General features: G+C 73.1%; 208 protein-coding genes, 3 tRNA genes, 3 pseudogenes and 1 riboswitch (1 of these 215 cut by a window edge). Of the genes and pseudogenes, 128 read left to right on the top strand and 86 right to left on the bottom strand.

The annotated features are described in order from the left end of the window. Window positions 1-511 carry the 5' portion of a methionine--tRNA ligase gene (gene metG / locus ACFYUZ_RS06215; protein WP_389306689.1) on the bottom strand. 1,097 nt of this gene lie to the left of the window's left edge, so the window shows 511 of its 1,608 coding nt (coding positions 1-511); the start codon lies at window positions 509-511; its stop codon lies beyond the left edge, outside the window. Between the two features lie 110 nt (window positions 512-621). Here metG and ACFYUZ_RS06210 point away from each other — a divergent pair, with 110 nt between their 5' ends. Continuing rightward, entirely contained in the window at window positions 622-1,332 is a 711-nt protein-coding gene (locus tag ACFYUZ_RS06210; protein ID WP_389306688.1) for a response regulator transcription factor, read from the top strand. After that, entirely contained in the window at window positions 1,329-2,429 is a 1,101-nt protein-coding gene (locus ACFYUZ_RS06205; RefSeq protein ID WP_389306686.1) for a sensor histidine kinase, read from the top strand. The genes ACFYUZ_RS06210 and ACFYUZ_RS06205 overlap by 4 nt, the downstream gene beginning before the upstream one ends. On the opposite strand, the gene ACFYUZ_RS06200 is transcribed toward ACFYUZ_RS06205, so the two are convergent. After that, window positions 2,426-4,279: a VWA domain-containing protein gene (locus ACFYUZ_RS06200; protein ID WP_389306684.1), complete on the bottom strand. Its 1,854-nt coding sequence runs from the start codon at window positions 4,277-4,279 to the stop codon at window positions 2,426-2,428. The genes ACFYUZ_RS06205 and ACFYUZ_RS06200 overlap by 4 nt on opposite strands. Window positions 4,280-4,537: 258 nt before the next feature. Here ACFYUZ_RS06200 and ACFYUZ_RS06195 point away from each other — a divergent pair, with 258 nt between their 5' ends. Next, complete coding sequence (locus ACFYUZ_RS06195) at window positions 4,538-6,589, top strand: PhoX family protein (RefSeq protein WP_389306683.1); 2,052 nt, start codon at window positions 4,538-4,540, stop codon at window positions 6,587-6,589. 26 nt (window positions 6,590-6,615) lie between these two features. On the opposite strand, the gene ACFYUZ_RS06190 is transcribed toward ACFYUZ_RS06195, so the two are convergent. The 7 genes from ACFYUZ_RS06190 to ACFYUZ_RS06160 form a co-directional block, all read right to left on the bottom strand. Beyond that, the gene (locus tag ACFYUZ_RS06190) at window positions 6,616-7,605 is read right to left on the bottom strand and encodes a hypothetical protein (protein WP_389306682.1); all 990 of its coding nucleotides are present in this window, start codon (window positions 7,603-7,605) and stop codon (window positions 6,616-6,618) included. Window positions 7,606-7,666: 61 nt separating this feature from the next. After that, window positions 7,667-9,142: an APC family permease gene (locus ACFYUZ_RS06185; protein ID WP_389306681.1), complete on the bottom strand. Its 1,476-nt coding sequence runs from the start codon at window positions 9,140-9,142 to the stop codon at window positions 7,667-7,669. Between the two features lie 196 nt (window positions 9,143-9,338). After that, window positions 9,339-11,285, bottom strand: coding sequence for an FUSC family protein (locus ACFYUZ_RS06180; protein WP_389306680.1), 1,947 nt, complete (start codon window positions 11,283-11,285; stop codon window positions 9,339-9,341). Between the two features lie 172 nt (window positions 11,286-11,457). Further along, window positions 11,458-11,694: a DUF2630 family protein gene (locus ACFYUZ_RS06175; protein WP_123453390.1), complete on the bottom strand. Its 237-nt coding sequence runs from the start codon at window positions 11,692-11,694 to the stop codon at window positions 11,458-11,460. A gap of 62 nt (window positions 11,695-11,756) precedes the next feature. Continuing rightward, window positions 11,757-12,182, bottom strand: a complete 426-nt coding sequence (locus ACFYUZ_RS06170) for a hypothetical protein (protein WP_389306679.1) — start codon at window positions 12,180-12,182, stop codon at window positions 11,757-11,759. An 11-nt stretch (window positions 12,183-12,193) separates the two neighbouring features. Next, window positions 12,194-12,631 carry a hypothetical protein gene (locus tag ACFYUZ_RS06165; protein WP_389306678.1) on the bottom strand — a complete coding sequence of 146 codons (438 nt, stop codon included), beginning with the start codon at window positions 12,629-12,631 and terminating at the stop codon, window positions 12,194-12,196. A gap of 37 nt (window positions 12,632-12,668) precedes the next feature. Next, complete coding sequence (locus ACFYUZ_RS06160) at window positions 12,669-13,442, bottom strand: alpha/beta fold hydrolase (protein ID WP_389306677.1); 774 nt, start codon at window positions 13,440-13,442, stop codon at window positions 12,669-12,671. A 196-nt stretch (window positions 13,443-13,638) separates the two neighbouring features. Between ACFYUZ_RS06160 and ACFYUZ_RS06155 the strand changes: the two genes are divergently transcribed. Further along, window positions 13,639-14,043 (top strand): hypothetical protein, encoded by a 405-nt coding sequence (locus tag ACFYUZ_RS06155; protein ID WP_389306676.1) that lies wholly within the window; start codon window positions 13,639-13,641, stop codon window positions 14,041-14,043. Here ACFYUZ_RS06155 and ACFYUZ_RS06150 read toward each other — a convergent pair. From ACFYUZ_RS06150 to ACFYUZ_RS06135, 4 genes are all read right to left on the bottom strand, one after another. After that, the gene (locus ACFYUZ_RS06150; RefSeq protein WP_389307020.1) at window positions 14,040-14,576 is read right to left on the bottom strand and encodes a hypothetical protein; all 537 of its coding nucleotides are present in this window, start codon (window positions 14,574-14,576) and stop codon (window positions 14,040-14,042) included. The genes ACFYUZ_RS06155 and ACFYUZ_RS06150 overlap by 4 nt on opposite strands. Window positions 14,577-14,742: 166 nt before the next feature. After that, the gene (locus ACFYUZ_RS06145) at window positions 14,743-15,114 is read right to left on the bottom strand and encodes a VOC family protein (RefSeq protein WP_389306675.1); all 372 of its coding nucleotides are present in this window, start codon (window positions 15,112-15,114) and stop codon (window positions 14,743-14,745) included. 83 nt (window positions 15,115-15,197) lie between these two features. After that, entirely contained in the window at window positions 15,198-15,821 is a 624-nt protein-coding gene (locus ACFYUZ_RS06140) for an FMN reductase (protein WP_389306674.1), read from the bottom strand. 4 nt (window positions 15,822-15,825) lie between these two features. Beyond that, window positions 15,826-16,902, bottom strand: coding sequence for an LLM class flavin-dependent oxidoreductase (locus ACFYUZ_RS06135; protein WP_389307019.1), 1,077 nt, complete (start codon window positions 16,900-16,902; stop codon window positions 15,826-15,828). 101 nt (window positions 16,903-17,003) lie between these two features. Here ACFYUZ_RS06135 and ACFYUZ_RS06130 point away from each other — a divergent pair, with 101 nt between their 5' ends. Genes ACFYUZ_RS06130 through cobM form a run of 3 tightly spaced genes read left to right on the top strand, consistent with a single transcriptional unit; the run spans window position 17,004 to window position 19,174 of the window. Beyond that, complete coding sequence (locus tag ACFYUZ_RS06130) at window positions 17,004-17,144, top strand: DUF6126 family protein (RefSeq protein WP_351176821.1); 141 nt, start codon at window positions 17,004-17,006, stop codon at window positions 17,142-17,144. Between the two features lie 48 nt (window positions 17,145-17,192). Further along, window positions 17,193-18,416, top strand: coding sequence for a precorrin-6y C5,15-methyltransferase (decarboxylating) subunit CbiE (gene cbiE, locus ACFYUZ_RS06125; protein WP_389306673.1), 1,224 nt, complete (start codon window positions 17,193-17,195; stop codon window positions 18,414-18,416). Between the two features lie 8 nt (window positions 18,417-18,424). Continuing rightward, window positions 18,425-19,174, top strand: coding sequence for a precorrin-4 C(11)-methyltransferase (gene cobM / locus ACFYUZ_RS06120; RefSeq protein WP_389306671.1), 750 nt, complete (start codon window positions 18,425-18,427; stop codon window positions 19,172-19,174). A 24-nt stretch (window positions 19,175-19,198) separates the two neighbouring features. On the opposite strand, the gene ACFYUZ_RS06115 is transcribed toward cobM, so the two are convergent. Then, window positions 19,199-19,273, bottom strand: coding sequence for a 50S ribosomal protein bL37 (locus tag ACFYUZ_RS06115; protein WP_099895366.1), 75 nt, complete (start codon window positions 19,271-19,273; stop codon window positions 19,199-19,201). Between the two features lie 92 nt (window positions 19,274-19,365). Here ACFYUZ_RS06115 and ACFYUZ_RS06110 point away from each other — a divergent pair, with 92 nt between their 5' ends. Then, entirely contained in the window at window positions 19,366-20,043 is a 678-nt protein-coding gene (locus ACFYUZ_RS06110) for a hypothetical protein (protein ID WP_389306670.1), read from the top strand. Here ACFYUZ_RS06110 and ACFYUZ_RS06105 read toward each other — a convergent pair. Next, window positions 20,028-20,591, bottom strand: coding sequence for a GNAT family N-acetyltransferase (locus ACFYUZ_RS06105; RefSeq protein WP_389306668.1), 564 nt, complete (start codon window positions 20,589-20,591; stop codon window positions 20,028-20,030). The genes ACFYUZ_RS06110 and ACFYUZ_RS06105 overlap by 16 nt on opposite strands. 76 nt (window positions 20,592-20,667) lie before the next feature. Then, window positions 20,668-21,786 (bottom strand): cobalt-precorrin-5B (C(1))-methyltransferase, encoded by a 1,119-nt coding sequence (locus ACFYUZ_RS06100; protein ID WP_389306667.1) that lies wholly within the window; start codon window positions 21,784-21,786, stop codon window positions 20,668-20,670. Between the two features lie 12 nt (window positions 21,787-21,798). Between ACFYUZ_RS06100 and ACFYUZ_RS06095 the strand changes: the two genes are divergently transcribed. The 4 genes from ACFYUZ_RS06095 (at window position 21,799) to ACFYUZ_RS06080 (ending at window position 25,517) form a co-directional block, all read left to right on the top strand. Further along, on the top strand, window positions 21,799-22,524 hold the full coding sequence (locus ACFYUZ_RS06095) for a cobalt-precorrin-6A reductase (RefSeq protein ID WP_389306666.1): 726 nt from the start codon (window positions 21,799-21,801) through the stop codon (window positions 22,522-22,524). Between the two features lie 526 nt (window positions 22,525-23,050). Then, complete coding sequence (locus ACFYUZ_RS06090; protein ID WP_389306665.1) at window positions 23,051-23,350, top strand: hypothetical protein; 300 nt, start codon at window positions 23,051-23,053, stop codon at window positions 23,348-23,350. Between the two features lie 5 nt (window positions 23,351-23,355). Continuing rightward, window positions 23,356-24,978, top strand: a complete 1,623-nt coding sequence (locus ACFYUZ_RS06085; protein ID WP_389306664.1) for an alpha/beta hydrolase — start codon at window positions 23,356-23,358, stop codon at window positions 24,976-24,978. Window positions 24,979-25,064: 86 nt separating this feature from the next. Then, window positions 25,065-25,517, top strand: coding sequence for a hypothetical protein (locus tag ACFYUZ_RS06080; protein WP_389306663.1), 453 nt, complete (start codon window positions 25,065-25,067; stop codon window positions 25,515-25,517). A gap of 21 nt (window positions 25,518-25,538) precedes the next feature. Here ACFYUZ_RS06080 and cobJ read toward each other — a convergent pair whose 3' ends face one another. The 3 genes from cobJ to ACFYUZ_RS06065 are packed head-to-tail and all read right to left on the bottom strand — an operon-like array spanning window position 25,539 to window position 28,971. Then, window positions 25,539-27,035 (bottom strand): precorrin-3B C(17)-methyltransferase, encoded by a 1,497-nt coding sequence (gene cobJ, locus ACFYUZ_RS06075; protein WP_389306662.1) that lies wholly within the window; start codon window positions 27,033-27,035, stop codon window positions 25,539-25,541. Beyond that, window positions 27,032-27,694: a precorrin-8X methylmutase gene (locus ACFYUZ_RS06070; protein ID WP_389306661.1), complete on the bottom strand. Its 663-nt coding sequence runs from the start codon at window positions 27,692-27,694 to the stop codon at window positions 27,032-27,034. Before ACFYUZ_RS06070 ends, cobJ begins: the two co-directional genes overlap by 4 nt. Further along, on the bottom strand, window positions 27,691-28,971 hold the full coding sequence (locus ACFYUZ_RS06065) for a cobalamin biosynthesis protein CobG (RefSeq protein WP_389306659.1): 1,281 nt from the start codon (window positions 28,969-28,971) through the stop codon (window positions 27,691-27,693). Before ACFYUZ_RS06065 ends, ACFYUZ_RS06070 begins: the two co-directional genes overlap by 4 nt. Window positions 28,972-29,050: 79 nt before the next feature. Next, window positions 29,051-29,183, top strand: a riboswitch (cobalamin riboswitch). Window positions 29,184-29,223: 40 nt separating this feature from the next. On the opposite strand from ACFYUZ_RS06065, the gene cobN reads away from it, so the two are divergent. Further along, a complete protein-coding gene (cobN, locus tag ACFYUZ_RS06060) occupies window positions 29,224-32,829 on the top strand; it encodes a cobaltochelatase subunit CobN (protein ID WP_389306657.1) in 3,606 nt (1,201 codons plus the stop codon). Between the two features lie 179 nt (window positions 32,830-33,008). Here the strand turns inward: cobN and ACFYUZ_RS06055 are convergent, their stop codons facing one another. Then, entirely contained in the window at window positions 33,009-34,763 is a 1,755-nt protein-coding gene (locus tag ACFYUZ_RS06055) for an ABC-F family ATP-binding cassette domain-containing protein (protein ID WP_389306656.1), read from the bottom strand. Window positions 34,764-34,878: 115 nt separating this feature from the next. After that, window positions 34,879-35,226, bottom strand: a complete 348-nt coding sequence (locus ACFYUZ_RS06050; protein WP_389306655.1) for a DoxX family protein — start codon at window positions 35,224-35,226, stop codon at window positions 34,879-34,881. Window positions 35,227-35,318: 92 nt separating this feature from the next. Between ACFYUZ_RS06050 and ACFYUZ_RS06045 the strand changes: the two genes are divergently transcribed. The 4 genes from ACFYUZ_RS06045 (at window position 35,319) to ACFYUZ_RS06030 (ending at window position 38,196) form a co-directional block, all read left to right on the top strand. Further along, window positions 35,319-35,759, top strand: a complete 441-nt coding sequence (locus ACFYUZ_RS06045; RefSeq protein WP_389306653.1) for a MarR family winged helix-turn-helix transcriptional regulator — start codon at window positions 35,319-35,321, stop codon at window positions 35,757-35,759. 95 nt (window positions 35,760-35,854) lie between these two features. Further along, window positions 35,855-36,730, top strand: coding sequence for an alpha/beta fold hydrolase (locus tag ACFYUZ_RS06040; RefSeq protein ID WP_389306652.1), 876 nt, complete (start codon window positions 35,855-35,857; stop codon window positions 36,728-36,730). A gap of 147 nt (window positions 36,731-36,877) precedes the next feature. After that, on the top strand, window positions 36,878-37,837 hold the full coding sequence (locus ACFYUZ_RS06035) for a DUF1648 domain-containing protein (protein WP_389306651.1): 960 nt from the start codon (window positions 36,878-36,880) through the stop codon (window positions 37,835-37,837). Window positions 37,838-37,839: 2 nt separating this feature from the next. After that, a complete protein-coding gene (locus tag ACFYUZ_RS06030; RefSeq protein WP_389306649.1) occupies window positions 37,840-38,196 on the top strand; it encodes a GntR family transcriptional regulator in 357 nt (118 codons plus the stop codon). 46 nt (window positions 38,197-38,242) lie between these two features. Here ACFYUZ_RS06030 and ACFYUZ_RS06025 read toward each other — a convergent pair whose 3' ends face one another. Then, the gene (locus tag ACFYUZ_RS06025; protein WP_389306648.1) at window positions 38,243-39,202 is read right to left on the bottom strand and encodes a D-2-hydroxyacid dehydrogenase family protein; all 960 of its coding nucleotides are present in this window, start codon (window positions 39,200-39,202) and stop codon (window positions 38,243-38,245) included. A gap of 118 nt (window positions 39,203-39,320) precedes the next feature. Between ACFYUZ_RS06025 and ACFYUZ_RS06020 the strand changes: the two genes are divergently transcribed. Beyond that, window positions 39,321-40,625, top strand: coding sequence for a hypothetical protein (locus ACFYUZ_RS06020; protein ID WP_389306646.1), 1,305 nt, complete (start codon window positions 39,321-39,323; stop codon window positions 40,623-40,625). 35 nt (window positions 40,626-40,660) lie between these two features. On the opposite strand, the gene ACFYUZ_RS06015 is transcribed toward ACFYUZ_RS06020, so the two are convergent. The 4 genes and pseudogenes from ACFYUZ_RS06015 to ACFYUZ_RS06000 all read right to left on the bottom strand — a co-directional run. Further along, entirely contained in the window at window positions 40,661-41,902 is a 1,242-nt protein-coding gene (locus ACFYUZ_RS06015) for a threonine/serine exporter ThrE family protein (RefSeq protein ID WP_389306645.1), read from the bottom strand. Beyond that, window positions 41,899-42,336, bottom strand: a complete 438-nt coding sequence (locus tag ACFYUZ_RS06010; protein ID WP_389306644.1) for a hypothetical protein — start codon at window positions 42,334-42,336, stop codon at window positions 41,899-41,901. The genes ACFYUZ_RS06015 and ACFYUZ_RS06010 overlap by 4 nt, the downstream gene beginning before the upstream one ends. Further along, window positions 42,333-43,724, bottom strand: a complete 1,392-nt coding sequence (locus ACFYUZ_RS06005) for an APC family permease (protein WP_389307018.1) — start codon at window positions 43,722-43,724, stop codon at window positions 42,333-42,335. The genes ACFYUZ_RS06010 and ACFYUZ_RS06005 overlap by 4 nt, the downstream gene beginning before the upstream one ends. Window positions 43,725-43,942: 218 nt before the next feature. After that, window positions 43,943-44,080 (bottom strand): annotated as a pseudogene (locus ACFYUZ_RS06000) (AraC family transcriptional regulator); the annotation flags it as partial. Between the two features lie 126 nt (window positions 44,081-44,206). On the opposite strand from ACFYUZ_RS06000, the gene ACFYUZ_RS05995 reads away from it, so the two are divergent. Beyond that, complete coding sequence (locus ACFYUZ_RS05995; protein WP_389306643.1) at window positions 44,207-44,578, top strand: hypothetical protein; 372 nt, start codon at window positions 44,207-44,209, stop codon at window positions 44,576-44,578. 9 nt (window positions 44,579-44,587) lie between these two features. On the opposite strand, the gene ACFYUZ_RS05990 is transcribed toward ACFYUZ_RS05995, so the two are convergent. Continuing rightward, a complete protein-coding gene (locus tag ACFYUZ_RS05990; protein ID WP_389306642.1) occupies window positions 44,588-45,430 on the bottom strand; it encodes a class I SAM-dependent methyltransferase in 843 nt (280 codons plus the stop codon). Window positions 45,431-45,613: 183 nt separating this feature from the next. Between ACFYUZ_RS05990 and ACFYUZ_RS05985 the strand changes: the two genes are divergently transcribed. The 7 genes and pseudogenes from ACFYUZ_RS05985 to ACFYUZ_RS05955 all read left to right on the top strand — a co-directional run bounded on the left by ACFYUZ_RS05985 (window position 45,614) and on the right by ACFYUZ_RS05955 (window position 50,287). Further along, window positions 45,614-47,011 (top strand): glutamate decarboxylase, encoded by a 1,398-nt coding sequence (locus ACFYUZ_RS05985; protein WP_389306641.1) that lies wholly within the window; start codon window positions 45,614-45,616, stop codon window positions 47,009-47,011. 69 nt (window positions 47,012-47,080) lie between these two features. After that, window positions 47,081-47,491 (top strand): VOC family protein, encoded by a 411-nt coding sequence (locus ACFYUZ_RS05980; protein WP_389306639.1) that lies wholly within the window; start codon window positions 47,081-47,083, stop codon window positions 47,489-47,491. Window positions 47,492-47,518: 27 nt separating this feature from the next. After that, window positions 47,519-47,770 (top strand): annotated as a pseudogene (locus ACFYUZ_RS05975) (AraC family transcriptional regulator); the annotation flags it as partial. A gap of 85 nt (window positions 47,771-47,855) precedes the next feature. After that, window positions 47,856-48,293, top strand: a complete 438-nt coding sequence (locus ACFYUZ_RS05970) for an iron chaperone (RefSeq protein ID WP_389306638.1) — start codon at window positions 47,856-47,858, stop codon at window positions 48,291-48,293. 189 nt (window positions 48,294-48,482) lie between these two features. Continuing rightward, on the top strand, window positions 48,483-49,151 hold the full coding sequence (locus ACFYUZ_RS05965; RefSeq protein WP_389306636.1) for a DUF998 domain-containing protein: 669 nt from the start codon (window positions 48,483-48,485) through the stop codon (window positions 49,149-49,151). A gap of 72 nt (window positions 49,152-49,223) precedes the next feature. Next, on the top strand, window positions 49,224-49,436 hold the full coding sequence (locus ACFYUZ_RS05960) for a DUF4287 domain-containing protein (RefSeq protein ID WP_389306635.1): 213 nt from the start codon (window positions 49,224-49,226) through the stop codon (window positions 49,434-49,436). 80 nt (window positions 49,437-49,516) lie between these two features. Then, window positions 49,517-50,287 carry a GNAT family N-acetyltransferase gene (locus ACFYUZ_RS05955; protein WP_389306634.1) on the top strand — a complete coding sequence of 257 codons (771 nt, stop codon included), beginning with the start codon at window positions 49,517-49,519 and terminating at the stop codon, window positions 50,285-50,287. 71 nt (window positions 50,288-50,358) lie between these two features. Here ACFYUZ_RS05955 and ACFYUZ_RS05950 read toward each other — a convergent pair whose 3' ends face one another. From ACFYUZ_RS05950 to ACFYUZ_RS05910, 9 genes are all read right to left on the bottom strand, one after another. Beyond that, window positions 50,359-51,555, bottom strand: coding sequence for an NAD(P)/FAD-dependent oxidoreductase (locus tag ACFYUZ_RS05950; protein WP_389306633.1), 1,197 nt, complete (start codon window positions 51,553-51,555; stop codon window positions 50,359-50,361). 331 nt (window positions 51,556-51,886) lie between these two features. Continuing rightward, window positions 51,887-53,050, bottom strand: a complete 1,164-nt coding sequence (locus tag ACFYUZ_RS05945) for a low temperature requirement protein A (protein ID WP_389306632.1) — start codon at window positions 53,048-53,050, stop codon at window positions 51,887-51,889. 600 nt (window positions 53,051-53,650) lie between these two features. Further along, window positions 53,651-53,992: a MerR family transcriptional regulator gene (locus ACFYUZ_RS05940; protein WP_225801506.1), complete on the bottom strand. Its 342-nt coding sequence runs from the start codon at window positions 53,990-53,992 to the stop codon at window positions 53,651-53,653. Between the two features lie 672 nt (window positions 53,993-54,664). Then, window positions 54,665-54,976 carry an SCO5918 family protein gene (locus tag ACFYUZ_RS05935; RefSeq protein WP_389306631.1) on the bottom strand — a complete coding sequence of 104 codons (312 nt, stop codon included), beginning with the start codon at window positions 54,974-54,976 and terminating at the stop codon, window positions 54,665-54,667. Window positions 54,977-55,028: 52 nt separating this feature from the next. Continuing rightward, window positions 55,029-55,370, bottom strand: a complete 342-nt coding sequence (locus ACFYUZ_RS05930) for a CBS domain-containing protein (protein WP_389306629.1) — start codon at window positions 55,368-55,370, stop codon at window positions 55,029-55,031. A 148-nt stretch (window positions 55,371-55,518) separates the two neighbouring features. After that, a complete protein-coding gene (locus tag ACFYUZ_RS05925; protein ID WP_389306628.1) occupies window positions 55,519-57,027 on the bottom strand; it encodes a DEAD/DEAH box helicase in 1,509 nt (502 codons plus the stop codon). 250 nt (window positions 57,028-57,277) lie between these two features. Beyond that, window positions 57,278-57,481 (bottom strand): cold-shock protein, encoded by a 204-nt coding sequence (locus ACFYUZ_RS05920; RefSeq protein WP_335939352.1) that lies wholly within the window; start codon window positions 57,479-57,481, stop codon window positions 57,278-57,280. 359 nt (window positions 57,482-57,840) lie between these two features. Continuing rightward, window positions 57,841-58,503 carry a response regulator gene (locus tag ACFYUZ_RS05915; RefSeq protein ID WP_389306627.1) on the bottom strand — a complete coding sequence of 221 codons (663 nt, stop codon included), beginning with the start codon at window positions 58,501-58,503 and terminating at the stop codon, window positions 57,841-57,843. Continuing rightward, window positions 58,500-59,627 (bottom strand): sensor histidine kinase, encoded by a 1,128-nt coding sequence (locus ACFYUZ_RS05910; protein WP_389306625.1) that lies wholly within the window; start codon window positions 59,625-59,627, stop codon window positions 58,500-58,502. The genes ACFYUZ_RS05915 and ACFYUZ_RS05910 overlap by 4 nt, the downstream gene beginning before the upstream one ends. 715 nt (window positions 59,628-60,342) lie before the next feature. Between ACFYUZ_RS05910 and ACFYUZ_RS05905 the strand changes: the two genes are divergently transcribed. The 3 genes from ACFYUZ_RS05905 to ACFYUZ_RS05895 all read left to right on the top strand — a co-directional run bounded on the left by ACFYUZ_RS05905 (window position 60,343) and on the right by ACFYUZ_RS05895 (window position 64,402). Beyond that, the gene (locus ACFYUZ_RS05905; RefSeq protein WP_389306624.1) at window positions 60,343-61,734 is read left to right on the top strand and encodes a DHA2 family efflux MFS transporter permease subunit; all 1,392 of its coding nucleotides are present in this window, start codon (window positions 60,343-60,345) and stop codon (window positions 61,732-61,734) included. Between the two features lie 138 nt (window positions 61,735-61,872). Further along, a complete protein-coding gene (locus ACFYUZ_RS05900; RefSeq protein ID WP_389306623.1) occupies window positions 61,873-62,766 on the top strand; it encodes an alpha/beta fold hydrolase in 894 nt (297 codons plus the stop codon). Between the two features lie 70 nt (window positions 62,767-62,836). Then, window positions 62,837-64,402, top strand: a complete 1,566-nt coding sequence (locus ACFYUZ_RS05895; RefSeq protein WP_389306622.1) for an AMP-binding protein — start codon at window positions 62,837-62,839, stop codon at window positions 64,400-64,402. 499 nt (window positions 64,403-64,901) lie between these two features. On the opposite strand, the gene ACFYUZ_RS05890 is transcribed toward ACFYUZ_RS05895, so the two are convergent. From ACFYUZ_RS05890 to ACFYUZ_RS05875, 4 genes are all read right to left on the bottom strand, one after another. Then, window positions 64,902-65,555 carry an excalibur calcium-binding domain-containing protein gene (locus ACFYUZ_RS05890; protein WP_389306621.1) on the bottom strand — a complete coding sequence of 218 codons (654 nt, stop codon included), beginning with the start codon at window positions 65,553-65,555 and terminating at the stop codon, window positions 64,902-64,904. A gap of 188 nt (window positions 65,556-65,743) precedes the next feature. Further along, window positions 65,744-66,415 carry a nucleotidyl transferase AbiEii/AbiGii toxin family protein gene (locus tag ACFYUZ_RS05885; protein ID WP_389306620.1) on the bottom strand — a complete coding sequence of 224 codons (672 nt, stop codon included), beginning with the start codon at window positions 66,413-66,415 and terminating at the stop codon, window positions 65,744-65,746. Further along, window positions 66,412-66,759 carry a transcriptional regulator gene (locus tag ACFYUZ_RS05880; protein WP_389306619.1) on the bottom strand — a complete coding sequence of 116 codons (348 nt, stop codon included), beginning with the start codon at window positions 66,757-66,759 and terminating at the stop codon, window positions 66,412-66,414. Before ACFYUZ_RS05880 ends, ACFYUZ_RS05885 begins: the two co-directional genes overlap by 4 nt. A gap of 260 nt (window positions 66,760-67,019) precedes the next feature. After that, window positions 67,020-67,090 (bottom strand) — tRNA-Gly (locus ACFYUZ_RS05875). 407 nt (window positions 67,091-67,497) lie between these two features. Between ACFYUZ_RS05875 and dcd the strand changes: the two genes are divergently transcribed. Together dcd and ACFYUZ_RS05865 are read left to right on the top strand one after the other, a co-directional pair. Beyond that, window positions 67,498-68,073: a dCTP deaminase gene (gene dcd / locus ACFYUZ_RS05870; RefSeq protein ID WP_030690788.1), complete on the top strand. Its 576-nt coding sequence runs from the start codon at window positions 67,498-67,500 to the stop codon at window positions 68,071-68,073. A gap of 13 nt (window positions 68,074-68,086) precedes the next feature. Next, window positions 68,087-68,584, top strand: a complete 498-nt coding sequence (locus tag ACFYUZ_RS05865) for a phosphoribosyltransferase (protein WP_024755952.1) — start codon at window positions 68,087-68,089, stop codon at window positions 68,582-68,584. An 83-nt stretch (window positions 68,585-68,667) separates the two neighbouring features. Here ACFYUZ_RS05865 and ACFYUZ_RS05860 read toward each other — a convergent pair whose 3' ends face one another. The 3 genes from ACFYUZ_RS05860 to ACFYUZ_RS05850 form a co-directional block, all read right to left on the bottom strand. Then, complete coding sequence (locus ACFYUZ_RS05860; protein ID WP_389306618.1) at window positions 68,668-69,516, bottom strand: Yip1 family protein; 849 nt, start codon at window positions 69,514-69,516, stop codon at window positions 68,668-68,670. Between the two features lie 201 nt (window positions 69,517-69,717). Further along, complete coding sequence (locus ACFYUZ_RS05855; protein WP_389306617.1) at window positions 69,718-71,976, bottom strand: (Fe-S)-binding protein; 2,259 nt, start codon at window positions 71,974-71,976, stop codon at window positions 69,718-69,720. A 107-nt stretch (window positions 71,977-72,083) separates the two neighbouring features. After that, on the bottom strand, window positions 72,084-72,581 hold the full coding sequence (locus tag ACFYUZ_RS05850) for a sugar transferase (RefSeq protein ID WP_389306616.1): 498 nt from the start codon (window positions 72,579-72,581) through the stop codon (window positions 72,084-72,086). A gap of 203 nt (window positions 72,582-72,784) precedes the next feature. On the opposite strand from ACFYUZ_RS05850, the gene dnaK reads away from it, so the two are divergent. The 4 genes from dnaK to ACFYUZ_RS05830 are packed head-to-tail and all read left to right on the top strand — an operon-like array spanning window position 72,785 to window position 76,930. After that, window positions 72,785-74,623: a molecular chaperone DnaK gene (gene dnaK, locus ACFYUZ_RS05845; RefSeq protein ID WP_389306615.1), complete on the top strand. Its 1,839-nt coding sequence runs from the start codon at window positions 72,785-72,787 to the stop codon at window positions 74,621-74,623. Continuing rightward, window positions 74,620-75,261 (top strand): nucleotide exchange factor GrpE, encoded by a 642-nt coding sequence (gene grpE / locus ACFYUZ_RS05840; protein WP_389306613.1) that lies wholly within the window; start codon window positions 74,620-74,622, stop codon window positions 75,259-75,261. The genes dnaK and grpE overlap by 4 nt, the downstream gene beginning before the upstream one ends. Window positions 75,262-75,294: 33 nt before the next feature. Further along, on the top strand, window positions 75,295-76,464 hold the full coding sequence (gene dnaJ, locus ACFYUZ_RS05835; protein WP_389306612.1) for a molecular chaperone DnaJ: 1,170 nt from the start codon (window positions 75,295-75,297) through the stop codon (window positions 76,462-76,464). A gap of 4 nt (window positions 76,465-76,468) precedes the next feature. Beyond that, on the top strand, window positions 76,469-76,930 hold the full coding sequence (locus tag ACFYUZ_RS05830; RefSeq protein WP_389306610.1) for a heat shock protein transcriptional repressor HspR: 462 nt from the start codon (window positions 76,469-76,471) through the stop codon (window positions 76,928-76,930). Window positions 76,931-76,999: 69 nt separating this feature from the next. Here the strand turns inward: ACFYUZ_RS05830 and ACFYUZ_RS05825 are convergent, their stop codons facing one another. Further along, entirely contained in the window at window positions 77,000-77,980 is a 981-nt protein-coding gene (locus ACFYUZ_RS05825) for a hypothetical protein (protein ID WP_030690798.1), read from the bottom strand. 132 nt (window positions 77,981-78,112) lie between these two features. On the opposite strand from ACFYUZ_RS05825, the gene ACFYUZ_RS05820 reads away from it, so the two are divergent. Then, complete coding sequence (locus tag ACFYUZ_RS05820) at window positions 78,113-78,328, top strand: hypothetical protein (protein ID WP_389306608.1); 216 nt, start codon at window positions 78,113-78,115, stop codon at window positions 78,326-78,328. 8 nt (window positions 78,329-78,336) lie between these two features. After that, complete coding sequence (locus tag ACFYUZ_RS05815; RefSeq protein ID WP_078953989.1) at window positions 78,337-78,654, top strand: (2Fe-2S)-binding protein; 318 nt, start codon at window positions 78,337-78,339, stop codon at window positions 78,652-78,654. 104 nt (window positions 78,655-78,758) lie between these two features. On the opposite strand, the gene ACFYUZ_RS05810 is transcribed toward ACFYUZ_RS05815, so the two are convergent. Next, on the bottom strand, window positions 78,759-79,163 hold the full coding sequence (locus ACFYUZ_RS05810; protein WP_389306606.1) for a pyridoxamine 5'-phosphate oxidase family protein: 405 nt from the start codon (window positions 79,161-79,163) through the stop codon (window positions 78,759-78,761). A 122-nt stretch (window positions 79,164-79,285) separates the two neighbouring features. Here ACFYUZ_RS05810 and clpB point away from each other — a divergent pair, with 122 nt between their 5' ends. Then, window positions 79,286-81,877, top strand: coding sequence for an ATP-dependent chaperone ClpB (gene clpB / locus ACFYUZ_RS05805; RefSeq protein WP_389306605.1), 2,592 nt, complete (start codon window positions 79,286-79,288; stop codon window positions 81,875-81,877). Between the two features lie 16 nt (window positions 81,878-81,893). Here the strand turns inward: clpB and ACFYUZ_RS05800 are convergent, their stop codons facing one another. Beyond that, a complete protein-coding gene (locus ACFYUZ_RS05800; protein WP_389306604.1) occupies window positions 81,894-82,322 on the bottom strand; it encodes a hypothetical protein in 429 nt (142 codons plus the stop codon). A gap of 117 nt (window positions 82,323-82,439) precedes the next feature. Between ACFYUZ_RS05800 and ACFYUZ_RS05795 the strand changes: the two genes are divergently transcribed. Next, on the top strand, window positions 82,440-82,979 hold the full coding sequence (locus ACFYUZ_RS05795) for a YbjN domain-containing protein (protein ID WP_389306603.1): 540 nt from the start codon (window positions 82,440-82,442) through the stop codon (window positions 82,977-82,979). A gap of 82 nt (window positions 82,980-83,061) precedes the next feature. Here the strand turns inward: ACFYUZ_RS05795 and ACFYUZ_RS05790 are convergent, their stop codons facing one another. Then, window positions 83,062-84,240, bottom strand: coding sequence for a pyridoxal phosphate-dependent aminotransferase (locus tag ACFYUZ_RS05790; protein ID WP_389306602.1), 1,179 nt, complete (start codon window positions 84,238-84,240; stop codon window positions 83,062-83,064). Between the two features lie 190 nt (window positions 84,241-84,430). On the opposite strand from ACFYUZ_RS05790, the gene ACFYUZ_RS05785 reads away from it, so the two are divergent. The 19 genes from ACFYUZ_RS05785 to ACFYUZ_RS05695 all read left to right on the top strand — a co-directional run bounded on the left by ACFYUZ_RS05785 (window position 84,431) and on the right by ACFYUZ_RS05695 (window position 106,141). Continuing rightward, entirely contained in the window at window positions 84,431-84,604 is a 174-nt protein-coding gene (locus ACFYUZ_RS05785) for a hypothetical protein (RefSeq protein ID WP_389306601.1), read from the top strand. A gap of 500 nt (window positions 84,605-85,104) precedes the next feature. Continuing rightward, entirely contained in the window at window positions 85,105-85,623 is a 519-nt protein-coding gene (locus ACFYUZ_RS05780; protein WP_389306600.1) for a DUF2617 family protein, read from the top strand. A gap of 75 nt (window positions 85,624-85,698) precedes the next feature. Continuing rightward, on the top strand, window positions 85,699-87,462 hold the full coding sequence (locus ACFYUZ_RS05775; protein WP_389306599.1) for a spermidine synthase: 1,764 nt from the start codon (window positions 85,699-85,701) through the stop codon (window positions 87,460-87,462). A 63-nt stretch (window positions 87,463-87,525) separates the two neighbouring features. After that, window positions 87,526-88,401 (top strand): SRPBCC family protein, encoded by an 876-nt coding sequence (locus tag ACFYUZ_RS05770; protein ID WP_389306598.1) that lies wholly within the window; start codon window positions 87,526-87,528, stop codon window positions 88,399-88,401. Window positions 88,402-88,442: 41 nt separating this feature from the next. Continuing rightward, window positions 88,443-89,228: an aldose 1-epimerase gene (locus ACFYUZ_RS05765; RefSeq protein WP_389307017.1), complete on the top strand. Its 786-nt coding sequence runs from the start codon at window positions 88,443-88,445 to the stop codon at window positions 89,226-89,228. Between the two features lie 33 nt (window positions 89,229-89,261). Then, window positions 89,262-89,801, top strand: coding sequence for an orotate phosphoribosyltransferase (gene pyrE, locus ACFYUZ_RS05760; RefSeq protein ID WP_030690810.1), 540 nt, complete (start codon window positions 89,262-89,264; stop codon window positions 89,799-89,801). Between the two features lie 222 nt (window positions 89,802-90,023). Next, entirely contained in the window at window positions 90,024-91,046 is a 1,023-nt protein-coding gene (gene fbaA / locus ACFYUZ_RS05755) for a class II fructose-bisphosphate aldolase (protein ID WP_389306596.1), read from the top strand. Between the two features lie 70 nt (window positions 91,047-91,116). Beyond that, entirely contained in the window at window positions 91,117-92,277 is a 1,161-nt protein-coding gene (locus ACFYUZ_RS05750; RefSeq protein ID WP_389306595.1) for a MalY/PatB family protein, read from the top strand. A 104-nt stretch (window positions 92,278-92,381) separates the two neighbouring features. Further along, entirely contained in the window at window positions 92,382-94,343 is a 1,962-nt protein-coding gene (locus ACFYUZ_RS05745) for an Ig-like domain repeat protein (protein ID WP_389306594.1), read from the top strand. An 81-nt stretch (window positions 94,344-94,424) separates the two neighbouring features. Then, window positions 94,425-95,900, top strand: a complete 1,476-nt coding sequence (locus ACFYUZ_RS05740) for an MFS transporter (RefSeq protein WP_389306593.1) — start codon at window positions 94,425-94,427, stop codon at window positions 95,898-95,900. Window positions 95,901-95,914: 14 nt separating this feature from the next. Beyond that, window positions 95,915-96,328 (top strand): DUF3151 domain-containing protein, encoded by a 414-nt coding sequence (locus ACFYUZ_RS05735; protein WP_389306592.1) that lies wholly within the window; start codon window positions 95,915-95,917, stop codon window positions 96,326-96,328. A 109-nt stretch (window positions 96,329-96,437) separates the two neighbouring features. Continuing rightward, window positions 96,438-97,325 carry a DUF3152 domain-containing protein gene (locus ACFYUZ_RS05730; RefSeq protein WP_389306591.1) on the top strand — a complete coding sequence of 296 codons (888 nt, stop codon included), beginning with the start codon at window positions 96,438-96,440 and terminating at the stop codon, window positions 97,323-97,325. A 121-nt stretch (window positions 97,326-97,446) separates the two neighbouring features. Beyond that, window positions 97,447-98,298, top strand: coding sequence for a tryptophan 2,3-dioxygenase family protein (locus tag ACFYUZ_RS05725; protein WP_389306590.1), 852 nt, complete (start codon window positions 97,447-97,449; stop codon window positions 98,296-98,298). Then, a complete protein-coding gene (gene kynU, locus ACFYUZ_RS05720) occupies window positions 98,291-99,532 on the top strand; it encodes a kynureninase (protein WP_389306589.1) in 1,242 nt (413 codons plus the stop codon). The genes ACFYUZ_RS05725 and kynU overlap by 8 nt, the downstream gene beginning before the upstream one ends. A 96-nt stretch (window positions 99,533-99,628) precedes the next feature. Then, window positions 99,629-100,498: an alpha/beta hydrolase gene (locus ACFYUZ_RS05715; protein ID WP_389306587.1), complete on the top strand. Its 870-nt coding sequence runs from the start codon at window positions 99,629-99,631 to the stop codon at window positions 100,496-100,498. A 98-nt stretch (window positions 100,499-100,596) separates the two neighbouring features. Next, window positions 100,597-102,816: an FG-GAP repeat domain-containing protein gene (locus ACFYUZ_RS05710; RefSeq protein WP_389306585.1), complete on the top strand. Its 2,220-nt coding sequence runs from the start codon at window positions 100,597-100,599 to the stop codon at window positions 102,814-102,816. A gap of 86 nt (window positions 102,817-102,902) precedes the next feature. Next, a complete protein-coding gene (locus ACFYUZ_RS05705; RefSeq protein ID WP_389306584.1) occupies window positions 102,903-104,279 on the top strand; it encodes a sensor histidine kinase in 1,377 nt (458 codons plus the stop codon). Then, complete coding sequence (locus ACFYUZ_RS05700) at window positions 104,276-104,935, top strand: response regulator transcription factor (protein WP_356900700.1); 660 nt, start codon at window positions 104,276-104,278, stop codon at window positions 104,933-104,935. Before ACFYUZ_RS05705 ends, ACFYUZ_RS05700 begins: the two co-directional genes overlap by 4 nt. A gap of 9 nt (window positions 104,936-104,944) precedes the next feature. Then, window positions 104,945-106,141 carry a cytochrome P450 gene (locus ACFYUZ_RS05695; RefSeq protein ID WP_389306582.1) on the top strand — a complete coding sequence of 399 codons (1,197 nt, stop codon included), beginning with the start codon at window positions 104,945-104,947 and terminating at the stop codon, window positions 106,139-106,141. Between the two features lie 16 nt (window positions 106,142-106,157). Here ACFYUZ_RS05695 and ACFYUZ_RS05690 read toward each other — a convergent pair whose 3' ends face one another. After that, the gene (locus ACFYUZ_RS05690; RefSeq protein ID WP_389306581.1) at window positions 106,158-107,723 is read right to left on the bottom strand and encodes an ABC transporter permease; all 1,566 of its coding nucleotides are present in this window, start codon (window positions 107,721-107,723) and stop codon (window positions 106,158-106,160) included. Continuing rightward, the gene (locus ACFYUZ_RS05685; protein WP_389306580.1) at window positions 107,720-108,619 is read right to left on the bottom strand and encodes an ATP-binding cassette domain-containing protein; all 900 of its coding nucleotides are present in this window, start codon (window positions 108,617-108,619) and stop codon (window positions 107,720-107,722) included. The genes ACFYUZ_RS05690 and ACFYUZ_RS05685 overlap by 4 nt, the downstream gene beginning before the upstream one ends. Window positions 108,620-108,681: 62 nt before the next feature. Between ACFYUZ_RS05685 and ACFYUZ_RS05680 the strand changes: the two genes are divergently transcribed. After that, a complete protein-coding gene (locus ACFYUZ_RS05680; protein ID WP_389306578.1) occupies window positions 108,682-109,194 on the top strand; it encodes a GbsR/MarR family transcriptional regulator in 513 nt (170 codons plus the stop codon). On the opposite strand, the gene ACFYUZ_RS05675 is transcribed toward ACFYUZ_RS05680, so the two are convergent. Beyond that, window positions 109,195-110,502 (bottom strand): hypothetical protein, encoded by a 1,308-nt coding sequence (locus ACFYUZ_RS05675; RefSeq protein ID WP_389306577.1) that lies wholly within the window; start codon window positions 110,500-110,502, stop codon window positions 109,195-109,197. Between the two features lie 92 nt (window positions 110,503-110,594). Next, window positions 110,595-111,398, bottom strand: coding sequence for a diacylglycerol kinase (locus tag ACFYUZ_RS05670; RefSeq protein WP_389306576.1), 804 nt, complete (start codon window positions 111,396-111,398; stop codon window positions 110,595-110,597). A gap of 143 nt (window positions 111,399-111,541) precedes the next feature. On the opposite strand from ACFYUZ_RS05670, the gene ACFYUZ_RS05665 reads away from it, so the two are divergent. Beyond that, complete coding sequence (locus tag ACFYUZ_RS05665) at window positions 111,542-112,825, top strand: adenylosuccinate synthase (RefSeq protein ID WP_389306575.1); 1,284 nt, start codon at window positions 111,542-111,544, stop codon at window positions 112,823-112,825. A gap of 89 nt (window positions 112,826-112,914) precedes the next feature. Here the strand turns inward: ACFYUZ_RS05665 and ACFYUZ_RS05660 are convergent, their stop codons facing one another. Continuing rightward, on the bottom strand, window positions 112,915-113,745 hold the full coding sequence (locus ACFYUZ_RS05660) for an oxidoreductase (protein WP_389306574.1): 831 nt from the start codon (window positions 113,743-113,745) through the stop codon (window positions 112,915-112,917). Between the two features lie 101 nt (window positions 113,746-113,846). On the opposite strand from ACFYUZ_RS05660, the gene ACFYUZ_RS05655 reads away from it, so the two are divergent. The 3 genes from ACFYUZ_RS05655 to ACFYUZ_RS05645 all read left to right on the top strand — a co-directional run bounded on the left by ACFYUZ_RS05655 (window position 113,847) and on the right by ACFYUZ_RS05645 (window position 115,749). Next, on the top strand, window positions 113,847-114,752 hold the full coding sequence (locus tag ACFYUZ_RS05655; protein ID WP_389306573.1) for a LysR family transcriptional regulator: 906 nt from the start codon (window positions 113,847-113,849) through the stop codon (window positions 114,750-114,752). Window positions 114,753-114,826: 74 nt separating this feature from the next. Next, the gene (locus ACFYUZ_RS05650; RefSeq protein WP_389306571.1) at window positions 114,827-115,435 is read left to right on the top strand and encodes a DUF6232 family protein; all 609 of its coding nucleotides are present in this window, start codon (window positions 114,827-114,829) and stop codon (window positions 115,433-115,435) included. Continuing rightward, window positions 115,435-115,749 (top strand): hypothetical protein, encoded by a 315-nt coding sequence (locus ACFYUZ_RS05645; protein WP_389306569.1) that lies wholly within the window; start codon window positions 115,435-115,437, stop codon window positions 115,747-115,749. The genes ACFYUZ_RS05650 and ACFYUZ_RS05645 overlap by 1 nt, the downstream gene beginning before the upstream one ends. A 3-nt stretch (window positions 115,750-115,752) precedes the next feature. On the opposite strand, the gene ACFYUZ_RS05640 is transcribed toward ACFYUZ_RS05645, so the two are convergent. Both ACFYUZ_RS05640 and ACFYUZ_RS05635 read right to left on the bottom strand, forming a co-directional pair. Beyond that, window positions 115,753-117,684, bottom strand: a complete 1,932-nt coding sequence (locus tag ACFYUZ_RS05640; protein WP_389306568.1) for a protein kinase — start codon at window positions 117,682-117,684, stop codon at window positions 115,753-115,755. Window positions 117,685-117,718: 34 nt separating this feature from the next. Continuing rightward, window positions 117,719-119,245 (bottom strand): substrate-binding domain-containing protein, encoded by a 1,527-nt coding sequence (locus tag ACFYUZ_RS05635; protein WP_389306567.1) that lies wholly within the window; start codon window positions 119,243-119,245, stop codon window positions 117,719-117,721. Window positions 119,246-119,417: 172 nt separating this feature from the next. Here ACFYUZ_RS05635 and ACFYUZ_RS05630 point away from each other — a divergent pair, with 172 nt between their 5' ends. The 3 genes from ACFYUZ_RS05630 (at window position 119,418) to ACFYUZ_RS05620 (ending at window position 122,107) form a co-directional block, all read left to right on the top strand. Beyond that, window positions 119,418-120,368 (top strand): NADP-dependent oxidoreductase, encoded by a 951-nt coding sequence (locus ACFYUZ_RS05630; protein WP_389306566.1) that lies wholly within the window; start codon window positions 119,418-119,420, stop codon window positions 120,366-120,368. A 90-nt stretch (window positions 120,369-120,458) separates the two neighbouring features. Continuing rightward, entirely contained in the window at window positions 120,459-121,082 is a 624-nt protein-coding gene (locus ACFYUZ_RS05625) for an FMN-dependent NADH-azoreductase (RefSeq protein ID WP_389306565.1), read from the top strand. Between the two features lie 134 nt (window positions 121,083-121,216). Next, a complete protein-coding gene (locus ACFYUZ_RS05620) occupies window positions 121,217-122,107 on the top strand; it encodes a glycoside hydrolase family 19 protein (protein WP_389306563.1) in 891 nt (296 codons plus the stop codon). Here the strand turns inward: ACFYUZ_RS05620 and ACFYUZ_RS05615 are convergent. Both ACFYUZ_RS05615 and ACFYUZ_RS05610 read right to left on the bottom strand, forming a co-directional pair. Continuing rightward, window positions 122,104-122,283, bottom strand: a complete 180-nt coding sequence (locus tag ACFYUZ_RS05615) for a DUF397 domain-containing protein (protein WP_389306562.1) — start codon at window positions 122,281-122,283, stop codon at window positions 122,104-122,106. The two genes, ACFYUZ_RS05620 and ACFYUZ_RS05615, sit on opposite strands and share 4 nt — an antisense overlap. A gap of 94 nt (window positions 122,284-122,377) precedes the next feature. Next, window positions 122,378-122,542, bottom strand: a pseudogene (locus tag ACFYUZ_RS05610) (helix-turn-helix domain-containing protein); the annotation flags it as partial. A gap of 165 nt (window positions 122,543-122,707) precedes the next feature. Here ACFYUZ_RS05610 and ACFYUZ_RS05605 point away from each other — a divergent pair. After that, on the top strand, window positions 122,708-123,100 hold the full coding sequence (locus ACFYUZ_RS05605; RefSeq protein ID WP_389307016.1) for a hypothetical protein: 393 nt from the start codon (window positions 122,708-122,710) through the stop codon (window positions 123,098-123,100). On the opposite strand, the gene ACFYUZ_RS05600 is transcribed toward ACFYUZ_RS05605, so the two are convergent. Next, window positions 123,087-123,983 (bottom strand): hypothetical protein, encoded by an 897-nt coding sequence (locus ACFYUZ_RS05600; RefSeq protein WP_389306561.1) that lies wholly within the window; start codon window positions 123,981-123,983, stop codon window positions 123,087-123,089. The genes ACFYUZ_RS05605 and ACFYUZ_RS05600 overlap by 14 nt on opposite strands. A 156-nt stretch (window positions 123,984-124,139) precedes the next feature. Between ACFYUZ_RS05600 and ACFYUZ_RS05595 the strand changes: the two genes are divergently transcribed. The 3 genes from ACFYUZ_RS05595 (at window position 124,140) to ACFYUZ_RS05585 (ending at window position 127,106) form a co-directional block, all read left to right on the top strand. Next, the gene (locus ACFYUZ_RS05595; RefSeq protein WP_389306559.1) at window positions 124,140-125,501 is read left to right on the top strand and encodes an aspartate aminotransferase family protein; all 1,362 of its coding nucleotides are present in this window, start codon (window positions 124,140-124,142) and stop codon (window positions 125,499-125,501) included. Between the two features lie 69 nt (window positions 125,502-125,570). Further along, window positions 125,571-126,281 (top strand): GntR family transcriptional regulator, encoded by a 711-nt coding sequence (locus tag ACFYUZ_RS05590; RefSeq protein WP_389306558.1) that lies wholly within the window; start codon window positions 125,571-125,573, stop codon window positions 126,279-126,281. Between the two features lie 174 nt (window positions 126,282-126,455). After that, a complete protein-coding gene (locus ACFYUZ_RS05585) occupies window positions 126,456-127,106 on the top strand; it encodes a hypothetical protein (protein WP_389306556.1) in 651 nt (216 codons plus the stop codon). A gap of 46 nt (window positions 127,107-127,152) precedes the next feature. On the opposite strand, the gene ACFYUZ_RS05580 is transcribed toward ACFYUZ_RS05585, so the two are convergent. Then, complete coding sequence (locus ACFYUZ_RS05580; protein ID WP_389307015.1) at window positions 127,153-127,857, bottom strand: SLATT domain-containing protein; 705 nt, start codon at window positions 127,855-127,857, stop codon at window positions 127,153-127,155. Window positions 127,858-128,117: 260 nt separating this feature from the next. Between ACFYUZ_RS05580 and ACFYUZ_RS05575 the strand changes: the two genes are divergently transcribed. The 7 genes from ACFYUZ_RS05575 to ACFYUZ_RS05545 all read left to right on the top strand — a co-directional run bounded on the left by ACFYUZ_RS05575 (window position 128,118) and on the right by ACFYUZ_RS05545 (window position 134,595). Continuing rightward, on the top strand, window positions 128,118-128,453 hold the full coding sequence (locus ACFYUZ_RS05575) for a YbaB/EbfC family nucleoid-associated protein (RefSeq protein ID WP_093878766.1): 336 nt from the start codon (window positions 128,118-128,120) through the stop codon (window positions 128,451-128,453). Between the two features lie 65 nt (window positions 128,454-128,518). Continuing rightward, window positions 128,519-129,118, top strand: coding sequence for a recombination mediator RecR (gene recR, locus ACFYUZ_RS05570; protein WP_389306555.1), 600 nt, complete (start codon window positions 128,519-128,521; stop codon window positions 129,116-129,118). A gap of 44 nt (window positions 129,119-129,162) precedes the next feature. After that, window positions 129,163-129,831, top strand: coding sequence for a DUF5063 domain-containing protein (locus ACFYUZ_RS05565; RefSeq protein WP_389306554.1), 669 nt, complete (start codon window positions 129,163-129,165; stop codon window positions 129,829-129,831). A 173-nt stretch (window positions 129,832-130,004) separates the two neighbouring features. Then, complete coding sequence (locus ACFYUZ_RS05560; protein ID WP_030690843.1) at window positions 130,005-131,276, top strand: aspartate kinase; 1,272 nt, start codon at window positions 130,005-130,007, stop codon at window positions 131,274-131,276. Beyond that, entirely contained in the window at window positions 131,273-132,334 is a 1,062-nt protein-coding gene (locus ACFYUZ_RS05555; protein ID WP_389306553.1) for an aspartate-semialdehyde dehydrogenase, read from the top strand. The genes ACFYUZ_RS05560 and ACFYUZ_RS05555 overlap by 4 nt, the downstream gene beginning before the upstream one ends. Before the next feature lie 252 nt (window positions 132,335-132,586). After that, window positions 132,587-133,315 carry a SigE family RNA polymerase sigma factor gene (locus ACFYUZ_RS05550; protein WP_389306552.1) on the top strand — a complete coding sequence of 243 codons (729 nt, stop codon included), beginning with the start codon at window positions 132,587-132,589 and terminating at the stop codon, window positions 133,313-133,315. Further along, window positions 133,312-134,595, top strand: a complete 1,284-nt coding sequence (locus ACFYUZ_RS05545) for a hypothetical protein (RefSeq protein ID WP_389306551.1) — start codon at window positions 133,312-133,314, stop codon at window positions 134,593-134,595. The genes ACFYUZ_RS05550 and ACFYUZ_RS05545 overlap by 4 nt, the downstream gene beginning before the upstream one ends. Window positions 134,596-134,950: 355 nt before the next feature. Here ACFYUZ_RS05545 and ACFYUZ_RS05540 read toward each other — a convergent pair whose 3' ends face one another. Then, complete coding sequence (locus ACFYUZ_RS05540; RefSeq protein ID WP_389306550.1) at window positions 134,951-135,691, bottom strand: SURF1 family protein; 741 nt, start codon at window positions 135,689-135,691, stop codon at window positions 134,951-134,953. A gap of 62 nt (window positions 135,692-135,753) precedes the next feature. Continuing rightward, complete coding sequence (locus ACFYUZ_RS05535) at window positions 135,754-137,607, bottom strand: prolyl oligopeptidase family serine peptidase (RefSeq protein WP_389307014.1); 1,854 nt, start codon at window positions 137,605-137,607, stop codon at window positions 135,754-135,756. Between the two features lie 62 nt (window positions 137,608-137,669). Between ACFYUZ_RS05535 and ACFYUZ_RS05530 the strand changes: the two genes are divergently transcribed. Further along, window positions 137,670-138,500 carry a class I SAM-dependent methyltransferase gene (locus ACFYUZ_RS05530; protein WP_389306549.1) on the top strand — a complete coding sequence of 277 codons (831 nt, stop codon included), beginning with the start codon at window positions 137,670-137,672 and terminating at the stop codon, window positions 138,498-138,500. A gap of 15 nt (window positions 138,501-138,515) precedes the next feature. On the opposite strand, the gene ACFYUZ_RS05525 is transcribed toward ACFYUZ_RS05530, so the two are convergent. Continuing rightward, on the bottom strand, window positions 138,516-138,815 hold the full coding sequence (locus tag ACFYUZ_RS05525; protein ID WP_389306547.1) for a DUF6191 domain-containing protein: 300 nt from the start codon (window positions 138,813-138,815) through the stop codon (window positions 138,516-138,518). Between the two features lie 31 nt (window positions 138,816-138,846). Beyond that, on the bottom strand, window positions 138,847-139,881 hold the full coding sequence (locus tag ACFYUZ_RS05520; protein WP_389306546.1) for an Lrp/AsnC family transcriptional regulator: 1,035 nt from the start codon (window positions 139,879-139,881) through the stop codon (window positions 138,847-138,849). Between the two features lie 142 nt (window positions 139,882-140,023). On the opposite strand from ACFYUZ_RS05520, the gene ACFYUZ_RS05515 reads away from it, so the two are divergent. Then, complete coding sequence (locus ACFYUZ_RS05515; protein ID WP_389306545.1) at window positions 140,024-141,436, top strand: tetratricopeptide repeat protein; 1,413 nt, start codon at window positions 140,024-140,026, stop codon at window positions 141,434-141,436. A 131-nt stretch (window positions 141,437-141,567) separates the two neighbouring features. Then, complete coding sequence (locus ACFYUZ_RS05510; RefSeq protein ID WP_389306543.1) at window positions 141,568-141,849, top strand: hypothetical protein; 282 nt, start codon at window positions 141,568-141,570, stop codon at window positions 141,847-141,849. Between the two features lie 106 nt (window positions 141,850-141,955). Here the strand turns inward: ACFYUZ_RS05510 and ACFYUZ_RS05505 are convergent, their stop codons facing one another. Beyond that, window positions 141,956-143,113, bottom strand: a complete 1,158-nt coding sequence (locus ACFYUZ_RS05505; protein ID WP_389306542.1) for a serine/threonine-protein kinase — start codon at window positions 143,111-143,113, stop codon at window positions 141,956-141,958. Between the two features lie 209 nt (window positions 143,114-143,322). On the opposite strand from ACFYUZ_RS05505, the gene ACFYUZ_RS05500 reads away from it, so the two are divergent. Then, entirely contained in the window at window positions 143,323-144,201 is an 879-nt protein-coding gene (locus ACFYUZ_RS05500; protein ID WP_389306541.1) for a glycosyltransferase family 2 protein, read from the top strand. 98 nt (window positions 144,202-144,299) lie between these two features. Here the strand turns inward: ACFYUZ_RS05500 and ACFYUZ_RS05495 are convergent, their stop codons facing one another. From ACFYUZ_RS05495 to ACFYUZ_RS05485, 3 genes are all read right to left on the bottom strand, one after another. Then, window positions 144,300-145,025, bottom strand: a complete 726-nt coding sequence (locus ACFYUZ_RS05495; RefSeq protein ID WP_389306540.1) for a hypothetical protein — start codon at window positions 145,023-145,025, stop codon at window positions 144,300-144,302. Window positions 145,026-146,069: 1,044 nt separating this feature from the next. Beyond that, window positions 146,070-146,143, bottom strand: a tRNA-Pro gene (locus ACFYUZ_RS05490). Window positions 146,144-146,392: 249 nt separating this feature from the next. Then, the gene (locus tag ACFYUZ_RS05485) at window positions 146,393-147,331 is read right to left on the bottom strand and encodes a metallophosphoesterase (protein ID WP_389306538.1); all 939 of its coding nucleotides are present in this window, start codon (window positions 147,329-147,331) and stop codon (window positions 146,393-146,395) included. Window positions 147,332-147,405: 74 nt separating this feature from the next. Here ACFYUZ_RS05485 and ACFYUZ_RS05480 point away from each other — a divergent pair, with 74 nt between their 5' ends. Continuing rightward, entirely contained in the window at window positions 147,406-147,870 is a 465-nt protein-coding gene (locus ACFYUZ_RS05480) for a GatB/YqeY domain-containing protein (RefSeq protein ID WP_030690864.1), read from the top strand. 67 nt (window positions 147,871-147,937) lie between these two features. Here the strand turns inward: ACFYUZ_RS05480 and ACFYUZ_RS05475 are convergent, their stop codons facing one another. Continuing rightward, a complete protein-coding gene (locus ACFYUZ_RS05475; protein WP_389306537.1) occupies window positions 147,938-150,175 on the bottom strand; it encodes a transglycosylase domain-containing protein in 2,238 nt (745 codons plus the stop codon). Window positions 150,176-150,593: 418 nt separating this feature from the next. Between ACFYUZ_RS05475 and ACFYUZ_RS05470 the strand changes: the two genes are divergently transcribed. Further along, the gene (locus ACFYUZ_RS05470) at window positions 150,594-150,938 is read left to right on the top strand and encodes a WhiB family transcriptional regulator (RefSeq protein WP_015034550.1); all 345 of its coding nucleotides are present in this window, start codon (window positions 150,594-150,596) and stop codon (window positions 150,936-150,938) included. A 29-nt stretch (window positions 150,939-150,967) separates the two neighbouring features. On the opposite strand, the gene ACFYUZ_RS05465 is transcribed toward ACFYUZ_RS05470, so the two are convergent. Further along, entirely contained in the window at window positions 150,968-152,377 is a 1,410-nt protein-coding gene (locus ACFYUZ_RS05465; RefSeq protein ID WP_389306536.1) for an ArsA family ATPase, read from the bottom strand. Continuing rightward, window positions 152,374-153,336 carry an ArsA family ATPase gene (locus ACFYUZ_RS05460; RefSeq protein WP_389306534.1) on the bottom strand — a complete coding sequence of 321 codons (963 nt, stop codon included), beginning with the start codon at window positions 153,334-153,336 and terminating at the stop codon, window positions 152,374-152,376. Before ACFYUZ_RS05460 ends, ACFYUZ_RS05465 begins: the two co-directional genes overlap by 4 nt. A 123-nt stretch (window positions 153,337-153,459) precedes the next feature. Here ACFYUZ_RS05460 and ACFYUZ_RS05455 point away from each other — a divergent pair, with 123 nt between their 5' ends. The 5 genes from ACFYUZ_RS05455 to ACFYUZ_RS05435 all read left to right on the top strand — a co-directional run bounded on the left by ACFYUZ_RS05455 (window position 153,460) and on the right by ACFYUZ_RS05435 (window position 156,963). Next, window positions 153,460-153,618, top strand: coding sequence for a DUF4177 domain-containing protein (locus ACFYUZ_RS05455; protein WP_015034547.1), 159 nt, complete (start codon window positions 153,460-153,462; stop codon window positions 153,616-153,618). Continuing rightward, window positions 153,615-154,085 carry a RidA family protein gene (locus ACFYUZ_RS05450; RefSeq protein WP_030690870.1) on the top strand — a complete coding sequence of 157 codons (471 nt, stop codon included), beginning with the start codon at window positions 153,615-153,617 and terminating at the stop codon, window positions 154,083-154,085. The genes ACFYUZ_RS05455 and ACFYUZ_RS05450 overlap by 4 nt, the downstream gene beginning before the upstream one ends. 119 nt (window positions 154,086-154,204) lie before the next feature. Continuing rightward, a complete protein-coding gene (locus ACFYUZ_RS05445; RefSeq protein WP_389306533.1) occupies window positions 154,205-155,092 on the top strand; it encodes an NUDIX hydrolase in 888 nt (295 codons plus the stop codon). Further along, window positions 155,089-155,919, top strand: a complete 831-nt coding sequence (locus tag ACFYUZ_RS05440; protein WP_389306532.1) for an MBL fold metallo-hydrolase — start codon at window positions 155,089-155,091, stop codon at window positions 155,917-155,919. Before ACFYUZ_RS05445 ends, ACFYUZ_RS05440 begins: the two co-directional genes overlap by 4 nt. Window positions 155,920-156,078: 159 nt before the next feature. Further along, a complete protein-coding gene (locus tag ACFYUZ_RS05435) occupies window positions 156,079-156,963 on the top strand; it encodes an SPFH domain-containing protein (protein WP_389306530.1) in 885 nt (294 codons plus the stop codon). Window positions 156,964-157,070: 107 nt separating this feature from the next. Here ACFYUZ_RS05435 and ACFYUZ_RS05430 read toward each other — a convergent pair whose 3' ends face one another. Next, window positions 157,071-157,745 carry a Crp/Fnr family transcriptional regulator gene (locus tag ACFYUZ_RS05430; protein WP_015034542.1) on the bottom strand — a complete coding sequence of 225 codons (675 nt, stop codon included), beginning with the start codon at window positions 157,743-157,745 and terminating at the stop codon, window positions 157,071-157,073. 351 nt (window positions 157,746-158,096) lie between these two features. Here ACFYUZ_RS05430 and nth point away from each other — a divergent pair, with 351 nt between their 5' ends. From nth to ACFYUZ_RS05415, 3 genes are all read left to right on the top strand, one after another. Beyond that, the gene (gene nth / locus ACFYUZ_RS05425) at window positions 158,097-158,897 is read left to right on the top strand and encodes an endonuclease III (RefSeq protein WP_389307012.1); all 801 of its coding nucleotides are present in this window, start codon (window positions 158,097-158,099) and stop codon (window positions 158,895-158,897) included. Between the two features lie 109 nt (window positions 158,898-159,006). Next, window positions 159,007-159,711 carry an NUDIX hydrolase gene (locus tag ACFYUZ_RS05420; RefSeq protein ID WP_389306528.1) on the top strand — a complete coding sequence of 235 codons (705 nt, stop codon included), beginning with the start codon at window positions 159,007-159,009 and terminating at the stop codon, window positions 159,709-159,711. 78 nt (window positions 159,712-159,789) lie between these two features. Further along, complete coding sequence (locus ACFYUZ_RS05415; protein WP_389306526.1) at window positions 159,790-160,989, top strand: MarP family serine protease; 1,200 nt, start codon at window positions 159,790-159,792, stop codon at window positions 160,987-160,989. A 17-nt stretch (window positions 160,990-161,006) separates the two neighbouring features. On the opposite strand, the gene ACFYUZ_RS05410 is transcribed toward ACFYUZ_RS05415, so the two are convergent. The 6 genes from ACFYUZ_RS05410 to ACFYUZ_RS05385 form a co-directional block, all read right to left on the bottom strand. Next, window positions 161,007-161,198 carry a hypothetical protein gene (locus ACFYUZ_RS05410; RefSeq protein WP_389306524.1) on the bottom strand — a complete coding sequence of 64 codons (192 nt, stop codon included), beginning with the start codon at window positions 161,196-161,198 and terminating at the stop codon, window positions 161,007-161,009. Window positions 161,199-161,317: 119 nt separating this feature from the next. Next, a complete protein-coding gene (locus ACFYUZ_RS05405; RefSeq protein WP_389306522.1) occupies window positions 161,318-162,253 on the bottom strand; it encodes an alpha/beta fold hydrolase in 936 nt (311 codons plus the stop codon). Beyond that, the gene (locus ACFYUZ_RS05400) at window positions 162,250-162,735 is read right to left on the bottom strand and encodes a phage holin family protein (RefSeq protein ID WP_389306520.1); all 486 of its coding nucleotides are present in this window, start codon (window positions 162,733-162,735) and stop codon (window positions 162,250-162,252) included. The genes ACFYUZ_RS05405 and ACFYUZ_RS05400 overlap by 4 nt, the downstream gene beginning before the upstream one ends. 38 nt (window positions 162,736-162,773) lie before the next feature. Continuing rightward, window positions 162,774-164,162 carry a Na+/H+ antiporter NhaA gene (gene nhaA, locus ACFYUZ_RS05395; protein ID WP_389306519.1) on the bottom strand — a complete coding sequence of 463 codons (1,389 nt, stop codon included), beginning with the start codon at window positions 164,160-164,162 and terminating at the stop codon, window positions 162,774-162,776. Between the two features lie 291 nt (window positions 164,163-164,453). Further along, a complete protein-coding gene (gene acs / locus ACFYUZ_RS05390) occupies window positions 164,454-166,433 on the bottom strand; it encodes an acetate--CoA ligase (RefSeq protein ID WP_389306517.1) in 1,980 nt (659 codons plus the stop codon). A gap of 244 nt (window positions 166,434-166,677) precedes the next feature. Beyond that, complete coding sequence (locus ACFYUZ_RS05385) at window positions 166,678-169,050, bottom strand: SulP family inorganic anion transporter (RefSeq protein ID WP_389306514.1); 2,373 nt, start codon at window positions 169,048-169,050, stop codon at window positions 166,678-166,680. A 287-nt stretch (window positions 169,051-169,337) separates the two neighbouring features. Here ACFYUZ_RS05385 and ACFYUZ_RS05380 point away from each other — a divergent pair, with 287 nt between their 5' ends. After that, a complete protein-coding gene (locus ACFYUZ_RS05380) occupies window positions 169,338-170,639 on the top strand; it encodes a hypothetical protein (RefSeq protein WP_389306512.1) in 1,302 nt (433 codons plus the stop codon). A gap of 94 nt (window positions 170,640-170,733) precedes the next feature. On the opposite strand, the gene ACFYUZ_RS05375 is transcribed toward ACFYUZ_RS05380, so the two are convergent. Next, on the bottom strand, window positions 170,734-171,720 hold the full coding sequence (locus tag ACFYUZ_RS05375) for an ATP-binding protein (RefSeq protein ID WP_389306511.1): 987 nt from the start codon (window positions 171,718-171,720) through the stop codon (window positions 170,734-170,736). Window positions 171,721-171,822: 102 nt separating this feature from the next. Here ACFYUZ_RS05375 and ACFYUZ_RS05370 point away from each other — a divergent pair, with 102 nt between their 5' ends. Then, window positions 171,823-172,659 (top strand): oxidoreductase, encoded by an 837-nt coding sequence (locus ACFYUZ_RS05370; protein ID WP_389306509.1) that lies wholly within the window; start codon window positions 171,823-171,825, stop codon window positions 172,657-172,659. Window positions 172,660-172,975: 316 nt separating this feature from the next. Here the strand turns inward: ACFYUZ_RS05370 and ACFYUZ_RS05365 are convergent, their stop codons facing one another. Continuing rightward, complete coding sequence (locus ACFYUZ_RS05365; RefSeq protein ID WP_389306508.1) at window positions 172,976-173,842, bottom strand: HAD family hydrolase; 867 nt, start codon at window positions 173,840-173,842, stop codon at window positions 172,976-172,978. Between the two features lie 477 nt (window positions 173,843-174,319). Here ACFYUZ_RS05365 and ssd point away from each other — a divergent pair, with 477 nt between their 5' ends. From ssd to ACFYUZ_RS05330, 7 genes are all read left to right on the top strand, one after another. Next, window positions 174,320-175,420, top strand: a complete 1,101-nt coding sequence (ssd, locus tag ACFYUZ_RS05360; RefSeq protein ID WP_389306506.1) for a septum site-determining protein Ssd — start codon at window positions 174,320-174,322, stop codon at window positions 175,418-175,420. Continuing rightward, window positions 175,417-176,616, top strand: coding sequence for a TadA family conjugal transfer-associated ATPase (locus ACFYUZ_RS05355; RefSeq protein ID WP_389306504.1), 1,200 nt, complete (start codon window positions 175,417-175,419; stop codon window positions 176,614-176,616). Before ssd ends, ACFYUZ_RS05355 begins: the two co-directional genes overlap by 4 nt. Next, on the top strand, window positions 176,613-177,491 hold the full coding sequence (locus ACFYUZ_RS05350) for a type II secretion system F family protein (protein WP_389306502.1): 879 nt from the start codon (window positions 176,613-176,615) through the stop codon (window positions 177,489-177,491). Before ACFYUZ_RS05355 ends, ACFYUZ_RS05350 begins: the two co-directional genes overlap by 4 nt. Further along, a complete protein-coding gene (locus ACFYUZ_RS05345; RefSeq protein WP_389306500.1) occupies window positions 177,488-178,279 on the top strand; it encodes a type II secretion system F family protein in 792 nt (263 codons plus the stop codon). Before ACFYUZ_RS05350 ends, ACFYUZ_RS05345 begins: the two co-directional genes overlap by 4 nt. Window positions 178,280-178,347: 68 nt before the next feature. Continuing rightward, window positions 178,348-178,611 (top strand): DUF4244 domain-containing protein, encoded by a 264-nt coding sequence (locus tag ACFYUZ_RS05340; protein ID WP_389306498.1) that lies wholly within the window; start codon window positions 178,348-178,350, stop codon window positions 178,609-178,611. Then, window positions 178,598-178,954, top strand: a complete 357-nt coding sequence (locus tag ACFYUZ_RS05335; RefSeq protein ID WP_389306496.1) for a TadE family type IV pilus minor pilin — start codon at window positions 178,598-178,600, stop codon at window positions 178,952-178,954. The genes ACFYUZ_RS05340 and ACFYUZ_RS05335 overlap by 14 nt, the downstream gene beginning before the upstream one ends. Beyond that, window positions 178,951-179,493, top strand: a complete 543-nt coding sequence (locus tag ACFYUZ_RS05330; protein ID WP_389306494.1) for an Rv3654c family TadE-like protein — start codon at window positions 178,951-178,953, stop codon at window positions 179,491-179,493. The genes ACFYUZ_RS05335 and ACFYUZ_RS05330 overlap by 4 nt, the downstream gene beginning before the upstream one ends. On the opposite strand, the gene ACFYUZ_RS05325 is transcribed toward ACFYUZ_RS05330, so the two are convergent. Further along, window positions 179,447-181,912, bottom strand: coding sequence for a DEAD/DEAH box helicase (locus ACFYUZ_RS05325; RefSeq protein ID WP_389306492.1), 2,466 nt, complete (start codon window positions 181,910-181,912; stop codon window positions 179,447-179,449). The two genes, ACFYUZ_RS05330 and ACFYUZ_RS05325, sit on opposite strands and share 47 nt — an antisense overlap. 80 nt (window positions 181,913-181,992) lie before the next feature. Between ACFYUZ_RS05325 and ACFYUZ_RS05320 the strand changes: the two genes are divergently transcribed. The 14 genes from ACFYUZ_RS05320 to ACFYUZ_RS05255 all read left to right on the top strand — a co-directional run bounded on the left by ACFYUZ_RS05320 (window position 181,993) and on the right by ACFYUZ_RS05255 (window position 202,119). Continuing rightward, a complete protein-coding gene (locus ACFYUZ_RS05320; protein ID WP_015034520.1) occupies window positions 181,993-182,346 on the top strand; it encodes an STAS domain-containing protein in 354 nt (117 codons plus the stop codon). Window positions 182,347-182,361: 15 nt separating this feature from the next. Next, complete coding sequence (locus ACFYUZ_RS05315; RefSeq protein WP_389306490.1) at window positions 182,362-182,820, top strand: ATP-binding protein; 459 nt, start codon at window positions 182,362-182,364, stop codon at window positions 182,818-182,820. A 231-nt stretch (window positions 182,821-183,051) separates the two neighbouring features. Next, window positions 183,052-185,370 (top strand): sodium-translocating pyrophosphatase, encoded by a 2,319-nt coding sequence (locus tag ACFYUZ_RS05310; protein ID WP_389306488.1) that lies wholly within the window; start codon window positions 183,052-183,054, stop codon window positions 185,368-185,370. 161 nt (window positions 185,371-185,531) lie between these two features. Further along, window positions 185,532-186,206, top strand: coding sequence for a small secreted protein (locus tag ACFYUZ_RS05305; protein WP_389306487.1), 675 nt, complete (start codon window positions 185,532-185,534; stop codon window positions 186,204-186,206). A gap of 97 nt (window positions 186,207-186,303) precedes the next feature. Continuing rightward, entirely contained in the window at window positions 186,304-187,857 is a 1,554-nt protein-coding gene (locus ACFYUZ_RS05300) for a methyltransferase (RefSeq protein ID WP_389306485.1), read from the top strand. After that, a complete protein-coding gene (locus ACFYUZ_RS05295; protein WP_389306483.1) occupies window positions 187,854-188,858 on the top strand; it encodes an ArsR/SmtB family transcription factor in 1,005 nt (334 codons plus the stop codon). The genes ACFYUZ_RS05300 and ACFYUZ_RS05295 overlap by 4 nt, the downstream gene beginning before the upstream one ends. A gap of 124 nt (window positions 188,859-188,982) precedes the next feature. Next, entirely contained in the window at window positions 188,983-189,984 is a 1,002-nt protein-coding gene (locus ACFYUZ_RS05290; protein WP_389306481.1) for an ATP-binding cassette domain-containing protein, read from the top strand. Beyond that, the gene (locus ACFYUZ_RS05285) at window positions 189,981-190,754 is read left to right on the top strand and encodes an ABC transporter permease (protein ID WP_389306479.1); all 774 of its coding nucleotides are present in this window, start codon (window positions 189,981-189,983) and stop codon (window positions 190,752-190,754) included. The genes ACFYUZ_RS05290 and ACFYUZ_RS05285 overlap by 4 nt, the downstream gene beginning before the upstream one ends. 14 nt (window positions 190,755-190,768) lie before the next feature. Then, window positions 190,769-191,587: an ABC transporter permease gene (locus tag ACFYUZ_RS05280; RefSeq protein ID WP_389306478.1), complete on the top strand. Its 819-nt coding sequence runs from the start codon at window positions 190,769-190,771 to the stop codon at window positions 191,585-191,587. 217 nt (window positions 191,588-191,804) lie between these two features. Next, on the top strand, window positions 191,805-192,002 hold the full coding sequence (locus tag ACFYUZ_RS05275) for a hypothetical protein (protein ID WP_389306476.1): 198 nt from the start codon (window positions 191,805-191,807) through the stop codon (window positions 192,000-192,002). Window positions 192,003-192,320: 318 nt separating this feature from the next. Further along, on the top strand, window positions 192,321-195,152 hold the full coding sequence (topA, locus tag ACFYUZ_RS05270) for a type I DNA topoisomerase (protein WP_389306475.1): 2,832 nt from the start codon (window positions 192,321-192,323) through the stop codon (window positions 195,150-195,152). A 251-nt stretch (window positions 195,153-195,403) separates the two neighbouring features. Further along, window positions 195,404-198,733 (top strand): dTMP kinase, encoded by a 3,330-nt coding sequence (tmk, locus tag ACFYUZ_RS05265; protein ID WP_389306473.1) that lies wholly within the window; start codon window positions 195,404-195,406, stop codon window positions 198,731-198,733. An 87-nt stretch (window positions 198,734-198,820) separates the two neighbouring features. Next, complete coding sequence (locus ACFYUZ_RS05260; protein ID WP_389306472.1) at window positions 198,821-199,597, top strand: ABC transporter ATP-binding protein; 777 nt, start codon at window positions 198,821-198,823, stop codon at window positions 199,595-199,597. After that, a complete protein-coding gene (locus ACFYUZ_RS05255; protein ID WP_389306470.1) occupies window positions 199,594-202,119 on the top strand; it encodes an FtsX-like permease family protein in 2,526 nt (841 codons plus the stop codon). The genes ACFYUZ_RS05260 and ACFYUZ_RS05255 overlap by 4 nt, the downstream gene beginning before the upstream one ends. Before the next feature lie 11 nt (window positions 202,120-202,130). Here the strand turns inward: ACFYUZ_RS05255 and ACFYUZ_RS05250 are convergent, their stop codons facing one another. Together ACFYUZ_RS05250 and ACFYUZ_RS05245 are read right to left on the bottom strand one after the other, a co-directional pair. Then, on the bottom strand, window positions 202,131-202,775 hold the full coding sequence (locus tag ACFYUZ_RS05250; RefSeq protein WP_389306468.1) for a LuxR C-terminal-related transcriptional regulator: 645 nt from the start codon (window positions 202,773-202,775) through the stop codon (window positions 202,131-202,133). Beyond that, window positions 202,763-203,947, bottom strand: coding sequence for a histidine kinase (locus ACFYUZ_RS05245; RefSeq protein WP_389306466.1), 1,185 nt, complete (start codon window positions 203,945-203,947; stop codon window positions 202,763-202,765). Before ACFYUZ_RS05245 ends, ACFYUZ_RS05250 begins: the two co-directional genes overlap by 13 nt. A 162-nt stretch (window positions 203,948-204,109) precedes the next feature. On the opposite strand from ACFYUZ_RS05245, the gene ACFYUZ_RS05240 reads away from it, so the two are divergent. The 4 genes from ACFYUZ_RS05240 to ACFYUZ_RS05225 all read left to right on the top strand — a co-directional run bounded on the left by ACFYUZ_RS05240 (window position 204,110) and on the right by ACFYUZ_RS05225 (window position 207,350). Beyond that, window positions 204,110-204,283 carry a hypothetical protein gene (locus ACFYUZ_RS05240; protein WP_389306464.1) on the top strand — a complete coding sequence of 58 codons (174 nt, stop codon included), beginning with the start codon at window positions 204,110-204,112 and terminating at the stop codon, window positions 204,281-204,283. A 96-nt stretch (window positions 204,284-204,379) separates the two neighbouring features. Next, a complete protein-coding gene (locus tag ACFYUZ_RS05235; protein ID WP_389306462.1) occupies window positions 204,380-205,582 on the top strand; it encodes a DNA polymerase III subunit delta' in 1,203 nt (400 codons plus the stop codon). A 65-nt stretch (window positions 205,583-205,647) separates the two neighbouring features. Next, on the top strand, window positions 205,648-207,192 hold the full coding sequence (locus tag ACFYUZ_RS05230; RefSeq protein ID WP_389306460.1) for an alpha/beta hydrolase: 1,545 nt from the start codon (window positions 205,648-205,650) through the stop codon (window positions 207,190-207,192). 84 nt (window positions 207,193-207,276) lie between these two features. Further along, window positions 207,277-207,350, top strand: a tRNA-Thr gene (locus tag ACFYUZ_RS05225). 75 nt (window positions 207,351-207,425) lie between these two features. On the opposite strand, the gene ACFYUZ_RS05220 is transcribed toward ACFYUZ_RS05225, so the two are convergent. From ACFYUZ_RS05220 to ACFYUZ_RS05210, 3 genes are all read right to left on the bottom strand, one after another. Next, on the bottom strand, window positions 207,426-208,154 hold the full coding sequence (locus ACFYUZ_RS05220) for a DUF6004 family protein (protein WP_389307011.1): 729 nt from the start codon (window positions 208,152-208,154) through the stop codon (window positions 207,426-207,428). 334 nt (window positions 208,155-208,488) lie between these two features. Continuing rightward, window positions 208,489-209,250 carry a signal peptidase I gene (lepB, locus tag ACFYUZ_RS05215; protein WP_389306459.1) on the bottom strand — a complete coding sequence of 254 codons (762 nt, stop codon included), beginning with the start codon at window positions 209,248-209,250 and terminating at the stop codon, window positions 208,489-208,491. A gap of 113 nt (window positions 209,251-209,363) precedes the next feature. Then, the gene (locus tag ACFYUZ_RS05210) at window positions 209,364-210,536 is read right to left on the bottom strand and encodes a LuxR C-terminal-related transcriptional regulator (RefSeq protein WP_389306458.1); all 1,173 of its coding nucleotides are present in this window, start codon (window positions 210,534-210,536) and stop codon (window positions 209,364-209,366) included. A 207-nt stretch (window positions 210,537-210,743) separates the two neighbouring features. On the opposite strand from ACFYUZ_RS05210, the gene ACFYUZ_RS05205 reads away from it, so the two are divergent. From ACFYUZ_RS05205 to ACFYUZ_RS05170, 8 genes are all read left to right on the top strand, one after another. Then, entirely contained in the window at window positions 210,744-210,947 is a 204-nt protein-coding gene (locus ACFYUZ_RS05205) for a hypothetical protein (protein WP_389306456.1), read from the top strand. A gap of 5 nt (window positions 210,948-210,952) precedes the next feature. Next, window positions 210,953-211,837: a hypothetical protein gene (locus ACFYUZ_RS05200; protein WP_389306454.1), complete on the top strand. Its 885-nt coding sequence runs from the start codon at window positions 210,953-210,955 to the stop codon at window positions 211,835-211,837. A gap of 137 nt (window positions 211,838-211,974) precedes the next feature. Next, window positions 211,975-212,448, top strand: coding sequence for a cupin domain-containing protein (locus ACFYUZ_RS05195; protein WP_389306452.1), 474 nt, complete (start codon window positions 211,975-211,977; stop codon window positions 212,446-212,448). After that, window positions 212,445-214,058 (top strand): class I tRNA ligase family protein, encoded by a 1,614-nt coding sequence (locus ACFYUZ_RS05190; RefSeq protein ID WP_389306450.1) that lies wholly within the window; start codon window positions 212,445-212,447, stop codon window positions 214,056-214,058. Before ACFYUZ_RS05195 ends, ACFYUZ_RS05190 begins: the two co-directional genes overlap by 4 nt. Beyond that, complete coding sequence (locus ACFYUZ_RS05185) at window positions 214,051-216,189, top strand: FAD-dependent oxidoreductase (RefSeq protein WP_389306448.1); 2,139 nt, start codon at window positions 214,051-214,053, stop codon at window positions 216,187-216,189. The genes ACFYUZ_RS05190 and ACFYUZ_RS05185 overlap by 8 nt, the downstream gene beginning before the upstream one ends. 124 nt (window positions 216,190-216,313) lie before the next feature. After that, window positions 216,314-217,555, top strand: a complete 1,242-nt coding sequence (locus ACFYUZ_RS05180) for an APC family permease (RefSeq protein WP_389306446.1) — start codon at window positions 216,314-216,316, stop codon at window positions 217,553-217,555. A 28-nt stretch (window positions 217,556-217,583) separates the two neighbouring features. Then, window positions 217,584-218,933, top strand: a complete 1,350-nt coding sequence (locus ACFYUZ_RS05175) for a lysine N(6)-hydroxylase/L-ornithine N(5)-oxygenase family protein (RefSeq protein WP_389306444.1) — start codon at window positions 217,584-217,586, stop codon at window positions 218,931-218,933. Window positions 218,934-218,977: 44 nt separating this feature from the next. After that, window positions 218,978-219,691, top strand: coding sequence for a pyridoxamine 5'-phosphate oxidase family protein (locus tag ACFYUZ_RS05170; RefSeq protein WP_389306443.1), 714 nt, complete (start codon window positions 218,978-218,980; stop codon window positions 219,689-219,691). 210 nt (window positions 219,692-219,901) lie between these two features. On the opposite strand, the gene ACFYUZ_RS05165 is transcribed toward ACFYUZ_RS05170, so the two are convergent. After that, the gene (locus ACFYUZ_RS05165) at window positions 219,902-220,282 is read right to left on the bottom strand and encodes a DUF6479 family protein (RefSeq protein ID WP_389306441.1); all 381 of its coding nucleotides are present in this window, start codon (window positions 220,280-220,282) and stop codon (window positions 219,902-219,904) included. Window positions 220,283-220,444: 162 nt separating this feature from the next. Between ACFYUZ_RS05165 and ACFYUZ_RS05160 the strand changes: the two genes are divergently transcribed. Together ACFYUZ_RS05160 and ACFYUZ_RS05155 are read left to right on the top strand one after the other, a co-directional pair. Next, window positions 220,445-220,954, top strand: a complete 510-nt coding sequence (locus tag ACFYUZ_RS05160) for a SigE family RNA polymerase sigma factor (protein WP_389306439.1) — start codon at window positions 220,445-220,447, stop codon at window positions 220,952-220,954. Between the two features lie 74 nt (window positions 220,955-221,028). Further along, window positions 221,029-222,336 (top strand): hypothetical protein, encoded by a 1,308-nt coding sequence (locus tag ACFYUZ_RS05155; RefSeq protein ID WP_389306437.1) that lies wholly within the window; start codon window positions 221,029-221,031, stop codon window positions 222,334-222,336. A gap of 63 nt (window positions 222,337-222,399) precedes the next feature. Here ACFYUZ_RS05155 and ACFYUZ_RS05150 read toward each other — a convergent pair whose 3' ends face one another. Beyond that, a complete protein-coding gene (locus ACFYUZ_RS05150; protein ID WP_389306436.1) occupies window positions 222,400-224,091 on the bottom strand; it encodes a bifunctional 3'-5' exonuclease/DNA polymerase in 1,692 nt (563 codons plus the stop codon). Between the last annotated feature and the right edge of the window lie 228 nt (window positions 224,092-224,319).

The raw sequence follows: 224,319 nt of genomic DNA, 5'->3' as shown, positions 1-224,319 counted from the left end.
CCTTGAGGATCTCCACCGGCTTCTTGTGGATCGGGCACAGCTTGGTGCCGTCCTCCGCCTCGATGAGATCGCCGGGGAGCTTGTACTCCTCACAGCCCACGCAGTACGGGCCCTCGTAGCCGCCCTTGTAGATCTCGTCCTTGTCGTACAGGTCCTGCACGAACTCCTGGACGCGGTCCGTGTGACGCTTCTGCGTGGTGCGGATGAAGTCGTCGTTCGCGATGTTCAGGTGCTCCCAGAGGGGCTTCCACGCCTCCTCGACGAGCTTGTCGCACCAGGCCTGGGGCGTGACGTTGTGCGCCTCGGCCGTGCGCATGATCTTCTGACCGTGCTCGTCCGTGCCGGTGAGGTACCACACCTTCTCGCCGCGCTGACGGTGCCAGCGCGTGAGCACGTCGCCTGCGACGGTCGTGTAGGCGTGGCCCAGGTGAGGAGCGTCGTTGACGTAGTAGATGGGGGTCGTGACGTAGTACGCCTTCGCCCCCTGCTTCTCGGATCCAGTGGCCGCCATGGTCGAAATCCTAACCGTCGTACGAAGATCCACTCACATCGATAAGCCCGGGGGAGGACCGGGGGAGGACCGGGGGAGGACCCGGGAGGACCCGGGGGAGGATGGGCGGCATGCGTGTACTCGTAGCCGAGGACGAGCCCGACCTCGCCGCGCTCCTCGCCACCGGCCTCCGGCGGGCGGGCTTCGCCGTCGACACCGTCCACGCCGGGGACGCCGCCCTGGAGGCGCTCGGACTGCCCCCGCACGGGGCCGCCGGGGCGTACGGCGGTGCCGGGGCGTACGACGGTCCCGGGCCGTACGACGTGCTCGTCCTCGACCGTGACCTGCCCCGCGTCCACGGCGACGACGTGGCCCGGCGGCTCGTCGCCGCCGGGTCCCCCACCCGGATCCTCATGCTCACCGCCTCCTCCGCCGTCGAGGACCGCGTCGACGGCCTCGACCTCGGCGCCGACGACTACCTCGGCAAGCCCTTCGACTTCCCCGAGCTCGTCTCCCGCGTCCGCGCCCTCCGGCGCCGCTCCGCCCGCCCCGCCCTCCCGCCCCTCCTCGCACGCGACGGCCTCCTCGTGGACACCGTCCGGCGGACCGCCGTCCGCGACGGACGGGACCTCGACCTCTCCCCCAAGGAGTTCTCCGTCCTCCAGCTCCTCCTGGAGGCCGACGGCGCCGTCGTCTCCGCCGAGGAGCTCCTCGAACGCGCCTGGGACGCCCACGCCGACCCCTTCACCGGGGCCGTACGGGTCTGCATGAGCAAGCTGCGGGCCAAGCTGGGCGAGCCGGGCCTCATCAGGACCGTGCAGGGCGTGGGGTACGCCCTGTGAGCCGCCCCGGGCTCCTCGGCGCCGGGTCCACCATCCGTACCCGCATCGCCCTCGTCTACGGAGGCGTCTTCCTCGTCCTCGGAGCCGTTCTGCTGCTCCTCGTGAACGTGCTGGTCAGAGCCGGTACGGACGCCGACGCCGACGCGATCGTCGCCCGGGCGAACGGCGACGCCGCCTTCGCCGAGGCGTACCGGATCGGCGACGACGTCAGCCGGGCCGCCGGCGAGCAGATGCTCATGTGGTCGTCCCTGGCCCTGCTCGTCATGGCCTGCGGCGCCGTCGTCGTCGGCTGGTGGACCGCCGGGCGCGTCCTGCGGCCCGTCCACGAGATGACCGCCCGCGCCCGGCGGCTCTCCGAGCGCAACCTCGGCGACCGGCTGGCCGTGCGCGGGCCCGACGACGAGCTCAAGGAACTCGGCGACACGATCGACGCGCTGCTCGGACGCCTGGAGACCGCCTTCGACAGCCAGCGCCGGTTCATCGCCAACGCCTCCCACGAACTGCGGACCCCGCTCGCCACCCAGCGCGCCGCGATCCAGATCGGACTCGACGACGACTGCGACGTCCGGCAGGTCCTCCTCGACGCCAACCGGCGCAGCGAGCGCCTCATCGACGGGCTGCTGCTGCTCGCGCGGAGCGAGCGGGGGCTCGCGGGGCTCGCCGAGCGGGAGGCCGTGCGGCTCGGGGACGTCGTCGAGGAGGAGCACCCGGACGCGTGCGTGGTCGCCGACGGCGGTGTCGTACGGGGGAGCCGGGTGCTGCTCGCGCAGCTGGTACGGAACCTCGTCGCGAACGCCGTCGCCTACAACGTGCCGGGCGGCCGGGTCGACGTACGGGCCGAGGACGGCGTCCTCACCGTCGTCAACACCGGGCCGGTCGTCCCCACCGGGGACGTCGACGGGCTCTTCGAACCCTTCCGGCGGGGCGAGGGGCGGGACCGGACGGGGCCCGGCGCGGGGCTCGGGCTCTCCATCGTGCGGTCGATCGCCGTCGCGCACGGCGGGTCCGTACGGGCCGTGGCACGGTCCGCCGCGGAGGGCGGCGGGCTGGTGGTGACGGTGACCCTGCCGGTCACCGCCACCGTCGTCCCCGCCTAGAGCTCCAGGCCGGCCAGCAGGCCCCGGTAGAACGCCGCGTGCGCCGTCTCCACCGGGGTCGCGCCCGCGAAGTACGTCGCCGTGCGGGGGGTGCCGTCGAGCTTCCGGAGGTAGTCGAAGGCCTTGTTGTCCTCCTCGCCCCAGACCACGAACCGCCAGGTCAGAGGCTTCTCGGCCGCCTCGGCGAGGGCCTGCGTCGCGGCCGTCCTCGACTCCGGGGCGCCGTCCGTCTGGAACACCACCAGGGCCGGGCGGGCCGGGTCCGCCTTCTCGTGGTGGGCGAGGACCTCCTCCACGGCGCGGTGGTAGTTGGTACGGCCCAGGCGGCCGAGGGTGCCGTTGATCTCCTCGATCCGGGTGGGGGTGAGGCCGGCGGGGGTCAGGTCGACCGTGCCGTCGATGTCCGTCGAGAAGAACACGGTCGTCACCGTGGCGTCCTCGTCGAGGTGCGCCGCGAGCGCGGTGACCTGCTCGGCGAGCCGCTGCACGGAACCGTCCTTGAAGTAACCGCGCATCGAACCGGACCGGTCCACCACGAGGTACACGGCCGTCCGCGCGCCCGTGAGCCCCTGCTTCTTGAGCTGCGCCCCGGCGGCCTTGTACGCGTCCGCGAGGTGCGGGGCGGCGGCCTTGACGGCGGCGAGGGGGAGGGCGGGGGCGGGGACGGGGGCGTCCGTGGCCGTGTCCGTGGCCTGGGCTTCTTCGACGGGCTCGTCCTGGGCCTCGACGTCCTGCACCTCGGCGTCCTGGACCTCGGCGTCCTGGACCTCGACGTCCTGCGCCTCGGCGTCCTGGACCTCGACGTCCTGCGCCTCGGCGTCCTGGACCTCGGCGTCCTGCGCCTCCGTCTCGGCCGCCGCGACGGCGACCGGCTCGTCCGTGGCGTCGGCCGCCTCCGGCTCGGCCGGGGCGTCGGCCCCGGCCTGCGGCTCGTCCGCGACGGTCGCCTCCGGCTCCACCGGCGCGGTGGCTTCGGCCCGAGGCTCGTCGGCCTCCGGCTCCGCCGGGTTCGTGTCCTCCGCGACGACAGCCGCCGCCTCATCGGCCGCGACCTCATCGGCCGCGACCTCGACGTCCTGGGCCTCGACGTCCTGGGCCTCCGGCGCGGCCGGGGTGGTGGGCCCGTCCGTGACGACGACCGCCTCCGGCTCCGCCGTGGCGTCGGCCTCGGCCTGCGCCTCGTCGTCGACGTCGGCTTCCACCTCGACGGCAGGTTCGGACGTCTCCGCGTCGGTGTCCGTGACGACGACCGCCTCCGGCTCCGCCGGTGCGTCCGCCTCGGCCTGCGGCTCGTCGTCGACCTCCGCCTTCGGCTCCGCAGCCTCGTCGGCCACGACCGCCTCCGGCTCCGCCGTCTCGGCAGCCACCTCCGCCTCCGGTTCCGCCGTCTCGGCCGCGGTCGGCTCTTCGGCCTCCGGCGCCGCCGTGTCCACCAGGGCCTCGGCCTCGGCCGGCTCCTCGGCGACAGGCTCCGCAGCCGGAGCCACGGAGACAGAGGCCTCCGCGTCCGGTTCCGCCGCAGCGGCGGCCGCGGTCGTCTTGCCGGTCTCCCCGGCGTCGGCCGTCCGCGCCTTCGGGATCTGCGGGTTGTCGAAGGCCGCCGCCACCAGGTCGTCCGCCGCTCGGCGGGCCGCCGTCTCCGGGGCCTCCCGAGGCTCCGCGGTCTCCACGGCCCCCGACGTCTCCGCGGTCTCCGCGGTCTCCGCCGTCTCCACGGCCCCCGCGGTCCCCTCGGGCTTCACGGCCTCCACGGCCTCCGGGGTCTCACGCGTCTGGGGCGGGACGGAGGTTGCCGGGGACTCCTCGCGGTCCCGGCCGAACACCTTGCGCAGCATGCTCCGAATACCCATGGGCGAACCCTTTCGCATGAGTGGGGGTGCAGTGTGAATGTCCGTACTGGGCGTTTCGGGACGTTCATCCCTGGCCAGGGCGGATACGTAAGGTTAGCGGCCGCCCCTCCCGCCTCCGGCGACCCGGTCGCCGCCGGTCGCCGTGCATTCATGCGTCGTTCACTCCGGCGCCGTCCCCGTGCAGATCTACGCACATAGCGTCGCCGCCGAAGCAATCCCGACACCATGTCGGCGCGGTCTGCGCCGGAGGAGGACGAAGTGCGCAAACTGCTGCCGCTGCTGAGCACGAACCCGCACGGAGGCGGGCGTTCCGCCCTCACCTGCCGGTTCCGCTGCGGTGACGCCTGCTTCCACGAGGTGCCCAACACCAGCGACAACGAGTACGTCGGCGACGTCATAGCCGGCGCGCTCTCCCGCCGTTCCGCGCTGCGCGCCGCCGCCGTCGTGACCGTCGCCTCCGCCGTCGGCGGGGCCGTGACCGTCGGGAACGCCCCCGAGGCCGCCGCCGCCCAGCCGCAGAAGCCGGTCGACGGCGCCCGCGGCCTGCGCTTCGCGCCCGTCGCGCCCAACACCGCCGACCAGGTCACCGTCCCCTCCGGGTACGAGCAGAACGTGGTCATCCGCTGGGGCGAGCCCATCCTCCGCGGCGCGCCCGCCTTCGACTCCGAGAACCAGACCGCGAAGGCGCAGGCCGGCCAGTTCGGCTACAACAACGACTTCCTCTCCCTGCTGCCGCTGCGCCACGAGCCGCACCGCCAGGTCCTCGTCGCCAACCACGAGTACACCGACGAGGTGCTGATGTTCCGGGGGTACGACCCCGAGAACCCGACCCGCGAGCAGGTCGAGATCGCCTGGGCCGCGCACGGCCTCGGCGTCGTCGTGGTTCAGGAGGAGCACCGCACCGGCAAGCTCACCGCCGTCACCCGGCACCGGCTCAACCGGCGTCTGACCGCCACCAGCGAGTTCGAGCTCACCGGCCCGGCGGCCGGCAGCCGCCTCGTCAGGACCTCCGCCGACCCGGACGGCCGCACCGTCCTCGGCACGCTCAACAACTGCTCCGGCGGCACCACCCCGTGGGGCACCACGCTCCACGGCGAGGAGAACATCAACCAGTACTTCGCCAACGGGTCGAGCGCCACCGACAAGCGGTACGGCGTCGGCACCGGCGCCTCCGAGCGGAAGTGGGAGCGCTTCGACAAGCGCTTCGACCTCAAGCAGGAGCCCAACGAGGTGCACCGCTTCGGCTGGGTCGTCGAGCTCGACCCGTACGACCCGGAGTCCACGCCCCGCAAGCGCACCGCGCTCGGCCGCTTCAAGCACGAGGCCGCGCAGCCCCGGCTCACCGAGGACGGCCGTCCGGTCGTCTACATGGGCGACGACGAGCGGTTCGACTACCTCTACAAGTTCGTCTCGTCCAAGCGGATGAAGAAGGGCTCCTCCCGCTCCGCCCACGAGCACAACCTCACCCTCCTCGACGAGGGCACCCTGTACGTCGCCCGGTTCACCGGCGACTCGCCCGCCGGCGAGGTCGACGGCAGCGGCAAGCTGCCCTCCGACGGCGAGTTCGACGGTTCCGGCGTGTGGATCCCGCTCGCCACGGCCGGCCCCGACGGTGCCGTCTCGCACGTCCCCGGCATGACCGCCGAGGAGGTGTACGTCTTCACCCGTCTCGCCGGTGACAAGGTCGGCGCGACGAAGATGGACCGTCCCGAGGACGTCGAGCCGTCCCCGCGCAGCGGCCGCGTCTACGTCGCGCTCACCAACAACTCCAAGCGCGGCACCACCGGCAACGCCCCCGCCGACGAGGCCAACCCGCGCAACGTCAACAAGCACGGCCACATCCTGGAGCTCTCCGAGCACTGGGACGACCCGTCGAGCGACGGCTTCGCCTGGCGGCTGTTCCTCGTCGCCGGCGACCCCACCGACCCGGCCACCTACTTCGCCGGCTTCCCCAAGGAGAAGGTCTCCCCGATCTCCTGCCCGGACAACGTCGCCTTCGACCCGCACGGCAACCTGTGGATCTCCACCGACGGCAACCAGCTCGGCTCGCACGACGGCCTGTTCGGCGTCGCCACGCGCGGCGAGCGGCGCGGTGAGCTCAAGCAGTTCCTGACCGTGCCCACCGGCGCCGAGACCTGCGGCCCGCTCGTCCAGGACCGCCGCGTCCTCGTCTCCGTGCAGCACCCGGGAGAGGTCGACGGAGCCTCCGTCGAGAAGCCCGCCTCCACCTGGCCCGACGGGCCGGGGAAGATCGTCCGCCCGGCGGTCGTCTCCGTCTGGCGCAAGGACGGCAGCGACATCGGCGTCTAGGAAGTCCTCCGGGCCTGGGAGGGGGGTCACCCCACTCCCAGGCCCTCCCTGAACCTGGTGAACTGCTCCTCCGGGTCGCCCGTGTACGACCACGGCACCCATGCCGCCCGCGTGCCGAGGAGCCCCATCAGCTCCCGGGCGATCTCCACCTGACCGGCGTAACAGGCCGCGTGAGCAAGGAAGTTGAGGTCCCCGACCTCTTCCGGTGCCACCGGGCGCTCCGGGTCCCGCCCGCCGATCCAGCGCGCGTGGGTGCGGCGCAGCTCGGTCACCGCCAGTTCGTGCTTCCAGTGCTGGTCGAAGCCGCGCACCGGCCCCCGGCCGAGCGCCCCGTCCGCGATGTACCGGTACTCCTCGACCCGGGCCACCTGCACCAGGACCGGCAGCGGCGAGCCGGGCGGTGCCACGCCGGCCGCGTCGCGGGCGAAGTCGTACATGCTGCCGTGCGTGCCGTGCCACCGCGCCGACCAGTAGCGGAGCACCTGGATGTGACCCTCGGTGTTGTACGGGTCGCGGCGCCGCAACTCGTCGAACCAGTGGCGCAGTTCACGGCGCGGCACCCCGCCCTCGTACAGCCGGGCCACCGAGAGCAGCGACACCCAGGGCATCGGGTCGGCCGGCGCGGCCTCGGCCGCGCTCCGGCAGGCGTCGACGGCGGCGTCGATCCGGCCCCGGTCGACGGTGGCGCCCCGGCCGGCCGCGATGGCGGCGTCGAAGACCCGGACCACCTGGGTCGCGGCCCGCAGCACGGCGGCGTCGGGGTTGCCGGGCTCGGCGGCCCGCCAGGTCTCGACGGTGGAGCTGCCGGCGGCGGCGTGCGAGAGGAGCCGCAGCCGGTGGGTGCGGCGCGCCCAGTCCGTACCGGTGGCGGCGAGCAGGTCCCGTACGCCCTGCCAGCGGCCGATGACGATGTCGTGGCGCGCCTCGGTGAGCGCCCGGTCCCCGAAGTCCGGGTCGAAGTCGGGCGCGAAGCGCTCCGGTCGCGCCGGGCGCGCGGAGCGGCGGCGTACGGCCATCGGGGGCCTCCTTCGGGTTCGGCTGCCGTCAGAAGTCGCTGTTCGCGGAGGTGCGTGCGGGTCAGAAGTCCGTCGCGTAGCCCTTGTCGCGGGCTCCCGTGCGCGGGCGGGTGGCCGGGGTCGAGCCCTCGGCCGCGGCGAGCGCGCGGACCGCGTCGAGGCGGGCCGGTCGGTAGTAGTCGCTGCCCTTCCGCCAGTACACGAGGAGCGGGACCACCCCGAGGAGCAGTCCGCCCAGGCCGATGGTGAGGGCGGTCGTGGAGAGTTCGCCGAGGGACTCGACGAAGGCCCAGAGCATGAACGCGGAGCCGAACAGCGGCCAGAGGCCGCCGAGGACCAGGTTCCGTACGGAGCGGAACAGGACCGCCTTGTACGCGACGACGGCGGCGATGCCCGCCAGGCCGTAGTAGAAGGCGATCTGGAGGCCGATCGCGGCGACGGCGTCGCTGAGGATCCGCTGCACCGATCCCGCGGCCGCGGCCGCGCAGAACATCAGGAGGGCGGCGGCGCCGACGGCGGCGATCGCGACCCACGGGGTGTTCCAGCGGCGGTGCACGAGTCCGAGCGCGGCCGGCAGGGTCCGGTCGCGGCCCATCGCGAAGAGCGAGCGCGTGACCTGGAGGAGCGTGGTCTCCAGGGTGGCGACCGTGGACAGCAGGACGGCCACGACGAGCAGTCTGCCGCCGACGCCGGGCCAGATCTCCTGGCCGAGGACGGCGAGGACGTTGGGTCCGGCGGCCCGGATCTCCTCGGCGCTCAGCAGCACGTTGACGGCGACGGTGAAGGCCTCGAAGAGGAGGAAGACGAAGCCGACGCCGACGAGCGCGGCGAGCCCGGCGGTGCGGCGGCTGTCGCGGGTCTCCTCGCTGAGGTTGCTGGTGACGTCCCAGCCCCAGTAGTAGAACGCGGCGATCAGCGCCCCGGCGGCGAAGGTGTCCGCCCCGTGGAAGTGGTCGAGGGCGAACCAGGACCAGTCGAAGGCGGTGGCCCGGCCCCGGTGCGCGACCGCGGCCAGGACGAAGGCGAGCAGGATCAGCATCTCGACGCCGGACATCACGAGCTGCGCCCGTACGGTGAGCCGGGCGCCGCCCAGGACGACGAGCAGCATCATCAGGAACCAGCCGGCGCCGACGGCCGCGGCGAGCGGGGTGTTCGCGGCGAGGTCCTGGTCGATCAGGGAGAGCGTGAGGGAGCCGGCGGGCAGCGAACCGGCCACCATGAACACGGTGGCGGCGAAGACGAGCGCCCAGCCGGAGAGGAAGCCGAGGAAGGGGTGGAGGGTGCGGCCCACCCAGGAGTACCCGGCGCCGGCGTTGACGTCGATGCGGCCGAGGCGGGCGTACGCGATGACGATGCCGAGCATCGGTATCGCGCAGTAGAGCAGCGCGGCGGGCCCGGCGAGGCCGACCGCGCCGAAGAGGACGGCGGTGGTCGCGGCCAGCGAATAGGCGGGGGCGCTGCCGGCGACGGCCATCACGATCGTGTCGAAGGTACCGAGGACGTTGGGCTGGAGCCCTCTGTTCGTGGTGGTGCGCATGGCGGGTCCTCGGGGGCGCGGGGGCTGAGGCAGGGCTGGGTGGCCCGTCCGCCGGGCCGGTTGCCGGCGGCGGCGGGCGCGGATCACGGTGAATCGAGCGCATCGTAGTCGCCCGGGTGGCTTCCGGTAACGGTGGTGGGGAGGGTTCCGTTCCGTGACCGCCGGTAAGTTCTCCCGTACGCCCCCCGAGGAGGGTTCACCGCAGGTCGGGACCGGCGATGGCGCGGGCCGCGCCGACCTCCTGGCGGAGCGGCGCCAGGACTCCGTTCTCGTCGCCGGGGAGCTCCGCGCGGACCTCCACGAGGGTGTCCGTGCCGCGCAGTCCGTCCGCGAGTTCCCGCAACTCCCGCTCGACGGCGGCGACCTCCGCGGGGTCGGGCGCGGCGGCGCCGTGGTTCACCCGGATCCGGGCGGCGGTCGTGGCGTCCACGATCCGCTCCACGGCGACGACGAGCGGCCACCAGGCGGCGGCCCGGGCACCCGTCGGCGGCGGCTCGGTCAGGGCCCGCTGGAACTCCGAGCGGACGGCCGACAGGTCCCGGTAGAGCTTCCGGCGGGCCCGCAGCCGCCCGCCCTGGTCCGGACCGGATCCGTCGAACGCGCAGGTCACGTACGCGGCGGTGTCCGCGACCGCGTCCGCGAGCCGGTCCCCGATCCGGGAGTGCCAGGACTCCGGCCAGAGCAGATAACCGGCGACCAGCGCGATCCCGCAGCCGATGAGCGAGTCGTACAGCCGGGGCAGGACGAGGTCGAAGCCCTGGTGGTTGAGCGTGTCGGAGAGCAGCAGGATGACCGGGGTGATGGCCGCGGTCTGGAAGGCGTACCCCTTCGCGGAGAAGGCCGGGATGAGCGCCGCGAGCACCGTCATCACCGGCACGTCCCACCAGCCGCGCGGCACCTCGGACAGGACCAGGGCGGCCAGGACCAGCCCGGCGGCCGTGCCGGCGGCGCGGAGCACGGCCCGCGAGAAGACCGAGCCGAAGTCGGGCTTCATGACGAACGTGACGGTGAGCGCCACCCAGTACGAGCGGGGCACGGGGATCAGCGAGACCAGGGCCTGCGCGAGGCCGATGCAGAGCGCCAGCCGCAGGCCGTACCGCCAGGACGCCTCGGAGAGCAGGGCCGCGCGGGCCGTCCGGCGGGCCCGGATCCGGAGCGTGGCGGGGCGGCCGAGGCGGTCGTCGACGTCGTACGGGTCGGGGTCCGACTCGTGGACGACGGCCGCCGCGTGCCGCAGGGCGTGGTCGACGGCCCTCTCCGCCGGCCGCTCGGGCACGGGCAGGTCCAGGGCGGGGGCGCCCGTGCGGCCCTCCTCGACGGCGTCCGCCAGCTGCCGCACCGCCGCCGGGACCGCCGGGGGCAGGGGGCCGATCAGCCGGGCCCTCAGATGCGCGGCGGCCGCGGCCTCGACGAGCGGGACGACCACGTTGAGCTGGGCAAGGATCCGCACGAGCGGGGCGGCGCGGCCGTGCTGGCGGGCCCGGCGGGCGAGGACCAGGTCGTACGACTGGTTGAGGGAGGCGGTGACGGCCTGCCGCTTCTCGTCGTACGCGGCCGTGCCGGTCGCCTCGTACAGCTCGGCGACGGTCCGGTACGTCGCCGCCACGGCCTCCCGCTCGGGGGCGGCGCGGCGCATCGGCCAGCCGAGGAGCGTGAGGGCGAGGACGAACAGCCCGCCGAGGCCGAGGAGGACGGGCGCCTTCCACCACGGGTCGGGCATCGGCAGACCGGCGCCGACGACCGCGTTGAGCAGCAGGAGCAGGCCGGAGACGGAGGCGACCGCGCCGATCGAGGAGATCATCCCCGAGACCAGGGCGACGAGCGTCAGGACGGCGACGGCGAGCCAGCCCTCCCCGAAGACGAGGGTCCCCAGGGTGACCCCCAGGGCGCCGAGCGCCTGCGGCACCGCGATGTTGAAGACCCGCATCCGGTAGGCGTCGGCGGTGTCGCCGATCACGCCGGAGAGCGCGCCCATCGAGACCAGCGCCCCGTACGCCGGCTGCCCCGCCGCCAGGCCGACGGCGAGCGGTACGGACAGCGCGACGGAGGCCCGGGCGACGGCGGCCCAGGGGATCGGCGCGGGGGCCGGCTTCAGGCCGGCGGTGAGCCAGGCGGGTGGGGTGATCCGTACGGGCCGAGCCATGCGACCAACGTACGCCGCGTCCCCACTCCGTCGGGTGCGGGTCCAGGCGCGGAACGCGGAGGCGCCGCTCAAGGGCGCCGTCCCGTGTGCCCACCCGTCCCGCCCAGCGGGACGATTGCCCACACGGGGGGGGGCCACCGCCCGGCCCGGCGCGGCTCGCGGGGGAGGTCCGTCAGTTGCGGTAGGACTCGACCTCCGCCGCCGGGCGGAGGGCCGCCGTGTCCGGGTCCTCCCCGAATTCCGCCTTCGCGCGCCGCTGCCGCAGCAGGTCCCAGCACTGGTCGAGGCGTACCTCGAGCTCCGCGAGACGGGTGCGTTCCTCGGGGAGGAGCCCGCCGGTGCGCTGCCGCAGGGCGCGCTCCTCCTCGACGAGGGCGCCGATGTCGTCCAGGATCTCGTCGTTGTCCATGCCTTCCAGCGTGGCGGATCGGCGCCGGGTGCGCAGGTCGAGGCGAGGGGCGGCCGGGCGTCTCAGTGGCGCAGCGCCTGTGAGACCTCCGCCTTCGTCTCGCCCGAGAGGGTCCGGTTGCTGCGGGCCGTACCGGTCTTGGACTTTCCCGGTTCGACGCCGTCGATGTTCAGGACGACGGCGTCGAGCAGATTGCCTTCGCCGTCGCGGAAGTCGACCAGGATCGTGTAGTCGGCGTTCTTGTCCTCGGGGTTGGTCGCGGTGATCTCGGCGACCGTGCGGTCCCCGTCGGTGCGCGTGGCCCCGGCGCGTACGTCACCGGTGGCGTTCACCCCGTCCTTGACCTGGTTCATCTTCTCCTGGGCGGCCGAGGCGACGGCCGCGGTGGCGGAGGAGACGATCTCGCCGGCCTTGTCCTTGGCGGTGTCGCAGCCGGTGAGGGCGAGGAGCGTGGCGGCGGCGAGGACGGTTCCGGTTCCTCGTTTCATGGGCCGGCGTCTCAGAACGGCTCGTCCGGGCCGTACGCCTTGTCCGTCGCCAGCGCCCAGATCACGAAGATCGAGATGGCCATGGAGAAGAGCGCCCACCACGGCTGGTAGGGCAGGAAGAGGAACTGGAAGAGGATGTTGAGGGAGGCCAGCGAGATGCCGGCGACCCGGCCCCACTCGGCGCCCTTGAGGATGCCGACGCCGGTGATGGCGACGATGACGCCGAGGATCAGGTGGATCCATCCCCAGGTGGTGAGGTCGAACTTGAAGACGTAGTCGCCGATGCGGGTGTAGACGTCGTCCTCGGCGATGCCGGCGATGCCCTGGAAGACGTCCATGAAGCCGGTGACCAGCATGAGGACGCCGGCGAAGAGGGTGCCGCCGGAGGCCCAGGATCCGGCTGCGCCCGGCTGGGTGCCCGCCTTGCGCGGGGTGGTGTTCTGGCTCATGGCCCCATCGTCGGGGCGTTCGTACGGTTCCGAACTTTCAGCTGGGCCGAACGAGTGAGCGAAGGAAGGCGTCGAGGGCCGCGTCGAACTCCTCGGGCCGCTCCAGGTTGGGCAGGTGCGCGGCCCGTTCGATCACGGTGAGCGTCGAGTGGGGGAGCAGGGCGTGCATCTCCTCCGCGTCCGCCACGGGCGTGTACGTGTCGTCGCGGCCGACGACGACGAGTGCGGGGACCGTGACGCCGGCGAGCGTCTCCCGGTGGTCGCGGCGCTCGGCCCGGCCGCGCAGGGCGGCCGCCGCGGCGACCGGGTCGGTGGCGCACATCATGCGGTGGACGTGCGGCGCGGCGTGCGTGTTGTACGGGGCGACCATCCGGTCCAGCACCTCGTCGGCGTACCCGCGCATGCCCTCCCGCAGGAGCCGGTCGGCCATGGCGTTGCGGACCTTCTTGCCGTCCTCGGTCTCGGCGGCCGGGAAGGTGTCGGCGAGGACGAGGCCCCGGACCCGCTCGGGGTGGCGGCGGACCAGCTCCATGGCGATCTGGCCGCCCATGGAGAGGCCGGCGACGACGCAGTCGTCGACGCGGAGTTCGTCGAGGAGGGCGACGAGGTCCTCGGCGAAGTCGTCGAGACCGGTGGCGCCGGTCGTCGCGCCCAGGGGTGTGGCGCCGTAGCCCCGCAGGTCGGGGGCGATGACGCGGTGGGTGCGGGAGAAGCGGTCGATCTGCGGCTGCCACATGGTGTGGTCGAAGGGGTGGCCGTGGACGAGGAGGAGAGCGGGGCCGGTGCCCCGGTCCTCGTGGAAGGTGGACATGGCCGCAGGCTAGGCAGCTCCAACTGCACGGTGCAATCAGGTATTTGCGCAGGGTGCGCGGGAAGCGGCCCCGGCCCGGCCGGCGGCGGTGGCGGCCGGGGGGGCGTGATCCACTTGCGGGGCGCCGGGCGGGGGTGTGCCCTGGAGGGTGCGGGAACCGGGAACCAGGGGGGCCGGAAACGAAGGAGCTCCTGCCATGGCCGCACACGCAGCCGCGCCCGCTCGGCGCCGAGTCAGCACGCACGGTTGGGGACTCCCGGTCACGATCGGCGTCCTGTACGGGTTCTACGCGGAGGTGAACGCCCGCGACGGCGGCGCGCTCAGCTGGGGACAGTTCTGGCTGGGCCTCGTCTCCGCCGTCGTCCTCGCCGTCGCCCTGTACGCCCTCAGGCGGTACGGTCACGCCCTGCCCCGCGAGGCCCGCGGCGTCGCCTGGGGCGCCCTCGCCGGCATCGCCGTCGGCTTCCTGTACAGCGTCACCGGCGCGAGCATCTACTCGTCGGTGCTGCTGGGACTCATCGTGGGAGTGGTCTCGGGCGGCGCGGCGTTCTACCTCTTCTACACGCACGAGGACGCCACGGGACATCCCGCCCCGTACTAGGAGGCGTCCGTCGGGCGTACCGCCGGCGCCGGGTCCACCACCCGGCGCCGGCGGTACGCCACGGCCACCGCCGCGAGCAGCGGCGGCCAGGCCACGAGGGGCGCGTAACAGGCGAGGAGGAGGGCCTCCTGGGCCGGCGAGGTCGGGATGTCCGGGCCGAGACCGGCGTACGCCGCGTAGGCCCCCCAGGCGGCGATCGCGCACAGCCCGGCCGCTCCGGCGAGGGCGGCTCCGGCCGCGGCGGCCGGGTTCACCGGGCGCCCGCCGAGGAAGGGCATCCACCGGGGGAACACCTCGCCCCAGGGGCGGACCAGTCCGAGCGTCAGGAACGCCAGCAGCTCGGACACGACGCTGAGGGAGACGACGTAGACGGTCTCGCCGGGGCCTGTCGTGCCGTCGGCCGCGTCCAGGGTCACCGGGAGGCCCGCGGCGAGCGCGAGCCGCCACAGGCCCGACGGAAGGACGGCCGGCGGGACGGCGTGGGCGGCGACGGCGGCCCAACGGGGCACGCCGGGAAGGGCGCTGATCCTCATCACGCGTCCAGCGTCCGCCCGGGCGCGCCCCGGCACGTCGGCCCCGGGGCCCGACCGCCTCCGCCGCGCGGGGGAGGCGGTCTCGTCCTCCGGCGCCCGCGCCGCGCCCGTCGGGGGCCGGTGTGCCCGCGCGGTCACGGTGCGGCCGTACGACCGCGAGCGGGGGTCATCCGCCGCGCGGGGCGGTCTGCTGGACCGACCAGCGGTTGCCGTCGGGGTCGGCGAAGTGGACGAAGGAGCCCCAGGGCCGGTCGTCGATCTCGCTGACCTCGATGCCCCGGGCGGTGAGGTCGGCGTGTGCCTTCTCGATGTCGGCGACGACCACCTGCATGTTGTCCAGGGAGCCCGGGGTCATCTCGGTGATGCCCTTGCCGAAGGCGATCGAGCAGGCCGAGCCGGGCGGGGTCATCTGGACGAAGCGGATCTCGTCGCTGACGGTCACGTCGTGGTCGGCGTGGAAGCCCACCCGTTCGTAGAAGGCCTTGGCCCGGTCGATGTCGGTGACGGGGACGCCGATCAGTTCCAGCTTGATGTCCATGGGGGCATCATGCGCCGGGCGGTGGTGAGCCGCACGGCGGCCCGGGAGGGGCCTCCCGGGCCGCCGTGCGGCCACCGGACCGGTCAGTCCAGGCGCAGGTCCGCCAGTTGCTTCTCGAAGGGGACGACCTCGTCGTCGTCCGCGCGCCGCGCCGGCCTCGCCGCCACCGTGTCCGCGAACTCGTTGCCCGCGCGGGTGATCCGGGCCGGCAGGCCCTCCGTGTACTCGTCGCCGCCGGTGCCCCAGTCCTCCGAGGCCGCGTAGACCGCGGTGGGGACGACGAGGGCCCGCAGGTAGGCGAAGAGGGGCCGCAGGGCGTGGTCGAGGACGAGGGAGTGGCGGGCCGTGCCGCCCGTAGCGGCGATGAGGACCGGGGTCCCCGTGAGCGCCGCCGGGTCGACGAGGTCGAAGAAGGACTTGAAGAGGCCGCTGTAGGAGGCGGTGAAGACGGGGGTCACGGCGATGACCCCGTCCGCGCCGGTGACCTTGTCGATCGCCTCCTGGAGCGCGGCCGACGGGAAGCCCGTCACGAAGTTCTTCGCGATGTCGACGGCCAGGTCGCGCAGTTCGACGACCTCGACGTCGACGGCGTACTCCTGCTCGGCCAGCCGGTACCGGGCCGCCTGGAGCAGCCGGTCGGCGAGGAGCCGGGTGGAGGAGGGCGCGCTGAGTCCGGCGGACACGGCGACGAGCTTCAGGGTCTGCATGGTGTCAGTTCTCCTTCCGGGTGACGGCGGGGTGGAGCGGGGCGGTCTCCGGCACTCCGGCGGGCCGCAGGTTCGCGAACTCCTTGCGCAGCACCGGGACGACCTCCTCGCCGAGCAGGTCGAGCTGTTCCAGGACCGTCTTGAGGGGCAGTCCGGCGTGGTCGATCAGGAACAGCTGGCGCTGGTAGTCGCCGACGTACTCGCGGAAGGACAGGGTGCGTTCGATGACCTCCTGCGGGGAGCCGACGGTCAGCGGGGTCTCGCGGCTGAACTCCTCCAGGGAGGGGCCGTGGCCGTAGACCGGCGCGTTGTCGAAGTACGGGCGGAACTCCCGTACGGCGTCCTGGGAGTTCTTCCGCAGGAAGACCTGGCCGCCGAGGCCGACGACGGCCTGCTCGGGGGTGCCGTGGCCGTAGTGGGCGTACCGCTGGCGGTAGAGCCGGACCATCTTCTCGGTGTGCTGCTTGGGCCAGAAGATGTGGTTCGCGAAGAAGCCGTCGCCGTAGTAGGCGGCCTGTTCGGCGATCTCGGGGGAGCGGATGGAGCCGTGCCAGACGAACGGCGGGACGCCGTCGAGCGGGCGCGGGGTGGACGTGAAGCCCTGGAGGGCGCTGCGGAACTTGCCCTCCCAGTCGACCACGTCCTCCCTCCACAGCTTGTGGAGGAGCGCGTAGTTCTCGATGGCGAGCGGGATGCCCTGGCGGATGTCCTGGCCGAACCACGGGTAGACCGGGCCGGTGTTGCCGCGGCCCATCATCAGGTCCACGCGGCCGTCGGCGAGGTGCTGGAGGGTCGCGTAGTCCTCGGCGATCTTCACCGGGTCGTTGGTGGTGATCAGGGTGGTCGAGGTCGACAGGATCAGGTTCTCCGTGCGGGCGGCTATGTGCCCGAGGAGGGTCGTCGGGGAGGACGGGACGAACGGCGGGTTGTGGTGCTCGCCGGTCGCGAAGACGTCGAGTCCGACCTCCTCCGCCTTGAGCGCGATCGCGACGGTGTCCTTGATGCGCTCGTGCTCGGTGGGGGTGCGGCCGGTGGTGGGGTCGGTCGTCACGTCGCCGACGGTGAAGATCCCGAACTGCATCGTGCTCACCTCTCGCGGTTCCTGCTAGTGGTTGAAGCTTAAACTATTACCTCGAACGGCGCGACCCCCCGCCGTATTCCGCTCCCCGTACCCTGGAGCGCGTGACCGAGAAGACCCACGACAACGAGCGCTGGAAGGAGCGGGGCGTGATGCTCCGCGTCTTCGTGTACGTCTTCGCCACCCACGCCTTCGCCGGCTTCGTCTGGCTGCTCTTCTACGTGGGGCAGAACGCCCAGAAGTGAGGGCCGCCACGTGCCGCCCACCTGCGGCCCTCACGTAGAGTCCCGGACGTGAACGCTGCGATATCGGTGGTGTCGGTCGTCGGGATCGGCGCGGACGGCTGGGACGGGCTCCCCGAGAGCTCCCGCCGGGTCCTGCGCGCCGCCGAGGTCCTCATCGGCGCCCCCCGCCAGCTCGGCCTCCTCCCGGAGGACGACTGCCCCGGCGAGCGGACCGCCTGGCCCTCCCCCCTCCGCCCCGCCGTCCCCGGCCTGCTCGCCGCCCACCGGGGCCGCGCGGTCGCCGTCCTCGCCAGCGGAGACCCCAGCTTCTACGGCATCGCCCGCACCCTCGCGGAGACCGCCGGCGCCGAGCGCCTCCGGATCCACCCGCACCCCTCCTCCGTCTCGTACGCCTGCGCCCGCCTCGGCTGGCCCCTCGAAGCCGTCGAGACCCTCTCCGTCGTCGCCAGGCCGCTCGCCGCGCTCTCCGCCGCCCTGCACCAGGGCCGCCGCCTCCTCGTGCTCAGCGAAGGCGCCGACACCGCCGCGCGGGTCGCGGAGCTGCTGCGCACGACCGGCTGGGGCGGCACCCGCCTCCGCGTCCTCGAACAGCTCGGCGGCCCCGCCGAGCGGGTCCTCGACGGGACCGCCGCCGACTGGCCGCACGAGCGCACCGACCCCCTCAACGTCCTCGCCCTCGACTGCGCCCGCGACCCCGGCACCCTCCGGCTCGGCGCCGCGCCCGGCCTCCCCGACGAGGCGTACGAGCACGACGGCCAGCTCACCAAGCGGTACGTGCGCGCCGCCACCCTCGCCGCCCTCGCCCCCGCCCCCGGCGAACTCCTCTGGGACGTCGGCGGCGGCTCCGGCTCCATCGGCGTCGAATGGATGCGGACCCACCGCTCCTGCCGGGCCGTCGCCGTCGAGAAGTCCCCCGAGCGGGCCGCGCGCATCACGCGGAACGCCGACGCCCTCGGCGTACCGGGCCTGGAGGTCGTCACCGGCCCCGCGCCCGCCGCGCTCGCCGGCCTGGAGACCCCGCACGCGGTCTTCGTCGGCGGCGGCCTCACCGCACCCGGCCTGCTCGACACCTGCTGGGAGGCCCTGCCGCCCGGCGGCCGGCTCGTCGCCAACACCGTGACGCTGGAATCCGAGGCGCTGCTGGCCCGGTGGTACGGCCGCCACGGCGGCGAACTGGTCCGGCTCGCCGTCTCCACCGCCGTGCCCGTGGGCGGCTTCACCGGCTGGCGCCAGGCCATGCCCGTCACCCAGTGGTCCGTAACGAAGGGTTGAACAGAGCAATGACCGTCTACTTCATCGGCGCGGGCCCCGGCGCGGCCGACCTGATCACCGTGCGCGGCGCGCGGACCCTGGCGAAGTGCGGGGTCTGCCTCTACGCCGGCTCCCTCGTCCCCACCGAGCTGCTCGCCGAGTGTCCGCCGGACGCGAAGCTCGTCGACACGGCGAGGATGGACCTCGACCAGATCGTCGCCGAGATCACCGCCGCCCACGAGGCCGGCCAGGACGTGGCCCGGCTGCACTCCGGCGATCCGTCGGTCTTCAGCGCCATGGCCGAGCAGATGCGCCGCCTGGACGCGGCCGGCATCCCGTACGAGGTCGTGCCCGGCGTCCCGGCCTTCGCGGCGGCGGCCGCCGCCCTGAAGCGGGAGCTCACCGTCCCCACGGTCGGCCAGACCGTCGTCCTCACCCGCATCGCCCAGCAGGCCACCCCCATGCCGGAGGGCGAGGACCTCGCCACCCTCGGCCGCAGCGGCGCCCTGCTCGTCCTCCACCTGGGGGCGCGGTACGTCGACCGGATCGTCTCCGAGCTGGTCCCGCACTACGGCGCGGACTGCCCGGCCGCCGTCGTGGCCATGGCCAGCCGCCCCGACGAGGTGGTCCTGCGGGGCACCCTGGAGGACATCGCGGAGCAGGTGAAGGCGGCGGGCATCACGAAGACCGCCGTCATCCTCGTGGGCCGCACGCTGGGGGCCTCGGAGTTCCGCGACAGCCACCTGTACGACCCGGCGCGGGACCGCCACGCCTGCTGACGGTCCCGTTCGTGGCCCGGCGCCTCAGGCGTTGGGCCGCTTGCCGTGGTTCGCCTTCTTCTTCTTGCGGGCCCGCTTCTTGTTGCCGCGCTTCGCCATGGGACTCCCTCTCGCTCGGGGAACGCTTCCGGGGCCAGCCTAGGATCGGGGCCGGAGTGCCGCACGTCGGTGCCACCGTCTTGAATGGTCCCGTGACCGTCTACGACGTGGCCCGGGCGCTGCCGGGCATCGAGGAACTGCGCGACCACTCCCGGGGGCTCGCGATGCTGGACGCCGTCCTGAGCCCGGAGTGGGAGGACCGGTACTACTCCTTCGACGCGCACTGGTCGGAGACCGAGCAGCTGGCGTCGATGAAGGACGGCCCCGGCGCCGAGTACACGATCGTCCTCTGCCCGGCGGGGGCGTACGCGCGCGTCTTCGACCACGAGTCGCCGCTGAGCCCGTACGGACCGCTCGCGGACGGGAAGACCTGGCCCGGGGTGCTCGACGGGGTCCCCGAGGCCTTCCGGGAGTACCTGACGGAGCCGGCGTTCACGGACGAGGACGGGGTGCACGTGACCACCGCCTGCCTGTGGCGCGAGACCACGGACACGGCCTGGCGGACGGGCCCGGTCGAGTTCCCGGACCCGGACGGCCACGAGGACCCGGACGGCTCCGGCCGCCTCCTCCACCTGCTCACCGACCGCTCGGCGGAGGCGTACGCCGCATGGGCGTCGGACTACTACGAGACCCCGGTCGACCTGGAAGCCGTACGCCACGTCCTGGCCCTGCGCCCGCTGACCCCTGAGCTCGTGGCGACCCTCAACCCCGAGGCGTCGCTCGTGGACCTGGCCGAGGACATCGCGGAGATCGGCTACCCGACGGCCTGACCGGCCGCCGCCCACTCCGGCGCCAGCACCGACATCACCGTCGCGTCCACCCGCTCGCCCTCCCACAGGAGCGCGCCCCGCAGCACGCCCTCCGCGCGGAAACCGGCCTTCTCGTAGGCGCGGCGGGCGCGGGGGTTGAAGGCGTACACCTCCAGCCAGATCCGGTACAGGCCGAGCGTCTCGAAGCCGTGGCCGACGATCAGCCGGGTCGCCTCCGTGCCCAGGCCCCGCCCGATGGCCTCGGGGACGAAGGCGATCCGGAAGGCGCAGCTCTCGTTGCCGGGGTCCCACTCGTTGAGGACGGCCTCGCCGACGACCCGCCCGGTCGCCCGCTCGACGACGGCGAGGTCGAGCCGGTCCTCCTGCGCGCCGCGCGAGCCGTACCACCGCACCAGGGCCGCCTCGTCGAAGCGGGTGTGGCCGCCGGTCAGCCGGGTGACCCCGGGGTCCTCGAACAGCGGCAGCAGCGCGGGCACGTCCGCTTCGGTGACGGGGCGGAGGACCACGCGGTCGCCGGTGAGGGTGGGCTTGTGCGAGAAGTCGGTCATTCCGGGATTCTCGGTGGCCGCCGCACGGGCTGTCGCGTCCATTCGAGGCCCGTACTCGCGTGTGTGAGGCCCCGTCCTACGGTCCTGCCGGCGCCGACCGTCCCACGACGACGCCCGCGCGGTCGATGCAGATCACGTCCACCGTGACCGGGGCGCCCCGCAGCACGGCGAGGGCCTCGTCGCGGGCGCGGGCGGCGACGAGGTCGCCCAGGGGCACGCCCGCGGCCTCGCAGAGGCGGAGGGCGGCGAGGCCCGTGTTGGCGTCGGCGATCTCGGCGGCGAGGGCCCCGGAGGCGCCGCCCGTGCGGGCGAGCTCGGCGAGGAAGGCCTTGTCGACCTGGGAGCGGGCCGAGTGGAGGTCCAGGTGGCCCGCGGCCAGCTTGGAGAGCTTGGCGAAGCCGCCGCAGATCGTGAGCCGGTCGACGGGGTGGCGGCGGACGTACTTGAGGACGGCGCCCGCGAAGTCGCCCATGTCGAGGAGGGCGATCTCCGGAAGGTCGTAGAGCTCCGTGACGGTCCGCTCGGAGGTGGAGCCGGTGCAGCCCGCCACGTGGGTGAGGCCGCCCGCGCGGGCCACGTCGACGCCCCGGCGGATGGAGTCGATCCACGCGGAGCAGGAGTAGGGGACGACGACGCCGGTCGTGCCGAGGATCGACAGGCCGCCGAGGATGCCGATGCGGGGGTTCCAGGTGGAGCGGGCGATCTCGGCGCCGTTGTCGACGGAGATCGTGATCTCGACGTCCCCGGGGGCGTCGTGCGCGGCGGCGACGGCGGCGACGTGCTCGCGCATCAGCCGTCGGGGCACGGGGTTGATGGCCGGTTCGCCGACCTCCAGGGGCAGGCCCGGCAGGGTGACGGTGCCGACGCCGGGACCCGCGCGGAAGACGACGCCGGAGCCGGCCGGCAGGAGCCGAACGGTCGAGCGGATCACGGCCCCGTGGGTGACGTCCGGGTCGTCGCCGGCGTCCTTGACGACGGCGGCCATGGCGGCATCGGCCGTCAGGGCCTCGGCGGTCAGCGCGAAGGACGGCGTCTGGCCCTTCGGCAGCGTGATCGTCACCGGGTCCGGGAAGTCGCCGGTGAGCAGCGCGGTGTACGCGGCGGTGGTGGCCGCCGTCGCGCAGGCACCGGTCGTCCATCCCGGGCGGAGGCCGGTGTGCTTGAGTTGGGCCTCACGCCCGCCGCCTGAAGTCACGAAGGGGCTCCTGTGCACGTACTCGTTCTCGGCGGGACCACCGAGGCCCGCGCCCTCGCCGGACTGCTGCACGGCCGGGTCCGGGTCACCAGCTCCCTCGCGGGCCGGGTGGCGAGCCCCCGGCTGCCGGTCGGGGAGGTCCGGATCGGCGGCTTCGGCGGGCCGGAGGGGCTCGCCGCGTGGGTGCGGGAGCACGCCGTGGACGCGGTCATCGACGCCACCCATCCCTTCGCCGAGCGGATCAGCTTCAACGCGGCCCGGGCGGCCGCCACCGCCCATGTTCCCCTGTTGGCGCTGCGCCGTCCCGGGTGGGTCCCGGGGGAGGGCGACGACTGGCGTTCCGTGGCGTCCCTGGAGGAGGCGGCCCGGGCCCTGGACGGCCTGGGCGACCGGGTGTTCCTGACGACCGGCCGGATGGGCCTGGCGGCCTTCGCCGGCTGCCCGCAGTGGTTCCTGGTCCGCTCGGTGGACGCCCCGGACGCCCCGATGCCGGCCCGCACCGAGATCCTCCTCGACCGGGGCCCCTTCACCCTGGACGGCGAACGCGAGCTCCTGGCCCGGCACCGGATCGACGTGGTGGTGACGAAGGACAGCGGCGGCGCGGCGACCTCCCCGAAACTGACGGCGGCCCGCGAGGCGGGCCTCCCGGTGGTGGTGGTCCGCCGCCCGCCGGTCCCCTCAGGCGTCCCGGTGGCGGCGACCCCGGAGGAGGCCGCCGCCTGGGTGGCTACGGGGTGACGGGCGTGCCGAGTTCGGTGACCTCGGCCCAGTTCAGGCTCGGGTCGTCGAGGTAGATCCGGTGGTACGAGGTGTCGACGGCGAGCACGCCGCACGGGAGCGGCAAGATCCGACCGCACCGAGCTGACCGGCTCGCGCCGTTCCCCGAGCTCGAAGACCGTTCGCGAGGTCATCAGGCCATCACCGGTCGGTCCGCGACAGCTCGGCCGACACCGGCCGGCAACGCTGAGAACGATACGACTCGTCACAGGGAGAGGGCCCTTTCCGGACCTCTGTGTGGCATGTGAAACAGGTGAAGACCGATGTGATTCGTGAGTGGGGCAGGGGCGTGCGCTCGCCCTCCACCTGTTCGACGGGATCGCTCAGCCATGTCGTCGCGTCGGTGCGATCGCGAACACTGTAGACGGAAAGACCGTCGAGCCACGGGAGTAAACCAGCCTCTCATGGTTTGCTCTCGGTTACGTCGAGATGGCATCGGCTACCCTCGCCCGGGTATCGCAAGCAACTCGGGTACGGGGGGACACACATGGGTTGGGATCTCAATGTCTCGGCGGGGGAGTTGCGGGCCTCGGCCGGGGCCGCCGACACTCTGGCAGCGGATCTGCAGGAGCCGCTGCGCAAGGCCGGCGCCGACCTGGCCTCCGCCGCAACGGCCTTCGGCTCGTGGACCGTGGGGCCGCAGATGACGCAGACCGGCGAAGGCTGGAGCTCGGCCCTGGAGACGCTGCGGGGACGCCTTTCCGAACACGCCCAAGGGATGCGACATCTCGCTGACGGGCGGGACGTCATGGAGCAGGACGTCATCTCCTGTTTCCAGGGCTGGTGACGGACATGACAGAGAATTTCGCCCAGCTGATGAAGCAGGACTTCGCGGACCTGGACAGTGCCGTTGCCTCCTGGAAGAAGCTCGCCGAAGCCCTGGCCGGAACCCAGACGAGCAGCGGCAAGCGGGTGACCGGGCCGCTGCACAGGGCAGGATGGACGGGCCTCAGCGCCACCTACGGCTTCGGTGCCATGGAGGCCACCGAGAGCAAGCTCGGCACGGCCCGCACCGATGCCCAGCTGATCGCCACGACCCTGGACACCCTGAACACGAAGATGCAGGCCGCGCAGCGCAAGTTGCGAACCGCGGTGGCCGACGCGGAGGCCGCGGGCCATCGGGTCCGCGACGACGGCTGGGTCGAGCCGAAGCAGGCCGTGGACCCGAAGTACCACAACGATCCGGACTATCAGGCCGTCCAGCAGCAGGCCAACGCCGGCCTCGGTGGCTTCCGCGCCCGGATCGACGAGGCCGTCACGGAAGCGACCACGGCGAGCACCGACGCCGCCGAGGTCCTGCGCCAGATCGACCCCTTCGACCTCGACAAGAGGTACGGCGGGGCCAACGCCCACGAGGACGCGGCCAGGGTCGCCGCGTTTGCCGGCATCGACGCGAAGGACATCCCCGACGGCAAGGACCCCCAGAAGGCCGCCGACTGGTGGGCCGGCCTGGACGAGGAGAAGCAGCGTTTCTACCTCGCGGCCTACCCCGAACAACTCGGCTCCCTCGACGGCCTGCCCGCGACCACCCGGGACCAGGCCAACCGGACGGTGCTCGACACGCGCATCAACGACTACGCGCTGCGGGAGGGCGGCCTCGGCTACCACGACCGCTACAGCTACCGGGGGCTGCTCGCGATGAAGGACCGCCTGGACCGCTCCGACACGGCTCCGGCGCACAAGCAGCTGTACCTGCTGGGGTTCGGCACGGAGAAGGACGGCCGCGCGATCGTCTCGGTCGGCAACCCGGACACGGCCCGGCACACGGCGGTCTCGGTGGCGGGGACGAGCAACCAGCTGGACAACTTCGGGGACCAGATCGACCGGGCGGAGAAGTTGCAGGGGGCGGCGGGCCGGTGGAGCGAGGGCCGGGGCACCGATGTGGCGGTCATCAGCTGGCTGGATTACGACGCTCCCGAAGCCAACTTCGAAGCGAACGACCCCGAACTGAACCTGGGGATCGCCACGACCGGTCGGGCCGAGGACGACGCCGAGACGTTGCGGGACTTCACCCACGGGCTGCGGGCATCACACGAGGGCGAGCGCACCCACCTCACCGTCATCGGACACAGTTACGGCTCCACCATGGTGGGCACGGCGGACGCGGGGGGCCGGGGCCTCGACACCGACGACATGGTCGTGGTCGGCAGCCCGGGCCTGAGCGTGGATCGGGCCGACCAGCTCCATGTCTCGCCCTCACACCTCTGGGCTGGGGCTGCGCCCGACGACGGCGTGGTGAATTGGACGGCGGGCAAAACCCTTGGCGCCGATCCGAAGGAGCCCGAATTCGGTGGTCAGCGGATGTACGTCGATACCAGTGGCCACAGCGGCTATTGGAACGACGGCAGCCAGAGTCTGAACAACCAGGGACGCATTATCGCGGGCAAGCAGCCGAATATCGGACCCCGCCCATGACCAGAAGGAGCTGCGGGCCCATGCCCACGTTGCGGAGGGCGTCTCTCGCCCTCGTTCCCGTTCTCGTACTGCTGCTGGGAGGCTGTGTGTCCGACGAAGCCAAGAACGATCCTCTTCCCCGGATGACCAAGGCGAAGGCCGAGGCATGGGCCAAGCACTGGGTCGAGTCCATGGCGCGCACCGCAGAGGCTGAGATCGTGCCGTCGACCTACCAGGCGAACTTCACCAACTGCCTGGGGAAGAACGGCGAGTCGGCAGACGACGGCCGGTTCACGCTGGCGTACGACGCCCGCGCGAAGCTTCCCAAGGCCCAGCAGGCCGCGGGCATCCTGGCGATCAAGAAAGAGCTCGAGAAGCAGGGCTTCAGGATCGTCGGCTATCGATCTGATCCGGCCTTGGACCCGTCCGACCTGGTAGATGCCGAGCATCCGAAGGACCGCCAGTTCGTGACCGCTGGGGACGTGTCCGACGAGCTGATCACCCTCGGCGTGAACACCCCCTGCCTCCTGCCGCCCGGAGTCGAGCAGCAGGAGTTCTGACCGTCGTCTGGGCCCCGGCCGTCAGCCGTACCGCCGCGGCGTCCACGCGATCGTGCGGCCGTCGCCCCGTTCGACCGCGCGCGTCTGCGAGGAGCCGATCAGGAGGAGGGTGCGCATGTCGACCTCGGAGGGGTCCAGGGTCTTGAGGGTGAGGACCCGGACCGACTGCTCCGGGCCGCCGACGTCGCGGGCGACGACCACCGGGGTCTCCGGGGCGCGGAGTTCCAGGAGGAGGTCGCGGGCGGCGGCCACCTGGTGGGTGCGGGACTTGGAGCCCGGGTTGTAGAGGGCGATGACCAGGTCGGCACCCGCCGCCGCGCGCAGCCGGGCCTCGATGACGTCCCAGGGCTTGAGGCGGTCGGAGAGGGAGATCGTGGCGTAGTCGTGGCCCAGGGGGGCGCCGGCCGCGGCGGCGGCGGCGTTCGCCGCGGTCACCCCCGGGAGGACCCGTACGGGCACGTCCGCGTACTCCGGTTCGCAGGCGACCTCCAGGACGGCCGTCGCCATGGCGAAGACGCCGGGGTCGCCGCCGGAGACGACCGCGACCCTGTGCCCGCGCCGGGCCAGGTCGAGGGCGAACTCGGCGCGCTCGGACTCGACCTTGTTGTCGGAGCCGTGGCGGATCTGGCCGGGGCGCAGGACGGGGACCCGGTCGAGGTACGTCGTGTAGCCGACGAGGACGTCGGCGTTGACGAGCGCGCCGCGCGACTCGGGGGTGAGCCAGGGCGCCCCGGCGGGGCCGGTGCCGACGACGGTGACCTCGCCCGCTTCCCGTACGGGGGGCTCCTGGTCGATGCGGGAGGGGAGGACGGCGACGGAGAAGTACGGGACCGAGGACGGGTCCACGTCCGTCAGCCGCTCCGTCCGCTCGCCCGTCATGAACGCGCGCTCCACGTAACGGGCGTCGTCCAGCCGGCCCGCCCGTTCCAGGGCCCGCCTCACGGTGGGGAAGGTGCGGCCGAGCTTCATGACGACCGCCGAGTCGGTGCCCGCGAGACGGGCCGTCAGCTCGTCCTCCGGCAGGGTGCCGGGGATGATCGTGAGGACCTCCTCCGCCTCGCACAGCGGCTCGCCGAGCCGGGCGGCGGCGGCGCTCACCGAGGTGACGCCGGGGATGACGGTCGTGTCGTAGCGGTCGGCGAGCCGCTTGTGCATGTGCTGGTACGAGCCGTAGAAGAGCGGGTCGCCCTCGGCGAGGACGGCGACGGTGCGGCCGGCGTCGAGGTGGGCGGCGAGGCGGGCCGAGGCCTCCTCGTAGAAGTCGTTCAGGGCGCCCCGGTAGCCGCCCGGGTGGTCCGTGGTCTCCACCGTGAGCGGGTACATCAGCCGCTCCTCGACGTGGTCCTCGCGGATGTGCTCGGCGGCGATGGAGCGCGCTATGGAGCGGCCGTGGCGGGCCGAGTGGTAGGCGATGACGTCGGCCTCGGCGATCGCCTTCACGGCGGCGACGGTCATCAGGTTCGGGTCGCCGGGGCCGAGGCCCACGCCGTACAGCTTGCCGGGCGTCACGGTGGTCATGCCTGGATCTCCTGGATCTCCGCTTCGTGGGCGAGGGCGTTGATCGCGGCGGCCGTCATCGCGCTGCCGCCGCGCCGGCCCCGTACGACCAGGTAGTCGAGGCCGAGGGTGTTCTCGGCGAGCGCGTCCTTGGACTCGGCGGCGCCGATGAAGCCGACCGGGATGCCGAGCACGGCGGCGGGCCTCCCGGCGCCCTTCGCGACCATCTCCAGGAGGTGGAAGAGGGCGGTCGGGGCGTTGCCGATGGCGACGACGGAGCCTTCGAGGCGGTCCCGCCACAGTTCGAGCGCGGCGGCGGAGCGGGTGGTGCCCAGCTCGGCGGCGAGGCCCGGCACGGCCGGGTCGGAGAGGGCGCAGAGCACCTCGTTGTCGGCGGGCAGCCGCTTGCGGGTGACGCCGCTGGCGACCATCTGCGCGTCGCAGAGGACGGGAGCGCCGGCCCGGAGGGCGGCGCGGGCGTTCGCGACGACCCGCGGCGAGTACGCGATGTCCTGCACGAGGTCGGTCATGCCGCAGGCGTGGATCATCCGGACCGCCACCTGGGCGACGTCGGCGGGCAGGCCCGCGAGGTCCGCCTCGGCGCGGATCGTGGCAAAGGACCGGCGGTAGATCTCCGTCCCGTCCTTCTCGTAGTCGAACATCCTGGTGCTCTCGCTCATCTCGTGTGGGCCGGCAGGCTGCGGGCCGTGGTCACCGCTTCGGGCAGGGAGGTGCGGGGGGTGGGGGCGCCGTCCACCAGGTAGGCGTCGTCGCCGGTGGCGAGGACGTCGACCCAGGTGCCGTGCGGGTGCCCGCAGCGGCGCTCGCACCCGGAGAAGTGGACGGGCAGGCCCCCGCGGTGGACGAGGGCGGCGTCCGTCCGGACGTCGGCGAGGGACTTGGCGCAGCCGGGCCGCCCGGTGCAGGCGCTGACCCCGACCGAGGGCAGGTCGGGCCGGGTGACCAGGCCGTACGTCTCCAGCTCGGGCAGCCGGTCGGCACGGGCTCCGACGACGACCGCGCCCCGCCAGGGCGTGAGCCGGAGCTCGTCGGCGCCGTCGGCCAGGGCCCGCAGTTGCGCGGCGGTCAGCCGGCCGAGGGGGGCGAGGACGTGCAGGGCGTGGTCGCCGAGCGGGCCGGGCGCGGGCGGCCGGGCCGCGGGCAGCGGCGGTACGGGTACGGGCTCCGCCGCGATCCCGGCCCGTGCGAGGGCACCGGCCCAGTCGGGGACGTGCTCGTCGGGCAGTTCGTGCGGCCGCCAGGCGCCGTTCCCGGCGGCCTCGGCGGCGTCGAGGAACGCGAGGGCGGTGGCGAGGGCGGCCCGTACGGCGTCGTCGGCGGCGAGGCGGAATACCCCCGGGGCCCCCGGGGCCTTCGGCCGGGGAGGTGCTCCCGGGGAGCCGGGCCGCAGCAGCGCGGACCCGTCCAGGCCTGCGACCAAGCTCACATCGCCGCCGAGTCCGGCGACGTCCCCGCGCCCGTCGTCGAGGACGAAGAGGAACCGTCCCGAAAGGGACGCGGCCCGGGGCTCGGCGCACAGGGCGGCGTCCAGCTCGCGCGCCCACAACTGCACGTCCGCGCAGCCGAGTCCGTCGAGCCCGGCGCCGGGCGAGGCCACGATGTTGCGGACGCGCTCGTGGGTGGGGGAGGGCAGCAGACCGGCCCCGGCCAGGAGCTCCGCCAGCTCCGCCCCGCAGCCCTCGCCGAGGCCGCGCAGCTCCGCGTTGCCGCGCGAGGTGATGCTGATCCGCCCGTCGCCGAGGGACTCGGCGGCGCGGGCCAGGACCTCGACCTGACGGGCCGTCAGGCGACCGGCGGGCAGGCGCAGTCGGGCGAGGCGTCCGTCGTCGGCGGGGTGCAGGCGCAGCGCCCCGGGGCAGGCGTCGCCACGGTCCCGTATGCGAACTTCACCCGGTTCGGGCGTCGGGGGTGGGGTGGGCGGCATGGCGGCGAGCATACCCACGGGGAACCGGCCGGCCACCGAGTGTGATCCGGTCGACCCCGCCGCTCCCTGGGGCCCGCCGACGCCACGATCTAGGATGCAGATCGGCATGGGGTCCCAGGACCCCGGGGAGGAAGCCCGGTGAGAATCCGGCGCGGTCCCGCCACTGTGAGCCCGTACCCGCGAGGGACGGGTGAGTCAGGAACTCCCGCCGTCCACTCGACCACCCGGGGCGCGGACAACCCCGAGGAAGGGCCTGAGCTCGCCATGCTCCTGCTGCTGTCGCACTCCGACACCGACCTGCTCAGCGCCCGCGCGGCCGGAGGGCCGGTGGAGTACCGCTTCGCCAACCCCTCCCGCCTCCCGCTCGCCGACCTCCCGGCCCTCCTCGACGGCGCCGACCTGGTCGTCGTCCGCCTCCTCGGCGGCGTCCGCTCCTGGCAGGAGGGCCTGGACGCGGTCCTCGCCGCCGGGAAGCCGGTCGTCGTCCTCAGCGGCGAGCAGGCCCCCGACGCCCAGCTCATGGAGGCCTCCACCGTCCCGGTCGGCGTCGCCACCGAGGCCCACGCCTATCTGGCACACGGCGGCCCGGCCAACCTGGAGCAGCTGGCCCGCTTCCTCTCCGACACCGTCCTGCTCACCGGCCACGGCTTCGACGCCCCGGCCGCCGCCCCCACCTGGGGCCCGCTGGAGCGGACCCCCAGGGCCGACGTGACCGGCCCGACCGTCGCCGTGCTCTACTACCGCGCCCACCACATGAGCGGGAACACCGCCTTCGTCGACGCCCTGTGCGGGGCGATCGAGGACGCGGGCGCCCGCGCCCTCCCGCTGTACGTGGCGTCCCTGCGCGCCCCGGAGCCGGAGCTGCTCGACCGTCTCCGTACGGCCGACGCGATCGTCACCACCGTCCTCGCCGCCGGCGGCACCAAGCCCGCCGAGGCCCAGGCCGGCGGCGACGAGGAGGCCTGGGACGCGGGCGCGCTCGCCGCGCTCGACGTGCCGATCCTCCAGGCCCTGTGCCTGACCGGCTCGCGGTCCGCGTGGGAGGAGAACGACGAGGGCCTCTCCCCGCTGGACGCCGCCAGCCAGGTCGCCGTGCCCGAGTTCGACGGCCGCCTCATCACCGTCCCCTTCTCCTTCAAGGAGATCGACGAGGACGGACTGCCCGCGTACGTCGCCGACGCCGAGCGCGCCGCACGCGTCGCCGGGATCGCGGTCCGGCACGCCCGGCTCCGCCACATCCCGAACGCCGAGAAGAAGCTGGCGCTCGTCCTCTCCGCGTACCCGACGAAGCACTCCCGCATCGGCAACGCCGTCGGCCTCGACACCCCCGCCTCCGCCGTCGCGCTCCTGCGCCGCCTCATCGCCGAGGGCTACGACTTCGGGCCCGTCGAAGACCTCCCCGGCCTGGTCTCCGGCGACGGCGACGAGCTGATCTACGCCCTCATCGAGGCCGGCGGCCACGACCAGGACTGGCTGACCGAGGAGCAGCTCGCGAAGAACCCGGTCCGCATCCCGGCCGCCGACTACAAGCGCTGGTACGCGACCCTGCCCGCCGAACTCCGCGAGCAGGTGGAGGAGCACTGGGGCCCCGCGCCCGGCGAGATGTTCCTCGACCGCTCCCGCAACCCGGAGGGCGACATCGTCCTCGCCGCCCTGCGGCGCGGGAACCTCCTGATCCTCATCCAGCCGCCGCGCGGCTTCGGCGAGAACCCGATCGCGATCTACCACGACCCCGATCTCCCGCCGTCCCACCACTACCTGGCCGCCTACCGCTGGATCGCCGCCCGCGCCGAGGACGGCGGCTTCGGCGCCGACGCCATGGTCCACCTCGGCAAGCACGGCAACCTGGAGTGGCTGCCCGGCAAGAACGCCGGCCTGTCCGCCGCCTGCGGCCCCGACGCGGCCCTCGGCGACATCCCGCTGATCTACCCGTTCCTCGTCAACGACCCGGGCGAGGGCACCCAGGCCAAGCGGCGCGTCCACGCCACCCTCGTCGACCACCTGGTGCCGCCGATGGCCCGCGCCGACTCGTACGGCGACATCGCCCGCCTGGAGCAGCTGCTCGACGAGTACGCGCAGATCAGCTCGATGGACCCGGCGAAGCTCCCGGCCATCCGCGCCCAGATCTGGACCCTGATCCAGGCCGCCAAGCTCGACCACGACCTGGGGCTCGAAGAGCGGCCCGAGGACGACGGCTTCGACGACTTCCTGCTGCACGTCGACGGCTGGCTGTGCGAGGTCAAGGACGCCCAGATCCGCGACGGCCTGCACGTCCTCGGCGGCGCGCCGGAGGGCGAGGCCCGGGTCAACCTGGTCCTCTCCATCCTCCGCGCCCGCCAGATCTGGGGCGGCACGCAGGCGCTGCCCGGTCTGCGCGAGGCCCTCGGCCTGGACGAGTCGGCCGCGACCCGCACCACCGCCGACGAGGCGGAGGCGAAGGCGCGCGAGCTGGTCGAGGCGATGGAGGCCGCCGACTGGGCGGTGCACGCGATCGACACGGTCGCCGCCGCGTACGGCCCCGAGGTCCGCGAGGTGCTGACCTTCGCCGCCCTCCAGGTCGTGCCGCGTCTCGCCGCCACCACCGACGAGCTGGCCCACGCCGTGCACGCCCTGAACGGCGGCTTCGTCCCGGCCGGCCCGTCCGGCTCCCCGCTCCGGGGCCTGGTCAACGTCCTGCCGACCGGCCGCAACTTCTACTCCGTCGACCCCAAGGCCGTGCCGTCCCGGCTCGCCTGGGAGACCGGCCAGGCGCTCGCCGACTCGCTCCTGGAGCGCTACCGCGCCGACAACGGCGAGTGGCCGACGTCCGTCGGACTCTCCCTCTGGGGCACCAGCGCGATGCGCACCGCCGGCGACGACGTCGCCGAGGCGCTCGCCCTGCTCGGCGTCCGCCCGCTGTGGGACGAGGCCTCCCGCCGGGTCAACGGCTTGGAGCCCATTCCGCTCGCCGAGCTCGGCCGCCCGCGCGTCGACGTGACGCTGCGCATCTCGGGCTTCTTCCGGGACGCGTTCCCGCACGTCATCGGCCTCCTCGACGACGCCGTACGGCTGGTGGCGGGCCTGGAGGACGAGTCCGCCTCGGACAACTACGTGCGGGCCCACGCGCAGGCCGACCTCGCCGAGCACGGCGACGAACGGCGCGCCACCACCCGCATCTTCGGCTCCCGCCCCGGCACGTACGGCGCGGGCATCCTCCAGCTGATCGACTCGCGCGACTGGCGCACGGACGCGGACCTCGCCGAGGTCTACACGGTGTGGGGCGGGTACGCGTACGGGCGCGGGCTCGAAGGGCGCCCGGCGCGCGCCGAGATGGAGACCGCGTACAAGCGGATCGCGGTCGCCGCGAAGAACACGGACACGCGCGAGCACGACATCGCCGACTCCGACGACTACTTCCAGTACCACGGCGGCATGGTCGCGACCGTCCGCGCGCTCACCGGCACCGCGCCCGAGGCGTACATCGGCGACTCGACCCGCCCCGAGACCGTCCGCACCCGGACCCTGGTCGAGGAGACCTCCCGCGTCTTCCGCGCCCGCGTGGTCAACCCGCGCTGGATCGAGGCGATGCGCCGCCACGGCTACAAGGGCGCGTTCGAGCTGGCGGCGACCGTCGACTACCTCTTCGGGTACGACGCGACGACGGGTGTCGTCGCCGACTGGATGTACGACAAGCTCACGCAGGAGTACGTCCTCGACCCGGAGAACCAGGCCTTCCTCAAGGAGGCCAACCCGTGGGCCCTGCACGGCATCGCGGAGCGGCTCCTGGAGGCGGAGTCGCGCGGGATGTGGGAGAAGCCGGACCCGGAGACGCTGGCCGCGCTGCGCCAGGTCTTCCTGGAGACGGAGGGCGACTTGGAGTCCGACGAGTAGCACCCGCCCCGCCACCCGCCCGTGTGGGCAGTCGTCCCGCAGGGCGAGGGGGTCCCCCCTGCTCGAGCGAAGCCGAGAGCTTGGGGGAGGGTGGGCACACGGGACGGCGCCCTTGAGCGGCGCCTCCGCGTTCCGCGCCTGGACCCGCACCACGAGCCGGGCGCGCCAAAGGGCGCGGGTCAGGGCGCGGGAGCCTGGGCCCGGCAAGGGGCGCCGTTCCGTTGTGCCCACCCGTTCCGCCCTGCGGAACGACTGCCCACAACGGGGGGTGCGGGGGCGGGCATCGCCCCGGCGGGGCGGAGGTCCACCACGGGAGGCCGGTCCGCAGCGGGCGGGGGCAGTTCGAGGTGGTGGCCGCGGAAGCGGGAGCGCAGGCGGCGGTCGTGGCTGACGATCACCAGCGTCCCCCGGTACGCCGCCAGCGCCGCCTCCAGTTCTTCCACCAGGCCCGGCGCCAGGTGGTTGGTCGGCTCGTCCAGGAGCAGCAGGTCGGCCGGCGCGGTCACGAGCCGCGCCAGTTCGAGCCTGCGGCGCTGGCCGGCCGACAGGCGGCACACCGGGACCGTCAGGTCCCGGGCGGCGAAGAGCCCGAGGGAGAGCAACTCCTCCGTGCGCTCCTCGCCGAAGGCCTCGCTCACCGTACGGGGGTCGGTGGGCGGGGCCACCTCCTGCCGGAGCAGGCCCACCCGGGCGGGCGTCCTCACCGTGCCGGCGTCGGGGGCGAGTTCGCCCGCGAGCACCTTCAGGAGGGTGGTCTTCCCGGCTCCGTTGGGGCCGGTCACGAGGAGTCGTCCGCCCGGCTCCAGGTGCAGGGCGTCCAGGCGGAGCCGTCCCCCGACCCGTACGCCGGTCAGGTCGACCGCCGCGCCCTCGCCCGCCAGGTCCGCGCGGAAGCGGAGCGGCTCGGGCGGCGGCGGCACGGGGTGCTCGGTGAGCCGGGCGAGCCGCTCGCGGGCGGCCCGGATCCTGCTCATCGCGCCGTGCGCCCGTGACCGGGCCCGGAAGGCGCCCGCCCCGCTGAACGCCGCCGGGGCCTTGCGGGGGATCGCCGAGAACCGGTCGATGTGCGTGTCGGCCAGGGCCCGGTACCGGGCGAGCTCCTCCTTCCACTCCGCGTACTCCCGCTGTCGGCGGGCCCGCTCGGCGGCGCGTCCGGCGAGGTGGCCGCGGTAGCCGTCGCCGTACCGCCGCACGGTGTGGCGGTCCTCGTCGACCTCCAGGACGGCGGTGGTGACGTGGTCGAGGAAGGCGCGGTCGTGCGAGACGGCGACGACCGTGCCCCGGTGGGTGCGCAGCCGCTCCTCCAGCCAGGCCACGGCCTCGTCGTCGAGGTCGTTCGTCGGCTCGTCGAGCAGCAGCAGTTCGGGGTCGGCGGCGAGGACGCCGGCGAGGGCGAGCCGGGACCGCTGGCCGCCGGAGAGCGTGCGGAGGGGCCGGTCCCGGTCGATCGGGCCGGGCTCGCCGAGCCGCCGCAGGACGGTCTCGACGCGCCGGTCGGCTCCGGCGCCGCCCCGCGCCTCGTGGGCGGCGAGCAGTTCCGCGTACGAGGCGAGGGCGGCGTCCGGGCCGGGGCCGGTGCCGCTGCCCGCGGTGGACAGTTCGGCCTCCGCCGTACGGATCGCCCGCTCCAGCTCCCGTATCTCCGCGAGCGCGTGGTCGACGGCGTCGCCGACGGTCGCGTCCGCAGGGAGGTCGAGGGTCTGGGCGAGGTGGCCGAGTCCCCCGGGGGCTTCGACGGTCACCGTGCCGTTGTCGGGGGTCTCCAGGCCGGCGAGGAGCCGGAGGAGGGTGGACTTGCCCGAGCCGTTGTCGCCGACGACGCCGAGGCGTTCGCCGGGGCGGACGGTGAACGAGACGCGGTCGAGGACGGTCCGGCGGTGGACGTGCCGGTCGTCGTACCGCCGGGTGACGTCGATGAATCGGGCACGGAACAAGGGCGACCTCCTGCCGTCGGGGACACGGGCGCGAGACGTGACGTCTCGTTTGGAGGACGGTACGGCATGCGGAGGGATCTGACAATACGAGACGTCTCGTGTTGTCAGGGGAGGGTCAGGCGGAGGCTATGCGCAGGACCAGGGCCGCCGCCGAGACGAGGGTGAGGACCGCCGCCGGCGCCAGCTCGAAGTCCTTCACGCGCAGGTGGGAGATGACCGCGCCGGCGAAGTAGAGCACCAGGCCCACCGCCGCGGCCTGGCCGAGCAGCGGCACGAAGAGCCCCGCGAGCAGGCCGAGCGCGCCCGCCGCCTTCGCGGTCGCGAGCCACGGCAGCGCGCCCTCCGGGACGCCCACCTTGGTCATGCTGCCGACGACCTGCGGGTTCTTGGTGAAGGTCATGAAGGCGGAGCCGGCGGAGGCGAGGGCGAGCAGGCCCGCCACGACGGCGTAGGCGATGAACATGGAAGAACTCCAACGATGCGGGGACGGAAACCGTTGAAGAGTAACAACGATTTCTCTCGCTCCACAATTGCGTTGTTGTTACGGTGGACGGCATGGCAGCTCTTCCGACCGACCGCCTCGGCTTCCTCCTCTCCTTCCGCGGGGAGCTCACCGGCGCGCGCATCCGCGCCGCCCTGGGCGTCGCCGGACTGCACCCGCGCAACGCGATGACGCTGATGCAGCTGGCCCCGGGCGCCACGAGCCAGCGCGAGCTCGCCGTCGCGATGGAGGTGGACCCGAGCCAACTGGTCGCGATCCTGAACGAGTTGGAGACGTCCGGGCTCGCCGAGCGCCGCCGCGACCCGGCCGACCGGCGCCGGCACATCGTGGAGATCACCCCGGCCGGCACCGCCGCCCTGGAGCGCATCGACGCGGCCGTGCGCGAGGCCGAGCGGGAGCTCTTCGGTGACCTCACCGAGGCGGAACAGGCCCTGCTGCGCGGCCTGTTGGACCGCGTCGTCGTGGACCCGACCGTCCACGAATGTGGCGAGTAGTCGCCAGGAGAGCGAAAAAAGGTTCGTCCTCGGCGATGACTTCCGAGGGTGCGGACGGTCTACCCCATGACCGTTCCACCCCGGAGGAGAGAACCATGGCCGAGACCGACACCCGCACCCTGGAGACCGTCGGCGCGACCCTGCGCTACGACGTGCGCCCCGGCACCGGGCCCGAGGGGCGCCCCCTGCTGCTGATCGGCTCCCCCATGGACGCGAGCGGCTTCACCACGCTCGCCTCCCACTTCGCCGACCGGACCGTCGTGACGTACGACCCGCGCGGGGTGGGCCGCAGCGAGCGCACCGACGGCGCGGCGGAGACGCTCCCCGAGGAGCACGCCGACGACCTGGTCCGGCTGGTCGAGGCGCTCGGCGCCGGTCCCGTGGACGTCTTCGCCAGCAGCGGCGGCGCCGTCAACGCCCTCGCCCTGGTGGCCCGCCGGGGCGACCTCGTGCACACCCTCGTCGCGCACGAGCCGCCGACCGCCCAGGTCGTCCCGGACCGGGAGGCGGCCCTCGGTGTCTGCGCCGACGTCCACGCCACGTATCTGCGGGAGGGCTGGGGGCCCGCCATGGCCAAGTTCCTCGCGCTGACGAGCCGGAAGGGCGAGTTCCCGGCGGGCTGGGCCGAGGAGCCCGCCCCCGACCCGGCCGCGTTCGGCCTGCCGGCCGAGGACGACGGCACGCGCGGCGACCCCCTGCTCGGGCAGAACATGCGCGGCTGCACCTCCTACCGCCCCGACTTCACCGCCCTGCGCGCCGCGCCGACCCGGATCGTCGTCGCCGCGGGGAAGGAGTCCGAGGGCACGTTCGCCGCGCGCGCCGCCCTCGCCGTCGCCGAGGGACTCGGCACCCCGCTCGCCGTCTTCCCGAGCCACCACGGCGGCTTCCTGGGCGGCGAGTTCGGACAGCACGGCGCCCCGGCGGAGTTCGCCGAGGCCCTGCGCGCCGCCCTGGACGGCGACCGGGTCTGACGCGGCGCTTCCGCGCGGGGGCGGGGCGGCGAGGAGGGGAGGAGGGGAGGAGGGCGGCGAGAGGGGCGGGTCGGCGGCACATCGATCGCATTGTTCTAGCGGAGTGCGAACAACTTGTTCTATGGTGATGCGAACAAGGGAGGTCCCATGAACCGTGCCGCACCCCGTCTCCGCGCCCTCGCCGCGCTCCCGTTCGCGCTCGCCCTCGCCGTCCACCTGGTGTTCCTCGCCCTCCGGTACGACCGGCTGCCCGACACCCTCGCCACCCACTTCGGCCCCGACGGCGGCCACGCCGACGGCTTCACCGGCCGTGCCGCCTTCACCGCCGTCAGCACCGGCCTGCTCCTCACGCTCGGCGCCGGCTGGACCCTCCTGGTCCGCCGCGGCTCCCTCTGGGGCGCCTGGGCGACCGCCGGCTTCACCGGCGCCCTGTTCGTCCTCCTCGTACGGGACAACCTGGACGCCACCGATCCGGCGCGGGTCGAGTCCCCGCTCGGCAACCTCCTGCTCGCGGCGGCGACCGCGGCCCTCCTCGCCCTCGCCGGGTGGGGGCTGACCCGGCTCGTCCCCCGCGACGAACCGGCCGCGGACCCCGGCCCCTCCGACGGCCCCCGGCTCCCGCTCGGCGCGAGCGAGGTCGCCGGCTGGACCCGCGCCACCGCCTCCCGGCCGCTCACCGTCCTCGCGGTGCTCGCCCTCGCCGCCACCCCGGCCGTCCTGCTCCTCGCGCCCCGGCCTGCCGCCCTGTTCGGCCTCCTCGGCCTCGTCGTCGGCCTCCCGGGGCTCGCCCTCGCCCGGGTCAGGGTCACCGTCGACCGGCGCGGCGTCACCGTGCGCTCCGCGCTGGCCTCCCGGCCCCGCGCCCGGATCCCGCTCGACGACGTCGCGGGCGCGAGCGTCCGGGACCTCGACACGGCGGCCGTCCTCGCCGAGTTCGGCGGCTGGGGCTACCGGGTCCGGGCCCACCGCACGGGCGTGATCGTCCGGAGCGGCGAGGCCCTCGTCGTACGGCGGTCCGGTGGCCGCGAGTTCGCCGTCACCGTGCCCGACGCGCGGACCGCCGCCGCCCTCCTCAACACGCTCGCCGAGCGGCATGGGAAGGTCTGACCGTGCTCTTCCGTGTCGACCCGGCCTCCGCCGTGCCCCTCGGCGACCAGATCGCCGCCTGTGTCCGGGGCGCCCTCGCCGACGGCTCCGCGGCCCCCGGCGAGCGCCTCCCGGCCGCCCGGGAGCTCGCCGACTCCCTCGGCGTCAACGTCCACACCGTCCTCCGCGGCTACCAGCGGCTCCGCGAGGAGGGCCTGATCGAGCTCCGCCGGGGCCGGGGCGCCCTGATCGTCCCCGGCGCCACCGCCCCCGACCGCGCCCGCCTCGTCTCCCGCCTCCGCGAGGCGGCGGCCGAGGCCCGCGAACTGGGCCTCACGGACGAGGAGTTCGTGGCCCTGGCACGGACGAGCCTCGACTAGGCCCCGCCTTGCGGACCAGGCCCGGAGACCGCGCGGCCTGCTCGGTTCAGGACAGCTCGCGGACCGGTGCCCCCGCCAGGAAGGCCTCGACGTCCTCGACCGCCTGGCCGAAGTAGCGCCCGTAGTTCCCCTCCGTCACATAGCCCAGATGGGGGAGGGCCAGGACGTTCGGCAGCGTCCGCAACGGGTCGTCGGCGGGCAGCGGCTCCGTCTCGTACACGTCGAGGCCCGCTCCCGCGATCCAGCCCTCGCGCAGCGCCCGCAGCAGCGCCCCGCCGTCGACGAGACCCGCCCGCGAGGTGTTGACGAGGTACGCGGACGGGCGCATCGCCCGCAGCTCCGGCTCCCCGACCATGCCCCGGGTGCGGTCGGACAGCACCATGTGCAGCGAGACGAAGTCGCCGCCGGCGAACAGGTCCCGCTTGTCCTTCGCGAGCCGGGCACCGTGCTCGGCGGCCCGCTCCTCCGTCAGGTTCGGGCTCCAGGCGGTCACGTCCATGCCGAAGGCGAGACCGATCCGGGCCACCCGGGCGCCGATCTTGCCCAGGCCCACGAGGCCGAGCGTCCGGCCGGCGAGGTCGGCGCCGACGGTCGACTGCCACGGCCCGCCCTCGCGCAGGGCCCGCGCCTCCGCCGGCACGTGCCGGGCGAGGCCCAGGAGGAGGGCCCAGGTCAGCTCGGTGGGCGGCTCGGAGCTGCTGGCGGTGCCGCAGACGGTGACGCCCCGCGCCCGGCAGGCCGCCAGGTCGATCGAGGCGTTGCGCATCCCGGAGGTGATCAGGAGCCGCAGCCGGGGGAGGCGGGCGAGGAGCCCGGCGTCGACCGGGGTCCGCTCGCGCATCACCACGAGGATCTCGCAGTCCTCGACGGCGGCGACGAGGGCGTCCCGGTCGGTGAGGTGCTCGCGCAGCACGCGGACGTCCACGCGGTCCGCGAGCGGGCTCCAGTCGGCGGAGGAGAGGGCGACGCCCTGGTAGTCGTCGAGTACGGCGCAGCGCAGCTTCATGACCGCATGATCGCCGATCGGATCCGCGCCCCCGGCCCGTATGCCACGCTCCGGGCGACAAGGACGCCCGCCTCGCGGAGAATTTTCCCGAATTGTTCCCTTCGGGAAGGCTGGTGTCATGGACGCTGCCGGTGCCAGTGACGACGAACTCGCGGTGCTCCGGGCCCGGGTGGCGGCACTGGAGGCGGACAAGGCGACCGCCCGGCCGCCCCACCACCGCGTCCGGTCCTTCTTCGCCGCCCTGCTCATCGTCATCGGCTGCGTCCTCGTCCCGCTGGGCCTCGTGGCCTCCTGGACCTCGGACATCGTCGGCGACACCGACCGGTACGTGCAGACGGTCAAGCCGCTGGCCTCGGACCCGGACGTCCAGGCGGCCGTGGCCAACCGGGTGACGAACGCGGTCATGGAACACATCGACCTGCCCTCCCTCCTGGAGGGCGTCGCCCCCGACCAGCGGCCGCTGGCGGAGAAGGCCCTCGGCAAGCTGGGGGGCTCCCTGCAGAGCGCGGTCGCCAGCTTCGTCCACGACCGGGCGCAGGACATCGTCGCCTCACCGGAGTTCGAGACGATCTGGACCAACGCCAACCGGGCGATCCACACCTCCCTCGACCGGGCCCTGACCGGCAGCGACGAGGGCGCCGTGAAGATCGAGACGAACACCGTCACCATCGACCTGGCGCCCGTGATCGAGCGGGTGAAGGAGCGGCTCGTGGCGTCCGGGTTCGACGTCGCGGCCAAGATCCCCGAGATCCACACCGACTTCACGGTGGTCAAGTCGGACGACATCGGCAAGGTGAAGACCGCGTTCTCGCTGCTCCAGGCCATGGGCATGTGGCTGCCGGTGATCGCCGTCCTGCTCGTCGCCGGCGGTGTGCTGCTGTCCGTGCACCGGCGCCGCACCCTGGTCGCCGCGGCCCTCGGCGTCGCCGTGGCGGCGATCGTCCTCGGCGCCGGCCTCACCGTCTTCCGCACGGTCTACCTGAACGCCCTGCCCGCCACCGTCTCCCCGGCCGCCGCGGGCTCCGTCTACGACACCCTGGTCCGCTTCCTCCGCACCTCGGTCCGGGTCTTCGCGACCCTCGGCGTCCTGATCGCCCTCGCCGCCTGGCTCTCCGGCCCGAGCCGCCCCGCCGTCCTGGTCCGCGGGCTGTGGCGCTCCGGCATCACCGCGTCCCGCGCGACCGCCGACCACGCGGGCATGCGCCTCGGACCGGTGGGCCCGTTCGTCCACCGGTACCGCACCTGGATCACCTGGATCCTCGTCGTCGGGGCGGCCGCCGCCGTCGTGTTCTGGCCCCACCCCACCGCCTGGGTCGTCGTCGGCGTCGCCCTCGGCCTGCTCTTCGCCCTGGCGGTGACGGCCTTCCTGGCGGAGGAGCCCACCGAGGCGGAGACACCCGCGCGGAGCGCCCCTCGGCCCTGATCGCCCCCCACCGGTACCTCGGCCTTGCTCGCCCTTCAGCCCTGATCGCCCCGCGCCGGTACGAGCGCCGCGCCCGCGAGGAGCCCGACCGCGATCGTCGTGACGATCGTGACGAGGTCCACGAGGTCGTGGAAGCCGTGCAGGACGTGACCGCCCGCCAGGGAGGTGAGCGCCCGCAGGCCCAGGGAGCCGACGGTGAGGGTGAAGAAGCCGCCCAGGAAGAGGACGAGCCGGGGCGGGCGCCCGGCCGGCCGGGACAGCAGATCCGCCGCGACGGCGAGGGCCGTGGCGGCGACGAAGGTGCCGGCGACCTCCCCGACCAGGGCCGTGACCGCCGCCTGCACGCCGAGCGACAGGTAGACGAGGGCGGTCACCCAGCCCGCGGCCCGCCACGGCACCCCGAAGGCGAGGACCAGGCCCGCCGTGAAGACGGCCCAGCTCGCGACGAGCACCCACCGGGACAGGTCGGCGTCCTGCGCGGTGTCGAAGAGCGCCCCGGTCGGTGTGCCGGTGACGGCCACGCCGATGAGCACGCCCACGTACAGCTGGAGGAGCAGGACGAGGGCGTAGACGAGTCGGACGGCGCCGGTCGTGAGGAAGCCGCCGACGAGTTCGGCGGTGGCCGCGCTGAGCAGGTCGCCGGGCACGAAGAAGAACAGCGCCGGAAGCATGATCAGCACCGGCCCGCCGTGGTCGTGGCCCGGCTGGAACAGCCCCAGGGTCACGAGGGAGACCAGGCCGGCGGCGAGCAGCGGCAGGACGCGGGCGAGGCGCTGCCGCCGGTCCGACAGGACGGTCAGCGTCGCGACCGGGGCGGCGAGGAGGGCGGTGGTGCCGATCTCGTACCAGGTCGGCTGGACGGCCGGCGCGAACCCGACGGAGAACAGCACGATGCCCGCCCCGCGGGCCCAGCGCGGCACCGTGGCGGGCAGGTTCTCGATCCGCCGCAGTCCGGTCGCCGCCTCGGGCAGGGCCGGCCGGGTGTCCCGTACGCGCTCGACGAACTCCTTGAGGGCGACCGCCCGGTCGAGCCGGGCGACGTCGGGGAAGGCGGTGACGGTCGAGGTGAGGGTGCGCCCCCCGACGGTCACGGAGAGCACGGCGCCGTCGGCGACGAGCACCGTCTCGGCCCGCCCGCCGTAGGCCCGGGCGACGCTCCGGACGCCCCGGGCGACGCCCTCGGCGCCCTCCCCGCTGAACGACAGCATGAACCGGGCCAGTTCGCGCAGGAAGTCGTGGAGGGCGTCGGGCTCGGACTCGTGGGGTCCGCGTCTCACCGGCGGACGGTGTCGTCGGTCTCCAGGTCCTTCACCTCGTCCTGGAAGTCGTCGACCTTGTCCGGGCAGTAGACCTGGAGGACGATCCGCTCGGCCTCGACGGCCCTGGTGTCGGAGATGACGGGCCGCATGCCGGGTCCTGAGGCGCCGTTGGCCTGCTGGATCTTCCACAGCGCCGTCTTGAGGGCGTTGCCCGGCTCCTCGCAGACCTGGCCGCCGTCGGTGCCGAGCAGCCGCTCGACGGTGTCGGTGTCGGGGGAGGGGTATCCGGCCTTCACCAGCTCCTCCTGGAGCCGGTGGGCCTTGGAGAGCGTCTCGTTGCCCGTCTTCACGCTCTCGTAGCGGACGATTCCGGTGACGACGAGGCCGACGAGGATCACGATCGCGCCCCAGTAGATCCACTTGTGCTCGGAGGCGAAGCGGGTGGGGCTCATGCCCGGTCTCCCTCGCTCGGGGCGTCGGCGGCGGTGCGCCATTCCGGCTTGCGGAACTTCAGGAAGAGCCACGGGATCAGCAGGCCCAGGACGATCAGGCCGCAGCCGATGAAGAGGACGTACGAGAAGACGCTGCTGCCGCCGAACTGGGAGGGCGGTACGAATCCGATGGCGAGCGCCGCGAGCGAGGCGAGCAGGCCGACCGTGCACACCAGTCCCAGGGCGGGCACCCGGTAGCCGCGGGGGTGGTCGGGCCGGGTCTTCCGCAGCCGCATCGCGGCGGCGAACATCAGCAGGTACACGATGAGGTACACCTGCGTGGTGATCGTGGAGAAGATCCAGTAGACGCTCGACACGTTCGGGATGAGCGCGTACATCAGGGCGATGGCCGAGGTCACGACGCCCTGGGTGACCAGGATGTTCTGCTGGATGCCGAACTTGTTGAGCTTCTGCAGGAACGGCGGAAGGTAGCCCTCCTGGCGGGAGATCTCCAGGAGGCCCTTGGACGGACCGGCGAGCCAGGTCAGCATGCCGGCCAGGGAGGCGGAGATCAGCATGACGGCGGCGATCGGGGTCATCCAGCCGACGTCGAAGTAGGAGAAGAAGGCGTCGAAGGCCTGCATCACGCCGGCGGTGAGGCTGAGCTGATCGGCCGGCACGACCCAGCTGATGGCCAGGGCGGGCAGGATGAAGATCAGCAGGACGAGCGCCATCGCCAGGAACATGGACCTCGGGTACTCCTTCGCCGGGTCCTTCAGCGAGGAGACGTGGACCGCGTTCATCTCCATGCCGGAGTACGACAGGAAGTTGTTGACGATCAGGACCAGGCTGGCGAGGCCCGTCCACTGCGGCAGCAGGTGGCCGCCGTCCATCGGGGCGGCGGAGGGATTGCCCTGGCCGAGGAAGACCATGCCGAGCACGACGAGGATCGTGCCCGGCACGAGCGTGCCGATGACCAGGCCCCAACTGGACAGTCCGGCCAGGGCCTTGGTGCCGCGCGAGGAGACCCAGACGCCGGTCCAGTACAGGACCATGATGACGATCGCGGTGTAGACGCCGTTTGAGGCGAGGGACGGGTCGATGACGTACGCGATGGTCGAGGCCACGAAGGCCAGCAGGCTCGGGTAGTAGAAGATCGTCATCGCGAACTGGCACCAGACCGCGAGGAATCCGAGCGGCTTGGACAGCCCCTCGGCGACCCAGCGGTAGACGCCGCCGCTCCATCCGGAGGCGAGCTCCGCGGAGACCAGGGCGGTCGGCAGCAGGAACACGATCGCCGGGACGAGGTAGAGGAAGACGCAGGCCAGGCCGTACACGGCCATCGTGGGGGCGGCCCGGAGGCTCGCGACCGACGCGGTCGTCATCAGGGCGAGCGTCACCCAGGACATGGTCGTGGGGGAGGCGGGCCGTGCGCCCGCCGCCCGGGGTGTTTCGGCCGGGGTTTCGATACTGCTCAAGGAGCCCTCCCGCACGTCGGATGATCACCTCACGCTCGAACGGCCGGGTGACCCCGGCAAGCGGGGGTCGGCCGTACGGGGGAGGGGCTTCCGGCGGGGGCGTACGGGGTGGCCCCGGTGACGGGGTCGTGCGGGGCGGCCCCGGTGACGGGGTCGACGGTCACCTCCGGGTGCCGTTCGGCCAGGAGTCCGGCGAACCGCCGGCGGGTGGTGGCCCGCGGCCCGTCGAGCAGCCCGGCCGCGGCGAGCGCGAAGGCCCCGGCGCGGTGGGCCGCGACCAGCGCTCCGCACTGACACCGCCCCCTGAGACCGCGTCCCCGTCGGCGCCCCGCCCGCCGGTACCGCGCCACACGGGCACCGCATCGCCCCGGAGACCTCCACCCCGCGGGCCCGCGCCCCTAGAATCGGCTTCCATGTCGATCCCTGACGAACTGCTCGTCGACGTCGCCGCCACCGTGGAATCCGGGCGGAGCAACCAGATGTCCCTGACCGTGGTCGCGGGGGGAGTGGTCATCACCGGGCGGCTGGCGCCCGAGGCCCTGTGGAGACAGCGCGTGTCGGAGGTCCTGACGGACTCGACCCGGCTGTCCGAGTTCTCCGGCGTCTTCGCCCCCGACGCGGGGAAGAAGGCGAAGGACGCGGAGCCCCCCACCCACCTCCACTTCCACCTCGCCCGCATCCTCCAGGGGACCGTGGGCATGCCCGAGACCGGCGGGATGTACCGCGTCGCGATCGCGGACGTCAGCGCCTGGACCGTGGGGGACTTCAGCTACTCCGACAGCTGACGGCCCCGGCTACTGCTTGACCCCCGACACCACGAGGAACGGCGGGTGCCCGGCCTCCGCCGGATCGTGGCCGAGGAGCGCCGACCGGTGGGTGAGGACGGGCTCGTGGACGTCCAGGTCGGTGAACCCGGCCTTGCCGAGCACGTCGAGGTACGTCTGGCACGGCCAGTGGTGGTCGACCGGCTCCAGCGGGGCCCCGCCGTCCGGGCGCTCCAGGCGCGACCGGCGCCGCTCGCCCTTGGTGTAGACGCGGCCGGGCTCGCCGCGGCGGAAGGTGGAGAACCGGATGCCCGTGGTGCGGGGGTTGGCGTCCAGCACGGCGAACCGGCCGCCGGGCCGCAGCACCCGGTGCGTCTCGGCGGCGATGTCGTGCAGGTCGGCGATGTCTCCGGTGGTGACGAAGACGAAGCAGGCCATGGCGGCGTCGACGGAGCCGTCGGCGAGGAAGCCGAGCCCGCCGTCCTCGGTGAGCCGGTAGTCGATCCGCGGGTGCGGGCGCCGCTCGCGGGCGATCTCCAGCATGGAGGGCGAGACGTCGACGGCCACCACGCGCGCGTCGGAGGCCTCGACGACGCGGGTGGCGACCTTGCCCGGCCCGCAGCCGTAGTCCAGGACCGTACGGACGGCGCAGGAGCCGATGCCGAGGGCGTGGAAGACGGCCGGGTAGCCGATGAGGCGCTCGGGGAGGTCGTCGTAGGAGTCGAGGGCTTCGGCGTCGAACCGGGCGGCGGGGTCGAGGGCTTCGGCGTCGGTGTCGAGCCGGGCCGTGCCGTCGGTGTCGAGCCGGGCCGTGCCGTCGGCGTCGAGCCGGGCCGTGTCACTGATCGGGTGCGAGGTCGTGCGAGGGGTCATGTGGGGCCTTCCGATGATGATCCATTTCGTCCGGAACGTACTGGTCGGGGGAGCCGCGGGACAGGGCCTGGGCACCGCGCTCACCCGGGTGGGCCAACGGTCCCGGCCGCCACCGGGCGTCCCGCCCGGTCCCGTGGATTGATGAGAGGACTGTCGACGAGTCCGCTGATCGAAGGGGAAACTGTGGCGCTCCACGAGATGAAGGCACCGAAGAGCGTCGCCGATGCGGTGACGGACGTGTTCGCCTCGGCCCTGAGCGAGCGGGTCCTGCCGAAGCACCGGATGCCGGAGGAGCCGAACCTCCCCTCGGTCGTCTACGCGATGCTCCACGACGAGCTGCTGCTCGACGGCAACGCGGCGCAGAACCTGGCGACGTTCTGCACGACGTGGACGGACGACGAGGTCCGCCGGCTGATGAACGAGTGCCTCGACAAGAACATGATCGACAAGGACGAGTACCCGCAGACCGCGGAGATCGAGTCGCGGTGCGTGAACATCCTGGCCGATCTGTGGCACGCCCCCGGCAGCGAGAACGGCGAGGGCGCGGCGATCGGCTGCTCCACCACCGGCTCCAGCGAGGCCGCCATGCTCGGCGGCCTCGCCCTGAAGTGGCGGTGGCGGGAGCGGCGCCGGGCCGAGGGCAAGCCGACCGACCGCCCGAACATCGTCACCGGTCCCGTGCAGATCTGCTGGGACAAGTTCGCCCGCTACTTCGACGTGGAACTGCGCCAGGTCCCGCTGGAGCCGGGCGCCACGGGCCTGCGTCCGCACCAGTTGAAGGAGTACGTCGACGAGAACACCATCGGGGTCGTCGCGATCCTCGGCGTCACCTACACCTGCGACTACGAGCCGGTCGCCGAACTCTCCGCCGAACTCGACCGGATCCAGCAGGAGACGGGCCTCGACGTCCCGATCCACGTCGACGCGGCGAGCGGCGGCTTCGTCGCCCCCTTCCTCCACGAGGACGTCGTCTGGGACTTCCGGCTGCCGAGGGTGTCCTCCATCAACGCCTCCGGCCACAAGTTCGGCCTCGCGCCCCTCGGCGTGGGCTGGGCGGTCTGGCGCACCGCCGAACTCCTGCCGGAGGACCTCGTCTTCCGGGTGAGCTACCTGGGCGGCGACATGCCGACCTTCGCCCTGAACTTCTCCCGCCCCGGCGGCGAGATCGTCGCCCAGTACTACAACTTCCTGCGCCTGGGGCGGGCCGGCTACCGGCGCGTCCAGGAGGCCTGCGCGCTGACCGCCCAGTACCTCGCCGGGAAGATCGAGGCGATGGGCCCCTTCACCCTGCTCTACGACGGCCAGGGCGCGCTGCCCGCCGTCTCGTACACCCTCACCGACCCGGAGGGCGCGGGCTTCAGCCTGTACGACCTCTCCGACCAGCTCCGGATGCGCGGCTGGCAGGTCCCCTCCTACCCGCTGCCCCCCGCCCGGCAGGAGACCGTCATCCAGCGCGTCCTGATCCGCCACGGCATCGGCCGCGACGAGATCGACCTGCTGGCCCAGGACATCCGCCGCTCGCTGGAGCGACTGACGCAGGGCGTGCCGGCGGACGCCGACCGCGCCGGTTTCCACCACTGAGACGATCCGTCCGGGACGGATCAGGATTCGAGAAGCGCCGCGCCGGGGGCCGCCACTAGCGTGAAGGCCATGGACATCAGCATTCACACCAGCGCCCTTCCGCACGACGACCCGGACGCCTCCCTGGCCTTCTACCGGGACGCCCTCGGCTTCGAGGTCCGCAGCGACGTCGGCCAGGGCAGGATGCGGTGGATCACGGTCGGGCCCGCGGGGCAGCCCGACACGTCCATCCTCCTGGCGCCGCCCGCCGTCGACCCCGGCATCACCGAGGACGAGCGCCGCACCATCGCCGAGATGATGGCCAAGGGCACGTACGGCTGGATCCTCCTGGCCACCCGGGACCTCGACGCCACCTTCGAGAAGGTGCGGGCCACCGACGCCGAGGTCGTCCAGGAGCCGACGGAGCAGCCGTACGGCGTCCGCGACTGCGCGTTCCGCGACCCGGCGGGCAACCTGATCCGCATCCAGGAACTCCGCTAGCGCCGGCCGGGACGAGAGGAGCTCCCCATGTGCCACCCCGCGTGGGCACGCGCGCGCGTCGCCGCGCAGCGCCTGGACGACCTCGCCCGTCTGCGGCGCGTCCGTGACCGGATCGACCGCGAGTACGCCCGCCCCCTGGACGTCCTGGAGCTGGCCCGCGGCGCGGACATGGCGGCCGGCCTGCTGAGCCGCCGGTTCCGGACCGCGTACGGGGCCTCGCCCTACGGCTACCTGCTCGAACGCCGGGCGGAGCGCGCCCGGACCCTGCGACTGCACGGCGCACGAACGGAACCGCAGCCGGCGTGACCGGCGCACCGCCGCCCCACCACCGCCCCCCGACCATCCGCGAGAGGAACGAACCATCATGACTGCGAGCGCCAAGTCCTACGACGGCTTCACCGAGGACGAGCGGGAGGCCATGAAGGAGCACGCCAAGGAGCTGAAGGCGTCCAAGCGCCGCGGCGCGAAGGCGGACACCGAGCCCGACGTGCTCGCGAAGATCGCCGAGATGGAGGAGGCGGACCGCGTCCTCGCCGAGCGCGTGCACGCCCTCGTCAAGGAGAACGCCCCGGAGCTCACCGCGAAGCTCTGGTACGGGATGCCCGCGTACGCCCGGGACGGCAAGGTCGTCTGCTTCTTCCAGAGCGCCCAGAAGTTCAAGTCCCGCTACGCCACGCTCGGTTTCAGCGACCAGGCCGCCCTCGACGACGGTGACCTGTGGCCCACCACGTACGCCCTCACGGCCCTGACCCCGGCCACGGAGCAGCGCGTCGCGGCGCTCCTCAAGCAGGCGGCGGGCTGAGGCGACGGGCGTCGACCTCCTGGCCGAGCCGCCAGGTGTCCCCGCCGTCGGCCGAGCGCCCGTCGCGCCGGCGGGAACCGCCCACCGGCTCCCCGGGACTGTGACGCGGCGCACATCCCCCGGAGCGATGACTTCGCCCCCTGCCGTCGGTCGTATCAGCGACAACACCGACGCGAGGAAGGCCCGTTCATGACCCACACGCTCAACGCCCCCCAGCACGTCGCATCCGCCGGGCCCGCGTCCGGAGTCGTGGCACGGCGGGCTCTGGCCGGTGGCGTGGTGGCGGGCCCGCTGTTCCTCCTGGCCGGAATCGCCCAGGGCGTCGCACGGGACGGGTTCGACTTCACCCGCAACGCGATCAGCCAGCTCGCCCTCGGCGAGGCGGGCTGGATCCAGACGGTGAACTTCCTGCTCACCGGGGCGCTGCTGCTGGCCGGCGCGACCGGACTGCGGCGGGCGCTGCGCGGCGGCCCCGGCGGGACGTGGGGCCCGGCCCTGGTCGGTGTCTTCGGCGTCTCCTTCTGGGTCGCGGCGGCCTTCCCCGCCGACGCCGGGGCGGGCTTTCCCGCCGGGGCGCCCGAGGCGACCGTGATGAGCGGGCACGGCGCCGTCCACATGTTCGGCGGGATGGTCGGCTACCTGGCCCTGTGCGCCGTGTTCGTCGTGCTGGCCCGTCCGCTCGCCGCCCGGGGCCTGCGCGGCTGGGCCGTCGCGTCCCGCGTCGTCCCCGCGGCCGTCCTCGCCGGGTTCATGGCCTCGGCCGCCTCCGTCCTGGCGTTCACCGTCGGCGCCGGCCTCGGCCTGCTGTGGCTGAGCGCGGTGACGGCCCGCCTGGCCGGCGCTCCGGCCGACCGCTAGCCGACCGCCGCCACGGCGGGCATCATCGACATCGACACCACCAAGATCATCACTTCAGGAAACGGGGCACCCATGACCGACGCCGTGAAGGGTCCTGCCAGCTACTTCCCCTCCATCGAGAAGAAGTACGGCCGTCCGATCGCCGAATGGAAGGACCTCATCCGCTCCTCCCCGCTGGCCAAGCACATGGAGCTGGTCGACTGGCTCAAGTCCGAGCACGGGCTCGGCCACGGCCACGCCAACGCCCTCGTCGCCCACACCCTCGCCGAGGACAGCGCCAAGTGACCCGCAGACGAAGGCCGTACGCGTCGGCCCACGGGTAATCGGCCTGTGGGAAGGGCCAGTTGCGCACTAGCGTAGGCGCAATGACAACAAGATCTGCTTCGGCCGACCGGCCCGCTTCCGTGGACTCGTCCGAGGCGCCGCTGCGACAGGCCCGCAACTCCGCCGCCCTGTGGACCGCGACCGGCCGGAGCCGGGGGCACGAGGTCGTCGGGCGCCGAGGGTTCGTCGCGGTCGACGGCGGCGAGCGCGCCGGCCTGCGGGTCCTGATCCAGGAGCCCGACCTCGACCCGGACGAACTGGCCGAGTTGAGCGAGCTGGTGCGCCGGGCCACGGGCCCGGTGAACGCCGAGGACCCGTTCAGCTCGACCGACCTGGGCCACCTGGGCATGCGCAGCTGGCAGATGCCGGTCATGCTGCGCCCGCCCGGCCCCGTCGGCGAACCGGCGATGGAGGTGATCAAGGCGCGGCGGCCCGAGGACCTCCAGGCGGCCGAGCGGATCGTGATCGAGGGCTTCGAGCTGACCGGATTCGAGCCCTACCGCCCCGGCGAGCTGTTCCCGTCGGCGCTGATCGAGCAGCCGGGCGTGGACGTGTTCGTCGCCCTGCACGACGGCGTGGCCGCGGGAGCGGGCGTCAGCGTCGTGGCCGACGGCGTCGGCAGCCACTACTGGGTCGGCACGTCGCCGGCCTTCCGGTCGCGCGGCGTGGGACGGGCCGTCATGCTCGGTTCCCTCGCCCACCTGACGGACCTGCCGGTCACGCTCACCGCCTCGAAGCTGGGCAGGCCGCTGTACGAGTCCCTGGGCTACACCGTCGCGGCGCCCTCCACCTGGTGGGCCTCCGCCCAGTGACCCGGTCGCGCTGAAGCCCGCCGGGGCGGCGCGCCCCGCCTGCCGTTGGCCGGGGTCCGGCCGTGGAGCGGTCAGGCCGCTGCCTCCACCCGTGCGCGGCTCGGGGTCTCCCGCCGTACGACACGCCGGCGCCGGGTCGGCATGCCCAGGGTCGGCCTGCCGACGCTCCAGGCCGCGCCCTTGCAGATCAGTTCCTTGTAACGGGCGGCCATGCGGCCCGTCAGGGCCCGGTCGACCGCTCGGTCGTCGGCGGTGACGTACTGGATGAGGCCTTCCCTGCGGCCCAGCGAGATGCACTGGTTGAAGTAGCGCAGCGGCGTCTTCGGGACCTTGGTGCCGGTGAGGCGGGCCGCGATGGCGTCGGCGGCCTGCCAGGCCATGGGGGTGCCCGAGGCGCAGGACATGCGGAGGGGCTTGTCGGACGGGCCCATGGCGAGGGCCGCGTCGCCGACGGCGTACACGTCCGGGTGGGAGACCGAGCGCATCGTGCGGTCGACCACGATCTGGCCGTTGTCGGTGACCTCCAGGGTGGTGGCGCGGGCGATCGGGTGGACGGCGAAGCCGGTGGTCCACACGGTGACCGCGGCCGGGAGGGTCCGGCCGTCGGCGGTCGTGACCCGGTCGGCCGACACGGCGTCGACCGCGGCGTGTTCGTGGACGGTGATGCCGAGCCCGTCCACCACCTTCCGCAGGTGGGCGCTGCCCTTCTCCGAGAGCCAGTCGCCGAGTTCGCCGCGGACGGCCAGGGCGACGGCGAGGTCCGGTCGGGCCTCGGCGATCTCGGTCGCGGCCTCCAGGCCGGTCAGTCCGCCGCCGACGACGACCACGGACCGTCCGGCCTCCAGGGCGGCCAGGCGCTCGCGGAGGCGGAGGGCCCCGGGGCGGCCGGCGATCTCGTGGGCGTGTTCGGCGGTGCCGGGGACGCCCTGGGTGTTCCAGCCGCTGCCGAGGGCGTACACGAGGGTGTCGTACGCCAGCTCCTCGGTGGTGCTCCCGGCGGTGACCGTCACCGTCTTGCGGTCCACGTCCACGGCGGTGACCTTCGCGAGCTTCAGTTCCACGCCCGTTCCGGCGAACATCTCGCTGAAGGGCCGGTGCGGGAGGTCCTGGCCGACCGCCAGCTGGTGCAGCCGGACGCGCTCGACGAAGTCGGGCTCGGGGTTGACGAGGGTGATGGCGACGTCCTCGCGGTGCAGCCGCTTGGCGAGGCGGCCGGCGGCGATGGCTCCGGTGTAGCCGGCTCCGAGGACGACGATGCGGTGCTCCATGTCCGTGCTCCTGTCTGGGCGGGGCTGCCGTGGTCCGGCGCGGTGTCGCCCCTTGAACCGGACAGCCGCCCGTTCCCTGACAGGATCGGGATGTGACCTGCGTCATAGCGCCTCAAGGCTGAGGCGGGCCGTCGAACCCGGGGTGGAGATGGGCGAGGCCGTACTGCCGTACGCGCGGGCCGGGTTTCAGCCCCGCATCGCCTTCGAGGGAGCGGGCCCGTCGTTCCTCGCACAGCTCGCCGCCCGTGGTCTCGGCGTGGCGGTGGTTCCGGCCTTCCCCGAGGGCGCGGAGAGGGCACGGTTCCTCCCCGTGCGGGGCCGGAGGAACCGCCTAGGTGCGCGTTCCGGCGGTCATTCCCGTGAGGACCCGGTGGTGCACCTTCCGCAGGGTGACGACGAGGGCGACGAGGACGAGGTCCAGGATGAGGACCGAGGCCAGCGGGGGGAGCCGGAGGGTGACGGCACCGGCGAGGGCCAGGGCCAGGCAGACGAGGAGGCGGGCGCCCCAGGCTTGTCCGGTGGAGGCGTGGTACCACCAGGCCTGGGTGATGACGTAGAGGAACGGGCCGCCGAAGAGGAGCAGGCTGAGGGTGGTGCTGCCGTGGCCGGTGGGGTGACTGATGGCGAGTTCGGCGCCCACGGCGAGGGCGACCAGGCCGGCCAGCGTCGGGTACTGGCCGCTGACGGCGCGGCGGACCGGCAGCAGCTTGTCGGCCGTGGTCGCGACGTGCCGGGCGAGGATGTCCTCGCCGCCCTGGAAGTAGCTGGCGCACAGGCATACGAGGGCGACGAAGACGCCGAGGCCGGCCGTCACGGTCGCCGCGTCCACCGGGGCCCCGGAGATCGCGGTGCCGATGGTGAGGACCGTCTCGCCGAGCTGGATGATGATGAACAGGCGGATCCGCTCCACCATGTGCTCGGCGTCGAAGACCAGGCCCCGGGAGGAGAGCCGGTCGCGGGGCAGGGGATGGGCCAGCCAGACGCCCAGCATGTCGACGGCCGCTGCCACCGCCCACCAGGCCAGTCGCGGTCCGTGGTCCATGGCCGCGCCGATCAGCCACAGCGGAACCGACACGACGGCCCAGGCCGTCACGCGGCGGTAGTGCCGACGCAGGACGGGGGTCGGGGCGGTCACCGCGGCGGCGAGGTCGACCAGCAGGAGGATGGCGGCCAGCGGGATCGCGAACGCCCACGGCCGGCCGGCGAAGGCGTGCGGGATCTGGGCGTTCATGAACAGTCCCAGGCCCATCACCGCCAGGACCAGCCACCGGGTCCGGGACCTGGTCACGTCGAGGAAGGTGGCGTCGAAGCTGGTCAGTGCCCAAGTGCTGAGGACGGCGACGAGCATCACCGCGGTCTCGGCGGCCCCGCGCCAGGACAGTTCGTGGAGCAGGTGCTCCGCCAGCTGGCCGATCGCGAAGACGAAGACCAGGTCGAAGAACAGCTCCAGTGGGGCGACGCTGCGGCGCACGGAGGCGAACGACGCGCTGCTCATGTCGGCACGTCGCTGCGGGGGCCGGGGCGGCTCTGCATGATTTTCACGATCCGGTCCTCCGGCGCGATGCGCAATTTCTGGGCCGGTTCCCCCGAGTCGGCGGTGCGCGACCGGCCGGGGTCATGCCCCGTAGGCGTGGTGGAGGACGGCGACGAACAGGGCGATGACGCGGAGGGCGACCGCGCCTGCGCCGTCTCGCGCTCCACCCTCGCGGCCCGCTTCACATCCGCCGTCGGCCGGGGCCCGTGGGAGTGCCTCACCCGCCGGCGCGTGGAACCGGCCGCCCGCTGTTGTCCGCTCCGAAGGGCACGACGGCTTCCTCGGGCGCGGGACTTCCCTGCTGGGGCCGGTGCCCGGCGATCAACAGTCGGGCGGGCCTTCCGTTCCCGAGCCCGGCGGCCCGGCCACGCGCGGTCCCGGCCGTGGTCGGACGACATGGCCGGGCGGAGCCGTACGCCTTCGGTCGGGCGCCGTGCCCCTCCGGTCGGAGCGGATTCCGCCGGCGCCGGGGGAGAGGCGAAAGACCCGTCCGTTCGCGGCCCGGTGCCGATCGCATGACGTCTCGTGCGGCGCCGTGCCCGTCGAGCGCCCGGAACCGCTTCAGCCGGCAGCGGGGTGATCGGACTGCTGGGCCGCTGCGCGGCGGTACTCGGCGTTGATGCGCTGGGCTTCTTCGAGCTGGTCTTCCAGGACGATGATGCGGCAGGCGGCCTCGATCGGGGTTCCCTGGTCGACGAGTTCCCGGGCGCGAGCGGCGATGCGCAGCTGGTAACGGGAGTAGCGGCGGTGGCCGCCCTCGGAGCGCAGCGGGGTGATCAGGCGTGCTTCTCCGATGGCGCGGAGGAAGCCCTGGGTGGTGCCGATCATTTCGGCGGCCCGGCCCATCGTGTAGGCGGGGTAGTCGTCGTCGTCGAGACGGTCGTACGAGTCGTCTGCTGTCATTTGCACCTCTCTGCGGAACGCGTCGAGGGGCCCTGGTGCCGTACGGCACCAGGGCCCCGAAGGAACTACTACACCATCTGCCGGCCCTGATATCGCGCCGGCCTCCTGTGTCCGTCGCCCCGACCCGGCTGCTGTCGGGGGCGCGGGGATCGCGGTTGCCTGACCGGAGACCACCTCACTATCGATGTCCTGCGGTACCCGGACTCAAGAGCTCCGCCCGGGCGATCCTGATGGCGCGGGGTTCCTCCGTTCTTCCTCGGCGGTCGACCACTTGTCACGGGGCCCGTCTACCGCGGCCACGTGTACTGCCGGCCGGCAGTCCATCTCTGCCAGGCCCCATTGTCTCTCTGGGTTACGAGAAAAAACATAGCCACGTCAACGCCCAATGTCTACCTTGGCGGCAATAGATTTTCAGGTGTCCGGCAGTGAGGTCCTCGGTCCCGTTCGGCTGTGCGACAGGCATGACGACACACCTCACCGCCGTGGTGCGGTCCTCCCGCAGCTCACCGCCCGCCTCCGCGTACGGAAGGCCCGCCCCACAGCACTTCGCCCCGCCGGATGACCGGCGGGGCGAAGAGGAGGCGCGGAGGGGCGTGCCGACGGCGTCGGCTGTGCACCGGCAGGGCTCCCGTGGCTGTTCGGATGCCGGCGCACGCCCGTCCGTGCGCGGGGTCAGGTCCCCGTCGGGGTGCCGAGCAGCGCGTAGGCGTGCTGGAGAGGGGCGGGGTCCGGGAGCGGCGCGGGCGTCCGGGGAAGGCCGTGACAGGTGAAGCCGAGCTTGGTCATGGCCCGGAGGACCTCGCCGGCGGTGAAGTCGCGGCGGTCCTGGCGGGTGATGACCTGGCCGACCTGCTTGACGGGGTAGGCGCGACGACCGATGACCACGGACTCGCCGGTGATCTCCTCGGGCTTGACGCCCTTCATGGAGTCCAGGACACCGCTCTTGGTGAGCTCGAAGGGGAAGCGGGCGATGACACAGCGCACGATGCCTCACAGGGGAGAGGAAGGGGCCGGTTTCGGCAAGGGGGCGGGGGATTCAGGCGAGGGCGGGCCCGGGGGCGTCCGGGCCGCCGTCCCGTTCGTCCGGGACGCACGGGACGGGAAGCCGGGCATGGCTTCCGGCGTGCCCCGCGAGCCCGGCGTGCCCGGCGTGCGGCGCGGGCCCGGCGTGCCCGGCGTGCCCGGCGTGCCCGGCGTGCGGCGCGCCGTCGGCGGGGAGGTCGCGCAGCCGGAGGCGGTCCGTGTAGGCGGGGCTCTCGCGGGCGGCGGTGAGCTGGGCCGGGGTCACCAGTCCGGTGCACAGGCCGTCGTCGTCGCAGACGAGCAGGCGCCCGGCGCGGGCACCGGCCATGACGGCCAAGGCCACCTCGACGGTCATGTGGCCCCCGACCTGGAGACCTCCCGTGTCCACGGGGTCGGGCACCGTCCTGGCCGCGGGGAGGGCAGGGACCGAACAGGGCTGCGTCTGGACCGGTGTCACCACGTGCCTCCTGAGGGGATGGGTCGGCTTCCGGATCACGTGGGGTTCAGGCCGCCGAGCCGGCGGCACGCCGCGCGTCGGCGCGCCGCGCCGCCGGGGCGGGGCGGCGTCGACCGCGGGAGGTCGCGTCCCGCTCGCGCCGCTCGGCGGGCGGCGCGGTGATCGTCACGGGGACGCCGGACGGGGTCCGGGCGCCGGTGATCCGGGCGAGCGCCTCCTCGCCCGAGCGGACCTGGGTGGTCTCGGGCACGATGCCGGCGGTCGCCATGAGGCGGGCCATGTCGCGGCGCTGGCCGGCGGTGACCAGGGTGACGACGCTGCCGGACTCGCCGGCCCGGGCGGTGCGGCCGCCACGGTGCAGGTAGTCCTTGTGGTCGGTCGGCGGATCCACGTTGACGACGAGGTCGAGGTGGTCGACGTGGATGCCGCGTGCGGCGACGTTCGTCGCGACCAGGACGGTGACGTGCCCGGTCTTGAACTGGGAGAGGGTACGGGTGCGTTGTGGCTGCGTCTTCCCGCCGTGCAGGGCGGCGGCGCGGACGCCGCAGTCGAGGAGGTCCTCGGTGAGGCGGTCCACGGCGCGCTTGGTGTCCAGGAACATGATCACCCGGCCGTCGCGCGCCGCGATCTCGGTCGTCAGCCGGTGCTTGTCGGCACCGTGCACGTGGAGGACGTGGTGTTCCATCGTGGCGACCGCGCCCTGGGAGGGGTCCACGGAGTGGACGACGGGGTCGGTGAGGTAGCGGCGGACCAGGAGGTCGACGTTGCGGTCCAGCGTCGCGGAGAACAGCATCCGCTGGCCCCCGGGGCGGACCTGGTCCAGGAGCGCCGTGACCTGCGGCATGAAGCCCATGTCGGTCATCTGGTCGGCCTCGTCCAGGACGGTGATCGAGACCCGGTCCAGCCGGCAGTCGCCGCGGTCGATGAGGTCCTTGAGGCGGCCGGGGGTGGCCACGACGACGTCGACGCCCCCGCGCAGCGCGTTCGCCTGCCGGCGGATCGGCATGCCGCCGACGACGGTGGCCAGGCGCAGCCTCACGGCACGGGCGTAGGGGGTGAGGGCGTCGGCGACCTGCTGCGCGAGTTCCCGGGTGGGGACCAGGACGAGCGCCAGCGGCCGGCGGGGCTCGGCGAGCTGTCCGGCGGTGCGGGCGAGCAGGGACAGACCGAAGGCGAGGGTCTTGCCGGAGCCGGTCCGGCCGCGGCCGAGGACGTCGCGGCCGGCCAGGGAGTTCGGCAGCGTCGCGCCCTGGATGGGGAACGGGACGGACACGCCCTGCGCGGTGAGCGCGGCCAGGAGGCGCCGGTCCAGGGCCAGGTCGGCGAACGCCTCGACGGCGGGCAGTGCCGGGGTGACCGTCTTCGGCGGGGCGAACTCGCCCTGTGCCGGGGCGGCACGCCGACCGCCTCCGCCGAAGCGCCCCGGAGCTCCCGATCGGCTCGGGGCGGACGAACCGAAGCGGCTGCTCAGGACCGAACCGGCGGTGGAGCCGTACGCACGGCCGCCGTTGCGGCGGGTGCGGGAGGAACGGCCGTTCGTGCGGGTGGGGTTCATTCAGAACCTTCCTTGATGCGGCGCGTATCGAGGAATTCCGGCAGCGGACGGGCGGCGTCGGGAATCACAGGCACGGGCCGATGAAATGCGTCCGGCAGGCGGCGCGGCCCAGGGCAGTGAATTTTCGCTGCAACCGGGCGGGCGAAGAAATTCGAGAGGCGCGGGTGTACGTGAAAGTCCCGCGAAATGCATACGGCTGGGGCCCGCACCCCGAGGGATGCGGGCCCCAGCTGCGTGTTGCGCGTCGGCGTCAGGCGGAGACGATGTTCTCGGCCGTCGGGCCCTTCTGGCCCTGCGCGATGTCGAAGGAGACCTTCTGGCCCTCCTGGAGCTCGCGGAAGCCCTGCGAGGCGATGTTGGAGTAGTGGGCGAACACGTCGGGGCCGCCGCCGTCCTGCTCGATGAAGCCGAAGCCCTTTTCCGCGTTGAACCACTTCACGGTGCCAGTAGCCATGTCATATCTCCTTGGGGCATTACGCCGGAATCCGTACCCTACGGACGCCGTGTCGCCGCGATGATGCCCTGCCCGGAAAATGACCGGAAATACAAAGCGCTTCCGTGCGGCACGGGGCCGGCGGGAGGCGCTTGGAGTCTTTGGGTACCAAAACTGCAACTGATTTCGACAGTAGCACGTCACCGCGGCCCGTGCGCGACCGGAATTTTCTCCTGCGTGTTGCCGGTAAAAACTCTCTGAGCGGGGGCGGTCAAATCCTCGGTTCGCGAATGCAGGTATTCGTTCACTCCGGACGAAGCCTTGTACTCGGCCGCTACGGCTTCGCCGCCTCCGCCCGGGCCGACGGCGGCCCGTGGGCGTCAGGACGCGCGTGGGGTGACCAGGCCGGATTCGTAGGCGAGGACCACGAGTTGGGCCCGGTCGCGGGCGTGGAGCTTGGTCATCGCCCGGTTGACATGGGTCTTCGCGGTCATCGGGCTGATCACCATGCGGTCGGCGATCTCGTCGTTGGACAGGCCCCGCGCGACGAGGGCGACGGCCTCGCGCTCGCGACCGGTCAACTCTTCGAGCCCCGCCTCGGCATCGGCTTCGAGCGGCTGGGACACGTACCTGTCGATCAGCTTGCGGGTGATCGAGGGTGAGAGCAGGGCGTCGCCGCGCGCGGCCACGCGGACGGCGTGCAGGAAGTCGTCCGGGACGATGTCCTTGACGAGGAATCCCGCGGCGCCGGCGCGCAGCGCGTCGAAGACGTACTCGTCCATGCCGTAGTTGGTCAGGATGACGACGTGCACCCCCGACAGGGCCGGATCGGCGGCGATGCGCCGGGTCGCCTCGATGCCGTCGACGACCGGCATCTGGATGTCCATGAGAGCGATGTCGGGCAGGTGTTCCCTGGCGAGCTCCAGGCCCTCCTCGCCGTCGGCCGCCTCGGCCACCACCTCGATGTCGTCCTCGAGGGCGAGGAGCGCGCGGAAACCGCTGCGGATGAGTGGCTGGTCGTCGACCAGCAGGACGCGGATCACGACGCTCGCTCCAGGGGGAGTTCGGCCCGGACGGTGAAGCCACCCTCGCCGCGCGGTCCGGCGAGCAGGAGGCCGCCGAGAGCGGTGACGCGTTCGCGCATCCCGACCAGCCCCGTGCCGGGCGTCGGCACGGCGCCCGGCGCCGCCTTCCCGTCGTCGTCGACCCGTACGGTCAGGGCGTCGGGGCGGCAGTCGATCCGGACCGATGCCGTGGTGGCGGCGGCGTGCCGGACGACGTTGGTCAACGACTCCTGGACGATCCGGTAGGCGGTCCGACCCACCGCCGCCGGCACGTCGTGCCGCTGCCCCTCGATCGTCAGCGTCGCCTCCAGACCGGTCCTGCCGGCCCGCTCCACCAGTTCCGGCACGTCGGCGAGCCCGCGCGGCGGGGCCGTGCCGTCGTCGCGCAGCGCCTCCAGGGTCGCGCGCAGTTCCCGGCTCGCCTCGCGTCCGGCCTCCTGGATCGCCAGCAGTGCTTCCGGCACGTTCTCGCCGCGCCGGCGGGCCACGTGGACGGCGACCTCGGACTGCAGCTTGATGACGGAGATCTGGTGGGTGAGCGAGTCGTGCAGTTCCCGGGCGATGTGCAGTCGTTCCTCGTCGGCACGGCGCCGCGCGGTCTCCTCCCGGGTGCGCTCGGCCTCCTCCGCCCGTTGCTCCGCCTGCCGCACGGCCTCCCCCGCGGCGAAGGCGGCGATGAGCCAGGCGATCTCCAGGGTGCCGCGGGCCCGCACCGACACCTCGCCCACGGGCCCGTCGCGGAAGACCAGAGCGGTGAGCTGCAGGGACACCAGCAGGGTCGCGGACGCCGTCACCGCCAGCACGCGGCGCCCGGCCCGCACCGCTCCGTACACCGCGACCAGGTACGCGACGGTGAGCACGTCGAACCCGGCCGCCTGGTGGCCCACCGCGCACAGTCCGGTGACGGCCAGGACGGCGACCGGAGCCCTGCGGCGCGCGGCCAGAGCCAGGCCGCCTGCCGCGAGGAGGGCGTAGCCGAGCGGGCCGGACCCCGCGCCGAGGCGCTCTCCGGACCACCCGTCGCCCAGCATCAGCGCTGCCACGCCCACGGCGATCACCCGGTCCCCGACACCTGCCGGTACGCCGAACCGTCGTATGCCCATGTGCGCACCCTAGCCAGACGTCGCGGCGGGCGAGTCCGGCTCGCGGACGACCGGCCGCCTACCGCGTCCGCGGTACGCGCGCGGCTTCTGCCGCGTCCGCGGTAGCCGCGTACGCCACCGGCGGCAGCGCGAGGTGGGTGCCTGTGCGGGACGACCGGCGGCAGGCGCGGCGGACAGGATCGGGCGGCATCCGGGAGCAGGGGTCGTACGAGGAGAAGGAGCACCCCCTGTCCGTCCGTCACGTGCTTGCCGCACCCGCGGCCGCGCACGCCGCGGTCCAGCCGCTCGCCGTCGATGCCCGGCCGCCGGGCGCCGAAGGCGACCCCGACCGCGCCGGCCGACGTCAGGGAGGAGGCCGACGCCTGACCGCCGTCCACCGCTCCGAAGGGCACGGCTGGGGCACGGTCGGCCGAGCTGCGCGGATGGTGATCGAGGTTGCCGGCCAGGTGCTCCTCGCTCGTGCCGGGACGAGCGACCGCCCCGGTGCCGGTGGGCCGGCCCCGGCCCGGGAGTCCGGCGTCCGCGCCGGGGCGGGCGGCCGTGACGGCATCGGTCTTCTGATCGTTGTCGGAGCGCATCCTTTCCACGGCATCGGCGGCCGGTCGCTGCGGGGCAGAGCACCCGCCGCATTCCGCGGTGGGTGCTCTGCCCTTCCTCCTCTGCGGCTCTCCGGCCCCGAGGGCCGGGGCGAATCCGTGTCGACCGAGGGGGCCACATGCCCAAGGAACGCCTTGATCCCGCCCTGCTCAGGCTGTGCGGCGTTCTCGCTGTGGGGGCCTTCGCCCCGCTGCTCGACAGCACGATCGTCTCCGTCGCGGTCGACGCCCTCGCCGGCGACCTCGGTGCCCCGACGACGACCGTGCAATGGGTGAGTACCGCCTACCTGCTGGCGTTCGCGATGGTCATGCCGGTGAGCGGCTGGGCCGGTGACCGGTTCGGGACGCGGCGGGTCTGGCTGGGGGCGCTGGTCCTGTTCTCCGTCGGCTCGCTGCTGTGCGCCTGCGCCTGGAGCGCCGGGTCGCTGGTGGTGTTCAGAAGTGTGCAGGGGGCCGGTGGGGGGCTGATGATGCCGGTCCTGCAGACCATCGTCATCCGGGCCAGCGGCGGCCGACAGGTCGGGCGGCTCGTCGCGGTCGTCTCGTTGCCGGCCCTCCTCGGCCCGGTCCTGGGGCCGGTGTTCGGCGGGCTGCTGCTCGGGCATCTCGACTGGCGCTGGATCTTCTACGTCAACCTGCCCGTCTGCGTGCTCGCGCTGTTCCTCGCCTGGCGAGGCGTGCCCCCGGATCCCCGGCCGCGGGCTTCCCGCCTCGATGTCGTGGGGCTGGTGCTGGTCTGTCCGGGCCTGACCGCGCTCGTGTACGGGCTCTCGCAGTGCGGCGGCCAGGACGGCGCGGGAGGAGGGCGGGTACTCCTGCCGACGGCGGCGGGGGCCGTCCTGGTCGCGGCGTTCGTCGGACGGAGCCTGAGGAGCGGCGCGCCCCTCATCGACATGCGTCTGTTCCGGCTGCGCTCCTTCGCCGCGACCTCGGTGCTGATGTTCGTCGGCGGTTCGACCATGTACGGCGGGATGTTCCTGCTGCCCCTGTACTGCCAGCTCGTACTCGACAAGGGCGTCGTCGCCACCGGTCTCCTGCTCGTTCCGCAGGGCGTCGGCGCGCTGGCGGCGCGGGTGGCCGGCGTGCTCACCGACAGGGTCGGGCCGCGTCCGGTCGTGGTGACCGGCCTGCTGCTGAGCGCGGTCGCGACGTGTCCCTTCGCCGCCTCGGTGGGGGAGGGCTCGGTCGTCGGTGTCGCTCTGTTCTTCCGTGGTCTCGGTACGAGCGCCGTCAACCTCGCCGTCACGGTCGGTGCCTATCAGGGACTGGACGACTCCCAGGTCGCGGACGCCAGCACCACGACGCGCATCCTCCAGCAGCTCGGCGGCTCCTTCGGCATCGCCGCCCTCGCCGTCCTGCTCCAGCGCGGTGGCCACACCGCCACGGCCTTCGCTCACGCCTTCGGCCTGACGACCGCCCTCGCCCTCTGCGCCGTCATCGCGGCAGCACTCCTGCCCGGCCGCCGAGCCCCGGCCCCGGCGCCTCTGGCGACAGCCGGAGGACGGTCCTGACGGCCCTCTGCCGCCGGCCTCTTCCGGCCCGTCCGACCGGTCGGCGGCCGGAGGGTTCCGGACGGTCCGCGCGTGACAGGACCAGTCAGATGATCACCCGCCGCGTGACCTATGCCCGCACGTCCCTGTTGACCGGGCATGAACATTGAGAGGATCCGTCACCTCACCTTCGACGGCTTCGGCTACCGGTGCCGGATCGTCGAGAACGCTGCTCCCGCCACCGAGCCCGTCGTCGTGCTCGGTGGCGCCTTCCAGGACATGTACGCCTACCAGCGGCTCGAAGCGCGCTGGGCGGCGTCCGCGACCGTCGTCAGCGTGGACCTCCCGGGATCGGGCGCGGCCGACGTGCTGCCCGCCTCGTACGACTTCGACTTCCTCACCGGCGCGCTGGCGGACCTGCTGGACCGGCTGGGCCTGGGACGGGTGAACCTCTTCGGGGCCTCCTACGCCATGCCGATCGCCTACGGCCTGGCCCAGAGGCATCCCGAGCGCGTCGCCCGCCTGGCCCTGGTGGGCGCCGCCCCCGTCTATCCGCCGGACCAGCGCGCCGCGCTGCGGACGATGGCCGACGCCCTGGAGTCGGGTGACGCCGGCGCCTACGCCCGTATGAGCATCGCGGCCCTGTTGTCCCCCGACGAGCGGGACGTCCACAAGCGCGCGGTCGTCACCCGCGTCCTCGCCCGCACGATGGGCTCGGTCACGCAGGCCGACATCCCCCGGCATCTCGCCTCGACCTACCGGGTCATCGACTGGCAGGGGCTACGGCCCGGGGGCGTCCGGGACGTTCCGGCGCTGGTCTTCACCGGTGAACACGACAGCCTCACCCACCCCGACCTCGGGCGCGAGGTCGCCGCGACCATCGCCGGAAGCGTCTTCACCCTGATCCGGGGCGCCGACCACCTCTGCCATCTCGAACGGCCGTCGGAGATGTCCCAGCTGCTGGATCGCTTCTTCACCGATGGATCCCTCGACGACCTGCCGTACCTCACGCCCCTCGAACACCACGCCAGGCCGGCCTCCCTGGTCCCGTGACGGCTCCCCGGCGCCCCACGACCACCGGTCCGCCACCGCACTCCCCTCGCCTACCTCTCAAGGGACACAGATGTCCGACCTCCGGCCCGAGACGGCCGTGACGCCCGAGTCCGCCGGCCACGGCTTCGTCACCTACACGGACGCCATCCTCCACACCCTGGCGCGCCATCCCGCCCTGCCCGTGATCATCTGCCCCGACCGTCGACAGGTCACCGCGGGCGAGCTGCGCGACAGCGTCCACCGGCTCGCCCGAGAGCTGATCGCGCGCGGCGTCCGGCCCGGGCGGACCGTCTCCCTGCTCACCGGCAACACCCCTCAGGCGCTCGTCGCGCGCTACGCCGCCAACCTGGCCGGGGCGCGCGTGACGCCCCTGTACGACGGGCTGAACGCGGACGCCCTGGCGCACCTGGTGGACGTCGCCGACACCGAGCTGCTGCTGGCCGACCCGACCCGGTACGCGGACCTGGACCGCCTGAAGCCGCTTCTCCACGTGCCGATGCTGGCGACGCTGGGCCCGCATCCGTACGCCGACGACATCTGCGCGGCGGCGGCCGGGCAGCCGTCGGCGCCCGTCACCGTGCCCGTCGGCGCCGACGACGACTGGTGCATCCGCCACACCGGCGGCACCACGACCGGGCTGCCGAAGAGCCTGCAGATGAAGCACGGCCCGTACCGCCGCACCCTGGACCACCTGTGCTCCCCCACGGGCGCCCCGCCCCGCTATCTGGCATGCACGCCGCTCACGCACATCGCGGGTCTCTGGGCGGACGTGGCGCTCCTCCAGGGCGGATCCGTCGTCCTGCAGCCCGCCTTCGATCCCGGCGAGGCGCTCGCGGCGATCGAACGCGAGCGGATCACCCGGCTGTTCCTCCAGCCGCCCCTCCTGCACCGGCTCCTCGACCATCCCGCGCTGCCCGCCACCGACACCTCCAGCGTCCGGCAGGTCACCTACGGCGGCAGCCCGGCGTCGACGTCCAGGCTGCGGCAGACCGAAAGGGTCTTCGGCAAGGTGCTGCACAGCTGGTACGGACAGAACGAGACGCTCGGGCTCACCGAAGTGGGCCCCGAAGAACACGACCGCGTCGGCCGGCACGGACAGATCACCGTCGGCCGCGCCATGCCCGGCGTCGAACTCCGCGTCGTCGACCGGCACGGCAGCGTCCTCCCGAACGGCCGCGAGGGCGAGATCCACGCCCGCGCCCACAGCGCCATGAACGGCTACTGGAAGCAGCCCGAACTGAGCGCCCGCGTGCTGCTCGACGGCTGGGTGCGCACCGGCGACATCGGCTACCTCGACGACGACGGCTACCTCTTCCTCGCCGACCGAGGCCACGACACGATCACCGTCGACGGCACCCAGGTCTATCCCAGCGAGATCGAGGAGGTGCTGACGGCCCACCCCGCCGTCGCCCAGTGCGCCGTCTTCGGCATGCGTTCTGAGGGCACGCCCGAGCGCGTCCACGCCGCCATCGTGCCCGCCCGCGGCCACGGCACCGACATCGAGGAGCTGCGCCGCTTCGTCGCCGCCCGCAAGAGCGGCCTCCATGTCCCCCACACGTTCCACGTCCTGAAGGCCATCCCGCTCAGCGGCATCGGCAAGCCCGACAAGCACGCGCTCCGCCGGGCGCTCTCCTGAGCGGCAGCCCCGCCACGTAGGGGGACCACGCGGCCCGGGCCGTTCAGGCCCGGGCCGGGCCGTGCGGGGAGAGGGGGCCGGCTCCTGCCGCTGAAGAAGAGCGGACCCACGCGGAGGGCATGGCAGCCTCGAAGGGCTCTCGACAACGACGAAGGCCCAGGTCGCCGACCTGGGCCTTCGTTCACGAGCGGATGACGGGAATCGAACCCGCGCCATAAGCTTGGGAATCTTCGGGTACTTGACCTTCTATAGGGCGTCTGACCTGTGAAAACGTGTGGTGATGGCCTCATCTTGGCCGCTTCCTCCGCCCCGTGGTGACCGCTGTTCACCGCCCCCACTGGCACGTTGCGGCACGGCCCTCCACAGCAAGGGAAGGCGACGCTGCTGCTTCTGGACACCACGAGCGGTGAACTGGTGGGCAGGGTGGCGAATTCTGTCCCGCACCCGGTACCCGTAGGCGGTCAGCCGTCCGGGACGTGGGGCGCCGAGAACGTGTGCGTCATGGTGGATATGGTTCGCAGGCCACTCCGTCCCCGTCTCGGTCGAGGTGCGGAGCGTATCTGGGCTCGCCCTTATGGAGGGGTGCGGCGCCTGCGGCTCGTGCCTCGTCGCAGTCCTCGTAGTAGGAAGAGGAAGGCCGCTCCGGCTCGGTCACCTCATGTACGTCAGCGGCGACGATCGTGCCGCCGCGAACCGTGTAGGTGCCTTCGTAGATCCTCAGCGAGCCGTCGGCCTGCGCGGCCTCCAGCCTCACGGAGACGGTGTCGCCGGTTGTGCTGAGGATGTGAACCGTGTCGTGGGCGGTAGCGGCGAACCCATCGGCGAAGGCCGAGTAGGAGCCCGAGAGGTTCTTGCCCCCGAGCTCCCAGGCCCGTCGGTGGTCCTGCGCGTTGATGGCAGCGAAATACGCGCGGACGACGGCTGACGCGTCGGCGGTTGTCCGCGGATTCGTCGGCCGTGGGGACACGGGCTCCGGGCTCGTCCGGTCGGGGGCTGGTGCTGTAGGCGGTGGCGGTGGCGTCGCCGATTCAGTCACGGTCTCGGTCACCGTGGTGGCGTTGCGCGCGGGCGTCGACTCGCCACGCCCACAGCCGCTCACGCCCAGCAGTGCGGTCAGCAGCCAAGCCGCCCCCACGTGAATGCGGCGGTCCATGGCGTCACCTCACGACACGAGGCTTCCTCCTTCAGACTGCGCTGCCGCTGTCGGGACAGCAACGCGTGTGGACACGACGCGAGGCGAAGGGGAATCGCCCGGCGCACGCCAAGTGTCCGGCGCATCCGGCTCAGGAACGCCGACTGCCTCGGGCCCGCCGCTTCCTCGGCGTGTTCGGTGCCAGGCGATCAGTCGTCGGGCGGGCCTTCCGCTTCCTGAAGTCTCTCGGCGATGTCATCGGCCCACTCCTGAGCCCACTGGCGCAGCTCGATGGTCTGGTGGTCGTCGAGTCCGTACGCGGCGAATTCCGTGTCGTCGATCCAGTCCGCGCCGGCGAGCCGGGCCTGAAGGTCGGAGAGGTCGAAGCTGTCACGGGCGTGGCGGCGGCCGAGTTCTTCGAGCTCGGCGTGGCTCCAGCGATCGGCTGCCGCCCGGACGTCGATCAGGTCTCGGGCCAGGCCCCGGTCCGCCAGCGCACGGACCTTCGTGCCGACCACGTCCTCCAGCGAGAGCACCAGGCCATGCTCGGTTTTCACTGGCGGACGCCAGAGTGCTTCCTTGAGGACGTCGACCTCGCACTCCTCGCCGGTGGCGGCGTCGGTGACGATCAGCCGCGCGGACAGCGGGTCGGTTTCCAACCCCCGCACGTGCCAGCCGCGTTGTTCCAGCCCGGCGCGCACGGTGGCGGCGATCTTCTCCATCGGCTCCGGGTTCTCGGTGGCGACATCGAGGTCCTGGCTGAGCCGGTCGACCAGTCCGTGCGCCTGGACGGCGTATCCACCCGTGAGCACGAGCGGGTAGACGTCGCCCACGGCGAGGACGTCCGCGAGGAGCCGCCTGTGCAGTTCCGTGAGATTCACGCAGCAGCCTGGGCGTCGGGGTTCAGTTCGGCGAAGGCGTTCTCCCAGACGTCACGGATGTCCCGGCTGATCAGCGTGCGCAGGACAGGCCACATGACGACGAGCAGCTCCCGGTTCAGGTAGTGGACCAGGTCGTCGTGCTGTCCTTCGGCCAGGACGATCCGATAGCAGCTCATCCGCAATCGAGGCTGGTCGAGGTCGAAGCGGGACAGGCCGGACCAGGCAAGGTGCAGCGGAAGGTCGACGTGGCCGCGGGCGGGGCCGACGAGCTCCGAGAGTTCGGCAGGAAGCCGCCGGGCGAATCTGGTGCGGCGGAGCTCGGGGACGCTGGGCGTGGCTGCCATGCCTTGATTATTCCGCAGGAGGGGGAAGCGGCCGGGTGATTCCGGTACAGGGAACTTCCGGCTCAGAGCTTCTACCGGGCCGCAGGGGTGGTAGCGACGGCGTAGTCGCAGGTCGGAGGGATCATGCGGGACCTCCTGCGAGACGACGCGGGGCGTTGCCCTCCGCGTGCCCCTTGTCGCGGGACCGAAGCGCGTGCGGGCAGCGAGACTCGTCTGCCGACGAACAAGCCCCAGGTCTCTGACCTGGGGCTTCGTAGAAGAGCGGATGACGGGAATCGAACCCGCGCTATAAGCTTGGGAAGCTCATGTTCTACCATTAAACTACATCCGCGCAGCGGCCGGGTGATCCGTGCCGCATCGTTGCACACTGTACCCCATGCGCCACTTGAGGCGAAGCTCCCGGCTCCGGTGGTGCGGAGTGCCGCGTGGGAGGGCACCCCCTTCATCCCCTAATGTGGCTGATCGTCCACCACATGTGTAGGGGAAGGGACTTGATGGCTTCGATGGAGCGCACCGTCGTCCGTTGTGCCGAAGGGCATGTGTTCAGTACCGCCTCGTTCCCGCTTCAGCAGCTCGGTGCGGGACGGATCGGGCCCGGGCGGCTCATCCGGTGTCCGCGGTGTGCGCGGTTGCGGCATGCGGTGCCGGTGGAGGTCGGACGGCGCTGAGGCGTGAGGTGCCGGGGCGCGGGCGGCCGCCGATTGGGGCAGGTCCGCGCCCTCTGCGTATCGTGGGGGCGTGCTTCTCTCAGACAAGGACATCCGGGCCGAGATCGATGCCGGACGGGTGCGCATCGACCCGTACGACGAATCCATGGTGCAGCCCTCGAGCATCGACGTGAGGCTTGACCGCTTCTTCCGGGTGTTCGAGAACCACCGCTACCCGCACATCGACCCCGCCGTCGAGCAGCTCGACCTGACGCGCGAGGTCGAGCCGGAGGGCGACGAGGCGTTCATCCTGCACCCGGGCGAGTTCGTGCTCGCCTCGACCTACGAGGTCATCACCCTGCCGGACGACATCGCCTCGCGTCTGGAGGGGAAGAGCTCTCTCGGGCGGCTCGGGCTCGTCACGCACTCGACCGCCGGGTTCATCGACCCCGGTTTCTCGGGGCACGTGACCCTGGAGCTGTCGAACCTCGCCACCCTGCCGATCAAGCTCTGGCCGGGGATGAAGATCGGCCAGCTGTGCATGTTCCGGCTGAGCTCGCCCGCGGAGTTCCCGTACGGGAGCGAGCGGTACGGCTCGCGGTACCAGGGCCAGCGGGGGCCGACGGCCTCCCGCTCCTACATGAACTTCCATCGGACCCAGGTGTGAGGCGGTCGCAGGCATGAGTGAGGTACGCGAGAACCTGACGTACGAGGGCTTCGGGACCGCCGTCCGCGAGCTGGCGCAGACCATCGCCGACGACGGCTACGAGCCCGACATCGTGCTCTCCATCGCCCGTGGCGGCGTCTTCGTCGCCGGCGGTCTGGCCTACGCCCTGGACTGCAAGAACATCCACCTCGTGAACGTGGAGTTCTACACGGGCGTGGGCACCACGCTGGAGATGCCGGTCATGCTGGCGCCCGTGCCCGACGCGATCGACTTCAGCGACAAGAAGGTGCTCATCACCGACGACGTCGCCGACACCGGCAAGACGCTGAAGCTCGTCCACGACTTCTGCGTCGACCACGTCGCCGAGGTCCGCTCCGCCGTCATCTACGAGAAGTCCCACTCCCTCGTGAAGTGCGAGTACGTGTGGAAGAAGACCGACGAGTGGATCAACTTCCCCTGGTCGGTCGAGCCGCCCGTCGTGAAGCGCGAGGGCCAGGTCCTCGACGCCTGAGGCGCCTTCTGAGGCGCCTGGGACCCACGGATGCGCGGAAGGCCCCCACCGGGTGCGGTGGGGGCCTTCTCGTGGTCCGGGTGCTACAGGGTGCCCAGCTTGATCAGGCTCAGCAGGGCCACCAGCTGGATCGCCGACGCGCCCAGCGCCTTCGGCCACGGCAGGTCGTGGGAGCGGCTCACCATCAGGGTGAGGAGCGCGCCCAGCGCCAGCCAGGTCGCCCAGCCGAGGACCTGCACCAGGCCGTTCTCGCCGCCCAGGAAGAGCGCGAAGAGCAGGCGCGGCGCGTCCGTGATCGACATGATCAGCATCGACAGGCCGACGGTCGGCTGCCAGGCGCCGTCGCCGCCCAGCTGGCGCGCGAGGGTGTGGGTGACCGCGCCCAGGATCAGACCGCCCACCACGAAGCCGAGGGCCGTCATCAGGACGTACGGGATCGTGCTGGAGATCGTCGCGTTGAGCGCCTCTTCGCGGGCCTTGTCGAAGCCGAAGATCGCGAGGAGCCCGTAGAGGAACGTGACGATCAGCGCCGGGCCCCAGACCGCGTGGTCCCGCATCCGCAGGAACGTGTCCGCCGGGCGCAGCACGATGCCGCTCAGGAGCTGCTTCCAGGGGAGCCGGGGGCCCGTGGGCACGGGGGCCGCGCCCGCGTCGTACGTCGCGGCGCCGCCGTACGGGTCGTCGACGCTGAACATCTGGGTGTGGCCCGGGTTGTTCGCCGCCGCGTGCTGCTGGTGGTGCTGCGGGTCGCCGAAGTACTCCGGCTCCCCGTAGGCCTGCCCCTGCTGCCCGTACGGCTGCCCCTGCGGCGGCTGCTGCCACTGCTGCTGCGGGTAGGGCGGCGGGGCCGCGTTGTACCCGTACGGCGCCTGCTGCGGTTGTTGTTGCGGGGGGCGGTTGTCCCGGCCGCGTCCGTTCCTGAATCCAGCCACGCCTTGAACGTACCCGGTTCCGCTGTGCGGCCGCGCCTCAGGCCCGTCCTTGCCACTGAGCTGTGACATCCCCTAGGGGACGTGACGCGGGGGCGGAGCCGGCGGCTCCGGCGGCGAGAGCCGGATCCACGGCTTCCCGCAGCGAGGAGGGCCGCCCCGCGCTTCTCGCGCGGGACGGCCCTCCTCGGTTCACCTGAGGCCTCAGACGGCCGGCTCGGGCTCCTCGGCCGCCGGCTCCTCCTCCGGCTCGACCGGGGTCTTCACCGAGTCGAGGAGCAGCTGGGCGACGTCCACGACCGTGACGGACTCCTTGGCCTTGCCCTCGTTCTTCTTGCCGTTGACCGAGTCGGTCAGCATGACGAGGCAGAACGGGCAGGCGGTGGAGACGATGTCCGGGTTGAGGGACAGGGCCTCGTCGACGCGCTCGTTGTTGATGCGCTTGCCGATCCGCTCCTCCATCCACATCCGCGCGCCGCCGGCGCCGCAGCAGAAGCCGCGCTCCTTGTGGCGGTGCATCTCCTGCTGGCGCAGGCCGGGGACGGCGGACATGATCTCGCGCGGCGGCGTGTAGACCTTGTTGTGCCGGCCCAGGTAGCAGGGGTCGTGGTAGGTGATGAGGCCCTCGACCGGGGTCACCGGGATCAGCTTGCCCTCGTCGATGAGGTGCTGGAGCAGCTGGGTGTGGTGGATGACCTCGTACTCGCCGCCGAGCTGCGGGTACTCGTTGGCGATGGTGTTGAAGCAGTGCGGGCAGGTCGAGACGATCTTCTTGGCCGACTTCGGCTTCTTGGTCGACTCGTCCTCGTCGTCCTCGCCGAACGCCATGTTCAGCATCGCGACGTTCTCGGCGCCGAGCTGCTGGAAGAGCGGCTCGTTGCCCAGGCGGCGCGGGGAGTCACCAGTGCACTTCTCCTCGCCGCCCATGATCGCGAACTTGACGCCCGCGATGTGCAGCAGCTCCGCGAAGGCCTTGGTGGTCTTCTTGGCGCGGTCCTCCAGGGCGCCGGCGCAGCCGACCCAGTAGAGGTAGTCGACCTCGGTGAGGTCCTCGACGTCCTTGCCGACGATCGGGACCTCGAAGTCGACCTCCTTGGTCCACTCGACGCGCTGCTTCTTGGCCAGGCCCCAGGGGTTGCCCTTCTTCTCCAGGTTCTTGAGCATCGTGCCCGCCTCGGACGGGAACGCGGACTCGATCATCACCTGGTAGCGGCGCATGTCGACGATGTGGTCGATGTGCTCGATGTCGACCGGGCACTGCTCGACGCAGGCGCCGCAGGTGGTGCAGGACCACAGGACGTCGGGGTCGATGACGCCGTTCTCCTCGGCGGTGCCGATGAGGGGGCGCTCGGCCTCGGCCAGCGCGGCGGCGGGGACGTCCTTGAGCTGCTCCTCGGTGGCCTTCTCGTTGCCCTCCATGTCCTTGCCGCCGCCCGCGAGCAGGTACGGGGCCTTGGCGTGCGCGTGGTCGCGCAGCGACATGATGAGGAGCTTGGGGGAGAGGGGCTTGCCGGTGTTCCAGGCGGGGCACTGCGACTGGCAGCGGCCGCACTCGGTGCAGGTGGAGAAGTCGAGGATGCCCTTCCAGGAGAACTGCTCGACCTGGGAGACGCCGAAGACGGCGTCCTCGGCCGGGTCCTCCCAGTCGATCTCCTTGCCGGCCGTGGTCATCGGCTGGAGCGCGCCCAGGGCGGTGGAGCCGTCGGCGTTGCGCTTGAACCAGATGTTCGGGAAGCCGAGGAAGCGGTGCCAGGCGACGCCCATGTTGGTGTTGAGCGAGACCGTGATCATCCAGGTGAAGGACGTGACGATCTTGAGGCACGCGAAGAAGTAGGTGAGGTACTGGATCGTGCTCAGGTCCAGGCCGTCCAGGAGCGCGATCAGCGGGTACGAGGCGAAGAAGCCCGGCTCCCAGCTCGTCACGTGGTGCTGGACGCCCTCCAGGGCGCGGAGCGTCATGATGCAGACGCCGACGATCAGGATGACGGCCTCGACGAAGTACGCCTGGCCGGTCTTGGAGCCGGCGAAGCGGGACTTGCGGCCCGCCTTGGTCGGCTTGCTCAGCTGGCGGATGACGATGAGGGTCACGATGCCGAGGACCGTCATCAGGCCGAGGAACTCGGTGAAGATCTCGTACGGCAGCCAGTCGCCGATGAACGGGATCAGCCAGTCGGCCTGGAAGAGCTGGCCGAAGGCGTTCACGATGGTGAGGAGCAGCGAGAAGAAGCCCACCGCCACGAACCAGTGCGCGAAGCCGACGATGCCCCAGCGGTTCATGCGCGTGTGGCCGAGGAATTCCTTGACCAGCGTGATGGTGCGCTGCTTGGGGTCACCGGTGCGCGTGCCGGCGGGGACCGGCTGACCGAGCCGCACGAAGCGGTAGATCTGCACGGTGGCGCGGCCGAACAGCGCGACGGCCACCACCGTGATGGCGATCGACACGATGATCGCGGCGAGTTGCATGACGGGCTCCTCGGGCGGGCCTACTAAGCGGTAACTTATTGAGTTCCTGCTGAGATTACCCGGTCGCGGCGCCGCGCTGTAGCGGCGCTCGCGGTGATATGTGTCGCTCAGGCAAGCCTTGCCGTGCGACGCCTGCGTACTGCTGGAAGCGTACGCGCAAGGACCAGCAGATCCATCCCCAGCCAGTGGTGGTCCACATAGTGGAGGTCGAGCAGTTCGCGCTCCTCCCACGGCAGGTCCGAGCGGCCGCTGATCTGCCACGGCCCGGTGAGCCCCGGACGGACGGAGAGCCGGCGGCGGCCCTCGCCCGCGCACTCCCGGTGGGTCGGCGCCAGCGGGCACGGCCCCACCAGCGACATCCGGCCCGTGACGACGTGCAGCAGCAGCGGCAGCGCGGCCAGCGGGCTCCTCGTGCGGAAGGTCAGCATCGTGAAGGGCCGCCCCTTCAGGCCGGCCACCGTCCGGCGCCGCAGCACCGCGCCGTCGCCGCCGAGGGAGACGGACAGGGCGGTGCCGACGATCAGCGGCGCGAGGGCGAGGAGCAGGAGCGTCCCGCCCACCACGTCGAAGGCGCGCTTCGCCGTCATCACGCGCTGCGCCGTCATGCGGTCACCCCCTCCGGCGGTGATCCTGGGACATGTCCGGACTCTCTCATGGGAATCGGGGCAAAGGGCGGGAGCGACGCGCCGATTGAGCGACCCGGCGGATGAAGAGTTGAGTCGACTCGACTCAGGTCTGTTGACGTGGTTCGGTTCCTCGTGCATCCTTGAGTCAGTTCCACTCAAGTCAGTCAGCTGGAGGAATCGAAATGGCACGTGCGGTCGGCATCGACCTGGGCACGACTAACTCCGTCGTCAGCGTTCTGGAAGGCGGCGAGCCCACCGTCATCACCAACGCCGAGGGCGCCAGGACCACGCCGTCCGTCGTCGCCTTCGCGAAGAACGGCGAGGTGCTCGTCGGCGAGGTGGCCAAGCGCCAGGCCGTCACCAACGTCGACAGGACCATCCGGTCGGTCAAGCGCCACATGGGCACCGACTGGAAGATCGACATCGACGGCAAGTCCTTCAACCCGCAGCAGATGAGCGCCTTCATCCTGCAGAAGCTCAAGCGCGACGCCGAGGCGTACCTGGGCGAGAAGGTCGTCGACGCGGTCATCACCGTCCCGGCGTACTTCAACGACTCCGAGCGTCAGGCCACCAAGGAGGCCGGTGAGATCGCGGGCCTCAACGTCCTGCGCATCGTCAACGAGCCGACCGCGGCCGCCCTGGCCTACGGCCTCGACAAGGACGACCAGACGATCCTCGTCTTCGACCTCGGTGGCGGCACCTTCGACGTGTCCCTCCTGGAGATCGGCGACGGCGTCGTCGAGGTGAAGGCCACCAACGGTGACAACCACCTCGGTGGTGACGACTGGGACCAGCGCGTCGTCGACTACCTGGTGACGCAGTTCCAGAACGGTCACGGCGTGGACCTGGCCAAGGACAAGATGGCCCTCCAGCGTCTGCGCGAGGCCGCCGAGAAGGCGAAGATCGAGCTCTCGTCCTCGACCGAGACCACGATCAACCTGCCCTACATCACGGCCTCCGCCGAGGGCCCGCTGCACCTGGACGAGAAGCTCACGCGCGCCCAGTTCCAGCAGCTCACCTCCGACCTGCTCGAGCGCTGCAAGGTGCCGTTCCACAACGTCATCAAGGACGCGGGCATCCAGCTCTCCGAGATCGACCACGTCGTCCTCGTCGGCGGCTCGACCCGCATGCCGGCCGTCGCCGAGCTCGTCAAGGAGCTGACCGGCGGCCAGGAGGCCAACAAGGGCGTCAACCCGGACGAGGTCGTCGCCATCGGCGCCGCGCTCCAGGCCGGTGTCCTCAAGGGCGAGGTCAAGGACGTCCTGCTCCTCGACGTGACCCCGCTGTCCCTCGGCATCGAGACCAAGGGCGGCATCATGACCAAGCTCATCGAGCGCAACACCACGATCCCGACCAAGCGGTCCGAGATCTTCACGACGGCCGAGGACAACCAGCCGTCCGTGCAGATCCAGGTCTACCAGGGCGAGCGCGAGATCGCGGCGTACAACAAGAAGCTCGGCATGTTCGAGCTGACCGGTCTGCCGCCGGCCCCGCGTGGCGTCCCGCAGATCGAGGTCGCCTTCGACATCGACGCCAACGGCATCATGCACGTGACCGCGAAGGACCTGGGCACGGGCAAGGAGCAGAAGATGACCGTCACCGGCGGCTCCTCGCTGCCGAAGGACGAGGTCGACCGGATGCGCCAGGAGGCCGAGCAGTACGCGGAGGAGGACCACCGCCGCCGCGAGGCCGCCGAGTCCCGCAACCAGGGCGAGCAGCTCGTCTACCAGACGGAGAAGTTCCTCAAGGACAACGAGGACAAGGTCCCCGGTGACGTCAAGGCCGAGGTCGAGGCCGCGCTCGGCGAGCTGAAGGAGAAGCTCAAGGGCGAGGACACCGCCGAGATCCGCACCGCCACCGAGAAGGTCGCGGCCGTCTCGCAGAAGCTCGGGCAGGCGCTGTACGCCGACGCCCAGGCCGCCCAGGCCGCCGGTGACGCCGGCCAGGCCCAGGCGCAGGACGACGACGTCGTCGACGCCGAGATCGTCGACGAGGACAAGCCGAAGGGTGGCCAGGCGTGACCGAGGAGACCCCGGGCTTCGAGGAGAAGCCCGACGTCCCCTCCGGCGCCACCCCTGACGACGCCGCCGAGGCCGTCGAGTCCGAGGAGGACGCGACGGCCCCGGCCGGGGACGCAAGCAGCCAGAAGTCGGCACAGGCCGCGGGCCTCACCGCCCAGCTGGACCAGGTGCGCTCCGCGCTCGACGAGCGCACCGCGGACCTCCAGCGGCTCCAGGCCGAGTACCAGAACTACCGCCGCCGCGTGGAGCGGGACCGGGTCACGGTCAAGGAGATCGCCGTCGCGAGCCTCCTGTCCGAGCTCCTGCCCGTGCTCGACGACGTCGGCCGGGCCCGGGACCACGGCGAGCTCGTGGGCGGGTTCAAGTCGGTGGCCGAATCGCTGGAGACCGTCGTCGCCAAGATGGGTCTGCAGCAGTTCGGCAAGGAGGGCGAGCCCTTCGACCCGACGATCCACGAGGCCCTGATGCACTCGTACGCGCCGGACGTCACCGAGACGACCTGCGTGGCGATCCTGCAGCCCGGGTATCGGATCGGCGAGCGGACCATCCGGCCCGCCCGCGTGGCCGTCGCCGAGCCCCAGCCGGGCGCGCAGGCGAAGGCGGAGGAGTCGGATGACTCCGAGAAGGACAGCGAGTAACAGCCGTACCCGCACGCGGGAGGAGGGACGTCGATGAGCACGAAGGACTTCGTCGAGAAGGACTACTACAAGGTTCTCGGCGTCCCCAAGGACGCCACCGAGGCCGAGATCAAGAAGGCGTACCGGAAGCTCGCCCGCGAGAACCATCCGGACGCCAACAAGGGTGACGTGAGCGCCGAGGCGCGCTTCAAGGAGATCTCCGAGGCGAACGACGTCCTCGGCGACCCCAAGAAGCGCAAGGAGTACGACGACGCCCGCGCCCTCTTCGGGAACGGCGGTTTCAGAGCCGGCGGCCCGGGCGCCGGAGGTTCGTTCAACTTCGACCTGGGCGACCTCTTCGGAGGCGCCCAGGGCGGGGCGGGCGGCTTCGGCGGCGGCGGGATCGGCGACGTCTTCGGCGGGCTGTTCAACCGCGGCGGAGGCGCCGGACGCACCCAGCCGCGGCGCGGCCAGGACATCGAGTCCGAGGTGACCCTCAGCTTCACCGAGGCCATCGAGGGCGCGACCGTGCCGCTGCGGATGTCCAGCCAGCAGCCGTGCACGGCGTGCTCGGGCACCGGCGACAAGAACGGCACGCCCCGGGTGTGCCCGACCTGCGTCGGCACCGGGCAGGTCTCGCGCGGCAGCGGCGGCGGCTTCTCGCTCACCGACCCGTGCGTGGACTGCAAGGGCCGCGGCCTCATCGCCGAGAACCCCTGCGAGGTCTGCAAGGGCAGCGGACGGGCCAAGTCCTCCCGGACCATGCAGGTCCGCATCCCGGCGGGTGTCAGCGACAACCAGAAGATCCGTCTGCGCGGCAAGGGCGCTCCGGGCGAGCGCGGCGGGCAGAACGGCGACCTGTACGTCGTCGTGCACGTCGACGACCACCCGGTCTTCGGCCGCAAGGACGACAACCTCACCGTCACGGTGCCGGTCTCCTTCTCGGAGGCGGCGCTCGGCGGCGAGATCAAGGTGCCGACCCTCGGCGGCCCCGCGGTCACCCTCAAGCTGCCCGCGGGCACCCCGAACGGCCGGACCATGCGCGCCCGGGGCAAGGGCGCGGTTCGCAAGGACGGCACGCGCGGCGACCTCCTGGTGACGGTCGAGGTGGCGGTGCCGAAGGAGCTGGACGACAAGGCACGAGAGGCCCTGGAGACCTTCCGCGAGGCGACCGCCTCCGAGGACCCGCGGGCCGAGCTGTTCCAGGCCGCGAAGGGAGCGTGACCCGGTGGAAGGACGCCGACGGCAGCCAGGTTTCGGCAACAGGGCGTTTGAACTGACCGACGAGTCGCCGGTGTACGTCATCTCGGTGGCGGCCCAGCTCTCCGGGCTGCACCCGCAGACCCTCCGGCAGTACGACCGGCTCGGCCTGGTCTCCCCGGACCGCACGGCCGGGCGGGGCCGCCGCTATTCGGCCCGTGACATCGAGCTGCTCCGCCAGGTGCAGCAGCTGTCGCAGGACGAGGGCATCAACCTGGCCGGAATCAAGCGGATCATCGAACTGGAGAACCAGGTCGCGGCGCTCCAGGCCCGGGTGTCCGAGCTGTCGGCGGCGGTCGAGGGCGCGGCGGCGACGCTGCGTCAGCGCGAGGCCCAGGTGCACGCCTCGTACCGCCGGGACCTGGTGCCGTACACCGACGTGCAGCAGGCGAGCGCCCTCGTGGTGTGGCGCCCGAAGCGCGGCGAGTAGCCCGTCCCCCGTCACGGCGGAGGCCCCCTTCACCCGGGTGAAGGGGGCCTCCGCCGTGTCCGGGGACGGTCAGTTGTCCCGTTCGAGGATGCCGGACTGGGCGATGAGGTAGCCGAGCTGCGCCCGGCTGCCGCTGCCGAGGGCGGCGGCGAGCTTGGCGATGTGCGCCCGGCAGGTCCGCACGTTCATCCCGAGCCGGCGGGCGATGGCCTCGTCGACGTGCCCCTCGACGAGGAGCCGGGCGATGGAGCGCTGGACGCCGCCGATGCCGTCGGTCTTGATGTCGTACGGGATCTCCTCCCGTATCGGCACCGCCAGCTGCCAGAACTGGTCGAAGACGCCGCCGAGGTAGGCGACCAGGCCGGGGTGGCGCAGCTCCAGGGCGACCTGGCGGTCGCTGCGGGCCGGGATGAAGGCGACCTCGCGGTCGACGATGATCAGCCGGTCGATGATCTCTTCGAGGGTGCGGACCTGGACCTCGGGGCCGACGTGCTCCAGATAGGTGAGCGTGAGCTCGGTGTGGCGCGCGGTGTGCTGGTAGAGCGTGCGCATGCTGATGCCGCGTCCCAGGAGCGGGGAGACGCGGTCGAGGGCCTCGCTGAGGGCCTGGGCGGGCCGTCCGCCGCCCGGCTGGACGGTGAGGAGTTCCTGGCGGCAGTTGGCCACGACGCGGTCGAGGGTCGAGTTGATGCGGTCGATGCCCTCGAGGACGGTGATGGCGTGTGTGGTGGGGGAGTCGTGGGCGCTGATGGCCATGAACGGCTCGAAGGCGTCCGACAGGGCGACGGTGCGCCGTCGGCGGTCGAGTATCTCCCGTTCGATCGGCTGGAGCAGCTGCGCGAGCGCCGCGGAGGGGGGAACCGGGCGCAGCCACTGCGCGTCGTCGGGATCGGGGTGGAGCAGGGAAAGATCGAGGAGGCAGGGTGCCTCGACCGCCTCTGACCGGGGTATTCGCCCGGTGCGCAGAGCGGCCGCGTACAGCTCGGAGCCCGCTTCGCACAGTTCGGCGTGCGAATGAGGGTGCCCCGTTTCGTCCGCTTGTTTCCGCATATGTACACCCCCAGGCTCCTGCATCTCAGGAACATGATGCCTGGGTTTGGTGGTGCAGGCGCAGAGAGTAAGCCATCGTCTTACTCGCGGGGGTTGGAAGTAGACGTTGCCTTCAAGTGAGGTTGCTCGGTGATGATGAAGAAGCTCATACGCGCGGCGGCCGGAGTCGCCTTCATCGCGGCCGCCACAGTGGGCGCGGTGGGAGTGACCCCGGATCCGGGCTGGCACTCGGAGCCGGCGCAGGTGCAGGCCGCTCAGCTCGACCCGGGCTGGCACCTGGCTGAGGCCACGCTCGTCGATGACCCGGGCTGGAGCGTGGCCCCCCAGCAGGACCCCGGCTGGAACTAGTCGGGCACATGAATGTTCCCGATGACCCCAGGTTCCGCCGGGAGATGGCTTCCGCCTATCGCTCCGGCTGGCACTTCGTCGATCTCGCCACGGCAATCCCCCACCGTGGCGACTCGCTGAAGGTCACCCTCTTCGGAGAGCCGATCGTCGTCGCCCGAGAGCAGGACGAAGACGTCCGCGCGTACCGCTGTCTGCGCCGTCCCCGCGGCGCGCCGCAGCCCATCCGCTGTGCCATCCGGTACGGCATGATCTTCGTCAACCTCGATCAGCGGGACCACCAGCTGATCGAAGCAGAGGCCATCACCGCCACCCCCCGCAGTGCCTGAGCGATTCCCCCGTCGTTGTAGATCGCTCCGGCACTTCCCCCACACAGCGGCGCCATCGCGGACCTGAAACGCGATGGCGCCGCTGTGCGTCCGCGTGCGGGGACTCAGGCGCGGCCCATCGCCCGGGTGAGGGCGATCTCGATGACGACCCGGTCCGGGTTCGGGGCCGGCGTGCGGCCGTAGCGCTCGGCGTAGCGGGCGACGGCGTCCGCGACCGTCTCGGCCTCCGTGCGGATATGCGCGACGCCCTCCAGGGTGGCCCAGCGCCCCTTGTCGACCTGGCAGACCGCGACCCGCGCGCCGTCCGCGCCCGCCGCCAGGACGTTGGCGACCTTCCGGCTGTTCTTGTTGGTGATCACGCGCGCGTACCCGCCCTCGGGGTCGTACGTGACGCCGACCGCGACGACGTGCGGCGTGCCGTCCGGGCGCGGGGTGGTCAGGGTGCACATGTGGTACTCGCGCCAGAAGCTCAGGTACGAGTCGGAGGGGTTCCTGGGGTCTGTGGCCATGCCCGGAAACTACCCGCGGGAGAGCTCCCTCCGACACCTTGAGCGGAGTCGACTCAACTTTGTGTACCCTGGAGAGGTCATAGAAGGAGAGGACCCACGAGAACCCAGAAGGAGCACCGCACGTGGACGCCGAACTGACCAACAGGAGCCGGGACGCGATCAACGCGGCGAGCAGCCGCGCCGTGTCGGACGGACACGCCGACCTGACCCCGGCGCATCTGCTCCTCGCGCTGCTGACCGGTCAGGACAACGAGAACATCACCGACCTGCTCGCCGCCGCCGGGGCCGACCAGGCGCTCGTGCGCGCCGGTACGGAGCGGCTCCTCGCCGGCCTGCCGAGCATCACGGGGTCCACGGTCGCGCCCCCGCAGCCCGACCGCGACTTCCTCGCCGTCCTCGCGGACGCCGACCGGTACGCCAAGGAGCTCGGCGACGACTTCCTCTCGACCGAGCACCTGCTCATCGGGATCGCCGCCAAGGGCGGCCGGGCCGGTGAGATCCTCGACCGGCAGGGCGCGAGCGCGAAGAAGCTGCTCGAAGCCTTCGAGACGAGCAGGGGAGGACGCCGGGTGACCACACCCGACCCGGAGGGGCAGTACAAGGCTCTGGAGAAGTTCGGCACGGACTTCACCGCCGCCGCGCGCGAGGGCAAGCTGGACCCGGTCATCGGCCGCGACCACGAGATCCGGCGCGTCGTCCAGGTGCTGTCCCGCCGCACCAAGAACAATCCCGTCCTCATCGGCGAGCCCGGCGTCGGCAAGACCGCCGTCGTCGAGGGCCTCGCCCAGCGGATCGTGAAGGGCGACGTCCCCGAGTCCCTGAAGAACAAGCGGCTGGTCTCGCTCGACCTCGGCGCGATGGTCGCCGGCGCGAAGTACCGCGGCGAGTTCGAGGAGCGGCTGAAGACCGTCCTGTCCGAGATCAAGGACAGCGACGGCCAGATCATCACCTTCATCGACGAGCTGCACACGGTCGTCGGCGCGGGCGCCGGCGGCGACTCCGCCATGGACGCCGGCAACATGCTGAAGCCGATGCTGGCCCGCGGCGAGCTGCGGATGGTCGGCGCCACCACCCTCGACGAGTACCGCGAGCGGATCGAGAAGGACCCCGCCCTGGAGCGCCGCTTCCAGCAGGTCCTGGTCGCCGAGCCGACCGTCGAGGACACCATCGCGATCCTCCGCGGCCTCAAGGGCCGGTACGAGGCCCACCACAAGGTGCAGATCAACGACTCCGCGCTGGTGGCCGCCGCGACCCTCTCCGACCGGTACATCACCTCCCGCTTCCTCCCCGACAAGGCCATCGACCTCGTCGACGAGGCGGCCTCCCGGCTCCGCATGGAGATCGACTCCTCGCCCGTCGAGATCGACGAGCTCCAGCGCTCCGTGGACCGGCTCCGCATGGAGGAGCTGGCCCTGAAGAACGAGACGGACGCGGCCAGCAAGCAGCGCCTGGAGAAGCTGCGGCGCGACCTCGCCGACCGCGAGGAGGAGCTGCGCGGCCTGACCGCCCGCTGGGAGAAGGAGAAGCAGTCCCTCAACCGGGTCGGCGAGCTGAAGGAGCGCCTCGACGAGACCCGCGGCCGCGCCGAGCGCGCCCAGCGCGACGGCGACTTCGACACCGCCTCCAAGCTGCTGTACGGGGAGATCCCGGGCCTGGAGCGGGAGCTGGAGGCCGCCACCGAGGCCGAGGCCCAGCAGGAGGCGGCCAAGGACAGCATGGTCAAGGACGAGGTCGGCCCCGACGACATCGCGGACGTGGTCGGCTCCTGGACCGGCATCCCCGCCGGCCGCCTCCTGGAGGGCGAGACGCAGAAGCTGCTCCGCATGGAGGACGAGCTCGGCAGGCGGCTGATCGGCCAGACCGAGGCCGTGCGGGCCGTCTCCGACGCGGTGCGCCGCACCCGCGCCGGGATCGCCGACCCCGACCGGCCCACCGGCTCCTTCCTCTTCCTCGGCCCGACCGGCGTCGGCAAGACCGAGCTGGCGAAGGCGCTCGCCGACTTCCTCTTCGACGACGAGCGGGCCATGGTCCGCATCGACATGTCGGAGTACGGCGAGAAGCACTCCGTCGCCCGTCTGGTCGGCGCGCCTCCCGGCTACGTCGGCTACGAGGAGGGCGGCCAACTCACGGAGGCGGTCCGCCGCCGCCCGTACAGCGTGGTCCTGCTCGACGAGGTGGAGAAGGCGCACCCGGAGGTCTTCGACGTCCTGCTCCAGGTCCTGGACGACGGACGCCTGACCGACGGGCAGGGCCGGACGGTGGACTTCCGCAACACCATCCTGATCCTGACCTCGAACCTGGGCAGCCAGTACCTGGTCGAGCCGCTGACCTCGGAGGACGTGAAGAAGCAGCAGGTCCTGGAGGTCGTGCGGGCGAGCTTCAAGCCCGAGTTCCTCAACCGGCTGGACGACCTGGTCGTCTTCTCCGCGCTCGACCGGGCGGAGCTGGGGCGGATCGCGCAGCTCCAGATCGACCGGCTCGCCAAGCGCCTCGCCGACCGGCGCCTCACCCTGGAGGTCACCCCGGAGGCCCTGGAGTGGCTGGCCGAGGAGGGCAACGACCCCGCGTACGGCGCGCGGCCGCTGCGCCGTCTGATCCAGACGGCGATCGGCGACCGGCTCGCCAAGGAGATCCTGGCGGGCGAGGTCGTGGACGGCGACACGGTCCGGGTGGACCGCTTCGAGGACGGCCTGATCGTCGGGGCGGCGCGGTAGCCGTCCCCGACGGGGGCTACAGGTCGAAGGAGGCGAGGTGGACGAGGGCGGTGCCGCCGTCCTCGTACACCACCTTCACGTCGACGTAGAGCACCTGGTCGTAGTCCACGGACCGGCACAGGTCCCCGTCGCAGGAGACGGGCGGCTCGCCGCTCGGATAGGTGGTTCTCAGCCAGTCGGCGACTCCGGCGCGCGGCATGCGGAAGTCCACCGTGATGTACGAGTCCTGCCAGTGCGTCCCGGTGCAGCGGGCGTCCTCGGCGTCCGCCGGAAGCCTGCCGCGGGCGAACTCCATCGCCTTCGCGCAGTCCACCGGCTGCGTCCTGCTGCCCTCGGTGAGGGAGTAGGCGCCCCAGGCCAGGAACGCGACGGGCAGCCCGCAGAGCACCACGAGGCCCACGGCGAGCCAGACCCACCACCGGGATTTCTTCTTGGTGTCCCCCATGAGCACGAGATCATGTCAGCCGGAAGCGGATCCTGCCGCTTCCGGCCCGGCGGGGCTTGCCACGTACCGCCCGCCATGGGGGAGGATGGCGAGCATCCGTACGAAGGGAAATACACGGTGAGCATCGACCCGTCCTCGATTCCGAATTTCGGGGGCCAGCCCCAGCCTCAGGCAGCAGGACCGGCGGGCCCCGTCGTCCCCGACCAGGACCTCGTCAAGCAGCTTCTCGACCAGATGGAACTCAAGTACGTCGTCGACGACGAGGGTGACCTCGCGGCGCCGTGGGAGGAGTTCCGCACGTACTTCATGTTCCGCGGAGAGGGGGAGCAGCAGGTCTTCTCGGTGCGGACGTTCTACGACCGTCCGCACTCGGCCGACGACCGCGCGAAGGTCCTCGACGCGATCGACGACTGGAACCGCCGCACCCTGTGGCCGAAGGTCTACACCCACCTGCACGAGGAGGAGGACGGCTCCGCCACCCTCCGCCTCATCGGCGAGGCCCAGATGCTGATCGGCACCGGCGTCTCCCTGGAGCACTTCGTGTCCTCCACGGTGAGCTGGGTCCGCGCGTCGATCGAGTTCGACAAGTGGATCGTCGAGCAGTTCGGTCTGGAGTCCCCGGAGGCCAAGGCCGAGGGCGGCGACGAGGAGGCCTGAGCCTCCCCGCCCCGCACGGCCGCGAGAGCCCGGCCCCCTTCCGAGGGGGCCGGGCTCTCGCGCGTGCCGGGGGCGTGCCGGCTCAGGCGAGGCGCTTGAGGCGGGAGACGGCCTCCTCCAGGACCTCGGTCTTCTTGCAGAAGGCGAAGCGGACGAAGGGGGCGCCCTCCTCGCGGTGGTCGTAGAAGACCGCGTTGGGGATGGCGACGACGCCCGCGCGCTCCGGCAGGGAGCGGCAGAAGGCGAAGCCGTCGGTGGCGCCGAGGGGGCGGATGTCGGTGGTGACGAAGTAGGTGCCGGCCGGGCGGTAGACCTCGAAGCCCGCCTGCGCGAGCCCCTCGCACAGCAGGTCCCGCTTGGCGCGCAGGTCGGCGCGCAGGCCGTCGAAGTAGGCGGCGGGGAGCCGGAGGGCCTCGGCGATCGCGTACTGGAAGGGGCCCGAGGAGACGTACGTGAGGAACTGCTTGGCCGAGCGGACGGCGGAGGTCAGTTCGGGGCTCGCGGTGGTCCAGCCGACCTTCCAGCCCGTGAACGAGAACGTCTTGCCGCTCGAACCGATGGTGACCGTGCGCTCCCGCATGCCGGGCAGGCTCGCGATCGGCAGGTGCTCGGCCCCGTCGAAGACCAGGTGCTCGTACACCTCGTCCGTGACGACCAGCAGGTCCCGCTCGACCGCCAGCTCGGCGACGGCGGTCAGCTCGGCGCGGGTGAGGACCGTGCCGGTGGGGTTGTGCGGGGTGTTGAGCAGGATCAGCCGGGTGCGGTCGGTGACGGCGGCCCGCAGCTCGTCGAGGTCGAGGACGTAGGTGCCCTCGTGGGGGCGGAGGGTGACGGGGACCCTGGTGCCGCCGGCCATCGCGATGCAGGCGGCGTACGAGTCGTAGTACGGCTCCAGGGCGATCACCTCGTCGCCCGGCTCGACCAGGGCGAGCAGGGCCGCCGCGATCGCCTCGGTGGCGCCCGCCGTGACGAGGACCTCGGTGTCGGGGTCGTACGCGAGGCCGTACCGCTCCCGCTGGTGGTCGGCGATCGCCTCCCGCAGCTCGGGGACGCCGGGGCCGGGCGGGTACTGGTTGCCGCGGCCGTCCCGCAGCGCGCGGACCGCCGCCTCCCGGACCTCCTCCGGGCCGTCGGTGTCGGGGAAGCCCTGGCCGAGGTTGATCGACCCGGTCCTGGCGGCGAGCGCGGACATCTCGGCGAAGATCGTCGTCCCGAACTCGGCGAGGCGGCGATTGAGCAGCGGTCGTGTCATGACCGCCATCCTGGGGCCAAGCTCTGGACTTGCTCAAGTGCGCTTTGGGGGGCGCCCGGGGCGGGGATCGCCCTGGCATGGACATCGCATTCTTCATCGCCGGACTCGTGATCGTGATCGCGATCGTGGTGGGGGTGGTCGCGAGGGCGCTGAGCGCGACGACGCACGTGAGCCGCGGTGGCGGCGGCAGTGACAGCTGGTGGGCCGGGTCCTCGACCTCGTCCTCCTCGTCCTCCTCCTGCTCCTCGTCCTCGTCGTTCTCCTGTTCCAGCTCGTCGTGTTCGAGCTCCTCCTGCTCGTCGTCCTCGTGTTCCAGCTGCTCCAGCTCGTCCTCGTGCAGCTGAAGCTCTGGACTCGCTCAAGTCGGCTTTGACGGGGTGTCGGACCGGGCATCCCCCTCGCACAGAAGAACGGGGGTAGTACAGATGGGATTCATCTTCTTCGTCGTCATCGCGATGGTCGTCTTCGGGGCGGTCGTCGCCGTCCGGGAAGCGGCCGGCGGAAAGAAGCGCCGTGGGGGGCGCAAGGGGGGTCGGCGCAAGGGCGGCAGCTGGGCCGACGGCGGTGGCGGTGGCGGCTGCGGTGGGAGCAGCTCCTGTGGTTCCGGCAGCTCGTGCGGGTCCGGTTGCGGTGGTGGGGGCTGCGGCGGCAGCTGATTGAACAAGTGAACTGCTAGGGCCCCGAAGGGGTTGGAAAACACAGCAAGTTGGGTAAAAACGCTGCGAGTCGCCCGGCGTCCGTGGTTCTGTCGCTCCTGACAGAGACAGCCCTCGGACCGTGTGTGGACCCGAGCCGGCGATTCCCCACTCCCGCAGAAGCCTTCTCCGGGGCGCCCCCGGCCCACCCGTCAAACCGTGTTTGCGGAGCCGACCCATGCTCACCACCCTGAAGACCTCCTACACCGATACGCGCGCGGCAGATCTGGCCTGGGCCCTCGGGCGCGAGCCGCTGCCCGCGCTCGCCGTGCTCGATCTCGAACTCTCCGGCGCCAAACTGCAGTTGAGGCTGCTCGGCGCCTCCCATCAGGTCCTCCTGGAGGAGGAGGGGGGGCACTGCTCGGAGACCGTGGCCTGCATGCCGGGCAGCAGCACCCCGCTCCCGCTCGGCGTGTCCAAGCGCGTCGGCGAATGGGAGTACGAATTCGCGGCGCGCGTCGAGACGCTCACGCACGGTTCCTTCGCGGGGCGTGCGCAGGAGCTGCTCGCGCTCGTCGCCGACCATCCCAACGGCCTCGCGGGGACCTTCCCCGGCTCCCCGCACGCCTTCACGGCGATGCTGGCGCAGCGCCACGAGGGCCAGGTGCGGTGGCGCACCTGGCACGCCTACCCGCAGGAGGGGCAGTTGGTGGTGACCAGGACCCGCATCGGCGCACGTATGCCCGCGACACTCTGATGCGCCCTCCCGGTGCTCCATGTGCACTCGTGTGGGTGACAAGAGGTGTGACAGTCGTGACGTAGCGTTACGGGCATGATCGAGCCGACCGTGACCATGCCACCCAAGAGGGTGCGCCGGCCGCCTGCGCGGCGGTCCGTGCGGCCGCCGCGCGAGGCGGTGCGGTTCCCGGTCCTCGCGGTCGTCTTCGTCTGCGCCGCGTGCGGCCTGGTCTACGAGCTCGAACTCGTCGCCCTCGCCTCCTACTTGATCGGCGACTCGGTCACCCAGGCCTCCGTCGTGCTCTCCGTGATGGTCTTCGCGATGGGGGTGGGCTCGCTCCTCGCCAAGCGGCTGCGCTGTCGCGCCGCCGTCGGCTTCGGCCTGGTCGAGGCCGGACTCGCGCTGATCGGCGGCTGCTCGGCGATGGTGCTGTACGCGGCCTTCGCCTGGCTGGGCGAATCGCGGTACGTGGTGGTGGCGTTCTCACTCGCCATCGGGGTGCTCATCGGCGCCGAGATCCCGCTCCTGATGTCGCTCATACAGCGGGCGGGACGAGCGGGCGGTCCCGGTGCCGGTTTCGGCTCCGGTGCCGGTTTCGGCTCCGTCGAGGACGCGCCCTCCGGACCGGGGCGCGCCGCTCGGGGCGGTCGTGCCGGACGGCAGTCCTCGCGAGGGGAGCAGGACGACGCCGCCGGGACGGTCGCCGACCTCTTCGCCGCCGACTACGTCGGCGCGCTCGTCGGCGGCCTCGCCTTTCCCTTCCTGCTGCTGCCCTGGCTCGGCCAGCTCACCGGCGCGCTCGTCACCGGCGCGGTCAACGCGGTCGCGGGCGGCGGCCTCGTCCTCTGGGTGTTCCGCCGCGACCTGACCCGCCGGTCCCGGGCCCTGCTCGTGGCCGTGAACCTGTGCGTCCTGACCGTCCTCGCCACCGCGACCGTCCTCGTCGACGACTTCGAGCAGGCCGCGCGCCGCGCCGTGTACGGGGAGCGGGTGCGGGTCGCCGTCCACACCGACCTCCAGGAGGTCGTGGTGACCGGGGGCCGCGGGGAGCCGCCCGACCTGTTCCTCGACGGGCGGCTGCGGGTGGCCGGCCGGGACGAGTACCGCTACCACGAGGCGCTCGTGCACCCCGCGATGAACGGCGCGCACGCGCGCGTGCTGATCGTCGGCGGCGGCGACGGAATGGCCGCCCGCGAGGCCCTGCGCTACGCCGGGGTCCGCTCCCTCACCGTCGTCGAGCTCGACCCGGGGGTCGTCCGCCTCGCCCGTACGGACCCGGCGCTCGCCCGGCTCAACAAGCAGGCCTTCCGCGACCCCCGCGTCCATGTGGTCTACGCGGACGCGTTCAACTGGCTGAGGGGCGCCGCCGACCGTCTGCAGGAACGGTACGACGTGGTGATCTCCGATCTGCCCGACCCCGGGATCACCCCCAGCACCAAGCTCTACTCGGAGGAGTTCTACGGCCTGGTGTCCCGGGTGCTCACCACCACCGGACGGTTCGCCGTGCACGCCGGATCGGCCGCCGACCGGCCCCGGACCTACTGGACCGTCGACGCCACCCTGCGCGCCGCCGGCTTCGCGACCCGCCCGTTCAGCGCGGACGGCCGCACCCCGGGCTTCGCCGCCGGACCCGACCGCGCCGACCGCGCCGGCCGCACGGGGCAGGGGCCCCGCGACTGGGGCTTCCTCCTGGCCGTACGGGGCGACCGGCCGCCCGCCCTCGGCCTCGCCCCCGGCGCGCCCCGGCTGCGCTCGCTCGGCGCCGGGACCCTGGAGGCCGCCGCGCGCCGCGCCGAACGGACCCGCGGCGCCGCACCGCCGCCCTCGACCCTGGTGCACCCCCGTTACGGGGCCTGACGGAGGACACCCCTCGGGGCGAACAGGCGACGCCGCGCCCCCGCCTGAGTAGGCTCGGCTTCCATGGAGCATGAGGTGTTCGTTCCCGTCCCGGCCGAAGCCCTGCGCGCGACGCTCACGGACCCGGCCCGCGTGGTGCGCTGCGTGCCCGGTCTCCAGCGGGACGCCGACGAGGAGGCCGGACCCCTCACGGGCCGGCTGAAGGCGCGGGTCGGCGGCAACACCATCACCTACCGGGGCGCCCTCAAGGTCGTCGAGCGGGACGGGGCCATCACCTACGAGGGGGAGGGCACCGAGGTGCGGGGCAAGGGCTCGGCCGAGCTCTCCCTCACCGTCGTCCTCACCCCGGTGGCCGAGGGGACCAGCCTGAGCTTCACCGGCGCCCTCACGGCGGTCGGCCGGCTCGCCGACGCGACGGACGAGGCGCGCTCCACGGCGGGCGCCAGGCTCCTCGACAAGTTCGTGGAGGCGGTGGCCGCGCTGGCGGCGGAGCCCACCGAGGCGCCGGAGGCTCCGGACGCGGCTCCGGAAGGGGACCCGGAGGCGCCGGACGCCGCTCCGGAAGGGGCCTCGGAGGAGGCCAGTGACGACGACGGGGTCGACGACGGGGTGGAGGAGCCTCCCGGGAGGACCCCCCTCTTCGAGGCGCCGCCCTCCCTCGACCCGCTCCTCGACGAGGACTTCGGCGACACCCCGATCGAGTTCCCCTCCCCGCAGCCCGCCGCCGAGGCCGCCCACGCCCGCCGGACCATGATCGGACGGTCCGCCGAGGAGGTCGACCACGCGCCGCCGCGCGGCCGGTACGCCCCCGTCCCCGCCCCCGAGGCGACGAGCGCCGGTGCCACCCTGCGCTGGATCGCGCCGGCCGCGGCCCTCGCGCTCGCCTCGGCCGTCGTCGTCGGCCGGGCGCTGCGCCGCCGCCGCTGGAACGCGCCCTGAGGCCTGATCCGTCGGACAGGCCCTAGGCTCGGGGGGTGAGCATGCAGACGCGACTGACGGCGGGCGACGCCGAGTTGACCATCGACCCCGAGCACGGCTGCCGGATCGGCAGCCTGCGCATCGGCGGTACCGAACTGCTGCGCCAGGGCGAGCGGTACGGAAGCTTCCCGATGGCGCCCTGGTGCGGACGGACCGAGAACGGCCGCTTCCGCAACGGCGCCACCACGCACCAGCTGCCGATCAACGCCGCCCCGCACGCCATCCACGGCACCGTCCGCGACCTCGCCTGGAAGACCGCCCGCACCTCCGCCACCGAGGCCGTCTTCACCTGCGAGCTCGACGACCCCTGGCCGTACCGGGGCCGGGTCACCCAGGTCTTCGAGCTCGCCGAGGAGTCCCTCACCCTCCGCTTCGGCGTCGAGGCCTACGACGACTCCTTCCCGGCGCAGGCCGGCTGGCACCCCTGGTTCCTGCGCAACCTGGGCCGGGGCGGTCAGGACGTACGGATCGGCTTCACGCCCGCCTGGCAGGAGGAGCGCGGGGAGAACCACCTCCCGACCGGCCGCCGCATCGACCCCCTCCCCGGCCCCTGGGACGACTGCTTCGGCATGCCCGGCGGCGTCGACGTCACCCTCACCTGGCCGGAGGAGCTGGAGCTGAAGGTCGCGAGCCGCGCCGAGTGGGTGGTGATCTACGACGAGCCCGAGGAGGCGGTCTGCGTCGAGCCGCAGTCCGGCCCGCCGAACGGCCTCAACACCCATCCGCGCCTGGTCACCCCGATCGACCCCCTGGAGGTCGAGAGCACCTGGAGCTGGCGTCGGCTGTGAGAGCCGCGAAAGACGCCCCTTAAGCTGCTGAGCATGACTGACGTACGCGCTGAGCTGCTCCAGCAGATCAAGGACAAGGCCGTGGTGCACGGCAAGGTGACCCTCTCCTCGGGTCTGGAAGCCGACTACTACATCGACCTGCGTCGCATCACGCTGGACGGCGAGGCCGCGCCGATGGTGGGTCAGGTCATGCTCGACCTCACGGCCGACCTGGACTTCGACTGCGTCGGCGGGCTGACCCTGGGCGCCGACCCGGTCGCGACCTCGATGCTGCACGCCTCCGCCGCGCGCGGGCAGCGCCTGGACGCCTTCGTCGTGCGCAAGGCGCAGAAGGCGCACGGCATGCAGCGCCGTATCGAGGGCACGGACGTCAAGGGCCGCCGCTGCCTCGTCGTCGAGGACACCTCGACCACCGGCGGCTCGCCGCTGACCGCGGTCGAGGCCGTCCGCGAGGCGGGCGGCGAGGTCGTCGCCGTGGCGACGATCGTGGACCGGGGCGCCGCCGGTGCCATCGCCGAGGCGGGCCTGCCGTACCTCACCGGCTACCAGCTGGCGGATCTCGGCCTGGCGTAACCGCCGCGAAGTCGTGACGTAGGTCCTGGACTCCCGGAAAAACTGTCCTGACCTGGTCTTTTGTCGAGGGGCGGGGTGTTTCACGTGAAACACCCCGCCCCTCGACATGTCACGCCCGTGGGAGCCCGCACAAGAGTCTGGAAAGATGGGCCGCGACGATGACGTCGCCCCTAGGTCAGGGACAGCAACGCACACACCCCGCACATCACAAGGAGCGGACGAATGCCCATCGCAACCCCCGAGGTCTACAACGAGATGCTCGACCGGGCGAAGGCAGGCAAGTTCGCCTACCCGGCCATCAACGTGACCTCGTCCCAGACCCTGCACGCTGCGCTCCGCGGCTTCGCGGAGGCCGAGAGCGACGGCATCATCCAGATCTCGACCGGCGGTGCCGAGTTCCTGGGCGGTCAGTACAACAAGGACATGGTCACCGGCGCCGTCGCCCTGGCCGAGTTCGCGCACATCGTCGCCGCGAAGTACGACATCACGGTCGCCCTCCACACCGACCACTGCCCGAAGGACAAGCTGGACGGCTACGTCCGTCCGCTGCTCGACATCTCCGCCGAGCGCGTCGCCCGTGGCGAGAACCCGCTGTTCCAGTCCCACATGTGGGACGGCTCCGCCGAGACCCTCGCCGACAACCTGGCCATCGGCCAGGAGCTGCTCGCGAAGGCCGCCGCCGCCAAGATCATCCTCGAGGTCGAGATCACCCCGACCGGCGGCGAGGAGGACGGCGTCAGCCACGAGATCAACGACGAGCTGTACACCACCGTCGAGGACGCCATCCGCACCGCCGAGGCCCTCGGCCTGGGCGAGAAGGGCCGCTACCTGCTGGCCGCGTCCTTCGGCAACGTCCACGGCGTCTACAAGCCGGGCAACGTCGTGCTCCGCCCCGAGCTCCTCAAGGACCTCCAGGCGGGCGTCGCCGCCAAGTACGGCAAGGCCGACCCGTTCGACTTCGTCTTCCACGGCGGCTCGGGCTCGACGGCCGAGGAGATCGCCACCGCGCTGGAGAACGGCGTCGTGAAGATGAACCTCGACACCGACACCCAGTACGCCTTCACCCGCCCGGTCGTGGACCACATGTTCCGCAACTACGACGGTGTCCTGAAGGTCGACGGCGAGGTCGGCAAGAAGTCCACCTACGACCCGCGCACCTGGGGCAAGCTGGCCGAGGCCGGCATGGCCGCCCGCGTCGGCGAGGCCTGTGTCGCGCTGCGCTCGGCCGGCACGAAGCTGAAGTAAGCCTGTGACCGACGGGCCCGGTACCTCCCGAGGTGCCGGGCCCGTCGTGTGTCCGTCGACGGGAGGCCTGATGTACGACTTCGACCGGGAGATAGACCGGCACGGGACCTGGTCGGTCCAGTGGGACGGGATCGCGGACCGCTTCGGCGTCCCCGACCTGCTGCCCTTCACCATCTCCGACATGGACTTCGCCTCCCCGCCGGAGGTCCTCGCGGCCCTGCGCGAGCGCGTCGACCACGGGGTCTTCGGCTACACCGACTGGCGCCTCGGGGAGTTCCGGGAGGCGATCCGCCACTGGTACGCGAGCCGGTACGACACCGAGATCGACCCCGGGACGCTGGTGTACGCGCCCTCCGTGCTCTCCCAGCTCTCGCAGCTCCTCCAGATGTGGACGGAGCCCGGCGACGGGGTGGTCGTCCACACCCCCACGTACGACGGCTTCCGCAAGGCCGTCACCGGGCTCGGGCGCGAGCTGCGGGGCGTCCCGCTCGACGACCCGGCGGCCCTGGAGCGGGAGCTCGCCCGCCCGGACAGCCGGATGCTGCTGCTCTGCTCCCCGCACAACCCGACCGGCCGGGTGTGGACGGCGGAGGAGCTCACCGTCTTCGCCGAGCTGGCCGAGCGGTACGGCGCGGCCGTCGTCAGCGACGAGATCCACGCCGACCTGACGACGGACGGCCACCGGCACGTCCCCTGGACCCGGATCGCCGAGCCGGGACGGGGCCGCCGCTGGGCCCTGGTCACCTCCGGCACGAAGGCCTTCAACTTTCCGGCGCTCTCCGGCTCGTACGGCATGGTCGGCGACCCCGACGAGCGCGAGGCGTTCGTCCGGCGCATGGAGACCGGCGAGGGGCTCGCCTCGCCCGCGGTGCTCTCCCTGACCGCGCACATCGCCGCGTACCGGCGGGGCGCGGCCTGGCTGGACGAGCTGCGCGGATACGTGGCGGGGACGATGGACATGGTCCGGGAGCGCCTCGCGGAAGGGCTCCCGGAGGTCGACTGGACGCCCCCGCAGGCCGGCTATCTGGCCTGGATCGACCTGCGGCCGCTCGGCATCGAGGAGAGCCGGCTCCAGGAGGAGCTGGTGGCGGTGGAGAAGGTCGCGATCATGCCGGGCGGGGTGTACGGCACGCCCGGCTTCGTCCGGCTGAACGTCGGCTGCCCCCGGGGCAAGGCCGAGCGGGGCGTGGACGCACTGGTCAGGGCGGCGGCGCGGCTGCGCCGCGGCTGACCGGGGATACCCGGAGGCGCGCTGTCGGTCGTGTGCTCTAGTCTGCGCTGACCGAGCCCCGATTCCGTGGGCCGGAGACCATGCTTCTGGGGGGTCTCTTCATCGTGCGCAAGCGCACTCTCTCCGCCGCGACCTCGTTCGCGGTCCTCGTCGGCTCCGCGGCGCTCGTCGCGGGGACGGCGGGTCGGGCGGCCGCCGACTCGGTCGTCCCGCTGAACGTCGGATCGGTCGGCGACATGGTCGTCGACGGCGCCCACCAGCGCCTGTTCTTCAGCGACACGTACAACAACCGCGTCGTCGTCACCGACTTCGCGGGCCGCTTCGTCCGGGCCGTCGACAACCTGCCCTACGTCCGCGACCTCGACCTCTCCGCCGACTCGGCCACGCTGTACGCGGCGGTGCAGAACGCGGACAAGATCGTCGCCATCGACACGGCGCAGCCGGGCGTCACCGCCGAGTACCCCACGGGCGAGGGCACCAAGCCCTCGACCGTCGCCGCCGCCGGCGGCCGGCTCTGGTTCGGCTACGGCGAGAACTGGGACTCGGAGCTGGGCTCGGTCGACCTGACCACGGCCACGCCGACCGTGGCCCTGGCCCTCACCACGGGTGCCGACTGGTCGAATCCGCCCACGCTCCGCACCGATCCGGCCGCGCCGGACACGCTCGTCGCCGCCGACGGCACCATCAGCTCGGGCCCGATCGTCGTGTACGACACCGGTTCGGGCACGCCGGTCGTCCGCGCGTCCGCCCAGCGCGACGGGTTCGTGAAGGACATCGAGATCGCCCCCGACGGCAAGAGCGTCGTCGCGGCGGACCGGACCACTTCGCTCACCCGGCTCAGCCTGACCGACCTCTCCGAGCAGGAGCACTTCCCGGTGTCCTGGAACGCGGAGGCCGTGGCCGTCGCCCCGGACGGCACCGTGGCCGGCGGGACGTGGGACCGCGACGACGTCGGCGACATCTTCGTCTTCGGGGGCGGCTCCGCGGCCCCGCCGAGCGTCCGGGACACGAAGTCCTGGCTGCCGTACGGCGAGCTGGCCTGGGCGCCCGACAGCACCCGCCTCTTCGCCGCCGTGCAGGAGTCGGGCCGGTCGGAGTACTCGCTGCGGATCTACACGGCGCCGAAGTACCACACCACCTCCGTGACGGTGAAGGCCCCGGCCACCGCGCCGATCAACAAGCCGCTGACCGTCTCCGGCTCGCTCGGCTCCACGCTGCGGCTGCCCGCGGGCACCCCGCTCACCGTGACGCGGTACGACGCGGAGAACCCGGCCGGCAAGGCGCTCGGGACGCGGACGACCGCGGCGAACGGCACGTTCTCGTTCCCGGACACCCCGGCCGCGGCCGGGAAGGTCTCGTACCGGGTGGCGTACCAGGGCGACGCCCGGCACGCGGACTCCAGCGGGACGGCCGTCGTGAGCGTGGCGCCCTTCACGACGTACCTGAAGCTCGACCAGAACCGTCGCACCGTCGACTACGGCACCAACGTGACGTACACGGCCTCCCTCGGCTGGACGCACCGGAACCGCGTCGTGGAGATCTGGGCGGACCCGTACGGCCCGGAGCCCAAGCGGCTGCTCAAGCGCGGCACGGTCGACTCGGCGGGCAAGCTGTCGGTGACGCTCAGGATGACCCGTGACACCTGGGTGACCGCCGACTTCGCCGGCGACACCCGCTCCGGCAGGGCCCACGTCGGGTCCACCGTGTACACGCGGGCCGGTCTGACGACCACGCTGACCCGGCACTACAAGTGGTCGAAGATCGGCACCATCTGGTACCAGACGTACCACCAGACCGCCGACCCGCTGGTCACCGCCTGGAACAACCCGTACCCGGGCCGCAGCACCAAGGTCGAGCTCCAGGTCTGGTACGCGGGCGCCTGGCGCTCCGGCGGCGAGGACTACGTCCGGCTGAACAGCGGCGGCATGGCGTACATCGCGTTCGACGGCGACGGGGCGGCCGGCATCCGCGCCCGGATCCGCACGGCGTACGTGGACGGCGTGTCCGGCGACGACGTGAACACCACGGTCCACGGCTCCTGGAAGTACCTCAACTTCACCCGCTGACCCGTCGGCCACTGCCGCCCCGTCCGCCGTTTCCTCGGATTCCGGTGGGCGGGGCTTCGGCGTTCGCGGGATCATGCAGGCATGGACATCCGGATGAGCTCCGGGACGGGGCGCTGGATCGTCTTCACGACCGTGCTCGGGTCCGGGATGGCGCTGCTCGACTCGACCGTCGTCAATGTCGCCCTGCCGCACATCGGCGAGGACCTGGGCGCCGATCTCGCCGTCCTCCAGTGGACGGTCAACGCCTACATGCTGACCCTGGCCGGGCTGATCCTCCTCGGCGGCTCGCTCGGCGACCGGTTCGGGCGGCGCCGGGTCTTCGTGATCGGGGTGGTGTGGTTCGCGGCGGCCTCGCTGCTCTGCGGCCTCGCCCCGAACGCGGGGGTGCTGATCGCGGCCCGCGCCCTCCAGGGGGTGGGCGGGGCGCTGCTCACGCCCGGCTCCCTCGCGCTGATCCAGGCGAGCTTCCACGAGGACGACCGGGCGCGGGCCGTCGGGCTCTGGTCGGGCTTCGGCGGGGTGGGCGCGGCGATCGGCCCGTTCGTGGGCGGCTGGCTGGTGGACGGCCCCGGCTGGCGGTGGGTGTTCCTGCTGAACGTGCCGCTCGCCGCCGTCTGCGTGCCGGTCGCCCTGCGGCACGTGCCGGAGTCGCGGGACGAGACCGCGCACGGCCGCTTCGACGTGCTCGGCGCGGTCCTGGGCGCGGCGGCGCTCGCCCTCGTCACGTACGCGCTGATCGGCGCGGCCTGGTGGGCCGGGGTGGCCGGGGTGGTGGTCGGGACCGGGTTCACGGTGGTGGAGCGGCGGCGCGGGGAGCGGGCGATGGTGCCGCCGTCGATCTTCCGCTCGCGGCTGTTCACCGCGGTCAATCTGGTCACCCTGTGCGTGTACGCGGCGTTCGGCGGCTTCTTCTTCCTGGCGGCCCTCCAGCTCCAGGTGGTCTCCGGCTACTCGGCGCTCGGCGCCGGTACGGCCCTGCTGCCGACGACCGTGCTCATGCTGCTGCTGTCGGCGAAGTCCGGGGAGCTGGGGGAGAGGATCGGGCCCCGGATCCCGCTCACGGTGGGGCCGCTGCTGTGCGCCGGCGGGATGCTGCTGATGCTGCGGGTCGGGGAGGACGCCTCGTACGTACGGGACGTGCTGCCGGCGCTGCTGGTCCTCGGGCTCGGCATGACGACCCTGGTCGCCCCGCTGACCGCGACCGTCCTCGCCTCGGTGGACGTGTCCCGGGCGGGCCTCGCGAGCGGCATCAACAACGCGGCCGCCCGCGCGGCCGGGCTGATCGCGGTGGCCGCGCTGCCGCTGCTCGCCGGGATGGGCCCGGAGGCGTACCGCTCGGCGGAGGAGTTCGGGGAGACGTTCCGGCGGGCGATGCCGATGTGCGCGGGGATCCTGGTGGTGGGCGCGGTGATCGCCTGGACGACCATGCGGACCCCGGCCGCGTCGGCGGACTGCCATCCGGGGTGCAGGGTCCACTGCGGGGTGCAGTCCCCGCCCCTGGAGCCGGGCGGGCGGGACGTCCCCGCCCGGGAGGCGGACGGCGGGGCGGGGTCCTGAGGCAGACTGGGCCCATGGCCATCCACGAGAACCTCCTGGGGGGACCGGCCCCCACCCACCTGCCCGACGACCCGGGCCCGCGCGAGCTGCTCGCGAACGGTACGGCGCCGGCGGACGTCGCCGCGAAGTACCCGAGCTCCTCGCTCGCCTGGGCCCGGCTCGCCGACGACGCCTACGAGCGCGGCGCGGTCGTCGAGTCGTACGCCTACGCCCGCACCGGCTACCACCGCGGCCTGGACGCGCTGCGCCGCAGCGGCTGGAAGGGCCACGGTCCGGTGCCGTGGGAGCACGAGCCGAACCGCGGCTTCCTGCGCGCGCTGCACGCCCTGGCCCGGGCGGCCGGCGACATCGGCGAGAAGGACGAGTACGAGCGCTGCACGACCTTCCTGCGCGACTCCTCGGAGACCGCCGCGGAGACCCTCGGCTGACCCTCCTCGGAGACCCCCAAGAACGCCCTTTCTCCCACACGGGGGGAAAGGGCGTTCGAGTCGGCGGGTACGATCCCCGGAACCGCAGGACTCAGGGGGGAAGTCTGTCGTGGGAAAACGTGCCTTACCCGCAGGACGGCGGGGAACGAGGAGGAAACGCGGGTCGGGACCCCGTCTCGTCCTTCCGGTCCTGGCCCTGGTGACGGTCTCGCTCGGCGCCGGGGCGGCGCTCGCGCACTTCCAGGGCGAGGAGACGGACGGGCGGGCGGCCCCCGGGGCGGCGGCACCGTCGGCGACCGTCCCGAGCACCCGGCCCCCGGCGGCGAGGCCGAAGCCGCCGCCGAAGCCGGCTCCCGAGAAGACCGGGCAGGCCCGGAAGACACCGAAGCCCGGGCCGAAGCCCGGGTCCGCGCCGAAGCGGACCACCGTCCCGCAGTCCGGCTCCGGCACCTTCACCACCGCGCGGGCCTCGGGCGAGCCCGTCGGCCACGGCGGCACCCTGCGCCGCTACCGGGTCCAGGTCGAGGACGGCATCGCGCTCTCGGCGCGGGGGGCGGCCGCGGAGATCCAGCGGATCCTGGCCCATCCGCGCGGCTGGGCAGCGCACGGCCGGGGCCGGTTCCAGCTGGTCTCGGAGAACGCCGACTTCGTCATCAGGATCGCCACCCCGGACACCGCCGACGCGCTCTGCGCGCGCCAGGGCTACAACACCCACGGCGAGCTGAACTGCGAGACCGCCGACGGCGTCGTGGTGAACCTCAAGCGGTGGATGCTCGGCTCGCCGACCTTCGCGGGGGAGCCCGCGGAGTACCGGCACCTGATCATCAACCACGAGGTGGGGCACGAGATCGGCATCCGCTCGCACATGGGCTGCCCGGGTCCGGGCAGGCTCGCACCGGCGATGATGCAGCAGATCAAGGGCCTGAACGGCTGCCGATCGAACGCTTTTCCGTATGACGAAGAGGGGATCTACATCACGGGCCCGATCGTGTCATGATGCGCTTGGGACGCGCGCGAAGAAGCACGCCTCCCGAGGGGACCGGAGCTCCCGTGGCGCGCAGCAGAGCGCGCACGGTGGAGCGGACCGCTACCCGGTAGCCCGTATCGAGGAGACAGAAATGTCCACCTTCCCCGATGCCTCCGGAGCCGGCTCGGTCGTCGACGACCCGAACCTCGACTTCGCGGGCACGACGCCGTACGAGGACTACGTCCAGGCGGACGTCCTCACCCACCTCCAGCACCTCCGCTCGGACGACCCCGGCGAGATGGTCTTCCTGGTCACGACCCAGGTCATGGAGCTGTGGTTCACGGTGATCGTCCACGAGTGGGAGACCGCGAGCCGCGCCCTGCGCGAGGACCGGGTCCCCGTCGCGATGGACGCGCTCAAGCGCTCGGTGCGCGAGCTGGAGGCCCTCAACCACTCCTGGCGGCCGCTCGCCCAGCTCACCCCCGGCCAGTTCAACGCCTACCGGGCGGCGCTCGGCGAGGGCTCCGGCTTCCAGTCGGCGATGTACCGGCGGATGGAGTTCCTGCTCGGCGAGAAGTCCGCGTCCATGCTCGTCCCGCACCGGGGCGCGCCCCGCGTGCACGCCGAGCTGGAGAAGGCGCTGCACGAGCCCAGCCTGTACGACGAGGTCCTCGGCTTCCTCGCCCGCCGCGGCCTGCCCGTGCCGGCAGCGGTCCTCGGCCGTGACCTGGCGCAGCGGTACGAGCCCTCGCCCGAGGTCGAGGCGGTCTGGGCCGGGATCTACGCGGACGCCGACCAGAACGGCGAGCTCGTCCGGCTCGGCGAGGCCCTGAGCGACGTCGCCGAACTGGTCTGGCGCTGGCGCAACGACCACCTGGTGGCGACCCGGCGCGCGATGGGCGCGAAGACCGGCACCGGCGGCTCCGCGGGCGTGGCCTGGCTGGAGAAGCGGGCCCAGAAGAACGTCTTCCCCGAGCTCTGGACGGCCCGCAGCCATGTCTGAGCCGTACGAGAAGGGGGCCGCGCGCCCGGACGCCGCCGGCGACCTCCATGAGCGGGCCCTGGAGCTCGACGCCGCCGACGGCCTCGCCGGGCACCGCGCGAAGTTCGCCCTCGACGAGGAGACCGTCTACCTGGACGGCAACTCGCTGGGAGCCCTGCCCGCGCACGTCCCGGCCCGCATGGCCGACGTCATCGCCCGCGAGTGGGGCGAGCTGCGCATCCGCTCCTGGGACGAGTCCGGCTGGTGGACCGCGCCCGAGCGGATCGGCGACCGGATCGCGCCGATCGTCGGCGCCGCCCCGGGGCAGATCGTGGTCGGCGACTCGACGAGCGTGAACGTCTTCAAGGCGGTCGTCGCGGCCGCCCGGCTGAACGGCGACGACCGCGACGAGATCCTCGTCGACGCGACGACCTTTCCCACGGACGGGTACATCGCGCGGTCCGCGGCGCGGCTGACGGGTCACGAGATCGTGGCGTGCGACCCGGCCGACATGGCGGCGGCGGTGAGCGGCCGCACGGCCCTCGCGCTCGTCAACCACGTCGACTACCGCACGGGCCGGCTCCAGGACCTGCCCGGGCTCACCGCCGCGCTCCACGCGGCGGGCGCGCTCGCGGTCTGGGACCTGTGCCACAGCGCGGGCGCCCTGCCCGTCGGCCTGGACGCCCACGGGGTCGACCTGGCCGTCGGCTGCACCTACAAGTACCTGAACGGCGGCCCCGGTTCCCCCGCGTACCTGTACGTCGCCGAGCGCCACCAGGCCGCCTTCGACTCGCCGCTGCCCGGCTGGAACTCGCACGCCGACCCGTTCGGCATGACCCCCGGCTACGAGGCGGCGTCCGGCGCGCTCCGGGGCCGGGTGGGCACGCCCGACATCCTGTCCATGCTGGCCCTCGAAGCGGCGCTCGACGTCTGGGACGGCGTCGCGGTCGAGGACGTCCGGGCCAAGTCGCTGGCGCTGACGGACTTCTTCCTGGAGTGCGTCGGGGCGTACGTCCCCGAGGGCCTCGTCACCTCCGTGACCCCCGGGGCGCACGGTGAGCGCGGCAGCCAGGTGGCACTGCGCTGTGCGGACGCGCCCGCCGTCATGGCGGAGCTGATCAAGCGCGGGGTCGTGGGCGACCTGCGCCGTCCGGACGTCCTGCGGTTCGGCTTCACCCCGCTGTACGTGGGCTTCGCGGACGCGGAGCGGGCGGCCCGGATCCTCGCGGACGTCCTCGGGGGCCTCGGCGGCTGATCGTCGGATGATCGCCTGATCTGCGGGGGTTCCGGTGCTGGTACCGTCCCCGCAGGTCAGGCCAATTCGGCCCCGCACCCGAGAGGTTGGAACAGCATGCCGGACCCCGCCGCGCGCGATGCCGCCGAAGAGGCGTCGGCCTTCTCGCACCCGGCCGTCGCCCCGGACGCCACCGCGGCGTACGGCGACCACCCGGACCAGGTGGTCGACTTCTACGCCCCGCGCGACGGGCGCACCAGGGCCCCGCTCGTCGTCGCCCTGCACGGCGGCGCCTGGCGGGCACCGTACGACCGGCAGCACCTGACCCCCTTCGTGGACCTCCTGGCCCGCCGGGGCTTCGCCGTGGCCAACGTCGAGTACCGGCGCGGGCCCGGCCTGCCCCACCAGGGCGGTACGGCCCCGGTCGCCGGGCGCTGGCCGGAGACCTTCGACGACGTGGCGGCGGCGCTCGACGCGGTGGCGGACCTGGCCTCCGCGCACCTCCCGCAGGCCGACCCGCGACGGACCGTCCTCACCGGCCACTCGGCGGGCGGCCACCTCGCGCTGTGGGCCGCCGCCCGGCACGTCCTGCCCGCCGGCTCCCCGTGGCGGCTCCCCGCCCCGCCGGAGCTGCGCGGGGTCGTCGCCCTCGCCCCGATCGCCCACTTCGGGCGGGCGGTGGAGCTCGGGGTGTGCGGCGGCGCGGTCACGGAACTCCTGGGCGACGAGGCGGAGTACGCGGCGCGCGCGGCCGCCACGGACCCGTCCGTCCTCCTCCCGACCGGCATCGCGACCACCGTCGTCCAGGGCCGCGAGGACGCCGACGTGCCGTACGCGGTGGCCGAGGCGTACGCGGAGGCGGCGGCGAAGGCGGGCGAGGAGGTCGGCCTGACGCTCCTGGAGGGCATCGGCCACTTCCCGCTCATCGACCCGGCGGCGGACGCGTGCGCGGTGGTGGCGGAGGAGATCGCCCAGCTGGCTTGGTGACCCCGGAACTTCGGATTCCCGTACAACCCTTCGAACGGATCACGAGTCTCATCGGGCACGGCCTTCCCGTGTCCGATCGTTCTCATGGGGGTTTCACCTTGCAGCTCCGTTCCACCCGCGCCCGTCTCGCCACCGCCGTCACGGTCGCCCTCGCCGTCACCGCCCTCGGCGCCGGCACGCTGGCGACCGCTCCGGCCGCGTTCGCGGCGGCCTCGGCCCCTTCGGCCGCGGCCGACCAGGCCGCCGGGGCCCTTCCCGTCTACCCGGAAGGCAGCGACTTCGGGGGCGCGGGAACCTCCGGCTTCCTCAGCTACGCCTTCGCCCCCGACACCACCCGGCAACTGACGTGGACGCCGTACGACGGCGGCGCCGCGATCCCGCTCCAGGACCCCAAGGGCTGGGCCCTGGGGGCCGGTGACGTGGTCGTCCTCGGGGACGCCTCCTGGTCCGCCGACTTCCGTTCGATCACCCTGCGGAACATGGCCGACCCCGCCGCCCCCGCCGTGTCCCTCGACCTCGGCGCGATGCAGGGCAACTACGTGGCCGTGCTGAGCCCCACGAGCGTGCTCGCGCAGGTGATCAACGAGGTCGGCCGGGCCGAGCTGCGCGTCGTCACCAAGGACGGCGCCACGACGACCAGCCGCAAGATCGCGGGCCTGCCGGCGGACGCCACCGACTTCTTCGGCTCGTCGGCCCACGACGGCCGGGTCCTCGTCGGGTACGCGACCGGGCCGGAGGACGCGCGGACCGGCGGCCGGGCCCTCGTCGACGTGGCGGCCGGGACGGTCACCGCGACGTACGCCGCTCCCGAGTCCGGGTTCGGCTACGGCGGCCTGGACTTCTCCGGTACGCACGTGACCTGGTTCGGCTACGAGGCCGGCACCGGCGACTCCATCACGTCCGTCGACCGCAGGACGGGCGAGCAGAAGAAGACCGTCCTGGGCGCCCACACCGCCAAGTGGTACAGCGCGCTCGTGGGCGAGTGGCTGGTGCACGGCAATCCCGAGACGCCCGCCAAGGCCGTCTCCCTGACCAGCGGCGAGACCGTCGACCTCGGCGTCTCGGCCGTGCGAGCGTCGACCGCGTCCGACGGCAGCGCCGTGCTGCGCGGCAGCCGGGCCGCCGACGGCGACGGGCTCTTCCGCGTCACGGCCGCGCAGGACGGCACCCCGACCGTCACCAAGGTCGCGGAGACGGGTCGGGTGAAGCCCCCGCTGGAGATCCAGCAGGTCCACGTCCCCGACTCGGTCGACCTCGACAAGACCGGCGGCAAGGCGACCCTGGGCTGGACGCTGTCGCGCGCCGACGCCTACCTGGACGTCACGCTCACGCACACCGTCACCGGCAAGGAGTTCACCAAGCGCCTGACCGCGCCCGCGTCCGGCACCCTGTTCTCCTTCGACTGGGACGGCGTCGTCGACGGGGTCGACGCCCCGAACGGCACGTACGGCGTGGAGGCCGAGGCGACGCTGGTCGACGGCACCGGCGAGCCCGCCTACCAGGGCTGGCTCATGAACGTCCTGCGCGCGGCCGACCCGCACGACTACACGAACAACGGCTCCACCGACGTCCTCGCCCGGGACGCCTCCGGCGTGCTGTGGCGCGACGACCTGCGGGACCGCCCGGTGAACGGCCAGGTGGCGCCGGCGAAGCGGACGAAGCTGGGCGCGGGCTTCCAGGCGTACAACGCGATCGAGGCCGCCGGGAACCTCGCGGGCGGTCCGGCCGGCGACTTCGTCGCCCGCGACACCGCCGGCGTGCTGTGGAGCTTCCTCGGCAAGGGCGACGGCACCTTCGCCGCCCGTACCAAGGTCGGCCCCGGCTGGGGCGCCTACAACAAGATCGCGGCCGGGTCCGACCTGACCGGCGACGGCCGCCCCGACCTCGTCGCGGTGGACGGCGCGGGCGCGCTCTGGCTCCACAAGGCCACCGGCAAGTGGGACGCCCCCTACGCGGCCCGCGTGCGGCTCGCCTCCGCCGGCTTCAACACGTACAACCAGATCGCGGCCGTGGGCGACGTGGCGGGCACCGCGGCGGGCGACGTCGTGGCGCGCGACACGGCGGGCGTGCTGTGGCTGTTCCCCGGCAAGGGCGACGGCACGTTCGCCCCGCGCGTCCGGATCGGCGGCGGCTGGGGCGTCTTCTCCCAGCTCGTCGGCGCAGGCGACCTCGACAACGACGGGCGCCCGGACCTGATCGGGTACGGATCGGGCGGCACGTACGTCTACCACTCGACGGGCTCCGTCGACGCCCCCTTCAGCCGTCGGACGACGTCGCTGTACGCGGGCGAGGGCACCACGTTCAACAGCATCGCCTGAGGGCCGCCCTAGTCCTCAAGGGGGACCCGGAAGGATCCGCATCCAGCGGGACGACCCGGTCCCCCGCCGCCCGTACCGTTTTCGGTGTGACCCAGACACAGTCCTCCGAGACGAGCCGCAGCCCCGAGTTCCGCCTGGTGCAGGTGGCGCTCGGCGGGCTGCGCCAGGAACTCTTCCACGACGCCTTCGCCTACCGGCCGCTCCCGCGCATGGACGTGGACAGCGGGCCGACGCGCTTCCTGCCGGCGCGGATACGGGTGTACGCCGGTCTGCTGCCGCACGCGGTCGTCGCCTTCATGGCGATGATCGTCTTCTTCATCGGGATGGAGCGCTACCACGGCGCCATCGGCCCGATCGGGCTCGTCGCCTCCCTCGTGCCGGCCGCGACCGTGCTGCTCACCCTGGTCCGGCCGGTCCTCGCCTTCTGGGCCTCGCTCGGCGCGGCGCCGTTCGTCGGGGTGATCGCCGGCTTCGTGACCGGCTGGCCCTGGTCGGCCGACTCGTTCGCCGCCCACCTCGTGGTCCTCGTCGTGGTCGCCGCCCGCACCCGGCCCCGTACCGCCGTGTGGATGTGGATCGGGACGGCGGGCTACGCGCTCTTCGCCGAGGTGTTCCTCAGGGTGGGCGGCGGCACCGACGCCGTCCCGATGCTGTTCGTCGCCGCCCTCGCCCTGCTCACCGTCACCGTCTTCCAGGTCCGCCGCCAGGCGACCCGCGAGGTCACCGCCCAGCAGACCGTCACCGCGCGGGAGCGTTCGAAGCGGACCGTCCTGGAGGAGCGGACGACCATCGCGCGCGAGCTGCACGACGTCGTCGCCCATCACATGTCGGTGGTCGCCATCCAGGCGGAGGCCGCGCCGTACCGGGTGGAGAACCCGCCGCCGGAGCTGGAGCAGGCGTTCCTCACCATCCGGGAGAACGCCGTCGCCGCGCTGACCGAGCTGCGCCGCATCCTCGGGGTCGTCCGGGCCGAGGACTACGAGGCGCCCGACGCCCCGCAGCCGACCCTCGGCGACCTGGACGCGCTCGTCGACAACGTCCGCGAGGCCGGGCTCGACGTGGAGAAGACGGTGACCGGCGCGGTGCGCGAGCTGCCGCAGGGCGTGGAGCTCTCCGCGTACCGGATCGTCCAGGAGGCCCTGTCGAACGTGCTGCGGCACGCGCCGGGGGCCGCAGCGAAGGTCGAGGTCAGCTACGTCCTGGGCGGGCTGGGCCTGCGGATCGCCAACGGCCCGGCGCGCGGTCTCGTCAAGCCCGCCCGTCACCCGGCCACCACCCCTGACGGAGGGCTGCGCCCGCCCCCTTCGATGGGCGCGGGTCACGGCATCACCGGCATGCGGGAGCGCGTGACGATGCTGGGCGGCGAGATGACGGCCGAGGCGACCGACGACGGTGGCTACGAGGTGACGGCCTTCGTCCCCGTCGGCCGCGAGTCCCTGAGCCGTGAGGAGACCGCGCAGTGATCCGCGTACTGATCGTCGACGACCAGATGATGGTCCGCGAGGGCTTCTCGGTGCTGCTGGGCGCGATGCCGGACATCGAGGTCGTCGGCGAGGCGGTCAACGGCCGGGAGGCGATCGCGCAGGTCGCCGCCCTCCGGCCCGACGTGGTCCTCATGGACATCCGGATGCCCGAGCTGAACGGCATCGAGGCCACGCGGGAGATCGTCGCCGCCGACGCGGACGCGAAGGTGCTGGTCCTGACCACCTTCGACCTCGACGAGTACGTGTACCAGGCGCTGCGCGCCGGCGCCTCCGGCTTCCTCCTCAAGGACGCCTCGGCCCGGCAGCTCGCGGACGGCGTCCGGGTGGTCGCGGCCGGCGAGGCGCTGCTCGCGCCGACCGTCACCAAGCGGCTGATCACCGAGTTCGCGAAGGCGCCGGGCTCCCCGCGTCCGCCGGCGACGGCGCAGATCGGGGAGCTGACCGAGCGGGAGACGGAGGTCCTCGTCCTCATCGCGCAGGGCCTGTCGAACGCCGAGATCGCCGACCACCTCGTCGTCGCCGAGTCGACGATCAAGACGCACGTCAGCCGGATCCTGGTGAAGCTGGGCCTGCGCGACCGCACGCAGGCGGCGGTCTTCGCGTACGAGGCGGGATTGGTGCGGGCCGGCGGGTAGCGTCCGGGCATGGACGCTGTTGACGCTGTGTACGACCCCTGGTCGGCGGAGTTCGTCGCCGACCCGTATCCCGCCTACGCCGAGCTGCGCGCCGCCGGCCGCGCCCACTGGCACGCCCCCACCCGCCAGTGGCTGGTCCCGCACCACGAGGACGTGTCGGCGCTGCTGCGGGACCGGCGCCTGGGCCGGACGTACACCCATCGCTTCACGCACGAGGAGTTCGGGCGGGAGGCGCCGGACGCCGCGTACGAGCCGTTCCACACGCTCAACGACCACGGGCTGCTCGATCTGGAGGCGGCCGACCACAGCCGGATCCGGCGGCTGGTGTCGAAGGCGTTCACGCCGAGGACGGTGGAGGACCTGGCGCCGACGGTGCGGGGCCTCGCCGCCGGTCTCGTCGGTGACCTGGTCGCGGCGGGCGGCGGCGACCTGCTGTCCGCCGTCGCCGAGCCGCTGCCGGTCGCGGTGATCGCCGAGATGCTCGGCATCCCCGCGGAGGACGAGGAGCGGGGGCGGCTGCGGCCCTGGTCGGCGGCGATCTGCGGGATGTTCGAGCTGAACCCCTCGCAGGAGACGGCCCGGCGGGCGGTGGAGGCCTCGGTGGAGTTCTCCGACTATCTGCGGGAGCTGATCGCGCGGCGGCGGAAGAGCCCGGGGAACGACCTGATCTCGTCCCTGATCGCGGTGGAGGAGCTGACGGAACAGGAGATGGTCTCCACCTGCGTCCTGCTCCTCAACGCGGGGCACGAGGCCACGGTGAACACCACGGTCAACGGCTGGTGGACGCTGCTCAGGGAGGGCGTCCGTCCGGTTCCCGAAAAGTTGTCCACAGCTGTGGAAGAACTTCTGCGCTACGACACCCCGCTCCAGATGTTCGAGCGCTGGGTCCTCGACGACATCGAGCTCGGCGGCGTCACCGTCCCGCGCGGCTCCGAGGTCGCCCTCCTCTTCGGCTCCGCCAACCGCGACCCCGCCCGCTTCGGTCCCACCGCCGACGTCCTCGACCTCGAACGGGCCGACAATCCGCACGTCACCTTCGGCGCCGGCATCCACTACTGCCTCGGAGCCCCGCTCGCCCGCCTCGAACTGACCGCCGTCTTCGGCGAGTTGCTGAGGCAGGCGCCGGGGCTGAGGCTCGCGGCGGAACCGGTGCGGAAGCCGGGGTACGTCATCCGGGGCTTCGAGGAGCTGCTCGTGGAGGTGTGAGCCGCCGGCCGGGCGGTCAGGTCAGCACGTCCCGGCGGCGCAGCGCCGCCAGGCCCGTCGCCGTCAGCGCCGTCGCCAGGGCCGTCAGGACCAGGACCGGGGTCCAGGCCATGTCCGGGCCCGGCAGCCTCGGCAGGTGCCCGAAGGGGGAGAGGTCCAGGACGGCCTGCGGCAGGTCCAGGGCGGGGCCGATCCAGCCGAGGGCCAGGCAGAGCCCGGCCACGCCCCACGCGGCGGTCGCGGCCTTCGGGGCGGCGCCCCAGAGCAGGACCGCGAGCCCGGCGAGCGTCCAGACGCCCGGGAGCTGGACGAGCGCGGCGCCCAGGATCGGGCCCGGCTCGTGCCCGTACGCGAGGGTCAGGCCGAGGCCGCCGAGGACCAGGATCAGGGCCGAGCCGCCGAAGGCGATCACCAGGTGCCCGGCGGCCCAGCGGAGCCGGCCGAGGGAGCCCGCGAGGAGCGGTTCGGCCCGGCCCGAGGTCTCCTCGCCGTGCGGCCGCAGCACGGAGCCGACGGCGTACAGCGCCGCGAGCATCCCGAGGAGGGAGACCATGGTGGCGAGGAAGGCGTCGGTCAGCGCGCTCTGGCCGCCCATCCGCTCGAAGATCTCCCGGGCCCGTTCGTTGTCGCCGACGATGTCGGCCGCGCCCTCGACCATCCCGCCGAAGACGAGACCGCCGGCGAGGAAGCCGAGGGACCAGCCGAGGAGCGTGCCGCGCTGGAGCCGCCAGGCGAGCGCCCCGGCCGTCGCGAGCCGCCCCTCCGCCGGGCCCGGCCGGGTCGGGAGGAAGCTCGCGCCGACGTCCCGGCGGGCGGTCAGCGCGTACGCCGCCGCCGTCTGCGCCAGGACGGCGGCGAGGATCAGGAGCAGCACCCACCAGCGTTCGTCGGCGAAGGCGCGGACGTGCTCGGCCCAGCCGACCGGCGAGAGCCAGGTCAGGACCGAGCCGCTGTCCGCCGTGCCGGAGTCGCCGGCCGCCCGCAGGACGAACGCCAGGCCCAGGACGGCGGCCGACAGGCCCTTGGCGAGCCGGGCGCTCTCCGTGAACTGGGCGGCGAGGGCTGCCGTGGTCGCGAAGACCATGCCGGTGCCGCCGATCGCCAGGCCGAGCGCGAGCGCCCCGGCCGCGCCCTGTCCGGCGAGGCCGGCGGTGACGAGGAGGGCGATGGCCGTGTTGAGGGCGAGGGCGGCGAGGAGCGCCGCCGTCAGCGGGGCCCGGCGGCCCACCGCCCCGGCGGACAGCATCTCCTGACGGCCCGTCTCCTCCTCCTCGCGGGTGTGCCGGACCACCACGATCAGGCTCGCGACGGCGGCGAGGACCGCGCCGAAGGTGCCGAAGCGCCAGGCGACGAGCCCCCCGAGGGAGTCGTCGAAGACCGGCCCGTACAGGGCGCGCATCGAGCTGTTGGCGGTCATGGAGGCGGCGAGCTCTGCCCGCTCGGCGGCCGTGGAGTACAGCCCCTCCAGGGAGCCCGCGCCGCTCGCGACCATGCCGCCGGTGACGAGCGCCCAGACGGGGAGCGTCAGCCGGTCGCGGCGGAGTGCGAGCCGCGTGAGGGCGCCGGTGCCGGCGAGGTTCATGACGCCACCTCGTCCGTGTAGTGCCGGAGGAAGAGCTCTTCCAGGGTGGGCGGGGTGGAGGTCAGGCTCCGTACGCCCGAGGCGGTCAGGGAGCGGAGGACGGCGTCGAGCTTGTCGGTGTCGACCTGGAACTTCACGCGGCTGCCCTGGGTGTCCAGGCCGTGGACGCCGGGCAGGTGGGCGAGGCCGTTGGGCGGCCCGGCGAGTTCGGCGGTGACGCTGGTGCGGGTCAGGTGCCGCAGCTCCGCGAGCGAGCCCGACTCGACGGTCCGGCCCTTGCGGACGATGCTGACCCGGTCGCAGAGCGCCTCGACCTCGCTGAGGATGTGGCTGGACAGCAGGACGGTCCGGCCCTGGTCGCGGGCCTCCTCGACGCAGCTCTGGAAGACCTCCTCCATCAGCGGGTCGAGGCCGCTGGTGGGCTCGTCGAGGACGAGCAGGTCGACGTCGGCGGCGAAGGCGGCGACCAGGGCGACCTTCTGTCGGTTCCCCTTGGAGTAGGTGCGGCCCTTCTTGGTGGGGTCGAGCTCGAAGCGCTCGATCAGCTCGTCCCGCCGGGTCCTGTCGAGGCGTCCGCCCCCGCGCAGCCTGCCGTAGAGGTCGATGACCTCGCCGCCGGAGAGGTTGCGCCAGAGCGTCACGTCGCCGGGGACGTAGGCGATCCGGCGGTGGAGCTCGACGGCGTCGCGCCAGGGGTCGCGGCCGAGGAGCCGGGCGGCGCCGGAGTCGGGCCGCAGCAGGCCCAGGAGGACCCGGATGGTGGTGGACTTCCCGGCGCCGTTGGGGCCGAGGAAGCCGTGGACCTCGCCGGTCTCGACGCTGAGGTCGAGGCCGGCGAGGGCGTGGGTGCGCCCGAAGGACTTGTGGAGTCCGATGACGCTGATTGCCTTCGTCATGCTTCTGAACGTACGGTAGTTTCACAAATTTGTGAAGTTAAGGAACCGTATAAAATCGAGAGATGGGTGAGAGCGAGATGACGACGAAGACGGACGGGACCGACGGGGTCGACGACGAGGCGGTCTCCCGCTTCGTGGAGCGCTTCGCCGCCGAGATGACCGCCGCCGGCATGCAGCGCATGGCGAGCCGCGTCTTCGCGGCGCTCCTCGCGTCCGAGACGGCCTCCATGACCTCGGCGGAACTGGCCGAACAGCTGCGGATCAGCCCGGCCGCCGTCTCCGGCGCGATCGGCTACCTCACCCAGGTCGGCATGGTCAGCCGCGAGCGCGACCCCGGCACGCGCCGCGACCGGTACGTCCTCCACAACGAGCTCTGGTACGAGACCTTCACCCGCCGCGACCAGGTCCTGGTCCGCTGGGAGAAGGTCCTGGACGAGGGCGCCGCGACCCTCGGGACGGACAGCGCGGCGGGCCGCCGCATCGGGGAGACGGCCGAGTTCTTCGCCTTCCTGCACAGCGAGATGGCCGGGATCATGGGCCGCTGGCGCGCCCACAAGGAGGCGCGGAGCGGCTGATCAGGGGGCCCGGGTCTCCAGCGGAGGGGCGAGCCGGTCCAGCAGCGCGGTGAACTCCGGCCGCCCGTCGTTCTCGTGGTACGGCCCCGCCGGCCACAGGGGGCGCCCCTCGATCCAGGGCGTGACGAACGGCATGCCGGCGCCGGAGGCGAAGTCCCGCCGGCCGTGCAGCCAGGCGGTGCCGACGGGCCGGGACGGCAGCCCGCGGCGCGGCTCCTTGGAGGGGCCGGGCGGAATCAGCGGGAGCACCCCCTCGGGCTGGACGTACAGACCGCCGTGCACCGGGAACAGCACCAGGACGGGGCCGCCGCCCTGCGGGTCGTACAGCAGGACGTACCGGCGCGGGGTGGGCGGGGAGGAGGCCGCGGACCGGGCCATCAGCCGCGCCGCGGGCCTGCCCGCGACCAGCAGCCGGTAGCAGGAGTGCACGAGGGCGCCCAGGACCAGCACGCCGATGGCGTACAGCTTCGGGGCGTCCTCCTCCGGCGGTCCGGTCAGCGCGAGCGCCCCGACGGCCGCGCAGAACGCGAGCGCGACCAGCACCCGGGTCGTTCCGGCGATTCGCCGCAGGCTCCGCACCCGCCACCAGGCCACCCGGCGCACGTCCGCCTCCGGGCGGAGCGCCCTGCCCTGCGGCGCGGCCTGGCGCCGGGCGTGCGCGGCGAGCACCGCGTACGGCGGCTCGGCCGCGCGGGGCAGCGCGTCGAGGCGTACGGAAAGTCCGTCCACGGTGATGTGCTCGGTGACGTCCACGGGCTGCGGCTGCTTCGGGGCGGACCGGCGCATCAGGCCCTCCGCCTCCGCGCGCGCCACGATCCGGCGGCGCACGCGCGCGCCGCGCATCGGCTTCGCCCAGATCAGCGGCCCGCCGCCGGGCGCGGCGAGGACCCCGCCCGCGCGCGGGTCGCCGCACCACCACAGCACGCCGTCCGGGCCCGGCCGCAGCAGCTCGTAGCGCTGCCGGGTCGCGATCACGGTCAGCGGCCACACCTCGCCGCCGTCCGGGGAGCGCAGCACGACGCTCGTCGCGTACCGGCTCTGGCCGACCCCCACGGCGGGGTGCGCCGACCAGACGCCCGCGCCGAGCGCCCGCCGCATCCGCCGTGCGAGGACCAGCGAGCCGGCCCCGGCACCCAGCGCGACGATCCCGAGCGAGAGGATCGTGAGGACCGGGGCGGAGGCCCCGAGGGCCCCGAGACCGACGGCCAGGGCCAGCGTCACGCCGCCCCCGATGATCAGCCTCTCCGCTCTTCGCCGGTACCGCCCCAGCGCCCCCGCCGTCTCCTCGACGTCCAGCGCACACGTCATCACACGTCCCCCCCACCCCACCGGTCACCCCGCGTCGACGCTAGGGCCTGAGGGGCGCGACGCGCCACCGGCAATCGGGCGAGGGCGCCCGGCTAGGCGGCCTCCCGGGGCAGGGTCAGCCCCCACGCCCCCGCCCGGACCGTCCACGTCCGCCGTCGCACCGGTCCCGTGACCCGGCCGTCCGCGCGGTAGCGGAAGTCGGGGCCCGAGACGGTGAGGGTGCGGGCGGTCGCGTGGCGCGGCGGGGCCGCCGACGGGTGGACGGTCACCTCCGCCGCACCGCCCGCCCAGCGGACCGACAGGCCCTCCACCGGTGCGTCGACGTCGGCGAGCAGCACCCCGTCCGCCTCCACCCGCAGCCGGTGCGTGCGGACGGCGAGGGCCGAGGGGGCCGGCCGGACGAGGGTGCGGACGAGGGAGCGGCAGGTGCCCCAGACGGACGCCGCCGCCGGGGCGAGGTCGGGCAGGCCCGGCACCAGGAGGTCGCCGAGGACGACGCCGTCGCTGTCGTCGACGAGCAGGTCGAGACGGCGCACGGCCCCCTGGAGGACCGTCCGCGCCGCCGCCGGCGTGGAGCGCGGCACGCCGAGCGCGTGGGCCACCTCCAGGTCGTCCGGGGCGCCGATCGGGACGAGCGAGAGGGCCCCCTCGGAGAGCTCCCGCTCGCGGTGCAGCAGGGCCACCGTGCGGAGCAGCGCGCGGTCGTCGCCGAGGACGACGGGGCGCCGGGAGCCGCGCCGGGCCAGGGCCCGGCAGAATTCCTCGGGGCCGTCCGGCAGGCAGATCTTCGCCTCCGCGCCCGCGGACAGCACGTCTTTCGCGATCCGTACGGACTCGCCGTCATTTCGGCGGGCGACCGGGTCGACGATGACCAGCAGCTGGTCGTGATCCGACACCTCGGTCCTTCCTCGGGTAGCATCTTTGTGCAAGAGCCCCTTGCGCTATTGCGCCAGGGGCTTCGTCTATTCCGGGGCACACCGGTGAGGCGGCGTACGCCCCCTGACCTTGGACATGCCCCACCCGGAAGGGGTGTACGCCTGTGCCCGCACTTGTGCTGCTCGGTGCTCAGTGGGGTGACGAGGGCAAGGGAAAGGCCACCGACCTCCTCGGTGGATCCGTGGACTACGTGGTGCGTTACCAGGGCGGCAACAATGCCGGCCACACGGTCGTCGTCGGCGACCAGAAGTACGCGCTGCATCTCCTCCCTTCCGGAATCCTCTCCCCGGGGTGCACCCCGGTGATCGGAAACGGTGTCGTCGTCGACCCGGCGGTCCTGCTCTCCGAGCTGAGCGGACTGAACGAGCGCGGCGTCGACACGTCGAAGCTCCTGATCAGCGGCAACGCCCACCTGATCACCCCGTACAACGTCACCCTCGACAAGGTGACGGAACGGTTCCTCGGCAAGCGCAAGATCGGCACCACGGGTCGCGGCATCGGCCCGACCTACGCCGACAAGATCAACCGCGTCGGCATCCGGGTCCAGGACCTGTACGACGAGTCGATCCTCACCCAGAAGGTCGAGGCGGCGCTGGAGGGCAAGAACCAGCTCCTCGCCAAGCTGTACAACCGCCGCGCGATCGAGGCGGAGCAGATCGTCGAGGAGATGCTCCAGTACGCGGAGCAGATCAAGCCGTTCGTCGCGGACACCACGCTGATCCTCAACAAGGCGCTCGACGAGGACAAGGTCGTGCTCTTCGAGGGCGGCCAGGGCACCCTGCTCGACGTCGACCACGGCACGTACCCCTTCGTCACCTCCTCGAACCCGACCGCGGGCGGCGCCTGCACGGGCGCGGGCGTGGGCCCGACGAAGATCTCCCGCGTCATCGGCATCCTCAAGGCGTACACGACCCGCGTCGGCGCCGGCCCGTTCCCGACGGAGCTGTTCGACGAGGACGGCGAGGCGCTGCGCCGCATCGGCGGCGAGCGCGGTGTCACCACCGGCCGTGACCGCCGCTGCGGCTGGTTCGACGCGGTCATCGCCCGCTACGCGACCCGGGTCAACGGCCTGACGGACTTCTTCCTCACCAAGCTCGACGTGCTGACGGGCTGGGAGCAGATCCCGGTCTGCGTCGCGTACGAGATCGACGGCAAGCGCGTCGAGGAGCTGCCGTACTCGCAGACCGACTTCCACCACGCGAAGCCGATCTACGAGATGCTGCCGGGCTGGTCCGAGGACATCACCAAGGCGAAGACCTTCGCGGACCTGCCGAAGAACGCGCAGGCGTACGTGAAGGCGCTGGAGGAGATGTCGGGCGCCCCGATCTCCGCGATCGGCGTGGGCCCCGGCCGCACCGAGACGATCGAGATCAACTCCTTCCTGTAGGAAGCACCCGCAGGCCGCCGCGCGCCGTCCGCGCCCCTACCTCACGGGGCGCGGGCGGCGCGCGTCGCCGTACTCGGACTCGCGGATCGTCAGCCGTCCACCTTCGTGTCCCGGCCGACCTTCTCCCAGGCCGTCAGGTCGGAGCGGACCTGGTCCAGGTGGGCGTGGATCGCGTCGATCGAGTCCGAGCCGAGGGCGAGGCGCAGCGGGGTCTCGTCGGCGTTCAGGGCGGCGAGGACGGCCGCGGCGGCCTTGGCCGGGTCGCCCTCCTCGGTGCCGCCGCCGGTCTCGACGTAGGCGCGGGTGGCGCCGACCGTCTCGGCGTAGTCCTCGATGCCGCCCCCGCTGACGCCGCCCTTCCCGAGGAGGCTGGTGCGGAAGGCGCCGGGCTCGACGACGAGGACGTCGATGCCGAGCGGACGGACCTCGGCGGCGAGGGCCTCGGAGAAGCCCTCCAGGGCGAACTTGGTCGCGCTGTAGGCGCCGAAGCCGGGCAGCGACATCTGCCCGCCCATGCTGCTGATCTGCACGATCGCGCCCGAGCGGCGGGCCCGCATGTGGGGCAGGACGGCGCGGGTGAGGGCGGCGGGGCCGAAGACGTGCACGTCGAAGAGGGAGCGGAGCTCCTCGTCGGTGGTCTCCTCGACGGAGCCGACGTGGGTGCGGCCCGCGTTGTTGACGAGGACGTCGACGCGGCCGTGGCGCTCGACGAGCGCGGCGACGACCCGGTCGACGGCCGCCGTGTCGGTGACGTCCAGGGCGACCGGGTCGACCTGGTCGGGGTGGGCGGCGGCCAGGTCGTCCAGGGTCTCGGTGCGGCGGGCCGCGGCGACGACGACGTCGCCGGCGGCGATCGCGGCCTCGGCGAAGGCGCGCCCGAAGCCGCTGTTCGCGCCGGTGATCAGCCAGACCTTGCTCATGTTCGTGCTCCCCCTCGTGGGTGCCGCCGGGCGGCGGCTCGGTGTCCCGACAAGCTTGGGACGGCGGGACGTTGTCCGTCCAAGATCCGGCGTGATAGCCCATGGTTATGGATGTGCACGGGCGGGATCTCCGCTACTTCCTCGCGGTCGCCGAGGAGCTCCACTTCACGCGGGCCGCCGAGCGGCTGTACGTCTCGCAGCCCGCGCTCAGCAAGCAGATCCGCGCCCTGGAGCGGCAGCTCGGCGCGCCCCTCTTCGACCGCGGCCGGCAGGGCGTGGTCCTCACCCCCGTCGGTACGGCCCTGCTGCCGCACGCGCGGGCCGTGCTGGCCGCGTGGGAGGAGGGCCGGGAGGCGTTACGGCGGGCGAGGGCGGCCGCCGACGGCACCCTGGTCGTCGGCATGAGCACCAGCCCGGGCCGCGGCGGGCTGCTGCCCGCGATCCGGTCCCGGTTCACCGAGGCGCACCCGGAGGCCCGGCTCAGGCTGCGCCAGGTGGGCTGGGAGGACCCGACGGCGGGCCTCGCGGACGGCACCAGCGACGTGGCCTTCGTATGGCTGCCGCTGGCCGGGGCGGACCGTTTCCGCTGGGTCGTCGTCGCGACCGAGCCCCGGCTCGTCGCCCTGCCCGAGGCGCATCCGCTGGCCGCCCGGGACGGCGTGGACTTCGCCGAGCTCCTCGACGAACCCTTCCTCGCCCTCCCCGCCACCGGCCCCGAACTCCGCGACCACTGGCTGGCCGTGGACGCCCGGGGCGGCCGCCCGCCGGTCGTCGGCGCCGAGATCGCCAGCGCGGACGAGGCGTACGAGGCGCTGGTCGACGGCCTCGGCGTCTGTCTGGTCGCCGCGGGGAACGCCTCGCTCCTCACCCGCGGCGGCGTCGTCACCCGCCCCGTCCACGGCGTCACCCCGAGCCGTTTCGCCCTCGCCTGGCGCACCGCCGACCCCCGCCCCCTGGTCCACGACTACGCCCGCGCGGTGTCCGAGGTCGTCTCGCGCGAGGCCTGAACTCGCCTTGTGGGACGGGTGGTTCGGATGCGTAATGAGGGGCACGCCGTAGCCGGTCCGTCTCGGGGGGACGCATGGAGACTCACGGAACACCGCCGCCGAAGCCGACCCGGCCACCGGTCCCGGCCGACCCGCCGCCCCGGTACGGGCTGGTCATCAGCAAGCGGTTGCTCTGGGTGTACGGAGGCGCCTACCCGCTGGAGAACATCGTCCGCGTCTACACCTTCGTGCTCCGACCCCGGCGCATCGAGGCGTTCAACCGGTTCCTGAAACGGGGCGGGATCACGCTCGCGGTTCTCGTGGTCCTCATGAACTTCACGGCCTCGTCGTCGAGTTCGTACGAGTACGGGTCGAGGGACGACCTCGACGACCTCCTCGGCTTCGTCCAGGTCTGCGCCGTGCTCCTGCTGGTCTACTACTTCGGCGACATGGCCACCGTGGTCTTCGCGAGGTCCCACGACGTCCTCGCCATCGAGACGAACGGACGCTCCACGGCCCTGGTGACCGGGAAGCGCGACCGCCTGAACCAGCTCGTCCGCGAGATCGCCGAGGCCATCGACAAGCCGGACGCCGAGTTCCACGCCTCGGTGGGGACGCTGGCGGTCGCCAACTACGGCAACTACTACTTCGGGGACGCCGTGAACATGTACGGCGGCAGCGACAACACGGGGATGGTGAAGTGATGGCCGGGGACAACTACTACGGAGACGTCGTGAACATGCACGGCGGGCACGGCAACCAGGGCATCGTGCACCACCACTCCTCGCCGGAGGCGGAGCGGCTGCTCGCGGAGGTGCTCGCACGCGTCGAGGAGCTGCGCGGCCAGGTGACGCCCGAGGTCGCCGAGGAGCTGGACGGGGCCTCGGCCGCCCTCGCGGTGCCGCAGACGCGACAGGGCGGGCTCGCCGTCCTGCGGGCCGTCGCCGCCACCGCCGGCGCCGTCGGCCAGCCCCTCCTGGACGCCGTCCGGGCCGCGCTCGAACTCGTCGCCCGCTAGGTACTAGTCCCGGACGAACTCGGCCGGTTCCCCGTCCGCCGTCATCCCGTAGACCTGGAGCCGCTCCTTGCCCTGCCAGTGGACGAGGCGGAGGTTGCTGGAGCCGTTCTCGGCGCAGCCCGGGTCCCAGCTGTCCGGGTCGCGGGTCTCCGGGCCGATGACGAGGAGGGAGCCCGCGCCGCCGACGACGGCGGTGGTCGCGCAGTCGACGTCGTCGGCGAGCAGGTTCCCCTGGTCGTCCATGCGCGGGTACGACTGCTCGAAGCGCACGAGCGGGGCGCCGACCGGGCCCTGGGTGATGGTGATCCGGTAGGACCAGCGGTCGGGTTCGGGCTGGGTCACCGTGTCCGGCGCCTGCTTCCAGGTGCCGAGGTACGCGGCGGGGACGACGTCCGGGCCGGCCTTGACCCGCTGGAAGGTGCTCCTGGCGACGCCGGAGCCCCATTCGACGACGTCGGTCGAGCGCAGTCTGAGGGTCTGTCGGGCGGCCGGGGTGCAGCGCCGGGCGGGGACGCTCTCGGTGATCTCGGCCTCGCCGAGGACGAGTTCGCCGTCGGTGGCGGAGATCAGGGTGGCCCGGCCGATGCAGAGCAGTTCGCCGGTGACGTGGGTGTACACGGCGGCCTTGGCGCCCGCGGGGCCCTGGGTGATCTCGATCCGGCTGGTCTCGTAGGGCGCGTTCGCCGTGCCCTTCAGGACGCCTTCCCAGGCGCCGAGGAAGGCGGCGGGGACGATCCCGGCGGGGCGGCCGGTGGCGGTGCCGTTCTTCCGGCCGCCGTCGGCGGTGCCGCCGGTCCCGCCGTCGGTCCGGCCCGGCCAGTAGGCGTACGCGACGGTGGCCGCCGCCGCGACGACGAGGGCCGTGGCGGCGGCGAGGAGGGCGGTACGGCCCCGGCGCCGGGGTGCGGTGGAGGAAGGCGCGGTGGAGGAAGGCGGGGTGGAGGAAGGCGCGGTGGAGGCGGGAGGCGCGGTGGAGGCGGTGCCGGCCGCGTCGGCCGGCGGGGGAGTGCCGGAGGCGGCCGGGGCGCCCTCCACGGGGGCGGCCCCCTCCGCTTCGAGCAGCTGCGCCGCGTGCCGGCCGAGCCGCGCCAGGACGTCCGCCGGGAGCCAGGGGTCGGCGACCGGGAGGGTCTCGACGATCTCGGTCGCCGTGGGCCGGTCCGCCGGGTCCTTGGCGAGGCAGGCCCGGATGAGTCCGGAGAGCTCGGGCGGCAGGTCCGTCAGGTCGGGGTCGTCGTGGGCGATGCGGAACATGGTGGCGTGGACGCCGCTGTCCGCAGTGCCGAAGGGGGCGCGGCCGGTCGCCGCGTACGCGAGCACGGACCCGAGGCAGAAGACGTCCGACGCGGGGCCGACGTGGTCGCCGCGGACCTGCTCGGGCGACATGAAGCCGGGGGAGCCGACGACCGCGCCGGTGGTGGTCAGGTTGCCGCCGTCGGCGACGTGGTCGACGGCGCGGGCGATGCCGAAGTCGATGATCCGCGGCCCGTCGACGGTCAGCAGCACGTTGGACGGCTTGAGGTCGCGGTGGACGAGTCCGGCGGCGTGGATGTGGTCGAGGGCGCGGGCGAGCCCGGACGCCAGGGCCCGTACGGTCGCGGGCGGCAGCGGCCCGAACTCGTCGCCGACGACGGTCCGCAGCGAGGGTCCCGGGACGTAGCCGATGGCGACCCACGGCGAGTCGGCGGTGGTGTCCGAGCCGAGGACGGGCGCGGTGCCGGTGCCGCCGACCCGTTCCAGGGCGGCGACCTCGCGGGCGAAGCGGCGCCGGAACTCGTCCTGGGCGGCCAGCTCCGCGTGCACCACCTTGACCGCGACGGTCCGCCCTCCGGCCGAGCGCGCCAGGAACACCCGGCCCATCCCGCCGACCCCGAGGCGGCCGATCAGACGGAACGGGCCGACGCTGACCGGATCTTCCGCGTTCAATGACTCCACGTCGCCAGAGCATGCCAGACGGGCAGGTCGGCGATCAGCCCTCCCCGCAGACCTTCAGCCCCTTCGGGGTGGCACAGGGCAGGTGGCCGTGGGCACTGATGACGTCCTGGCCGCGCCCCGACCGGAGGTAGGCGAGGAAGCCGGCGGTCAGGGAGTCGGCCGGGGGCGGGCCCCAGGTGTAGGCGTACTCGATCTCCCGGTAGGGGTAGGGGGATTCGCCCAGTTCGTCCACGGCGGCCCGGCGGCCGTCGACGGAGATCCGGTGCAGGCCCTTCCGCCCGTCGGTCGCGCGGAGTTCGGCGTAGCCGACGGCGCCGGGGAGCTTGGCGACGGTGGCGAGGACCTGTTCGGTGGAGTCGAGTTCGCAGCGGATGACCTTCGACTCGGGGTCGTCGGAGGTCCGGCAGTCCTGCGAGGAGTTGGCGGGCTCGTTGCGGTCGAGGACCCGGCGCTGGAAGACCTGCCGGGTGCCGGAGTTGGCGTCCCGGCTGACGAGGAGGACGGGCTGGTCGACGCCGGGGACGAGCTCGCCCCAGTTGCGGATCCCGCCCCGGTAGACGCGGCGGATCTGGTCCAGGGTGAGGTCGTCGACGGGTATCCCGTCGTTCACGACGAGGGTGAACAGGGAGACGGCGACCATGTTCTCCCGCAGTTCGGGGAAGCCGCCGGGCTTGCGCCCGTCGGAGAGGGCGATGACGGCGTCCCCCTCCGCCCCGGCCTGGGCGAGCTCCCGGATCCCGGCGGTCGAGCCGTGGACGTCCACGGTCACGGTGGAGCCCTCGCAGTCCTTCTCGTACTGGCGGGCCGCCTCCCGCAGGGCGGGGGCGAAGGCCGTCGAGCCGGTGACGGTGAGGGTGCCCCGGGCGCAGCCGATGGGCGGCGGGGTCTGCTCGCGGACGATGATCGCGGCCAGGGCCACGACGCAGGCGGTCAGGACGACAGTGACGTTCCGGGCGGTGGGGCTGAACCTGGGCGGCTTCTCGTCGGGCGTGGTGCTCCGGTTGCGCCGGATCGTGCCGCCCTGGAGGCTTCCGTCGATCTTGACGTCCCTGTCGGCGACGCCGCCGGAGAGCTGGACGAGCAGCTTGAAGTACTGCCCGCGTTCGAGGGCCACCTTGGGGACGAGGACGGCGTTGCCTTCCCGGCCGAGCTTGGGGGTGCGCTCCAGGTCGTCCCGGACGGAGTCCCAGCCGGCCGGGATGGTGGCGACCACGCCCTGGACGGTCCGCTCCCCGAAGGTGATCTTCAGGCCGTGGGGTTCGGTGGAGGCGCCGTAGTCCTCGGAGCTGATGTCGAGCTCGCGGTCGTTCTCGATGCGGAGGAGGACGAGCGTGGATCCGTTCGCGGGCGCGGCCATCCCCACGACCTGGCCCTCCCGCACCGTCATGACCTCGCTGTCCCGGTTCTCCTCCCGGTGGAGCGGGGTGTTGAGCTGCACGCGGTAGCCGAGCCGCTTGCGCTGCGGCGAGAACCGGTCGATCCAGACGACGGCGAGCGTGACCAGGACACCGACGAGGGCCGTCCCCACGGCGATGACGTTCTCTGCGGTTATCCACTCCATGGCCGGGACGGTACGTACGCCAGTGCGAGCGCGGGGGTGGTGTAGCGTCCCGCCGCCTGGACTTCGCCCTTCGTTCAGGGAGGCCTACTCGGGTGGACGGGCAGGGGTTGCCGGGGGTCTGGAGCATGGGTGTAATGGGCCACGAGGGGGCCTTCCGTGTGAGGAGTACCCCATGCGCTCGATGCGTGTCGTCGAAGTGACCGCCTACGGAGGACCCGAGGTCCTCAGAATGGCCCGCCGGCCCGAGCCGGAGGCCGGCGCCGTCCCGGGCAAGGTGCGGGTGCGGCTGAAGGCGGCCGGAGTGAACCAGGCGGACCTGCGGATCCGCGCGGGCCGGTACTCCGACGCGGTCGGCGACCTCAGGCCCCCCTTCGTCCTGGGAACGGACTTCGCGGGCAAGCTCCTCGACCCCGTGCCCGGGATGCCGGACGGGGCCCGGGTGGCCGGCTTCGTGCCCTGGTTCGAGATGCTGACGGGCGACGGCACGTACGCGGAGATCATCTGGGCCGACCCGGAGTGGCTGGCCCCGATCCCGGACGACGTGGACTTCACCGTGGCCGCCTCCCTCCCGCTGGCCTCGGCCACCGCCCAGCAGGGCCTCGAACGGCTCGGCCTCCCGGCGGGGGCGACACTGCTCGTGACCGGCGCGAGCGCGGTGGTGGGCCGCCTGGCGGTCCAGTACGCCCATGCCGCCGGACTGCGCGTGGTGGCCGTCGCCCACGAGGGCGACGAGCCCGAGCTGAGGGTCCTCGGCGCGGACCACGTCGTCACGCGCGGCGTCCCGGAGGACGTGGTCGCGAAGGTGCGCGCGGGCGACCCGGACGGCGTGGACGCGGTCTTCGACGGGGCGCTCATCGGCCCCGAGCTGCTCCCGGTGGTCAAGGACGGCGGAGCGTTCGCCGCGCTCGCCCCCGACCGGGTTCCGATCGCCGAGCGGGACATCCGCGTCGAGACCGTACGGGCCGTGCCGGACGCCGCCCGGCTCGCGGAGAGCCTGCAGAAGGTGGCCGACCGGGAGCTGACCACCCGGGTGGCCGACGTCATGCCCCTGGAGGAGGTCGCGGAGGCGCACCGCAGGGCGGAGGCGGGACACAGGCCGGGTCGGATGATCCTGATGATCTGAGTGTGATCCGGGTCACAGTGGCTGGACCTCAACTTTGGTTGAGGAAGAAGGATCTCCCTCACCGGCCACTGCGACCCAGGAGACCACCCCATGGCCACGCTGCTCCACATCGACACGTCCATCAACGGCGACGACTCCCACTCCCGCGCCGTCACCGCCGCCTTCCGCGAGGTCTGGGAGGCGGAGCACCCCGAGGGGACGGTGATCTACCGCGACCTCGCGGCGGAACCGATCCCCCACCTGGAGGCCGCCGCCTACTACGCCGACAGCACGGCACCGGCCTTCGCGCTGCGCGAGAGGCTGATCGAGGAGGCGGAGCAGGCGGACGTGATCCTGCTCGCCGCGCCGATGTACAACTACACGATCCCCTCCACCCTGAAGGCGTGGCTCGACCACGTCTTCCTCGTGGGCCGCACCTCGATCACCGAGAACCCCTCGCTCGCCGGCAAGCGGGCCGTCGTCGTCACCAGTCGCGGCGGCTCCTACCGCGAGGGCACGCCGCAGCACGGCAACGACTACGTCGAGAACTACCTGCGGCTGACCCTCGGTGACATGTTCGGCCTGGAGGTCAGCTTCATCACCCCCGAGCTGACCCTGGCCCCGCACGTCCCGGCGATGGCCGGGCTCGTCCCGCTCTTCGAGTCCTCCCGTACGGAGTCCCTCGCGGCGGCCGAGTCCCTGGCGAAGGAGTCGGCGGTGCGGCCGGCCGCGTGAGGGCACGCCCTCGGAGAACGACCCCACGGTGGCGCCGTGGGGTCTTTTTCTGGTCTAGACCTTGACAGGTTCAGACCAATCACGCTTCGCTGTGGCTTCCCACCCGGCCCCCCACCCGGAAGGAAGTGCGCACCATGCTGCGTAAGTTGGCCACCCTGATGGCCGCGCTCTGCACGGCCGTCGGCCTCGCCGTCCTCCTCCCCGCCGCCTCGGCGGGCGCCGCCCCCGCCTGCGTGGCCGCCTGGAACCCGGGCAGCGTCTACACGGGCGGCATGACCGCCTCGTACAACGGCCACAACTGGTACGCCAAGTGGTGGACCCAGAACGAACGCCCCGGCTCCTCGGACGTCTGGCGCGACGAGGGCGTCTGCGGCACGGGCGGTGGCGGCACGGACCCGAACCCCTCCGGATTCGTGGTCTCCGAGGCCCAGTTCAACCAGATGTTCCCGAACCGGAACCCCTTCTACACGTACGCCGGTCTCACCGCCGCGCTCAAGTCGTACCCCGGCTTCGCCACCACCGGCAGCGACACGGTGAAGAAGCAGGAGGCGGCGGCGTTCCTCGCGAACGTCTCCCACGAGACGGGCGGGCTCTACTACATCGTCGAGCAGAACACGGCCAACTACCCCCACTACTGCGACACGACCCGGCCCTACGGCTGCCCGGCCGGCCAGGCGGCGTACTACGGGCGCGGCCCGATCCAGCTGTCGTGGAACTTCAACTACAAGGCGGCCGGTGACGCCCTCGGCATCGACCTGCTGAACAACCCGTGGCGGGTCGAGCAGGATCCGGCCGTCGCGATGCAGACGGGCCTCTGGTACTGGAACACCCAGAACGGCCCCGGCACCATGACCGCGCACAACGCGATGGTGAACGGCGCGGGCTTCGGCCAGACCATCTGGGCCATCAACGGCAGCCTGGAGTGCAACGGCGGCAACCCGGCCCAGGTCCAGAGCCGGGTCACCAAGTACCAGCAGTTCACCCAGATCCTGGGGGTGCCCGCGGGGGCGAACCTGTACTGCTAGAGGGTCGGACCGGCGACGAACGCGGTCCAGGCGGCGGGCCCCACGACGAACGTGGGCCCGTCGCCGACCTTGGAGTCCCGGAGGTGGACGGCGTGGGGGGTGGTGGCGACTTCGACGCACTCCCCGCCGCCGCTGTCGCTGTAGCTGGACTTGAACCAGTGCAGGGTCTCGTTCATCTCCGTGCTCCCGCATCTCCTCGAAGATGCCCGTGTCGCCGCCGAGGGCGCGTTCGAGCTGGACGAGCATCTCGTCGCTCACCGGGTGGATCAGCCGCTCCATGGCGCTGACGGCCGCCCCCGTGAAGCCCGTCCGGGCGCCCAGCTGTTCCTGGGTCCAGCCCTTCTTCGTCCGCAATCTCTTCGCCACGGGGCCGCCATCCTGGCGGTGGGGCCGACCGTTTCCCTGTTTTCCGCTCGTGCCATTCACGTTCCCCATTCGGACTCAACCGATCTCAACCGGTCTCAACTGCTCCCCGCCGAATTCGACTGCGCGCGAGGCGCGTTGGCGCAGGTCAAAGGGGATCCGACGCGCCCTCCGCAGTCGTGGAAAACGCTGGCGCCGACGCGCGAACATGGTCCCGTGAATGAAGAGAATCAGGAAGTGAAGGCGGATTGGATTCCAGTTTCCGGATTCCAACTCCGTAAGGCGGGCGTACAATTCGACGCCGTTCGTGTCGACGGCGACGAGGGGCGTCGGCTGGCCGACTGGATGGAGGCGCTCACCGGGGGAGACCCGGGGCCCGTCGTCGTCGAGGCGAACGGCCGGCGCGGGGTCTACTTCCTCGTGCCGCCGGGCTCGACGGCCCACCGGACGTGGCCGCGCGGGGTGACGCGCTTCAACGCGGGCCCGGCCCACGTGAGCTACGTACCGGTTCCGGCCCTGAAGGGCAGGACCTGGCCCCTGGCATGGCGCTTCCCGCCGACGTGCGCGGACCGCTTCGTGCACCCGCTGCTGCTGCGGAGCGCGGTCGCCGAGCTGTTCACACCCTCTTGATCACCCAGGTCAGGGCGAGGGCGGGGGTCGGACAGGAGAGGAGGGCGTACAGCCGGTCGTGGCCCGCCACCTGGAAGTCCAGGGCCTTCGGGAGGAGCAGGAGCAGGCCGGTCAGCAGGATGGCGAGCGCGGGCAGGTGGACGCCGGGGCTGAAACGGCGCAGGTCGTGCACGTCGTCATCGTCGTAGGCCCCCTTCAGGGCGAATCCCGTGGCCAGGACCAGCGGCCAGATCAAGAGCCCGAGGAAGGCGACGAGGAACAGGCGGACCGTGGAACGCTTGCCGTTCTCGGTGACGGGGGTCCCGGGGTCGCGGGGCGCGAAGTAGACGTCGACCTTCGTCCCGGGTCTGGGCGCCTTGGAACGGGTGTACACGCCCCGGAGGGTGATCTCCCGGGGGCCGGCCTCGTACGGGATGCGCAGGGTGAGGTCGGTGAGGTAGTAGGGGTCGTGGTCCTCACCGCCCTCGTGGAACTCGGGCTCGCCCGCGAGGCGGACGACGGCGACGGAGTGCGCGTCGTACCCGGCGCGCTCCAGACGCTCGGTCTCGCGGCCGTAGGAGCCGCTGACGTTGAAGGCCGTCACGAAGGCGGCGAAGGTGGCGAGGGGGACGCCGAAGCAGAGCACGTACCGCAGGACGGGGTTCGGGTTCCGCGTGTCCGGGCGGGACTTGCGCAGCGGGTCGCGGTCACGGGCCTCGGCGCGGTGGGAGGCCACCACCCAGCCCACCGCGAAGAGCGCCGAGAGCCCGGCGAGGAGCAGCTCGGGGACGAGCGGTGGGTACGGCGAGACGCCCCGGAAGGTGACCACGACGGCGGCCGCCCCACTGAGGACCATGCCCCAGCCGGTGAGGGTCGTGGCCACGCTACGGGCTGACGTGCTCATGGCGTGCAGCTTAGGCCTCCCGGTGGACGTGATCGCCGGCCGAGCGCCCCCACGGGCGGCTCACCGGCCCGACCGGCAACGTGTCGGGTCCGCCACGGTCTCGGTGGACAAGATGGTGATGGCCCGTCCCACCTGCGGTTCCTTACCCTCGACCCCATGACCCCTCATGTCGAACCCGATCCCCAGGCCGGCGCGGCCGTCAAGGCCGCCGACCGCGCGCACGTCTTCCACTCCTGGTCCGCCCAGGGCCTGATCGACCCGCTCGCCGTGGCCGGCGCGGAGGGTTCGTACTTCTGGGACTACGACGGCAACCGCTACCTCGACTTCACCAGCGGCCTCGTCTACACGAACATCGGCTACCAGCACCCCAAGGTCGTCGCCGCCGTCCAGGAGCAGGCCGGGAAGCTCGCGACCTTCGCGCCCGCCTTCGCCGTGGACGTCCGCTCCGAGGCCGCACGCCTCATCGCCGAGCGCACCCCGGGCGACCTGGACAAGATCTTCTTCACCAACGGCGGCGCCGAGGCCGTCGAGAACGCCGTCCGCATGGCCCGGCTGCACACCGGCCGCACGAAGCTGCTCTCCGCCTACCGCTCGTACCACGGCGCCACCTCCACCGCGATCAACCTGACCGGCGACCCGCGCCGCTGGGCCTCCGACACCGCCTCCGCGGGCGTCGTGCACTTCTGGGCGCCGTTCCTCTACCGCTCGCCCTTCTACGCCGCCACCGAGGCGGAGGAGTGCGCGCGGGCCCTCCAGCACCTGGAGGACACGATCGCCTTCGAGGGTCCGGCGACGATCGCCGCGATCATCCTGGAGACCGTGCCCGGCACCGCCGGCATCATGACCCCGCCGCCCGGCTACCTCGCCGGCGTCCGCGAGATCTGCGACAAGTACGGCATCGTCTTCATCCTCGACGAGGTCATGGCCGGCTTCGGCCGCACCGGCAAGTGGTTCGCCGCCGAGCACTTCGACGTCGTCCCCGACCTGATGACCTTCGCCAAGGGCGTGAACTCGGGTTACGTGCCGCTCGGCGGCGTCGCCATCAGCGCCGAGATCGCCGCCACCTTCGACAAGCGCCCCTACCCCGGCGGCCTGACCTACTCCGGTCACCCGCTGGCCTGCGCCGCCGCCGTCGCCACCCTCCAGGTGATGGAGGAGGAGAAGGTCGTCGAGCACGCCGCCCACATCGGCGAGACCGTCCTCGGCCCGGGCCTGCGCGAGCTCGCCGAGCGCCACCCGTCCGTCGGCGAGGTCCGCGGCATGGGCGTCTTCTGGGCGCTCGACCTGGTCAAGAACAAGGAGACCCGCGAGCCGCTCGTCCCGTACAACGCCGCCGGCGAGGCCAACGCGCCGATGGCCGCCTTCGCCGCCGCGGCGAAGAAGCAGGGCCTGTGGCCCTTCGTGAACATGAACCGCACCCACGCCGTTCCCGCCTGCAACGTCTCCGAGGCCGAGGCCAAGGAGGGCCTGGCGGCCCTGGACGCGGCCCTCGCGGTCGCCGACGAGCACACCGCATAACCGCAGTACCCGGGAGGTCCCCTCCCTCTGGACTAGGGTGTCCGGAACCGTACGGAGGGGACCGACCACATGCCCGCGAGCGGAGCTGTCACGCGCAACACCTTGCGACAGCAGATCGCGGACGCGCTCCGTGACGAGGTGCTCGCGGGCCGTCTCCAGCCCGGCGAGGAATTCACCGTCAAGCAGATCGCCGAGCAGTACGGGGTCTCCGCCACGCCCGTCCGCGAAGCCCTCGTCGACCTCTGCGCCCAGGGCCTCCTCGACTCCGACCAGCACCGCGGCTTCCGCGTCCACCAGTACTCGATCGACGACTACCGGGGCATGGTCGAGGCCCGGATGCTCGTCGTCGACGGCATCTTCCGCCGGCACGCCCCCGCGACGACCCCGCCGCCGCCCGCCCCGGAGCCCGAGCTCGGCATCGGCGTCGCGCTCGTCTCCGTGCGCCGCCGGGGCGAGGCCGCCGCCCGCGCCGCCCGCGCCGGGGACCTCGACATCCTCATCGGCTACGACATCCGCTACTGGCGCGAGCTGGGCCGCCTCGTCTCCGCCAACGACTACATCGCCGACTTCCTGCACCGGCTCCGCGTCCAGGCCTGGGTCTTCTCCGTGCCCTACCTGCGCTCCGAGCGGGACGTCCTCGGCTGGCTGTGGAGCGGGCACGTGGACCTGGTCGACGCGATCACCCGCGGCGACGCGGAGGCGGCCGTCGAGGTCGTCCGGGCCTACAACGCCCACTCGCTGGAATGGGCCGACCGCCTGGAGGCGCGGGCCCTGCGCTGACGTGCCGGGCGGGCGGGGCCCGGGCACGCGGAGGACCGGCGACGGCCGGCCGGGTCCTGAGAGGACCCTTCGGGTTGAGGCCGGGCATCCGGGGGCAGGTCATCGGCGGGTGGGCGTCGTCGGCCCGGCCGACTACCCTGGCCGTCCCTGCAACTGACGGAGAGCGAGCCTCCCTTGGCCTGTGACCTGTGGCTGGTCCCCCTCGTCGACGTGCTGTGCCACAGCCCCGACAATCCCTTCGCCGAAGAGATAGCCGCCTACGACGCCGTGCTGAGCGCCTCGGGCCTGCCGACCGTGCCCGTCTACGCGTACATGCCGGGCCTCTCCGGCGATGTCGCCCCGGTCGCGGGCTTCGACTACACGGCCCTGCACTTCCTGCGCCGCGCCTACCTGCTCCGGGTCTGCGGGCTGCCGGTCGAGCCCGTCGACGAGCTCGGCGGGGACTACGAACAGCTCCTGGAGATGTTCGAGACGACCGCCCAGCAGTCCCACCTGGTCTGGCACTACGACCACGCGGGCGCGTACGTGCCGGTGGACTTCCCCGTGCCGCTCGCCAACGACGAGCTCCTCGAAGGCGGCGGCCCGCTCGGCTCCTCGTACGGGCTGCTGCGGGAGCTGGAGTTCGTGGCGCCCTCGATCGGCATCGACCCGGCGAACCCGCCCGCGGCCCCGCAGGCGCCGGAGCGGCCCACCACGCTGGAGGAACCGGCCGCGGCCGTGCCGTACGACGGCCACCCCTTCGCCCGGGAGCGGCACGTCTGGCTGGGGCTGCACGCGGCGGCCACCCGGAGCCTCGCCCAGGGCTCGATGATCATCCTGAGCTGAGGTCTCCCGGAGCAGGTCTGCGCCGGGGTCCCCGGAGCGGCCCGCGTCAGCGGGTCTCCGGGGGCCGCTGGCGCGGCATGTTCGGCCGGGTGCCCGGCGGCAGCGGGAAACGGGCCGAGGGGTGGGAGCTCTCGGTCCTGGGCGGGACCACGCCGACGGACTGGAGCGCCAGCGGCGCCGGACCCGAGCGGAATTCGACCATCCAGTCCGCGGTCTCCGCCCGCACCAGCTCCGTCACGTCCTCCGAGAAGCGGCGCAGCACGCCGAGGCAGCGCTCGGCCGCCTCGCTCGCCGTGCCCTCCGTGGGGCCCAGCACCTCCCGGACGCTCTCCGAGGCCCAGTCGAACTGCAGCGCCTGCAGCCGGCGCTGCACGGCCTGGGCGGTGGCCACGTCCCTTATCCAGCCCGAGGTCAGCCCGAAGTAGCGGTCGCAGGCCAGGCAGGCGGCGCCGAGCAGCAGCGACAGATAGCCCCAGCCCGAGGTGCCGTCGGCGACCCCGGTCAGGTCCAGCAGCGGGAGCGCGGCGCCCGCGATCACCCCCGCGGCCGTGCCGAGCCGCAGGATCCGGGCGGCCCGGCGCTTCCAGACGCGGTCGGAGAGGTACCACTCGGCGGTGCGCAGGGCGTTGTTCTCGACCCAGCGGTACAGCTCGTCGAGCCGCTCGGCCGGCTCGCCCCAGTCACCCAGGGGGAAGGGCGTACCGGTCAGATCGCGGTGGACGTCTCCCCCGGGGGGCCCCGGTGGCTGCATCTCCGGCTGCTGGCTCACCGGGGGACTCCTCTGTTCAGCTCAGCGCTCGTGTCCTGCTGTGACGTGCGGTGCACGTGGTGCCTGCCCTTCCTACCGCCGAATGGTGGGCGATGGGCCCGGAATCCCGGGATTTCCGCCCGCAAGAGGGTGTTGATCAGGTAGAGGAGCCCGCAGTTTCTCACTCGAAAGAGTTGCGTCGGCGCCCCGGTCCGCGACCACGTAGGCTCGGCATACCGACATATCGAACCTGAGGAGTGACCGTGATCCCCGGTGGTGGCCAGCCCAACATGCAGCAGCTTCTCCAGCAGGCCCAGAAGATGCAGCAGGACCTCGCCCGGGCCCAGCAGGAGCTCGCGGCGACCCTGGTCGACGGGCAGGCCGGCGGCGGCCTGGTCAAGGCGACCGTGACCGGTGCCGGCGAGCTGCGCGCCCTGGAGATCGACCCCAAGGCGGTCGACCCCGAGGACACCGAGACGCTGGCCGACCTGATCGTCGCCGCCGTGCAGGCCGCCAACGACAACGCCCAGCAGCTCCAGCAGACCAAGCTCGGCCCGCTCGCCCAGGGCATGGGCGGCATGCCGGGCCTCGGCTTCTGAGCCCCTTCTAAGGCTCGCTTCCAGCCACTACCGTAAGAATCAAGCACTCCGAGAGAGGCGTTCCGTTGTACGAAGGCGTGGTTCAGGACCTCATCGACGAACTGGGCAGGCTGCCCGGCGTCGGTCCCAAGAGCGCGCAGCGGATCGCCTTCCACGTCCTCCAGGCGGAGCCCACGGACGTCCGACGTCTCGCGCACGCCCTTCTGGAGGTCAAGGAGAAGGTCAGGTTCTGCGCGGTCTGCGGGAACGTGGCGCAGCAGGAGCAGTGCAACATCTGCCGCGACCCGCGCCGCGACCTGACCGTCATCTGCGTGGTCGAGGAGCCCAAGGACGTCGTGGCGATCGAGCGGACGCGCGAGTTCCGCGGCCGGTACCACGTCCTCGGCGGCGCCATCAGCCCCATCGAGGGGGTCGGCCCCGACGACCTGCGCATCCGCGAGCTGCTCGGGCGCCTCGCGGACGGCACCGTCACCGAGCTGATCCTCGCGACCGACCCGAACCTGGAGGGCGAGGCCACCGCGACGTACCTGGCGCGGATGATCAAGCCCATGGGACTCAAGGTGACCCGGCTCGCCAGCGGCCTTCCGGTCGGCGGCGACCTGGAGTACGCCGACGAGGTGACCCTCGGCCGTGCCTTCGAGGGGCGGCGGCTGCTAGATGTATGACGACAGGGCCGGCGCGCGCCGCGCGCTCTCAGGGAGGCTGCTCGATGTCTGATCCCACACTGCACTCCGTCACGCAGGACCCGGACGACTTCGCGGTCCAGATCGCCGACTCGATCGAGAGCTTCATCGTCGCGACGACCGAGGTCGCCAAGGGTGACGAGCCGGACAGCGCGGTGCCCTTCCTGCTCCTGGAGATCTCCCAGCTGCTCCTGGCGGGCGGCCGGCTCGGCGCGCACGAGGACATCGTCCCGGACGAGCGGTACGAACCGGACACGGGCCCCGAGCCGGACGTCGACGACCTGCGCGAGCGGTTCGCGGTGATGCTGGAGCCGGTCGACGTCTTCTCCGAGGTCTTCGACCCGTACGAGCCGCGCAAGGCCCCGGTGCCGGCCCGGATCTCCGACAACCTCGCCGACATCGTCACCGACCTGCGCCACGGCCTCGCCCACTACCGCGCGGGCCGCACCAGCGAGGCGCTGTGGTGGTGGCAGTTCTCCTACTTCTCCAACTGGGGCCCCACCGCCTCGGCCACCCTCCGCGCCCTCCAGTCCCTCGTCGCCCACGTCCGCCTCGACCAGCCCCTCGCGGCCCTCGACGGCCTCGACACGGACGAGGACCTCACCGAGGACGACCTCGCGGAGGAGGCGGGCCGCGTGATGCTGGAGGAGATCGCGACCCCGCTGGGCCTGCGGATCCGGTCGCTCAGGAAGTAGCGCGCCGGCCGGCCGGCGGCCGATCGCCGGCCGATCGGCCGCCGACGGGCCCGGGTGATCACTCCGCGAGCAGCGCGTCTCATCATTCGATATCACCCTGGCGTTTCCAGGTCCCTCGATAGACTGAGTCGATCGCAGCGCCGGCTGCGGCACAGACTGAGCGAGGAGCGCACGTGGGCCTTGTCGTGCAGAAGTACGGAGGCTCCTCCGTTGCCGATGCCGAAGGCATCAAGCGCGTCGCCAAGCGGATCGTGGACGCCAAGAAGAACGGCCACCAAGTGGTCGTCGTGGTTTCCGCGATGGGCGACACGACGGACGAGCTGATCGATCTCGCCGAGCAGGTATCCCCGATCCCTGCCGGACGTGAGTTCGACATGCTGCTGACCGCCGGAGAGCGGATCTCCATGGCCCTGCTGGCCATGGCGATCAAAAACCTGGGCCACGAGGCCCAGTCGTTCACGGGCAGCCAGGCAGGCGTCATCACCGACTCGGTCCACAACAAAGCGCGCATCATCGATGTCACGCCGGGCCGGATCCGTACCGCCCTCGACGAGGGCAACATCGCCATCGTCGCCGGCTTCCAGGGCGTGTCCCAGGACAAGAAGGACATCACCACGCTGGGCCGCGGCGGTTCCGACACCACCGCCGTGGCGCTCGCCGCGGCGCTCGACGCCGAGGTCTGCGAGATCTACACCGACGTCGACGGTGTGTTCACGGCCGACCCGCGCGTCGTGAAGAAGGCGAAGAAGATCGACTGGATCTCCTTCGAGGACATGCTGGAGCTCGCCGCCTCCGGCTCGAAGGTGCTGCTGCACCGCTGCGTCGAGTACGCACGCCGTTACAACATCCCGATCCACGTCCGCTCGTCCTTCTCTGGGCTGCAGGGCACCTGGGTCAGCAACGAGCCGCAAGGGGACCGCAAGGTGGAGCAGGCCATCATCTCGGGCGTCGCCCACGACACCTCCGAGGCGAAGATCACCGTCGTCGGCGTCCCGGACAAGCCGGGCGAGGCCGCGGCCATCTTCCGCGCCGTCGCGGACGCCGAGATCAACATCGACATGATCGTGCAGAACGTGTCCGCGGCCTCCACCGGCCTCACGGACATCTCCTTCACCCTCCCCAAGGCCGAGGGCCGCAAGGCCATCGACGAGCTGGAGAAGGCGAAGGCCGCGATCGGCTTCGACTCGCTGCGCTACGACGACCAGATCGGCAAGATCTCCCTGGTCGGCGCGGGCATGAAGACGAACCCGGGCGTCACCGCCGACTTCTTCAAGGCGCTGTCCGACGCGGGCGTGAACATCGAGCTCATCTCGACCTCCGAGATCCGCATCTCGGTCGTCACCCGCGCCGACGACGTCAACGAGGCCGTGCGCGCCGTCCACACCGCCTTCGGCCTGGACAGCGACTCGGACGAGGCCGTCGTCTACGGAGGCACCGGACGATGAACCCGAAGCCGACGCTCGCGGTCGTGGGAGCGACCGGGGCGGTCGGCTCGGTGATGCTCCAGATGCTCACGCACCACGCGGACGTCTGGGGCGAGATCCGCCTTCTCGCCTCCCCCCGCTCGGCCGGCCGCAAGGCCCCCGTCCGGGGGGAGGAGTGCGAGATCCTCGCACTGAGCGAGGAGGCCTTCGAGGGCGTCGACCTGGCCCTCTTCCTGGTGCCCGGGGACGTCGCCGCCCACTGGGCGCCGATCGCCGTCTCCCAGGGCGCCGTCGTCGTGGACACCTCCGCGGCCTTCCGCGCCGACCCCGACGTGCCGCTCGTCGTCCCCGAGCTCAACGCGCCCGCCGCGCGGCTGCGCCCCCGGGGCATCGTCGCCGGTCCCGGCTCCACCACCCTCGCGCTGATCGTCGCCGTGGGCTCCCTGCACGCCGAGTTCGGGCTCGCCGAACTCGTCGTCACCGCCCAGCAGGCCGCCGGCGACGCCGGACAGGCGGGCATCGACGCGCTCCGCGCCCAGCTCGGCCTGGTGGCCGCCGACGGCGACCTGGGCACCCGCCCCGGAGACGTACGGCGCGCCGTCGGCGAGAACACCGGTCCCTTCCCCGGCCCCCTCGCGCTCAACGTCCTGCCCTGGTCGGGCACCCCCGGCGCCGACGGGGCCTCCTCCGAGGAGGAGGCCGTCCGCGACGAGACCCGCCGCGTCCTCGGTCTCCCCGGCCTCCGGATCGCCACCACCTGCGTCCGCGTCCCCGTCGTGACCGGGCACTCCGTCTCCGTGCACGCGCGCTTCGAGCGCCCCGTCCCGGTCGGCCGCGCCCACGAGGTCCTGGCCACCTCGCCGGGGGTCGTGCTCTGCGACGACCCCGCCGCCGGCGACTTCCCCACCCCCGCCGACGTCGTCGGCACCGACCCCGCCTGGGTCGGCCGGGTCAGGCGCTCCCTCGACGACGAGTGCGCGCTCGACTTCTTCGTCTGCGCCGACAACCTCCGCAAGGGCGCGGCCCTGAACGCGCTTCAGATCGCGGAATCGCTTGTCACGGATTTGCGTGATCTGTGAACGACCTGTGAGCAAAAAGGCGTCAGATACCCCTTGAACTGCGGCGATGCCGTGTTCGACGATGCACTTCCCCCGTACTGCAACCAGAGTTGGGCGGGGCGCGTCTCTGCGTGCACCCACCACCGTGTGGCGCGGGACACGCGGAAAGCGGGGCATCGGGGGAGAACGGTTACGCATGAGGACGAACAAGTCGCCGTCGAAAAGGGCGGCCCGCGCGTACAACCCTGCCGGGGGGAAGCGTGTCCAACAAGCGTGGCAGAGGTACTCGACATCGCGACCATCGCTCCGTTGCGCGGCGCGGGAACGGCGGTGCTCCCCGTGCGGAGCAGCGCCGTCGTCCCCGTACGCGGCTCCGCGGTCCGTCCGCTCAGGCGCCCGCGCGCGCTCGGCGGCATGCCGGTGATCGCCCCCGTGCCCACCGGATCCCGCACCGACGGCGTGGACGGCATCCCGTCGCCCCGCCGGAGCACCGAGACCGCCCCGGCCGCCGGAACCACCGTCGACCACCTCACCGAGACCTACCGCGCCCACTACCGGTCGCTGCTCGGTCTCGCCGCGCTGCTCCTCGACGACACGGCCTCCTGCGAGGACGTCGTCCAGGAGGCCTTCATCCGCGTCCACTCGGCCCGCAAGCGGGTGCGCGAGCCGGAGAAGACGCTCGCCTACCTGCGCCAGACCGTGGTGAACCTCTCCCGGTCCGCGCTCCGCCGCCGCATCCTCGGCCTGAAGCTGCTGTCCAAGCCGATGCCGGACATGGCCAGCGCGGAGGAGGGGGCGTACGAGCAGCTGGAGCGCGAGGACCTGATCAAGGCGATGCGCGGACTCCAGCGGCGCCAGCGCGAGGTGCTCGCCCTGCGGTACTTCTCCGACATGACCGAGGTCCAGGTCGCCGAGACGCTCGGCATATCCCTGGGCTCGGTGAAGGCGTACGGTTCGCGGGGCATCGCGGCGCTGCGCGTCGCGATGGGAGCGACGACATGAGCGAGGCACCCCGCGGGGACGGCGTGGCCCACGAGAAGCGTGACGGCGACGACGTCCCCGAGAGGCATGCCGCCGGGACGGCGCGCGAGGACGACACCGCGTCCGCCGCGGCCCCGGCCCCCGCCTCGGAGAATCCCGACGCCCTGGATGAACGTGACGAGCTGAGTGGACAGCGCATGGTGAAGATCGAGCCCGGATCCGGCGAGGGCGACGACGAGCTCGCGCTGCGACGGCTCTTCCAGGACGCCGTGGGCGGCATGGAGCCCGCCCTCGGCTCGCTGGAGCACCTGCGCCGTGCCGTGCCCGCGCGGCGCGCCCGCAAGCGGCAGGCCATCGTCGGCGCGGCGGCCGCCGCCGTCCTCATCGGCACGGCCGTCCCCGCCTTCGTGCACGTCGCCTCCTCGGGCGGCCTCTCCGCCGCCAATCCGGTGAACGCCGGCCACGGCGAGCAGGCCCAGGGCGGCACCGGCACCGAGACCGGCGTCGAGGGAGGCCAGAGCTCCAAGGCTCCCGCCGCCGGCGTCTCGTCGAGCCCCGACGGGGCCGACGGCGCCTCCGGCAAGCCGCAGCAGCCGGGCGCCGGCGCCTCCGGCGGCGGCCCGCACCAGACGCTGGGCGCCGACCCCGACACCACCCCGCGGTGCACCGCCGACCAGCTCGGCGTCGCCGGCGAGGGAGCCGGCGGGCCCGACGCCGAGGGCAAGGTCCACGGCACCTTCCGCATCTCCAACGTCTCCGGCCGCACCTGTCTGGTGGACGGCGCGGGCATCGTCGGCTTCGAGGCCAGGGGGGCGGCGGACCCGGGCCGGATCTCGGTGGTCCGGCACACCTCGGGCGACGGCAGCGGACTGCCCGACCCCTCGCAGGAGTCGCTCGCGATCGCGCTGAAGCCGAGCGGCAGCTACGAGGTGAAGTTCGTCTGGGTGCCGAGCGAGACCTGCCCGACGACCGGCACCACTCCGACCCCCACGCCGACCACCCCGACCGAGCCGACCGCCCCCCCGACCCCGACGGCCACGCCGACGCCGACCCCGACGGACGACCCGACGAGCGGGGCGGGCGGGGCGGGCGGCACCGACACCGGCGGCGCCGGGGTGGGCGCCGGTACCGAAGAGGGCGCCGGGGCGGCGCCCCAGCTGCTCGGCGAGGACGGCGCTCCGGCGGACGGCAGCGTCGTGGTCACCCACACCGCGGAGCCGGGCGGCCCCACGGCCTCGGCCGTCATCCCGAACGCCTGCGCCGGCACCATCTACCGCACCGGCACCCTGGCCGGCTCCTGAGCCCCACGGCCCTCGGCTCGTGAACCGACGGCCCGGCGGCCGGGTGCCCACCGGCTCGTGAGCCTGCGGGCCGGCGGTCGGGTGGCTGTCGGCTCGTGAGCCCGCGGCCTGGCGGTCGGGTGGCAGCGGGGCCTTGAGCGTGCGGCCCGACGGCTGCCGGGTTCTGGACCCGCGGCCGTGCGGCCCGGCGGCTGCCGGCTCCTCAGCTCGTGGCCGAGGGCCCGGTGGGCCGGAGGGCCGGGACCTTCGGGTCCTGGGCCCGAGTCTTGGGCCCAGGACCTGGCCCCGCCCGGCCCTGGCCCCGGCCCCGGGCCTCTCCGGCCCCGGCCCCGGCCCGTCGTGGTGGGGCCGCGGCCTACAGGCCCAGTGCCTCGTCGCGGGAGGCCTCCGCCTCGCGGCGTACGAGGCGGAACCACATGAAGACGACGAAGCCCGCGAAGACGAACCACTCCGCCGTGTAGCCCAGGTTCTGGAAGGCCTTCGCGTCCAGGCCCGTGCCCGCCGCGGCCACCGCCGGGACCGGCGTGAGCCCGGCGGGGGAGTCCGCGAGGGTGATCCAGGCGTCGTAGACGTCGTCCGTGACCACGTTCACCAGGGACGCCGCGCTGATCATGCCGAGCTGCCCCTCGGGCAGCCCGCCCGCCGCGTGGACGCCCTTCGTGCCCGGGTTCTCCGAGGCCTGGAGCGCGCCCACCACCGTCACCTCGCCCGACGGCGGGGCGGGAGCCTTCGCGCCCGTGGGGAGCCAGCCCCGGACCACCGGCAGCGACCGTCCGCCGTCGGTCTTGAGCAGCGTCAGGACGTACGAGCCGGTGCGCCCGTCCAGCTCGCGGTCCGGCACGAGGAACTGCTCCCCGAACCGGCCGCGCGCCTGCGCCGAGCGGCCCGAGGTCTCCTTGTCCACCGGCAGCAGGGAGTCCAGCGGCTCGGCCTTCTCCGTGCTCGCCGCGGGCCGCCGCTCGGCCTCCCGATGGGAGTCGACGCGGTCCTCGAACTTGCCGAGCTGCCAGGTCCCCATGAAGACGCAGAACGGGATCGCGAGGAGGACGAAGACGTTGATCCCCCACCAGCGGGGCGTTCTCAGGAACCGGTACACGCCCCCCACGGTACGCAAGCGGACCCCGCACCCCGACGACCGGGTCCCCGGGCGCCGGACGGTCAGGCCGAGCCCGCGGCGCCTCCCCGGACCGGCGGGGTGGTCCCCAGGTGTCTCGCCGCGAAGTCCAGGTCCAGGGCGACCTGCTTGATCCGCTCCTCCACCACCAGGGAGCCGTGGCCCGCGTCGTACCGGTACACCTCGTGGACCGCGCCCCGGGCCGCCAGCCGGTCGACGTAGTTGTCGATCTGCCGGATCGGGCAGCGCGGGTCGTTGACGCCCGCCGACACGTGCACCGGGGCCTTCACCGCGTCCACGTAGGTCAGCGGCGACGAGGCCGCGTACCGCTCGGGAACCTCCTCCGGGGAACCGCCCAGGAGCGTCCGGTCCAGCGCCTTCAGGGCCTCCATCTCGTCCTCGTACGCCGTGACGTAGTCCGCGACGGGCACGGCCGCGAGACCGACCGCCCAGTCGTCCGGCTGGGTTCCCAGACCGAGCAGCGTGAGGTAGCCGCCCCAGGAGCCGCCGGCCAGCACGAGCCGCGCCGGGTCCGCGAGGCCGCTCTCCACGGCCCAGGAGCGGACCGCCGCGATGTCCTCCAGCTCGATCAGTCCGACCCGGTGCTTGAGCGCGTCGGTCCACTCCCGGCCGTACCCCGTGGAGCCCCGGTAGTTGACCCGCACCACCGCGTACCCGTGGTCCACCCAGGCCGCCGGGCCCGACGCGAAGGCGTCGCTGTCGTGCCAGGCGGGGCCGCCGTGCACCTCGAAGACCGTCGGGAAGGGGCCCTCGCCCCCCGCCGGACGCTGCACGAGCGCGTGGATCCTGCCGCCGGGGCCGTCCACCCACACGTCCTCCACGGGCACCGACGGCGGCGCCTTGGGGCCGGGCGGGTCGAGGACGACGCCGCCGGCCGTGGAACGCACCACCGGCGGCTCGGCGGCCGAGGACCACAGGTACTCCACGGAGCCGTCGGGCCGGGCCGTCGCGCTCGACACCGAACCGGCCGGGGTCTCCACCCGGACCAGGGCGCCGGTCGCGATCTCGTACCGCCACAGCTCGCTGCGGGCCTCGAAGCCGTGCACGATCAGCAGGCCCGAGCCGTCCGGATACCACTCCGCCGACACGTCGCCCGGCAGATCGAGCCGCAGGTCGGTCTCGGTGCCCGTCGCCACGTCCCAGAGCATCGGCTCCCAGCGGCCGCGCCGCTGATGGCCGACGAGCAGCCGGGTGTCCCCGGCCAGCGGGGCGAAGCCGAGGACCGTGAGCCCCAGCTCCTCCGTGCCGTCCTTCGTGTCGTCGAGCTCGGCCACCACGCCCGCGTCCGAGGCGCGCAGCACGCGCAGCGCCGAGTGCATCGCGTCGCCGTGCTCGGTGTGCTCGATCGCGATCAGCGAGCCGTCGTGGGACAGGTCGCCGACGCCGGCCGACTCCCGGTGCCGGTAGATCTCGACCGGGGCGCCGGCCCCGGGCCGTACGAGATGGACCGTCGAGCCCTCCTCGTCCGTGGAACGGCCCACCACGACCGTGCCCTCCCGGCCGATGGCGAGCCCGGCGGGGTAGGACGGGGCGAGGCCGGGCACGGCCGGCTCGTCCTCGCCGCCCGCGAACGGCTGGCGCATCCACACCCCGAACTCGTCCCCGTCGGTGTCCGCGAACCACCAGATCGAGGCGCCGTCCGGCGACAGCACCCCGTCCGTCGTCCCGTTCGGCCGGTCCGTGACCTGCCGCTGCCCGCCGCTCGCCCGGTCCCAGGCGTACAGCTCGTACGTCCCGGTCGCGTTGGACACGAAGAGTGAGCGGTCCGGGGCCTCCTCGGCCCACTCGGGCAGGGAGACGCGGGGTGCCCGGAAGCGCTGCTCCCAGAGCGGAACGTCTGCGTTCGTCTCGTACTTACTCTCAGTCATGGCCCCCATCATGCTCCGCGCCGCGGACAATCGGGTCGCGTCGCCCGCAACCTGTGGATAACCTCGCCGACATGTACTCTCCGACGCCCGACGACTGGCACGAGGCCAACCGCGCGAAGTGGGACGAGCGCGTCCCGATCCACGCCGCCAGCGAGTTCTACGACCTCGACGCCTTCCGCGCGGGCAAGGACGCCCTGCGGGACTTCGAGCTCGCGGAGGTCGGCGACGTCACCGGCCGCTCCCTCCTCCACCTCCAGTGCCACATCGGCCTGGACACCCTCTCCTGGGCCCGCCACGGCGCCTCGCACGTCGTCGGCCTGGACTTCTCCGAGCCGGCCGTCGAGACCGCCCGCTCGCTCGCCGCCGACCTGGGCCTCTCGCAGGAGCGGGCCGCCTTCGTCGCCGCCGACGTGTACGACGCCGCCGAGGCCGTCCCGGACCGGTCGTACGACGTCGTCTACACCGGCACCGGGGCGCTGAACTGGCTGCCCGACCTCGACCGCTGGGCGGAGACCGCCGCCTCCCTCGTCGCCCCGGGCGGCTTCCTCTACGTGGCCGAGTTCCATCCGCTGACCGACTCGCTCGACGACGAGACCGGCAGCCGGGTCGTGCACGACTACTTCGTCCGCGACCCGTGGGTGGACACCACCCCGGGGACGTACGCCGACCTCGACGCCGTCACCCTCCACAACCGCAGCGTGGAGTGGGTGCACCCGGTCGGCGAGGTCGTCACGGCCCTCGCGAGGGCCGGTCTGCGCATCGAGTTCCTGCACGAGCACGACGCCTCGCTCTTCCCCCGCTACGGCGCCCTCCAGCGGCACGAGGACGGCTACTACCGCTTCCCCGCGGACCGCCCCCGCATCCCCCTGATGTACTCGGTCAAGGCGTCCCGCCCGGCCTGATCCGGAAGTTCTCGGTCAGGACGCCCCGCCCGGCCCGATCCTGATGACGGCACGCCCGCCGCCGAGGTCCACCGTCGAGTGGCGCGGCGGGGCGCCGTCCTCCTCGTCGTCGCGCAGCACCAGGGCGCTCTGCCGCTCCTTGAGCTCGTTCTGCTTGCCCTGCGAGAAGGTGGCGTGCAGCTGCTCGAAGCCCGTCGAGGAGACCTGCCCGGTGCGCTTGCCGCGTCCGGTCATGCGCAGGAACTGATCGGCGAAGGCGATCACGGTCAGCAGGATGACCAGGCCGGGCAGCGTGACGAACACGGCGAACTCCATGCGCCCATCAGAACACGCGCCGAGTGCCCTGTCAGGGGCCGGTCTCCGGCCGCACGTGGTGGGTGCGCCGTCCGTCCGGCCCGAGGACCTGCGCGCCGATCTTGTGGGTGCGCAGGGACACCGCGGTGCCCGTGATCCGCAGCGCCGGCGCGGCCCGCACCAGCGCCGCCGTCACGTCGTGGAGCTCCTCGACCGTACGGAGCCACATGGCGAGGGCCAGGTTGTGCGGGCCGGTGACCGAGGTGATCACGCGGGTCTGGCGGAGCCGGGTCAGCGAGGCCACCGACTCGGCCACCTCCAGGGGCGGTACGTCCGCCGTGACCAGCGCCCACACCGGCCGCCCGGAGAAGCGCGGGGCCGGCAGGCAGTGGTGGTGGACGGCACCGGCCGCGCCGAGGACGTCCAGTCTGCGGCGCACGGTCGACTCGCTGGTGCCGCACTGCCGGGCCAGTTCGGCGGCGCTGCGCCGGGCGTCCCCCGCCAGCTCCGCGACGATCCGCTGGTCGAGCTCCGTGACCAGCGGGTACGCGCGCGTGGAGGGCCGGGGCCGCCGGTCGCCGCCGGTGAGCTCGGCGAGGTGCTGCGTCTGCGCCGGGGTGAGCTGCTCGATCCGCGAGCGGTACGGGCGGTTGTGCAGCTGGGTGACGACCTGCGTGCGGGCCCTGAGGACCCCGGGGAGCCGTCGCACCCGGCCGGCGAGGTAGCCGTCGAGGGCGTGGAGGTCCGGGCAGTTGACGAGCAGCACCAGATCGGCCTCGCCGGTCACCTGGTGGACGCCGAGGGTGCACGGATCACCCGCGACCTCGATCGCGGTGGCCTCGGCGGCCCCGGCGACGCACTCCAGCTCCACCCACGCGTACAGGGTGGCCTCCGTACCGCGCCGGGCGGCGAGCAGCGAACTCCAGGCGTACCCTCCGGCGGTGAGGGTCTCCCAGCGCCGGGCGAGCGTGTCCGGGCTCACCGCGAGCACGCCGGAGAGCTGCGTCCAGCTGGCCCGCGGCGCCAGCTGCAGTGCGTGGATCAGTGCCAGATCCACCTCTCCCAGGACGGATTCCCTGGTATGCATGTGCCTCCTTGGTCGATCCCGGGGAAACCCTGGGTGCGGGCACGGGAAGGCCCCAGGATGTGGACCAGGGCAAATGCATTCAAGCCGCGGCGTCGGCCGTTTTCCATCGAATCCGTCCTGAATCACAGGAGAGGGCGGAGAAGTGACACGGGGGCTGGAGTACATGTGGGCTGGAGAACCACCGGAGACGGAACGCCTGTGGGGCGAACACATCGGCCTTGACCAGATCGCAGCGGCCGAGCGCGGCTACGAGAGCTGCGGCCCGGCAGAACAGCTCCTCTGGGAGCGGCTGTCCGTCTTCGAGGGGGCCTTCGGCCGGGAGGCCGTCCGCGAGGTCTGCGCCTCCGGGACGCTGCCTGCGGGGAAGATCCAGACGGTCCTGGACCGGCTCGCGCCCCTCGCCCTCCTCCCCGTCGACGACCTCTTCGACGGCGAGGACGGCCTGCCCCGCTACTGGATGCCGCACCCGATGCGGGCCGTCGGCGCCCGCAGGCTCACCGCGCGCGGAGACCGCTGGGCCGTCCTCCTGCACCACCGCAGGTGGTGCGTGAAGGTGGCCCGGCGGGCCTCCGACTGGTGGCAGCGGGGCCGGCAGCTCGACGCCCGGGACCTCGCGCTGCGCGAACTCCCGGACCTGGCGGCCGCCATGGACCCGACGACCGCGCCGCTGTCGCCGAGCGCCGAGGCCGAGACGTCCGTCGAGATCGCGGTCTCCCTGTGGTTCCTGTGGGTGGCCTGCGGGCGGATCGCCGAGGGCCGTGCCCGGCTGCGGCACGCCCTCAGCCTGCAGGCCGGGCCGCCGTCCGCCCGCGCCCTGTGGCTGGCGGCGTTCCTGGAGCTGGAGTCGGGCCGCCCGGAGGACGCCGACCCGCTCCTCGCGCAGGCCTGGGCGGCGGCCGTACGGGACGGCGACGAGCGCTGCCTGTCGCTCCTGGCCCATCTGCGCGGCGCGACCGCCCTCTACCAGGGGCGTACGCGCGCGGCGGCGGCCGAGTTCCGGGAGGCCCTCGCGCTGATGGAGGGGCACCCGGAGTTCGGGCCGAGCCGGCGGGCGTGCTGGGTCGGGCTCGCGCTCTCCCTGTGCCGCTCCGACCCGGAGGGCGCGCAGGAGGCGCTGGACCAGGGGGACCTGGACCGGGAGAGCCGGCGGGCATGGGTGGGCCGTGACGTGTTCGTCGAGGCCTGGGCGTACCACGTGCGGGCCGAGCTCGGCGCCTGGGACGGGGACCGGGAGCGTGCCGCGGAGTACGCCCGGCGGGCCCTGCGCGAGCACCTGCGGCTCGGTTCCGCGGTGGGCGCGGCCTGCGCGGCGGAACTCCTCGCCCAGATGAGGGCGATGGACGGGCAGCGCGACGCGGCGGCCCATCTCTTCGGCGCGGTCGACCTGTTGCGGACCTCGGTCTTCGGCTCCTCGTACCGGCCGGCGGAGTACTGCGCGGTCACGCGCGCGCGTGGGGAGGAGGCGCTGGGGGCGTCGCTCGGCGACCCGGACCTGCGGGAGGCCTACGAAGAGGGCGCGAGACGCGGCCTGTTCGCGCTGTCGGGCGAGGTCTAGGGGGCCCTGGAGCCGCCTTCGCACTCCGGGTGACCACGCGCCCACGCTCGGGAGCCGCCCGACCGCCTACCCTGGATGTACACGCTCCGCTCCCGCGGCACGCGCCCACCCCGGCGGTACGGAGGCGGCCCATGAGAGCACGCCACCACTTCCACATCGACCACCTCGGGCACTCGGTCTCCGTGACCGTCCAGACCGGGCACACCCCGGTCGTCGAGGTCCTCGTCGACGGCAAGGAGACCGGCCGCGCCACGGGTCAGAACGACCGCCCGGTCACCGTCGCCATCGAGCTGCCGACCGACCCGCCGACCCCGGTGACCGTCCGCGCGACCCCCGGGCCCGGCGTACCGCGCTGCCTGCTGCTCGGGCCGGCGGACGAGGAGCCGCAGGTGATGGCCCCGAGGCCGTACTGAGCCGGTCCGGGGCCTCGCCCGGGCGCGCCGGTCCGTCCCGTGCCGAGCGCGCCGGTCCGGGCCGCCCCGTGCCGAGCCGGTCCGGGCCGTGCCGGTCCGGGCCCCGTCAGGACAGCCAGGCCATCCCGATGATCAGGAAGACCACGAAGGCGATGGCACCGGCCACCGCGGCCGTCTTGCGCGGGCGGCGCCGGGAGAGCTCCGCGAGCCCGCCGCCGCTGCTCGCCGGGGCCTGGCGGCGCCGGGCGGCGGCCGCGGGCCGGGGTACCGGCGGCCGGTTCATCGGCGGCGGGGTCGGCGCGGGCGTGTGCACCGGCGCGGGCATGGGCATGGGAGCGGCCCCGGTCGGCTGGTGGGAGCCGTGGGGCGCGTGCGTCAGGACGGGCCCGGGCCCGGTGGGCTGACGGGGCACGTGCGGCAGGCCCGCGCCGGGGGCGGCGCCGGGGTATCCGGAACCGCGCCAGGCGCCGGACGAGAACCAGTCCGCGATCGCCTGCGCCGAGGGCCGCTGCTCCGGCTGCTTGGCGAGCAGGCTCAGCAGGTACGTCTCGAAGTCGGGCGGCAGCACGGCCCCGAGGCGGCTCGGCGGAACCGGGGGGGTGTCGATGTGCTGGTACAGCAGCGCGGTCGCGGTGTCCGCGCGGAACGGGGGTCTCCCGATGATCAGTTGGTACAGCACGCAGCCCAGCGAGTACACGTCGGAGGCGGGCGAGGCGGGCTGCCCGAGGGCCCGCTCGGGCGCGAGGTACAGCCCCGTGCCCACGATCTGACCGGTCGTCGTGAGCGCGGCCGAGGGGTCGTCGACGAACCGCGCGATGCCGAAGTCGGCCAGCTTGACCGTGCCCTCGGCGTCGACGAGCAGGTTCCCCGGCTTGATGTCCCGGTGCACCACGCCCTGTCGGTGCGCGGCCGCGAGCCCGGCGGCGGCGTGCGCGGCGACGACCGCGACGCGCTCGGCGGGCAGGACCATCGGATCGGACGGGCTCCCGGCCAGGCTGTCGCCCTCCACCAACTCCATGACCAGGAAAAGCTTTCCGTCCCAGGTGCCGAAGTCGAAGACGCCCACCACGTGCGGGTGGCTCAGCCGCGCGGCGGTCTGCGCCTCCAGCCGGAAGCGGTCGCCGGCGGAGGGGTCGGTCGCCTGCGCCAGCATCAGCTTCACGGCCACGGGCCGGCCCAGGACCTCGTCGGTGGCCTGCCACACCTCGCCCATGCCGCCCCGGCCGATACACACATGAAGCCGATATCGGTCCGCGACCAGCACCTGGAGACCACCCTTTCGACGATCGATCAACCTGACGGAAGGGAACCAGCGTAGAGCCGCCCGGCCCCGCCCCTCGCCGCGCTCCCCCCTCCGCGCCTCCACGTGGTGCACGACACCCGTGGTCCGGGTGAACGGGAGGTGTCCCCGGACGGTTAGCATCGCGGCCCGGAGCAGGTTCTGGTGCAGAGGTTCATGGGACGGAGTGGGTCGTGGCGCGACCTCGTGTGGGTGTGGCGGTACTGACGATGGGCACGCGTCCCGCCGAGCTGCGGGCGCTGCTGGACGCCGTGGCGGGCCAGGACGAGCCCGCGTCCCGGATCGTCGTCGTCGGCAACGGCACCGGTTCGCTCCCGGCCCTGCCCGAGGGTGTCACGGGGGTCGAACTCCCCGAGAACCGGGGCGTCTCCGGCGGACGGAACGTCGCGATCGAGACGCTGCGCTCCTTCGGTGACGTCGACGTCGTGGTGGACCTCGACGACGACGGCCTGCTCGTCGACAAGGACGTCTTCCGCCGCCTCGCCGACCTGTACGAGGCGGACCCGCGCCTCGGCATCGTCTCGTTCCGCATCGCCGACGAGACCGGCGAGACCCAGCGCCGGCACGTCCCGCGCCTCGGGGCGAAGGATCCGATGCGCGGCGGCGAGGTGACCACCTTCCTCGGCGGCGGCCACGGCCTGTCGATGCCGATGCTCGACCGGATCGGCGGCTGGCCGGAGGACTTCTTCTTCACCCACGAGGAGACCGACCTCGCCTGGCGGGCCCTCGACGCGGGCTGGAAGGTCCTGTACGCGCCGGAGCTCCTGCTCCAGCACCCCAGGACCAGCCCGGCCCGGCACGCCGTCTACTACCGGATGACGGCCCGCAACCGCGTCTGGCTGGCCAAGCGCAACCTGCCGGCCCTGCTCGTCCCCGTCTATCTCGGCGTCTGGACCCTCCTGACGTTGGCCCGCACCCGCTCGCTGCCGGGCCTGAGGGCCTGGTTCGGCGGCTTCGCGGAGGGCGTCCGCCGATCCGGCGGGCCCCGCACCCCGATGCGCTGGAACACGGTCCTCCGCATGACCCGCCTGGGCCGCCCGCCGGTGATCTAGGCACGGCCCGGAAGGCCGCGCCCAGATCCACGGTGCGGACGGCTCGGCGACCGGCGGGGGATCGCCGACCGGCTTCCGAGGTCACGGCCGCCGCGGTGTCACAGGATGGCGTGGAGGTTGAGATCGGTGATGTTCGTCCAGTCGTCGGCGAAGCTCCCGTCGGGGAACACCTTGACGTCCCGGAGGACGTTTTCGTCATCGACGGATCCGATGAGCCCGCGTGCGGAAGCCGCGGCGTAATACAGAATGCGATCGCCGCTGAGGGCGGTGATCTGCGTCCAGTCGTCGGCGAAGCTGCCTGCGGGATACTCGGTGACGTCCTCCAGGGCGTTGTCGTCGTCGACGGTTCCGATGAGCCCGCGTCCGGAAGCCGCGGCGTAATACAGAATGCGATCGCCGCTGAGGGCGGTGATCTGCGTCCAGTCCTCGGCGAAGCTGCCTGCGGGGTATGGGGTGACGTCCTTGAGGACGTTGTTGTCGTCGACGATGCCGATGAGCCCGCGTGCGGAAGCCGCGCCGTAGAACAGAATGCGATCGCCGCTGAGGGCGGTGATCTGTGTCCAGTCGTCGGCGAAGCTGCCTGCGGGGTACTCGGTGACGTCCTTGAGGACGTTGTCGCCGTTGATGGTGCCGATGAGCCCGCGTGCGGAAGCCGCGCCGTAGTACAGGATCCGATTGCCGCTGAGGGCGGTGATTTCCGTCCAGTCGTCGGCGAAGCTGCCTGCGGGGTAGACGGTGACGTCCTTGAGGACGTTGTTCCCGTCGACGGTGCCGATGAGTCCGCGTGCGGAAGCCGCGCCGTAGTACAGAATGCGATCTGACATCACGGAGTCTTTCGTGATCGTGCACGCCGGCTGGTCGACGGACGAACGAGGAAGTCGCAGACGGCCGGTTCAGGAACGGATGCCATGACGGCCATGGGGGAGAAAACCAGGAGACGAACATGCCTGATGAGTACTACTCATGGGCTGAGAAGAGGTTGCTTCTTCCATGGGCATCGCGCCCTGCGGTATTTCTTCCATCAACTACCGCGCCGTTTGTAGCCGACGTACCGTCTTTTGTTCTGCCGCCGCTTCCTCCGGGCCCGGTGACCGGTGCTCGGCGCCGGCGGCCAGTATTCGCCTCCCTTCAAGTATGGACCTGGCCCTTGAGGATTTACTAGTCGGGTCACCGTGGTTTCTGGTGCGAAAAGATCAGGTCTGCTCCGTGATCGACGGTGTGCGCGCCTTCGGTGGGGTGCCGGCCACGCTTCGGCCAACAGGATTGGCCCGTGGGCTTGTTGGAGTGCCCGACGGCCGCCGTTCCGGCCGCGTGGGCGCCCAGGACGGTCTGGCGAGGGCCGTGGAGCTCCAGGAAGACCCGTACGCGCTCTGCGGAGTTGACGACCCCGAGGGCTTCCACCCTCGTGATCGCCCGGTCGAGCGGGGGAGTAGCGAGCCCCGGACGCAAGCCCCGGGCGGAGGTCGAGAACAAGCCCGGAGAGGCGCTCCGGGGCCACGAGGGCGGACTCGCGGGGCAAGCCGCTCGACGCGACCGGCGTCCGCCACGTCTCCGCCGGGCACGCGAGGGCGACGACGGGGCCGAGGCCGACGAGTGGGGGAGTCCCGCTGGAGATGATCTTCCGGCCCGTGGGGCACCCCGGACGGCCGCGGCGGAGGAGGCCCGCCGGAAGCGGGGCCGGCCCGTGAGCCGGACCGGCGCCGTGATCATGGACGGGATCTTCGGCGGCGACCCGCGGCGGCCGTGGACCCGCGAGGGGCGGTGGACCCGCGGGGAGCGGTGGGCGAGCGAGGGGCGGTGGTCACGCAGACGGAAACAGGTGAGGCACCTAGCGATGTCGCTAGGTGCCTCACCTGCTGTTACGGCTGTCGGGGTGGCGGGATTTGAACCCACGACCTCTTCGTCCCGAACGAAGCGCGCTGCCAAGCTGCGCTACACCCCGATGTCGCTGCTTTGTCCTTCTCGTCGCGGCGACATCGATTACTTTAGCCCACGCGCGCGCTCAGACGAAATCCGGTTTTCGGAGGGCCTCGGCGCAGGTCGGATGCGGTCCGGGCCGACGGTCTCCAGCCCGAGGGCGTGGAAGGCCGTGCCGATCGGGGTCACGGTGCGGAGGCGCTGGTGGGCGGCGGCCGGCGGGGGCCGGCACGGCCGCGGCGTGGGGCGTGATCACGCCCCACGCCGTGAGCGTTCAGGCACGCGCCGTCAGGGTGAGCAGGGTCACCTCGGGCGGGCAGGCGAAGCGGACGGGGGTGTACCGGTTGGTACCGCAGCCCGCCGAGACGTGGAGGTACGAGGTGCGGCCGTCCACCGTGTGCGTGGAGAGGCCCTTCACCCGGTCCGTGTCCAGGTCGCAGTTGGTGACGAGCGCCCCGTAGAAGGGGATGCACAGCTGGCCGCCGTGGGTGTGGCCGGCGAGGATCAGCTCGTACCCGTCGGCCGTGAAGGCGTCGAGCGAGCGCAGGTACGGGGCGTGCACGACGCCCAGGGTGAAGTCGGCCGCCGCGTCGGGGCCGCCGGCCACCTTGTCGTACCGGTCACGCTTGATGTGCGGGTCGTCCAGCCCGGTGAAGGCGAGCTCGGCCTGCGGCAGCTTCAGCCGGCCTCGGGTGTTGGTGAGGTTGACCCAGCCGGCCGCGTCGAAGGCGTCCCGGAGGTCCTCCCACGGGTTGTGGACGGCGCCGACCACCGGCGGGTTGCCGTTGAGGCCGTGGCGGCCCTGCACCTTCTCCAGCAGATAGCGGGCGGGATTGCGCGGCCGGGGTCCGTAGTAGTCGTTGGAGCCGAAGACGTACACGCCGGGGAACTCCATCAGCGGCCCGAGCGCGTCGAGGACCTCCGGCACCGCGTCCGTGTCGGAGAGGTTGTCGCCGGTGTTGACGACGAGGTCCGGGCGGAGCCCGGCGAGGGACTGCAGCCAGGCGCGCTTCTTGCGCTGGCCGCTCACCATGTGGATGTCGGAGACCTGGAGGACCCGCAGGTCGCGCATGCCGCGCGGGAGGACCGGGACCGTCACCCGGCGGAGTCGGAAGGAGCGGGCCTCGATGCCGGCCGCGTAGGCGATTCCGGCCGCCGCCGTCGCCGTGAGGCCTGCCGTGATCTTCAGGGGAATGCCGTACCGTGCGCGCATCCTCCCATCGTCGCAGACCCGCCGACCCTAAATGCGCGGGCGGTACGGGGGGCGCACCTGCGACACTTGGCCCCATGACCACGCTCAAGGCGAAGCTCCAGGACGACCTCAACGCCGCGATCCGGGAGCGCGACGAACTGCGCTCCTCGACCCTGCGGCTGACCATCACCGCGATCACGAAGGAGGAGGTCGCGGGCACGACGAAGCGCGAACTCTCCGACGACGAGGTGCAGAAGGTGATCGCGAAGGAGGCGAAGAAGCGCCGCGAGGCCGCGGACGCCTTCGCCAAGGGCGGTCGCCCCGAGTCCGCCGAGCGCGAGAAGGCCGAGGGCCTCATCCTCGACGCGTACCTGCCGAAGCAGCTCAGCGACGAGGAGCTCGACTCCATCGTCGCGGCGGCCGTCGAGGAGGCGAAGGCGGCGGGCGCCGAGGGGCCGCGCGCCATGGGCGCCGTCATGAAGATCGTGAATCCGAAGGTGGCCGGTCAGGCCGAGGGCGGCCGGGTCGCCGCCGCGGTGAAGAAGCTGCTCGCGGGCTGATCCGCGGAGCGGATACGAGGAGGGGCGCCCCACCTGGTGGTGGGGCGCCCCTCCTCGTATCACCGCGTCAGTGGTTTCCGCCGCGCGGCTTGTTGCGTCCGTCCCCGCCGCCGAGCAGGTCCGTGGGGAACGTGAAGCCGGGGACCGGGTCCGTGCCGCGCGGCTTGTCGCCGGCCGGCTTGCGGGGCTTGTTCGGGCCCTCGTCGCCCCCCTTCTCCTCCTCCTTGGGCTTCTGGGCCCGCGGTACGGAGACGGGGACGAAGCCCGGCGTCTGACCGGCGTCCAGGGCGCCCGTCATCGCGATCTTCCAGATCGGGCCGGGGAGGCAGCCACCGCAGACCTTGTCGTAGTACTCGCCGCCGATGGTGATGTCGTACATCGACTTCTTCTCGCCGACGTCGTCACCGACCCAGACGGCGGTGGACAGGTTCGGGGTGTAGCCGACGAACCAGGCGTCCTTGCGGTCGTTGGTCGTACCGGTCTTGCCCGCGTTGTCGCGGTCGCTGAGACCGGCCTTCGTACCGGTGCCGTCCTCGACGACGCCCTTCAGCATCTGGTTGATGGTGTCGGCGGTCCGGTCGCTCATGGCCCGCGTGCACTTGGTCTGCGGCACGTTCAGCTTGTCGCCGTTGGCGGCCTTGATCGACTCGATGGCGACCGGGGTGCAGTAGATGCCGCGGTTGGCGAAGGTCGCGTAGACGGACGCCATGTCGAGCGGGGTGCTCTCGATGCTGCCGAGGGTGACGGAGGGGCTCTGCTTGATGGGCTTGCCCAGCTCGCGCTCGTAGCCGACGTTCTTCGCCATCGTCAGCGTCTCGCACAGGCCGGCCATCTGCTCCAGCTTGGCGAAGTACGTGTTGATGGACTTGCCGAGGGCGCTCGTCATGTCGAAGACGCCCTTCTCCGTCTTCATCTCGTTGTTGACCTCCCAGTTGGCGTAGCCCGCGGGCTTGCCGTCGCACCGGGTGTAGTCGCTCTCCGGGATGTTGATCTGCGCCGGGGTGTCGAAGCTCTGCGCCGGGCTCAGGCCCTTCTCCAGCGCGGCCGCGGCCGTGATCGGCTTGAAGGTCGAGCCGACCTGGAAGCCGTACGTGGTGCCGCCCATCTTGCTGCCGACGGCGAGGTTGAGCGTCGTCTGGTGCTGCTTCTGGTCCAGGCCGTACGGGCGGGACTGGCCCATCGACAGGATGCGGCCGGTCTTGGGCTGGACCTGCACCACCGAGGCGGCGACCGGGTCGTCCTTGTCGACCTTCGCGACGGCGGCCTCGTTGGCGGCGGCCTGCGCGCGCGGGTCGAGCGTGGTCCGGATGGTGAGGCCACCCAGGTTCCACAGCTTCGTCCGCTCCTCGGCCGTCTTGCCGAAGACCGGGTCGTTGAGGATCGTCTTGCGGACGTAGTCGCAGAAGAAGCCGGCCCCGTCGACGGCGGTGATGCAGCCGTTCCTCGGGGTCTTCACCTTCAGCTTGATCGGCTTGGCCTTGGCGGCGTCCGCCTCGGCCTGGCTGATGTCCTTCACGTCGGCCATCCGCTGGAGGACCGTGTTGCGGCGCTTGGTGGCTTCCTGGATGTCGTTGATGGGGTCGTAGCGGCTCGGCGACTGGACGAGCCCGGCCATCATCGCCGCCTCGCCCAGGTCCAGGTCGGCGGCGGGCTTGGAGAAGTACCGCTGCGAGGCGGCCTCGATGCCGTAGGCCTGCTGCCCGAAGAACGTGATGTTGAGGTAGTTCTCCAGGATCTTCTTCTTGCCCAGCTCCTCCTCGACCTGGATCGCGAACTTCAGCTCGCGGACCTTGCGGCCGATGGTCTGCTGGGTGGCCTGCGCGACCTTCTCGGGGTCGTCACCGGCCTCCTCGACGAAGACGTTCTTCACGTACTGCTGGGTCAGCGTGGACGCGCCCTGCGCGACCCCGCCCGACTGCGCGTTCCGGTTGATGGCGCGCAGCACGCCCTTGAGGTCGATCGCCCCGTGCTCGTAGAAGCGACCGTCCTCGATCGCGACGATCGCCTTCTGCATGTACGGGGAGATCTTGTCCAGCGGCACGACCTTCCGGTCCCGCGAGTACACCGTGGCGATCAGACCGCCCTCGGCGTCCAGGATCGTGGTGCGCTGACTCAGCGGAGGGGTCTTCAGGTTGGAGGGGATCTCGTCGAACCCCTCGACCGTGCCCTTCGCGGCCAGCCCGAGTGCGCCGGCGGCGGGCAGGGCGATGCCCGCCAGCACGGCTCCGGCGAGCACACTGACACCGAGGAACTTGGCGGCCTGCTGGGTCCCGGTCAGACCACCGCCCGAGCGCTTCTTTGCCATGGGGGCAGCCTACGTTCTCATTCGCCGGACACACGTATATGCCTTGGCCTAAGCTGCTCCCAACTGTCACAGCAGTGTGGTCTCGCATCAAGACCCGGGTGTGACATCGGCATGAATTCCCGTGACCCCGAAGCGCGGGAAGCCTCGTGTCCGATTCCGGCTCGTGTGTCATGCGGTGTCCCGAAACGGGCCCGCCGGGGAAGGGCATATCCACGCGGTATGTCCGTTAACACACGCATGTCCTTCGATCACTCCCCTGGGTGATCTGACGCGCACGCATAGTCCGTTCGGACCATTCAAGATTGGGCCCGAAGGGGGTGTTGCGCTGTGTCCACCTTCCGTAACGTCCCAACTGGCAGCGGTGAATATGCCGCTGCCGCCGTGGGGGAGCCTCGATTCGGGAGAGGACGGCGCCGGTATGGGCTGGGTAGCTGACTGGAGTGCGCAGGCGGCCTGCCGCACTACCGATCCGGATGAACTTTTCGTGCAGGGAGCGGCACAGAACAGGGCAAAGGCGGTGTGCACCGGATGCCCGGTGCGGACCGAGTGCCTCGCCGACGCCCTCGACAACCGCGTGGAGTTCGGCGTGTGGGGCGGCATGACGGAGCGCGAGCGCCGCGCCCTGCTGCGCCGGAGGCCGACCGTCACCTCGTGGCGCCGGCTCCTGGAGACCGCGCGCACGGAGTACGAGCGGGGAGCGGGCCTGCTGCCCGTGGCGATCGAGGACGACGCGACGTACGAGGCGTACGCCGCGGTCGGCTAGCGACCGCTCGGCGTTCAGGCAGTCGAGGCTCAGGCCGAGGGCGTCCGCCCCGCCGTGAGCCGGTCACCGATGGCCCGCAGCCCGGCGAGGTCGTGCACATCGCCGGGCAGGGCGGCCACTTCGGTCACCGCCACCTCCGGGTGGAGCGCGGTGAAGCGGTCGCGCGTGCGCTGCTCGCGGGCGAGCACCCGCATGCGCTCTGCGTGCAGGTGCAGAAGTCCTGCGGTGAGATGGCGTACGTCCACCTCTGTTTCCTGTGCCGGTTCGGCTGTGGGGGCAGCCTCGGGTACGGGATGTGCGGCGGCGGTGGCGAGATCGTTCGGCTCGGGCTGGGTCTCGGGCCCGGGTGTGGTGGCCGGGGAGCCACGCAGTCCAGCCTTCCCGCCCCCCTGATCCACAATGCGCCCCTCGTCAAGATTTTCCGCGGCGGCCCGCGCCCGCTCGGCCGACAGCCGGGCGGCGCCGCTGCCGTGGACGCGGTTGAGGACGAGGCCGGCCAGCGGCATCTGCTCGGCGGCCAGCCGCTCCACGAAGTACGCCGCCTCGCGCAGCGCGTCCCGCTCCGGCGTGGCGACCACGAGGAAGGCCGTGCCCGGCGCCTGGAGCAGCTTGTACGTGGCGTCCGCGCGGGTCCGGAAACCGCCGAACATCGTGTCCATCGCCGCCACGAACGTCTGGACGTCCTTGAGGAACTGACCCCCCAGCAGCTTCCCCAGGGTCCCCGTCATCATCGACATGCCGACGTTGAGGAACTTCATCCCGGCCCGGCCGCCGACCTTCGCCGGGGCCATGAGCAGCTTGATGAACTTCCCGTCGAGGAAGGACCCGAGCCGCTTCGGCGCGTCGAGGAAGTCCAGCGCGGACCGGGACGGCGGGGTGTCGACGACGATCAGGTCCCACTCGTCGCGGGCCCGGAGCTGGCCGAGCTTCTCCATCGCCATGTACTCCTGTGTGCCGGCGAATCCGGCCGACAGGGACTGGTAGAAGGGGTTCTCCAGGATCGCCCGCGCGCGCTCGGGGTCGGCGTGCGCCTCGACGATCTCGTCGAAGGTCCGCTTCATGTCGAGCATCATGGCGTGCAGTTCGCCGCCGTCGGACCCCTTGATCCCGTCGACCTTGCGGGGCGTGTTGTCGAGGGAGTCGATGCCCATGGACTGGGCGAGCCGGCGCGCCGGGTCGATGGTGAGGACCACGACCCTCCGGCCGCGCTCCGCCGCCCGCACGCCGAGGGCCGCCGCCGTGGTCGTCTTGCCGACCCCGCCCGCCCCGCAGCAGACGATGATCCGGGTCCCCCGGTCGTCGAGGAGCGGATCGAGCTCCAGGAGGGGCGCCTGATCGAGCCCGGCGGCACCGTCGGGCCCGGCGGGGTCGCCGGTGCCGCTCGCGGCCCCGGCCCCGGCCGTTCCGGGGGCCGTCGTGGCGTCCGCTTCCTCCGTCACGCGCCCACCCCTTGCTTCCGCAGTTCCTTCGCCAGCCGGTAGAGCCCGGCGATGTCCGCCCCGTCCCCGAGGAAGGGCAGTTCGTACGAGGGGACGCCGACGCCGTCCAGGACGGCGCGCTGCGTCCGTTCCAGCTCCACCCGCCGCGCGTGCTCGGCCGCCTGGTCGAGGAGCGGCTCGACCAGCCGCGTGCCGCCCGTGACGCCGACGGACGCCAGGGTGCGCGCGATCGCGTCCCGGTGGTCCCCCGAAGCGGCCCGCACGGCCTCCTCGTCGAGGACGTGCGGGCGGACCATGTTCACCACGACCCGGCCAACCGGCAGGTCGGCGGCCCTCAGCTCCGCGATGCCGTCCGCGGTCTCCTGGACCGGCATCTCCTCCAGGAGCGTCACCAGGTGCACCGCCGTCTCGGGCGACTTCAGGACCCGCATGACGGCCTGCGCCTGGTTGTGTATCGGGCCGATCCTGGCCAGGCCCGCGACCTCGTCGTTCACGTTGAGGAAGCGGGTGATGCGGCCGGTGGGCGGCGCGTCCATGACCACGTGGTCGTAGGCGGGACGGCCGTCCTTCTCGCGCCGCCGGACCGCCTCGCACGCCTTGCCGGTCAGGAGCACGTCCCGGACGCCCGGCGCTATCGTCGTCGCGAAGTCGATCGCGCCGAGCTTCTTCAGGGCCCGTCCCGCCCCGCCCAGCTTGTAGAACATCTGGAGGTAGTCGAGGAGCGCGCGCTCGGCGTCGATCGCCAGCGCGTACACCTCGCCGCCGCCGGGGGCGACGGCGATCTTGCGCTCCTCGTACGGAAGGGCTTCCGTCTCGAAGAGCTGTGCGATGCCCTGCCTGCCTTCGACCTCGACGAGGAGGGTCCGCTTCCCCTCCGTCGCGAGGGCGAGGGCGAGGGCGGCGGCGACCGTCGTCTTACCGGTACCGCCCTTGCCGCTGACGACCTGGAGCCTGCTCACGCTGTCGAGCCTAACCACTGGCGGCCGCCCGCAATCAGCAGGCCGCCCCGGAGAAGCTCCCTAGGGGGAGCTTCGGGGGCCACCTCGGCGGACGGCCCCGCCACAGCGGATACAGTCGGCCCCATGACCAAGTGGGAGTACGTCACGGTGCCGCTTCTGGTGCACGCGACCAAGCAGATTCTGGACACCTGGGGCGAGGACGGCTGGGAGCTCGTCCAGGTCGTGCCCGGGCCGAACAACCCCGAGCAGCTCGTGGCCTACCTGAAGCGGGCCAAGTCGTGAGCGGGGCCGTCGAGGCGCGGATCGCCGAGCTCGGCCTGACCCTGCCCGAGGTCGTGCCGCCGATCGCCTCCTACCAGCCGGCCGTGCAGTCCGGCGTGTACGTCTACACCTCGGGCCAGCTCCCGATGGTGGCGGGCAAGCTTCCGGTGACCGGCAAGGTCGGCGCCGAGGTCACGCCGGAGGAGGCCAAGGAGCTCGCCGCCACCTGCGCGCTCAACGCGCTCGCGGCCGTGAAGTCGGTCGCCGGTGACCTCGACCGCATCAAGCGCGTCGTGAAGGTCGTCGGCTTCGTCGCCTCGGCCGCCGACTTCACCGGTCAGCCCGCCGTCATCAACGGCGCCAGCGAGCTGCTCGGCGAGATCCTCGGCGAGAAGGGCGTGCACGCGCGCAGCGCCGTCGGCGTGGCCGTGCTGCCGCTCGACGCGCCGGTCGAGGTCGAGGTCCAGGTCGAGCTCGTCGAGGCCTGACCGCCGATCCGTACGGCTCGACGAGAGCCCGTATCGACTCCGTACGACAGGGAGCCGGTTTTCCACAGCCCGGGAAACCGGCTCTCGTGCATTCCGATGCTTGCGCATAGCATCCGGCCATGTCGAATGGTCAGTCGAAGCAGTCGAACGGTCAGTGGTACCCGGCGGAATGGCCCGACCGCATCCGCGCCCTCGCCGCCGGTGAGCTCACCCCCGTGACGCCCCGGCGCGCCGCCACGGTCCTGCTCCTGCGGGACGGGGCCGCCGGGCCCGACGTCCACATGCTGCGCCGCCGTACCTCGATGGCCTTCGCCGGCGGTGCGTACGCCTATCCGGGCGGCGGCGTCGACCCGCGCGACGAGCACCCGGTGCGCTGGGCGGGCCCGTCCCTGGAGACGTGGGCGGCCCGGCTCGGCCTCGACGATCCGGCGCAGGCCCAAGCCGTGGTCTGTGCCGCCGTGCGCGAGACGTTCGAGGAGGCGGGCGTGCTGCTCGCCGGGGAGACCGAGGACGGCGTCGTCGGCGACACGACCGGCGAGGGGTGGGAGCGGGACCGGCAGGCGCTCGTCGCCCGGGAGCTGTCCTTCGCCGACTTCCTGGACCGGCGCGGGCTCGTCCTGCGCTCGGACCTGCTGGGCGCGTGGGCCCGCTGGATCACCCCGGAGTTCGAGCAGCGCCGGTACGACACCTGGTTCTTCGTGGCGGCGCTCCCGCCCGGGCAGCGCACCCGGGACGTGTCGGGGGAGGCGGACCGCACGGTCTGGATCCGCCCGGCGGAGGCCGCGGCCGGCTACGACCGGGGCGAGCTGACGATGATGCCGCCGACGATCTCGACCCTGCGCACCCTGGAGCCGTACGGGACGGCCGCCGAGGTGCTGGTGGCGGCGGAGGCGCAGGACATGGCACCCGTCCTCGCGCAGGCGCGCCTGGAGGGCGACGAGCTGGTCCTCAGCTGGCCGGGGCACGAGGAGTTCACCAAGGTCATCCCCACCGGGGGCGAGCGATGAGCGACGCCGCCGCCCTGCCCGGCCAGCCGCGCGGACTGGTGGCCTCCGGGCCCGCGACCGCCCGCGCCGTGAACGTCCTGGCGCCGAACCCGTCCGCGATGACCCTCGACGGCACCAACACCTGGCTGCTCTCCGAGCCGGGCTCGGACCTCGCCGTCGTGGTCGACCCGGGGCCGCTCGACGAGGGCCATCTGCGGCATGTGATCGACACGGCCGAGAAGCTCGGCAAGCGGGTCGCGCTGACCCTGCTGACCCACGGCCACCCGGACCACGCGGAGGGCGCCGGCCGGTTCGCGGAGCTGACCGGGACGGCCGTGCGGGCCCTCGACCCGGCGCTGCGGCTGGGCGACGAGGGGCTCGGCGCGGGGGACGTGGTGACGGTCGGCGGTCTGGAGCTGCGGGTCGTCCCGACGCCCGGGCACACCTCGGACTCGCTCTCCTTCCACCTGCCGGCCGACCGGGCGGTGCTGACGGGCGACACGATCCTGGGGCGCGGGACGACGATGGTCGCGCACCCGGACGGGCGGCTCGGGGACTACCTGGACTCGCTGCGGCGGCTGCGTTCGCTGACCGTCGACGACGGGGTGCACACGGTCCTGCCGGGGCACGGGCCGGTCCTGGAGGACGCGCAGGGGGCCGTGGAGTTCTATCTCGCGCACCGGGCGAGCCGGCTCGCCCAGGTGGAGACGGCGGTCGAGGCGGGGCACCGGACGGCGGCGGAGGTCGTCGCCCACGTGTACGCGGACGTGGACCGCTCGCTGTGGCCGGCGGCCGAGCTGTCCGTACGGGCACAGCTGGAGTACCTGAGGGAGCGGGGCCTGATCTAGGGGGCTTGGCACCGCTCACGCGGCTCCGGGGGGTGCGGGACCCCCCCTCCGGAGCTGTCGTCACGATCCTGTCCCGAGGCGGCCCCCGGCCTTTTGGCGCTCCTGACCCGTGTTTTACGCTCCGCTTACTTCTGGTCGTAGCTTTCGGGGGGAACGCCCGTGTTCGTCATCGCCATCCTGCTGGTCATAGCCGCAGTGGTGCTCTATTTCGTCGGCCGCGCCAATGACTCCACGGGGCTGAAGTTCGGCGCCCTCGGTGCCGTCCTGGCCGGCCTCTTCTCGCTGATCGTGAGCATGACGTACGTGATCAGCGCGTACGAGGTCGGTGTGCCGGTCGCCTTCGGCAAGGTGGGGTCGCCCATGACCTCGGGCATGCACATCAAGTCGCCGTTCACCGACGTCACGACCTTCTCCACCCGCCCGGTCGACCTCAACCTCTCCGACAAGGACGTGGTCGAGGTCCGCTCCTCGCAGGGCGGCGTCATGTACGCCGAGGTCACGGTGAAGTGGTCGGTCGACCAGGCCAAGGCCGTCGAGCTGTACAAGCTCGCGGGCAGCGAGGACGCCATCCAGCAGCGGCTCGTCTACCCGGACAGCCGTGAGATCGTCCGCAACGTCTTCGCGCACTACACGAGCGAGCAGGGTTACGCCTCCGAGCGCGAGAAGATCAACGCCGAGATCGGCCGCCTGATCAAGGAGCGCCTCGCACCGCGCGGCATCGACGTGACCACGGTCAACCTGCGCAACGTGAAGCCGTCGGACTCCCTCCAGGCCCAGATCGACCGCAAGATCCAGCAGCAGCAGGCCACCGAGCGGGCCACGGAGGCCTCCCGTACCGCCAAGGCCGAGGCCGACCGGCGCCGCATCGAGGCGGAGGGCATCGCCCGAGCCAACAAGATCCTCAACGACTCGCTGACGGACAAGGTCCTGATGAACCAGTGCATCGACGCGTACAAGGAGGCCGCGGCGAAGAACCCGGTCTACGCGGTGCCCTGCGGCAACGGCGGCTCCGCCCCGGTGATCGTGGACGGCTCGAAGCGCTGACCTCCGGGCCCGGGGGAGAGGGCCGACCCCGGGACCCATGGGAAAGGCCGCCCCGGTCGTCCGACCGGGGCGGCCTTTCCGCACGTACGGGACGCGTACGGAGGTGCTTACCGCGAGCGCTTCGCGAGGCGCTCCACGTCCAGCAGGATCACGGCGCGGGCCTCCAGGCGCAGCCAGCCGCGCTGGGCGAAGTCGGCGAGCGCCTTGTTGACCGTCTCGCGGGAGGCGCCGACCAGCTGGGCCAGCTCCTCCTGGGTGAGGTCGTGGACGACGTGGATGCCCTCCTCCGACTGCACGCCGAAGCGGCGCGACAGGTCGAGGAGCGCGCGGGCGACACGGCCCGGGACGTCGGAGAAGACCAGGTCGGACATCTGGTCGTTGGTCTTGCGCAGTCGGCGGGCGACGGCGCGCAGCAGCGCGGTGGCCACCTCGGGGCGGGCGTTCAGCCAGGGCTGGAGGTCGCCGTGGCCCAGGCCGAGCAGCTTGACCTCGGTCAGCGCGGTCGCCGTGGCGGTGCGCGGGCCCGGGTCGAAGAGGGACAGCTCGCCGATGAGCTCGCCGGGGCCGAGGACGGCCAGCATGTTCTCGCGGCCGTCGGGGGAGGTGCGGTGCAGCTTCACCTTGCCCTCGGTCACCACGTACAGGCGGTCGCCGGGGTCGCCCTCGTGGAAGAGCGCGTCGCCACGGGCGAGCGTCGCCTCACTCATCGAGGCGCGCAGCTCGGCAGCCTGCTCGTCATCGAGCGCCGCGAAGAGCGGGGCGCGCCGCAGAACGTCGTCCACGAGTTCTCTCCATACTGTCGACCTGCTCAAAGGACCTTGGTCCCATGATGCCGGACGCACAAAACAGTGCGATCAATCACAACAAGTTTGACGTACCGTGCCGCCCATCCGTACGTCAGGGGCCCGATTGGCCTCCGATCGGCCGTGCCCGGGGCGGATGTCGGCGGCGGCGCCTAGGCTGGCCGGGTGTCCAACTCGCCGGTGAGAGCGCAGGCCAAGGGGGCTGAAAGAGTGTCGGCCGAAGGTAATTCCGCTGTGGGCGAACACGGCGTGTCGAAACGGGCGAAAGGTGCGAAAGGGAAGCCTGTGGCGGCTGCCGGGACCCCCGCCCGCGCCAAGGCCGCCGACCCCGTGAAGCCCGCCGGTCCCGCGAGGTCCGCCAAGCCCGAGTCGCGGCTCGCGATGGTCCGCCGGGCGCGCCGGATCAACCGCGAACTGGCCGAGGTCTACCCGTACGCCCACCCGGAGCTCGACTTCCGCAACCCCTTCGAGCTGCTCGTCGCCACGGTCCTCTCGGCCCAGACCAACGACCTGCGGGTCAACCAGACCACCCCCGCCCTCTTCGCGAAGTACCCCACGCCCGAGGACCTCGCGGCGGCCGTGCCCGAGGAGGTCGAGGAGCTGATCCGGCCCACCGGCTTCTTCCGCGCCAAGACCAAGTCGATCATGGGCCTCGCCGCCGCCCTCAGGGACGACTTCGGCGGAGAGGTCCCCGGCCGCCTGGAGGACCTCGTCAAGCTCCCCGGCGTCGGCCGCAAGACCGCCTTCGTCGTCCTCGGCAACGCCTTCGGGGTCCCCGGCATCACCGTCGACACCCACTTCATCCGCCTCACCCGGCGCTGGCGGTGGACCGAGTCCGACGACCCGGTGAAGATCGAGGCCGAGGTCGCCACGATCTTCCCCAGGAGCGAGTGGACGATGCTCTCCCACCGGGTGATCTTCCACGGCCGCCGGATCTGCCACGCCCGCAAGCCCGCCTGCGGCGCCTGCCCGATCGCCCACCTCTGCCCCTCGTACGGAGAGGGCGAGACCGACCCCGAGAAGGCGAGGAAGCTGCTCAAGTACGAGATGGGCGGCTTCCCCGGCCAGCGGCTGAACCCGCCCCCCGACTACCCCGGCATCCCGGCGCCCCCGCTCGGCGGCGGCGCCTGAACCCGCCCCCGGGAGCCCCGGGCGCGTTCCCCCGCCCCGGGAGGCCGGGGCGGGGGAACGCCGGGAACGAACCCGTCCACCGATCGCGTTGTGAACCACGGGGGTGCCTATGACGCGCACTGACGAAGAGATCCACGGACCCGGCACGGCCGGGCTGCTCAGCCGGGACGGGCTGCCCGACTGGCTCGATCCGGTCGACCGGGCCGCCCGCACGATCCGGCCCGAGCAGCTGAGCCGGTTCCTGCCGCCCGAAAGCGGCGCCGGCCGCCAGTCCGCCGTCCTCGTCCTCTTCGGCGAGGGCGAGCGCGGACCCGAGCTGCTGCTCATGGAGCGCTCCGGCAGCCTCCGCTCGCACGCCGGACAGCCCTCCTTCCCCGGCGGCGCCCTCGACCCCGAGGACGGCGACCCGGCGGACGGCGGCCTGCTGCGCGCCGCCCTGCGCGAGGCCCAGGAGGAGACGGGCCTCGACCCGGCGGGCGTCCAGCTCTTCGGCGTCCTGCCCCGGCTCTACATCCCGGTCAGCGGCTTCGTCGTCACCCCCGTCCTCGGCTGGTGGCGCGACCCCAGCCCGGTCGGCGTCGTGGACCCCGGAGAGACCGCCCGCGTCTTCACCGTCCCCGTGGCGGATCTCACGGACCCCGCGAACCGTGCGACCACCGTGCACCCGAGCGGCCACAAGGGCCCCGGATTCCTCGTCGCATCCGCTCTGGTCTGGGGTTTCACGGCCGGCGTCATCGACCGGCTGCTGCACTACGCCGGCTGGGAGCGCCCCTGGGACCGGTCCAGACAGGTCCCGCTCGACTGGCGCTCATGACAGGCTGACCTCCGGGCGGACCGGTCCAGTGCCGACCGACCCCGGGCGACCGGAAACGAATCTGCGAGGCTATTGACGGTGAACGTGCTGGACATCTTGTTGCTGCTCGCCGCCGTGTGGTTCGCGATCATCGGTTACCGCCAGGGATTCGTCGTCGGCATCCTCTCGGTCATCGGCTTCCTCGGCGGCGGTCTCGTCGCCGTCCTGCTGCTCCCGATCCTCTGGGACCAGCTGACCGACCACAGCGAGGTCTCCACGACGGCCACGGTCGTCTTCGTGATGGTGGTCATCGTCTGCGCCTCCGTCGGCCAGGCCTTCACCACCCACCTCGGCAACAAGCTGCGCCGCCACATCACCTGGTCGCCGGCCCGCGCCCTGGACGCCACCGGCGGCGCCCTGGTCAACGTCGTCGCGATGCTGCTCGTGGCCTGGCTGATCGGCTCCGCCCTCGCCCGCACCTCGCTGCCCACCCTGGGCAAGGAGGTGCGGAACTCCAAGGTGCTGCTCGGCGTGGAGCAGGTGATGCCGGATCAGGCCTCGGGCTGGTTCGACGACTTCAGCTCCACCCTGGCCCGCAGCGGCTTCCCCCAGGTCTTCAGCCCCTTCGCGAACGAGCCGATCACCCCGGTCACCCCGCCCGACCCGGCGCTCGCCCACAGCCCCGTCGCCGCCCGCGCGCAGCGCTCCATCGTGAAGGTCGTCGGCACCGCGCAGAGCTGCGGCAAGGTCCTGGAGGGCACCGGATTCGTCTTCGCCGACCGCCGCGTCATGACCAACGCCCACGTCGTCGGCGGCGTCGACGAGCCGACCGTCCAGATAGGCGGCGAGGGCAAGCTCTACGACGCCAAGGTCGTGCTCTACGACTGGCGGCGCGACATCGCCGTCCTGGACGTGCCGGGCCTCAGGTCCACGCCCCTGGCCTTCACCGACGAGGACGCCCGCAGCGGCGACGACGCGATCGTCGCCGGCTTCCCGGAGAACGGCTCGTACGACGTGCGGTCGGCCCGTGTGCGGGGCCGCATCAGCGCCAAGGGTCCCGACATCTACCACCGCGACGAGGTGCGCAGGGACGTGTACTCGCTGTACGCGACGGTCCGCCAGGGCAACTCCGGCGGCCCGCTCCTCACCGAGGACGGCGAGGTGTACGGCGTGATCTTCGCCCGCTCGCTCGACGACGCGAACACGGGATACGCCCTGACGGTCGACGAGATCCGCGAGGACATCGAGCGGGGCCGGACCGCCGACCAGCAGGTCGACACCCAGGCCTGCGCCCTCTGAGGCGGGACCGAAGGGGCTTACGGGGTGTTTCTGGGGTGCCGCAGCCGGGCCGAGACCCAACGGGCCCGGCGGCGCAGGATGCGCGAGATCCCCACCCCTGGTACCTCGTGGCCCACGTCCGCCGGGCCACCCCTCTCCCGGGAGCCCGGCCCCGTGGCCGAGCGACGGTCGCGTGCTGTCGTGTCACCGTAGTCGTGCGTCCAGCCCATACTTCGACGTCTGCCCGGGGGCCAAGGTCGGTAACCGCCCAGGGGCCCGCCAATTGGAGTATGCGCGGGGCACATGGCCGTTCGACGGACGCCTGTGCGCAGGCCGGGGTGACGGGTGTTCAGCGATCGGGCTCGGGGTCCTTCAGCCAGTTGACGAGCTCCGTGGTGAAGGCCACCGGGTCCTCCTCGTGCGGGAAGTGCCCGAGGCCGTCGAAGAGCCGCCAGCGGTACGGCGCCTCCACGTACTCCCCGGACCCCGCCGCGCTGCGGGTCCGCATCACCGGGTCCAGGGAGCCGTGCAGATGGAGCGTCGGCACCCGGACCGGCCGCTTCATGCGCCGGTTGAACTGGATGCCGTCCGGGCGGGCCAGCGACCGCACCATCCACCGGTACGGCTCGATCGAGCAGTGCGCCGTCGACGGGACGCACATCGCCCGCCGGTACACCTCGACGGCCTCCTCGTCGACCGGCTTCGGACCCGACCAGTCCCGGATCAGCTCGCCCACCAGCGCGCCGTCGTCCGCGACGAGCTGACGCTCCGGCAGCCACGGCCGCTGGAAGCCCCAGATGTGCGAACCGGCCCGCGACTGGGCGAAGTCGGAGAGCATCGCCGAGCGCCAGCGGCGCGGGTGAGGCATCGAGGAGACGGCGAGCCGGCGCACCAGCTTCGGCCGCATGACGGCCGCCGTCCAGGCGAGGTAGCCGCCCAGGTCGTGCCCGACGAGCGCCGCGTCCGGCTCGCCCAGGGAGCGGACGACGCCGGTGATGTCGAGGGCCAGGTTGGCGGGGTCGTAACCCCGTGGCGTGCGGTCGCTGCCGCCCACGCCGCGCAGGTCCATCGCGACCGCCCGGAACCCGGCCTCGGCGAGGGCGGTCAGCTGGTGGCGCCAGGTCCACCAGAACTGCGGGAAGCCGTGCAGGAGCAGCACCAGCGGGCCGTCGCCCATCTCGGCGATGTGGAAGCGGGCGCCGTTGGCGGCGACGTCGCGGTGCGTCCACGGCCCGTCGAGCCGTACGGGCCCGCCGTTGCCGCCGGTGCTCTCGGGAAGGGTCATACGGACGAGCGTGCCACAACGGAGGCCTTGTCCAGTGCCGGGCGCGGCTCCGGACGGGGGTGCGGCTTCGCGTTCTGCATGATCGCCGCCGTCTTCTTGGCGGAGGCGATGGACTTCTCCGGCGGCTTGACCTTCTTGAACTTGGCGTACGCGATCAGCCCGAGCAGCGCCGCGACCAGCACGTTGAAGGCGAAGGACAGCAGGAAGCACCAGACGAGGTTCCAGCCCCCGTTGCCGTTGTGGCCGCCGGTCCAGGTGTTGATGGCGTACGCGAGCGCGAAGCTCAGCATCGGCAGCGAGAAGAGCAGCACCACGGCGGCCGCGATGCCCGCCGCGCTGCCGATCGCGCCGCGCTTGACGTCCTGTCGGATCTCGGCCTTGGCCAGGGCGATCTCGTCGTGCACCAGCGCGGACATCTCGGCGGTCGCCGAGGCGACCAGCTGACCGAGGCTGCGCTCGGTGCCGTCGAACGGGTCGCTCATCGCTGCTCCCTCTCCTTGTGTCTACGGTCCGACTCAGATCATGCCGGACGGTCGGCGCCGTCGCGCGGTGCCCCCGCCAGTTGGGCGCGCTCCCGGTGTTCCGCCGCCTTCCGCTCGTGGATCTCGGCCATCCTCAGGTGGTACTCGGGGTCGTCCTGCTCGTAGATGTCGGGGATGCCGTCCTCGTCGTCGTCGCGCTCCTCGTCGGCGCAGAGCGCCCGGTACTTCCGGACCCTCAGCTTCAGCAGGACGGAGGCGAGGACGGCCGCGACGAGCGAGCCGGTCAGGACGGCGGCCTTCACCTCCTCGGTGAGGGCGGCGTCCCCGGCGAAGGCGAGTTCGCCGATGAGGAGCGAGACGGTGAAGCCGATCCCGGCGAGGGTGGCGACGGCGAACACGTCGGGCCAGGCCAGGTCAGGGTTGAGCTCCGCCCGGGTGAAGCGGGCGGCGAGCCAGGTGCCGCCGAAGATGCCGATCGCCTTGCCCACGACGAGACCGAGGACCACGCCGAGGGTGACCGGCTGGGTGAAGACCTCGCGGATCGCGCCGCCGGAGACGCTCACCCCGGCGGAGAAGAGCGCGAAGAGGGGCACGGCGAGCCCGGCCGAGAGCGGCCGGACCAGGTGCTCGATGTGCTCGCCGGGGGAGTGCTCCTCGCCTTCCCGGGTGGTGCAGCGGAGCATCAGGCCCATGGCGACGCCCGCGATCGTGGCGTGGACGCCGCTGTTGTACATCAGGCCCCAGACGACCAGGGCCAGCGGCACGTACACGTACCAGCCGCGGACGCCCTTGCGGAGCAGCAGCCAGAAGACGACGAGCCCGGCGACGGCGCCGCCGAGCGCGGCGAAGTTCAGGTCGCTGGTGAAGAAGATCGCGATGATCAGGATCGCGAACAGGTCGTCGACGACGGCGAGGGTGAGCAGGAAGGCGCGCAGCGCGGACGGCAGCGAGGTGCCGATCACGGCGAGGACGGCGAGCGCGAAGGCGATGTCGGTGGCGGTGGGCACGGCCCAGCCGTCCAGGGAGCCGTCGCCGAGGGTGTTGACCAGGATGTAGACGAGGGCGGGGGCCGCCATGCCGCAGAGCGCGGCGACGACGGGGAGCATCGCGGCCTTGGGGTCGCGCAGCTCGCCCGCGACGAGCTCGCGCTTGAGCTCGATGCCCGCGACGAAGAAGAAGACCGCGAGGAGGCCGTCGGCGGCCCAGTGCTGGATCGACAGGTCGAGGCCGAGGGCGGCGGGGCCCATGTGGAAGTCCCGGACGGCCTCGTAACTGCCGCCGGACGTGTTCGCCCAGACGAGGGCGGCGACGGCGGCGAGGAGCAGCAGGACGCCGCCGACGGTCTCGGTGCGCAGGGCGTCGGCGATGTACCGCCGCTCGGGCAGCGAGAGGCGGCCGAGGAACTTGCGGTCGTTGGACACGGACACGTGGGGGACCTCCGTCGGGCAGGCAGGGCGAAGCACATGCCGACCAGACTTCCCGGCTCACCTGGGTCTTTCTGTCGCGTTCCTGACGCGGTCCTTACTTTACCTAACGAGCCCGGGGTGTGTCCGGCGAGGTTCACTTTAGGGAGATATGAGGATTTCGTCCCGTCGGGTGCGGGGTGCGGGGTGCGTCGGGTGCGGGGTGCGGTCGGGGGCCCGCGGGGGTGCGGGCACGCGAACGCCCGTCCCGAGCGGTTCGGGACGGGCGTTCGCGCCGTACGGGCGAGCCGGCGCTCAGTCCTCGCTGGACGTGGTCGGCAGCTGGTTCTGGATGAGCGACATGACGGAGGAGTCGGTCAGGGTGGTGACGTCGCCCAGCTCGCGGTTCTCCGCGACGTCGCGCAGCAGACGGCGCATGATCTTGCCCGAACGGGTCTTCGGCAGCTCCGCCACCGGCAGGATCCGCTTCGGCTTGGCGATCGGGCCGAGGGTCGCGCCCACGTGGTTGCGCAGCTCGGCGACCAGGTTCTCGCCCGCGTCAGCGGACGATGCCACCGTCTCGCTCGCGGTGCCGCGCAGGATGACGAAGGCGACGATCGCCTGACCGGTCGTCTCGTCCGCGGCGCCGACGACGGCCGCCTCGGCGACGGACGGGTGCGAGACGAGGGCCGACTCGACCTCGGTCGTCGAGATGTTGTGACCCGAGACGAGCATGACGTCGTCGACCCGGCCGAGCAGCCAGATGTCGCCGTCCTCGTCCTTCTTGGCGCCGTCACCGGCGAAGTACTTGCCCTCGAAGCGGGACCAGTACGTGTCGATGTAGCGCTGGTCGTCGCCCCAGATGGTGCGGAGCATCGACGGCCACGGCTCGGTGAGGACCAGGTAACCGCCGCCGCCGTTCGGGACCTCGTTCGCCTCGTCGTCCACAACGGTGGCGTAGATGCCCGGCAGCGGGCGCTGGGCGGAGCCCGGCTTGGTCTCCGTGACGCCCGGCAGCGGCGAGATCATCATCGCCCCGGTCTCGGTCTGCCACCAGGTGTCCACGATCGGGGTCCTGTTCGCGCCGATGTGCTCGCGGTACCAGACCCAGGCCTCGGGGTTGATCGGCTCGCCGACGGAGCCGAGCACGCGGAGGCTGGACAGGTCGAACTTCGCGGGGATGTCGTCTCCCCACTTCATGAACGTGCGGATCGCGGTGGGCGCCGTGTAGAGGATCGTGACGCCGTACTTCTGCACGATCTCCCAGAACCGCCCCTGGTGCGGGGTGTCCGGGGTGCCCTCGTACATGACCTGCGTCGCGCCGTTGGCGAGCGGGCCGTAGACGATGTACGAGTGCCCGGTGACCCAGCCGATGTCGGCGGTGCACCAGTAGACGTCGCTCTCCGGCTTGAGGTCGAAGACGGCGTGGTGGGTGTAGGCGGCCTGGGTGAGGTAGCCGCCGGAGGTGTGCAGGATGCCCTTCGGCTTCCCCGTGGTGCCCGAGGTGTACAGGATGAAGAGCGGGTGCTCCGCCGGGAAGGCCTCCGGGGTGTGCTCGGCGGACTGGCGGGCGACGATGTCGTCCCACCAGACGTCCCGGCCCTCGGTGAAGGCGGTGTCCTGGCCCGTACGGCGGACCACGAGGACGTGCTCGACCTGCGGGCACTTGGCGACGGCCTCGTCGATGGCCGGCTTGAGGGCGCTCGGCTTGCCGCGGCGGTAGCCGCCGTCGGCGGTGACGACCAGCTTGGCGTCGGCGTCCTGGATGCGGGAGGCGACGGCGTCGGCCGAGAAGCCGCCGAAGACCACCGAGTGGGCGGCGCCGACCCGGGCGCAGGCCAGCATCGTGATGGCCGCCTCGGGGATCATCGGCAGGTAGACGGCGACCCGGTCGCCCTTGCGGACGCCCAGCTCGATCAGGGCGTTGGCGGCCTTGGAGACCTCGTCCTTGAGCTCGGCGTAGGTGATCGCGCGGCTGTCGCCGGGCTCGCCCTCGAAGTGGATGGCGACCCGGTCGCCGTGGCCGGCCTCGACGTGCCGGTCGACGCAGTTGTACGCCACGTTCAGCTCGCCGTCCGCGAACCACTTGGCGAAGGGCGGGTTCGACCAGTCGAGGGTCTCGGTCGGCTCGGTGGCCCAGCTGAGCCGCCTGGCCTGCTCGGCCCAGAAGCCCAGCCTGTCCGCCTTGGCCTGCTCGTACGCCTCCGCCGTCACATTGGCGTCCGCGGCCAGCTCGGTGGGCGGCGCGAACCGCCGCTCTTCCTTGAGCAGGTTGGCCAAGGATTCGTTGCTCACGACATCTCCCTTTCCCAGGGCGTCCTCTGTGCGTATGTGTCCCGCGTCATAGCTCACCAGTCAGATGCCCGGGTGACAAGAGCATCCAGGAAATTGGTTTAGACCTGTGAGCGGCATGACGCGCGGTGGCCCCTTCTTCCCGAGCGGTGGGAGAAGGGGCCACACAGTCTCACGGCCGAGAGGACCGGAAGGTTCAGGACGCGCGCCACCGGTGTCGTGGTCGCCGGTGGCGCGGGCGCCGGGTTCAGGACGCGCGCGCCGCCTCCAGGTGGTCCGTGGGCATGTCCCGGGTCACCGCTCCGAGGGAATCCATCGGCATCACCCGCGTGAAGACGTCGTCGTAGCCGTGCACCCCGTCCGCCCCGGAGAGCAGGTACGCCTGGGCCTCGCCCACGTGGAAGTACACCCCGTGCAGCGTGAGCGTCCCCTCGGCCAGCCGGCGCGCGACCGGCTCGTACGCCCGCAGGTGCTCCAGCTGCTGGACCACGTTGGTCAGACAGAGCTGCTCGACCGCGTCGGCCGGGAGGCGCCCGGAGATCCGGGCCCAGGCGTGCCGCCGGCTCGCCATCCGCTCCAGACTGGGCCGGCCGTGGCGCAGCCAGCGGCGGAGCGGGGTCGGCGGGTCGTCCGGGCTGCCGCCCAGCAGGGCCTGCATCGCGCCGCAGCCGGAGTGGCCGCAGACGGTGATCGACTCCACCCGCAGCACCTCCACCGCGTACTCGATCGCCGCCGCCACGGAGTCGTCCCCGCTCTCCTCGCCGGGGAGCGGGACGAGATTGCCCACGTTGCGCACGGTGAAGAGGTCGCCCGGGCCGCTGGAGGTGATCATGCTGGTGACGAGGCGGGAGTCGGAGCAGGTCAGGAAGAGCTGCGAGGGCCGCTGCCCCTCCCGGGCGAGCCGCGCGAGCTCGTCCCGCACCAGCGGGGCGGTGTTCCGCTGGAACTTGCCGATGCCGCTCGCGAGGTGCAGCCCCGTCGTCGGTCTGGTCTCGGTCGGCTCCTCCCCGCACTGGTGGTTGTGCCAGGGCGTCCAGGGGCGGCAGCAGGGGTGCGAGGCGGAGTCGGTGACGGGCGCGGGCTCGGCGATCCGGGCACCGGACGGCCCGGTGGTCTCGACCGTCCCGCCGTGGGCGAGGTGCCCGGCGGTCCAGTCGCTCAGCGCCTCGTAGGCGGCGTGGTCCATGAAGGAGCCGTCGAGCTCGACCACCACGTCGGAGCCCCGCGGCAGTTGGTGCAGCGCCCGGCTGAGCCGGGGCACGGCGAGGAAGGTCAGCTGGCCCCGGACGCGCAGCAGGTGGCGGCCGTCCCGCTCCTCGCGGGTGATCCGGGTGCGGGCGAGCCGGTGCAGGGCGACCGCGATGGCCACGGCGATGCCGAGGGCGACGCCCTCCAGGATGCCGATGAGGACGACGCCGCTCAGCGTCACCGCGTAGACGACGACCTCGCGGTGCCGGGTGACCGTACGGATGTGGGTGATGCTGACCATCTGGATGCCGACCACCATGACGAGGGCGGCGAGCGCGGGCAGCGGGATCAGGTCGAGCACCGGCACCAGCAGCAGGGCGGCGAGCACGATCCACAGGCCGTGCAGCATGGTCGAGGCCCGACTCACCGCGCCCGCCGAGACGTTGGCGACGCTGCGGACCGCGACCCCGGCGACCGGGAGGCCGCCGAGCGCCCCGGAGACCATGTTGGCCGCGCCCTGTCCGGCGAGCTCGCGGTCGAGACGGGAGCGGGGGACGGTCTGGCCGAGGTCCCCTCGCGCGGCGACCAGCTTGTCGACCGCGACGGCCGACAGCAGCGACTGCACGCTGGTGACGAGCGTGATCGTGAGCACGCCCGCCGCGATGCCGAGGACCGGGCCCTCGGGCAGGCCGGGCAGGGCGTGGCTGCTCCAGGACGGCAGGTCCACGCGCGGCACGGCGAAGCCGGCGAAGGCGGCCGCGGCCGTCGCCCCGGCCACCGCGACGAGCGCGGCGGGGGCCTTCCGCACGAGCCGCCCCGCACGGCCCGGCAGGCGCGGCCAGCACAGCAGCACCGCCACGGTGAGGGCGCTGATGGCGAGCGCCTCAGGGTGGGCGCGCGCCAACTGGGCGGGCAGCCCGAGGGCGTTGTCCACGGCGGAGCTCTGCGGGGTGCCGCCGAGCACGATGTGGAGCTGGGCGAGGGCGATGGTGACGCCGATGCCGGCCAGCATGCCGTGCACGATCGCGGGCGAGACGGCGAGCGCCGAGCGGGCCACGCGCAGGGCCGACAGGGCGAGTTGGGCGAGGCCGGCGAGGACGGTGATGGCGCAGGTGGTGCGCCAGCCGTACTTCTGGATGAGCTCGGCGGTCACGACGGTGAGTCCGGCGGCGGGGCCGCTCACCTGGAGCGGGGAGCCGCCGAACCGGCCGGCCACGAGGCCGCCGACGGCGGCGGCCACCAGGCCGGCCTGGAGCGGGGCTCCGGTGGCGAGGGCGATGCCGAGCGAGAGCGGCAGCGCGATCAGGAAGACGGCGACGGACGCGGAGACGTCGGCGCCGGCGAGGCGGAAGCGGCGGGGCCCGTCCGGCGGGCTGTGGGGTCGCTGGATCCGGGGCCGGTTGGTCGTGCGGGCAGGGGTGCAGAGGGTCATGTTCCCGTCTCCTCCGGGGCGGCGCGGTCGCGGCTCGTGCGGGGTGCAGCGGCGGGATTCCGGGCGAGGGCCTCCGGAGTGTCGGAGTGGGGGATCAACGCTCGGTAAATGGATCGTAATGGAGAGTAAAGACTGCGGCATTATTTTCGGGGCAAACAGGGCAATCATTCACCTGTTTCGGTGACAGAGCGTGCGCATGCCGCTTGTCGTTGACGGACCCCGCTCCTCGTGGTGCGACGTTTACGCCGCTTGTACGGAAATCCGAGGATCTGATGAGAGGTGCGCGGATGTCAGCCGCCCGCAGAACGACCACCGTCCGGAAGAAGGCGCTCGCCGTCGGCGCCCTCACCCTCGCCCTCGCCACCGGCCTCGCCGGCTGCTCGGGCTCCGACGACACCGCCACGAAGGGCGCCGCGGGTGACGCGGGCGCCAAGAAGGGCCCGGCTGCGGCCCCGAAGACCCTGCCCCGGCTGATCGGCGACGGCTCGACCGCCTTCACCGGCACCCAGCCCCACCAGCCGGTCTGGCAGAAGCTCAAGCCCGGCGAGGCGCCGCCGCAGTTCGTGGTCTTCTCCTGGGACGGCGCCGGCGAGGACAGCCAGAAGCTGTTCTCCCACTTCCGCGCGGTCGGCAAGAAGTACGACGCCACCATGACGTACTTCCTCAGCGGCGTGTACCTGCTGCCGGAGGAGAAGCGGGAGCTCTACGACCCGCCGCAGCACAGCCCCGGCCGCTCCGACATCGGCTTCAACGACGTCGAGGGCATCCGCGCCACCGTCCGCGAACTGCGCGGCGCGTGGCAGGAGGGCAACGAGATCGGCACCCACTTCAACGGCCACTTCTGCGGCAAGGAGAGCGGCGTCGACAACTGGTCGGTCGAGGACTGGAAGAGCGAGATCAACCAGGCCAAGTCCTTCGTCAAGCACTGGAAGACCAACGCCGGCCTGCGCGCCGAGCAGCCGCTGCCCTTCGACTACGACAAGGAGCTCGTCGGCGCCCGCACCCCCTGCCTGGAGGGCCGGAAGAACTTCGTCCGGGCGGCGGCCCAGATGGGCTTCCGCTACGACACCAGCGGCGTCAACGACCAGATCTGGCCCAAGAAGGACCTGGGCCTCTGGGACCTGTCGATGCAGCTCGTGCCCGTCCCGGGCCGCGCCTTCCAGACGCTCTCCATGGACTACAACTTCCTGGTGAACCAGTCGGGTACGACCCAGGGCGACCCCTCCCAGCACCGCTACTGGGGCGACCAGATGCGCGACGGCCTGGTGCAGGCCTTCGAGCGCTCCTACCGGGGCAACCGCGCGCCGCTGATCATCGGCAACCACTTCGAGTCCTGGAACGGCGGCACGTACATGCGGGCCGTCGAGGAGACCATCGCCACCGTCTGCGTGCAGAAGGACGTCAAGTGCGTGTCCTTCCGCCAGCTCGCCGACTGGCTCGACGCCCAGGACCCCGACGTCATCGCCAAGATGCGCACCCTGAAGGTCGGCGAGGCGCCGGCGGGCGGCTGGAAGGCCTTCCTCGCCCCCCGGCCGGCCGCCCCGGCAGGCGCCCCGGCCAAGGGCGCCGAGCGGACCGAACGACGCTGAGCCCGGGCCTCGGGGGTCAGACGGGCTGAACGGTGCTGGGCCCGGGCCTCGGGGATTAGACGGGCTGAACGGTGCTGGGCCCGGGCCTCGGGGATTAGACGGGCTGAACGGCGCTGAGCCCTTCGTCCAGCACGAAGCCGGGGTCGACCTGCGAGGCCAGGTCGGCCCCGGTCTTGGCATTGCCCCAGCTCTCCGCGTTGCGCAGATGGAAGTGCACCATCTGGCGCGTGTAGCGCTCCCAGTCGCGGTGGGCGTACGAGTCGTCCGCCGCGTCCTGGAGGGCCTGGAGCGACATGCGGTTCTCCGCCTCCAGGAGCTCGAAACGGGGCGGACGGCCCTTCTCCATCGCACGGACCCAGTCCGAGTGCCCCACCGTCACCAGCAGGTCCTCGCCGACCTCCTCGCGCAGGAAGTCGAGGTCGTCCCGGCCCTGCACCTTGTTGCCGACGACCTTGAGCGCCACGCCGAAGTCCCGTGCGTACTCCTTGTACTGGCGGTAGACCGAGACGCCCTTGCGGGTCGGCTCGGCGACCAGGAAGGTCATGTCGAAGCGGGTGAAGAGACCCGACGCGAAGGAGTCCGAACCCGCCGTCATGTCGACGACCACGTACTCGTCGGCCCCGTCGACCAGATGGTTGAGGCAGAGCTCCACCGCGCCGACCTTGGAGTGGTAGCAGGAGACCCCGAGGTCCGACTCGGTGAAGGGCCCGGTCGCCATCAGCCGGATCTCGCCGTCGTCGAGCGGGACCGGACGCGCGCACGCCTCGTACACCGGGTTGTCCTCGCGGACCCGCAGCAGCCGCGAACCCTCCCCGGGCGGCGTCGTCTTGATCATCGTGTCGGCGGACGTGATCCGCGGGTTGCTGCCCCGCAGGTACTCCTTGATGAGCGGCAGGTGCGCGCCCATCGCGGGCAGCGCGGCGGCCTCCGCCTCGGACAGGCCGAGCGCGGCGCCCAGGTGCTGGTTGATGTCGGCGTCGACGGCGACGACCGGGGCTTCGTTGGCGGCGAGGTGGCGGATGAAGAGCGAGGACAGCGTGGTCTTGCCGCTGCCGCCCTTCCCCACGAAAGCGATCTTCATGTTCACCTAGCGTAGTGGCATGAAAGCGGTGCGTGGTCAAGCTGCGTGAAGAAGACCACTCCATCGTGGGGCGGGGCCTTGAGGCGCGTAGCCTCCCTACTTATGAGTACGCACGCCTCTGACCCCTTGGCCGCCCTCGGCTCCCTGCCGGGCGTCGCCGAAGCGGTGGACTCCGTACGCAAGGCCGTCGACCGGGTCTACGGCCACCGTGTGATGCGCCGCCGCAGCAACGAGATCTCCTCCGAGGCGGCCCTGCGCGGCGCGCGGGGCTCGGCCGCCCTGTCCGGGGCCGACTGGGCCCTGGAAGAGGTCCGTCGGCGCACCGACTTCAGCGCCGACGCCGAGGCCCGCACCGTCGGTGCCGCCCTGCGCCTCGGCGCCGAGGCCGGGCAGCTGCTCTCCATCTGGCGCCAGTCGCCCCTGCGCGTGCTCGCCCGGCTGCACCTGGTCGCCGCCGGCGACGCGGGCCTCCCGGCCGGTGCCGGCGACTCCGTGGGCCGTCCCCGGCTGGACGGCGAGACGGTCGACGAACCCCTGATCGACCTCCCGCTGCCCACGCCCGCCGAGGTCGCGGGACGGCTCGACGGCCTCGCCGAACTGATCGTCGGGGGCAGCGAGGCCCCGGCCCTCGTCACGGCCTCCGTGGTGCACGGCGAACTGCTCGCGCTGCGCCCCTTCACCTCGTACAACGGTCTCGTGGCGCGGGCGGCCGAGCGGATCGCGCTGGTCGGCAGCGGCCTCGACCCCAAGGCCATCTGTCCGGCCGAGGTCGGCCACGCGGAACAGGGCCGGGCCGCCTACCTCGCCGCCTTCGAGGGGTACCTGTCGGGCACCCCGGAGGGCGTGGGCGCCTGGATCGCGCACTGCGGACGCTCGGTCGAGCTGGGAGTCCGGGAATCGACGGCCGTCTGCGAGGCCCTCCAGCGCGGCGCCGCCTGAGCCCGGCGGGGCCGACCGGGTCCGGAAATGGGTTGCGGCGGCACCAGTGCTGGTACCGCCGCTGGCACGTCCACCCAGTTACCAAGCGTCCTCGATATGTGCCCATCAGGCCGGGAACTTTGCCCGTGGCCTGGTGCGGCTGGCCCGTAATCGACGGGTCGACGTCGCGTGGGTGCCCGGTTTCGGTGCTAGGTCCGTGGGGCCTTCATGCTCAACAGGTGATCCTCTCGGATGTCCTCGGTCTCGCGGGCCTGATTCCTTTCTACTCCTGTCCGGGGGGAAGCGAAAGTGGTGGCTCCACTTCTCTGCCGATTCCTCAAATCCGGGCAAAGTCGTCGGCGAGGCGGTGGGTGAGGGCCGCCTGCCGACGCCGCGCCGCGTACCAGACGAGTCCGGCCCCGACGGCCGCCGCTCCGACCGCCGCCGCGGCGACGAGCGTGGGGCGGGGCGGCATCCGGAGCTCGGGCAGCCGCTGCTTGAGCCGCACCGGCTTGTCGAAGGCCAGGACCGGCCACTCCCGGGCCACGGCCTCACGGCGCAGCGTCCGGTCGGGATTGACCGCGTACGGATGGCCGACGGCCTCCAGCATGGGGATGTCGGTGGCCGAATCGCTGTACGCGTAGCAGCGCGAGAGGTCGTAGCCCTCCGACTCCGCGAGCTCCCGCACGGCCTCCGCCTTCGTCGGCCCGTAGGCGTAGTACTCCACCTCACCGGTGAAGCACCCGTCCTCGCCGACCACCATCCGGGTGGCGACGACCCGGTCGGCGCCGAGCATCTCGCCGATCGGCTCGACCACCTCGGCCCCCGAGGTCGAGACGATCACGACGTCGCGGCCGGCGGCGTGGTGGTCCTCGATGAGGGAGGCCGCCTCGTCGTAGATGATCGGGTCGATCAGGTCGTGAAGGGTCTCGGCGACGAGTTCCTTCACCTGGGCGACGTTCCAGCCTTTGCAGAGCGTGGAAAGATATTCACGCATCCGCTCCATCTGGTCGTGATCGGCTCCACCCGCCAGGAAGACGAACTGGATGTAGGCCGTCCGCAGGGCGGCGCGGCGGCTGATCAGTCCGCCCCTGTAGAAGGACTTGCTGAAGGTCAACGTCGAGGACTTCGCAATGACCGTCTTGTCCAGGTCAAAGAAGGCGGCTGTGCGCGGCAAGGAGTGGTTTTCCACGAGCCCGAGCATAGGTGCCCGCCATTCGGCGTACGCTCGGGCGTGTGGGTTTGCCTGAGAAGGCTCTCGGGTACACCATGGAAGTCACGGATCGTTCGCGACCGTGCTAACCCGGTCCGGCTCCTCCCCCCCCGAGTCGGCCGGAGAGACGACCCCCGCTCTCCCCCCCGGCGGGGGTCGTCGCATGTCCGGAGCCATTTCGGCCCTGCGTGCCATCGCCTGCTCCCTTCCTTCCGCTCATCGGTCACGAGTCGACCGAGGCCCCGCCCGGCTCTCGGTGCATCACTCACAGTAATCGGTGGACTGCGTTCCGGACAGCCCCCGAAGGGGTGGCGAAGTTATTCACAGCCCCTCGCTTATCCACAGTTTTTCGGCGAGATCGGCAAGATTTCCAGGACGGCCCCACGGTGATTCCTGTCGCGAAGTTCGCGGCCGGCAGGAATCACGAGAGGGGTGTGCGCCGTGGAGACATCGAGGACTTCCGGGGCCATGGGTACGGCACGCGGAGCGGGGCAGGACGGGGCGGGGCCGGACGGACCGCGCCGGGCCGGCCCGCTGATCGTCACCGAGGACCTCGAGCTGCTCGACGACCTCCTGCGGCTGTGCGCCGCCGCCGGAGTCGATCCCCAGGTGGACCACCGGGTGCCGGACCGGCGCGCGAGCTGGACCGATCCGCCGCTCGTCCTGATCGGCGACGACGCCGCCGCCCGCTGCCGGGGAGCGGTGCGCCGCCCCGGGACCCTCCTCGTCGGCCGTGACCGGAACGATCCGGGACTGTGGCGGCTGGCGGTCGAGATCGGTGCGGAGAGCGTCCTGAGCCTCCCGGGCGCCGAGAGCCTCCTCGTCGACCGCCTCGCCGACGCGGCCGAGGGAGCGGACAGGGCGGCGCTGACGGTCGGCGTCGTCGGCGGCCGAGGAGGCGCGGGTGCCTCCACCCTGGCCTGCGGTCTCGCGCTCGCCGCCGCGCGGGCCGGGCACCGCACGCTGCTCGTCGACGGGGACCCGCTGGGCGGCGGCCTCGACGTGCTGCTCGGCGGCGAGCGCGAGGAGGGCAGGCGATGGCCCGACTTCGCCGCCTCGAAGGGCCGCCTGGCCGGCGGCGCCCTGGAGGAGTCCCTGCCGTCGGTGCGCGGCGTCCGGGTGCTCAGCTGGGGCCGGGACGCGGTGGCGCCGGTGCCGCCCGAGGCGGTGCGGTCCGTGCTCGCCGCCGCGCGCCGCCGGGGCGGGGCCGTCGTGGTCGACCTGCCGCGCGGATCCGACCCGTCGGTCACCGAGGCCCTGGCCCAGCTCGACCTCGGACTGCTCGTCGTACCGGGGGAGTTGAGGGCCGTCGCGGCCGCCCACCGGATGGTCTCGACGATCGGCCCGGTCGTGCGCGACCTGCGCGCCGTGGTCCGCGGTCCGTACGCGGCGGGGCTCGACGAGCGGTGGGTCGCCGACGCGCTGCGGCTGCCGCTCGTGGGTGAACTCCCGTACGACCCGGGGATCGTGGCCGACCAGGACGCGGGAGTGCCGCCGGGCGCCGAACCCCGGGGACCCCTCGGCCGGTTCTGCACCGCCTTCTGGGACCGCGTCGGCGGTGAGGCGTGACCGGGGCGGGGCTCGTGACCTGGGGCGCGGACGGTGCCGCGGGCGGCGGGGCGGGGCTCCTCGACGCCGTGCGGCAGCGGCTCGCGGCGAGCGGGGCCGAGCCCACCCCGGCGCGCGTGGCAGCGGCTCTGCGGGCCCAGGGGAGGCTGCTCGGCGACGCGGAGGTGCTCGGCGCGGCGGAGGAGTTGAGGTGCGAGCTGATCGGCACCGGGCCGCTGGAGCCGCTGCTCGCCGACCCGGCGGTCACCGACGTCCTCGTCTCCGCACCCGACCAGGTGTGGGTGGACCGGGGCACCGGTCTCGAGCGGGCCCCGGTGTCCTTCCCCGACGCCGCCGCGGTCCGCCGCCTCGCGCAGCGGCTCGCGGCGGTGGCCGGGCGCCGTCTCGACGACGCCCGGCCCTGGGTCGACGCCCGGCTCCCCGACGGCACCCGGATGCACGCGGTGCTGCCGCCGGTCGCGGTCGGCTCGACCTGCCTGTCGCTGAGGGTGGTCCGCCCGCGCGCCTTCTCCCTGGAGGAGCTGGTCGCGGCGGGCACCGTGCCGCCGGACGGCGCCCCGGTCCTGCGGGCCCTCATCGACGCCCGCGTGTCGTACCTCGTCAGCGGCGGAACGGGGACGGGCAAGACCACGCTCCTCGCGTCGCTCCTGGGGCTCGTGGGGGAGCGGGAGCGGATCGTGCTCGCCGAGGACTCGGCGGAGCTGCGGCCGGACCATCCGCACGTGGTGCGCCTGGAGGCGCGACCGGCGAACCAGGAGGGCGCCGGGCTCGTGACCCTGCGGGACCTGGTCCGCCAGGCGCTGCGGATGCGCCCCGACCGGCTGGTGGTCGGAGAGGTCAGGGGCGGTGAGGCGGTGGACCTGCTCGCCGCTCTCAACACGGGCCATGAGGGCGGCTGCGGAACGGTCCACGCCAACACGGCCGCGGACGTCCCGGCGCGGCTCGAGGCCCTGGGGACGGCTGCCGGACTCGACCGGGCCGCCCTGCACAGCCAGCTGGGCGCGGGCCTGTCGGTCGTGCTGCACGTCGTACGGGACCGGGACGGGCGGCGGCGGATCGCCGAGGCGCACGTCCTGGAGCGGGACAGGGACGGCCTGGTCCGGACGGTGCCGGCGCTCCGGTGGGGTGCGGCCGGGTTCGGGCGGGAGCGGGGCTGGGAGCGGCTGAGGGCGCTGATCGAAGGGGGATCGCGGTGACGGGCGAAACGGTGCCGGTGCAAGGCGCGGCACAGGGAGCGGCGGCGCTCTGCGCGGTGCTCGCCCTGTGGTGGACGGTCGAGCGGCGGCGCGGCGCGGCCAGGGCGCGGGCGGTGCTGGCGGGCGGGGGCACCGGCGGGCACGGCGGCTGGGAGTGGCCGGCGGTGGCCGGGCGGTGGTGGGCCGCGTCGCGGGGGCGGCGCGCGTGGCTGTGCCTGCCGGCGGCGGGAGTCCTCGCCCTCCTCGGCGAGTCACCGCTGCCGCTGCTGGCGGGGGCGCTCGCGGTGCCCCTGGTGGGGCGGCGGCTGCGGGCCGTGGGACGCAGGAAGGAGCGCGAGGCGCGGGCCGAGCGGGTGGTGGCCCTGTGCGGCGCGGTCGTGGGTGAGTTGAGGGCCGGATGGCAGCCCGCGCAGGCGCTGTCCTTCGCGGCCCGGGAGACGGGCGCGCTCGGCGCCGCGGAGGCGTCGGTGCTGGCGGCGGCCCGGTTCGGCGGGGACGTGCCGGAGGCCCTGCGGAGGGCGGCCCGGGAGGACGGCGCCGACGGGCTCGCGGGCATGGCGGCCTGCTGGCAGGTGGCCGTGGACGGAGGCGCCGGCCTGGCCGCCGGGCTCGACCGGCTGGAGGCCGCCCTGCGGGACCACCGCGAGCAGCGCGACCGCCTGCGGGCCGAACTGGCCGGTGCCTGGGCCACGGTGACGGTCCTCGCCCTGCTGCCGGCGGCCGGACTCGCCCTCGGCGCCGCCCTGGGCGCCGATCCGCTGCGGGTGCTGCTGCACACACCGGCCGGCCTGGGCTGTCTGGCCGTGGGCGGGGCGCTGGAGGCGGCCGGACTGTGGTGGGCCGCGCGGATCGTACGGGGAGGGGAGCGGGTGTGACCGGGGAAGCGGTTCACCACGTGCCGGAGGGCGTTCGAGCGGCGGGCCTCGCGCTCCTGGCCGCGGTCCTGTGCGCGCAGGGGGTCATCGAGGTGCTGCGCGGGCTGCGGGCGCGCCGTACGCGGCGGCGGGTCGGGGCGCTCCTCGCGAGCCGGGGACCGCGTCCCCGGAAGGCCCGGGGCGGGCTGCCGGCGTGGATGCGGTTCTGGGCGGCGCCCCTCGTGGGCGTCGGCGTCGGCTGGGTGCTGTTCGGCGGGGTCGGTGGCCTGGGCGCGGGGGCCCTGGTGGCAGCCGGAGCGAGGTGGCGGGCGGCGCGGCGGTCCTTGCGGCCCTCGGCCGACGAGGGGGAGGCGGTGCGTCATCTTCCGCTCGCCGCAGATCTGTTGGCGGCCTGTGCCGCCTCCGGAGCCGGGCCCGGTGAGGCGGCGGAGGCGGTGGGCCGGTCGTTGGGCGGCCCGCTCGGCGAGCGTCTGACCCGCACGGCCGCCGAGCTGCGGCTCGGCGGCGAACCGGCCGAGGTGTGGGGGAGGTTCGGCGCGATACCGGGCGCCGAAGGGCTGGCCCGCTGCATGGAGCGGGCCGGTTCCTCGGGAGCACCGGCGGCGGAGGCCGTCGCCCGGCACGCGGCCGCCCTGCGCGCCACCCGCGCCCGCGCCGCGGCGGCCGGGGCACGGAGGGCGCAGGTGCTGATCAGCGCGCCCGTGGGGCTCTGCTTCCTGCCCGCCTTCCTGGCGGTGGGCGTGGCTCCGGTGGTGATCGGCCTCGCGACGGGGCTGCTGCACGGATGAGGGCGACGGCACGGCGAGACACGACACGGCAAGACACGGCACGACGAGAGACGACGAGGAGTGGCGGCATGACAGATCACGGCGGGGCACGGCAGGACGGGACGGGGCGGGGCGAGGAGGCAGGTGTGACGCTCAAGGTGCGGCTGCGTGGCTGGTGGCGGGCGCGTCGGACGGCGGCGCGCCGCGACGGGGGGATGACCACGTCCGAGTACGCGGTGGGGACGATCGCCGCGGCGGCGTTCGCCGCCGTGCTCTACAAGATCGTGACCAGTGGGGCGGTCTCGGGAGCGCTGGAGTCGGTGATCGGGAAGGCCCTCGATGCGCCGTTCTGACCGGGGGTTCGTGACCGTGGAGGCGGCGATGGTCCTGCCCGTCCTCGCGCTGTTCACGGTGACGCTGCTGTGGGCGCTGGCCGCGGCCGCCGCACAGATCCGGTGCGTGGACGCGGCGAGGGCGGGGGCGAGGGCGGCGGCCCGTTCGGAGCCGGTGGCCTCCGCCGAGGCGGCGGCCCGTGCCGCCGCGCCCGAAGGCGCCCGGGTGTCGGTGGCGAGGGAGGGCGAGCTGTGGCGGGTGAGGGTGGAGGCGGCGGCCCCGGGTCCCCGGGGGATGGGAGTCGCCCTGAGAGCCGACGCGGCGGCCCTCGCGGAGGACACGATGGGCGGAGGAGCCCCATGACGGCCACCGGGCACCCAGGTGCCCCCGTCCGCGCCCGACCGGGGGACGGGGACGCGAGCCGGGGAGCGACCGGGCGGCCGGCCGGGCGGTCGGCCCGGCTGCCGACCAGGCGCCCGGCCCGGCTGCCGGGCAGGGGCTCGGGCCGGCTGCCGGGCCGGGGCTCGGACCGGCGCCCTGCTCGGCGTGCGGGGCTGGCCGGGGATCGTGGGGCGGCGACCGTGTGGGCCGCGTTCGCTGCGTGCGCCTTGTGCGTGGTGTTCGGGGTGGTGCTCGCGCTCGGGCAGGCGGTGGTGGCCAGGCACCGGGCCGGCGGGGCCGCCGACCTGGCCGCCCTCGCCGCCGCCGACCGGGCCCTGTGGGGCGAGGCCGAGGCGTGCGCCGCCGCCGCGCGGGTGGCCGTCGCGCAGGGCGCCGAGCTGGCGCGGTGCGTGGTGCGGGACGGGATCGCGGACGTGACCACCCGGGTGGTGCGCGGCCCGTACCGGCCGGAGGTCAGGTCGCGGGCGGGTCCTCCGGGGCCTCCCGCAGGAGTTCCGTGAGGAGGCGGACCGCGCCGCGCTTGTGGAGCGGGTCGTTGCCGTTGCCGCACTTCGGGGACTGGATGCAGGAGGGGCAGCCCGCCTCGCACTCGCAGGAGGCGATGGCCTCCCGGGTGGCCGTCAGCCAGGCGCGGGCGGTGTGGAAGGCGCGCTCGGCGAAGCCCGCGCCGCCCGGGTGCCCGTCGTACACGAAGACGGTGGGCAGCAGGGTGTCGGGATGGAGCGGTACGGAGACGCCGCCGATGTCCCAGCGGTCGCAGGTGGCGAAGAGCGGCAGCAGGCCGATGGAGGCGTGCTCGGCGGCGTGCAGGGCGCCGCCGAGGATCTCCGGGTTGATCCGGGCGGCGTCGAGCTGGTCCTCGGTGACCGTCCACCACACGGCCCGGGTGCGCAGGGTGCGGGGCGGCAGGTCGAGCTTGGTCTCGCCGAGCACCTCGCCGGTGATCAGACGGCGGCGGAGGAAGGAGACGACCTGGTTGGTGACCTCGACGGAGCCGTAGCAGAGGCGGCCGGCTCCCCAGGGGATCTCGGTGTCGGTTTCGAGGACGGCGATGGAGGTGGTGTCGCGGGCGGTGGTGGAGTACGGGGGGACGGCCTCCTCGACGAGGGCCACGGAGTCCTTGAGGTCGAGCTCCCGCACCAGATAGGTGCGGCCCTGGTGGAGGTGGACGGCGCCCTCGTGGACGGCGGTGTGGGAGGCGGCCTCGTCGACGGTGCCGAGGAGGCGGCCGGTGCCGGCCTCGACGATCCGGACGGGGCTGCCGCCGCCGCCCCGGATGTCGGTGAGGTCGGCGGCCCGCTCGCGACGGGTCCAGTACCAGCCGGTGGAGCGGCGGCGCAGCAGACCGGCCCCTTCGAGCTGGGGCAGCAGGCCGGGCACGGCCGGGCCGAAGAGGGCCAGGTCCGGCTCGGTCAGCGGGAGCTCCGCGGCGGCGGCGCACAGATGGGGGGCGAGGACGTACGGGTTGTCGGGGTCCAGGACGGTCGTCTCGACCGGCTGCTCGAAGATCGCCTCCGGGTGGTGGACGAGGAAGGTGTCCAGCGGATCGTCCCGGGCGACCATGATCGCGAGGGCGCCCTCGCCGGAGCGGCCGGCACGGCCCGCCTGCTGCCACAGGGAGGCCCGGGTGCCCGGGTAGCCGGCGATCAGGACGGCGTCCAGGCCGGAGACGTCCACGCCCAGCTCCAGGGCGGTCGTGGCGGCCAGGCCGAGGAGCTCGCCGGAGTGCAGGGCCCGCTCCAGGGCGCGGCGCTCCTCGGGCAGATAGCCGCCCCGGTAGGCGGCGACGCGGCGGGCGAGCGCGTGATCGGTCTCGGCCAGCCGCTCCTGGGCGATCACCGAGATCAGCTCGGCGCCGCGCCGGGAGCGGACGAAGGCGACCGAGCGGACGCCCTGCCTGGTCAGGTCGGTCAGCAGGTCCGCGGTCTCGGCGGTGGCGGTGCGGCGCACGGGCGCGCCGCGCTCGCCGTGCAGCTCGGTCAGCGGCGGTTCCCAGAGGGCGAAGACCAGCTCGCCGCGCGGGGAGGCGTCGTCGGAGACCTCGGTGACCGGCAGGCCGGTGAGGCGGCCGGCGGCCCGGGCGGGTTCGGCGGAGGTGGCCGAGGCGAGGAGGAAGACCGGTTCGGAGCCGTACCGGGCGCAGACGCGGCGCAGGCGGCGCAGCACCTGGGCGACGTGGGATCCGAAGACGCCCCGGTAGGTGTGGCACTCGTCGATCACGACATAGCGCAGGGAGCGCAGGAAGGAGGACCACCTGGGGTGGGAGGGGAGTATGCCCCGGTGCAGCATGTCGGGGTTGGTCAGCACGTAGTTCGCGTACTGCCGGACCCACTCGCGTTCCTCGAACGGAGTATCGCCGTCGTAGACGGCGGGGCGGATCCGGTTGCCGAGCGGGGCGGCCAGTTCCCGTACGGCGCGTCGCTGGTCGGCCGCGAGGGCCTTGGTGGGGGCGAGGTAGAGGGCGGTGGTGCCTCGGCCGTTCGGGGCCTCCGCGCCGTCCAGGAGGGTGCTGAGGACGGGGGCGAGGTAGGCCAGCGACTTGCCCGAGGCGGTGCCCGTGGCGATCACCACGGACTCGCCGTCCAGGGCGTGCTCCGCGGCCTCCGCCTGGTGGGCCCAGGGGTGCTCGATCCCGGCCTCCCGGATCGCCGCGATCACCTCCGGGCGGATGCGGTGCGGCCAGACGGCATGGCGGCCCTCCCGGGCGGGCATGTGCTCCGTATGAGTGATGCGCGCGGCCCGGCTCTCGCCCGAGGAGAGCCGGTCGAGGACCATGCCGGGAGAGGGGCTGCTGCCCCTTTCCCCGGCCGGACGACGGGGGCGGTGATTCTTGGCCATCGGCACCGAGTGTGTCACTGCCATGACGGACAATGCTTCCAAGGCGTCGTGCATGGCTGCAGGTAAGTGATTGAATGCCATCGCGGCTGGCGTTCCGTTCCTCGGCTCCGCCCCGGAGTCCCGAGAGGACGATCGCCCGATAGCAAGGTGCTGGAGGATCCGTGGACCTGTCCCTGTCGACTCGCAATGTGTCCGGCGCTGGCGGTGACCGTACGGTCGTCGAGGTCGGTGGCGAGATTGATGTGTATACCGCGCCCAAGCTGCGCGAGCAGTTGGTCGAGTTGGTGAACGACGGCAGCTACCACCTGGTCGTCGACATGGAGGGCGTGGACTTCCTCGACTCCACCGGCCTCGGTGTGCTCGTCGGCGGCCTGAAGCGCGTTCGCGCGCACGAGGGCTCGCTGCGTCTGGTCTGCAACCAGGAGCGCATTCTGAAGATTTTCCGGATCACGGGTCTCACCAAGGTGTTCCCGATCCACACCTCGGTCGACGAGGCCGTCAACGCCGTCGACTGAGCCCAGGGGGTTCGCATGGCCACCGTTGAACTCCGCTTCAGCGCTCAGCCGGAGCACGTCCGCACGGCCCGCCTGGTGGCGGCCGCGGTCGCGCGCCGGGCGGGCGTGGACGAGGCGGTCCTCGACGAGGTGCGTCTCGCTGTGGGTGAGGCCTGTTCCCGTGCGGTCGGGCTGCATCGCAGCAACGACGTCACGACACCCATCCGGGTCGTCCTGACCGAGGGGGAGAAGACGTTCTCCATCGAGGTCGGCGACGAGGTGCCGGGTGCGGGGGTGGCGGCGGCCGACGCGGCCGGGGTCCCCGGCGCGCGGGCCGCGGCCCCGACCGAGGGCTTCGACGACGCCGACGGCGAGGACGAGATGGGGCTCGCGGTGATCCGCGGGCTCGTCGACGACGTCGAGGTGAGCGCCGGCGAGGACGGCGGCACCCTCCGGATGACGTGGCCGGTGAGCTCGGCGGACGTCCTGTCCTGACCCGTACGCGGGGCGGGCCCCGACCCGCTGCATGTGCTGAGAGAAGAGGCCCTGCGACGCAGGGCCTCTTCTCTTGTGCCCGTCTTCTGTGCCGACGCCCTCCCGCTCCTCCGCGCCGGTGCCCTTCCGGCCTTCCGCGCCAGTGCCTCCCGCTCCTCTGCTCCGGGTGTCCTCGCCCACGAATTGGTGCATCCCCGTATGTACCGTCTTGTCTCCCTATGATCCGTCTCCATGTACCCCACAACTCTCGCCGCGGCGGTGCTCACGAGCGGGAACCGGACGATCGTGGTCGTCGTCGCGGTCGTCGCCCTCGCCGCACTGGTCGTCGCGCGGCTCCTCGTCCGCCAGGTGCTCGCGGCGGGTGAGGGCACCGAGAGGATGAAGGAGATCGCGGCCGCCGTGCAGGAGGGCGCCAACGCCTACCTCGCGCGGCAGCTGCGGACCCTCGCCGTCTTCGCGGCCGTCGTGTTCTTCCTGCTGATGCTGCTGCCGGCGGACGACTGGTCGCAGAGGGCCGGACGTTCCCTGTTCTTCCTGGTCGGGGCGCTCTTCTCGGCGGTCACCGGCTACCTCGGCATGCGGCTCGCCGTGCGGGCCAACGTGCGGGTGGCCGCCGCGGCCAGGGAGGCCACGCCGGCGCCGGGCGAACCCGCGAGGGACCTGAACGAGGTCGCGCACCGGGCCATGCGGATCGCGTTCCGCACGGGCGGGGTCGTCGGCATGTGCACGGTCGGCCTCGGACTGCTCGGCGCCGCCTGCGTCGTCCTGGTCTACGCCGCCGACGCGCCCAAGGTCCTGGAGGGATTCGGACTCGGCGCGGCGCTCATCGCCATGTTCATGCGGGTGGGCGGCGGGATCTTCACCAAGGCCGCCGACGTCGGCGCCGACCTCGTCGGCAAGGTCGAGCAGGGCATCCCCGAGGACGACCCGCGCAACGCCGCCACCATCGCCGACAACGTGGGCGACAACGTCGGCGACTGCGCCGGCATGGCGGCCGACCTCTTCGAGTCGTACGCGGTGACCCTGGTCGCCGCGCTCATCCTCGGCAAGGCGGCCTTCGGCGACCACGGCCTCGCGTTCCCGCTGATGGTGCCGGCGATCGGCGTGGTCACCGCCGTGATCGGCATCCTCACGGTCGCCCCGCGGCGCGCCGACCGCGGCGGGATGAGCGCGATCAACCGCGGATTCCTGGTCTCGGCGGTCATCTCGCTGGTGGGCGTCGCCGTCGCCGCCTTCGTCTACCTGCCGTCCTCCTACGCCGAGCTCGAAGGCGTGACCGAGCCGGGCATCCGGGGCCACGGCGGCGACCCGCGGGTCCTCGCCCTGGTCGCGGTCGCCCTCGGCATCGTCCTCGCCGCGCTCATCCAGCAGCTCACCGGCTACTTCACCGAGACGAGCCGGCGGCCGGTCAGGGACATCGGCAAGTCCTCCCTCACCGGCCCGGCGACCGTCGTCCTCGCGGGCGTGGCCCTCGGCATGGAGTCCGCCGTCTACACGGCCCTGCTGATCGGACTCACCGTCTACGGGGCGTTCCTGCTCGGCGGCGCCTCGATCATGCTGGCGCTGTTCGCGGTGGCCCTCGCCGGGACGGGGCTGCTCACCACCGTCGGGGTGATCGTCGCCATGGACACCTTCGGGCCGGTCGCCGACAACGCCCAGGGCATCGCGGAGATGTCGGGGGACGTCACGGGGGCGGGCGCGCAGGTCCTCACCGACCTCGACGCCGTCGGCAACACCACGAAGGCCATCACCAAGGGCATCGCCATCGCCACCGCCGTCCTGGCCGCCTCGGCGCTCTTCGGCTCGTACCGGGACGCCATCGCCACCTCGGTCGCCGACGTCGGGGAGTTCGGCGTGAAGGCGGGCGAGGTGACGCTCTCGATGGACATCTCGCAGCCCAACAACCTCTTCGGCCTGATCCTCGGCGCGGCGGTCGTCTTCCTCTTCTCGGGGCTCGCGATCAACGCGGTGTCCCGATCGGCCGGTTCGGTCGTCTACGAGGTGCGGAGGCAGTTCCGCGAGCACCCCGGGATCATGGACTTCACCGAGAAGCCGGAGTACGGGCGGGTCGTCGACATCTGCACCAAGGACGCGCTGCGCGAACTCGCCACGCCCGGGCTGCTCGCCGTGATGGCCCCGATCGCGGTCGGCTTCGCGCTCGGGGTCGGGGCGCTCGGCGCGTACCTGGCCGGGGCGATCGGGGCGGGCACGCTGATGGCGGTCTTCCTCGCCAACTCCGGTGGCGCCTGGGACAACGCGAAGAAGCTGGTCGAGGACGGGAACCACGGCGGCAAGGGCAGCGAGGCGCACGAGGCGACCGTCATCGGGGACACGGTCGGCGATCCGTTCAAGGACACGGCGGGGCCGGCGATCAACCCGCTCCTGAAGGTGATGAACCTGGTCGCGCTGCTGATCGCCCCGGCGGTCGTGCGGTTCAGCTACGGCGGCGACGCGAGCGCCGGGCTGAGGGCGGCGGTCGCGGCGGTCGCGCTCCTCGTCGTGGTCGGCGCGGTCCGGGCGTCCAAGAGGCGGACGGTGGCGATGTCCTGACGTGGCGTCCGTCTCATTACCCGGGGTTTCAGGTAAAGGAGGGGACCTTATCCCTTGGTTCAAAAGACTGCAATATGGGACGAATCAGTCGTACGAAAAGTGGAAGTAGCCCGTTCGGCGTGTATGTTCCGGGGCCGAGAGCCTTGGAAGGGACCGATCCGTTGAACAAGAAGCTTGCGGCCGCACTGTCCGGCGGCACGGTACTGATGCTCGCGCTGGCCGGTTGCAGCAGCGACGAGGGCGACAAGGTGGGTGACTGGGCGAAGACGTTCTGCGACCAGGCCAAGCCCCAGATCCAGAAGCGGGCCGACGCCCACCAGATCATCATCTCGACCGCGGCCGACAGCAAGCCGGCCGAGATCCAGGCCGCCGACTCGAAGGCGTTCCAGGACATCGCGAACGCCGACCGGGCCCTCGCCAAGGCCGTCCAGACCGCCGGAGCCCCGCCCGTCGAGAACGGCGAGAAGATCCAGAAGGACGCGATCAAGGAGCTCAACGACACCGCCGTGGCCTACGAGGGGCTCAAGAAGCAGGTCGACGCGCTGGACCCGACGAACCAGCAGAAGTTCGCGGACGGTCTCCAGGGCGTCGCCGACGGCCTGACCAAGATCGAGAAGATGGACCAGAACGCCCTCTCCAAGCTGGAGGACGGCGAGCTGGGCCAGGCGATGGCCAAGCAGCCCGGCTGCCAGAAGCCCACGGCCTCGGTCCCGCCGAAGACCTCCGCCTCCCCGAACGCCGGCGCCACCCCCGACTCGGACTCCGGCGCCACGAACCCGACCGAGAAGGCGTCCGTCAAGCCGACCACGAAGGCCACGGCCGCCAAGAGCGAGTAGGGGAACCGAGGGCCGGCCGGCCCGGCGCCCGCGGCGATCGGCCGCACGCCGCCGGGTCGGCCGCCCGGATGTCGGTGGCGGCCGTCACAATGGAGCGGTGAGTACGACCAGCCTGCCTCCCCGCCTCCCGGTGCCCGCGCACGCCGCCCGTCTGCGCGAGGCGCTGCTCGCCGCCGACTTCACCGCCGACGGACTGCTCGACCTGCTCGGCGCCCCGGCCTACGCCGCGCTCGCCCGCAGCGAGACCGTGCCCGCCCTGCGCGCCACCCGCGGCGACTCCCCGCTGGAGACCCTCGTCCGGCTCTTCCTGCTCCAGGAGCCCGTCACGGCCGACCGGGCCGCCGCCGCGCTCCCGCTGGAGGAGGCACTCGCCGACGGCTGGGTCGTCCGCGAGGACGGCACCGTCCTCGCCACGGTCGACGTCCGGCCGTACGGCGGACCGGACGGCGAGGACTGGTTCATCGTCTCCGACCTGGGCTGCGCCGTCGGCGGAGCCGGCGGCATCGGGAAGAAGGACGAAGGGGTCGTCCTCGGCGTCGGCGGCGCCTCCACCACCCTCGCCGGCATCACGGTCCGTACGCCGGTCTCCTCCGCGCTCGACCTCGGCACCGGCTCCGGCATCCAGGCGCTGCACGCCGCCCAGCACGCCACCCTGGTCACCGCCACCGACCTCAACCCCCGCGCCCTGGACTTCACCCGGCTCACCCTCGCCCTCTCCGGGGCCCGGGAGGCCGAGCTGCGGACCGGCTCGCTCTTCGAGCCCGTCGACGGCGACACGTACGACCTGATCGTCTCCAACCCGCCGTTCGTGATCTCCCCCGGCGCCGGGCTCACCTACCGGGACGGCGGAATGAGCGGCGACGACCTGTGCCGCACCCTCGTGCAGCAGGCCGGGGCGCGGCTCAACGACGGGGGGTACGCCCAGTTCCTCGCCAACTGGCAGCACGTCGAGGGCGAGGAGTGGCAGGAGCGGCTGCGGTCCTGGGTGCCGCGCGGCTGCGACGCCTGGATCGTGCAGCGCGAGGTCCAGGACGTCACCCAGTACACGGAGCTGTGGCTGCGCGACAGCGGCGACCACCGCGGCGACCCGGGCGCCTACCGGGCGGCGTACGACCGCTGGCTCGACGCGTTCGAGGAGAGCAAGACCCGCGCGGTCGGCTTCGGCTGGATCACGATCCGGCGCAACGAGGCCGTGGCCTCCGGCGCGGTCGAGCCCTCGATCGTCATCGAGGAGTGGCCGCACCCCGTCGAGCAGCCCCTCGGCCCCACCGTCCGCGCCCACTTCGAGCGCCAGGACTACCTGCGCGGACATGACGACGCCGCGCTCCTCGCCGACCGGTTCACGCTGGCGCCCGAGGTGGTGCAGGAGCAGGTGGGGCTGCCGGGCGCCGAGGACCCGGAGCACGTGGTGCTCCGGCAGAACCGCGGCATGCGCCGGGCCACCAAGGTCGACCACGTCGGCGCCGGGTTCGCCGGCGTGTGCGACGGCACGCTCAGCGCCGGCCGCATCCTCGACGCGATCGGGCAGCTGATGGGCGAGGACCCGGTCATGCTGCGGGACCGCACCCCGCAGGCGATCCGGCTGCTCGTCGAGGAGGGCTTCCTGATCCCCGACTCCCTGCTGCCCGTGGCCGAAGGGAGCGGTGCTTGATACGGATCGAGCTGGACGAGACCTCGCTCGGGGCGACCCGGATCGCGATCAGCCCGCTGCGCGACGCGTTCTGCTCGATGCACCTCGCGCAGCCCCACCGGCACCCCTCCTGGCCGTACCAGGAGTGGGTCGGGCAGGCGCGCGAGGTGTGGCGCGAGGACGACCGGCTCCGCCCGCTGTGGGACCTGTTCGTCAGAGAGCGGCACGAGGTCTCCGACTTCCTGCTGCCCCGGCCCTTCGGCACGGTCCACGTCCACGAGGAGCTCGCCGCGCTGCGGGCCACCGACCCGGAGTTCGTCCGCGCCCAGGCGGCCGTCTGCTACCCCGGCATGGCCGACGCGCCCTTCCTGCAGCCGTACCTGAAGGACCCGGAGGCCGCCTGCGCGGCGCTCGCCGACGCGTACGCCGCCTACTGGGAGGGCGCGATCGAGCCGTACTGGCCGACGATGCGCCGGCTCGTCGAGGACGAAGTGCTCGTCCGGGCCAGGACGTTCGCCACGGAGGGCGTCGACGCGCTCTTCGCGGGACTGGAGACACGGGCGCGCTGGCAGCCGCCCGTACTCGAACTGACCAAGCACATCGACGCGCAGTACGCCCCCGGCGAGCGCCGCCTCGTCCTCGTGCCGCTGGTCTTCGCGGAGGGCTGCCGGCTCTACTCCACCGACGACCCCGAGGTCTTCGCGCTCAGCTTCCAGGCCCGGGGCGCCGCCACCCTGCGCGAACCGGCCGAACCCGTCGCCGAGGACCGGCTCGGGCTGATGCTCGGCCGCGGCCGGGCGGCGGTCCTGCGCGAACTGGGCGGCCCCCTGACCACCGCCGGGCTCGCCGACCGGCTCGGTCTCGCACCCAGCACGGTCTCCGAACACCTGTCGGTGCTCGCGGAGGCCGGCGTCGTGACCCGCCACCGCGTCGGACGCTCCGTGTACTACCAGCTGACGGACACGGGCCGTTCACTGCTCGCGCTGCTCACCGGCGAGGACGTCCTCACCGCCGTGGCCTGACGATTCGGGGCCGTGACCCGCAGGTCCAGGCCCGCGAACCGAGGAATCGGGGGCCGCGGCCCGACGATTCGGGGCCTTCCGAATCGATGGCCCGGTCCCTCCGCCGGCCCCTACCGTCCGCCGCATGCTCGCAATCGAGGCGGACGCGCTGCGCCGCACCTACACCAGCAGGACCGGGTGGCCGAGGTCCCGGCGGACCGAGACCGAGGCCGTGCGCGGCGTCACCTTCGAGGTGGCGCCGGGAGAGCTGTTCGGCCTGCTCGGGCCCAACGGGGCCGGCAAGACCACCACCATCAAGATGCTCAACACCCTGCTGCTGCCGACCTCCGGCACGGCCCGGGTGTTCGGCCACGACGTGGCCCGCGACCCCGTCGCCGTACGCCGCAGGATCGGATACGTCTTCGGCGGCGACCGGGGCCTGTACGACCGGCTCTCCGCCCTCGACAACCTCCGCTACTTCGCCGAGCTGTACGGCGTCCCGGCGCGAGCGCAGAAGCGGCGCATCGCCGAACTCCTCGACCTCGTCGGCCTGGTGGGCCGGGAGAAGGAACGCGTCGAGGGGTACTCGCGCGGCATGCGCCAGCGCCTCCACATCGCCCGCGGACTGCTCCACCACCCCGACGTCCTCTTCCTCGACGAGCCGTCCATCGGCGTCGACCCCGTCGCCGCCCGCGACCTGCGCCGCACGGTCGCCGACCTGGCCGCCGCCGGCACCACCGTCCTCCTCACCACCCACTACATGGCCGAGGCCGACGAGCTCTGCGACCGGATCGCCGTCATCGCGGGCGGCCGCATCCGCGCCCTCGGCACCCCCGACAGCCTCAAGTCCCTCGTACGGGAACGGGACGTGCTGGAGATCGAGGCGTACGGCGTGGACGAGGAGCGGCTCGACCGGGTACGGCGCGTGCCCGGCGTGCGGGGCGTGTCGACGGAGGACCGGGGAGCCCTGCAGACGGTCACCGTGCAGACCGGACGCGGCGCCTCCGACCTGCACGGCCCCGTCCTCGCCGCACTCGACGGCATACGGATCGGCAGGGTCACGAGCCGCGAACCGTCCCTGGAGGACGCCTACATCGCGATCGTCGAGGAGACGGCCGAGGCCGAGGTCGAGGAGGCGGCCGTATGACGCGCCTCCCGCGACTGGTCCTCGTCGGGGTGCGCACCCACGTCTCGTACATGTCGCGCTCCCCGATCGAGATCACCTTCGCCGTCCTCGTCCCGCTCGTCCACGCCACCCTCGCCGTCCACCTGTTCCGGGCCGCCGGAGACCCGGACCGGCTGCTCACCGCCTCCGTCGGCGCCGGACTCATGGGCATCTGGGGCTCGGTCCTCCTCGGCTCGGGCGGCGCGGTGCAGAACCAGCGCTGGCTCGGCACCCTGGAGACCCTGGTCGTCGCCCCCACGCCGCTCGCGCTCGTGCTCCTCCCCATCACCCTCGCGACCGCCGTCATCGGCACGTACGCGATGGGCGCGACCGTCCTGTGGGGCGTGCTGCTCTTCGACGTGCCGCTCGACTTCGCGCACCCGCTGCTCTTCCTCGTCGCCGTCCCGGTGTGCGTCCTCACCCTCGGGATGACGGGGCTGCTGCTCGCCGCCACCTTCGTCCTGCTCCGCAACGCCAACGCCCTCGCCAACCCGCTCGACACGCCCGTCTGGCTGCTGTCCGGGCTGCTCGTGCCCGTCACCGTGCTGCCCGTCTGGACCCGTCCGATCTCCTGGGCGCTGCCCACGACCTGGGGGGCGCGGGCCGTGCACGCCGCGACCTCCGGCGGGGACGTGATCACGCCGATGCTCACCGCCGTCGCGCTCGGCACCGGATACGCCCTCGCCGCGGTCCTCGTCCTCGGGCGCGTGGAGCGCCGGGCCCGCGCCTCCGCCACTCTCGCCCTCGCCTGAAAGGCCACCGTCGGATGTTCCGCTTCCGGTGCCGACTCCTCGGCTTCCGCTTCCACGCCTCCTCCCGGCTGCTCGTGGTCGGCGGGGCGATCTCGTACCGCGCCCTGTTCAACTGGGCGACCCCGCCGATGTTCATCGGAACGCTGCTGGTCGGGCCGCTCCTCCAGGTTTTCTTCTTCGTCTTCCTGGGCAGGGAACTGGGTGTCGCCGACGATCGTTTCCACCTCGTCGGCAACGCCGTCCTCGCAGCTTCCGCCTCCTGCGTGTACGGCGGCACGATGGCCGTCGCCAACGAGCGCCGGTACGGCACCCTCGGGGCCGTCCTGCTCTCCCCCCGCCGCAGGGTCCCGCTGTGGCTCGGGCGAGCCCTCCCGTACGTCCTCAACGGGCTGCTCGTCAGCGCCTTCGTGCTCACCGCCGCCGCCCTCCTCCTCGGGCTGCCCGTCCCCGCCGGGGCGCTGCCCGGGCTCGGTCTGGTGCTGCTCGTCGCGGCGGGCGCCTGCTCGGCCTTCGGGCTCGCGCTCGGGGCGCTCGGGCTGCGCTTCCGCGACGTGTTCCTGGTGTCGAACGTGGCCAGTTCCGGGCTGCTGCTCCTGACCGGCGCCGCCGTGCCCCGGGAGACGCTGCCGGAGTGGATGCGGGCCGCCGGTGAGCTGCTGCCGCTCACGCACGCGGCGGACGCGGCGCGCGGCCTGACCGCGGGCGCCGGCCTGGACGGCCACCTGCTGGGGGCCGAGCTCGCGGTCGGCGCCGGGTGGGCGCTGCTCGCCGTCGTCCTCCTCACCGTCTTCGAGCGGGGGAGCCGACGTCGGGCCACGCTCGACGTGATGTGACGAGGGATGTCACACGACGGGAGGGAAACGGGAGGGAAGGGGGAGAGGGGAGGGGTGGGGGAGGGGCCCCCGGAGCGGGCCACTACCGGCCATCTTCGTGAACCCGTACGGGCCCGGCCCGCTCCGTTCACCCGGAGTTCGTGCCCCCGATGCCGAGGGGTGTCAGCCTCGGCTCACGAGCGGCGGACACCGCGCGTGGACGGAACGGGGGACGGGCATGGAGAGCGGGCCGGCGATCTTCGCGGGGGCGGCGTTCACGCTGTTCGGAGGCGCGCTGCTGCTGTGGACCACCGTGCGGACGCTGCACCGCGAGCCCGTGGCGTACGGGGTTCCCCCGCGCGCCGCCGTCGCGCTGACGGGCCTCGCCGGTGCCGCCTTCCTCCTCCTCGGCGTCTGGTGCTTCGGCCGCCTCTGAAGCCGCCTCCGACCCCGGCTCCGGACCCCCCTCCGCACCACGTGCCGACCGCGGCTCCGGATCGGGTCCGGGTTCCGCTCCCGGTTTGTTTGTGATCTTTCCGAGATGTCCCCCGCCCCGCCGGACCGGGAGTCCGGGCGGCAGGAATGCCAGGACTCGGGTTACCGTTCGAGTGGCCGTTGCGGGCTTTCGCCGTTTGACACGGGGGCGGGTTGTACCGTCACACTCCGCAGCGACGGGAGCGTCACCGTCCGTGCGCTGCCGTGCGTGCCAGTGCCGTACGTGCCAGAGAGCGTCGATCCGGAGAGAAGAGCGAAGTTGTCCCCGACCAGCGAGACCGCACACGGCGGCCGCCGACTCGTCATCGTCGAGTCGCCTGCCAAGGCGAAGACGATCAAGGGCTACCTCGGCCCCGGCTACGTCGTCGAGGCGAGCGTCGGGCACATCCGCGACCTCCCCTCCGGCGCCGCCGAGGTGCCGGAGAAGTACACCGGCGAGGTGCGCCGCCTCGGAGTCGACGTCGAGCACGACTTCCAGCCCATCTATGTCGTCAACGCCGACAAGAAGGCGCAGGTCAGGAAGCTCAAGGAGCTCCTCGCCGAGTCCGACGAACTCTTCCTGGCCACCGATGAGGACCGCGAGGGCGAGGCCATCGCGTGGCACCTCCAGGAAGTCCTGAAGCCCAAGGTCCCGGTCCACCGGATGGTCTTCCACGAGATCACCAAGGACGCGATCCGCGAGGCCGTCGCCAATCCGCGCGAGCTCAACCAGCGCATGGTCGACGCCCAGGAGACCCGCCGCATCCTCGACCGGCTGTACGGCTACGAGGTCTCGCCGGTCCTGTGGAAGAAGGTCATGCCGCGGCTGTCCGCCGGCCGCGTGCAGTCCGTCGCCACCCGTCTCGTCGTCGAGCGGGAGCGCGAGCGCATCGCCTTCCGCTCCGCCGAGTACTGGGACCTCACCGGCACCTTCGGCACCGGCCGCACCGGTGACGCCTCCGACCCGTCCTCGCTGGTCGCCCGCCTGAACACGGTCGACGGCAAGCGCGTCGCGCAGGGCCGTGACTTCGGCGCCGACGGCCGGCTGAAGGCCGCGAACGTGCTCCACCTGGACGAGGCGAACGCGCGGGCGCTGGCCGCCGCGCTCGCCGACACGGCGTTCTCCGTGCGCTCGGTCGAGTCGAAGCCGTACCGCCGCTCCCCGTACGCCCCCTTCCGGACCACCACCCTCCAGCAGGAGGCGAGCCGCAAGCTGGGCTTCGGTGCGAAGGCGACCATGCAGGTGGCGCAGAAGCTGTACGAGAACGGCTTCATCACCTACATGCGTACGGACTCCACGATCCTCTCCGACACCGCGGTGGCGGCGGCCCGGGCGCAGGTCACGCAGCTGTACGGCGCCGACTACCTGCCGGAGAAGCCGCGCGTCTACGCGGGCAAGGTGAAGAACGCGCAGGAGGCGCACGAGGCGATCCGGCCTTCGGGTGATCGTTTCCGCACTCCCGCGGAGACCGGTCTCACCGGCGACCAGTTCAAGCTGTACGAGCTGATCTGGAAGCGGACCGTCGCCTCCCAGATGAAGGACGCGACCGGGAACTCGGTCACCGTGAGGATCGGCGGCACCGCCGCCGACGGCCGTGACGCCGAGTTCAGCGCCTCCGGCAAGACGATCACCTTCCACGGCTTCATGAAGGCGTACGTGGAGGGGGCCGACGACCCGAACGCGGAGCTCGACGACCGCGAGCGGCGCCTGCCGCAGGTCGCCGAGGGCGACGCGCTGACCGCCGAGGAGATCACGGCGGACGGCCACGCGACCAAGCCGCCGGCCCGCTACACCGAGGCCTCGCTGGTCAAGGAGCTGGAAGAGCGCGAGATCGGCCGCCCGTCGACGTACGCCTCGATCATCGGCACCATCCTCGACCGCGGCTACGTCTTCAAGAAGGGCACGGCGCTCGTCCCGTCCTTCCTGAGCTTCGCCGTCGTCAACCTCCTGGAGAAGCACTTCGGGCGGCTCGTCGACTACGACTTCACCGCCAAGATGGAGGACGACCTCGACCGCATCGCGCGCGGCGAGGCCCAGGCCGTGCCGTGGCTGAAGCGCTTCTACTTCGGCGAGGGCGAGACCGGCGGGACGGGCGGCGCGGCGGAGGCCGGGAACGGCGACGGCGACCACCTCGGCGGCCTCAAGGAGCTCGTCACCGACCTCGGCGCGATCGACGCGCGCGAGATCTCCTCCTTCCCCGTCGGCAACGGCATCGTGCTGCGCGTCGGCCGCTACGGCCCGTACGTCGAGCGCGGCGAGAAGGAGCAGGAGGGCCACCAGCGGGCCGACGTCCCCGACGACCTCGCGCCCGACGAGCTGACCGTCGAACTCGCCGAGGAGCTGCTCGCCAAGCCGAGCGGCGACTTCGAGCTGGGCACCGACCCGGTCAGCGGCCACCAGATCGTCGCCAAGGACGGCCGCTACGGGCCGTACGTGACGGAGATCCTGCCCGAGGGCACCCCGAAGACCGGCAAGAACGCGGTGAAGCCGCGCACGGCCTCGCTCTTCAAGTCGATGTCGCTGGACACCGTCACCCTGGAGGACGCGCTCCGGCTGATGTCCCTGCCGCGGGTCGTCGGCACGGACGCCGAGGGCGTGGAGATCACCGCGCAGAACGGCCGCTACGGCCCGTACCTGAAGAAGGGCACGGACTCGCGGTCGCTCACCGACGAGGAGCAGCTCTTCACGATCACCCTCGAAGAGGCGCTCGCGATCTACGCCCAGCCGAAGCAGCGGGGCCGGGCCGCGGCCAAGCCGCCGCTGAAGGAGCTGGGCACCGACCCGGTCAGCGAGAAGCCCGTGGTCGTCAAGGACGGGCGGTTCGGCCCGTACGTGACGGACGGCGAGACCAACGCCACCCTGCGCACCGGTGACAGCGTGGAGACGATCACGCCGGAGCGCGGCTACGAGCTGCTCGCCGAGAAGCGGGCCAAGGGGCCGGCGAAGAAGGCCGCCAAGAAGGCCCCGGCGAAGAAGACCGCGGCGAAGAAGACGGCCACGAAGACGGCGGCGAAGAAGACCACCGCCGCCGCGAAGACGGCCGCGAAGAAGACCACGACGGCGAAGAAGACGACCGCTGCCAAGAAGACGGCGGCGGCCAAGCCGGAGTAGTCCCGGGCACCCGGGCGGCGCCCGGAGGGGCGCGCAGGAGGGCGGGAGCGGTGCTCCCGCCCTCTTCGGCTGTCGGGCGGGACCGGTTTCCGCCTCTTCGGCTGTCGGGCGGGGCGGTTTCCGCGGCTTCGTCCGCCGGGCGGCACCGGTTTCCGCCCTCCTCGTCCGCCGGGCGGAGCGGTGTCTCCGCCCTCCCACGTTTGTTCGGGCGCGGGCCGCGGGGAGCAAGGCCGTCCGGATAGGGTGGACGGATGACGCGAGCAGAGCAGCCAGACCGCCTGGGCGATTCCGACGCCGCACTCGTCGCGGATTCCCGGGAGCGCGCCGTCCGCGCCCTCTTGCGCCATCAGCCGCTGCGCAGGCTGTGGGGCGCCCACCTGGCCGGCGGCACCGGTGACGCCCTCGCCCTCCTCGTCCTCGTCCTCCTCGGCTATCAGGCGGCCGTGGCGGAGGGCGCGCTCGGGGGCGGCTACCGGGGGGCCGCGTTCGCCGTGGCCGCCGTCGTCGGCGCCCGCCTGCTGGCCTCGGTCCTCTTCGGGGCCGTCCTCCTCGGGCCGCTGACCGCGCTCACCGGGCCCGGCGGCCCGCTCGACCGGCGCTGGACCATGATCGGCGCCGACGGGGTGCGGATCGCGCTGCTCGTCATCGCCCCGCTGTGGATCGACTGGGTCCCCGACAGCGCCCTCTGGTACCTGCTCGGCACCGTCTTCGTCACCGGCGCGGCCGAGCGGCTCTGGGCGGTGTGCCGCGAGGGCGCCGCGCCCGCGCTGCTGCCCGCCCCGCCCCTGGAGGGCGCGGCCGTGCGGCCGCTGCCCGACCACCTCGGCGCGCTGCGCCGGCTGTCCCAGCGGACCGGCTTCCTCGCCGTCCCCGCCGCGGCCGCCGTGCTGCTCGTCGCCACCCTCGTGGGGAACCTGCTCGGTGCCGGGATCGACTGGTTCACGCTGCACCAGGCGGCCCTCGGCTCGTACGTCTCCGCCGGACTGTTCGCCGCTTCCGTCACCGTCCTGTACGCGATGGCGCTGCCCGGCGGCGAGACGCCCCGGCCCCGCTCGCCGCTGGAGGGCCTGCGCCGGCCGGACCGGAAGGCCGAGGGCGAGGGGAAGGGCCGCACCGGCGCCCTGCCGCTGCTCGTCCTCGCCTCCGCCACCGTCGCCGGGGCGATCGCCGCGGCCGCGTCCCTGGCCGTGCTCCACGCGTACGACCTGGGCGGCGGGCCCGTCACGTACGCCCTCCTGATCCTGGCGCTCAGCGGCGCCACCGCCGTCGGCATCCGCACCGCGGGCTCCGTCCTGCCGGTCCTGTCCCGGCGCAGGCTGCTGGCCCTCGCCATCACCGTCACCGGTGTCGCCCTGATCGCGATGGGCCTGGTCCCGGACACGGCGACCGTGCTGTTCCTCGCCGCCCTCGCCGGCTACGCGGCCGGGGTCGCCGCCAACACCGGCCACACCCTGATCGACCAGGAGACCGAGGAGCCCCGCCGGGCCCGGACCACCGAGCACCTCCAGGCCGCCGCCCGCGTCGCCATGGGCCTCGGCGCGCTCGCCGCCCCGCTGCTCGCCGCCGCGATCGGGCCGCACCGGCTCGCCTCCGGGGAGTTCGTCTTCGCGCACGGCGGCGCCGCCTTCACGCTCGCCCTCGCCGGCGCCCTGCTGCTTCCGGTCGCCGCGCTCGTCCTCGCGAAGACCGACGACCGGGCGGGCGTCCCGCTCCGCCGTGACCTGCGCGACGCGCTGCGCGGCTCCGACCCGGTCCAGGCGCCCTCCCCGACCGGTTTCTTCATCGCCCTGGAGGGCGGCGACGGCGCCGGGAAGTCCACGCAGGTCCAGGCGCTCGCCGAGTGGATCCGCGCCAAGGGCCACGAGGTCGTCGTCACCCGCGAGCCGGGTGCCACGCCGATCGGCAAGCGGCTCCGCTCGATCCTCCTCGACGTCTCGTCGGCGGGGCTCTCGAACCGCGCCGAGGCCCTGCTGTACGCGGCCGACCGGGCCGAGCACGTCGACTCCCTGGTCCGCCCGGCCCTGGAGCGGGGCGCGGTCGTCCTCTCCGACCGGTACATCGACTCGTCCGTGGCCTACCAGGGCGCGGGCCGCGACCTGTCCCCGACCGAGATCGCCCGCATCTCGCGCTGGGCGACCGACGGTCTCGTGCCGCACCTCACGGTGGTCCTCGACGTCTCCCCGGAGACCGCGCGGGAACGGTTCACCGAGGCGCCCGACCGGCTGGAGTCCGAGCCGCCGGAGTTCCACGCGCGCGTACGGGCCGGTTTCCTGGCCCTCGCGGCCGCCGACCCCAGCCGCTACCTCGTCGTCGACGCCGGGCAGGAGCCCGAGGCCGTCACCACCGTCGTGCGCCACCGGCTCGACCGGATGCTGCCGCTCTCCGAGGCCGAGGTGAAGGCCGCGGAGGAGGCCCGCCGCAAGGCCGAGGAGGAGGCCCGGCGCCTGGCGGAGGAAGAGGCCGCCCGCAAGGCCGAGGAGGAGCGCCTGGAGCGCGAGCGGCAGGAGCAGCTCGCCAAGCTCCGCGCCGAGGAGGAGGAGCGCAAGCGGCGCGAGGAGGAAGAGGCGCGCCGTCTGGAGGCCGAGCGGCAGGCGGAGGAGGCCCGCCGCAGGGCCGAGGAGGCCAGGCTCGCCGCCGAGGAGGAGCGCCGGCGCCTCGCGGCCGAGGAGAAGGCCCGCCAGGAGGAGCAGGAACGGCTCCGCAAGGAGGCCGAGGAGGAGGCCCGGCTCCGCAAGGAGGCCGAGGAGCGCCGCCTGGAGAAGCAGCGCAAGGCCGAGGAGGCCCTGCTCCGCGCCGAGGAGGCCCGCCGGGCGGCCGAGGCCGCCGCGGCCGCGAAGGCCGCGGAGGAGGCTGCGGCGAAGGCGGCGGCGCAGAGGCTCGCCGCCGAGGCGGCGGCCAAGGCGGCCGCGGAGCGTGCGGCCGCCGAGCGCGCCGCTGCGGAGCTGGCCGCGGCCGAGCGGGCCGAGGCCGCGAAGGCCGCCCGGGAGAAGGCCGCCCGTGAGCGGGAGGCCGCGGAGTCGGCCGCCGCCGAGCGGACGGCCGCGGCGGAGCGGGCCGCTCGTGAGGCCCGTTCGGCGCGCACCGCCGGGGTGTCGGCGAACGAGGTCACCGTGCCGACCCCGATCGTGAAGCCGGACGCGCCGGCCGTCTCGCCGGACGAGATCACCGTGGAGACGCCGATCGTGAAGCCGGGGACGGCCGAGCGGCCGGAGGCGGAGACCGCCGTCCTGCCGCAGATCCGGGACCCGCGGGCGGCCGACGAGACCGCCGTGCTGCCTCTCGTACGGGACCCGCGGGCGGCCGACGAGACCGCCGTGCTCCCTCCCGTACGGGGTGCCGGGGCGTCCGACCCCGCCGACCGGGTGCCGCCGGGCATCTTCCGTGACGAGCGTGACGAGCGGAACGAGCCGCACGGGGCCAACGACCGGACCCGGGAGCTGCCCCAGCTCGACGAGGACGGCCGGCCGCGCCGCCGCTCCGACTGGGCGGAGGAGACCCCGCTCGACGATCTGCCGACCCTCGCGGACGAGCTGTTCGGCCCGCACGAGGACGAGGACGAGGGCCCGCGCCGCCGTCGCTGAACCCGGGTGGGGGTGGAGCTAGCTCCACCCCCACTGCGGCAGCCAGCTCCATACCGCTGTGACCTGCGCTTTTCTAGCGTGGTCGGCATGACGACGACAGCAGTGACGGAGAACGGCGCCGCCCTCGCCCTGGAGGGGGTGAGCCGCGCGTACGGAGGTGGGGCCCCCGCGCTCGACGGGGTCGACCTGGTCGTGCCGCGCGGGCGCTTCCTGGCCGTGATGGGCCGGTCGGGCTCCGGGAAGTCCACCCTGCTGCGCTGCGCGGCCGGGCTCGAACGGCCGACGGCCGGGCGGGTACGGATCGGCGGCACCGACCTCGCCACCCTGAGGGCGGCCGGTCTCACCCGGCTCCGGCGGGAGCGGATCGGCTTCGTGTTCCAGTCGCTCAACCTCGTCTCCGCCCTGAACGTGCGGGAGAACGTCACCCTGCCGCTGCTCCTCGCCGGGGCCCGCGAAGGCCGGGCGCTCGACGCCCGCGCCCTGGCCGCCCTCGACGCCGTGGGGCTCGCCGACCGGGCCGAGGACCGGCCCGAGAGCCTCTCCGGCGGCCAGCGGCAGCGGGTCGCGATCGCCCGGGCCCTGATCGACGAGCCCGAGGTCGTCTTCGCCGACGAGCCGACCGCCGCCCTCGACCCGGCCACGGCGGCCGGGGTCCTCGCCCTGCTGCGGCGCGCGGTCGACGAGCGGGGGCACACGGTCGTCCTCGTCACCCACGACCCGGTGGCCGCCACCTGGGCGGACGAGGCCGTCTTCCTGGACCGGGGCCGGATCGTCGGCCGCCTCGACCGCCCGGACGAGGCGGGCGTACGGGAAGCGCTCGGCGCCCGCGCCGCGGCCGGCCGTCATCCGGCGGTGGCGCGATGAGCCGCCTCGGGAACCCCGCCGTGCGGCTGCTCGCCGCCCGGTCGCTGCGGGCCCACCGCAAGGCGTGGGCCGCCGTGTTCGCGGCCGTCGCCTTCACCACCGCCCTGCTCGGCGCCCTGGCCCTCGCGCTGGGGTCCGCCGGGCTGGGCCACGCGCGCGTGGAGCGGTACGCCGCGGCGCCCGTCGTCGTCGCCGGCGACCAGGAGGTCCGCTGGACGGCCACGCCGTGGGGCGGCGAGCCGAGGACGGAGACGGCGGGCCTGACCGAGCGGGTACGGGTCCCCGAGGCGGCCGTCGCCGTCCTGCGGGCCGTGCCCGGGGTGCGGGAAGCGGTCCCGGACGACACGTTCGTCGTACGGGATCGGGGAGCGGACGCCGCTCAGGGGGCCGGCACCGAGGCCGGGACCGGCCCCGGGCCTGGGACCGGCACCGAGGCCGGGACCGGCGGCCGTCCAGCCGCCGACGACCGCACCGCCACCGCCACCGCCGCGCGCGCGTACCCCGGGCGTTCCTGGGAGGCGGCCCGGCTCGCCCCGTACCGGCTGATCGACGGGCGGGAGCCCCGGCAGGGCGGGGAGACGGTCGTGGGGGCCGGTCTCGGCGCCTCCGTCGGGGACACCGTGGCCGGTCACCGGGTCGTCGGCGTCGCCGAGGGACCGGCCGCGCTCTACGTCACGGCGGGGGAGGCGCGGCGCCTCGCCGGCCACCCCGGGGCCGTCGACGCCGTCGGAGTCCTCGCCGAGCCGGGCGTGCCCGTGGACACCCTCCACGCGCGCGTACGGGCCGCCCTGGACGCCGCCGGGCTCCGGGACACCGCCGCGGGGCAGCCGCTCCGGGCGCTGACCGGGGACGGCCGGGGCGGCGCCGAGCACCTCGGCGCGCCGCCCGCGCGCACGGAGCTGCTCCAGCTCCTCGCGGCCGTCTCAGGGACCGTCGTCCTGGTCGCCGTCCTCGTCCTCGCCTCGCTCGTCGCCCAGGCCCTCCAGCAGCGCGCCGCCGAGCGGGAGCTGCTGCTCTCGGTCGGCGCGACGCCCCGTCAGGTGCGGGGCGCGGCCGGGCGGGAGGCGGCCCGGGTGGCGGGTGCGGCGGCGCTGCTCGGCGCGCTCGCGTCCGTACCGGTGTTCCTGCCGCTGTGGTCGGCGCTGCGGGCCCGCACCGGAGCCGTACCGGAAGGCCTCGAACTGCCCACCCCTCCGTGGCTGTTCGCCGCCGTCCTCGTCGTCGCAGCCCTCGTGGTCGGCATCACCCGGCTCGTGGTCCTCTTCGCGGCCCGTCGGCCGGGCCGCGCGGGGAAGGGCGGTGCCCGCCGCGTCGCCGGGCTCGCGCTGCTCGTGCTCGGCGCGGGCTCGGCCGGTACGGCCACGATCCAGGGCGGTGACGCGGCCGCCGCGGCCGCCGGAGCGGCCACGGTGACGCTGGTCGCCGGGTGCGCGCTGCTCGGGCCGTGGATCGCGCGGGCCGCGATGACGGTCCTGGACCGCCCGTTCCGGTGGTTCGGCGGCGCGCCCGGGCGGCTCACCGCGGCCGGTGCCACCGCGCACTCGCGCCGCCTCGGGGCCGCGCTCGTCCCCGTCGTCCTCGTCACCTCCTTCGCCCTCGTGCAGCTCTCGGCCGGCGCCACCATGGAGCGGGCCGCCGCCGCGCAGGCGCGGGCCGCGACCACCGCCGACCTCGCCTTCTCCGGCACCACCGCGGAGCGGGTGCGCGAGCTCCCGGGGGTGGAGGCGGCCACGGACGTGCTGCGCTCGACGGTGGTCCTGGCCCGCACCGAGGCCGGCACGCCGCGCCTGGACCGGCTCCCGGTCCTCGGCGTGGACGCCGGGGGACTGGCGGGCACGCTCGACCCCGGTGTCGTCGCCGGTGACCTGGCCGGGCTCGCCGCCGCGGGCACGGTCGCGGTCGGCGCGGACACGGCCGACTCCCTTGAGGTGAAGCCCGGTTCGACGGTGGAGCTGCGGCTCGGCGACGGGACGCCGAAGCGGCTGCGGGTGGTCGCGGTGTACGAACGCTCGCTCGCCCTGGGCGAGTTCCTCCTGCCGAAGGGCGAACTGGCGCCGCACATGAGCGATCCGTACCCCGCGCGCGTGCTGGCGGCGGGACCCGCGGGCGCCTCCCCCGTCGCGCCCGAGGCGGTGACGCTCCCCGGGGCCGAGCTGAACGGGCTCGTCTCCGGCGGGATCGTCGCGGCGATCGGCGGGCTCACGGTCCTCTCCGTCCTGAGCACCCTCGCCCTGATCGGCGCCGGGCGGCGCGGTGAGCTGGGGCTGCTCCGCCAGGTCGGCGCCTCGGCGGGACAGCTGCGCCGGATGCTCGGCCTGGAGGCGGGGTTCCTGACCGCGACGGGCCTCCTCGTCGGGCTCGTGGTGGGCGCGCTGCCGCTGACCGCCTTCGCCTGGGCGCTCACCGGCGGCCTGCCGTACCTGCCGCCCGCGCAGGCGGGCGCGATCGTGGGCGTCGTCCTCGTCACGGTCGTCGCGGGCGTGTTCCTGCCGGTCTCCCGGACGGCGACGTCCGAGCGGTGAGGAGGCGCGGTCTAGGCGTTGAGGTACGTCAGGACGGCGAGGACCCGGCGGTGGCCGCCGCTGTCGCTCGGCGGCAGGCCGAGCTTCAGGAAGACGTTCCCGATGTGCTTGTGCACGGCCCGCTCGGTGACCACCATCGAGCGGGCGATCGTGCCGTTGTCGTGGCCCTGGGCCATCAGCTCCAGGACCTCGCGCTCGCGGGGCGTGAGGGAGTCCAGCGGGTCGTCGCGGCGGCGGGCCATCAGTTCGGTGACGACCTCCGGGTCCAGGGCCGTGCCGCCGGCGGCGACCCGTTCCAGGGCGTCCAGGAACTCGTCGACGCGGCCCACCCGGTCCTTCAGGAGGTAGCCGACGCCCCGCGCGCCGCCGCCCAGGAGCTCGGCCGCGTACGTCTCCTCCACGTACTGCGAGAGCACGAGCACCGGCAGCTCCGGGAGGCGCTCGCGGGCCGCGAGCGCCGCCCGCAGCCCCTCGTCGCGGAAGCCGGGCGGCAGCCGCACGTCGAGGACGGCCACGTCGGGCCGGTGCTCCAGGAGCAGCGGCAGGATCTCGGGGCCGGTGGCCGCGACCCCCGCGACCTCGTGGCCGGACGAGGTCAGCAGCAGCACCAGCCCCTCCCTGAGGAGGGCGTTGTCCTCGGCGATCACCACACGCACGGAAGCTCCACTTCGATCACGGTCGGGCCCCCCACGGGGCTGGTCAACCGTACGGTGCCGTCGAGCGCGGCGACCCGGCGCCTCATGCCCGTCAGGCCGGAGCCGCCGCTCTCGCCCGCCTCGGCCCCGCCGCGCCCCTCGTCCCGCACGCGCACGCGGAGGGCGGCCGGTTCACGGGCCAGGGAGACGGAGGCGCGGTCGGCGCCGCTGTGCTTGGCGGCGTTCGTGAGCGCCTCGGCGACCACGAAGTACGCGGCGGCCTCGACGGCGGCCGGGGCGCGGGGGCCGTCCTGGTCGTGGTCGCCGAGGCCGGTCACCGAGACCGCCGCCTCCAGGCCGCTGCTCGCGGCGAGGGCCCGTACCGCTCCGGTCAGGCCGCGGTCGGTGAGGATCGGCGGGTGGATGCCGCGCACCACGTGCCGCAGCTCGGCCAGCGCCTCCTCGGCCTGCGTCTGGGCGTCGTCGAGGAGCCGGCGGGCGGTCGCGGGATCGGAGTCGTACGCGCGCCGGGCGAGCCCGATCCGCATGGACAGCGCCACCAGGCGGGCCTGCGCGCCGTCGTGGAGGTCGCGCTCGATCCGGCGCAGCTCGGCGCCGTGCGCGGCGATCGCGCCCGCACGGGTGGCCGTGAGCTGCTCGATCCGGGCGGCGAGGGCGGCGTCCCGGGCGGCCGACGGGCCGGGTGTGAGCAGTGTGCGCGACCAGTCCGCCGCCAGGCCGGCGAGCCGTCCGATCAGCGGCAGGGCCACCGGCCGCCGTCCCGTGAGCCCGGTCATCACTCCGTCGACCAGCAGCGCGGGCGCCCAGAGGAGCAGCGAGAGGTACCAGAGCACCAGGCCGTAGAGCAGCTGCGCGGCGGCCCAGACCAGGTCCTGCCGGGTGCCCGGGTCGCCGACCGCGGTCCGCACGCGCGCGGGGAGTGGTCCTTCGAGCGGCAGGTACGCCTCGGGGACGGGCGTCCCGGTCCACGCGGCCGTACGGCGCCGCTCCCAGCCGGCGAGGCGACGCAGCAGCAGCACGCTCTCGGGGAGCACGCCGGCGCCGATGACCGTCAGGGTGACGACGGAGGTGAAGAGGGCGACGCCCACCATCAGGTAGCAGAGGAGGGAGAGCGCGGCCCCGACCGTGAGGTGGAGCCACGCCCGGGCCGCTTCCTTGATCGCCTCACGCATGGAGCCAGGGTAGGCGGCGGCCCGGGGGGAGACGGTGGAGCGGGCTACACCATCGCTCCGGGAGCGGGCACGGCTGTGCGGGGACGGGGCGGGGGGCGAGGATCGAGGAGCCGTCGGAACCGCGACGGCGAACCCCCGGAAAACGCCCCACGGAGGCATCCCATGCGCGCCCTTCTCTGGCTGCTGCTCACCGCGAGCGTCCTGGCCAACGTCTTCGTCGGCACCTTCGCCGGCTGGTCCGGTCCCCTCCGGATCGTCGGAAGCGTCGGCACCGGAGTGGTCCTGCTCGGCTCCGCGGTCGGCCTGTGGCTGACCAGGCCCCGCGGCGAGGGCTGAGGCGGAGAGGGCTGAGGAGAGGGGTTTTTCCACAGGTCGGCTGGGGTTGTCGTAGTGCTGCCCCACAATGGAGGACGTACCTGAGGAGGGGCAGACATGGCCGTATGGGACGACCTGGTCGGACAGACCCGGCTCGAGGAGCAGCTCGCCGCCGCCGCGCGCGACGCCGACGCGCTCGTCACCGCCCACGCCGCCGGCGAGTCGGCCCCCGACACCTCCAAGATGACCCACGCCTGGCTCTTCACCGGCCCCCCGGGCTCGGGCCGGGCGACCGCGGCGCGCGCCTTCGCCGCCGCGCTGCAGTGCGTGAGCCCCGACCGGGCGCTCGGCGGGGCCCCGGGCTGCGGCTTCTGCGACGGCTGCCACACGACCCTCGTCGGGACGCACGCGGACGTCGAGATCGTCCGTACGGACCTGCTGTCCATCGGCGTGAAGGAGACCCGCGACCTCGTCCGGCGCGCACAGCTCTCCCCGGCCGGCGGCCGCTGGCAGGTCATCGTCCTGGAGGACGCCGACCGCCTCACCGAGGGCGCGGGGAACGTGCTCCTGAAGGCCGTCGAGGAGCCCGCGCCGCGCACGGTCTGGCTGCTCTGCGCGCCCTCCCTGGAGGACGTGCTGCCCACGATCCGCTCCCGCTGCCGCCACCTGACCCTGCGCACCCCGCCCGTGGAGGCCGTCGCCGACGTGCTCGTGCGGCGCGACGGCATCGAGCCGGAGGCGGCGCACGCCGCCGCCCGCGCCACCCAGGGGCACATCGACCGGGCGCGGCGGCTCGCCACCGACGAGCGGGCCCGCGCGCGCCGGTCCGTCGTCCTGAAGCTGCCGCTGCGGGTCGACGACGTCGGCGGCTGCCTCAAGGCCGCGCAGGAGCTGGTCGACGCGGCCGCGGAGGACGCGAAGCAGCTCGCGGAGGAGGTCGACGTCAAGGAGACCGAGGAGCTGAAGACGGCCCTCGGCGCGGCGCAGGGCGGGCGGATGCCGCGCGGCACGGCCGGGGCGATGAAGGAGCTGGAGGAGCGGCAGAAGCGGCGCAGGACGCGGACGCAGCGCGACAGCCTGGACCTCGCGCTCACCGACCTCACCGGCTTCTACCGCGACGTCCTGGCGCTCCAGCTCCGCTCGCGCACGGCGCTGGCGAACACGGACGTGCGCGACGCGCTGGAGCGGATCGCCCACGACACCACCCCGGAGCGGACGCTGCGCCGCATCGAGGCGGTCCTCGCCTGCCGCAAGGCCCTCGACCGGAACGTGGCGCCGCTGCTCGCGGTGGAGGCGATGACGATGGCGCTGCGGGGCTGACCCCGGTGTTCCGGCCCCGGAGAGCGATTGGACACGGTCCGTACCGGTGCGGATACGCTCCGGGGATGGACTCCAGGCGCATGCTCCGCACGTCCGCCACGGCCCTCGCGGCCGCCGGGCTGATCCTCTCCGGCTGCTCGGGCGGGAGTGACGCCGCCGCGCCCCGGACGACCGCGTCGACGTCCTCCTCCGCGCCCGAGGCGTCGAAGCTGAAGAAGTACTACGAGCAGAAGCTGAAGTGGCGCGACTGCGGCGTCGAGGGTTTCCAGTGCGCCACCCTGCGCGCCCCGCTCGACTACGCGAAGCCGGACGGGGAGGAGGTCGAGCTCGCGGTCTCCCGGGTCCGGGCCACCGGCCCCGGCAAGCGGCTCGGCTCGCTCCTGGTCAACCCGGGCGGGCCCGGCGGCTCCGCCGTCGGCTACCTCCAGGGGTACGCGGGCATCGGCTACCCCGCGCCTGTCCGCGCCCGCTACGACATGGTGGCCGTCGACCCGCGCGGCGTGGCCCGCAGCGAGCCCGTCGAGTGTCTGACGGGCCCGCAGATGGACGCGTACACGCAGGTCGACCAGACCCCCGACGACACGGCGGAGATCAACGCGCTCAGCGCGGCCTTCAAGGGCTTCGCGGCCGGCTGCGAGAAGAAGTCGGGGAAGGTCCTGCCGCACGTCTCCACCGTCGAGGCGGCCCGCGACATGGACGTCCTGCGGGCGGTGCTGGGCGACGCGAAGCTCACCTACGTGGGGGCGTCGTACGGCACGTTCCTCGGCGCCACCTACGCCGAGCTGTTCCCCGACCGGGTCGGGCGTCTCGTCCTCGACGGGGCGATGGACCCCTCGCTCTCCGCGCTCGACCTCAACCGGGACCAGACCGGCGGCTTCGAGACCGCCTTCCGCGCCTTCGCCGCCGACTGCGTCCGCAAGCCGGACTGCCCCCTGGGCACCGGGTCCGTCGCCGCGGCCGGGGAGGCGATGAAGAAGTTCTTCCGCGACGTGGACGCGGCGCCCGTGCCCACGGGGGAGGACCGGAAGCTCGGCGAGTCCCTCGCCACCACGGGCGTGATCGCCGCCATGTACGACGAGGGCGCCTGGCCCCAGCTGCGCGAGGCCCTCGCCCAGGCGATGGGCGGCGAGGGCGCCGGGCTGCTCGCGCTGGCCGACAGCTACTACGAGCGCGAGACGGACGGCACGTACGCCAACCTGATGTTCGCCAACGCGGCCGTGAACTGCCTGGACCTGCCGCCGGCCTACCGTGACGCCGCGGCCGCCGAGAAGGCCGTCCCGTCCTTCGAGAAGGCCTCCCCGGTCTTCGGCGCGGGCCTCGCCTGGGCCGCCCTCAACTGCACCTACTGGCCCGCCCCGCCCACCGGCCGGCCGCACCGCATCACCGCCGAGGGCGCCGCCCCGATCCTCGTCGTCGGCACCACCCGGGACCCGGCCACCCCGTACCACTGGGCCCGGTCCCTGGCCGGCCAGCTCTCCTCCGGCACCCTGCTGACCTACGAGGGCGACGGCCACACCGCCTACGGCCGGGGCAGCGACTGCATCGACACCGCGATCAACACCTACCTCCTGGAAGGCACCCCTCCGGCAGACGGAAAGCGCTGCTCGTAGGCCCGATCCGGGGGTGGTCGGAGCACCTCCGGAAACTGTGTAGACTTGGCGACGCTGCTGCACCACGATGTGTCTGCACAGCATGCCGCCTTAGCTCAGTTGGCCAGAGCAACGCACTCGTAATGCGTAGGTCTCGGGTTCGAATCCCGAAGGCGGCTCACTTGGAACCCCAGGTCAGATCAATTCTGACCTGGGGTTTCGTGGTTCAGGAGGGTCTCAGCCGGTCGAGCCGGTCAGACGTTGACGGGGGCCGTCTCGCCGACCTGCGTGTCGCGCATGACCAGCTTCACGTCGGTGAGTCGTGCCTTCGTCGTGCCGTCCCGCGCCAGCAGCGGGACGTCGCTCTCGGCGCGCAGCTCCGTGCCACTGCCGTCCAGTTCGGCCGCGCGGCCCGCGAGCGGTACCCCAGCGGTGGCGTGGAGGGTGCCGTGCGGCGTGCACACTTCGAGGTGAGTGTCGAGGTGCAGGTCGGCGGGGTAGGCGAGGCGGCTCAGGGAGTCCTCCTCGCCCTTGCCGAAGGTGCCGCCCGAGGGCCGCGCCCAGGCCGTCCGCAGCATGATGCGCCCGCCCAGCTCGGCGCACTCGCCGACGACGGCGAGGCGGGACAGCCGGGCCTGCACCCCGCTGCCCTCACCGTGCTTGTCGGGGCCGAAGAGGAGGATCTCCGCACCGGCGGCCAGGCGGTTGTCACCCGCCACGTCCACCTTCACGGTCCTGCCGTTCACCGCGAGGGTCAGCGAGCCCTCCAGGCGGGCCTGGACGATCAGCGAAGGGTCGAACATCGCGGTCATGAAGGGGCTCGGGGACGGCGCGAAGAACAGCGTCGGCGTGATGCCGACCGGCTCGTTCTCGTCGTCGGCCGGGTACCAGGCTTCGGGAAGGCCGGTGCTGTTCAGCACGCCGGGCGCCGGCGCGACGTCTCGCACGTCTCCCCGCGGGAAGCCCAGGACGGGGCCGGTCAGCGGCTTTGGGCTCCATGTTCAGGGATTCGTAGGTTTCGCGACTCACCGGACTGCCTCCGTCATCTGTACGTGCAGGGCACTGACGGGGGAAGCCTGGCGTGCCGGACCGCGGCCTTCGTGAGCAAGGGCTGCGCGCCACCGGAACGAGTGAGCCGCGTTCAGGCCATCAGCCGGGCTCCGCCTGCTGAACGCGCGGTGGGGCGTCCAACGCCCGCGCATCGACATCACGTGGTGGTCGGCGACCCCACCCGCACGCCGTCGTGGACCCCAGCCCTCTTGAGGCCGGCGTCCACGGTGTCCGCCCGCCCGGGGCCGGGCGCCCCGGGCGGGCGGGTCAGCGGGGGAGGCCCGGCTGGTCGAAGGTGTCCGGGACGGGGAGGGTCGACCAGTGGGAGACCGGCCAGGCGACCAGGACGGCGCGGCCCACCACGTCCGTCACGGGAACCATGCCGCCCCGGGGGTCGCCCTGGTGGTAGCGGGAGTCCTGTGAGCTCTGCCGGTGGTCGCCCATCACCCACAGGTGGCCGGCGGGGACCGTGACCTTGAACTGGCCCTCCGGGTCCGTGCTGCAGGCCGTGTTCCCCTGGAAGACGTAGGGCTCGGTCAGGGCCTTGCCGTTGACCTTCAGGGGGCCCTCGCCCTTGCACTCGACGGTGTCTCCGGCGACGCCGACGACCCGCTTGATCAGGTGCTGTTCCCCGGCCGCCGGCATCAGTCCGACGAAGCCCAGGGCCTTCTGCAGTGCGGTGGGCTGCTTCGCCGGCCGTCCCGCCAGCCAGTCGCCGGGGTCGCGGAAGACCACGACCTCGCCCCTGTCGGGTTCCGAGCCGAACCACGGGGTGAGCTTGTCGACCAGGACCCGGTCGTCGACCTGCAGGGTGTTCTGCATCGATCCCGAGGGGATCAGGAACGCCTGGAGCAGGAACGTCTTGATCAGGAACGCCAGGACGAGCGCGATCCCCGCGAGGAACGGCAGCTCGATCCAGAAGGGGCGGCGCCGTTTCGCGGCGCCGCCGGACGCCGGGGCACCCTCGCCCGGAGGGCTTCCCTCCGGGCCCTCCCCTTCGGATCGCTCCTCGGTCGCCAAGTCGCTCATGTCCACCCTGACTTCGTCGTCTCCGTGTCGTCTGCACGGACCCTATGCCCGGTGGCACCCGTACGGCGGCCACGGACCGCTCTTCACCACGTACGGGTGACCCCGTGGCCCCCTCAGGGACTCGGCTGCTCGCGCTCCTGCTGGGCCAGGAGGTAACCGGCCTGGAAGCGGCTCTCGGCGCCGAGGGCGGCCATCACGTCGGCGACGTGGCGGCGGCAGCTGCGGACCGACAGACCCAGGCGGCGGGCGATCGCCGCGTCCGTCAGGCCCTCCGTGAGCAGGCGGACGATGGTCTGCTTCAGCTCGTCGGAGATGTCCATGATGGTCTGCCGGTCCCACTCCGTCTCGAACGGCAGGGCCTCCAGCCACAGTCGCTCGTACGCGCCCACCATGAACGCGACCACGTGCGGCTCGCGGACCAGGACCGCCGCGTGCGGGTCGTCCGGGACCGGGATGACCGCCGTCGAGCGGTCGAAGACGAGCATCCGCATGAACTCGTCGTCCAGCGTGCGCACCTGGGCGCCGAGCCGGCCGATCCGCTCCACGTAGGCGCAGGTGCCCGAGGAGAAGCGGGCGGTGTGCTGGTAGAGGACGCGCATCCGGACGCCGCGGCGCAGGAGTTCCTCGTCGCGGGCCACCGCCTCCTCGAGGACCTCGGCGCGCCGCCCGCCGCCCGGCTGCGCCGTCATGACCTCGCGCTCGCAGGTCCGGCCCAGTTCGGTGATGGCCTCCCGCACCGCGCGCAGGTCGGTGAGCAGCTCCACGTACTCCGCCTGCCGCAGGTGCGTCAGGCGGAGCAGGTGGGACTCGTACAGCGGCATGAAGGCCATCAACTGCTCACGGGCGCGCTCCATGTGCTGGCGGCGGGCGCGCATCTCGCGCTCCAGCGGCCCCAGGGTGCGCTGGACGGCCTCGTCCGGCGCCACCGGGAGCACCGCCCGCTCCGGGGTGCGGCGCAGCAGGCCCATGTCGAGGAGGGCGGAGACGGCCGACTCCACCCGGGCGAGCGGCAGTTCGAGCTCCGCCGCGAGGTCGGCGGAGTACGCCGGCGGCTGGGCCGGGTCCCGGGCCAGGAGGCAGGTGTAGACCCGGGTCAGGGGGTCCTCGGGGTCCTCGGAGGGCGGTGCGGGGAGGCCCGTTCCCGCCGTTCCCCCCGCCGCCGCCGCGCCGATCGCGGCCGGGGCGGTGGTCTCCGGGGCCGTTCCCGCGGACGCCGTCTCCGCCGGAGCGGCGGAGTCCGGGGTTCCGTCGTCGCCCTGGGCCCGCAGTATGTCTGGTATCGCCACCTTTTCCCCCGTTTGTGACGGCGTCCTCTTGCTGCCATGCAGCCTAATGAGCCATGCGGTCCGCCCCATAGTCATGCCGCTCTGTATACGTTCGTATCACCGCCCACAAGGTCAAAGCGCACCAAGCTCGCGCAGCCAGCGAACCTCGCAAACCCCCACCGAAACCCACGACTCGCCCCTCTCCGAAGCGGAAAGAGAGCACACGACATGAAGCGGCGGATCCGCACCACCCTCCTCACCACCCTGGTCGTCGGCCTCGCGGGCCTCGCCACCGTCACCGCCGACGCCGTCACCGGCGGCACCCGCACGAACGACACCGGCTGGGGCGCGGCCGTCCTCACCGGCACGTACGACACCGGCTGGGGCGCGCCCGCCGCCGGCACGGGCACGAACGACACCGGCTGGGGGTGACCCGGATGACCCTGCTCGACTGCACCCTGCGCACCGGCGGACGGCTCACCGGCGGATCCGTACCCCCCGCGCTGGCCGCCGACTACCTCGCGGTCTGCGCGCGGATCGGCGTCGACGTCATCGAGCTGGGCACCGTCCACGACCCCGCCGACCGCTCCGCCCCGCGCGGCGCGCTGCTGCCGGTCCCGCTCCCCGAGCGCTACGGCCCCCGCTTCTCCGTCCTCCTCGACACCGCGCACCTGCCCGCCACGGACGCCGCCGCCACGGCCTCCGCCGGGCGGATCGCCGACACCCTGACCGCGGAACCCGTGCCCGTCGGACTCGTCCGCCTCGCCGTCCGGTACGACCGGGTGGCCCGCGCCGCCGCCCCGCTGCACCGCCTGCGGGAAGCCGGCTTCGGCGTCTGCCTCTTCCTCACCCACATCGACCTCGCCTCCTACCCGGAGCTCGACCGCTGCCTCGGCGAGAGCGCCGCGCTCGGCCCGCTCGACGCCGTCTTCCTCGTCGACTCCCTCGGCTCGCTCCGCCCCGAGCGCGTCATCGAACTCGTCCAGTCCACCCGCGCCGCCGTGGCCGCGCCCGTCGGCATCCACGCCCGCGACAACCAGGGCTTCGCCCTGCACAACACCGTCGTCGCCGGAAGCGCCGGAGCCACCTGGCAGGATGCCGCCGTGCACGGGATCGGCCCGGGCGCCGGTCTGACCCGCACGGAGCAGCTGCTCGCCCTCCTCGGCGCCACGCCCACCGACCTCGCGCCCCTCCTCGCGCTCATCGCCACGCACGTCGCGCCGCTCAAGCGGCGGTACGGGTGGGGGGCCGGGCCCCGCCAGGTCATGGCCGGCCTCGCCCGCATCCCGGTCGCGTCGGTGACGGGCCTCGATCCCCGGTAGCCACCACCGCAGTTTCCGTTTCCGCAGGTCCCGTCGCATCCGGGGCCGAGCCGACCGCGCCCGCACCCGCGTCCACACCGACCGCGTCCGCACCGACCGCGTCCGCACCGACCGCGCCCGCCGTCCCAGGAGACCCCATGCCCTTCACCTCGCCCATCCTGCCGCCTGGAGAACCGGCCCCCGCCCCCACTCCGTACCGCGAGCTCCCCCCGACGACCGGAGACGCCCCCATGGCCGACCGCCGCTTCCGCATCGACCGCAGTGCCGCCACCGAGGAGTTCGGGCTCGCCTGCCAGCGGATCATCCCCTGGCCGGGCGGGGACGCCGAGCCGCCCGTCGGCGCCATGGCCTGCTTCCTGAAGCCCGGCGGGGACTCCGACCCCGACTGCCACAACCAGGACGAGGTCATGATCATCCTCGGCGGCACCGGGAGCGTGACCCTCGACGGGCGCCCGGAGCCGCCGTTCCGCACCGGCGACGTCGTCGTGCTGCCCCGGAACCAGGAGCACGTCGTCCACAACACCGGCGACACCGAGCTGAGCTGGCTCTCCCTCTACTGGCCGCTGCGCGAGCCCGCCATCCGTACCGACAACGAGGAGGTCGCCGCATGAGCGCCGACGCGTCCACCCACTGGATCACCGCCACCCCGCCCACCCCCAACGGCGACCTCCACATCGGCCACCTCGCCGGGCCCTACCTCGCCGGCGACGTCCTGCGCCGCTTCCTCGCCGCCGAGGGCACCGGCGCCGTCCGCTACACCACCGGCCTCGACGACCACCAGAGCTACGTGCCCGTCCGCGGCCTGAACGACGGCGGACGCAAGGGCGAGGAGGTCGCCGACGGCTACGGCGCCTCCATCGAGTCCGTGTGGCGGCAGGCCGGAGCCGACTTCGACGCGATCGTCCGCCCGCGCCGCGACGTCGGCTACCGGTCGGCCGTCCAGGAGTTCTTCAGCCGCCTGTACGACGCCGGGCACATCGTCGCCCGCACGCGCCCCCTGCCGTACTGCACCGGCTGCGAGCGCTGGCTGTACGAGGCCTACCTCAAGGGCGACTGCCCGCACTGCGGCTCCGGCTCCAACGGCAACGCCTGCGAGCCCTGCGGCCGCCCCAACGACTGCGCCGACCTCGCGAACCCCGTCTGCACCGGCTGCGGCGCCACCCCCGAACTCCGCGACTGCGAGCGGCTCTACTTTCCCCTCGCCCCCTGGGAGGAGCGGCTCACCGCCTTCTGGGAGCAGGTCGACATGCCGCCGCACCTGCGCTCCCTCTGCGAGCGGATGCGGGCCGAAGGACTCCCCGAGATCGCCGTCAGCCACCCCTCCGAGTGGGGCGTCCCCGTGCCCGTCGAGGGCTTCACCGACCAGCGGATCTACGTCTGGTTCGAGATGGCCCCCGGCTACCTCCTGGAGTGGACCGGCGCCGGCGAGACCGGCCCCGCGCCCGCGCCCGTCCAGTTCTTCGGCTTCGACAACGGCTACTTCCACGCCCTGCTGTTCCCCGCCGCCTTCCGGGCGTACGACCCCGGGATCGCGCTGCCGAAGGCCTTCGTCGTCAACGAGTTCTACCGGCTCGAAGGACTGAAGTTCTCCACCAGCAGGCGCCACGCCATCTGGGCGCACGAGGAGCTCGCCCGGACGAGCGCGGACGTCCTGCGCTACCACGTCCTGTCCGACCGCCCCAACGGCCGCCAGACCAGCTTCAGTTCCGCCGCCCTCGAACTCAGCCGCACCCGGCTCGCCGAACGCTGGGACGGCTGGCTCGGCCGGCTGCTCACCGCCGTCGCCGAGTCCACCGACGGCCTCGCCCCCGCCGAGGCGCCCCGGGGCCCGGCGTGGGAGCGGCTGCGGGCCCGCCTCACCGAGACCGTCGGGCAGCTGCGCGAGGCGTACGGGGCGGAGATCGGCGGCTACGACGCGCGGCGCGCGATCGCGCTGCTCGACGAAGTCGTGTGCCTCGCCGAGGACTTCGGCCACGTGAACGGCTTCGAGGCCGAGCGCCCGGACGGCGCCGCCGACCACCGCTCCGCGCTCTCCGCCCAGCTCGCCGTCGCCGCCGCCCTGTCCGCCTGGGCCGCGCCCGCCCTTCCGTACGGCTCCGCCCGGCTCACGGCCCTCCTCGGCCTCGCGCCGGAACCCCGCCGGGTGGACGCCGAGGCCCTCGCGCCGCTCGCCCCGGGGACACCGGTGGCGGCCTGGCCCGGGGCGGTCTTCAGTGCCTGAGACGTCGGGGGACCCGCTGCCCCGCGGCGCCGTCGTCGGCCCCTTCTCCGGGCCCCGGGCCGCCTGGGGCGAGCACCTGGAGCGGGCTGCCGAACGGTACGGCACGGCCGTGAACTGGGAGCTGTACGACGACCGCGGGGAGGCCGAGACGGCCCGGCAGATCGCCGAGGCGGTCGTCGCCGAAGGCCGGCACGCCCTGGTCGTCGGGCACTTCAACAGCGCCGGCGCGGCGGCCGCCCTCCCCGTCTACCGGGCGGCCGGGCTCCCCGTCCTCCTCCCGCTGGCCACCACGCCCGGCCTCCTCGCCGACAGCGCCGGCACCCTCCTGCGCTGGTGCCCGGACGACCGCGCCCAGGCGGCCGACCTGCTCGCCGCCGTACGGGACGCGGGACACACCCGGGTCGCCGTCACGCACGACGGCAGCCCGTACGGGGAGCGGCTCGCCCTCCTCGTACGGGACGCCCCGGCGGCTCCGCGGCCCGCCGTCCCGTCGGGGGCCGTGGTCTCCGACGGCAGCGGGCCCGCGACGGGCGCCGTGCCGGTGCCGGCGGCCCTGACCGGGCCTTCCCCTGACGTCCTCGACGGACCGGACGTCCTCGACGGGCCGGAGGGACGGGACGCCCCGGCGCTCACCGCGCTCGTCGTCTGCGGGACCCACGTCGGGGCCGCGCGGGCGGCCCGGGAGTGGCGGGCGGCCGGGTTCGAGGGCGCGTTCTGGTTCACCGACGACTGCGCGGTCGACGAGTTCGCCGTCCTGCTCGGTGCCCCGGCCGCGACCGGCGGGGCGTCCGTGGCCCGGATGCGCGGCGGGCCCGAAGCCCACGTGGACGCGGCCTTCGCCGCCGCCACCGCCGCGCTCGCCGAGGACCCGGCACGCACCGGACGCACCCTCCTCGCCGCCGTACGGGCCCACGCCGACCGGGGGTTCACCGCGCTCGGGGAGCCCGAGCCCGGGAGCGTGGGATGGGACTTCGTGCCCGTGCCCGTGTCCGCCGTGGCCGGGGCGCCGGCGCGCACCGGCGGCCGGCACGGGCGGGCCTACGACGTCATCGTCGTCGGCGCCGGGGTCGTCGGCTCCGCCACCGCCTCCGCCCTCGCCCGGCACGGCGCCCGGGTCGCGCTCGTCGCCCCCATGGACGGGCGCCAGGACCACGCCACCGCCTGGTCCGGCGGGCTCGTCCGGTCCTTCGAGGCCGACCCGTACCTGCGCGGGCTCGCCCTGCGCAGCCACCACCTCGCCTGGGGGCCCGCCGCGCTCGCTCCGGGACCGTACGGCTTCATGGCCACCGGGTCGCTCGTCCTCTGCGGCGACGCCGACCTGGAACAGGCCGAGAAGGGCGTCGCCGAGCTCAACGGGGCCGGTGTGCCGGCGGAGTTGCTGGGCCCGGACGTGCTGGGGGCCCGCTTCCCCGGGCTCTCCGTCGACGGCGTCACCGCCGCCGTCTGGGAACCCCAGGCCGGTTACGCCGACCCGCCCCGCACCGCACGCGTCTACCGCGACCGCGCCCTCGCCCACGGGGCCCGGCTGCTGCCCGCCCGGGTACGGGAACTGGACGCGCCGCCCGGGGCCGACCGGGTCCGCGTCCTCCTCGAACCAGGCGGCCCCGTCGAGGCCTTCGCCGTGGTCCTCGCGGCCGGCGGCGGCACCGGGGAGATCGCCGGGCACCGGCTCAGCGGCGCGGACGCCGGACGCACCAAGAGCATCCGGTACGGCTTCTTCCACCACCCCGCCACCGCGGGCCTGCCGACCGTCGTCGACATGGTCAGCGGCGTCTGGGGCCGGCCCCAGCTCACCGGAGAGGCGGCCGGCGGCTACATGGCCGGGCGCCCCGTCGACGAATGGGACGTGCCCCCGGGCGGCGAGGCCACGCTGACCGACGAGCACGTGGCGTACATACGCCAGGGGGCGGCCGCGCGGTGGCCCTGGCTCGCCGACCCCGCGACCCGCTTCCTCGGCGGGCGCCGGGGCGTCGACCTCTACACCCCGCACTCCCGCCCCCACCTCGGCCGCGAACGGCCCGACAGCCGGATCGTCCTCGCGACGGGGTGGTCGGGCGCGGGCTTCAAGACGGCACCGGCGGCGGCGGAGCTGGCGGCGGCGGAGGCGCTGGACGTCCTGGGGGGCACCTGAGCCCCCGCCCCCGTCCCGTGTGGGCGATCGTCCCGCCCCTTGCGGAACGTCTGCCCACAACGGGGGGCGCGGGGCGTGCCGGTTGTGTCGAACGAATGCTCATCACTCACTCGAAGGTGACACCATGACCGATCTGCTGCAGCGGCCTGACGCCGCCCCCCGCAGCACCCTCGGCGTGCGCGCTCTCGTCGTGTTCTACGTCAGCAGCCTCGTCGGCACCGGCATCCTCCTGGTGCCGGGGCTGACGGAGCGGCAGGCCGGGCCCGCGGCGCTGCTCGCGTGGCTGGCGCTGGCCCTCAGCTCGTACCCCTTCGCGCGCTTCTTCGCGGAGATGTCGGCCTGGCGCCCCGACGCCTCCGGTCTCGCCGCGATGGTGGAGGCCGGGTTCGGGCGCCGTCCGGGACGGGCGGCGGCGTTGCTGCTCGTCGCCACGTACGTCATCGGGAACCCGGTGATGGGCATCGTGTCCGCCCGCTGCCTGCTCGGGCTGCTCGGCCAGCCCGACGGGCCCGTGTACCCGATCGCGATCGGCTTCATGGCGCTGTCCGCCGCGTTCACGCTGCTCGGGCTCACGGCCGGCGCCCGCGTGCAGACCGCGGCGCTGCTGGTGCTGCTGCTCGGCCTGGGCGGCGCCGTGGTGCTCGCGGTGCCGCGTTTCGAGGCGGGGGCGTACACCCCGTTCCTCACGCACGGCTGGGGCGGCGTCGGCATCGCCGTCGTCACCGCGTTCTTCTCCTTCCTCGGCTGGGAGAACGTCTCGACCCTCGCCGAGCAGGTCGAGGACCCCGCCCGCAGCTACCGGCGGGCGATCCGCTGGGCGGTGCCCGTCGTCGGGCTGCTCTACGCGGCGGTGACGGCCGCCTACCTGGCGGTCCCGGGCGACGAGCCCGTCGTCATCACCGCCCTGCTCGGCGCCTCGCTCGGCGACGGCGGCGCGATCGCCGGCGACCTCCTCGCCCTCGGCCTCGCGGTGGTCGCCACCAACGCCTGGGTGCTCGGCGCCACCCGGGTCGTCCGGGCCGCCGCCCGCGAGCGGATCCTGCCGCGCGCCCTGGCCGACCGCCCGGTGCGGGCGACCGTCGCGCTGGCCCTCGCCTACGCGGCCGTCCTCGGTGCCCTGACCGTCACGGGGACCGGCGAGGAGGTGGTGCTCGTCGTCACCAGCAGCGCGTTCCTGCTGCTGTACGTGGCCGCCGCAGCGGCCGCCCTGCGGGCGCGCGGCACCGGCCGTGCCCTGCGCGCGACGGCCGTCGTGACCCTGCTGATCGCGGCCGTCTTCCTCTCCTTCGCCGGTACGGGACTGCTGCTCGCCCTGCTCCTCGCCGCCGGCTGCGTCGCCCTCTCCGGCCGCGCGCGCACGTCCTGAACCCCCTCCCACCGAAAGGCACTTCGCCATGAACGAGACCGTGAACGAGAACGTGAACGAGACCACCCCCGTCTACGACGTCGTCGGTGTCGGCTTCGGGCCCGCCAACCTCGCCCTCGCGATCGCGATCGAGGAGTACAACGAGCAGGCCGCGCCCGACGACCGGCTCACGGCCGTCTTCCTGGAGAAGCAGCCGAACTTCGGCTGGCACCGGGGCATGCTGATCCCGGACGCCACCATGCAGGTCTCGTTCCTCAAGGACCTGGCCACGATGCGCAATCCGCGCAGCCGCTTCGGCTTCGTGCCGTACCTCCACGACCGGGGCCGCCTGGTCGACTTCATCAACCACAAGGTGCTGTTCCCGACCCGTGAGGAGTTCCACGACTACCTCCAGTGGGCCGCCGACGGCGTGGACCACATGGTCCGTTACGGACTGGAGGTCACCGCCATCCGCCGGGCGGGAGCGGCGGATGCGTCGGGCCCCGTCGTCGAGGTCGACGTCGCCGCCTTCGGAGCGGCGGAGGCCGTCACGTACCGGGCGCGGAACCTCGTCGTCGGCACCGGCCTCGTGCCCCGGCTCCCCGAGGGCGTGGAGTCCTCCGAACGCCTCTGGCACAGCAGCGAGTTCCTGCACCGGCTCGCCGCGCTGCCCACCGACGAGCCGCGCCGTTTCGTCGTCGCCGGAGCCGGCCAGAGCGCCGCCGAGATCGCCGACCACCTGCACCGGACGTACGAGGGGGCCGAGGTCGTCGCCGTCCACACCCGGTACGGCTACAGCCCGGCCGACGACAGCCCGTACGCGAACCGGATCTTCGACCCGGCCGCCGTCGACCTCTACCACGGCGCCGAGCCGTCGGTCCGCCGCACGCTCATGGACTACCACCGCAACACCAACTACGGCGTCGTCGACATGGACCTCATCGAGGAGCTCTACCGCCGCTCGTACCAGGAGAAGGTGCGCGGCGAGCAGCGGCTGCGGATCCTCGGCGTCACCCGCCTCACCGAGGTCGAGGAGGGCCCCGACGGCGTCCGCGTCCAGGTGCGGAACCTCGCGACGGGTGAGACGGAGACGATGGACGCGGACGCGGTCGTCTACGCCACCGGCTACTCCGAGCCGGACCCGGGCCGGCTGCTCGGCGAACTGGACGCCGCCTGCGCGCGCGACGAGGACGGCCGGCTGCGGGTGCGCCGCGACTACCGGGTGGAGACGGCGCCCGAGGTGGAGGCCGGGATCTACCTGATGGGCGGCACCGAGCACTCGCACGGCATCACGGCCAACCTGCTGTCGATGGCGGCCGTCCGGGCCGGCGAGATCTGTGACTCCCTGGCCGCCCGCCGCCGTTCCGACAGGTGGGCGCCGGTGGCGGTGACCGGCTGATCCCCCGTACAACACCTACACCCACACTTCGACGAGAGGGCGCCATGAGCACCACCACCTCCACGGAGGCCGACGACGAGCTGTCCGTCACCGAGCGGACCCGGCTGCGCCGGATGCGTCACAAGGGGAGCCACCGTCGGGCCGACCTGGACGCCGTGCTCGCCGCGGGCTTCCTCTGCCACCTCGGCGTCACCGTCGACGGCACGACGATGGTGGTGCCCACCGCCTACGGCGTGGACGGCGACCGGCTCTACCTGCACGGTTCGGTCGCCAGCCGCAGCCTGGTCCAGGCCCCCGACGCCACCGTCTGCGTCACGGTCACGCACGTCGACGGCCTCGTCCTCGCCCGCTCCGTCTTCGAGCACGGGGTCAACTACCGCTGCGCGATGATCTACGGCGTGCCGGAGATCGTCACCGACCCGGAGGAGAAGCTCCGTGGTCTGCGGGCCCTGACCGAGCAGAGCTCGCCGGGCCAGTGGGAGTACGCGCGGCAGCCGAGCCGCAAGGAGCTGGCCGCGACCGCGGTGCTCGCGCTCGACCTGACCGAGGCCTCGGTGAAGACCGCGGGCGGCCCGCCGGACGACGGCGAGTCCGAGGACGCGGCGCTCGGCCTGTGGGCGGGGGTGCTCCCGGTGGTGACCACCTTCGGCGAGCCGATCACCGACCCGGTCCTCCCTGCGGACTTCGCCCCGCCGGCCCACATCGCCTCGCGCGCGGGCCGGGTCCTGGGCGGGGAGCCCGCCGCCGCCCAGGTGTAAGCGGCCGCCGCCCGGCCGCCGCCCGGCCGCCGCCCGGCCGCCGCCCGGGCGCAGCCGGCGCCGCCCGGGTGCGGCGGGGGAGGCCCCGCGGGGCCGGACCAAGCCCAGCCGCGTGTGCGGCTGGGCTTTCCCGCGTCAGGGCCCGCGTCCAGGCCCGCGCCCGCCTGCGGGCCTCCGGTCCGGGTCCGTCTCCAGGGTCGGTGCCCGGGGTCAGTCGCCGTGTCCGGTGCCTCCGCTGCCGAAGCCGCCGCTGGAGATGCCGCGCCACTTGCGCTTCTCCTCGCTCTGCGGTTCGGAGTCCGTCTCGCCCGAGTTCTTCAGGTTGTAGGGCATGAGCCGGTGTTCGCCGTCGGTCTGCGGCATCTCGGCCGGCCTGCGGTATTCGGACGTCTCGCCGGGGATCGCCCCGGTGTCGGGCCGGTGCGGCTGCTCGTCCGGCTTGGGGGGCTCGGGCTCGCGGTTGCGGACCCGGTATCCGTACCAGAAGGCCCCGATGAGGACGGCCACGAGAACGAGGCCGCCGAGGACCTGCCCCATACCTGACTGCCAGACTCCAGCGGCCAGGTTCTCTGCTGCGCTGAGAGTGTTCATACCAACAGGATTACCCGATTCCGCTTCTTCGGATACGTCGAGCGGCCATCCTCCGGGAATCCCCTCCGAACCCTCCGATCCGGCTGAAACATTTCCGCGCCCCCATCGCGTCAATGAGGTGTACGGCGACCACGCCACGTGACCGCGAGGGAAAGGAGGGGCATGAGAAAGTCCCGCGCGGACGAGTTCCAGGAGTTCGCCTCCGCACGCACGGGGCACCTGTTCCGCTCGGCGTGCCTGCTGACCAGCGGCGACACCCATCTCGCCGAAGACCTCACCCAGGAGACGCTCGGCCGGATGTACGCCCTCTGGGGCCGCGTGACCCGAATCGGGAACCCCGCCGCGTACGCCCAGACCGTGCTCGTCCGCACGTTCCTCAGCCACCAGCGGCGCCGCTCGGCCACCGAGCGCCCCCTCGGCGAGCTGCCCGACCGCGCCCCCGAGCACGGCGAGGACCCGGCGCTGCGGATCGCGCTGCTCGACGCGCTGGCCGCGCTCGCGCCGAAGGACCGGGCGGTCGTGGTGCTCCGCTACTGGGAGGACCGCAGCATCGAGGAGACCGCCGAGGCCCTGCACGTCAGCTCCGCCGCGGTCCGCACCCGCTCGGTGCGCGCGCTCGCGAAGCTGCGGGAACGGCTCGGCGGCAGCCTCGTCGCCTTCGCCACCCACTGAGGGCGACCCGGCCCCCGGTACGTCCCACCCACCTCAGCACGTCCCACCCACTGACCGGAGACGGTGATCTCGGCATGCCCCAGAACGAAGGAACCCAGCACGACGGAGCCTCCCACGAGCGCTTCGAGGAGGAGCTCGGCGCGATCCTGCGCAGCACCGGTGAGGGCTTCGCCGCCGACGACCGGCGCGAGCTGGTCGCGGGCGGGCTCCAGCGCGGCCGGCGCCGCCTGGTGCGCCGCCGCCTCGCGGTGACCGGCGGCGTCGTCGCGCTCGCCGCCGTCGGCATCGGCGGCGTGTACGGCGGTTCGCTGCTCGGCCCCGCCGGACAGTCGACGACGACCTCCGTGGCGGCGCCCCCGCAGCCCGCCCGGGCCGACGGAACCGGCACCGGCGCCGGTAAGAAGCCCTTCGCCGAGGCGCAGATCCCGGTGAAGGACCTCGCCGCCGTCCTCAAGGCAAACACCCCGGCCGGCCAGTGGCGGTTCGACAACCTGGACGGCCAGGGCCAGTCCGTCACCGGCGTCTACGACGACGGCCACGGCGAGGCGGGCGTCAGCGTCGGCCTCTACCGGGCCGGCCGGACCGCCGAGGCCGGCACGGACCAGGTCACGTGCCCCGACAAGGCCCTCGTCCCGTATGACCGCTGCACCGACGGGCGGCTGCAGAGTGGTGAACGGATCATGGTCATCCAGGGGTACGAGTACCCCGACAAGCGCGAGGAGACCAAGAACTGGCGGGCGGTCCTGCTCACCAAGGACGGGATCCTGATCGACGCGAGCGAGTACAACGCCGCCGCCGAGAAGGGCGCCGCGATCAGCCGGGAGAACCCGCCCTTCAGCCTCACCCAGCTGAAGGCCCTCGTCACGGCCGAGGCCTGGCGGCCGCTGGCCGCCCAGCTGCCCCAGCTCCCGGGGAAGCCCGGAAAGGGCGAGGGCCGGGACCCCTCCGTGCCGAGCGCGGCCGCCGTCCAGGCCACCCTGCGCTCCTTCCTGCCCGCCGGAGTCACCGTGACGTCCCACGGCGGCGGAGACGGCCACGGCTACGTCGTCGTCGACGACGGCAGGGGCGCGAGCCTCGTCGGCGTCGACGTCCAGCCCGTCACCGGGGACGGGATCGACGAGCTCTTCACCGGCGCCGACGTCGTCACCCTGCCCGACGGCACCAAGGTCAGGTCCACGCAGCAGGCCGGCGAGAAGGGCGGCGCCGGGGTCGTCTGGTGGAGCGTCGACACCCTGAGCCCGAAGGGCTTCCGGGTCGCCGTCTCCGCCTTCAACTCGGGCGCGCAGCACGAGGCCGCCACGCGCGCCGAGCCCGCGCTGACGATGGAGCAGCTGAAGACGATCGCGCTGAGCCCGAAGTGGCGGAAGTCGCCGCTGAAGTAGGAAGGCCGGGGCGAGCGGTGGCGGTACGGGACGGGGGACCGTACCGCCACCGGCCCGCCCGGTCTACTTCGCGTCCGCGTACCGCTCGACCGTCGCCGTCGTGAACGGGAACCGGACCGGCGTCTCCCCGAACGCGATCCGCCCGGCCTCGTCCCCGGCCGCCCGGATCGCCTCCGTCACCGCCCCCGCCTCCTCCGCCGGACAGTGCACGATCACCTCGTCGTGCTGGAAGAACACCAGCTCGGCCCGCATCCCCGACAGGGAGCGCCGCAGCGCCGCCAGCATCAGCAGCGCCCAGTCGGCGGCGCTGCCCTGCACGACGAAGTTACGGGTGAAGCGGCCGCGCGCCCGGGCGTTCCCCGAGGCGTACCCGGGGACGAACTCGCCGCCCTCCCGCTCCGGTTCACCGGCGTCCTGCGGGAGCCCGGCCTCCTCGTCCCCGTCGGAGCCGACCGCCCGCGGACTGGTCCGGCCCAGCCAGGTCCGCACGAGCCGGCCCTCCTCACCCGCCTTCGCCGCCTCGTCGACGTAGGCCACCGCCCGCGGGAAACGGCGCCGCAGCGCCGCCAGGTTCTTCAGGCCGTCACCGCTCGTCTGCCCGTAGATCGCGCCGAGCAGCGCGAGCTTGGCGTGGTCGCGGTCGCCGGAGAAGGCCCGGGCGGAGAGCCGGGTGTACAGGTCGTCGGGGTGCCCCGCGACCTCCATCAGCCCCGGGTCGCGGGAGATCGCGGCGAGGACGCGCGGCTCCATCTGGTCGGCGTCGGCCACCACCAGCCGCCAGCCCTCGTCGGCGACCACCGCCCGCCGGATCACCTTCGGGATCTGCAGGGCGCCGCCGCCGTTCGTCGTCCAGCGCCCGCTGACCGTGCCGCCCGGCAGGTACTCCGGCCGGAAGCGGCCGTCCCGCACCCAGTCGGCCAGCCACGACCAGCCGTGCGCCGTCCAGATCCGGTACAGCTTCTTGTACGCGAGGAGGGGCTCCACCGCCGGGTGGTCCAGCTCGGCGAGCTCCCAGCGGCGCGTGGACCTGACCCGGATCCCCGCCCGCGCGAAGGCCTTCACCACATCGGCCGGCAGATCCGGCCGGACCCGGCGGCCGAACGCCGCCGACACCTCGTCCGCGAGCTCCGCGAGCCGGCGCGGCTCGCCCCCGCCCGCGTACCGCTCGCCGAGCAGCTCGCCCAGCAGCTCCCGGTGCACGTCCGCCCGCCACGGCAGCCCGGCCCGGTGCATCTCGGCGGCCACCAGCATCCCCGCCGACTCGGCGGCCGTGAGCAGCCGCATCCGGCCGGGGTGCTCGGCCAGGTCGTGGCGGCGCAGCTGCTCCGCGTACACCGCGAGCAGCCCCTCGAAGGGCACGGAGACGGTGGGGCGCGGCTCGAAGAGCGAGTCCTGCGAACCGGGCTCGGCGGCGCGCTGGGGCGGATCGGGCGGCACGGGCGCGTTCCGCAGGCGCGCCCAGGCGGCGGCGGCACTGCGCGGCTCGCCGAGCCGGCCCTCGTGGCCGAGGAGGAGCTGCTCGGCGTCCTCGACGTCGTAGCACCGCTCGACGCGCACGCCGGCGGCGAGCAGCCGCGGATAGACCTCGGCCGTCGACCGCCACACCCAGCGGGCCACCTCGGGCCGCGCCCGCACGGCCGCCACCAGGTCCGGCTCGCGCCGCACCGGGCCCGCGGGCAGTCCGTCCGGACCGAGGGGCACGAGCAGCGCTCCGTCCCCTTCGGCCTCGACGCCCAGCGCCCACCTTTCGCTCACGGCGCGAGTCTGACACCCCGCACTGACACCACCACTCAGCCACCCGCCCGTGTGGGCGGCACCCGGCTGGGCGGTGCCGCTCCCGCGCCCGCCCGTGTGGGCGCACGCCCGCGGGGCGGTACCCACCCGCCGTGTGGGCGATCGTTCCGCCCTGCGGAACGATCGGCGCAGCGTCGTGTAGGGAAAGATGGTCCTACTGAGTGGAGATCTAGGGGGGCGGCGTCTCAA

The sequence above is a fragment of the Streptomyces sp. NPDC004266 genome (genome assembly GCF_042874095.1).
Taxonomy (GTDB): Bacteria; Actinomycetota; Actinomycetes; order Streptomycetales; family Streptomycetaceae; genus Streptomyces.
Note: the sequence above shows the minus strand (reverse complement) of the source record. Positions and strands in the feature narration are given on the sequence as shown.

Bases quoted from the DNA above. Each gene is read 5' to 3' on its own strand.
- ACFYUZ_RS06210 (WP_389306688.1), top strand. From the start codon at position 622: ATGCGTGTACTCGTAGCCGAGGACGAGCCCGACCTCGCCGCGCTCCTC.
- ACFYUZ_RS06200 (WP_389306684.1), bottom strand. From the start codon at position 4,279: ATGGGTATTCGGAGCATGCTGCGCAAGGTGTTCGGCCGGGACCGCGAG.
- ACFYUZ_RS06190 (WP_389306682.1), bottom strand. From the start codon at position 7,605: ATGGCCGTACGCCGCCGCTCCGCGCGCCCGGCGCGACCGGAGCGCTTC.
- ACFYUZ_RS06185 (WP_389306681.1), bottom strand. From the start codon at position 9,142: ATGCGCACCACCACGAACAGAGGGCTCCAGCCCAACGTCCTCGGTACC.
- ACFYUZ_RS06180 (WP_389306680.1), bottom strand. From the start codon at position 11,285: ATGGCTCGGCCCGTACGGATCACCCCACCCGCCTGGCTCACCGCCGGC.
- ACFYUZ_RS06175 (WP_123453390.1), bottom strand. From the start codon at position 11,694: ATGGACAACGACGAGATCCTGGACGACATCGGCGCCCTCGTCGAGGAG.
- ACFYUZ_RS06170 (WP_389306679.1), bottom strand. From the start codon at position 12,182: ATGAAACGAGGAACCGGAACCGTCCTCGCCGCCGCCACGCTCCTCGCC.
- ACFYUZ_RS06165 (WP_389306678.1), bottom strand. From the start codon at position 12,631: ATGAGCCAGAACACCACCCCGCGCAAGGCGGGCACCCAGCCGGGCGCA.
- ACFYUZ_RS06160 (WP_389306677.1), bottom strand. From the start codon at position 13,442: ATGTCCACCTTCCACGAGGACCGGGGCACCGGCCCCGCTCTCCTCCTC.
- ACFYUZ_RS06155 (WP_389306676.1), top strand. From the start codon at position 13,639: ATGGCCGCACACGCAGCCGCGCCCGCTCGGCGCCGAGTCAGCACGCAC.
- ACFYUZ_RS06150 (WP_389307020.1), bottom strand. From the start codon at position 14,576: ATGAGGATCAGCGCCCTTCCCGGCGTGCCCCGTTGGGCCGCCGTCGCC.
- ACFYUZ_RS06145 (WP_389306675.1), bottom strand. From the start codon at position 15,114: ATGGACATCAAGCTGGAACTGATCGGCGTCCCCGTCACCGACATCGAC.
- ACFYUZ_RS06140 (WP_389306674.1), bottom strand. From the start codon at position 15,821: ATGCAGACCCTGAAGCTCGTCGCCGTGTCCGCCGGACTCAGCGCGCCC.
- ACFYUZ_RS06135 (WP_389307019.1), bottom strand. From the start codon at position 16,902: ATGCAGTTCGGGATCTTCACCGTCGGCGACGTGACGACCGACCCCACC.
- cobM (WP_389306671.1), top strand. From the start codon at position 18,425: ATGACCGTCTACTTCATCGGCGCGGGCCCCGGCGCGGCCGACCTGATC.
- ACFYUZ_RS06105 (WP_389306668.1), bottom strand. From the start codon at position 20,591: ATGACCGACTTCTCGCACAAGCCCACCCTCACCGGCGACCGCGTGGTC.
- ACFYUZ_RS06090 (WP_389306665.1), top strand. From the start codon at position 23,051: ATGGGTTGGGATCTCAATGTCTCGGCGGGGGAGTTGCGGGCCTCGGCC.
- ACFYUZ_RS06085 (WP_389306664.1), top strand. From the start codon at position 23,356: ATGACAGAGAATTTCGCCCAGCTGATGAAGCAGGACTTCGCGGACCTG.
- cobJ (WP_389306662.1), bottom strand. From the start codon at position 27,035: ATGACCACCGTGACGCCCGGCAAGCTGTACGGCGTGGGCCTCGGCCCC.
- ACFYUZ_RS06070 (WP_389306661.1), bottom strand. From the start codon at position 27,694: ATGAGCGAGAGCACCAGGATGTTCGACTACGAGAAGGACGGGACGGAG.
- ACFYUZ_RS06065 (WP_389306659.1), bottom strand. From the start codon at position 28,971: ATGCTCGCCGCCATGCCGCCCACCCCACCCCCGACGCCCGAACCGGGT.
- cobN (WP_389306657.1), top strand. From the start codon at position 29,224: ATGCTCCTGCTGCTGTCGCACTCCGACACCGACCTGCTCAGCGCCCGC.
- ACFYUZ_RS06050 (WP_389306655.1), bottom strand. From the start codon at position 35,226: ATGTTCATCGCCTACGCCGTCGTGGCGGGCCTGCTCGCCCTCGCCTCC.
- ACFYUZ_RS06045 (WP_389306653.1), top strand. From the start codon at position 35,319: ATGGCAGCTCTTCCGACCGACCGCCTCGGCTTCCTCCTCTCCTTCCGC.
- ACFYUZ_RS06040 (WP_389306652.1), top strand. From the start codon at position 35,855: ATGGCCGAGACCGACACCCGCACCCTGGAGACCGTCGGCGCGACCCTG.
- ACFYUZ_RS06035 (WP_389306651.1), top strand. From the start codon at position 36,878: ATGAACCGTGCCGCACCCCGTCTCCGCGCCCTCGCCGCGCTCCCGTTC.
- ACFYUZ_RS06025 (WP_389306648.1), bottom strand. From the start codon at position 39,202: ATGAAGCTGCGCTGCGCCGTACTCGACGACTACCAGGGCGTCGCCCTC.
- ACFYUZ_RS06020 (WP_389306646.1), top strand. From the start codon at position 39,321: ATGGACGCTGCCGGTGCCAGTGACGACGAACTCGCGGTGCTCCGGGCC.
- ACFYUZ_RS06010 (WP_389306644.1), bottom strand. From the start codon at position 42,336: ATGAGCCCCACCCGCTTCGCCTCCGAGCACAAGTGGATCTACTGGGGC.
- ACFYUZ_RS06005 (WP_389307018.1), bottom strand. From the start codon at position 43,724: ATGTCCTGGGTGACGCTCGCCCTGATGACGACCGCGTCGGTCGCGAGC.
- ACFYUZ_RS05995 (WP_389306643.1), top strand. From the start codon at position 44,207: ATGTCGATCCCTGACGAACTGCTCGTCGACGTCGCCGCCACCGTGGAA.
- ACFYUZ_RS05990 (WP_389306642.1), bottom strand. From the start codon at position 45,430: ATGACCCCTCGCACGACCTCGCACCCGATCAGTGACACGGCCCGGCTC.
- ACFYUZ_RS05980 (WP_389306639.1), top strand. From the start codon at position 47,081: ATGGACATCAGCATTCACACCAGCGCCCTTCCGCACGACGACCCGGAC.
- ACFYUZ_RS05970 (WP_389306638.1), top strand. From the start codon at position 47,856: ATGACTGCGAGCGCCAAGTCCTACGACGGCTTCACCGAGGACGAGCGG.
- ACFYUZ_RS05965 (WP_389306636.1), top strand. From the start codon at position 48,483: ATGACCCACACGCTCAACGCCCCCCAGCACGTCGCATCCGCCGGGCCC.
- ACFYUZ_RS05960 (WP_389306635.1), top strand. From the start codon at position 49,224: ATGACCGACGCCGTGAAGGGTCCTGCCAGCTACTTCCCCTCCATCGAG.
- ACFYUZ_RS05955 (WP_389306634.1), top strand. From the start codon at position 49,517: ATGACAACAAGATCTGCTTCGGCCGACCGGCCCGCTTCCGTGGACTCG.
- ACFYUZ_RS05950 (WP_389306633.1), bottom strand. From the start codon at position 51,555: ATGGAGCACCGCATCGTCGTCCTCGGAGCCGGCTACACCGGAGCCATC.
- ACFYUZ_RS05945 (WP_389306632.1), bottom strand. From the start codon at position 53,050: ATGAGCAGCGCGTCGTTCGCCTCCGTGCGCCGCAGCGTCGCCCCACTG.
- ACFYUZ_RS05940 (WP_225801506.1), bottom strand. From the start codon at position 53,992: ATGACAGCAGACGACTCGTACGACCGTCTCGACGACGACGACTACCCC.
- ACFYUZ_RS05930 (WP_389306629.1), bottom strand. From the start codon at position 55,370: ATGACCGTCGAGGTGGCCTTGGCCGTCATGGCCGGTGCCCGCGCCGGG.
- ACFYUZ_RS05925 (WP_389306628.1), bottom strand. From the start codon at position 57,027: ATGAACCCCACCCGCACGAACGGCCGTTCCTCCCGCACCCGCCGCAAC.
- ACFYUZ_RS05920 (WP_335939352.1), bottom strand. From the start codon at position 57,481: ATGGCTACTGGCACCGTGAAGTGGTTCAACGCGGAAAAGGGCTTCGGC.
- ACFYUZ_RS05910 (WP_389306625.1), bottom strand. From the start codon at position 59,627: ATGGGCATACGACGGTTCGGCGTACCGGCAGGTGTCGGGGACCGGGTG.
- ACFYUZ_RS05905 (WP_389306624.1), top strand. From the start codon at position 60,343: ATGCCCAAGGAACGCCTTGATCCCGCCCTGCTCAGGCTGTGCGGCGTT.
- ACFYUZ_RS05900 (WP_389306623.1), top strand. From the start codon at position 61,873: ATGAACATTGAGAGGATCCGTCACCTCACCTTCGACGGCTTCGGCTAC.
- ACFYUZ_RS05895 (WP_389306622.1), top strand. From the start codon at position 62,837: ATGTCCGACCTCCGGCCCGAGACGGCCGTGACGCCCGAGTCCGCCGGC.
- ACFYUZ_RS05890 (WP_389306621.1), bottom strand. From the start codon at position 65,555: ATGGACCGCCGCATTCACGTGGGGGCGGCTTGGCTGCTGACCGCACTG.
- ACFYUZ_RS05880 (WP_389306619.1), bottom strand. From the start codon at position 66,759: ATGGCAGCCACGCCCAGCGTCCCCGAGCTCCGCCGCACCAGATTCGCC.
- ACFYUZ_RS05865 (WP_024755952.1), top strand. From the start codon at position 68,087: ATGAGTGAGGTACGCGAGAACCTGACGTACGAGGGCTTCGGGACCGCC.
- ACFYUZ_RS05855 (WP_389306617.1), bottom strand. From the start codon at position 71,976: ATGCAACTCGCCGCGATCATCGTGTCGATCGCCATCACGGTGGTGGCC.
- ACFYUZ_RS05850 (WP_389306616.1), bottom strand. From the start codon at position 72,581: ATGACGGCGCAGCGCGTGATGACGGCGAAGCGCGCCTTCGACGTGGTG.
- dnaK (WP_389306615.1), top strand. From the start codon at position 72,785: ATGGCACGTGCGGTCGGCATCGACCTGGGCACGACTAACTCCGTCGTC.
- dnaJ (WP_389306612.1), top strand. From the start codon at position 75,295: ATGAGCACGAAGGACTTCGTCGAGAAGGACTACTACAAGGTTCTCGGC.
- ACFYUZ_RS05825 (WP_030690798.1), bottom strand. From the start codon at position 77,980: ATGCGGAAACAAGCGGACGAAACGGGGCACCCTCATTCGCACGCCGAA.
- ACFYUZ_RS05820 (WP_389306608.1), top strand. From the start codon at position 78,113: ATGATGAAGAAGCTCATACGCGCGGCGGCCGGAGTCGCCTTCATCGCG.
- ACFYUZ_RS05815 (WP_078953989.1), top strand. From the start codon at position 78,337: ATGAATGTTCCCGATGACCCCAGGTTCCGCCGGGAGATGGCTTCCGCC.
- ACFYUZ_RS05810 (WP_389306606.1), bottom strand. From the start codon at position 79,163: ATGGCCACAGACCCCAGGAACCCCTCCGACTCGTACCTGAGCTTCTGG.
- ACFYUZ_RS05800 (WP_389306604.1), bottom strand. From the start codon at position 82,322: ATGGGGGACACCAAGAAGAAATCCCGGTGGTGGGTCTGGCTCGCCGTG.
- ACFYUZ_RS05790 (WP_389306602.1), bottom strand. From the start codon at position 84,240: ATGGCGGTCATGACACGACCGCTGCTCAATCGCCGCCTCGCCGAGTTC.
- ACFYUZ_RS05780 (WP_389306600.1), top strand. From the start codon at position 85,105: ATGCTCACCACCCTGAAGACCTCCTACACCGATACGCGCGCGGCAGAT.
- ACFYUZ_RS05775 (WP_389306599.1), top strand. From the start codon at position 85,699: ATGATCGAGCCGACCGTGACCATGCCACCCAAGAGGGTGCGCCGGCCG.
- ACFYUZ_RS05770 (WP_389306598.1), top strand. From the start codon at position 87,526: ATGGAGCATGAGGTGTTCGTTCCCGTCCCGGCCGAAGCCCTGCGCGCG.
- ACFYUZ_RS05765 (WP_389307017.1), top strand. From the start codon at position 88,443: ATGCAGACGCGACTGACGGCGGGCGACGCCGAGTTGACCATCGACCCC.
- pyrE (WP_030690810.1), top strand. From the start codon at position 89,262: ATGACTGACGTACGCGCTGAGCTGCTCCAGCAGATCAAGGACAAGGCC.
- fbaA (WP_389306596.1), top strand. From the start codon at position 90,024: ATGCCCATCGCAACCCCCGAGGTCTACAACGAGATGCTCGACCGGGCG.
- ACFYUZ_RS05750 (WP_389306595.1), top strand. From the start codon at position 91,117: ATGTACGACTTCGACCGGGAGATAGACCGGCACGGGACCTGGTCGGTC.
- ACFYUZ_RS05740 (WP_389306593.1), top strand. From the start codon at position 94,425: ATGGACATCCGGATGAGCTCCGGGACGGGGCGCTGGATCGTCTTCACG.
- ACFYUZ_RS05735 (WP_389306592.1), top strand. From the start codon at position 95,915: ATGGCCATCCACGAGAACCTCCTGGGGGGACCGGCCCCCACCCACCTG.
- ACFYUZ_RS05725 (WP_389306590.1), top strand. From the start codon at position 97,447: ATGTCCACCTTCCCCGATGCCTCCGGAGCCGGCTCGGTCGTCGACGAC.
- kynU (WP_389306589.1), top strand. From the start codon at position 98,291: ATGTCTGAGCCGTACGAGAAGGGGGCCGCGCGCCCGGACGCCGCCGGC.
- ACFYUZ_RS05715 (WP_389306587.1), top strand. From the start codon at position 99,629: ATGCCGGACCCCGCCGCGCGCGATGCCGCCGAAGAGGCGTCGGCCTTC.
- ACFYUZ_RS05695 (WP_389306582.1), top strand. From the start codon at position 104,945: ATGGACGCTGTTGACGCTGTGTACGACCCCTGGTCGGCGGAGTTCGTC.
- ACFYUZ_RS05690 (WP_389306581.1), bottom strand. From the start codon at position 107,723: ATGAACCTCGCCGGCACCGGCGCCCTCACGCGGCTCGCACTCCGCCGC.
- ACFYUZ_RS05685 (WP_389306580.1), bottom strand. From the start codon at position 108,619: ATGACGAAGGCAATCAGCGTCATCGGACTCCACAAGTCCTTCGGGCGC.
- ACFYUZ_RS05680 (WP_389306578.1), top strand. From the start codon at position 108,682: ATGGGTGAGAGCGAGATGACGACGAAGACGGACGGGACCGACGGGGTC.
- ACFYUZ_RS05675 (WP_389306577.1), bottom strand. From the start codon at position 110,502: ATGACGTGTGCGCTGGACGTCGAGGAGACGGCGGGGGCGCTGGGGCGG.
- ACFYUZ_RS05660 (WP_389306574.1), bottom strand. From the start codon at position 113,745: ATGAGCAAGGTCTGGCTGATCACCGGCGCGAACAGCGGCTTCGGGCGC.
- ACFYUZ_RS05655 (WP_389306573.1), top strand. From the start codon at position 113,847: ATGGTTATGGATGTGCACGGGCGGGATCTCCGCTACTTCCTCGCGGTC.
- ACFYUZ_RS05650 (WP_389306571.1), top strand. From the start codon at position 114,827: ATGGAGACTCACGGAACACCGCCGCCGAAGCCGACCCGGCCACCGGTC.
- ACFYUZ_RS05645 (WP_389306569.1), top strand. From the start codon at position 115,435: ATGGCCGGGGACAACTACTACGGAGACGTCGTGAACATGCACGGCGGG.
- ACFYUZ_RS05635 (WP_389306567.1), bottom strand. From the start codon at position 119,245: ATGGAGTGGATAACCGCAGAGAACGTCATCGCCGTGGGGACGGCCCTC.
- ACFYUZ_RS05630 (WP_389306566.1), top strand. From the start codon at position 119,418: ATGCGCTCGATGCGTGTCGTCGAAGTGACCGCCTACGGAGGACCCGAG.
- ACFYUZ_RS05625 (WP_389306565.1), top strand. From the start codon at position 120,459: ATGGCCACGCTGCTCCACATCGACACGTCCATCAACGGCGACGACTCC.
- ACFYUZ_RS05620 (WP_389306563.1), top strand. From the start codon at position 121,217: ATGCTGCGTAAGTTGGCCACCCTGATGGCCGCGCTCTGCACGGCCGTC.
- ACFYUZ_RS05615 (WP_389306562.1), bottom strand. From the start codon at position 122,283: ATGAACGAGACCCTGCACTGGTTCAAGTCCAGCTACAGCGACAGCGGC.
- ACFYUZ_RS05600 (WP_389306561.1), bottom strand. From the start codon at position 123,983: ATGAGCACGTCAGCCCGTAGCGTGGCCACGACCCTCACCGGCTGGGGC.
- ACFYUZ_RS05595 (WP_389306559.1), top strand. From the start codon at position 124,140: ATGACCCCTCATGTCGAACCCGATCCCCAGGCCGGCGCGGCCGTCAAG.
- ACFYUZ_RS05590 (WP_389306558.1), top strand. From the start codon at position 125,571: ATGCCCGCGAGCGGAGCTGTCACGCGCAACACCTTGCGACAGCAGATC.
- ACFYUZ_RS05580 (WP_389307015.1), bottom strand. From the start codon at position 127,857: ATGCAGCCACCGGGGCCCCCCGGGGGAGACGTCCACCGCGATCTGACC.
- ACFYUZ_RS05565 (WP_389306554.1), top strand. From the start codon at position 129,163: ATGTCTGATCCCACACTGCACTCCGTCACGCAGGACCCGGACGACTTC.
- ACFYUZ_RS05555 (WP_389306553.1), top strand. From the start codon at position 131,273: ATGAACCCGAAGCCGACGCTCGCGGTCGTGGGAGCGACCGGGGCGGTC.
- ACFYUZ_RS05545 (WP_389306551.1), top strand. From the start codon at position 133,312: ATGAGCGAGGCACCCCGCGGGGACGGCGTGGCCCACGAGAAGCGTGAC.
- ACFYUZ_RS05535 (WP_389307014.1), bottom strand. From the start codon at position 137,607: ATGGGGGCCATGACTGAGAGTAAGTACGAGACGAACGCAGACGTTCCG.
- ACFYUZ_RS05530 (WP_389306549.1), top strand. From the start codon at position 137,670: ATGTACTCTCCGACGCCCGACGACTGGCACGAGGCCAACCGCGCGAAG.
- ACFYUZ_RS05525 (WP_389306547.1), bottom strand. From the start codon at position 138,815: ATGGAGTTCGCCGTGTTCGTCACGCTGCCCGGCCTGGTCATCCTGCTG.
- ACFYUZ_RS05520 (WP_389306546.1), bottom strand. From the start codon at position 139,881: ATGCATACCAGGGAATCCGTCCTGGGAGAGGTGGATCTGGCACTGATC.
- ACFYUZ_RS05510 (WP_389306543.1), top strand. From the start codon at position 141,568: ATGAGAGCACGCCACCACTTCCACATCGACCACCTCGGGCACTCGGTC.
- ACFYUZ_RS05495 (WP_389306540.1), bottom strand. From the start codon at position 145,025: ATGTCAGATCGCATTCTGTACTACGGCGCGGCTTCCGCACGCGGACTC.
- ACFYUZ_RS05485 (WP_389306538.1), bottom strand. From the start codon at position 147,331: ATGCGCGCACGGTACGGCATTCCCCTGAAGATCACGGCAGGCCTCACG.
- ACFYUZ_RS05480 (WP_030690864.1), top strand. From the start codon at position 147,406: ATGACCACGCTCAAGGCGAAGCTCCAGGACGACCTCAACGCCGCGATC.
- ACFYUZ_RS05475 (WP_389306537.1), bottom strand. From the start codon at position 150,175: ATGGCAAAGAAGCGCTCGGGCGGTGGTCTGACCGGGACCCAGCAGGCC.
- ACFYUZ_RS05470 (WP_015034550.1), top strand. From the start codon at position 150,594: ATGGGCTGGGTAGCTGACTGGAGTGCGCAGGCGGCCTGCCGCACTACC.
- ACFYUZ_RS05455 (WP_015034547.1), top strand. From the start codon at position 153,460: ATGACCAAGTGGGAGTACGTCACGGTGCCGCTTCTGGTGCACGCGACC.
- ACFYUZ_RS05445 (WP_389306533.1), top strand. From the start codon at position 154,205: ATGTCGAATGGTCAGTCGAAGCAGTCGAACGGTCAGTGGTACCCGGCG.
- ACFYUZ_RS05440 (WP_389306532.1), top strand. From the start codon at position 155,089: ATGAGCGACGCCGCCGCCCTGCCCGGCCAGCCGCGCGGACTGGTGGCC.
- ACFYUZ_RS05420 (WP_389306528.1), top strand. From the start codon at position 159,007: ATGACGCGCACTGACGAAGAGATCCACGGACCCGGCACGGCCGGGCTG.
- ACFYUZ_RS05410 (WP_389306524.1), bottom strand. From the start codon at position 161,198: ATGGGCTGGACGCACGACTACGGTGACACGACAGCACGCGACCGTCGC.
- ACFYUZ_RS05405 (WP_389306522.1), bottom strand. From the start codon at position 162,253: ATGACCCTTCCCGAGAGCACCGGCGGCAACGGCGGGCCCGTACGGCTC.
- ACFYUZ_RS05400 (WP_389306520.1), bottom strand. From the start codon at position 162,735: ATGAGCGACCCGTTCGACGGCACCGAGCGCAGCCTCGGTCAGCTGGTC.
- ACFYUZ_RS05385 (WP_389306514.1), bottom strand. From the start codon at position 169,050: ATGACCCTCTGCACCCCTGCCCGCACGACCAACCGGCCCCGGATCCAG.
- ACFYUZ_RS05380 (WP_389306512.1), top strand. From the start codon at position 169,338: ATGTCAGCCGCCCGCAGAACGACCACCGTCCGGAAGAAGGCGCTCGCC.
- ACFYUZ_RS05375 (WP_389306511.1), bottom strand. From the start codon at position 171,720: ATGAAGATCGCTTTCGTGGGGAAGGGCGGCAGCGGCAAGACCACGCTG.
- ACFYUZ_RS05370 (WP_389306509.1), top strand. From the start codon at position 171,823: ATGAGTACGCACGCCTCTGACCCCTTGGCCGCCCTCGGCTCCCTGCCG.
- ACFYUZ_RS05365 (WP_389306508.1), bottom strand. From the start codon at position 173,842: ATGCTCGGGCTCGTGGAAAACCACTCCTTGCCGCGCACAGCCGCCTTC.
- ssd (WP_389306506.1), top strand. From the start codon at position 174,320: ATGGGTACGGCACGCGGAGCGGGGCAGGACGGGGCGGGGCCGGACGGA.
- ACFYUZ_RS05340 (WP_389306498.1), top strand. From the start codon at position 178,348: ATGACAGATCACGGCGGGGCACGGCAGGACGGGACGGGGCGGGGCGAG.
- ACFYUZ_RS05335 (WP_389306496.1), top strand. From the start codon at position 178,598: ATGCGCCGTTCTGACCGGGGGTTCGTGACCGTGGAGGCGGCGATGGTC.
- ACFYUZ_RS05330 (WP_389306494.1), top strand. From the start codon at position 178,951: ATGACGGCCACCGGGCACCCAGGTGCCCCCGTCCGCGCCCGACCGGGG.
- ACFYUZ_RS05325 (WP_389306492.1), bottom strand. From the start codon at position 181,912: ATGGCATTCAATCACTTACCTGCAGCCATGCACGACGCCTTGGAAGCA.
- ACFYUZ_RS05315 (WP_389306490.1), top strand. From the start codon at position 182,362: ATGGCCACCGTTGAACTCCGCTTCAGCGCTCAGCCGGAGCACGTCCGC.
- ACFYUZ_RS05310 (WP_389306488.1), top strand. From the start codon at position 183,052: ATGTACCCCACAACTCTCGCCGCGGCGGTGCTCACGAGCGGGAACCGG.
- ACFYUZ_RS05290 (WP_389306481.1), top strand. From the start codon at position 188,983: ATGCTCGCAATCGAGGCGGACGCGCTGCGCCGCACCTACACCAGCAGG.
- ACFYUZ_RS05285 (WP_389306479.1), top strand. From the start codon at position 189,981: ATGACGCGCCTCCCGCGACTGGTCCTCGTCGGGGTGCGCACCCACGTC.
- ACFYUZ_RS05280 (WP_389306478.1), top strand. From the start codon at position 190,769: ATGTTCCGCTTCCGGTGCCGACTCCTCGGCTTCCGCTTCCACGCCTCC.
- ACFYUZ_RS05275 (WP_389306476.1), top strand. From the start codon at position 191,805: ATGGAGAGCGGGCCGGCGATCTTCGCGGGGGCGGCGTTCACGCTGTTC.
- tmk (WP_389306473.1), top strand. From the start codon at position 195,404: ATGACGCGAGCAGAGCAGCCAGACCGCCTGGGCGATTCCGACGCCGCA.
- ACFYUZ_RS05260 (WP_389306472.1), top strand. From the start codon at position 198,821: ATGACGACGACAGCAGTGACGGAGAACGGCGCCGCCCTCGCCCTGGAG.
- ACFYUZ_RS05255 (WP_389306470.1), top strand. From the start codon at position 199,594: ATGAGCCGCCTCGGGAACCCCGCCGTGCGGCTGCTCGCCGCCCGGTCG.
- ACFYUZ_RS05245 (WP_389306466.1), bottom strand. From the start codon at position 203,947: ATGCGTGAGGCGATCAAGGAAGCGGCCCGGGCGTGGCTCCACCTCACG.
- ACFYUZ_RS05240 (WP_389306464.1), top strand. From the start codon at position 204,110: ATGCGCGCCCTTCTCTGGCTGCTGCTCACCGCGAGCGTCCTGGCCAAC.
- ACFYUZ_RS05235 (WP_389306462.1), top strand. From the start codon at position 204,380: ATGGCCGTATGGGACGACCTGGTCGGACAGACCCGGCTCGAGGAGCAG.
- ACFYUZ_RS05230 (WP_389306460.1), top strand. From the start codon at position 205,648: ATGGACTCCAGGCGCATGCTCCGCACGTCCGCCACGGCCCTCGCGGCC.
- lepB (WP_389306459.1), bottom strand. From the start codon at position 209,250: ATGAGCGACTTGGCGACCGAGGAGCGATCCGAAGGGGAGGGCCCGGAG.
- ACFYUZ_RS05205 (WP_389306456.1), top strand. From the start codon at position 210,744: ATGAAGCGGCGGATCCGCACCACCCTCCTCACCACCCTGGTCGTCGGC.
- ACFYUZ_RS05200 (WP_389306454.1), top strand. From the start codon at position 210,953: ATGACCCTGCTCGACTGCACCCTGCGCACCGGCGGACGGCTCACCGGC.
- ACFYUZ_RS05195 (WP_389306452.1), top strand. From the start codon at position 211,975: ATGCCCTTCACCTCGCCCATCCTGCCGCCTGGAGAACCGGCCCCCGCC.
- ACFYUZ_RS05190 (WP_389306450.1), top strand. From the start codon at position 212,445: ATGAGCGCCGACGCGTCCACCCACTGGATCACCGCCACCCCGCCCACC.
- ACFYUZ_RS05180 (WP_389306446.1), top strand. From the start codon at position 216,314: ATGACCGATCTGCTGCAGCGGCCTGACGCCGCCCCCCGCAGCACCCTC.
- ACFYUZ_RS05175 (WP_389306444.1), top strand. From the start codon at position 217,584: ATGAACGAGACCGTGAACGAGAACGTGAACGAGACCACCCCCGTCTAC.
- ACFYUZ_RS05170 (WP_389306443.1), top strand. From the start codon at position 218,978: ATGAGCACCACCACCTCCACGGAGGCCGACGACGAGCTGTCCGTCACC.
- ACFYUZ_RS05165 (WP_389306441.1), bottom strand. From the start codon at position 220,282: ATGAACACTCTCAGCGCAGCAGAGAACCTGGCCGCTGGAGTCTGGCAG.
- ACFYUZ_RS05160 (WP_389306439.1), top strand. From the start codon at position 220,445: ATGAGAAAGTCCCGCGCGGACGAGTTCCAGGAGTTCGCCTCCGCACGC.
- ACFYUZ_RS05155 (WP_389306437.1), top strand. From the start codon at position 221,029: ATGCCCCAGAACGAAGGAACCCAGCACGACGGAGCCTCCCACGAGCGC.